Here is a 230,686-nt window from a genome sequence, read left to right as displayed (position 1 = left end):
CAGGACCCCGAGGCCTTTGTTGAGCCGGTCGTCTCTCTGATTGAGGGCCCGAGCCTGAGACAGCAGGTAACACAGGCTGCATACCAATATGTGCAGGATAATTTTGGGTTGGATAAACACGTGGCCGAAGTGTCCGACGTGTACCGAGAATTGGTTTCGTAATCCGGATGCGAAATGTAAGGTTTTGGGGGTAAAATGGGTTTGCCGAACGAACGAAAAATAGATTTCCTGATTTTCGGTGCTGCGAAATGTGCGACCACTTGGTTGCAGAATTCATTGACGGCTACACCGCAAATTTTCATGCCGGATCCCGAGCTGCACTATTTCTCGGATCATTATGACCGGGGGGCGGTCTGGTATCGCGATCAATACGAGGGATATTCAGACCAGAGTATCGTAGGCGAAAAATGCAATACCTATCTGACACATCCAGAGGCGGCCAAAAGGATTGCCCGTGACTATCCTGATGTCAGGTTGATCCTGCAGATGCGCGATCCGGTTCGAAGGGCCTATTCCGACTACTGTATGCTGTATCGCCGGGGCACTGTTGGGGACGACATTCATCGGTATCTGGACCCTGACAAGGCTGGTGATGAAAGGTTCCTGCACAATGGTAGATATGCCTATCACCTGCGCCGTTTCTACGATCTGTTTCCGACCGATCAGATTCTGTTGCTGGCCTACGAAAACACGATCTCACAACCGGTTGAAACCTTACGCCGTGTTGCCGATCACATCGGTTATTCCGGCGTCGTGGAGCCGCCACTAGAAGAGCGGGTCAAAAACAAAAATACGCCAATCGTGCCCTTGCCTCTGAGGCGGGTTCTGGCGCCGCTTCGACCGTTGCTTGACCCGATCCGGCATACGGGGCCGTTAAAGGCCATTCGCAGAGCGGTGGCGCGGCAGGTGGAATACCCTGAATTGCCCGATGCTTTGGCGCATAAAATGGCCGATTTCTACAGGCCAGACGTTGCCGAGCTTGATGCGATTGATCCGGGTCTCAGCCGCGGGTGGCGCAGTTTCTCGGATTAGACGTCAGCTTAGAATGGGTGTGGATCAGTCGGTGGCAGTCGAGGGCAGCGTGGTATCGCTGTCGATCAGCCCCATTTTCCGTAGCAGGATCGTGTTGATCCGCGCGACGTCAAACTCTTGCTCGGCACGCGCCCGCGCGGCCTGACCCATGGATTCGATTAGGCTCCGGTCTTCAACGAATTTTCTCATCGCATCCGCCAGCCCCTCTGGATTGCGTTTGGGGACGATAAACCCGTTTTCCCCGTCGCTGATCGCATCGGCGCATCCCGGGGCATCGGTCGTAATGACGGCGCGCCCTGTCGACATCGCCTCAAGAATGGCGCGGGGGATGCCCTCACGATAGACGGTGGGCAATACGAAGACCGAACATTCCTTGAGAAATGGCCGAACATCCTTGGTTTCGCCTAGATACTCGATATGCCCCTGCTGGCCCCATTCTTCGAGCTGCTGTGCGTTTACCGAGTCCGGGTTGTCGTCCAGCGGGCCCAAAAGCTGACAGCGAACTTCAGGGAATTGTTCCCTAAGCTGCCGGGCGGCCTCGGCATATTCGAACACGCCCTTGTCACGCAGCAAACGTGCGATCATCAGGAACACGGGTGGATCCGTAGGCTGATGGGATTTTGCGTATCTGGCGAGATTGACACCGGAACCGGGCACAATCGACAGCGCGGCCTGAGGTGCCAGCAAACGTCTGCTGCGAAACTCCTCGGCGTCGACCGAGTTGTAAACCAGAACTTCGTCGGCACCTTTCAATCCGATGCGGTAAAGGCCTGTCGCCACCGCTCTCAACACTTTTCGGCGCAGGGTCAGTTCGGCATCCGCAAATACATAACCTAAACCGGTACACATCGCGAACCGCCGGCGAACGCCGGTCACCCGCGCCGCAAGGCCGCTGAAGATGATCGGCTTCATCGTATAGGCAAAGACGATATCGGGCCGTATTTCCCGGCAGATCCCGATCAGCGTGAACAGGGTGGACATATCCTGAAATGGATTTAACCCCGCGCGCGCCATGGGGATTTGCCGAAATGTCACGCCGATCTCGGCAAGGGCTGCTTCGGTCGCCGCATCGTTTTCTGGTGCGCAAGCAAGTACGTCTGCGCGTTCAGCAAGCTCTTTCAGCAGGTCATAACGAAAATTGGTCAAAGAGGTCGTAAGATTGCCGACAAACAGAACTTTTGGACGTCCGCCAGTTGTCGAACCTCGTTCGGCAGGTACGGCTTGGGCACCGGAAGCGGTGTCGGGAAAATCACTCATCAAAGAAACATTTCAAACTTTAAAAACCAAGGTTGAGGCGATGCTGATCCATGTCGCCGAAGCTGTCAACGGTGCTGTCACCAAAGCCGATTGTTGCCTATTTTTCACCTCTGACTGTCTGCGGCCTGATTGTTGAAAAATCACGCTGTTAAGTGACCTGGAACCTTGCATAAGCAATCGATTCAGGTCAGGTTTCGCCTGCCGCGGCACAAAAAGATATTTCCGAACCTGCGGAGTTTGTTTCCAATTCAGGCGCTGAGCGCCAAAAATTTGTTAATTGTTGAGCTTGCCTGACCTCCTCGGATGGTTTGGCGCGAGGTAAAGAAATGATCCGGAAATCCTGCTGTCTAAATTTGAGCAATTATAGGCTTGGCCCATCTTCCATCGGCTATCCTCTGGCCGCTTATCTGAAGGGAAACAGCTGATGCCCAAATGGCCATTCTTCGAAGAAGATGAAATTGATGCTGTCAGCGCAGTGCTAAGATCCGGTTGCGTGAATGCCTGGACCGGCCCCGATGTCAAAGAGTTCGAACGTGAATACAGCGCCTATACCGGCGCGCAGCATGCGATCGCCATGGCAAATGGCACGGTCACTCTGGACGCCGCGCTGCTGGCGTTGAACATCCGACCCGGAGACGAGGTTATCGTCACACCGCGTAGCTTTATCGCGTCTGCCAGTTCGATCCTTCTGGCCGGTGGCAAGCCGGTATTTGCAGATGTGGATCGTGACAGCCAGAACATCACCGCAGAAACGATTGCACCGGTTCTGACCGACAGAACCGTGGGGATTATCGCGGTCCATCTGGCCGGGTGGCCATCGGATATGGCGGGTCTCATGGATCTGGCGCGCAGCCGCGACCTCTGGGTGATCGAGGACTGTGCGCAGGCGCATGGTGCCATGATCGGTGACCAGCACGTGGGAACCTTTGGCACCTGCGGCTCGTATTCTTTCTGTCAGGATAAAATCATCACAACCGGCGGCGAAGGCGGAATGCTGATCACCAATGATGATGAGCTGTGGTCCAAGGTCTGGAGCTATAAGGATCACGGTAAAAACTATGAACAGGTGTTTAACAAAAGCCACCCTCCGGGGTTTCGCTGGCTACATAGTGGCCAGCCGGGCACCAATCTGCGGATGACCGGGCTTTCCGCCGCCATCGGGCGCATTCAGCTGGCGAAATTGGACGGGTGGCGCGCCCATAGAACCAGAAATGCCGAGATTTTGGCGGGAGCTCTATCCGGATGCGCTGCGTTTCGGGTATCTGTTCCACCTGCCGGGCTGACACACGCCTATTACCGGTTTTATGCGTTCATAAGACCTGAGAATCTGGCCTCGGGTTGGAGCAGGGATCGCATCATAGCTGAGATTTCTGCGGCGGGTTTCCCCGTGTTCTCGGGCAGTTGTTCTGAAATATATAGAGAAGAGATGTTCGCACGCCTTGGTGTTGGCCCGGTTGATCCCTTACCGGTGGCGAAAGAGCTTGGTGAAACCAGCCTTGCTTTTCTGGTTGATCCGACCTGGTCGCATCAAGATATCGTCGGTCTGGCCGAATTTGTACGCGAAATCGGAGATCGGGCGCGTGCATAGGCAGTTCACACCGCCGCATCCAGGGCGCGTGTCTGAAGGTTCCGACCCGGCATGTGCCGCCGGATCAGGTTAGTGAGTTTCGGGTGTTGAACGGATGATCATGCATGTCATCACCGATTTTTCCGGTCAGGGCGGGGCCCAGGCGATGCTGGCTCGGCTGGTTGCCAAATCCGGGGATCGGGTATTGGTGGTGTCACTGACGGAGGTTTCGGACAGGATCAAAAGCCAATGTGCAAATCCAAACGCCGTTCTGATCGGATTGAATGCCAGATCACTGTCGTCCATGCCCCGCGCGATATTGCAGATATCGCGTCTTATCCGTCAGTATAAACCGCAGGCGGTTCTGTGCTGGATGTACCATGCGATGGTCATCGGGCTGATTGCCAGCTGGATATCAGGTCGAAAGGTGCCAATTTACTGGACGGTGAGGCAGGCTTTGGACGATACCAGCTCATTCACGCGCAGCACACGGATTGCGGTGGACCTGTGTCGGCGTTTGTCGGGCAGGTGCGCGGGGATCATTTATAATTCGCAACGCGCATTGGATCAGCACACGAAGAACGGGTTTGCTGCTGCGCGGTCTTGCGTCATTCCGAACGGTCTGATCATGCCTCAAGCCTCTGTGGTGCGGAGCGACCCGCCCAGGGTTTTCGGGATTGCGGCGCGGTTTCATCCACAGAAGGATCACGAAACCCTTTTCCAGGCTCTGTCCCTGGCGCTGCGGTCAGTCCCCGATCTGCGCATCATCGCGGCCGGAGAGAATATGTCGCCTGAAAACTCCGAAGTACAATCATTGCTGGCGCGCTATAACCTGACTGCCGACAATGTAGAGCTGTACGGCGACCTGCATGATATGGCTGCATTCTACAAACGGATTGATGCGCTGGTGCTTTCATCCCGAACCGAAGGGTTTCCGAATGTCATTGTCGAAGCGATGAGCTATGGCCACCCCGTTGTGTCGACGGATGTGGGTGATGCAGTGGTGATCATTCGCAACTGCGGATTGATCGTACCGCCCCGCAACGCGGAATTGCTGGCAGACGCTTTGGTCCATGCCGCAAATTGGTCGGCCCCAGAGTATCTGGAAAAAAGAGAAAAAGCCCGGGCGATTGTGGCCAGTACCTACCAGCTTGACCGCATTGCCGCGCAGTATCGGAACATTTTGGAGAGCGGCAGTCTTGATCCCGATAAGATTGCCTCTCAGCCAGAACAGAAGGGGATCTGAGCGATGTGTGGCATTACCGGATTTATCAACTTTGGCACCGTTGATCGGTCTCAGGCCTCATCCGTCCTTGGCAGGATGTGTCAATCGATTGAACACCGTGGCCCGGATGGAACCGGGTTGTTTGTGGACCCGGATCAGGGTGTGGCCCTGGGGCATCTGCGTCTGGCCATTATTGATCTGTCGGAAACCGGGGTCCAGCCGATGGATTCCGCAGACGGTCGGTTCACCATTGTGTTCAATGGTGAGATCTATGGCTATCTGGAACTGCGTCAGGAATTGCAGGATCTGGGCATAAGCTTCAGGGGCACGTCCGATACCGAAGTTTTGCTGGCGGCGATGCAGCTTTGGGGTATCCGCAAGACACTGGACCGCGTCCACGGGATGTTTGCCATTGCCGTGTTTGACCGGAAAACCCAGAGCGTGACATTGGCGCGCGACCGGATTGGCAAAAAACCTCTCTATCTGGGCCTGGCCGGGAAAACCGTTCTGTTTGGGTCCGAATTGAAGTCACTGCGCGCGCATCCGGAATTTGGACCGGCAGAGGTGGACCGCGCAGCCTTGGGATCGTTTCTTCGGTTGGGATATATTCCTGCGCCGCGCACGATTTACCCAAATGTCCTGAAACTACCTGCGGGCTCTATGGTCGAGATCAAACTTGACACCCCACCGGCCTCGTTGGATGCGCTTCTGCAAGGGATCGAGCGGTTTTGGGATATCGAGGCCGTAGTCACCGAGGCGCGCGCAAACCCCTATCCTGACGATGAAACGGCCATAGCTGAAATCGAATCCGAACTGCTGCGCGCGGTGGGCGAACGGATGGTTGCGGATGTGCCGGTTGGGACATTTCTGTCCGGAGGCGTCGACTCGTCGCTGATAACTGCAATGATGCAAGAGCAATCCAGCAGGAAGGTTCCCAGCTTTACCGTACGCTTTGAGGACGAAGACACCAACGAAGCCGACCATGCAAAAGCCATCGCCGAGCATCTTGGGACGGATTACCACGAGGTGACGGCGACGCCGGAAATGGCGTTTCAAGCCATCGAAGGCTTGCCGCAGGTGTTTGACGAACCTTTCGCCGACCCGTCGCAACTACCAACCCTGCTGGTTTCGCAACTGGCGCGCCAGCAGCTTAAGGTCGTCATGTCCGGCGACGGCGGTGACGAGTCGTTTGGTGGCTATGCCCGATATGTTCGGATGCAGGCCTTTGAGCGCCTGAAGGGCAAGATGCCCGACCTGGCAATTCAAGCCCTGTCGCAGGCGCCGCAATCGGTTCTTGCCGCTCTGGTGCCAGTCCTAAGGCCATTCGCCCCGCGCAGCATGCGCGATGATCTGAGCGCCGACCGTCTGGCCAAGCTTGCGCCGGTTCTGCAGGGACGAGAGTTCCAGTGCCGCTATCAGGCCCAGTTTTCGATCTGGTCCTCCGGTATGCTTGGAAAGTCCGGCATCCCGCTGGGCAATGAGATCGGAACGCATGATTTGCCCGCAGGGTTGAGCCAGTTGGACAGCATGATGTTGTTGGATTCGCTATATTATTTGCCGGATGATATTCTGGTGAAGGCCGACCGCACTTCGATGTCGGTGGGCCTTGAGATGCGCGCGCCGTTGTTGGACTACCGCGTTGTCACCGCCGCCTGGCGCTCTTCGTCATCGCTTCGGTGCGACGGGAAGGTTGGCAAGGTGGCGTTGCAGGAGCTTTTGAAAAAGCGGGTTCCGCAATCGCTGTACGACCGGCCAAAGCGCGGGTTCGGTATCCCACTCAACGCTTGGCTGCGCGGGCCCCTAAAGTCCCGTGTTTCCAGCATTCTTCTGGATGGGAACGGGCTTGAGGGTTTCGTGGACAAGGCAGCGCTGGAAAAATGCTGGGCCGAGCACCAATCAGGCAAACGCAACTGGGGTGCTCAGCTGTGGACGGTCTTTATGTTCCAACTATGGTCCGAAGCGTGGATGCGCTGATCGCAGCTTGGCGATTTTGCGATCAGTCAGTCAGATAACCGACCTGACCAAGACAAAGCCCTCAGCCGCGGCCCGGTGAACCGTCGCGCCACGCAAAGTTGCCAACGCTTTCAAGCTCTGAACCGAACGCTCGTGCGGGGGCTGTTTGACCTGGCTTGCAAATAGCTGGAAGGCTTCCAGTTTACGCTCCAATGTATCCGAAATGTCCACAAACATGTTCGGCACGAATGGCGGCGTCAGATATGGCGCGTTCCAATTTGTCTCGGAAAGCGTCTCATAGGCCGCGATCGTCGTCGGGTATTTGTCCTGATAAGGTCGGCTTGCCACCAAAGTCGAAAGGAAACTCAACTGGTGGTCCAGATGGATGTCGCCGGGATGCGGCGCCAGGATGACACTTGGGTCGAGATCGCGGATCAGTGTTCCCAGACCTGCGTTCAGGTCACCATGGGGGTGCTCAGCCAGTTCAGCGGCAGGGAAATCCAACCAATGCGTATGCGTCACACCAAGATGCTCATGTGCGGCCCTGGCTTCGGCCTGTACATTGGCGATCTGTTCCGTGCTGAACCGGGGCGACCGACCCGTTGTGACAATCGCGATATGGACTGCGCGACCTACATCTGCCAGTCGTGCGATGGTGCCGCCAGCCCCAAGGACTTCATCATCCGGGTGCGGAGCAACCACAAGTACCGGTCCGTCCTGTCCGTCAAAAGGTGTCAGTGATGTCATTCGGAATTCCTGAGCTTTGAGTGCAGTTCGGGCGGCGCATCGGCGCCGGTCCAGTTTGTGATGTCCAGACATTTCCCATCCCCACAGGCGACCGTAAACCGGTTTCCTTCGATGGCCTGTATCTGACCAGGCAGGCCGATATAGTAGCCCTGCAGGGCGGTGTTCTGTACACCCAGCAGGACCAGCTTCTCACCGGAGGCAGTGTAGGTGAAAGCGCCGGGATAGGGCGGTCCGGCTGCGCGTATCAACCGGTTAATCTCTGCCGCGGGTCTGGTCCAGTCGATCAGCCCGTCCTCGGGCCGCCGCCGCGCGCAAAGGCTGATCCCGGTTTCTGGCTGCGGAGCCGCCGGGATATCGCCTTCAGAGATTTGCGTCAGAAGCTGAGGCAGCAGCTGCGTCAGGGCCTGAAGCGCCCGGTCATACAGCTCGCGTGCTGTTACCGTGTTGGGATCGACCGCATATCGAGCTTGCGCCGCAATCGGGCCGTCATCGGCCCCTTCACCCAGCCAGAACAATGACGCGCCTACATCGGTTTCGCCCAATATGACAGTCCAGGGGATCACACCGCGCCCGCGCAGACGGGGCAGGGCGGATGGGTGAAACCCGACGCATCCGATCTTTGCCTGGGCCCGAAATTCCGGCCCGCAAATCTGAGACCACCCGATGACCAGTATCAGATCAGGTTTTACGGCTTGAATGGTTTTGATTGTTCCGGCCGAGTCACTTTTGGCGGTATAGTGGACAGGAATATCATACCGATCTGCAGTGGGTTTGAGATCTGCAAAATCAGAGTGCCGGTGAGACAAGTCCGGCGGTAGTGTCACCACCAAATCCGGTACAAACCCTCGGGCACATATGGCGGATAAGGCGACATGCGATCCTTCGACCGCCCCCACAAATACCGTCTTCATGCAGGTGTCTCCTTTCGGCTGTCCAGCCAGTTGTCTGCGGCCTGAATTCGGTCAGGGCGTTTATGCTCTCCGGCCAAGGCTACCATAATGGTTTCGAACAATATCTTCAGATCAAGCGACAGTGACCGGTGCGCGACATACCATAGATCCAGCTTTAGCTTCTCGTCATTTGAAAGCGCGGTATTGCCGCTGACCTGAGCCCACCCTGTCAGGCCGGGCCGAACCGTGCAGCGCACCCGCCCATTGTCTCCAAACTCTTCGATGGTTTCGGGAAGCAGGGGACGGGGGCCAACAAGGGCCATATCTCCGCGCAAGATGATCACAAGCTGGGGCATCTCATCCAGCCTCACGCGGCGCAGAAGCTTGGTGGTTTTTGTCTGACGTTCCGAATCTGGCAGCAAAGCCCCGCTTTGATCGCGTGTGTCGGACATTGTTCTCAGCTTCCAGATGCGAAAGACGCGCCCGTTGCAGCCTGCCCGCCGTTGGCCAAAAAACAAAGGTCGCCCGACCGAAAACAGCACAATCACACAACCCGCCAGAAAAAAGGGCAGCGCGATCGTGCCCGCGATCAGGCAACACAGTATTTCGAGAAATCTGTTCATATTCAAATCCAAGAACTGTAGCTGAAAACTACGAATATCAAACCAAGAACCAACATCTCTCCGGATCATCCTGCTGGCCGGATCCAAGTTCCGGCGCACTGATCCGAAGTCTGGGCTGAGTTGATCCCAAATCGATTCTCGATTCAAGCGGCAGAGCTGACCGGCACCCTGACTATGCGGAAATTTTTCCAAGCATGCGCCAAGTTCACAAAGCCTTTGTCAGGAAAACCGGCCTGCGACTCATGAGAGGATTGGCCGAAAGGAGTTGTCATCTTTGTTGCGTCTTGGTTCACAATGCTCCGATTGGGGCTTATTGTGGATCGATTAATCAAGATTGAGGCCCGGACAGCGGCCCACGAAGATTTCATCGGATTGAGAAAATGACTGTAATTTTCCCCGTGAGATTAGCATTTCCATTGTTTACGCTAGGTCAATCGGCGCTCAAGTCAGCCGAAACAAGGAGGAAATTCTGCAACCCTCAGCAAAATATCAGTCAAAGAGTACTTCAGGAAACGCTGCATTTCGTTAATGAAGTGTGAAGAAATTACTTTTGAGGGCGCGGAAACGTATGTTAGCGTTGAAGGAGATTGAAGAAATTGCGCTAACCGGCGAACCAGAGGAACAATTTTGTTACTTGCGTGAATTATTATTATTAACGAGTGAAGTGAGTGTGTTCAACTTGGGCGATTGAGACCAGCTCAAGTGAAGGGGGCAAAACAAAGATACAGGTACAAGGCTTTCGGTTGATCATCTGATCGCGGGCCTTTGGTTTATATAGGACAGCTGCAAGCGGTCTGTGAGTGATCAGTTGGGAGCTGTGGCAATGTTTTGATGCTGCAGGATCCTGTTGGGTAACGATGTACGAGTAATTCTCGATCGGAATTGAGCCGGTGATGAGATAAAGGGGTGAGGTAAATGGTTTCGGGTTTTCATTGCTGGCAAACGCAGATTGTTAGTGAGTTGCGTGCCAATCATCGATTAGTCTTTGGAGACATTGTTGCTTCGTCTTTCTCAGCCGTAGTGGCAATAAATCTTGCGAATGGTGGAACGGTAGCGCAACAGATGGCGCCAGCCATGTTCCCGCTGATGCTCTTGTCCAGCCTGATTGGACTGGCGGTTTTCCCGCTTGCGGGCATGTACCGGCGCCACACACGCTCGACGTCATTGCGAGACATTCGTCTGATCCTGCGGGGATCGACAATGTTGGTCCTGTGCCTCATGGCTGCCAGTGCAGTTTTCGAAGTGACCAAAGCTGTACCCTTCGCTGCCTTCATTATTCAGCTTGGCTTGATGATCCTACTGCTCAGTGCCCTGCGTGTAGTTGCCCGTAGCCGTGAGCTGAATCGCCAGAATGCGCGGTTGATGGCCGAACATCAGGACAAGGTTCCGGTGCTTTTGGTTGGTACAGGTGCAAGTTGTGATCTGTTTGTCAGGTCTTTGCGGAATACGCACTCCAAGTATCAGCCGGTGGGCATTATTGACGATGCGCGCAATACCATGGGGCTGTATTTCCACGATGTTCAGATTATCGGATCTCTTCTGGATGCCGATCGCGTGGTCGAGCGGCTTAAAACCTGGGATCATTTGCCCAGACGCTTGTTCCTGACCGAACCGATCACGCATTTTGAAAGTGATGGCATCCGCAAGCTGACCAGCTGGTGTGAATCCAACGGTATCGCTGTCTCACGCGTGCCGGGTCTTGGGGAAGAAGGCCAGGATGCCGCCAATGGTTGTATTATCAACCCGGAAGAAATTCTCGAGCGGCCACAAAAAGCTGTTGAACGCTCAATGTTGCGCGAGATGTTCCGTGGGCGCCGCGTATTGGTGACCGGTGCAGGTGGTTCGATCGGTAGCGAACTGGCACGTCAGATTGCCTCTTTCGATCCGGCGGAACTGGTGATGATCGACCATTGCGAGTTCAACGCCTATTCCATCGACATGGATTTGTCGCAGAACTTTCCAGATGTTCCCCGGCGGATGTATATCGCAAGCATTCGCAATGCGTCGCGTGTGAATGACATCTTTGAACGTCATCGCCCCGAGCTGGTATTCAATGCCGCAGCGCTGAAGCATGTTCCGATGGTTGAGATGAATCCTTGCGAGGGCGTTTTGACCAATGTGATCGGAACCCGTAACGTCGCGGATGCAGCCCGGAACTATGGTGCCATCGCTATGGTGCAGGTTTCCACGGACAAGGCTGTAAACACCACCAATGTGATGGGTGCAACCAAGCGCGTTTCTGAATTCTACGTTCAGGCGCAGGACCGTGTAACCAACGGAACCGAGGAAGAAACCCGGTTCTTCTCGGTACGGTTTGGCAATGTTCTGGGGTCGTCGGGCTCGCTGATCCCGCTGTTTCAACGTCAAATCTCGAACGGTGGTCCGCTGACCGTGACTGATCCCCGGATGGAACGGTACTTCATGACCATCCGTGAGGCCGTGCAACTGACTCTGGTTGCGGCCGCCAGCGGGTTGAAAATGGAAAGCAGCCACGGAGAGATTTTCGTTCTGGATATGGGTCGGCCGGTCAAGATTGTGGATTTGGCCGAACGGATGATCCGCCTTGCCGGGCTAAAGCCTTATGAGGATATCGACATCGAATTCATTGGTATTCGTCCAGGCGAAAAGCTGTTCGAGGAATTGTTTGATGCGTCTGAGAAACGCCACGAATGCGGCATTCCGGGCGTCGGGTCCGCACGGCCCGAGGGCATTCCTGTCGCCCGCCTGCGCGCCATGATCCGGAAACTGGAACAGGCTGCGGCAGAAGGTGACGAACTGGCAGCCAAGCGCCTGCTGAAAGAGCTCGTGCCTGGGTATGGTGCAAATGGCCTGCGTCCGGTTCCGATCTCGGAATTTTCATCCAAGCCAATTTTCAAAAGCGCTGGCACAAACGCAGCAAATGCGGTCAGTCAGTCTGAAGGAGAAAACCCGGAACTGCTGCCCGCTGGCAGCTGATTTAGCATTGTTTTTCCTGGTGTCGGTTATTTTGCCGAATTTGGTTTCTGTGTTTAATATTTCCGCCGAAAGGGCCAACATTTGATGGCGAGGCTTAATATACGCTCGGCTTTTGCGCCGTCAGAGGAACGTGCGCAGGTGGTACGGTTTATCTGGGCCGGCCTGATCAACACGGCGTTTGGCTATAGCGTGTTTGCCCTTTTGATTTTTGCGGGCATGCATCCACAGCTTGCGCTTCTGCTTCAATTTATTTTGGGTGTGATCTGGAATTTTTGTATCCACGCCCGGTTTGTCTTTGGCGTGCAGGGATACCGCCGTTTCCCGCTATATGCGATGTCTTATGTCGTGCTGTATTTTGTGAATGCGCTGCTTTTGCGCGGTTTGATGCAGGTTGGGCTTGATCCCTATCTGGCACAGGCGGTCGCATTGGGGCCGGTTGTCATATTGTCTTACCTCATGATTTCGCGTGCGCTTGGCCGGGGTCAGGCGTTGGATCGGAGGGGCTGAGATGAGCGATGCGAGAATATCAAGCTTTAAGGGCACCACCCCGTCAAGTACGCGCATGGGTGCTATGCTTGGGATCGTGACCGCTGGTCTGGGGCTTGTGTTGCTGATTGCCGGTTTGTTCGGCCGCCTGATGACCTATGATCTGCGCCGGGATGAGCTGATGTTCGTCCCTCCGGCGCGTTTACTCGGAGAGTGGGAGCTTTATTCGGACTTCTTCTACAATCACGTCCCTTATTCGGCGTGGTATTACCTTGGGTCCGGCATTCTGTTCGATGAGTTCGGCCTGTTGGGGTCCGCTCGGATCGGCCTGTTTCTGGCCTGGCTTGGATTGATCGCTGCAACTGGTTGGGTAACGCTGCGCTTGTCGGGATCGCCGGTTCTCGCCGTCTTTTCAGTTATCGGCATCGTGACATGCGAGCTGTTTCTGACCGGCGCCGGTATGGCCGCAACCAACAATCTGTTGCCACTGCCATTTGCGGTCATCGGGCTTGGCCTGTTTTTGATCGAGACGTCAAAGCCCGCGCCGCGATTTTTGACGCTGGTCCTATCGGGCGTCGCATTGTCTATTGCGGCGGGGATGAAGGTCAGTGCGGTACTGTTTATTCCGCCGATTGCTCTTGCCGCATTCTTGTTGCCAGCGGATGTTTCGATGGCACGACGACTGAAAGCCGTGGTTCTGCCGCTGCTGATCGGAGGGTTGATCGGGGCCTTGCCCCTGTTTGCCTTCCTGCTCGCTGATCCGGGCGTCTTTCTGGCGCATGTCTTGGGGTTTCACACCGGACCACATGTCGCCTATTGGGAGGCCAACGCCGCAACAGAACCGGGGCTGGCCCTGGGATTGTCGGGCAAGTTGATGCTGGCCCATTCGGCATGGGTGGCCGGAGTGGGCCTGGTGATGGTTATGGCCATTCTGTCCGTGCTTTGGATTATCCTGCGTGGTGGTGCGCGTGTCGACGAAATGCAGCCCTCGCAACTGCGGCATGGTGGTGTTGTTCTGGCGATCATTATCCTGACTGCCTCAATGGCTTTTGTTCCAACGCCCGGTTTTCCGCAATATTATATCCAGCCTCTGGTCTGTCTGCCTCTGCTGCTCGCGGTTCTGTTCCGTCGGCTTGACCCGCCACGGCGGCACGAGGCAGTGCCTGTGCTTGCGGCAGGTATTGTCTTGATGGTCATCCTGGGACTCCCGCGTATCGGGATGGGCCTGGTCTCGCTGACAGAGCCTTCGAAGTTCACCTCGGCCCGTTTTGCCGGTTCCGGCGCTGTCCTGCGGGATGCGGTGGCAGGCAGTGCACTGCCTGATGGTCCGGTCGCGACTTTGCTGCCGATCTATCCGCTTGAGGCGGGCCTGAGCGTTTATCCAGAATTTGCAACCGGGCCATTCGCTTACCGAATTGCACCCTTCACGGATCCGGAACTTGCCGGCAAATACGTGATGGCAGGCGCCGAAGACTTACCGGCTCTGTTTGCAGATAACCCGCCTTCGGCTTTCCTGCTTGGATACGATTCCGTTCTGGAAGCCCCATTGTTGAGCTATGCGCGGGCAAACAACTACCGCCCAGTCGAATTATCAGGTCTGAACAACCGCTACGGCCAAGGTGTGGTATACTTGAAAGCTGCAGGGGCTGAACAATGACCAGTGCCTGCGCGACTCAACCTGCCTATATTTTTCCTGGGCGGGCCCATTCACATGACCATCAATTCTATTGATCGAATAAAGGAAGGATAGACAATGAAAACGGTACTTCTGGCTGGTGGACTAGGCTCGCGTCTGGCCGAAGAAACGGTTTCCATTCCCAAGCCCATGGTTGAAGTGGGCGGGCGTCCGATCATCGCACGCGTGATGGATATCTACAGCCATTTCGGACATCGTGATTTTGTTGTGGCTGCCGGGTACAAAGCATTGCTGCTGAAGCAGTTCTTTGCCAATTATCACCTGATCGCCAACAATATATCGGTATCGTTGGACACTGGGGAATTGCAACTGGTCCCTTCTGCTCCGGGCGGGTGGAATGTGTCAGTGGTCGACACCGGTGCGCATACCATGACCAGTGGTCGTATCCGTCGGCTCAAGGATTGGCTGACTCCTGATGAGCCGTTCATGTGCACCTATTCGGACGGCGTGGGAAATATCGACATCAATGCACTGATTGATTTCCACAAATCACACGGCAAGCTGGCGACCGTAACTGCGGTTCAGCCCCCGGCGCGGTTTGGTAACATCGAGCTCAAGGGCGACAGGGTTGACGCCTTCACAGAAAAGGTCCGCAATCGCGAAACCTGGATCAATGGCGGCTTCTTCGTCTTCGAGCCGGGCGTCTTGGACTATATGGTTGATGACAATGAGCCGCTGGAACAGACCCCGCTGACCCAGATGGCCCGCGACGGAGAGTTGATGGCCTATCGCCATGATGGGTTTTGGCACCCGATGGATACCCTGCGCGACAGGAATACGCTGGACGGTCTGTGCGAAGGTGAAACGCCGCCCTGGCTTAATTTCAACGAAGGTTCGGGCAAGAGCTACCCAGCTCTGGCGATATGAGGTGAACCGTGAGCGGGCAGGTCAATTCTCAGTTTGATGGCGTTTTTGCCGGCCGCCGTGTTCTTGTGACCGGGCATACCGGATTCAAGGGCGGGTGGATTTGTGCATGGCTGAGGCGTCTGGGGGCAGAGGTGACAGGCTTGTCACTGCCTCCCGAACAGGGGCATTCATTCTTTGATGCCTGTTCTGTTGACGGGCTGACCGACAGCCGGATTGCGGATATCCGCAATCGTCAGGCGGTGCTGGATACACTGTCAGGGGTGGACGCTGAAATCGTGTTCCACATGGCCGCCCAACCCTTGGTGCGCCGGTCTTACAGGGATCCTGCCGAAACCTTTGCGACCAATGTATCTGGAACGGCCCATGTTCTGGATGCCGCTTTGGGGATGCGCTCACTGAAGGCGGTGGTCGTTGTCACCAGTGACAAGTGTTACGACAACAAGGAATGGACTTGGGGTTATCGCGAAAACGATCCGATGGGCGGCAGGGACCCGTATAGCGCCTCGAAAGGCTGTACCGAGCTTGTGGCGCAATCTTATGGTCATTCCTTCTTTTCATCAGCGGATGGGCCGCAACTGGCAACAGTCCGGGCCGGGAATGTGTTCGGAGGGGGCGACTGGGGCGAAGATCGGCTTATCCCCGACGTGATCCGCGCATCCGAGGCGGGCGAACCGGTGGTGATCCGCAACCCGCTCAGCGTGCGCCCCTGGCAGCATGTTCTTGAACCGCTGTCGGGCTATCTGGCCTTGGCCGCGCGAATGTATCGGGATGGGCAGAGCTTTGCTGGCGCCTGGAATTTTGGCCCTGATGTGTCGGGGACGGTGGATGTCCGGCAGTTGGCAACCTTGATGCAGGATGCCTGGGGCGACGGAGCGCCACAGTTTTCGATGGCGTCTGCTGAACAGACATCTGCCGCGCCGCATGAGGCAGGTATTCTTCGACTGGACAGCACTAAGGCGCAAACGGGATTGGGTTGGCGTCCGCAACTGACATTGCCCGAAGCCGTTCGCCTGACAGTAGACTGGTACAAGGCCCATGCCGCCGGTGCGGAGATGGGTGGGATCACAAACAATCAGATCGGGTTCTACAGTGACCTGATGTCTTCACGGGATTTCGACCGGGCTCCGGTCGCCGCGCAATAGCGGGTTATTGAGGAGAAAAGAATAATGCGAGTGAATTACGGTCAAACCGTGCATGGCCAGGAAGAGATCGACGCGGTTGTCGAAGTTCTGAAAACGTCCACCCAGATGGGCCCCAAAGTGCGCGAGATGCAGGAAAAAGTGGCTGCTTTGTTTTCCAAACGCCACGGCATCATGGTGAACTCGGGGTCATCGGCGAACTATCTCGCGGTCGAGATTCTGGACTTGCCAAAGGGCAGCGAAGTTATCACTCCGGCCCTGACTTTTGCCACGACGGTTGCTCCGCTTGTCCGTCAGGGCCTGATCCCGACCTTTGTGGATGCCGCGGTCGGGACCTATAATATCGACGTAGACGCGATCGAACGCATGATTACGCCAAATACATCTGCCGTCATGATCCCGTCACTGATCGGAAACCTGCCAGATTGGCGCCGTATCCGCGAGCTGGCCGATGCGCATGGTCTGAAGGTAATTGAAGACAGCGCTGACACGCTGGGCGCGACCATCGACGGTACAAGCACGGGCGTCTATTCCGACGTCTCTACCACCAGCTTTTACGGCAGCCACGTCATCAATGGCGCCGGGAATGGTGGCATGTTGTGCGTGAATGACGAAGAGCTTGGCCGCAAGGCGCTGTTGCTGAGGTCCTGGGGGCGGTCGTCCTCGCTGTTTGTGGAATCCGAGGCCATCGAGAACCGGTTCAACGTCAAACTGGACGGGATCGAGTATGATGCCAAATTTCTGTTCGAGGATCTTGGTTATAACGTTGAACCTTCGGAAATCAGCGCGGCATTCGGGTTGGTGCAGCTGAGCAAACTGGACAACAACATCCGCGTGCGCGAAGAGGCCTTCGCTGCTCATCGCTCCTTTTTTGCCCGCTATGAAGACTGGTTCATCCTGCCTGAACAACTGCCGAACTCGCGCACCGGGTGGCTGGCCTTCCCGCTGACATTGCGCGAAGGTGCCCCATTCACGCGGCGCGAGATGCAGATATTCCTTGAGACTTCAGACATTCAAACTCGGCCTGTCTTTACCGGAAACATTCTGCGTCAGCCTGCCATGAAGCAAGTAGATTACCGAGCAGATCCCGCGGGCTATCCCAATTCCGATGCGGTTATGCGCGGGGGTATCCTGCTGGCTTGTCACCATGGTCTGATACAAGCGCAAATCGATTATATGCATGCAAAATTTGAAGAATTTGCATTGAAATTCCAAGGAGCACTGGTCTGATGAACGATCAAAGCATCAATACGTCTGTTCGCACGACCTGTCGTACCTGCCGGTCTACCAACCTTATGCTTGTGCTGCCGATGGGCGATCACCCGCCCGCCAATATGTTCGCACGGCCCGAGCAAAAGGATGTTCCGCAACCGGCTTTCCCGCTGAATACTCAGGCCTGTCTGGATTGTGGCTTGATCCAGGTTGCAGATCAGGTGCCTGCTGATTTCTTTACGGACTATCTTTATGTTCCGTCCGGTGCGGCAACTATGCACACGCATTTCGCCGAACTCGCCTCGGTCGCGGTAGAGCGTGCGCAAGGTGGGCTGATCATTGATATCGGTTGTAATGATGGGCTGATGCTGTCCCATGCCAACGATCAGGGCGGGCGCACATTGGGTATCGACCCGGCGGCCAACCTAGCCAAGATTGCCGGCGAACGGGGCGTTCGGGTCCATGTGGACTTTTTCAACCGCGCCACCGCGCAGCAGATTCGTGAAACCGAAGGGCCGGCCAGCGTCATCACGACGACCAATACCTTCAACCATATAGACGATCTGCACGGCTTTACCGAAGGTGTTCTGGACCTGTTGACAGATGACGGCGTCTTCATCATCGAAGTGCCTTGGGGCAAGATGATCCTCGAGACCAACGAGTTCGACAATGTTTATCACGAACATGTCTCTGAACTGAGCCTTCTGTCCGTCGTCAAACTGGGCCAGTCCGTTGGGCTTGATGTAGTGGATGTCACAAAACTGCCGGTTCATGGCGGTTCGATGCGCGTGTTCATGCAACCCGCCGCGCTGAACAAAACCCCTGCGCCGATCGTTGCTGATATGCTGGCCGACGAAGACGCCGCGGGCATGACCAACAAAGAGGCATACGAAGCATTTGCCGAGCGTGTTCATGCGATGCAGGAAAGCCTTGTTTCCATGCTGGCCGAGCTTAAGGCATCTGGCAAAACGATTGCTGGCTACGGTGCGCCCGCCAAGGGCAACACGTTGCTGAACTATTTTGATATCGGCACGGAAACGCTGGATTTTCTGGTTGATCGGAACACGTTGAAACAGGGCCTGTATTCGCCCGGCAAGCTTATTCCTGTATTGGCCCCCGAAGCGGTCATGGAACGCAGACCTGATTACCTGCTGGTTTTGGCCTGGAATTTCTTTGATGAAATCCGCGAGCAGATGGCTGATTTCGAAGCCGCTGGCGGCAAGTTCATCGTGCCTTTGCCAATGCCAGTAGTTATTCCCTGAAGGGAAAACAATGACGCGCGTACTGATCACCGGAGCCAGCGGATTCATCGGCTCTCATCTGGCTCGGGCCTGTTTGGCCCGGGGCGATGAGGTCGCTGTGCTTACGCGGCCGGGTTCCTCTCTGGACCGTTTGCAAGGTGCATCGGGAATCCGCTTTTTCACCGATGGGTATTCGGATGTTGCCGCGATCAAACGCGTCGCGAATGCGTTCCGACCCGAGGTAGTTCTGCATACCGCCGCGCAGACAAAATTTGCCGAGACTGATGACCTGGCAGATCTGAATGCCAGTATTTTGCAAAATCTCTCGACGCTGGTTGCGATCCTGTCGGCTTTGGCCATCTGTGATCAGCCGCCCAATGCGTTTGTGCGCACCGGATCCATTGCGGAATATGGTGATATCAAGCTGCCCTATGTCGAAACTTCGCGAGAGAACCCGCGAAATTCCTATGGCGCCTCTCTGGTGGCCGGAACGCAATATATTGAAATGGCTCAGCCCCGGCTGCCGTTCAAGGCTGTTACGGCGCGGTTGGCGCTGACCTATGGTCCCGGACAGTCAGAAGATTTCTTCATACCCCATGCCATTGGCCGCCTGTTGCGGAAAGCCCCGGTTTTCCTTCATCGTCCACATGATCGGCGTGATCTGATACATATTGACGACATAGTCGAAGCGCTGCTTCTGATTGCTGACGCACCGGACAAGGCGGGGTCGGTCATTAATGTTGTCACTGGCGATGCTCCGGATATGGCCGCGGTCGCAGGAGAGTTGCAGGTGTTGACCGGAGCAGCTCCGGATATGGTTTCTTCTGCGCCGCCGAAGGATGACCCGGTATTGTTGGTTTCGGATCCTTCACAGATGGCGGAACGTTATGGCTGGTCGGCAAAAATCGCTTTGCGTGAAGGCCTTGAAAGGACGGTTCAATGGACAAAACAGTCACAACAAGCGGAGATGAACGCGTGACTTTGGTTTCAATCCTGATCCCCGCTTTGAACGAAGAAGATAACGTTCGCACGGCCTATGAACGTGTGACCAAGGTGTTTGACGATCTGCCCTCTTATGAGCCCGAGATCATTTTCACTGACAACCATTCCACGGATCGTACATTTGAAATCCTGTCGGATATTGCTGCTGCTGATCCCCGTGTCCGGGTCATCCGGTTTGCCCGCAATATGGGATATCAGTCATCAGTTCTGACCGCCTATCGATCCGCAAACGGGGCGTGTTCGATCCAACTGGATTGCGACATGCAGGACCCGCCCGAACTGATCCCGCAGATGCTGGATACCTGGCGGCAGGGATATCACGTGGTTTACGGCATTCGCCGTAGCCTGCCGGACGGACCTATCGTCGCTGCCGCGCGGCGCGGCTTTTATGCGTTGATCGACATGATCAGCAATGATGATTTGCCGAGAAATGCGGGCGAGTTTCGGCTGACTGACCGGCGTATTCTGGACGAGTTGCGCCGGGTCGATGATCGCTCTCCTTATGTTCGCGGGTTAATCAGTGGGATGGGTTTCCGCCAGATCGGCTTTGAATATGATCGCAATGCGCGCACCGCTGGCGAGTCGAAATTTCCGTTTCGGGCCATGCTGTCGCTTGCTGTCGACGGGTTGATCAACCACTCGCTTCTGCCCTTGCGCCTTGCCTCGATGATCAGTCTGACGGTTGGCACAGGGACGTTTTTGCTGATGATCGGATATGTGATCGGCAAGCTGTTCTTTGGCCAGAACTGGCCGGGCGGTTTTGCCACGACCACCATCCTGTTGCTGCTGTCGATGACCTTGAATGCGATGTTCCTGGGAATAATGGGCGAATATATTGGGCGGATTTTCCTTCAGTCCAAAGACCTGAACCGGCCCATTGTCGAACAAGAGTTGAACCGTCCAGAAACTCTGGATCTGGTACAGCAAGCTGATCGTGTAAAAAGCGCCGCTGAGTGAAAAATGAAACTGTTATTGGTGCAAGCTGGGTTCGGAGCAGGCGGTGCGGAAAAGATCGCCGCAATGATCGCCGCGCATCGGATCTCGGCCGGGGATGAGGTTCACGTCGCCGGGATGGCGACAGAGGATTCTGGTTCCTATTTCGCCTATCCTGAGTGCGCGCATTTGCACATGATTCAGCCGCTAAAGATTTCGCGGCGACTGACGCAGGCACGGCGCTACTTGCATATTCGCAAGATCATCCGGGCTGTGCGTCCCGATCTGATCATCTCGTTTCTGACCAAGGTGAATGTGCTGACCATGTTGGCCGCGCGTGGAACCGGGGTGCCGGTTGTAATTTCCGAGCGGAACAATCCACTGGTCCAAAGCGGAAATCCCATGTGGCTGAAAGCGGTGAACAGGCTTGCGCGGGGGGCGTCCGGAATTGTCATGCAGACCGAACGTGCGCGTTTGGATTTGCCTGCGGACCTGATCCCAAAGGCCAGTGTAATCCCCAATCCATGTGCTCCGCTGGGGGGGATTCACATCGGGTCCGGACAGACCCGGCTTGTGGCTGTCGGGCGTTTGGATCGTCAAAAGGGGTTCGATATGCTGCTGCGGGCAATGCCCGAAGTGCTGCGCAACAACCCAGACATCCGGTTGACGATCTTTGGCGAGGGCCCCGAGCGCGGCGCCTTGGAACAGCAGATATCGGCGGCGAATTTGTCGGATATCGTGTCATTGCCCGGCGCCAGCCCAAAACCCGGAGACTGGATGCAAGACGCGGATATTCTGGTATTCCCCTCCCGCTTTGAAGGGTTTCCGAACGTGGTTGCCGAAGCCACGGTCACAGGTCTGCCGGTCATATCGTTCGATTGCGCCTATGGGCCACGGGAATTGATCCGCGACAGGGGAAACGGATTGCTTGTTCCGGCCGAGGATGTTGCCGGTCTGACCAAGGCGATTGTCAGCCTGTCAAAGGATGATGCCTTACTGCATAAAATGCGTCAGAATGCACGCCATAACAGGGAATGGCTGGAACCGCAGCACGTTCTGTCGGACTGGGATTCTTTGATTGCCAATGTGCAAATCGGAGTTGCTGCCAAAGCCGGCACGGCTAAAGGTCTGACAGAACTTCTGTAAGCTGGCCTAAGCTGGTGACCGTGGCATATGCGGCATGCTTAGAACTGGGTGGAATCGGATCATGCACAGCCCCGGGTCGGAGGATTTGAACGGTCCGCCAACCCCTTGCATTCGGAGTGATAAAATCCTTGGCCGGGTTGTCCGCGACATAGACCATTTTGCGGGGTTTTTTCGCGATCAACTCCATCTCTTCATAGGCGCGGGGATGCGGTTTCCCGTAGCCATCCGGCCAGGCGCCGGTCGGGCGGATATGCGCAATAAAGCGGTCCAGATCCAGCGCGGCGATCTTGTTGCGCTGCATCTTTTCGGGCCCGTCGGTGATCAACCCCATTGGCTGATCTGCGTTTGTCAAAAACCGCTCGGCATCCTTACATAGCGAAATACTGGGCGGGTGTGATCGGTATTTGGTGATCAGGTCCTGTATGAAAGCATCGGTCGCATCAAGGCCGGTCTGCGCGCAAGCCACATTGAATATGCGTCGTCTTTCCCCCGCATTGTACGCGGCCTGACACTGTTGTCCGAACCCTTCAGCGCCGGTTTTTTCGTGGACCCAACCGTTCAGCCAGTTATAGCCGCTAAAGGCAAAATCTCGCTCCAGATACAGGGTATCGTCCAGATCAAATACCAGCATCAGCCCTGATACACCGCACTGTCATATCGCATCATTTTCACACCATCGCGCCAGTTGTTATTGGCGGTTGACGGTAATTCGGCGACCTCTTCCAAAAGCCACTGTGCGAACTGTGCGCCCGCATGATCGGCCAGAGGGTAGCCACCCCCGAAACGCGCATTGATCTCAAGCACTGCGGGGCCATGTTCTGGATCGTCGATGATCTGAAAACAGGCGACTCCGCGCAGATCGGGCAGGGCCTGTGCAATGCCTTCGGCGATGGTTTGAAGATCATTGCGTCGCCTGGTTTCACCCTTTTCAACCTCACCGGCGCGAATTTGAATGCGCAGATGCGGGATCACAGTGCAGAGCTGACCCGAGGCATCTACAAACATGTTGATTGTGTATTCCGGTCCGTTCAGCTTGTCCTGAAAGATCATCGGTTCGGGGAATTCAGAGGGGACATCAGCGAGGGTTTCGAATACATCCAGCCCCCGGCTTGCACTGCCGCCACTTGGCTTTGCAAAGATGGGCCAACTGATGTCCTGTGGCCGCTCTAGCAATTCCTGATGATCCAATGTGCGCGGAACAGGAACCCCGGCTTCGGACAGTTTCTGGATTGTCAGGCGCTTGTCCCGGACAACCTCAATCACGTTCACCGGCGAGACATGGACTCGCGCGCCCAGATTGGCAAAGGCGGGCGCGGCCTGTGCCAGGGGCATCAGTTCCGGGTCGATTGTGGGGATCACCAAGCTGACTCCGTGTTGACGCACAATCTCGAGGATCGAGGTTGCATAGTCGGGGCTGTCACATCGCGGCACGGCGGCGGCGTGATCGGCAAGCGCGCAAGCCGCGCTTTCATCTGGGTTCAGGTCGCAGGCGATGATGGTCAGGTCAACATCCAGACGTTCCGCAGCCGCCCTGAAGCATTGCAGCAGGCCAACACGGCGACCCGCCGACGTAATAAGGATTGCCAGACATTTTCGCGCCATCGAAAACTCACCAATTCATAAACAATTATACGTGCTTAACCTAGCACAGGGTGTCTTGCCCTGTGAACGGGGTAGGGGTGAGTTTGCCTCAATATTGTTTTGAGTTGCGGCAATCCGACAGTGCGGACCCTGCCAGAGATATGCAGCAGTGCGGTTCAATGAAAATCCCGGCTTGGAAACAGCCGCTTTGCCTGATCCCGTGGGTGCATTGCCCTGGCAGGATAGCGGGATTTCTTCGGTGTATCATCAGTGCGGGACCCTTCGGTGCTTAGGACCTCTGGTTGCGGGTGCCCCAATTCGGAAAGCTTATGTGACATGTCCTGAACGTCCTGGGCGATCAGGTGCACGATAATCCCTTCACGCTGCAGATACCCTGTGATCCGCAGCAGGCGCCCGCCCATCACGGCCCGGCGGAAACGCTCATAAACCTTGGGCCAGACCACCACATTGCTGACCCCGGTTTCATCCTCTAGCGTCAGGAAAATTATACCCGACGCCGTGCCCGGCCGCTGACGGGTGATAACCAGACCACAAACGCTGTGCCGCCCCAGGGGCACCTCTAGCAAGGCGACATGTGTGGTCAGCCCTGGCAGAGAGGGGCGCAGCAGTTCCATCGGGTGGGCCCGCAGGGTCAGGCGGGTGGCAACATAATCCTCGACCACCTCTTCGCCCAGCTGCATGGCGGGCAGGTTGACCGGGGGTTCGTGAACCGTTTCCCCGTCAATCGGATCATTGAACAAGGGCAGAGGTTTGGGGCTTTGAATGGCTTTGACCTGCCAGAGTGCATCGCGCCGGGTCAGCCCCATATCGGAAAAAGCGTCTGCCTCGGCCAAGCGCGTCAGTACATCAGGCCGCAGCCCCGCACGCAGCCACAGCGCCTCTGGATCCTGATATCCATTGCCGCGGGCGGCCTCAATCCAGCCGGCGTCTTCTTCCCTGAACCCCTTGATCTGGCGGAATCCCAGCCGCAGCGCCAGCGCGCCATCGGGGCGGCGTTCCAGTATATTGTCCCACTCGGAATGATTGACGCAGATGGGGCGGATTTCGACCCCATGCTCGCGGGCGTCGCGCACGATCTGAGCGGGCGCGTAAAACCCCATGGGTTGAGAGTTCAAAAGCGCGCAGGCAAAGATCGCCGGGTGATGGCGTTTCAGCCAGGCGGAGACATAGGCAAGCATGGCAAAGGCCGCCGCATGGCTTTCCGGGAACCCGTAATCGGCAAAGCCTTCGATCTGGGAAAAACACTGCTCGGCCACTTTGATGTCATAGCCGTTGCCCAGCATCCCATTGATGAATTTATCCCGGAATGTGCCGATTGTGCCCATTCGCCGGAACGTAGCCAATGAGCGGCGCAGATGGTCGGCCTCTTCCGCCGTGAATCCGGCCCCGACCACGGCAATCTGCATGGCCTGTTCCTGAAACAGGGGGACGCCCAATGTGCGCGCTGTCACCTGTTCCAGTTCCGGGCCAAAGGGTTCGGGGTTTTCCAGCCCATTGCGTCGCCGGATATAGGGCTTCACCATATCCCCTTGAATGGGGCCAGGGCGCACAATAGCAACTTCGATTATCAGGTCATAAAGCTCGCGGGGGCGCATCCGGGGCAGGAAATTCATCTGCGCCCGACTTTCGACCTGAAAGACGCCGATCGCATCCGCCCGGCAGAGCATGTCATATGTGGCGGTGTCGTCCTGAGGCACCTTGGCGATGCTCAGGGTCTGGCCTTCATGCTGTTGCAGCAGGCTAAAGGATTTGCGCAGACAACTGAGCATACCAAGCCCCAGCACATCGACTTTCAGGATGTTCAGAGCATCAATGTCATCTTTGTCCCAGCAGATGACGGTGCGGTTTTCCATTGCGGCATTTTCAATCGGGCAAAGCTCGTCCAGGCGTCCTTTGGTGATCACAAAACCACCAACATGCTGGGACAGATGGCGGGGAAAGCCGATGATTTCGCCAATCAGATGAATGGTTTGCATGAGGCGCCGGTCGCTGAGGTCCAGCCCCAGCTCGCGAATACGGTCCAGATCAACGCCGCCATTGCTCATGCCCCAGATCTGGCTCGACAGCCCAGCGGTTACATCCTGCGACAGCCCCATGACCTTGCCCACCTCGCGAATGGCTGCACGGGTGCGGAAATGGATGACAGTTGCGCAAAGACCAGCACGTTCGCGGCCATATTTCTCGTAAATCCACTGGATCACCTCTTCACGCCGCTCATGCTCGAAATCGACATCAATATCCGGCGGCTCGCCCCGGTATCTGGATACGAACCGTTCAAAGACCATGGCGATCTGGTCGGGGCTGACATCCGTGATGCCCAAGAGGTAACAGAGCACCGAATTGGCCGCGGACCCGCGCCCCTGACACAGAATGCCCTGCGACCGGGCATATTGTACGATGTCATGTACAGTCAGGAAATAAGCGGGAAACTGCAGATCCGCGACCACCGCCAGTTCCTTGCGCATCAGCCCGACCACCGTGTCGGGCGGCCCTTCGGGGTACCGGCGCTGCAACCCTTCGTGTGCCAGACGTTCCAGACGCGTTTGCGGATGTTCCCCGCTTGCAATCTCATCGGGGTATTCATACGAAAGCTCCGCCAGATCAAAGCTGCACCTGTCGGCAATCTCCATCGTGCGCCGCAAGGCGCTGGGGTGATGGCGGAACAGCCGGACCAGATCCTGGCCGGATTTGAGGCGGCGTTCGGCATTGGGCAATGCGCGGGTGCCGATCTGATCAATCGTGATGTTTTCACGCATGCAGGTCAGGATATCGGCCAGTTGCTTGCGGTGGGCGCGGTGCATCAGCACATCCCCGACCGCCACCATGGGGGCGCAGCTTTTCTGCGCCAGTTGGGCGCATTCGGCCAGATAGGTCTGATCGCTGCCGTCATAGCGTGGCACTGCACCCAGAAAAACATGATTGGGAAATCGTCGCCGCACGGTTTGAATATCCGATGCGGCCTCTGACAGGGTGGTCTGGGGCAGGGCGATCAGGATCATGCCCTTGCAGGCCGTCAGCATGTCTTGCGTATAGAGCTCGCAATCACCCTTATCCGCACGCCGCTTGCCCAACGTCAGCAGGCGGGCCAAGCGTTTGTAGGCTGCCAGATCACAGGGCAACGCCACCCAATCTACCGCACTGTCGCGCAGCAGCAGCCGGCAGCCGGTAATCAGTTTAGGCAGAACAGTGCAGTCCGGTTTCGGAAGCGCCTGCCTGTGGCCAACCTCTTGCCGGGAAGAGGCATCAACACGATGTTCGGATCTGATTTGAAGGGGCTGTTTGGTCTGCCGCTTAAGCTCTCGCAGTGCCGACCATGCGCGCACAACCCCTGCCAATGAATTGTGATCCGTGATGGCTATTGCCGACAATCCCAGCTCGGCGGCGCGCAGGACGAGCTCTTCGGGGTGGGAGGCCCCGGTCAGAAAGGTGAAATTCGTGGTGACGCACAGTTCGGCATACCCCAGCCCCTGTGCATGGGGTTTTGGCATGTGGCGATGCAGGGCGTCTATCGGGCGGTTTGCGGCGATCATGCGAACTCTCCCTGTACAAACCAGCCCGGATTCTGAGGCGTGTAAAACAGCCAGAGCCTGCGCCCCTGCGTGGTTTCCACTCGCCAGTAATCCCGCAGACCGGACCGCCAGCTTTCATCCTGATGCCACCACTCGGGCGCGATGCGTTCGGGGCCCGTGGCATGGCCGGTTGTCAGGGACATACGTCTCCAGCGGAACCGCGCGGGCGGATGCGGGCCGGTTGCCGCAATAGGTTCGGGTGGAAACAGGTAGAGCGGGCGTGGGTTCAGGATGCTCCAGCCGCTGGAGGGGTTGGAATAGGCGGCGGCCGCGATGATGAAACTGTGTTCGGGAATATGGCTGTCCGCAGGTAGGAAACGCTGTATGTTTTCAAGCCCGACCCGGGTGCCCAGCCGGGTGATCAGGTCATCCAGCCGGCTCTTGCTGTGGTCCGACACATGGCTGATTTGTTGTACTGGCAGCGCTTCAACCCCGGTGGCCTCCAACCGCATTTGATCAATGCCAAAACCGGCATCTATTTCCCCCAAACCGCGTTCGAACAAAGACAGGATACGCTGAGGATCGCGCAGAGGTCGGGCCAGACGCAGTTCAACCTGCTGGCAGTCCTGGTCCACCCGACGCAATGTCATGCAAAGTTTCCGGGCGCCCATCTCTTGCGCCTTCAGCTTGGTGCAGAGCTGGGCCAACAGCCGTTCGGTACCAGCCATCACGTCCGACAGTAATCCGATGGAGTCCGGCAGGGTCATGCGCACCGCGTAATGGGGGGGATCGGACAGCGGCGTGATTGCTTCGGGTTGCGCGCCCAGAGCCTGATCCAGCCTGAGCAGCAGACCGGGACCAAAACGCCGTGTCAGCGGTGCGCGCGGTGCTGCCGCCAATGTACCAATTTTGCGCAGGCCCATGCGCTGTAAGGCGACCGAGGTCTTCTCATCCAGACGCAAGGCCGCCACCGGCAGCGACTTTAGGGCCGTCAGCATATTGCCAGAGGCTGCGACCCCCTCGTTATAACGGGCAAGCGCCCAAGCCGCACCGCGCGTATCCCCCAACCCGATCTGCACCCAGAGCCCTGCGCGCGCAAACCGTCCGCGCATATCAGCCAACATCGCCTCTTCGCCGCCAAAGAGATGGGCTGACCCGGTGACGTCAAGCACCAGCCCATCCTCGCCTTCCATCCCCACCCAGGGGCAATAGCGCGTTGCCCAGCGACGCAGGATGTGCAGGAAACGCATATCGGCCTGAGGATCGGCTGTGCAGCTTTGCAAAGCGGGGCAAAAGGCGCGCGCATCCGCATAGGACATGCCCTGATGCAGCCCCTGTTCCGCAGCCTGAGCGTTCAGGCAATAAATACGATTGGCATTCTGTTGTTTGAGCGTCAGGACAAAGGGCCCATTCACCAGGCGTCGACGCAGAACCCGGTCGCTTGCCAACCGAGGAAACCACAATGAAACGACGCGACGCTGCATTCCATCGAACATGCCAGATACCAATATGTTCTTGATTTGTTCTTTTTATGCTTCCGCTTTTACAGAGTCGAGTCTTTTGGATCAAACGCCGGCAGATAGTGCCACCGGGATCAAGTTGTTTCGGCTTCGAAGGGAAAGGCGGCCCTTTTAGGCATCAAACCGCGGCAGCCATTATTCGGACTCTCATTCCTGTCGCAAAAATCTTTGGATCTTGAAAAAAGACAGGGCCGGTCCAAAGACCGGCCCTGCGACTGTTCATATGTATCGGTATTAGTTTGACGCGGCGTTCAGCTTTTCGTTCTGTTCACGCAGCGTGTCCGAAATGATCGCATACCATTCGCCGGATTCACGCATTTCGTTCAGGCCCTTGTTGACCATAGCGATGTATTCGCGTGCAAACGGGTTGGTGCGGTGCGCAAGGAAGCTCATCGAGGACAGCGTGGAAACATAGGGGTTTTCTACGATATCTTCCGAGGTCAGGCCCATGTCCTTCATGGTTGCAGCGAAAAGATCGACTTCGAACGCGGCCACATCGGCTGAGCCGGTCAAAACGGCATCCAGACACTCGCGGGCCGAGCTGGGGTGAACCAACGTCAGGTTCTCGGAATTCAAGCCGACTTCTTCAAGTACAACCATGCTCCAGCCGTCCATACGGCACAGGGTTGCACCTTTGAGGTCTTCGAAGGCCGTCGCTTGTGAGTATTCGCTTTCCGGCAGAGTGAAAAAGCCGCCGACGATGTCATAGACCGGAACCGAAGCAACAAACTCGTTGCACCGGGATTCAGTCGCTGCAGACCACTCATAGGTGTGGTTTGTACAATCTGGAACTGTCCAGGCGATCGAGATGTCGAATGCGCCGAGCGGCAAGAGAGTTTCCAAATGCGAAGTCCAGTCGTCGACAAAGCTGACCGAGAAATCACGGCTGTTGCCGGCACGCTGAAGACTTGTGGTCGCCAGGCGGGTCATGATCCCACCACCACTCAGACTTTCGGTTGTGAATGGCTCCCATCCGTTACCCGCTACCAGCTTGATTGGCGGGGCGTAGACGTTCGAACGTTTCACACTGGCCGCACGCTTTTCTTCTGCTGCGATCAGTTCCTGTGCTGACTGGCCATTCGGCAGACTACCGTCTTCACAGGGCAGGGACAGAACCAATCCAGGCGCCAGCGCGTTTGGGTTGGTGATGATGTTGCGGTTGGCGTTGAAGATCGGCTGATAGTTCGAGGTGCCATAAGCCGCGATGGCGATGGTCGCCATCGTGTCACCATCCGCGACGGTATAGTTGCTACAGGCTTCCTGTGCTGCGGCAGCTCCGGCGCTCAGGGCGGTGACGGCGGTGGCCGAAATCACGACTTTCTTCAGGTTAAATTTATACATGTCCACTTCCTCCAGACTTTTTTGAGTTTAGGCCAATAAGGGCCTTAGCCATTTTCCATTTGATAACGCAGAGCGGTTGAGACGATGTCGCGCCACTCTCCTGATTGCTGCATGATCGCCAGACCCTGATTAAGCGTTTCAAGGATCGCTTCTCCATCAGGATTATCCTTGTGAGTCATGATGTTAAGAGACTTGATCGCTGCCAAGTTGGGGTTTTCTACAATGCGATGCTCGTAACCCAGCCGACCGATTGCCTCGACGGCCAGATGGGCCTCAATTGCGGCGATGTCGGCGGTTCCATCCATCAATGCATGGAAACATTCATCCGGCGAAACCGGGCGCAGCATCGTGATCGCGGGCTCGTACAGCCCCACCGCGTCCATATGCGACAGGGACCAGCCCTCGGGTCGGCAGATGGTTGCACCGGCAAAGTCCGCATATGTCAGGGTCTCTTCATAGCCCGAACCTTCGCGAGCAAAGAACGTGTCCACAACTTCATAGAACGGGTTCGAGAAATTGTAGGTTTCACAACGTGAACGGTCATTTTCAGACAGTGCATCTGCGTCGTCACAATCTGGACGCGACCACGGGAAGGTTGCGTCAAATGCCAGCGTCGGCATCAACAGATCCAGATGTGAAGACCAGTCATTGACGAACTGGATCTTGTAGGACTGTTCCGGCGCTGCGCGCAACATCGCGGTTTCAACAAGATTTGTATATAGACCACGATGCGGCAGAGCTTCATCCGTGAACGGGGAATAGTTGCCGCCAGTGATCAAAATCAACTGACGGTCCCGGATTTCAGGACGTTCACCGGTACCTGCATTGCGGATTAGGGCAGCACCTTCAGCACGCGCGGCCTCGATCTCATCCTTGGCCGCAGCCTTGGCGGCGATGACCGCCTCTGCTTTGGCTTCGGCCACGCGGGACTCGGCTTCGGCGATAGCTTTGGCAGCGCGATCTTCCGCAGCCTTGACAAGTTCGGCGGCCATTTCGGCGGCCATTGCTTCGGCCTCTGTCAGCGGCACGGCAGCTGCGCGCCCGATATCTTCCAAACACGGCAGGGTCAAAACGTCGCCGACGCGGATGACATTGGGATTATTTCCGATTACATCGCGGTTTGCCTCGAAGATGATCCGAAAATCTTCGGTCGAATAGACTGCGATGGTCAGTTCCCGCAGGCTGTCGCCTCGCTGGATTTCATAGGTTGAGCATGCTTCTTGTGCCGAAGCAGCGCCCGTCGCGGCAGCTAGTGCCAGGCTGGATATGATCAGATGGAGTTTCATTGGTCCGGTTGCTTTGCCTCTAGTCGTTTCTTCTGAGTTTGATGACGCCAATCGACGTATTGTCTTGATCCGGGTCGTTCCTGGTTCTCAGTGCCCGCAACAGCGCATCCGCAATATCTTGAGCCAGCGCATCCTCGTTTTCCTCAAGAATTGCCTGAATTTCTGTGTTGCTCAGATATTGCAGACCATCACTTCCCACGATCAGCACATCCGCGGTGCTAAGACCCAATGGTTCTTCCGGGCAATCGACCTTGGGAATTGCGGCGCCCATTATCACCGAAGTCAGTTGGTTTCGGTCGGGGTGAGACGACGCCTGGTCTGGCGTAAGGGTACCTGCAGCAACCTGAGCATCAATCATCGGAGCCATCGAATGGTCTTCGTTGATTTGGCTGAGAGTACGGTCGCGATAGAGATATAGGGGGCTGTCGCCAATCGAAATCCAGAAGACGCGCTTTTCCAGCAGCAAAACTCCCAACATGGTTGATCCCATGTTGAAATCTTCACCCTGCTCCTCGCAGTAGGTCGAAATCGCGGCATTTGCCTGCATGGCTGCCAAGGGTAAGGCGTCGATCAGCGCTGTCTCAGCCGGAGCGTCTGCTTCAAGTTCGGTATCCAGTGCATCGCGCCAGGCTTTGACTACCAGTTCAGATGCCACTTCTCCTGCCGCATGCCCACCCATTCCGTCCGCGACGATGACATAGCCCGCATCCGCCGCGTCGAACATACGCGACGCGACCGCGTCTTCCTGCGTGTCGCGCTGACCCTGATCCAGGATCAGCGCAAGATCATATGCCGGGGTCGCCAGCATCAATTAAGCATCCCGCCAATCAAAGCCGTCATCGCAGAAGGCTGCAAAACGGATTGAGGTTTCACTGATCCGGATAAGATCGCCAGTGGAGAGTGGAACCGTGCTGAGAACGGGTTTGCCGTTCAGGCGCACCAGATTGGCCTTGCCGCCATGGCCCAAATAGCATTTGCGGTCTTCCGGGTCATAGGCAATTACCGCATGGTTGCTGCGGGAAATCCCAGTGTCGCCAAAGTCCAGCTGGATCGCCTGATCATCATTACGCCCAATCTGCATCAGGCCTTCTGTCAGCGTAACGCTGGAACCGCGGCCGGGGCCGGAAGTTACAACAAGCCATCCCACCGGGAATGTCGCCTGCGCGGCCTCGGTCTTGGCCATAGCCACCGGCTCGGCCGATTCCATCAGGTCCTGAACATGCGTATCCGCGCGCTCGAAGCCCAGGAAGGTGGTTTTCACACGGCTGCGTCTGTCTTCTTTTGCCGCAGGAGCAGGCTGAGGTTGTACCTCGACCTCTTGGGCAGAAGGCGCTTCTGGTTCCGGATCAACTGTCTCGACGACTACGTCTACGACCGGTTCTTCCATCGCCATTTCAGGCGCGGGATCTTCAATCGTGGCTGTCAGTTCTTCGGTTGACACATGCAGTGTCACAACCGGTTCGTCGTCCTTTGGGTCGGCATCAACTGTAACCTCGGTGGCGCTTTGCACTTCGGCGACCACTTCCTCGACGATAATCTCATCGGCAGTGGCTTGTTCTGCTTCGGAGAACTCCGGCATCTTGTCTTCGGGTAATAGTTCTTCGCTTTCATCGTAGCTATCAGCGGTAGTGTTGCCGCCTGCCAGTGCATTACGAAGTGCGTTGAAATCCGCAATCGGTTCAGCGTTATCAGACTCAGGTGCCGCGACCTCCTCGGTTTCGGTCTCTTGAGGTTTGCCGGCACCTTCGAGAAGCCGGCTAAGGGGGCTTTTATATTTAAACATGGTGTCGACACCTTTGTTTCTTGGCACAGGATCTACGTCCCATGGGGCTGCTACTCACCTCTGCACGTTCGGTACACAGGCACTGATGATTGGGAACAAAAAACTCATTTACCTTCTGCGACGGGCCGGTCCCCGTCAGAGTGATGGCTTTCGTTTCACTCTCAGCAAACACACACAGGCAGATCACAATCAGACCGGATCATTACTCCTGTACCAGGGGCATAACCGCACCCGTTTCAGTACCGTTGCGCAGAACTGTAAAGCGGGCTTCGGACTGGTTTTCAGAAACAAGGAGCTGCAAAAGCGCGTCCAGCCCTTCAGGGTTGGTAATGTTCTGACCGGTATGATTTTCCGAGATCAGTACATCGCCTTTGCGCAGGCTACCTGCTGCGGGCGCGTCTGGTGCAGTGTCAACAACAGTTGCCCAGCCGTTTCCATTGCTGTTTCTGATAGTGAACACATAACCATTCTCGAGACCCAACATGCGAATGGCGGGCAGGGCCAGCAATCCGTTCTGCGCACGGGTTTTTCCGAGTTCCCGATAACGGGCAGTGATGCGGATATACCCATCCGGATCGACCTTCAGGTCATCCAAAATCTGGGCGGCAAAACTTGCATCTGCCTGGACCGGCACTCCGTTCAGAGTATAAATCGACGCCCCATGCTGCACCCATTCTCCGATCACGGAAGTATCCAGCGTGGGGTCAATGCCGGTCACGACAACGACGCTGCCAGTCGAGGCGCGGCGTTTCGAGGTCTGGAACGGTATTTCCACATCCCAATGAGAATACGCAATCTGCGTTTCTGCCGGTTGGCCAGCAGCAGCGCTGATTTCTACCGGGTCAGCAGCAACTGGGGCTGCCTCGACAGGTAGCGCTTCGGCGTTTTGCGCCGTGAGGGTATCCGTCTGCTCAACAGGTTCTACGCTTGCGACTTCTTGTTCTGGTGCTTCAGCTTCCGCAGCGGCCGGTGCCGCCGTTTCCACGGCTTCTTCCGGCTGTTCCGAGGCTGGTGCCTCTGTCTCGGTCACTTGGACCGGCGCTGCTGTCGGTTCGGGGGTTTCTTCGCTGCCACTGAACAAAACGAATCCGCCTGCAGCCAAGGCAACCACCACCGCAGCAGCGCCTGCGATGACTTTACCGCTGCCGCCTGATCCGTTCTTGACGATCGTATCGACCGCAACCGCGGCCTCTTCTTTTTGTGCAAACTTGGCCAGATCGCCCTCAAACTTATCCTCATTACCCAGGGCAATGTCAGGGTTCCCAGCCAACAAGGCAGTCACCACCGCCTCGGCATTTTCACTTTCGGCTTTGATCCGGGCTTGCTCTTCGACTTCGTCCTTACGGTCCATCGCTACGATGACCGAGACCGGACGATAGGCGAACGAGTCAAACATGACGCCGGGACCACGGAACATCCGCAGCCAATCCAGGGCCGTTTGCAGACGATCTGTTGCGTGAACTTCCATCGCTTTGTCGATCGCTTCAAGGAACCCATCGGGATAGTCGCTGTACTGACCTGCGAGGGGCGTATAGGGATCATCCTGGCCATTGTTGAAGGCATTCAGTCGGGTTTGCCCGTCGATCGGACGTTCGCCACTGATGGCGTGATAAAGCGTCGCCGCGAGAACATAGAGGTCGCTGCTGGGTCCCTGATCTGCGCCGCGTACATAGAATTCGTGCGGGGAATATCCGTCTTTGATAACCCGCAAAGTCAACAGGGCAGCTGATTGATTGGCTGCCTGTTCCCGCGCGGCACCAAAGTCGATGAGGACCGGGTCTCCGTTTTGGTCAATCAGAATATTGTCCGGTGAGATATCGCGATGCAGCATTCCGCTTTGGTGGATGAACGAAACGGCCGACAGCATTTTCTCGGTGACTTGGACAATGAAATCCGGGCCAGCGTCGTTTTCGGGGTTCTCGGAATAATCTAGAAGATCGCAACCCCGGATCAGGTCCATAGCGATATACGCCGTGTCGTTGTCTTCAAAGACCTGATGTACGTCAACGATATTGGGATGAACCAGTCGGGCGTGATTGCGCGCTTCCTGAATGAACAGGTCGATGATCGCGCGCAGATCTTCTTTGTGGTCGGGATTGATGGGTTCAACCGCGTCACCATTCCGACGGCACAGAGCGCCCGGATAGCACTCTTTGATCACGACATCGCGCTCTAGGCTGTCGCGGGCCAGGTAGGTAATCCCAAACCCGCCATTGCTGAGGAAACGAAGAATCTCATACTGCCCGCGCAACAGCTTTGCGCCAGGTTCAAGTCCTTCAATCTTAGGTTCGTCGTGCGTTGCACCGACAGCCTGGTTATGGCTCATTTCATTCCGCCCGTTCTAATCGTTTTGCGGCAAAAAACCTGGGCAAATAGCCCGCAAACACACAACCAAAAACAACCGCAGGACACTCAAGTCGGTTAGACGATTCAAATTTGACTTTATTGGGGCCGCCTGATGGCTTCACTAAGGATCGTTTTTGCGATTGATCTATATGTGGTGTGTATTTGACAGTTTATACTACATATAGAAATATATTGTGATAAAATCGAAAGCTAAAAACAAATTCTTAAGGATTGGTCTACAAATTCGAAACAATAGATTCGTAGGAATCGCATCTACGATTCGCGGAATTTCCGCTCAGCCTTGAGCGGAAATTTCAGGTTCCGGTCTTTGGCTGTGCCGATTCAACCCGGCTGCCGGCCCAAGCAAGGTTGTCACTCAGCTGTGCCAGGATGCTAATCGCATCCTTCAGTGGCGCAACGCCGCTTTCGAACTGAAGCAAAAGCAACAAGTCCGTGGCCTTTTCGAACTCACCCGGAATCCAATCCGCCGTCGGGTCAATCTCGCCATCGTTTTCCAGGCGCTCGGCGAAATCCTCAACGATTTCCTGACAGCTTTGCAGGAAAGCCGCAGGCTCCATATTTGAGGTTTCCCGCAGGTCTTCATAGATACTGGCAATTGCGGCAAGCCAGTCTTCCAGGATCGGATTGTCGATAGGGGGTAGCACGTTTTCCAGCGTAGCCTGCATAGAGGGCGCGTCGAGGGCGGCTATGTCCGGCACCTGAACGTCAATCGATTTCAGATAGGGTAGAAAGTGCTGTTCCAGATCTTCGCGCGCCGAACTCAGGTCTGCCTGTCGCCGGTTCGAAGCAATATCAAGCACCTGTTCGGCCAGCCCCTGTCCACCGCAGGTTTCCCAAAGGGCGAAATCCGGTTCTGGCTCTTGCGCCATGGCACGGACAGCCACTGGGGTGCCGATCGGCACAACCGAGCGGAACATATTGCGCTTTTCTTTGTTCAAGCGGGCCAACACCCGGTCAAGCGCGTCGCGTACCGGAGGCAAATCTGTATGTGTCACAGCCAATATGCTGTTTGCTCGCAACTCTTCCGGAACCTTAGCCCAAAGATGGCGTTCCGTTTCGCGCCATGCATTTGTGCCGTTGGTGCACCAGATTGCGCAATCCACAAATTTGAGCAGATCGAGCGTCGGTTTATAGGTATCATCCAAAGCGCCTGACCCAGGCAGATCGTAGAGCGATATCTCTTGCAGGGCAGGGGTGTTCAATCCAACAGAGATAAAGTCGGGTTCGTCCTTGGCAGCTTTTTCAAGTGCAATTCCAGAATAGACTTTAGGTTCACGGTCCCACCACCCGACAGTTGTTTCGGGGGTTTCGGAATATGCCACAATAACGAGCGGCAGTTTCAGATGCTGCGGCCCGGTAGGCAGAATATCTGCCCCGGCCAGCATGTTGGCCAGGCTGGATTTTCCCGCGCCAAATTCTCCGGCGAATCCAATATTGACCGCGTTTGACAAGCGTTCGGCATGCGCCAAGGCACGGGCGCGCATATCTTCGAGCGCCACGTCGCTCGGCAGGCTTTCGGTCGCGGTCAGAAAGCGCTCGAGCTGCCTCACTTCCTTGTCGGTTCCGGGAAATTCGATCATTCCGCTGCCTCTGCTAGTCTTTCATCTGTTTGATGCTGGCTGAATAGGGTGCCCAGCTCGTCAGAAATATGTTGTGCGTGGTTGAAGGCGGCTTGCGCCTCGGCCCGGGCATTTGTTTCGCCGGTTCCGGCACGATGTTCAAGATGTGTGGCGAGCAGGGCCAGATAATGGTCCAGCACGGTATTGAGCCGCTCGGTCAAATCACCGCGGGCGGTATCCACCAGATCATCTCCGATCATCTCAAACTCCTGAACGATCATGCGTTCGGCACGGGACACGACACTTTTACGCGAAATCAGCCGGGACAACCAGTTTACCCGAAGTTCGACAGTGATGCCACGGGTCAAAGCGGACGTGTCCGGACGGAACCAGCGAACTGCGCTGGTGTTCATCCGGTTGTCGGTTGCGTCCTGCCAGCCGGGCAGAGCCCGCAGCGTGGCATTGCTTTGCATGTCGATTGCGTAGAGCTCGCTCAGCATTCTTTGGCGGACAACTTGGGTGGCCCCCTGAACAAGTTCGCGCATGCGGTCACGCAGCGGAGTGAAATTCAGCTCGGTTTCTCCGGTTTTCGACAACAGCGGAGAATCTCCGTTCGGGCCGCGAACAACGCCCGACACGGCCTCGGCCACGGTGTCATCCATTACGCCTCTCAGGTTGGCCAGGACGTCATCCATTTCGTCAATGATCTTGGTGGTCTTGTCGCTGACCGAGTTCCGCAGATCGGCCAATATCCTGTTGTTTTCACCAGCGTCTTCTGCCGAGGTTGTGGTGTCGTTCTCGATCGCGCGCAGATGCGCTTTGGACCGGTCCAATTCACCTTGGGCAAAGCTGTTGAGATGCTGCCAGGCCATACGCAGTTGTTCATCGCGCGGGCCTTCTGTCAGCGCTCGGGTCACATGCCGGCGCAGGTCGGGCAACCCGGAGGCAATCATTGCGGCAAAGCGCAAAACACCTTCGCGGCTGATCGGGCCGGGGCCTTGTTTGATCTCTTCGACACCGTCCAGATATTGCTTCATCTGATCGGGGTGCGCGCGCAGCCAGGCCAGGACATCGTCGTGATTGATACCGGCTTCGTCACCGGTCAGGGCGTAATGCGCCCATTGGGCACTGCCGGTCAGCACGTCAATGTTCGAGTTCCCAAGCGCCTTCTCAAGCCCGTCCAGAACATCGGCCCGCACCTTGAAGGCATCTTCGGCACCATTTCCCAATTCGTCCACGCGGTTGATAAAAACCACGATCTGGCCCAGCTCCAGCGCTTGCATTAGGCGGAACAGTTTCAAGTCCGCCCGAGAAAGCGCCTGATGCGCCGACAGGACAACCACAAAAAAGTCGGACTCTTTGAGGTATTGACGAGAGATCTCTTCGCGGATCAGCAGAGGGTCATTTACACCGGGCGTATCGGTGACCGTAAGCGGAAATGGGAAATGTCCGATGTCAAAATAGACCTCGGCCTTTCGGGTGATGTCGCTGTAAAGGCCCCGGTCCGATGCCGGATCATGTGTCCCACCCTCGGTCGGGTCATCGCCTGCGCAAACATAACGTGCCAAATCATCCGAATTCAGGTCTTCCAGATCATGATGTTGGCCCAGCAGCTGTTCATAGCTATCGCCCAGCCGAAGCTTGGCGCGGGTCTTCATTGCGTCGACCTGTTCTTCGATCATCTCGCGCTTATAACTGTCCTCGTCATCGGGGAACATGTTGCGCAGCTCTTCGCCTTCGGCAATCAGGGACTGCCACTGACGGTTGTCGAAGAAATGGAACTCGGCACCTTGCGTCCGGCCCGACGGGTGGCCGAAATGCATATCAGTGATTACGGTTGTCCAAGGGTTCACATCCGACGGCAGATATTCGGCCTGTCCGGTAAAACCATTGATCAGTCGGGATTTGCCGGCCTTGATCTGACCAACAAAAGCAATCGAGGGCTTCAGGTTCGAAAGATCACCAATGATCCGAGAGATAAACTGCCCGGTTTCGTCATTGCTGACGCCTTTCATCTCGTTGGCTATACGAAGTAACTCGCGACGATTATTCTCACTCATAACACATACCCTGACTACTTTATTTCACGGATCGAATTCGTTGAAAAATTGAACTGTTGGCACCGGATCATTTTTCCGATCCCGTAACTGATTTCCAAAGGTTTACGACGGCTCCCAGTTTGCGCGCTTCATGAATGGCCAGCGCAAATTGTGACCCGTCATGCAGAACGGCAAGCGCATCCCCTTTGCCCCCTGAAGGCCGCATTACAATCAGCTGAGGATGATCCAGCGCGGTGGCGGCGTCACCGTCCCACCCAACAAGATCCTGTGCAAACTGACGAAGCAGATCCTGATCGGCGTGCAGGGGTTGCCCGACGTCGCATACTCCTTCGAGCCGCGAGATGGCTGCACCGTCCACGGTGACTTCGGCGCGTCCCAATGCGAACCGTTCAGCGCCATCAAAAAACGCGCTGGCAATGGTTCCTGCTGTCGCCCCGGCGGCGGACGCTGGAATATCTGTTTCTTGCGGGGCAGGCGTGTCGGGAACCAAAGAAACGACCGTCTCGGGCGGCAGCTCGATAGTGCCGCAAGCCTTTGCAATCTCGCTGAAAGTCACACCGACATCATCAACCTCAAGCGCCGTGTCCGGCTGCAGAGAAAGCAACTCCAACGGGGCAGGGGCTGCTGCAATATCGGACACCAATTCGGCCAAGCGAGTCGCAAGCTCTTCACGCGGAGTAGTTTCAAAATCCGGTATCATGCCCGAGCGGACCCGGAAAACATCAGTTACCCGCGAGCTGTTGACCTCCATTGCCAGACAATCGCCATTGGCCGCGGTAAATTCCAGCCGACGCGGCAAAATGGTTCCGCGAATTGTACGCAGGATCTTTTCACGACGAATCTCACTCGTCTCAGCAGCTAATGTAACCGTCGGATTCAAACGGGCGACCGACAACCGCCCGATGTCTTCGAGCATGTCCAGTATGTCAGTATCCATCATGCCGTGACCCCCTCTGGTCCCGTTATACAGCGGCCGTAACCGGCCCTAGGCTTATGTGCGATTTAGTAAGCGCCAGCCCCACATTGGCACTGTCGCGACAGATGTAGCAGACCACATGGTCCGGGTAGTCCGGGGTCCGCAGGAAAATATTCAGCCGATCCTTTGAAAACACTGCGATTTCGCCAAACCCAGGATTTTCCGTATCGTCGGCGTCGGTCGAACGCAGCAGATTCTCAAACGCGATCACACCGCGCCCCTGAAAAAGGTTGGCCACCGCAATGGCCAGAGTATCCAAGGCTTCGGCACTTTCCGAGTCTGAGACATGGGTGCCTAGCAACATACCTGTCTTCATGTCGACATACCCGGCTGCTATGCAGTCGGGTATGGTCGCCATCGCATCGTTTAATGCTGTTTCGATAGACATCAGTTGCCCTGTCTCCTAGGTTTCTCACGGCTAAAGTACATGTCGTTCAACACCCGTGTCTTCAGAGGTATTGGCCATGGGCCTTACCGCGTTATCTGATTTTCGCGCATTGTGTTCGGCCGTGATTTGGTCAAACTCCTCAAGAAATGCTTGAAATACCTTCTTCAACGCTTCTGGGTTGGTGGGCATGTCTTCGCCATCCGTGACCTCGCGCCACATCGCCGCCGCGCTAAGCGGGGTGTCGACGGACACGTTTACAATGTCTTCAAACGAGCCCGCGATTTCCGGTCTGCTCTCTGGCATGGCGACAACCTGAGTGTTCATCAGGCCATTGGTTTCCGGCTCTGGTTCGAACTCATCCTCGGCATCATCCGATTGTTCAGCCATCAACGCTGTGATCGAGGACACGGAAAGTTCGACCGGGGTTTCTTCCGGCTCTGCCTGAGCGGTCTCTTCGGGCTCCGGAACATCTGTAAGCTGGTCCTCCAAAGAGGCCATGAATGTGTCAGCTTCGTCTTCGTCACTGAACAGGTTTTCTTCTTCAGCAACTTCGGCTTCCGCAGAAAGTGGCTGAACTTCAACAATGTCAGTTTCATCAATGACGGATACGGCCTGTGGGTCTGTTTCATCATCCTCGGTAGGAGCAACGGACAGATCGGCAACGTCCGAGTCCTCGGGAGTGGTCTCCCGGAAGAACGCCCGCAATTCGTCTTCTTTTTCTTCTTTTACGATCTCGGCGCCCGAGGTCATGTCGGCGCGCAGACGTTCGGCCTCTTGTGGGTCAATGCGCGGGGCACGTTCAACCTCATCAGGGCGCAGTTCGACCCGGGCAGGGCGCACTGGGAATTGTGTTACCACCTCGGGCTCTGTTCCCTCATGCAGCGGATTTACCAGCTTCAGCGGAGCGGTTCCCTGTACATTCGAGAAATTGCGCCGCGGGCGCAGCGGGTGTACCTGAGGAGCATCGGACAAGCTGGTGTCAATTTGATAACGCGCCAGCTGATGAGCGCGGCTGTCCATGATCAGTTCTGTGATTTCCAGGAAGCTGTCGACCATCTTGCCACCGCCACTGCGGGTCCACAATTCGGCGTCCCCACTTTTGTCGCGGGCCATGATGGCATCACGGGCTGAAAACAGGATCGAACGGTTGAACAGGTGACCTGCTTCGCGGTTCACACGACGAAGGACCTTTTGGCGATCCTTGACATCCAAAACGTCTGCACGTGTGACCAGCAGCAATGAATTATGTTGCAACCGTTCGGGCAGGGAAACCCAGGTTGCCCGTTCAGTTTCGCGCCATGCCTGCGTGGCGTGCGTACACCAAATAACGCCATTTGCCTGACCGACAGCCCGTCGCCAGACATCAGTAGAAATCTTGGGATCGGAAATACCCGGAGTGTCAATCAGGTCGACGGCTTCAAGAATGTCGGATTCCAGAAATATGCGAATAAACTGGGCATCATTCACCCCGACTTGTTCCAACTGGTCCAGGTTGATGTTTTCGCGAGTTCCGTCAGGGCGTTGTACATAGGCCGACCTTCTACCCCAACTGAACCAAACTGGTGGCAGCTGTGTGGCTGTAACCTGTGTAGGCAGTGCCTCCGAGCGCAGCAGAAAGTTCATCAAGGTTGATTTGCCGGCGCTGAATTCCCCCATAAGTGCGAAAACAGGTTTCCTGCGGGACCATTTCTCAATGCGGTCCCATGCTTTTGAAGAGACGAAGCGGGTTTGTGAATCTTTTGCCATATCGCTACTTATGCTGCCTCGTTACTAAGATCTTTCAGGATATCGCCGAGGATATCGTCGCGGGATTTCTGAGGGGCCAGCCCCTCCATCAGCGCTGCACTGCGACCGGGGTCCTTTTCGGCCGAGGCCGAAATGTTCAACAGAGTCTCCTTTTGCTCGCGCATAAAGTCGGAAAGGGCGGCGCGGACATTTTCAAGAACTGCTGCAATCTGGTTTTCTTCGATATCCTTGGTGATCGAATTCGCCTCTGATGTGATCAGGCGCGTATAATCCGCCGCATAGGCCTCGAAACCATTGCGGCGTTGCCACCAGCGGCGCCACCATGTGCTTTGCAAGTCCAGGGCAATCGTGCGTCCGATACCCAGTGGAGGTGGTACCCGCGGGACGATTGGTGCCTCGATGCTGAACTCTCCCAGATGGTTGCCCAGCAAGCTTTGATACAACGCTTCGATGTCAGCGGCTGCCGCTGAATACAACGCACCAACTTCTTTGCGCATCGACCGGGCAAAGCTAAAATAGGCCGCTTTTTGCAAGGTCCGCAGACCGGCAGGATCGTACTGCCACGTTCCTTGCTCGCCATTTTGCTCAAGATGCGCGATTAGAGAATCGGTGGCACGTTTAACAAAGTTGGCTTCGGCCGAGTTCAGACGCTCAAGCACTTTCGCGCGCAAGGAAGCAGTAAGCTCAGCGGCCTTTTTTTCATACTCTGCGTTGACCTCGGCCACGGCGTCTTCGGGTGCTACCCCGTTCAGCTCTCGCACGATCCCTTCGCTGTCGGATAGTTTTTTGGCCACGGCGGTCGCCCGGATCTGACTGGCGATGTTGCGCGCCCGGTGGCGTACACGGTCCAGAAGTCGAGTTCCTGCGCCTTCGGCAATGCGTTCATTCATCGCCAGCAATAGGTCGGGCAAACCGGACAACGCCCAAATCTTGTCCAGTGACGGGGCCTGATCGCCAAACCCGGCCGCCAGATAGAACGTGTTCAGGGCTTTCCGGGATTCCTCAGACAGAATATCGGGATTGCCAGTTATCGCGGCCTCGGCCCACAGGGCGCTGCCGAACACGACACTTGCCTTGGTGTCGATATTGTTGTGTTTCAGCGTGTCCAGAATCCGATCCCGAATCTCAGGAACCTGGGTGACCGGATCTGCAAGTTCGTCAATTCGGTTAACGAACAGGATAATCTGACGATTTTCGAACTGAGCGATGATCCGCATCAGCGCCATGTCCATTGTGGTCAGAGCCTGACTGGCTGCCAGAACCACAATGCAGACTTCGGACCCGCGCAGGCTGCGCAGGGTGATCTGTTCACGCACCATAAACGTATCGTTTACACCCGGTGTGTCGCACAGCTTGAGGGAAATCGGGTACTGGGGGATGTCCATGTACAGCTCAGCCGACTTTGTCACATCCGCAAAACGACCGGTCTTGGGGTTGATGTCCGGGTCGTCTTCATCACCCAGACACACATACCTTTGGATCAGTTCCTCATCGAAATAGTCGTATTGATGGCTTTGCCCCAGAATCAGGTCGAAATGCTTACCCAGTCGTTCCTCGGACTTAGCTTTCATTTCGCCGATCTGACGGCGGATATCGTCCATTTCATCGTCGGCGCCGGCCCGATTGGCCAGCTCTCCCAGCCGGCCGCCGCCAACCATCAGATTGTCCCATTCCTCTTGTTCGAAGAAAGTGAACCGGGATTTTGTATCACCCTGGGTTCTGGTGTTGATGTTCAGCGTGGTAACCACAGAGGTCCATGGGTTCACATCCGAAGGCAGCAGGGCAGGGCGTGCGGACAGAATGTTCACAAGCGAAGATTTTCCCGCCTTGACCTGACCGACCAGCGTGACGCTGGCAGTGAAATTCTCCATGCGTGTCTTGAGCGTCGCAAGACGTGCCGAGGAGCGCGCGTCCGCCACCTCTGTCAGTTGGTCAATCTGTGTCGTCAATGCCGACATGGCCGAAGTCATTGGGGTCAGCGCTTCGTTTCCAACAGACAAAAGATGATCGTTACGCGCCATGGTTAGCCTCCGGTTCCTGTAGCGGCGATATGAGGTTCGATCTGCCCGTGAGGTGCGCTAGTCAGCGTATCAATCCGGGCGATCAGGTTCAGGGCGTTGCCCAAAATTGCGGCTTCGGCGCTTGGTGTGATCGATTCATATGCGCGGGCATCGGCCAGCACTTCGATCGAGCTGAAGCAGTCGCTATTTTCCAGGCACGCAACACTGCGCCCTGTTGGGAAACCCTGGGATTTGACCTCGGGCAGGGGCATTCGGGAATTGGCAAGCAAATAATGCCCGCCAGAATGCGTACGCAGCGAGATGCCAAACCCGGTATTCGGGTGTTCGCGATTCAGGGTTTTGAGTTCACCAAGAAAACTTTCGCGTGCAAGACCAATCGCGTCTTGCTCGGCAGATGCAGAGTTCATCATGTTGGTCACGGTAAAGACCCTTGTACTGGAGTTGAGCGAACGAACTGGTAAGACGCCCGAAGGCAAAAGACTCATTAACTCCTTTCCACCCATCAACTACTGGCAAGGCGGTCTTATTTTGACGCGAATAAGATTTTTTGGCGTTTGAATTGTGGCGCAAGTATGGCTGCGGACTTGCCCGGGCCCACTACTAAACTAAAAAGCGTATAAAAATATGAGCATATCAGCTGAAGTTCACAGCGAGCCGAATTTGATAACTGGCCCCCAAATGGAGTGTAACTATTTATTAAATTATAGTTTTACATACATGTGGTCAGCTCCATATTTGGCAAAATCTTGTCATGAGACAGAATCCATCGCCCAAACAAAGTGCGCTTTCGGGAAAGGCAACAACAACACGGCACAACGTGAGGGTGTTTAAATTTGGCAGGTTCATCAATGGTGAATTTTAACAGGACGCTATGTTTCACATAGTCTTTTTTGGGTCTGCCTGGTCTACGAGATTTCTGTTTTGGGCGGCGTCAGGCAAAGCTTGGTCAGCTGCAAGTCCATTGGCCTTTCCGGTCGGTGTGGTCGTGCGGTCTTTCATATGTTTTCGGGTTGTTTGGTGCCTCTGAGCAGAGGTTGGATTTGCTCTGAAACGGGCATAAATTTTCTTCGTGTAAACTACAATTTCCCTCTCGCACTCGTTCAAAAGCTTTGCTATTGAGCGGCATTCCGGCAGCAGCTGCTGGTCGTGCGGGTGTGGCGAAATTGGTAGACGCACCAGATTTAGGTTCTGGCGCCGCAAGGCGTGGGGGTTCAAGTCCCTCCACCCGCACCATAGTTCAGTGTATTGCATTGATTATATTTTTTAAGTTAGACTCCATAGAGCAACTTTCCCGATTGCCCTGGGACCTTCGCACGAAAGAAGGCGCGCTTCTGACAGCTTTTCGAGACATTTTGGGTTTCCGGTCGCGCAGTAAATATCGCAGAATGAAGATTATGTTAAAATAATGCGGCATCCTTTGAATATCGTCGCTGCAATTCGATTTTAGGCGCTGGCTGCTGGGCACAGTTGGTTCCGCCCGCGCTTATCATTGTCCAGCAAGTAGATTGTCGTGTTGAGACAATTATGGGCGGCAGAGTTGACCCATATGAAATCATCCCCCATCCTGAGCTGATCCGGTCACCGGCATGTATTTTCGCCTAGTGGCCAATTTCTTTTGTTTTTGGCAAGGTTGCATCATGTCTGACGTATCGGAAAAGCAATATGTGCTTGATACTCATCGCCTGCGAAGCCCCAGCCAAACATTGGAAATCGTAGCGCCCTATCTGCGTGAAATGGGCATTACTCGAATTGCGAACTTAACCGGCCTGGATCGTATCGGATTGCCCACAGTCATGGTTGCGCGCCCGAATTCCCGATCGGTTTCGGTGTCGCTCGGCAAGGGATTGTCAGTCCCGGCCGCGCAAGCGTCGGGGGTTATGGAAGCGATCGAAAGCTGGCACGCGGAACGGGTAACGGCGCCTCAACGTCTGGCACGATTTACCGATATAGCGCGCGATGCGCCGGTGGTGGATGTTGATAAGCTACCTCGGGTAACTGGTGGCCGATTTGATCCTGATGCGAACAGATTGTGGGTAGAGGGTCGGGATTTGAATTCCGCTTGCGCCCGTTGGGTTCCAATGGAGATGGTCGATACCGATTATACGTCTTTGCCGATGGGTGGGCAGGTTGCTTTTCCCAGAACGACAAACGGTTTGGCATCCGGCAACAACCTGTTTGAAGCCAGTTGCCATGCGATCTTTGAACTCATCGAACGCGATGCCACCACACTGTGGCAATTTCAGTCCGCGCCAGCACGGATCCACCCAGACACTATCGATGATGACAGGTGCAAGGACGCAATAAGCATGGTTGAGGCGGCGGGCCTGAACCTGGGCATCTGGGACACCACCTCGGACATCGGAATCGCCTGTTTCCGCTGTACGATCTGCGAGCCGGACGGGCAGAACGGCCACATCGGTATCGGTGATGGCTGCCATCCAGATCGCGCCATTGCTTTGTTGCGGGCCCTGACCGAAGCGGCACAAACCCGCCTCACCTATATCTCTGGCGCGCGTGATGATCTGGACCCAGAAGAGTTTACTGACCAGGCGCAGATAGAAAGATGTGCCTATATTCGCAATCAGATAGACAGTTCGGACGCGACGCAGGATTTTTCGAATACTCCGACATATGCCACCGGATCATTCCAAGAGGATTTGAACTTGCTGACTACCCGCCTCGAAACTGTAGGTATTTCGCAGGTGATCACGGTCGATCTATCGCGCCCGGAGTATGAGATCGCCGTTGTCCGAGCTGTCATACCGGGGCTTGAAGCGCCTCATGACGACCCCGATTACATCGCCGGGGAACGCGCGCAGCGTGTAATGGAAACATACGGATGAGTGTCGTTATTTTTGTGGGCCCGACGTTGACAGCCGATGCTGTGGCCCAATGCTTAGACCCTGTGATCTTGCCCCCGGTCCGGCAGGGGGACGTATATCGCGTGGCACGTGATCGTCCGCGCGCGATCGGGATAATAGACGGCTTTTTTGAGGGCGTCCCGTCGGTCTGGCACAAAGAGATTCTTTGGGCCATGAATCAGGGAATCCCCGTTTATGGCAGTGCCAGCATGGGTGCTTTGCGCGCGGCAGAGTTGGCTGATTTTGGTATGATCGGCGTGGGTCGAATCTTTGAGGATTTCTACAGCCGAACCCTGCAGGATGACGACGAAGTTGCGGTCCTGCACAGCCCGGCAGAATTGGGTTATTTGCCATTGAGCGAACCCATGGTCTCGGTCCGAGCAACGGTTGAGGAGGCGCATAATCTAGGCATGTTGGTCGCTGAACGTGCCGCAGAGGTTCTGCGGATTGCCAAAGGCATGAACTATCGTCAGCGCAGTTGGCCTAACATAATTGACGCGTTGAACGGGCTTTCTGATATCCAGAGTTTTGTGGACTGGCTGCCAAACGGCAAGGTTGATGCAAAAGCGCGTGATGCCATTGAGATGCTTGGGCGTATGGCCGAAGATCTGGCAAACGACCTTCCCTTCCCGGCGACGCAGCAACCGACCGAAGAAACGCTGATGTGGAAAGGGCTGCGTGCCCGAGTGGATGCCGATCAGAAGGCCGATCAGGCGGTTATCGACGAAGTCAGGCTGAACCCGGACATGTATACGCGGCTGCGTGAACGGGCCGCGCTGACTCTGCTGGCGCGGGAAGAGGCTGATCGGCGGGATGAAGAGCCTGACCGCCCTGCCCTGATGGCACAGATGGATGCGCACAGGCAAAAAGCCGGCCTGTCGCGCCGCGCCGCTTTGATGGCATGGCTGGACGAGAATGATCTGAGTGTCGAGGAATACGAGGCGATGCTGGCCGATGCCGCTCGGGTGCATGGCCACATTACCTCTCGGGCTTCGGTCCTTGAGTCATCGCTTTTGCGCGAGTTGCGCCGTGACGGGAGCTATGCCGAATTGCGGGATCGTGCCCATCGCAAGGCACTAAGGGGAGCTGAATCATTGACTGCCCGAGGCGGTCCTGCAAGCGGGCGCCTACCTATGGTTATGTGGTATTTTGAAACACAGCTTGACCAACCAGTGCCGGATGATCTTGAATCATATGCAGTTTCACTTGGATTGGCCGGGCGGGAAGCATTTTTTGATTTGATAGAAGCAGAGTATTTGTTTTGTCACGCGGATGCCGGATTAAATAGTACCGTTGACTAGCCGCCCCAAGGCGGATCCGAGGCGTGGCCTGAAAGGGGGGTATTGTGAACTTACCAGATCACCTTGATGACGAAGAGCCTGGAACGCGATTTCTGCTGTATCCGCAATCCCCTTTTCTGGAAGAGGACCCACAGCTTGAGCTAGTCGAAATATCGGCTCCGCAGGGCAGTATCGGCCCTGGTCCATCGGGTCCGCGCATGTACACGGTTAACCCTGTCGGAAAGACTACACCCTATGGGGCCATCGTGCCCGGACCGGATGGTCCGGGAATGTATCTGCCGCCCTGGAACGGATATATCCATCCCCCGGCAATGCCTGATGAGTTCGGTAACTTTATCCATATTGGCCCGTCGGACCCGGCTTTTGAGGCAGCGCATCTGTTTGGCTCGGCGCATTTCACGATGGACGTCTGGCAGGGCTATTTTGACCGACCAATCCCATGGCATTTCGCCCGTGATTTTAACCGGCTCGAACTGTCGCTGCTGCCAAGCCTGGACAATGCGCATATCGGTTGGGGTTTCCTTGAAACCGGGGGCACCCATGAACACGGGGACGAATATCGCCCCTACAGCCTGAATTTCGACGTGGTCGCACATGAAATCGGCCACTCAATCATTTACAGCGTCGTGGGCATGCCCACCGACGGAGATGTCTCGGGTGAGTATTACGGGTTCCATGAATCCGCCGCCGATATGGTGGCGCTTCTGGCCTCTTTGCATTTTGGCTCGGTGGTAGAGGCGCTGTTGGAAAACACCAAAGGCAATCTCTACAGCTTCAATCGACTGAATCGCTTTGCCGAGCTTTCGGAAAATGCACAGATCAGAACGGCCGCAAACAACCGGTCACTATCGGAATTCGCTGCCGGATGGTCCAGTGAACATGCACTTTCCGAGCCACTGACAGGTGCAATGTTCGACATTTTGGTGGACATCTATCATGAGCGCCTGTTGGTTCATGGCCTTATCACACAGGCAGAGGAAGACCTGTCCGATCAGCTAGAGGATTCACCCGATTACAGCGAGGTCATGCAGGGTATTTTTGACAAGCGATATGCCGAAAACCCCGATGGATTCCGCGTAGCACTTCTTGAGGCGCGCGATTTCCTGGGCACCTATCTGGCCGACGCCTGGAGCATGTTGGACGCCGATATGCTCAGCTATTTCGGTGTCGAAAAGGCCATGCTGGCGGTGGATCAGGAAATTACCGGGGGTGCCTTCCGGCGGATCATCGAAGGAAACTTTCGGATGCGTGATATCGGGGTGGCAACTGCCGGTCCGCGGCTGCCTGACCCTGATGAAGACAGTCACGCACACTCCGTCCGCACGCAGGTTCCAGACTGATGACAGCAAAATTCTTTTTTTTTCGGCAGATTTATGGCATTTAGAGGCGGGGTGATTTTTGAGGAGACACCGATGCGGTCATCCTCGGGATTTAATCGAAGGGGGTTCGGGTGATGGACCCATATTTGGGAGATGAGTTTATGGCGGAATCCTTGCTCAGTTTTTCGGAAGTGTTGATTTACGGCAGAGTTATCGACGATTTGGATTACGACCCTGCGAAAAAGAAAAGCAGAGGAAAAGGCAACAACAAACATCTTGATGAGCAACTCGCGAATTCAGGAAATGACGAAGCCAAATTTGCCAAGATCTACGGGTTTGCCTATGAAGGCACCTACTACGACCTGCCCGAGCCGGTGATTTTTCTGGTTCACGGCGATGGTCAAGATGTCGCCAAAAAGGGCGAGCCACCAAACCAGGCCTCGCGCGCGCCCACGGATCCTTCGATTGGCGGTGTTGCGGCGGCGGACTATCAGGTCGCTGACGGTATCAAGTTCTGGAGCTATGATAAGTCCGATCAGACCATGCGCATGGATGTCATGACAGGCCAGTTCGAACAGGTTCTTCTAGACCTCTATTTTGGCTTTGACAGCCCTGCTATCAGCGGTGCAAAGGTCAGCGGTGCCAAAGTGAGTGGTGCCAAGGTCAGTGGCGCGAAAGTCAGCGGTGCCAAGGTCAGTGGCGCCAAGGTTAGCGGAGCCAAAGTACGCGGCGGCGACTGATCTTCGGACAAAGTCAGCAAAGAAGGCGCGGGATCTCGCGCCTTTTTTTCCGTTCTAAAATCCCGCTTTTTTCAGCCCTTCGACAAAGTGCTGCGTGTCGTCTTCCAGACGGTCGGGCAGCACCTTGGCCCAGCGTGACAAAGAAAAGTTCGGGTGTGCGGCGCGGTGCTTTTCAGCAATCATACGTGCCATATCCATGTTGCCCAGCTGCGCATGGCTGGCGGCCAGCATCCGTTGACCCTCGGTTGGATTGTTCATCTTGTTGACGGTTTCGATAACATCTTCATAGCGCCTGAGATTGTAATAGGCGCCGCCGAGGTGCCAGAGATACTGATCCGGAAAGTACGGGTTCAGACGCATGGCCTGTTGCAGATGCGTGATGGCGGTCTCATTTTCCCCCGAATGTGCAAGCGCATCGGCGAAATCCGAATGCATATCCGCATCATTGGGGTTGAGAGCCAAAGCACGTTGGTAAGACTGTAGCGCCGCACTATGCTCCTTGCGATACAGATGGACAAATCCCAGCTCGCCAAATCCCCGTGCGTCTGTTGGGTCCAATTCGATCGACCGCTGTGCCAAAGACAGCGCCTGCTCGAAAGCACTGCCTGGATCTTCGGTCCACGAGTATCGCCAATCCAGATTCAACGTTCGGGACAAGGCGGCGGCGGCACGGGCATAGTTGCCGTCCCGTTCCAGCGCAGATTGATAGAAATTCTGTGCCTTGCGGTTGTCGTTGCGCGTGTATTTGAAGATGTGCTGCTGCCCCTGCAGGACAGAGCCATATGCCTCCAGATCTGAAGGAACGGCCTGAACCATAACTTGGCGCTCATGGGATTCGATCATTACGGCCGTGGCCGCGACGATACATTCAGTCACCTCGTCCAGAATATCAAATATATCGTCAATGTTTCGATCAAACCGCTCACCCCAAATCGTGCGTTCAGTGTTTGCATCGACCAGTTCCGCAGTAATGCGGATTCGACTGGAAGAGCGACGCACACTGCCACGGGCGATATACCGGACATTCAGCTTTCTTGCGGCTTCCTTCGGTGGCATGGACTGCGCCCTGAAGAAGAATGATGAGTTTCGGGCGATGACGAAAAGGTTTCTGAATTTGGAAAGGTTCAGAATGATGTCGTCGGTCAGACCATCGGCAATCCAGCCGTCAGACTCATCCCCGCCGCTGATGCTAAACGGTAGCACAGCGACCGACGGAGTGTCCGGGCGTTCCAACAGATCGACGATAGCGTCGGGACGCATGGTGCCCGCCAAAGTAGCACCGGCAACCTCGCTGCGGACACAGTAGGTAGAAACCGGCGAAAGAATGTTCTTCAGATGCTGCGGACCGAGAAATTCGTACCCATACCGCAACCGGTTACAAACCTGATCATACACCGCAGAGCTGACATAGACCCGCTCGGGTTCCGCAATTTCTTGCAATCGCGCTGCAATGTTGACGTTGTCGCCATGAATTCCACGCTCATCTATCAGGATCTCTCCAAGATGGATGCCAACGCGAAACTTGATTTGCTGTTGATCTGATCCTGAATCGTTGTGCTGGGCAGAAATTTGGTGCAGCTCAACACCAAATTCGACCGCGCTGGTCGCTGTTTCAAACAGGGCCAGGATGCCGTCACCGCGCACTTCGACCACACGCCCCTGATAACGGGCGCATGCGGCTTCGATCTGCGATAGAAGTGTCTTCAAAGCGTTGTAGGTGTCGAGTTCGTTCTCACTCATCAGGCGAGAATAGCCGACGACATCTGCAAATAAGACTGCACCCAGCTTCTGAGTGATTGATGAATTCGGGTTAACTGTATTCACTGGCGGTACTCGATTCCTGAGTTCTGAACGAACCCTAACTTTTGTATAACAAAAAAAGATTTGAAATGATTGGTAATAACGTCTCTTAGTCCGACCCAGTCTCTTGCGGGGGCCAACACCAGCAATCCGAGGCATTATTGCCAAGCTTAACGATGGTTTCACCGCCCAATTCTTTCGCCAGTGAATTTCGGTTTTCGAACCAATCGCTGCTCAGCAACCCGACCACAACCATATCGTGAAATTGACCATCTGCAAACCAGGCCTGACGCATCGACCCCTCGATCTGACACCCCAGTCTGGCAACCAGGTCTCTGCTGCTGACATTATCCGCTCTATAATATGAAGTCAGCCGGTTCAGCCCCAGTTGCCGAAAGGCGAAATCGGCGACCAAAGCCGTCGCCCTGATACCAACTCCATGGCGGCGCACCGAATGATCGACGAACATCGCAACGACAGCATCGCGATTGATCGGCGATATCCCCTCGAGGCCGCTCATGCCGACCAGTTTTCCCGCCGAATTCTCAACAACAAACCAACACCTGCGGCCGATGGCTGAGCCGGTGAACATGTCGCTCCAGCTTTCCTCTGTCTGTGCAAGATTAAGAGGAATGCGGGACACGCGTTCGAATTTGGCTAAATCCTCTACATTTTGAAACCAGGGCAGAATTGTCTCAAGGTCGGATTTTTCCAGGGGACGCAGGACATAGGTCTTGTTGCTGGGCTTTTTTTTCACCGGAATTTCAACCTTTAATAAACATCAAAAAAATAACCTGTAGAGGATAGCATGAAAACGCCGCAAACAGAAAAGATGATTGTTGCAACCCAGTAAGACAAAAAAACCGGTCCGCCGATCGGGCGAACCGGTCCGTATTAAGCTGTCAGGCTCTTAGTCGTAAAGAACTGCCGCGATCTTCGGATCGTCAATATTGGAAGCATCGTAATAGTAAAAGCCGGTGTCGATTAGGGCGGGGACTTCTTCGCCTTTCATCGCCGCGACGGCCGCCTTGACCGTTTCATAGCCGATACCAACCGGGTTCTGGGTGATTGCCCCGGTCATCAGACCACTTTTGATCGCGTCTTTTTGGGCTTTGCCGCTGTCATAGCCAATGATGACAAGGCCTTCGGTGCCCAATTCCTGTACCCCGTTCACGACACCAATGGCAGAGCCTTCATTGGTGCCAAAAATACCATCCAGATCGGGGTTTGCAGTGAGGATCGCTTTTGTCACCTCGGTTGATTTCAGATGATCGCCCTGCCCGTACTGAACGGTGACAACCTCGATATCAGGGTATTTTTCCGCAATGCGGTTCACAAATCCATCGCGGCGGTCAATGCCAGTGCGGCTGGTCTGGTCGTGGGCTACCACTGCAACTTTGCCTTTTCCACCAATCTTTTCGGCCATTTTGTCAGCGGCAAGCCCCGCTGCAGCTAGGTTGTCGGTTGTGGCAGTAGAAACAGGAATATCACTGTCGACACCGCTGTCAAAAGCGATGATCGGGATACCCTTGTCATTTGCCTGCTTCAGCAACGGAATGGCGGCCTGACTGTCGAGTGCGGCAAAGCCGATGGCTTTTGGATTGTTTGCCAGTGCTGCGGCCAGCATGTCGATCTGACGGTCGACCATCGTTTCGTTGTCCGGTCCTTCGAATGTGATTGTGACGTCAAACTCTTCGGCTGCCTGTTCGGCGCCCTGCTTTACCGCCTGCCAGAATTGGTGCTGGAACCCTTTGGATACCAGCGGAATATAGATTTCTTCCGCCATGGCCATCGAGGCCGGAGCTGCGAGGGTGGCTGCGCTGAGCACCCCCAGAACGAAACGACGTGTTAACATGATATTCTCCTCCAGTTGGTCGTTATCTTCTTTGGTCCTAAAAATTGTTCAGCCGGTCTTTTTGCGCCGCGCCATGTCGGCATAGACGGCCAGAATGATGATCGCGCCAGTGACAACGGTCTGCCATTCCTGCGCGACAGACAGAACGCGCAGCCCATTGGTCAGGACAGCCATGATAAGCGCGCCGATGAGCGTTCCCAGGATCGTGCCGCGCCCGCCGGACAGAGAGGTTCCGCCAATGACCACAGCCGCGATGGCCTCAAGTTCGTATCCCAGCCCCAAAGCGGGTTGTGCCGAGTTCAGGCGCGAGGCGATCAGGATGCCGCCGATGCCGCAAATTCCCCCGGCCAGCGCGTAGATTCGCATCTTCCAGGCGTCGGTGTTGACACCCGACAAGCGGACCGCCTCTTCGTTTGATCCCAAAGCGAACGTATAGCGGCCCAAAACAGTGCGGCTGAGGATATAGGATGCTGCAACCGCGACCAAAAACAAGATCAGCACGCCGTTCGGGATAGGTACCGAGGGAACGATTTCTCCGATCAGAGACCCGCGCGAGATCTGATCGAAACCAGGCGTGTCATTGAAATAGATCGGTCGTGTGCCCGAGATAACCAGCGATAGACCCTTGAGGATCAGCATCATGCCCAGCGTCGCGATGAAGGGCGGGATTTTCATTTTGGCCACAAATGTGCCCGAACACAGACCACAAAACGCACCCGCTGCAATGGCTGCAGCAACACCCAAAAGCAGGGGCATGCCGAGATAAGTCAGGGTTACGCCCGCAATCACGGCGCAGAAGGTCATCAAAGTGCCAACCGACAGGTCGATTCCGCCCGTGATGATCACCAGAGTTGCGGCAACGGCCAGTACGCCGTTGACCGAAGTTGCCTGCAGAATGGCTATCATGTTCGAGGTCTGCATGAAGTTCGGCGATGCGATCGAAAAGCCGATCAACAGGGCGATGAGACTGGCAAAGGCCAGCAGCTTTTGATACGCGCCGCTTTCCGACAGGCCCGCCAGGGGCTTTTTCTTGTCTATATCCGTTGCTGTGGTCATATTGCTGTCCCTGTGACCTGCATCGCCGCCGTGCGTTGGGTGGCCAGATGCATGATGTCTTCCTGAGTGGTGTTGTTTCCGCCGGGTAGAATTCCGGTCAGCCGGCCTTCGCACATGACGGCGATTCGGTGGCTGAGGCGCATGATTTCCGGCAATTCGGATGAGATCACGATGATCGTCTTTCCCTGCGCGGCCAGTTCTTCGAGCAGTTTGTAGATTTCCGATTTTGCACCGACATCAATACCGCGCGTGGGTTCGTCAAAGATCAGGATGTCGCAATCTCGCAGAAGCCATTTTGCGATGACTACCTTTTGCTGATTGCCGCCGGACAACAGACGCACCTCTTGCACATCCGAGGGTGTGCGAATGCCAAGCTGGGCGATATAGCCTTTGGCCGTAGTGCTGATTTTGCTATCGTTCAGAACACCGGTGGCACTGGTAAACCTATCCATCGAAGCCAGAGCGATATTGTCGCGGACGTTCATTCCCGTGGCGAGGCCGAAATGCTTGCGATCCTCGGAAAGGTACCCGATCCCGGCCCGCACGGCATCCACAGGGGAACGGATGGGCACGATCTGCCCATGTACCCGGATTTCACCGCCATCGATAGTGTCAGCCCCAAAGATTGCCCGCGCAACTTCGGTCCGCCCTGCCCCCATCAGCCCAGCAAAGCCCAAGATTTCACCCTTCCGGACCGAAAAGCTGACATCTTTCAGATCCGTGCCCCGCGTCAGTCCTGCGACTTCCAGAGAAACCTCGGCATCGCTCAGGTCCGGCACATCCAGAGGGTCTTCGGATACTTCGCGCCCAACCATCATCGCAATGATTTTGCTGATCGGCGTGTCACTGGCACCGACAGTGCCAACATATTCACCATCGCGCATGACAGTCACACGGTCGGCGATTTGTTTCAGCTCGTCCATTTTGTGGCTGATATAGACAATCCCCACCCCTTCCGCCCTCAGGCGGCGGATGATGACGAACAGCTCGGCAATCTCGGCGTCGTTCAGGGCTGCGGTCGGTTCGTCCATGACCAGAACCTTGGAGCGATAGGACAGCGCCTTGGCAATTTCGACCATCTGCTGCTTGGCAATGGTCAACCCGCCGACCAGCGCTTTGGGATCAAGGTTCAGGTTCATCGCCCCGAAGATTTCAGCGGTTTGAGCGTTCAGCGCGGCCTCGTCCAGGCGACCAAAACGTTTCCGGGGCTCGCGTCCGATAAAGATGTTCTGCGCTACGGTCAGATCATTCATCAGACTCAGTTCCTGATGGATGATCCCGATCCCGAGGTTCTGAGCCTCACGCGGGGATGTGGGACTGGCTGATTTGCCTTGAATGGCCAAGTCGCCGCCATCGCGCTGATAGATCCCGGACAGGATTTTCATCAACGTACTCTTCCCCGCCCCGTTTTCCCCCATAAGCGCGTGGACTTCGCCCGAAAACAGATCGAACTGCACGGATTTCAGCGCGTGCACACCGGGGAAATACTTTTCGATCCCTTTCATTTCGACCAGTTTTTCCATCTCTCCTCCCATTTTGCCCCTACCTCTGACGAACCTGCGGCTACATAACAGCGCCGATTTGCCAGGGGACAAATTCAACGCCCCCAAAACCAAGCTCTTCGCTTTTTGTTTGTTCGCCCGATGCGACACGGATCAACATTTCGAACAACTCTTCGCCCTTGGCCTCGATACTGACCCCGTCAGTGACGATGTCGCCGCAATTCAGATCCATGTCTTCGGACATGCGGGCGTACATTTCCGAATTCGTCGCCAGCTTGATGCAGGGCGTGGGTTGATATCCGGAGACCGACCCCCTGCCTGTGGTAAACACGATCAAATTGGCACCCGCCGCCACCTGACCAGTGACCGAGCAAGGATCGAACCCGGGACTGTCCATGAAGACAAAGCCCTTTTTGTCGATAATTTCGCCAAATCTGTAGACGTCGCGCATCGGGGCCGTGCCCCCCTTGGCCACCGCACCCAGAGACTTTTCAAGAATGGTCGTCAGGCCACCGCGCTTGTTTCCGGGGCTTGGATTGTTGTCCATCTCGCCGCCATTGCGCTTGGTGTAATCTTCCCACCAATGAATACGGTCGATCAGTTTTTCGCCGATTTCCGGCGTTTCTGCGCGCCGGGTCAAAAGATGCTCGGCGCCATAAATTTCAGAGGTTTCCGACAGGATTGTTGTTCCGCCATGGCGCACAAGCAGATCAGAGGCATATCCAAGCGCCGGATTGGCAGTGATGCCGGAATAACCATCCGAGCCTCCGCATTGCATCCCGACCGTAATCGCACTGATCCGAGCGGGCTTGCGCACCGCCTGATTGGCGAGCCGAGCGATCCCCTCCAGCTCGGCAAGCCCGCGCTCGATCGTGCGGCGCGTACCGCCTTCGTTTTGGATGGTCATATAGCGCAAGGCACCGTCCTCGCGGATGGGGCGGCCATCAACCAGACCGGCCACTTGCATGACCTCACATCCCAGCCCGATCAGCAGAATGCCGGCAAAGTTCGGGTGCTGGGCGTACCCGGCCAGGGTGCGCATCAACGTAGCATAGCCGTCATCCTTGGCCGACATACCGCAGCCCGTGCCATGCACGATGGGCACCATCCCGTCCACGTTGGGATATGGATCAAGCAACCCACGTTTTAAGGCCGCTTCGGCGATGAACCGGGCTACTGAACCCGAACAATTCACTGTCGTCAGAATTCCGATATAATTGCGCGTGCCAACCTTCCCATCGGACCGGTGATACCCAAGAAAACTCCGCTCTTCGTCGAAATGCGGCAAAGGGGTATTTGCGGTCGCATGGGCATAATCCTGCTGATGGGCCCCCATACCAAGATTGTGGACATGGACGTGATCTCCGGCTGCGATATCTGCCTTTGCCTGACCAATGATCTGACCATAGCGAATGACGTTTTCTCCGGCAGAAATTGGGGCAATAGCAATCTTGTGCCCACGCAGAACCTGATCCCGAAGCGGGACATTCAGCCCGGAAGGCTGCGTGTCGATTTTCAGATCTCGGAGTGCAATGACGATATTGTCGTCCGGGTTCAACCTGACTGTATCGCGCGCTGCGGGCTCAGAAGCCTTTATTTTCTGATCTGGTTGCATCATTTTCCTGTTTGCTGATCCCGACTGCTAATCGTCGGACACGCACTTGTCAACTAACATGTTAGTATGCTAGGTCACCAAATATGAATAAACCACAGGACATAAACGCTCTGCACCTGCGCGATATTTCTACGTCTGAGGGCTCGTTGTCTCAGCGCGTTTACCTCTCAATCAAGCATGCAATCCTGTCGCTGGACTTCGCGCCGGGCGACAACCTCAGGAAGGCGCCGATATGCGAACGCCTTGGCGTTTCGCGTGCGCCCGTGACCGAGGCGATTGCCCGACTTGCTTCCGAGGGTCTGGTGGATGTCGTGCCCCAATCCGGCACGCGTGTATCCTATTTCTCGATGTCCGAAATTCGCGAGGGCATGTTCCTGCGTGAAGCACTTGAACTTGCGACGGTCGCCAAAGTCGCGCGCGATTTGACCGAGGATCAGCGCAAGATACTGGGCCGCAACATGCGTCTGCAAGAGCTGCTGATCGAAGATGAAGATGTCCCCGGCTTTTACGAGGCGGATGAAGAATTCCACGGCCTGCTAATGAAATTCACAGGATTCAACAGGTTAAGCGACGTCGCGCAAACCGTTTCACTGCAAGTGACCAGAGCACGAATGCTGCTGCTGCCCACCCCGGGCCGGGTTGTGGAAACGCTGACCGAACACCGTACCATTTTCAACGCGATTCTTGAGAGAGATGAAAAAGCTGCACAGGACGCCATGCGACGTCATCTGGGGCAGTTGATGCCTCGGATTCAACGCTTGCAGCAGGAACAGTCCCACCTTTTCACGGACTCCCCTCATCCAATACGCGAGGCAGGATGACAGTTACCGCAACAGAGCTTCTAAATGGCCGCACGGCGCGACCCGTTCCGCTGACCAGGATGGGTTTTGGTGGCGCGCCTTTGGGGAATCTCTATCGCAAAGTATCAGATGAGGATGCGCAGGCTGCGCTGCAGGCAGCCTTTGATTTGGGCATCCGATTTTTTGACACCGCACCGCAATATGGGCTGGGCCGCTCCGAGCAACGATTTGGCCAGGCTATTGCCCGGTTCGGACGCGAAGAGATTCAACTTTCGACCAAGATCGGGCGTCTGCTGCTGGATTGCGCACCGCATCAGGTCACACCCGAAGCCTTTGTTGATGTGCCGCAGAAACGTATCGTTTTCGACTATACCTATGACGGGGTCATGCGATCCTACGACGCCAGCCGCGACCGGTTGGGTGTCTCATGCGCCGATATCCTGCTTGTGCATGACGTCTGTGCGTTCAGTCAGGGCAGTCAGGAGGCATCTGATGCCAAGATCCGGGAACTGTTCGATGGCGGCGGATACAAAGCTCTGGTCGAACTTCGTGAAGCCGGTGAAATCTCCGCCATTGGAGCCGGTGTAAATGAATGGCAGGTCTGCGAAAGATTATTGGGCTTGGGCGACTTTGACGGGTTTCTTCTGGCAGGCCGTTATACCCTCTTGGAACAAGACGCTTTAGACAGCTTTCTACCCCTTTGCGAAAAGCGGGACGTGGGCATAATTCTTGGCGGGCCGTACAACTCGGGTATCCTCGCAACCGGCGCTGTTTCCGGTGCGAAATACAATTATGCTGATGCACCCGAAGACATCCTTGCCCGAGTTCGCCAGATCGAGGCTGTCTGCTCAGCCCATGATACACCACTGATCGCTGCTGCCTTGCAATTTGTCCTTGGCCATCCCTGCGTCAAAACCGTTGTCCCCGGCGCGGTGAATGCGGCCGAGGTGCAGGCCAATGCGGCCCTGCTCGAACGTCAAATCCCCGCTGCGCTTTGGTCTGATCTGTGTTCGGAAGGATTGATCCGTTCCGACGCCCCCCTTCCCGGAGAGACTGCCTATGCTGCGTAATATTGATCCCATCCTGTCGCCTGACCTGTTGTACACCCTGCGCGCTATGGGGCATGGCGATGAAATCGTGATTGCGGATGCGAATTTCCCCGGCTCCAGCTCTGGGCCGGGCTGCATACGTGCCGACGGGTCAAGCGCCAGCGAAATCCTAAGAGCTATTTTGTCTGTCATGCCGTTGGACACATTTGTGCCTGACCCGGCCCTGACCATGCAGGTTGTTGGCGATCCGGATGCTATACCTGAGGCCATAGCCGATTTTCAGACCATTATCAGCGAAATAGCGGACCACCCGGCCACGATTCAGGGCCTTGAACGTTTCGCCTTTTACGACCGGGCGGCCACAGCTTTTGCGATCGTGCAAACCGGCGAACGTCGGCTGTATGGCAACATCATCCTGAAAAAGGGTGTTCTTGGATGAAGATCGACGCCCATCAGCATTTTTGGACATTGGCGCGCGAAGACTATGGCTGGCTGACACCGGATCTGGGGCCGATTTACGCGGATTTCGCGCCCGCGGATCTGGCCCCATTGCTGAAAGGAGCGGGAATTGACGGTACGGTCTTAGTACAGGCTGCGCCGACAGCTGCTGAGACCGAATATCTGCTGTCACTCGCCGAGCAGGCCCCGTTCATAAAAGGCGTTGTCGGATGGGTTGATTTTGAGGCCGCCGACGCACCGGAACAAATCGCACGACTGGCTGCCCACCCGGTTTTTGTCGGTTTGCGCCCCATGGTTCAGGACATTCCCGACCCATTATGGATGCTCAAGGATTGGCTGACACCGGCTTTTGACTCTCTGCAACAGTCAAACCTTACCTTTGATGCGCTGACCCTGCCGCGACATCTGGGGCCGCTTCAACAGCTGCTGGATCGGCACCCACATATGCGCACGGTGATTGATCACGGTGCCAAGCCCCTGATCCGGGAGGGAGTCATGGAGGGCTGGCAAGAAGACATGTCGACATTGGCCCGAAATACAAATGCCTGGTGCAAACTTTCCGGGTTGGTGACCGAGGCCGGGGCGAATTGGACGGTAGAAGATTTGAAGCCTTATGTGAATCACCTGCTGAACACATTCGGGCCCTATCGCCTGATCTGGGGCAGCGACTGGCCGGTTTGCACATTAAACAGCAGTTATGAACGATGGCTCGAGGCGACCGATACGCTGTTAACCGGTCTGTCACCACACGAGCATCAGGCGATACGGGGCGGTAATGCTGCCCATGCCTATGATCTCAGGAACTAGATTGATCTTTCCGAGGCTGTATGCCGATGGGATTTTGCCGTCGTGGTTCCCAGAAGCTTGGATTTTAGAAGGAGAGTGAATTAGATATGACATCATCCGAAAACCTTGGCCGTCTGGCTGGAAAAACTGCTCTGATCACCGCCGCGGGACAGGGCATAGGGCGTGCAACAGCCGAATTGTTCGCCGCCGAAGGTGCACAGGTTTTTGCCAGCGACATTAATGATACCTCTCTGGCAGAGTTGCAAAATATCCAAGGCGTTACGTCGGTAAAACTTGACGTAACCGATGCGGCGGCAGTGCAGGACTTCGTCGCGGGCACGCCCCCGTTGGATGTTTTGTTCAACTGCGCAGGATATGTGGCTGGCGGGTCCATTCTGGAATGTGATGAACGTGACTGGGATTCCAGTTTTGAGCTGAACGTCAAATCGATGTACCGGCTGATCCAATGTGCCCTGCCAACAATGCTGGAACATGGTGGCGGGTCTATCATCAACATGTCTTCGGTCGCCTCTTCGTTGAAGGGCGTTCCAAACAGGTTTGCATACTGCGCCTCGAAAGCCGCCGTATTCGGACTGACGAAATCGATCGCAGCCGATTTCGTTACTCAAGGCATCCGGTGCAATGCGATCTGCCCCGGCACTGTCGACAGCCCCAGCTTGCACGACCGGTTGCGCGCAACTGGGGATTACGAGAAAGCAATGACTGATTTTATCGCGCGGCAACCCATGGGCCGCATCGGAACCGCAGATGAGATCGCGGAACTTGCGCTCTATCTGGCCAGCGATGCCAGCAAATACACAACCGGACAGCCCTTTGCCATTGATGGCGGCTGGACGATCTGAAGCAAATGAGGAATGTGAAATGAAATTGCTACGATACGGCCCAGCAGGCGCGGAAAAGCCGGGCATAGTTGATAAAGACGGCACTATCCGGGACCTGTCGGGGATCGTCGCCGACATTGCTGGGGAAGCGCTTAGCGATGAAACCCTCGCACGGCTGCGCGCGCTGGATCTTGAAACCCTGCCACCCGTCGATGCCGACAGCCGTATCGGCGCCTGTGTTGGACGTGTCGGCAAGTTCATCTGCATCGGTTTAAACTTTGCCGATCACGCGGCCGAAAGCGGCATGGACCTACCTGCTGAGCCGGTGGTCTTTTTCAAAGCGACATCCGCCATCATAGGCCCCGATGACACGGTTGAAATCCCCCGCGGGTCAGTCAAGACCGACTGGGAGGTGGAACTGGGCGTCGTCATCGGAAAAGAAGCAAAATACATCTCGGAGGATGAAGCACTGGCCCATGTGGCAGGATATTGTGTGATCAATGACCTGTCAGAACGGGATTTTCAGTTGCACCGTTCAGGTCAGTGGGTCAAAGGTAAATCCGCAGATACGTTCGGCCCAATCGGTCCCTGGCTGGTGACACGGGACGAAATCCCTGATCCCCAAGACCTGCCAATGTTTCTTGAGGTGAACGGGCATCGGTATCAGGATGGCTCGACCAGAACGATGCATTTCAGTGTCACAGCGGTGATCTCGCACCTGTCGCAATTCATGTCACTGCAACCCGGCGACGTGATCTCGACCGGGACACCCCCCGGTGTGGGTCTGGGGCAAAATCCGCAGGTTTACCTCAAACCTGGAGACAAGATGGAACTGGGGATCGAAGGTCTGGGGGTTCAACGTCAGAACGTTATACAGGGATAGTCCCTGGGACCTATCAAGTGGTGCTCATCCAGTCATTCTGGGTGGGTTTCCTCGGACCAGGATCGCCGGAAATTATGCGGTGATATTCTGAATCGGTTCCGGAAATGCACAGAAAGCCTATCCGTACTGGAAAACCCGGATGCAAAGGCTATCTCAGAAACGCTCAGGTTTGTTTCATTCAACAGGGCAAAAGCACGGTCCAGCCTGAGTTCATTATAGAACCGTCCCGGCGACATGTTAGTGTGCTGCCTGAACAGCCGCTCCATATGCCGGCGGGACAGGGACGCCTGATCCGCTATTGCCTCGAGGCTAAGCTGCGTTTCAATATTCTCGCGCATGATTTGCACCGCTTCGATCAATTTGGCATTTCGCGTGCCCAAAAGCGCCGAAACCGGCGATACCTGTTTGCTGCCGCCTTCTCCCAGCCTTCTGTGCAGGCACATTTCCGAAACATTGTTCGCCAAGGCGTTGCCAAACAATTCCTCGATAACTTCAAGCATCATGTCAGTGCTGGCGTGCCCGCCCCCGCATGTTCTAAGTTTCCCGTCAATTTCATAGAGGTTCTGGGTCGGCTCCATTGTTGGGAAGTTCTCACAAAAGCCAGGCCGGTTTTCCCAATGGACGGTAAAGTTTCTGGTTCCGATCACGCCCGCCTTTGCTAAGGCAAATGCACCGGTACAAATCCCACCGAACTCACATCCATGCGCCTTTTGTCGCCGAATCCAGTTCAGGACATTTGTGTTGAAAGACCTCATCGGTTGCGTTCCGGAACACACAAAGACAAACGCTCCCTTCTCCAGGTCATGGACCGAGTGATCCGCCTGAACACGTATGCCGTTGGAACAGGTCACGGGTTCTCCGTCGGTGGAGAGCACGTACCATTCGAACAGCTGCTTTCTGGACAGTTGATTTGATATGCGCAGAGGCTCAATCGCGGCACTGAAAGCCAGCATCGTCGTGTTGGGTAAAAGCAGAAAATAGAAGGCCTTGGGCGGCCCGTCATAGGAAACGTCCACGGAAATTGCGCCTTTTGGCAAAAAGCGCGGATTATCCATACGATCCTCTTTCATGTTTAATCCTTATAGAACGTGACCATTTTTACTGTGGCAGCCGAGACGGCTTGAAATCAATCAACACTTTATATTCATTAGTGAATGCAAGGCTCTTGGAAAATCGGTGTCTATTTTGTATTTTGGATACAAAATTACACCAGCAGAGACTGTAACAATGCCAAGAACCCGCGCAATTCCCAGGCAAAGTTTGCCCGATGTCATCACAAATGACCTGCGCGAGCGGATTCTAAGCGGTGAGATGGCAGAAGGTGAAGCCATCCGTCAAGAAGCCCTGGCAGAAGACTATGACGTGTCACGCATGCCCATACGAGAAGCGTTAAAACGGCTTGATGCAGAGGGTCTTGTGCAGCTGACCAACAATCGCGGCGCTGCGGTGACAAGACATTCGCTGTCAGAAATCGGTGAGATATTTGACCTGCGGATAATGTTGGAGGTCGACCTGTTCAGGCGTGCAATTCCACAGATGACCGAGGCAAATTTTGCCGAATGCGAAAGGTTTCTGGACGAAATGGAAACGTCCTACGAAGCCTATGATGTCGGGCGGTGGGGTGGTTTGAACTACGAATACCACAATGCGCTTTACGCTGCAGCAGGCCGTGGGATCACCAATGATATACTACAACGGATCAATCTACAGTCCGATCGCTATGTCCGTATGCACCTGAGCGTTATGGAACAACGCGAGCCCGCGAAAAAGGACCATCGCCAACTGCTGACGCTGGCCGAGAATGGGCAAGTTGAGGAAGCCTGCGCGCTGTTGACCCAACATATTGGGCGTACAAAAGACCATTTGCTTGCGATGGTCACCGCAACGCGCAGTTCCGAGAGCTAACCTAACCCAGCGGATGCAGGCATGCAGCCTGATGGGTTGTTCCTTGCAGATCGGGTGGTGCCGCACGGCATTCGTCAGTTGCCAGCCAGCATCGCTGAGCAAAGGCACATCCCTTGGGGATATTCATCGGTGAGGGCAACTCACCTTCCAGCTTGATCCGTTCCTTACGCGCATCGGGGTCGGCACGCGGTGTCGTCGACAACAACGTTTTGGAGTAAGGATGCCGGGGCGCCGCGAACAACTGTTCTTTCGGAGCTTTCTCGACTGCACGTCCCAGATACATGACGATTACGTCATCAGCGAAATGCTTCACCACCGACAGGTCATGCGAGATGAACAGATAGGCCAGGTTCAGACGCTCTTGCAGTTCAACCAGCAGGTTCAGGATTTGTGACTGGATCGAAACATCCAGCGCCGATACCGGCTCATCCAAAACCAGAACCTTGGGGTTCAGCATCAGGGCTCGGGCAATCGCAATCCGCTGCCGTTGGCCGCCCGAAAACATGTGGGGGTAGCGATCAAAATGCTCGGGGCGCAGACCGACAAGATCAATCATTTCGCGTGCGCGAGTTTCCCGTTCCGCAGTGGTCATATCGGGCCGGTTGATGATCAGAGGTTCCTGCAGGATCTGACCGATCCGTTGTCGCGGATTAAGCGAACCATAGGGATCCTGAAACACGATCTGCACGTTTTCGCGCATCTCAGCCCATTTTGACGGGGTGATATCGACGCCGTCGATGGTCAGTGTTCCCGAAGTGGGCTCTTCAATCATCGTTACGACGCGAGCGAGGGTGGATTTACCGCACCCGGACTCTCCTACAATGGCCAGCGTCTTGCCAGGCTCTAGGGCAAAATCCACACCGGAAAGGGCTTTGACCGTTGCCGATTTCGACAGCAATCCCCCTTTGACCTCATAGTGCCGGGCCAACGCGTTTGCCTGAACGATCGGGGCGGTCATGCCAATTCTCCAGCGGTGATTTCCTTGACGTGGTGACAGCGGGCCTTGCCGAAATCTGCTCCATGCGGAGCGGGTGGTGTGTTCCGGCACAAGTCATCGGCGAATTGGCATCGCGGGCTGAACAAGCAACCTTTGGGACGGTCAAATTGACCAGGAACAACACCTGGAATCGTCGGCAGCAATTTCGAGGTTGCCCGTTCAGGCAAAGCGTTCAGCAAAGCTGAGGTATAAGGATGGCGCGGTGTGCGGAACAGATCGCGTACCGGCTGTTCCTCGACCTTTTGACCGGCATATTGGACCTGAACCCGCTCGGCGGTTTCTGCCACAACACCCATGTCATGGGTAATCAGAACAAGGCCCATCCCCTGCTCATCGCGCAATCGGACCAACAGATCCAGAATCTGCGCCTGAATTGTTACATCAAGCGCGGTAGTGGGTTCGTCCGCGATCAGAAGCTTCGGGGTGCAGGCAATCGCCATCGCGATCATGACCCGCTGATTCATGCCGCCCGACATCTGGTGAGGAAACGTATTCAGACGGCTCTCGGGTGCCGGGATACCCACCAGGTCAAACAGCTCAATCGCGCGCTGATGACGGTCTTTGCGGTTTAGCCCAAGATGGATACGCAGTGCTTCTTTGATCTGGAAACCGACCGTGAAACAGGGGTTTAGCGAAGACATCGGCTCTTGAAAGATCATGGCAATATCTTTGCCGATGATCTTGCGCCGATCCCGTGCCGAGATTTTGGTCAGGTCGCGACCCTCAAAGCTCATTTCATCTGCCGTGATCGTCGCCGTCCATGGCAGCAACCCCATCAGCGCCAGCATTGACACGGATTTCCCCGAGCCGCTTTCTCCGACGATGGCCATCAACTCGCCCTTGTTGACAGACAGATCAACGCCATCCACAGCGCGGAACTCACCCGATGCAGTAGCAAACTCGACCGAAAGATTTCGGATTTCCAACAGGCTCATGTCTTCAGCTCCGTTTCAGCTTGGGGTCCAGCGCGTCGCGCAGACCGTCGCCCATCAGGTTGATTGCCAGCACCGTGACCAGAATGGCCAGGCCAGGGAAAGTTACCACCCACCAGGCGCGCAGAATGAATTCGCGCGCTTCGGCCAGCATTGTGCCCCATTCCGGCGTGGGCGGCTGCGCCCCCATGCCCAGAAAGCCAAGTGCCGCAGCATCCAGAATCGCGGTCGAGAAGGACAGCGCCGCCTGGACAATGATCGGCGCCAGACAGTTCGGCAGCACGGTTTTGAACATCAGGCGTGCCTTGCTTGCACCGGCCACACGGGCCGAGGTCACATAATCCTTTTGCCGTTCGGCCAGAACCGAGGCGCGGGTGAGGCGCACGTAATGTGGTTGAAACACAATGGCGATGGCGATCATTGCATTGGTCAGAGACGGGCCCAGAATGGCGACCAGAACCAGTGCCAGCAGCAGCGACGGAAAGGACAGGATAATATCCATCACGCGCATGATCATCGTATCGACCCATTTGGGTGCAAACCCGGAAAGCAGGCCAAGAACCACACCGCCTGACACGGCCACACAAACCACGACGATCCCGACAAAGAAGGAATAGCGAGATCCCATAATCAGCCGCGACAGCATATCCCGGCCCAGCGGATCAGTTCCCAGCGGGAAGGCCCAACTGCCGCCTTCCTGCCACGCCGGAGGCTGCAGGATATGCTCGCGGAACTGTTCGGTTGGATCGTAGGGGGCCAGCAAAGGTGCGAAGGCAGCGCAAAAGACAAAGGCCGCGAATACCCACAGGCCAATCACCGCGCCGCGGTTTTCACTGAAATAAAACCAGAATTCGCGCAAGGCGCTTGGGCGGTCTTCGGTTTTGGGTGCGTTTGCAGATAGTTCAGCCATCACCGCCTCCGGATTTTTGGATTGATGATGCCATAAAGGACATCGACCAGTAGGTTCACCAGCATCACGATCACGGCGATCATCAGAAGACCGCCCTGCACCACCGGGTAATCGCGCCGGAAGATGCTGTCGACCATCCACTTGCCGATGCCCGGCCAGCTAAAGATCGTCTCGGTCAGAATTGCACCAGCCAGCAAAGTTCCAACCGACAGGCCGATCACCGTAATCACGGGGATCAACGCATTACGCAGAGCATGCAGCCCGTTAATCCGAGTGGGTGACAGGCCTTTTGCCCGCGCGGTACGAATGTAGTCCTCGCCCAGAACCTCAAGCATCGCCGAGCGCGTCTGACGCGCAATGACAGCCAGCGGGATCGTCCCCAGAACAATCGTTGGCAGAATCAAATGCCGAACAGCCGACGTGAATGCCCCGGGTTGCCCCGACAAAAGACTGTCGATCAGCATAAAGCCGGTCACGCTGGGGAAGTAATACAGAAGGTCGATCCGGCCCGAAACAGGCGTCCAACCCAGATTGCCCGAGAACACGATGATCAGCAGCAGCGCCCACCAGAAGATCGGCATTGAATACCCAACCAGCGCCGAAGACATCAGCGCCCGGTCAAAGAATTTGCCCCGGTTGACTGCGGCAATGACACCGGCGGGCAACCCAAGGGCCACCGCGAAGATCATCGCGCAGATCGACAATTCCAGCGTCGCTGGGAACAGGGCAAAAAACTCGTCCCAGACCGGTTTCTTGGTGACAAAGCTTTCGCCCAGATCGCCCTGCATAACGCCGGTCAGATAGTCCCAATATTGTTGGAGGACCGGCTTGTCGAAGCCCAGTTTGACCACCATTTCCTGATAGCGTTCCTCGGACATTCCGCGTTCACCGGCCATGACGATGATCGGATCACCGGGCAAAACCCGAATGAACATGAAGGAGATAAGCGTTACACCCAGGAATGTCGGAATGAACATACCGAGACGAGAAAGAAAGTAGCCAAACATCAGCGACCTATGATTGTGAGATCTTTGGGAAAGTGGGTCAGCGACCGACAGCCATCCCCTGTAACAAGCACGTCATCTTCTATGCGCACGCCGAAATTGTCCAGCGCGTAAAGGCCCGGCTCGTTTGTCCAAACCATGCCCGGCAGGATTTTCTGGTCGTTTCCACGCATGATATACGGCGCTTCGTGAACGTCGCGGCCCAGCCCGTGGCCCGTTTTAGTGCGGATCCGGTCGGCATAGGGTGACGCTTCGAGCACGCCGATCACGGCATCGTCGATATCATGCGCCGTGGCACCGGGACGGCAGGCTTTGAACCCTGCCAGATTGGCGCGCAGAACGGTGTCATAGACCGCCCTGCCCTCGTCCGAGACCTCTTCGACAAAGAACGTGCGGGTGATGTCGGCGGCAAACCCATGTTTGCGGGCTCCGAAATCAAACAAAAGCGCATCGCCCGGTTTGATCTGGTAATCCGCCCGCGCCTTACCATGGGGCCGCGCCGAGTTATCCCCGGCGGCAACAATCGGCGAAAATGCCAGCGAGGCGGCGCCTTCCGCAAACAGCGCCTGAATCAAGGCCTGTTCAATCTGCAATTCGGTCTGACCGACGCGCACATCCGCAATCACGCGCTCTAACGCGCGTTCAGAGATGTCGATCGCGGCTTGAAGCGCTGCGATATCGTCTTCTGTCTTGATGATGCGCAAGCCAGAAATTTCACGCTCGGCATCGACAATCTGCAGGTCCGGTAACGCGTTGGTAAACGCCTTCGACACAAAGACTCGCATCACCTGCCCTTCCACAGCCAGCGATGTCAGCGGCATATGCTTGGCGAGGGCTGCAAAGGCGTCATCATACCCGGTCTGGTCGAACCAGTCGAAAACGGCGCCTTCAAATCCAACCAGGTCCCAACTGCCGAGCTCAAGGTTGGGAACGATGGCCGCAGGAGAACCTTCGCCGGGGACCACGACCACAAAGGGCCGTTCGTGGCTCATGAAAGGTTTTCCCAATGCGCGGGTGAAATTCGGGCCGGGCACAAGGGCCACGGCATCAACTGACATGTCCTTTGCCAGTTGACGGTACTCGGACAAATTCGGCATCAGGGCCGACCTCCAATAAGAAACCGGAGCCGCCACGCGGGCGGCTCCGGTCGGTAAGTGATGAATTATTCGACGCTCACACCGTAGAAGATGTGGCCGCCCAGCGGGTGCACTTTATAGCCCTGCACTTCGTTGCGCATCGGCATAAAGACCACCGAGTGTGCGATCGTTGCCCAAGGCGCCTGCTCTTTGAAGACCACCTGAGCGTCTTCATACAGCTTGGTGCGTTCGGCCTGATCGGTGGACTGCTTGGCTTTGAGGATCAGCTCTTCGAAGGGTTCGTGGCACCACTGCGCCCGGTTCGAGGCTTCGCGTCCGTCACAACCCAGCAGAACCGCCAAGAAGTTGTCTGGATCGCCATTGTCACCGGTCCAACCCAGCAGAACGGCTCCGTCACGGTCCAGATCTTTCGAACGCGACAGGTATTCACCCCATTCATAGGACACGATTTCGACGTCGACACCAACCTTGGCAAAATCCGCTTGGATCAGCTCGGCCATACGGCGTGCATTCGGGTTATAGGGACGCTGTACCGGCATCGCCCAAACCTTCATCGACAGGTCGGATACGCCTTCGGCTTCCAGCATCGCCTTGGCCGCTTCGGGATCATACGCGTCATCGGTGATGGCGTCGTTATAGCCCCACATGGTTGGCGGGATCGGGTTCTTGGCAACCTGGCCCGAGCCCTGGAACACGACGTCGATGATCGCATTCTTGTCGATCGCCATGTTCAGCGCCTTGCGGACCTTCGGATTGTCGAAAGGTGCCATAGTGGTGTTGTAGGCGAGGTAGCCGACGTTCAGGCCTTCCTGCTCCAACATGTTGATATCCGCATCGTCCTGCATCGCCTGAATGTCGGCCGGGTTCGGATAAGGCATGATATGACATTCGCCCGCTTTCAGCTTTTGATAGCGAACCGATGCATCCGGCGTGATCGCGAAGATCAGGTTCTCCACATCCGCAGGGGCCTTCCAGTAGTCGGCATTCTGCGCATAGCGGATCACCGCGTCTTTCTGATAGGCTACAAACGAGAACGGACCAGTCCCGATCGGTGCTGTGTTCAGCTTCTCAGGCGTACCCGCGGCCATCATCGCATCCGCATATTCCGCAGACAGGATCGAGGCAAAGTCCATCGCCATGTTGGCCACAAAAGGCGCTTCAGGCTTGGACAGGGTGAACTTCACTGTGTAGTCGTCGACTTTTTCAATCGACTCGACCAGGTCCGGCATACCCATGCCCTGGAAATATTCCCAGGTACCACCAGATACCTGATTATAGGCATGGCCTTCATCCTTCTGGCGCACGAACGAGAAGATCACGTCATCAGCATTGAAATCACGCGTCGGCGTGAATTCGTTATTCGAATGGAATTTGACGCCCTGACGCAATTTGAAGGTATATTCCAGACCATCATCGCTGGCCTCAACGCTTTCCGCCAGACCGGGGATAACATTGGTAGTACCGGTCTCAAACTCGAGCAGACGGTTGTAAATCGGGTGTGACGAGGCATCAAAGGTTGTCCCTGCGGTAAATAGCGCCGGGTCAAAGCCTTCGGGTGATCCTTCCGAGCAATATACCAAAGTATTTGCTTGGGCCGCAGCACTGGACAACGCAATCGCTGCAGTTGCGGCCATCAATCTAAGTTTCATGAGTTTCTCCCAGAAATGTTTTTTCTTCAGATTTTCGCGTTGTTCTAATTTCTAGTCAGAACAATCTTTGATGACTGTCACCGCCGCGAAATCCCTGCCCAATGTATCCAAAATACAAAATCCATTGTCAACTGAGTTCACCGCCCAGCGATCAGGAAGTAAAAAAGAGGGCAGGTACAGCGTTATGATTTGCCTGGTCGGGCCTGTTTTCTAACTGATTTCGGTTCTTTGGCGATTAGAGCCAAGCAGTGGCGAAGCCACCGGGCAGGAGCCTCCGAACTCTTGAATGCCATCAATCCTAAATGCCGCGGGCTTCAGGGATCGACCTCCACATCCATATCTTGAATCGAGTCGATCCGACCCAAATGTCAGGCGCCGTAACGGGCCATGAACATGTCGACAGCCTGCAGCGCGACCTCTTCAATCTCAGCCTCTGAAAAGCTGCTTTGAATGCCGAATGTGGATCGGGGCCAAAGGCGGACCTTGCACAATTCCGAAAACTGTTCAGCGGCAAATTGAAGGTCCTCGATAACCAATTCGCCTTTATTCACCGCTTTTTGCAGATATTCTGCAAGTTGCCGGGTGCCATTTTGCGGCCCCGCCTCATAGAAGGCGCGGCCAAGTTCGGGGAACCGATCTTGCTCGGCCACGCAGATGCGGAACACCTGCTGCGCAAAATCCGACACCAGAAATGCGGCCAGCTGGGTCGCAGCGATGGTCAGCACCTCGCGTGCGGGTTTTGTATCGTCAACCATCGAAACGACATTCTCGGCCATACGGCAGCACTCGTTCTGAGCGACCTCCATGAAAAGAAGACGCTTATCCGGGAAATAGCTGTACAAAGTCGCCTTGGAAACACCCGCCGCGCGCGCAATGTCATCTACACTAGCTCCTTCGAAACCATCTGCCATGAACACTGATCGGGCTCCTTGCAGGACCTGATCAAATTTTCGGCCTGTTCGCAAAATGGCAGTTGCTTCGGACATGCGCTCTCCTTCAGGGGTGAATTCGTCGAATCTATAAACTGATCAGTTCAGATACAACGATTCGCATAGGATTTCGGCCATGGGCAGGCGGGATTATGGTAATTTTTCCGTTAGGTCAGTCCGCGAAGGTCGTTCGGCGGGGCCTGATTGGCTAGGGGTTGCCGCCAGAGAAAACCGTGCTAACACTCTGGCCATGGCTGATATTTTTCTGCGTACGCTGCCGTTCTTTGCGATTATCGGCCTGGGGTATTGGGCTGGGCGCAGTCGGTTCTTTTCGGAAGAAGCCACGGCCTATCTGACGAAATTCGTGTTCTATTTCGCGCTTTCGGCAATGTTGTTCCGCTTTGCCGCCACCCTGCCCTTTGCCGAGATATTCGACGGCAGATTGGTCGCGGGCTATCTGCTGGGAACGCTTACGGTTTATGCTCTGGCCAGTCTGATCGCGTGGATGCGCGGCCTTGACATACCAACCTCGGCCGTCGAGGCCCAATGCGCTGCGATCGGCAATGTGGGCTTTCTGGGGCTGCCGATGCTTGCGCTTTTGTTCACCGAAGCAGCAATCGGCCCGGTCATGCTGGTATTGACTGTCGACCTTGTGGTGTTTTCCTCGCTGATCGTGATTTTGATCAATGCCGGACGCGATGGGCGGCTGACGCCGGCAACATTTAGGTTGATTGGCCTCGGTTTGCTCAAAAACCCGATGATCGTATCTATTTCAGCGGGGCTTTTGTGGTCAGCCTTCCAAATTCCCGTGCCCGTTCCACTGAACGATTTTCTGACAATCCTGGGCGGGGCAGCCACTCCGGGAGCCTTGTTTGCGATAGGGGCATCGCTCGCCAGCAAATCCGCCGAGCGTGTTCAGATCGCTGCCTGGCTGAGTTTTTGCAAGCTGATCATTCATCCGCTCTGCGTTGCTGTCTTCGTAATCTGGCTGATCCCGGCGGAAAGCTTCTCGGCTTCGGTTGCCATTGCAGCGGCAGCACTGCCGGTCGCTGGGAATGTCTATATGCTGGCGGCCTATTACGGGGTCGCACCCCATCGGGCTTCGGCCGCAATTCTCTTGTCTACCGTGGTCAGCATCCTGACACTGCCACTGGTGATTGCCATAGCCGGAAAATTCTAAGCCACAGATAGGGAAAATACTCGCTGGCCGCAGGAACACAGACTTTACGCACGGACCGAGTAACGATAGCCATGGCGCGAACCTAACGTAAGGACGGAACCAAATGGAAACCCTTTCGGAAAACGCTTGTTTCGGAGGCGTCCAGGGCGTCTATCGCCACGCCTCGGCTGCCTGCCAATGCGACATGACTTTTGGACTGTTCCTGCCCGCCGAGGCAAAGGACGGCCCGGTTCCGGTTCTATGGTATCTGTCTGGTCTGACCTGCACCCATGAAAACGCCATGACCAAGGCCGGGGCGCAGGCCTGGGCCGCGGAACAGGGTATCGCCCTTGTTTTCCCTGACACATCCCCGCGCGGCGAAGGCGTCGCCGATCACGAGGACTACGATCTGGGCCAGGGCGCGGGGTTTTATGTGAATGCCACGCAATCACCCTGGGCACCGCACTTCAACATGTGGGACTATGTGGCCGAGGAATTGCCCGCTCTGCTGGTTGAAACCTTTGCAATCGACGCAGACCGCCAGGCCATTACCGGCCATTCCATGGGCGGCCATGGCGCCCTGACATTGGCAATGAACCTACCGGGTCGGTTCCGATCGGTTTCGGCATTTGCACCGATTTCAAACCCAACAAGCGCCGATTGGGGCCGCAAACAACTGAAGGCATATCTGGGCGATGACGCGGCCCAATGGGCCAAGCACGACGCATCGCTGATGATGAAGAACACCGGTTTCGACGGCCCTGTCCTGATCGACACCGGCGACAATGACCAGTTCATCGACCTGTTGCGCCCCGAGGCGCTGGCCCAGGCGATAGCCGAACGTCGCCAACAGGCAGTTTTCCGTCTGCAGCCCGGCTATGACCATTCTTACTTCTTTGTGTCGACCTTCATGGAAGACCACATCACTTTCCACGCCGAAGCACTGTATGGAGACTGAGGCATGAGCAAATACGACTATGACCTGATCATTGTCGGGTCCGGCCCTTCCGGTCGTTCGGCGGCGATTCAGGCAGGCAAGCTGAAACGCCGGGTGCTGGTTATCGACCGCAAGGATCGATTGGGTGGGGTCTCGGTCCATACCGGGACCATCCCGTCAAAAACTCTCCGCGAGACAGTGCTGAACCTGTCTGGCTGGCGCGAGCGCAGCTTTTACGGGCGCTCGTACCGGGTAAAGGATCAGATCCGGGCCGAAGACCTCAAGGCTCGGTTGCACATGACGCTGGACCATGAGGTCGACGTGCTGGAACATCAGTTCAACCGGAACCACGTGGAAACCTTAAATGGTCTGGCAAGATTTGTCGGTCCCCACGAGATTGAGGTTGCAACCGACGCAGGCGAAACCACACGTCTGTCCGCCGCAAAGTTCCTGATCGCCACCGGAACCAAGACCTATCGTCCCGATTATGTGCCCTTCAACGGGAAGACCATCGTCGATGGCGATGATTTTCTGGAGATGGCCGAGATACCGCGCTCGCTATGCGTGATCGGGGCCGGTGTAATCGGTGTTGAATATGCCACGATGTTTTCCGCGCTTGATGTACGTGTCACCCTGATTGAACCCCGCGAGACGTTTCTGGATTTCATCGACAGCCGGCTGATCCACGACTTTACCCACCAAATCCGCGAAAACGGCGTGGATTTGCGGCTGGGCTCTGCCGTTGAAAAGATCGAAGATGGAGGTAGCCACGTAGAAGTGACGCTCGAGAATGGACGGCATGTCCGGGCCGAGATGTTGCTGTTTGCCGCCGGGCGGATGGGCGCGACCTCGGCCTTGAATCTGGATGCGGTCGGGCTGACAACCGATCACCGCAACCGGATTGAGGTCGATCGCAAGACCTATCAGACAACGGTACCGCATATCTATGCGACCGGAGATGTAATCGGACATCCCTCGTTGGCATCAACCTCGCTGCAGCAGGGGCGCGTGGCGGCATGTCACGCGTTGGAGACCCCAACCCTGCCGGAAAGCCCCTGGTACCCTTACGGCATCTATTCGGTGCCCGAGATATCCACCTGCGGCATGTCCGAAGAGGAGCTACAGGAGCGCGATATCCCTTACGAGGTCGGCGTCGCGCGATTCCGCGAAACTTCTCGCGGGCATATCATGGGGTTGGAACATGGCATGTTGAAGATGCTGTTTTCGCTGAAAACCCGCCGGGTTCTTGGTGTGCAAATCGTAGGCGAAGGCGCGACTGAGCTGATCCATATCGCACAGGCTGTATTGAACCTGAAAGGTACAGTGGATTATTTCGTTCAAAACACATTCAACTACCCGACCTTGGCCGAGGCCTATAAGATTGCTGGTCTGGATGCGTTTAACCGGATGCCCATCCCTGAGGAGTTCAAGGTCAAGAAGAAGCCTGCCGAGAAACAGGCAAAGAAAGCGTGACAACCCTGTACATAGACGCAGATGCCTGTCCAGTGAAGGCCGAGGCCGAGCGTGTAGCGACCCGACATAAGATTCCGATGGCTCTGGTATCGAACGGGGGCTTGAGGCCTTCGGCCAATCCTCTGGTACAGGTTGTGATCGTGTCTGCAGGTGCGGATGAGGCCGATAAATGGATCGCAGACCGTTGTGGTATAGGGGACGTGGTTGTGACCTCTGACATTCCTTTAGCCGCGAAATGTGTTGAAGCAGGTGCGCGTGTATTACGTCACAACGGCGAGGCCTTTACCGCCGCCAATATTGGTCAGCAACTGGCGATGCGCGACCTGATGGCAGACCTGCGTTCAGCAAACCCTCTGGGCGCCGGGGGCGGTGGCAAGCCTTTTGGCAAGGCCGATAGGTCCCGGTTTTTGGATGCGTTGGAACGGGAATTGCGGGCGGCACTAAGGGCATGACCTTCCCGCCCGTCACAGACGCATAGGAGATGCTTCTCCTCCGGTTGGGCCGGGCAGCGCTGCGCGCTGCAGTTCCTGTCTTGAAAAGCGCAGCAAGGATTGATTCAGTCAGCCCCAGCAGAGATTCTAAGAAGGATTATTCATGCCAATAGAAGCGGTGGTTTTCGACATCGGGAATGTCCTGATAGAATGGCAGCCAGAACGGTACTACGACGCGGTTATTGGTGAAGACCGTCGCCGGGCCCTGTTTGCCGAGGTTGACCTGCATGGAATGAATGATCTTGTTGATCAGGGGCAACATTTCACTGACACCATCTATGGCTGGGCTGATAAATATCCCCAATGGCGGGATGAAATTCGGATGTGGCACGACAAGTGGATCGAATTGGCCACGCCCGAAATTCCCCACTCGGTACGGTTGCAACGTGCGCTGCGCGCCAAAGGCATCTCGGTCTTTGCGCTCACAAATTTCGGGGTGCAGAATTTTGAGTATGCAACCACGGTCTATCCATTCCTCAACGAGTTTGACCGGCTGTATGTTTCAGGTCGCATGCAGACCGTGAAACCGCATGTCCCGATTTACGAGAAGGTAGAGGTCGATTGTGGTCTGGCGCCTGAGGCGTTGTTGTTCACCGACGACCGGATCGACAATATCGAAACGGCGCAGGCGCGAGGCTGGCAAACGCATCATTTTGAGGGCCCGCAAGGATGGGCAGACCGGTTGGTGGCAGAGGGGCTTTTGACCCGCGAAGAGGCCCGCTAGATCAGGCTGCGACGGAGAGCGGCCGGTTCTCGCGGATGGGAAGGTGAACGATGGCGCTGAAGGCGCCGATGGCCACGCCGACCCACCAGACAAAGGTGTAATCTCCGTACTGGTCATACATACGGCCGCCTAGCCAGACGCCAAGAAAACTGCCGACCTGATGGCTGAAGAAGATGATGCCGTAAAGCGTACCCATGTAGCGCAACCCGTACAAATGTGCGACAAGCCCCGAGGTCAGTGGAACCGTTGCCAGCCAGAGCGAACCCATGACCAATGAGAATACAACGACCGTGATTGGCGTGATTGGCAGGATTATGAAAGCCGCCGCTGTAAGCGTGCGGGCGGCATAAATAGAGGCCAGAAGGTATTTCTTGGGAAAGTGCATTCCGGCCCACCCCGCCAGCAATGTCCCTCCGATATTGGCCAACCCGATCAATGAAATCGACACAGCCCCTAATGCGGAAGTTGTCGTTATACCAATGGAATGCAGTATTCCACCCGGCTGAATCGGGCCGCACATTTCGGTAACGAAAGCGGGAAAATGCGCTGTGATAAAGCCAAGCTGATAACCACAGCTGAAAAATCCCAGGAAAATCAGGGTATAAGACGGGTCCCGGAAGGCCTTACCCAGAATCTGGCCCATGTTCTCTTCGATTTCGGCTTTGGTTGCGGCTTGGGGCGCGCGCATGAAGGGCAGAGTCAAGACCAGTGCCAGGATGGCAACGGCAAACACGATGAAAACCTGTTGCCAGGGCATAAAAGACAAAAGCCATTCCGCCGTTGGAGCACCCAAAACCTGGCCAAAGCTTCCTGCCGCTGTCACGACGGCCAGAGACATAGAGCGGTTATGATCAGAGGACGCCCGTCCAACTACGGCAAGCACGACACCAAACCCCGTGCCGGCAATCCCAAAGCCCACAAGCCAGGCGTACATCTGATGCTCGAAAGGGGTAACGGACCACGCCGACAACACCATGCCCGCTGCATAGGTCAATGCCCCGAGCACAATCGCACGGCGATCCCCCACCTTCTCAGCGATGGCGGCAAAAATGGGTTGTCCAATTCCCCAAGCGAGATTCTGGATGGCAATCGCCATCGAAAAATCGGTGCGCAGCCAGCCGAATTCAGTCGCAATGGGGATCTGGAATACGCCAAAGGATGCCCGCACTGCAAAACTGACTGCGATAATGATGCAGCCGACGATCAAGATCGGGTTTAGCAGGCGCGCGTGTTGGGGCATTGAATCCTCGGGATGGCAGAGCCGCGACGGTACGCAAATTTGTACAGTGGTCAATTCAGGAGTTTTGACGCCGCGGATAAGCAAAATTGATGCATCTTCCAAATGCCTTCTTTTCAACGCCCTGAGGTGAAGGTATCCCTCGGGATATGTCAGATTTGATATCGATTTACGAGGCACGCATCGCCGATGACACTTTGACGCGGGACGATGCGCAAGAGGCTGTCCTTCCGCATTTCGAACGCATTCGCGCGGCCTTGGCTACCCCGGTCAAGCGTGGTTTCTTTCGCAAGGCACCCCCGCCGCCCCAGGGACTTTATCTGTGGGGCGGAGTTGGTCGTGGCAAGTCGATGTTGATGGATATGTTTGTCGACGCGCTTGGCGACATCCCCGCCCGTCGCGTCCATTTTCATGCTTTCATGCAGGAAATCCACGCGGGAATGCACAAAGCTCGTAAGGACGGAGTTGAGGATGCGCTTGCACCGGTCGCGGACTCGGTTGTCAAATCCGTAAAACTGCTGGCATTTGACGAGATGCAGATCACCGATATCACCGATGCGATGATCGTCGGGCGGCTGTTTGATCTTTTGCATGCTGGCGGGGTCGTGGTCATCACCACATCCAACCGGCACCCGGACGAATTGTACAAGAACGGCTTGAACCGCCAGCTCTTTTTGCCATTCATCGCGCATATCAAGGAACAGCTTCAGATATGGGAGCTGGTCTCGCCCACTGATTACCGACAGAACCGTCTTGAAGGTGCGCCAGTCTATTTCACGCCGATCGGCCCCGAGGCTCGACAGAATATCCGATCCGTCTGGAACGATCTCGCGGGCGGTGCGGCGGAACCGCTGGTGTTGCAGGTAAATGGCCGTGCTGTCGAATTGCCGGCCTTTCGGAACGGGATAGCCCGAGCAAGCTTCTATGATCTGTGCGGACGGATGCTGGGCCCTGCAGATTATCTGGCCGTTGCCGAGGCGGTCAAAGTCCTGGTTCTGGAGGACATCCCGCGCCTGTCCCGGAATAATTTCAATGAGGCCAAGCGCTTTGTGACGTTGATTGACGCCTTGTATGAGGCGCGGGTTCGCCTGATCTGTTCGGCGGCCGCAGAGCCCGAGATGTTGTATGTCGAGGGTGAAGGGACGTTCGAGTTCGAACGCACTGCCTCGCGACTGTGCGAGATGCAGGCCGAGGATTGGGGGGCATAGGGGCGCTGCCCCGTCACGTTTTGCGCGCCTCCCCCAAGGTATTTCAGCCAGGTGAAGACTTATCCGTTTTCGCGTAGGATGTTGCCCGCCAAATAGAGTGATCCGCAAATCAGGATACGGGCCTGAGGGTCTTGGTCTGTGATTTTCTGCAGGGCCGCGGATACACTCTCTGCTGTGTCGGCTTTCAAGCCAACCTGGTCAGCAGCCTGCGCCGTATCTTCAGTGCTAAGCGTTGCGGCCTCACCCGGTATCGACACTGCGGTCAGGCTTTGAGCCTGCGTGGCAAGCGGTGCAAGATAGCCAGCGACATCTTTGGTGTTGAGCATTCCGCAGATCAAATGTGTCGGAGATTGCGGTAATTTTCTCAGCACTTCAGCAAGCGCAATTCCCGCGGCGGCATTGTGCCCACCATCCAGCCACAGCTCGGCCTGTGCGGCCTGTTCAACAAGCGGGCCGGATTTCAGACGCTGCATCCGTGCTGGCCACTCGGCCTTGGTAACGGCGGCCTCATAGGCCTGATCACCAAGTTCGAGATGGCGCAATACCGCTATTGCCGCACCCGCATTCTGAATTTGATGTGCGCCAAGCAGGTTGGGCAGCGGCAGATCCCGCAGCCCGATTTCGTCCTGATACACAAGACGTCCGTTTTCCTCGGTCACATGCCAGTGCTGACCGTGTACCAGCAATGGGGCGCCCAGACGGGCCGCTGTATATTCGATGACCTCAAGCGCTTCGTCCTGCTGTGGGCCGACGATACAAGGGACGCCCGGCTTGATGATCCCGGCTTTTTCGGCTGCGATCTTGCCCAACGTGTCGCCTAGAAACTGTTCATGGTCGATGGAAACCGGCGTGATAACCGTCACGGCGGGTTCGTGCACTACGTTTGTTGCATCCAGGCGCCCGCCAAGGCCGACCTCAAGCAAGGTATAATCAGCCTGTTTGCGGGCAAAGGCCAGCAGGGCCGCACAGGTCGTAATCTCGAAATAGGTGATGTTCTCACCACCATTGGCGGCATAGCACTCATCAAGGACGTTTGTCAGTTCGGCTTCCGAAATCAACTCACCTGCCAGCCGAATACGCTCGTGAAACCGGGCAAGATGCGGAGAGGTATAGGCGTGAACCGTTTTCCCCGCCCCTTCCATACCGGCGCGGATCATAGCCTGCGTAGACCCCTTGCCATTTGTCCCTGCGATATGAACGACCGGAGGCAATTTGGTCTGAGGGCTTTCCAGTGCGGCAAGCAGACGCCACACCCGATCCAGCGTCAGGTCAATGATCTTGGGATGCAGCGCCATCATCCGATCAAGGATGACGTCTGACGATGGCGAAGTCATTCCTGATCCGCGTCTTTCTCTGGGGCTTCGGGGGTGGGCGCGGGCAAATCACCTTTGACCGCAGGAGGCTGATTCATCAGCATGCGGGTAATCGTGATCAATTCGTCACGCATTTCGGTACGCTTCGTTACCCGGTCCAGCATTCCGTGGTCCAGCAGGTATTCTGCGCGCTGAAATCCTTCGGGCAGCTTTTCCCGAATGGTCTGTTCGATCACGCGCGGGCCTGCAAAGCAGATTAGCGCATTGGGTTCCGAGATATGGACGTCGCCCAGCATCGCATAAGAAGCGGTCACGCCTCCGGTGGTAGGATGGGTGAGTACAACGATATAGGGCAGTTTTGCCTCTTTCAGCATCTCAACCGCCACGGTGGTTCGCGGCATCTGCATCAAGCTCAGGATGCCTTCCTGCATTCGCGCGCCACCCGCTGCCGAGAACAGGATCAGCGGGCGTTTCAACTTCACTGCCTCTTGCGCCGCCGCAATGATGGCATTGCCGACATACATACCCATCGAGCCGCCCATGAACGAGAAATCCTGGGCCGCTGCCACGATCGGCGTACGTCCGATATCACCTTTGGCGACCAGCATCGCCTCTTGCTCGCCAGTTTTCTTCTGCGCTGCTTTCATTCGGTCGGGGTATCTCTTCTGGTCCCGGAACTGCAGCGGATCATCTTTGGGAGCGGGAACATCGACCTCGGTAAATATACCACCGTCAAACAGGTGCCCGAACCGGTCGCGCGGAGTGATCGCCATATGATGATCACATTGGGTGCAGACATTCTGGTTTTCCGCCAATTCGCGGTGGAACAGCATCGTGCCGCATTCGTCACACTTGTGCCAAAGGTTTTCCGGGACTTCCCGGCGTGAGAAGATCGAATTAATCCGGGGACGGACGTAGTTTGTGATCCAGTTCATGTCGGAACCTTGCTAGTACGGCGTTGACGTCACATAAGACGCTACGGAAAGAATTGCAATCAGCGCCTGAGCGCAAGGCGCGCGATAAACCAGCTGACAATCATCACGGCAAAATCCACATATAACCATTGCCGCAATGTCAGAGTATCGGTCATATCAAAGGGCAGTACAAATAAGGCAAGACCGCTGAGGGTGTCAGGTAGCGAGACAAACAAGAGCGCTATGACATTGTTGAAAAAATGCAGCGCTATGGCCGGGCCCAGGGTTCCCGCCCGCGCGGTCAAATCCGCAGCCAAAAGTCCAAACAGACCAGTCCACAGCACCAGCAACTCTGCATTGCCGCCCGCCGCATCGGGCGAATAGTGCCCCACCGCGAATAGAAGCGACGGTACCCCCATCCAGATGATCGGAGAACGGAATCGCGCCGCCAGGCTTTGCTGCATATATCCGCGGAAAAGCAGCTCCTCCGCACTGATTTGGACAAACACAGCCAATAGCGACAGAGGCAGGAATACCAGCCAAACCGAAAAGGACAGGTTTTGAACAAGCGGCGCGTCCATAATGACGTGCGGCACGGTTACGATAACCACGCCAAGCACCATCAGGGCGCGCAGCACAAGCCAGAACTGTCTGGCCGCTTTGCCCCGAGTCCCTAAAATAGAACCCAGGGACCGTTTCTGAAACTGTCGCGCTGCGGTCCACACACCAAATGTGACAAACCCAAAGCTTGACAGCAGGATCACCATCGAGATCGGGGTCGAGCCGTTCATCAACCCGCTGGCCCATTCCTGCGGTCCGGCCACGGTTACGACTGCAAACAGGATCAGATTGAAGACGGTTGCAACGACTACGATTGTTGCCAGGCCGGCCAGCAGGCGCCACAGCTGTGGTTTGTCGCGTGCGTCGGCGACCAGTTGCTCATGCGGGGCGTAAGAGGGCGCGCGGATTTCAGACATTCTGGTGGGAGCTTTCGGTCTGGTCCTCATCATCGAAGAACAAGGTCGATGCTTTGGTGGCGTTGATCTTTTCCGAAATGGTTGTCAGGTATCCGGCAACTGTTTCAAGCAACTGAACCGCAACGCTTGCATCGCTTTCGATCACCGCGCGCAGTTCCACTGCACCAATCCGCAGGAATGAACAGTTTTCGCCTGCCACAAGATCCAACTGCCTGGTCTCACCGGTGATAACAGACAGGTCACCGATCAGGCGCCCGGGTTCAATGACAGATATGGACCGGGTCGAACCGTCCTCTTCGTGCCACATCAGCTTCGCATGACCCGAAATGCACAGATAGGCCGCATCCGGCGCCTGCCCACGAGAGAAAATGACCTGACCAGCGGCAGCATCATACCACTGCGCCGAAAACGCCAGCAATCTCTGGTTGCGACCGTCGATATTGGCAAAAAGCGGAGTTGACGAGATAATCTTCAGCTTTCGGCTGAGGTCAGCGGTGGTGCCGGATTCTTGTTCGAGCTGCGTTTTCGAGACACCGTCAATGCGGCCATCCTTGATTTCAACAAACAGATCATAGGCCTCGGGATGGGCGAAACTGTCCTCCATGAAAATCATGATGGAATCGGGCAGCAGTTCGCGCAGTTTCAACCGGGTGCGTAAACGGCTCTCAGAGTCATGGCTGGCCAACGCTTTATCCAGGATTAGCAAATCCGGCCGTTTAATCCCGGCGCGCGAGAAGGCAATTCGTTCCTGAAAGACGGTTGTCAGATTGTTCCCACCCAGCCCTGCGGACAGATCATAGACGATGGCCGCTGCCTGTCTGCGCAGACCTGCGGCATTGATCACTTCGGCAACCACATCCTCTATCTCGTCAGCATGAGCTCCCGCCGTCACAGATACCCGCCCGAAAAGCGCATTTTCCATAACCGTCATGCGCGCGATGTATGTGTTCGGTGTGACCGGTACAAATATCTCCTGCAGGCTTCCACGTAGCCTCTCGCCCTGTTCAGTGCGGATTTTCAGAATCTTCTGTTTGTATTCATCCGGGAAATCTGGGCCAATCTGTTCGGCGGTCAGCAGGAACGGAACGGTCAGAAGAAAGGCGTGTTCGCGCTGCGACAGCTCGTCCACTCCTTTTGCCTTGCGCTTGTCTTCGATTGCCAGCAGCCGGTGGAACATATCCTTGCTCAAGCCCAGGCGCAGGAACAGCGGATGGTCGGTTCCGTCCCGCCCAAAAGCATGGCTAAGCGTTTCCAGAACAGCGCTTGAGATACTCAGCGCGTCGTCATCAAGCTCATGTGTACGCAGCATTTGCATGAACCGATTATCGCCGGCCAAAATGTCCGGCGAGATTTCTTGCGACGGTGCTGCATAAAGAAGGTTGCCACCCAAAGGCACAGTTGGGTTGAACCTGTCCGGATCGAACCGGTAGACAAAGCGGTCCAAATCTTTTTCCACCAACTTGTCATGGATGGGGCCACGGAGGTCGATGATATTTTGCACAAACTCGGGATGCTGATCCGGATTCAACTGGCTGCGCAGGGTGCGGCGGAACATGAATTCATCCGTTCCCATCGCCTCGACCAGCTTGAACCACCAATCCTGGATGTCGTCAGTGTTGTTGAGCCCGGCCAGACCGGGATCAATCCATTCATCTGACAGCGAATCCACCGAGTTTCCCGCTCGCGCGGCCTCGATCTGGCGGCGGCTAGGGGCCCTGACGGCGTCGGCTTCATGCTGAGGGCGTGTTTTCAGGGGCATCATCAAGTTGTCCCCAATCGACCCATCAAACAGATATGGTCGAGAATAGGCATATCCGATCCGCGCCGCGATGACGGATTGGTGCAAGGATTGGATGTCATGTCCAGCAATCGTGACGTCGCCCTGAACCGGCAGCAATTCGCGGGTCAGCAGCTGAGCCAATGCCCCTCTTTCGGCCGCATTCGAGGATTTGATGGCCACGCGGGCCCCTTTGGGTATGACGAGGTCTATATCCTCGAGAACAGTTTTCCCATCGTTATCCCGAACGGTAATATTCTGCAGCTTGATCTCGCCAGTCAGATGCGGAATGGAATCAGGCTCGCCCTCGAACAGCTCTTCGGGCACCATGTTGTCGGGCGCGAAGCGTTCGGTCACGATTTCCCACCGCAACGACATGTCCTGAACCTGATTGTAATAGGTCAGCAGATCCTTCCAAGGTCCGCTAAGATCCTTATATGCTCCCAGTGCCGCCACCAGCGCGCCCACTGTTACCTCGCCCGTGATCGCCAGGTATCCGCCCACCGAATAAAACAGAAACGGGGTCATCTGAGTGATCAGATTGTTGAGAAACTTCATGAAGAACTTTTTGTTATAGATCTTGAATCGGATCTCGAACAAAGTTCCCAAACGATGGCTGAACTGGGCCAATCTGTGCCGCCAGCCTCCGTTGGTGCGCAGATCGCTGATCCCGGCTGCGCTTTCGCCGATTTCTGAGCTCAAGCGCCTAACTTCCTGGATTCGGTCTTTGTTCAACAGGTTGATCTGGCGCTGCAATTTTGGAATCAACCAAGCCTGCAGCGGGATCAGCGCAATACTTGCAAGACCAAACCACACGCTTTGCATGAACAGAAACGTCACAATGGTCATCATCTGACCAAACTGGAATACGGGTTGTGCGATCGCATCCCCCATCAGGCCGCCCATCGGTTCAGCCTCGGACGTGATCATCGACACCAACTCGCCCTGACTGGTGGTGGCAAAATAGGATTTCGGGAACCGCAGAGTTCGGTGGATCAGCGTGTACCTCAGTCGGCGCAACATGCGTTCGGCCAACACACCTTTCATCGTGTTGATCCGCATTTTCATCAGACCGCTGGCGATGACCGTCGCCAGAAAGGCCAGACACAGAATCAACAAATACTGCACCTGCGTCACCGTAACTCCTAAGAAAGTTACCGAGCTGCCTGGAGCACCAATCGCATCGTTAATGATCTGCTTGGGCAGCTCCAGTGATGCATAGAGGAAGGGAAAAGAAAACAATGTCAGCAGCAACAATACCAGTTGCTGTTTCTTGGAATGCTTCCAGATGAATGCGAATAGAGTGGGTTCCATGCCCCGTCTTTGCCTCGGAAATATTGCTATAGGGTTGTAACGGATGGTCCACTGCAATCAGGTGTCAGACGGTACGCACTGACCGGGTCGATTGCAAGAACGGCGCCCTCCGTAACAGGTCACAACTTTGCTGCCTAGCCAAAAGCGTGTTCACATTTTCGGTAATTTACCGACGCTATGATGCAAATCGGCTTTATCCTCGGGTGGATATCCGACAAAAGATGTGTGGAGCAATAGATTGGGATCATGGGCAAGCTACTGGATCGCTATATTCACCGCAAAGCACTGACGCGCTGGCAGCGGGACGCCCGGGCAGCGCCCGAGGCTGTGCTTTCTGAATTGCGGCAGCAGCGTGATGATGCACGTCGCTTGCGATCCGAGCTGGATGCGCTGATCCTTCAGGCCAACAGCCGCCTTACACGGCCTGTGGCGGGATCAACCCATTTCCCGAAACCGTTGGGCACCGACTGGAGCTGGAGGCCCGAGCTGTGGCGCTATCCTCAGCCCCGCCCCGGTGTCGCCTCGGCCCCGCGTAAGGCACGTATCAACGATGAGGCAACGCTGTTTCACGACTGTCCGCGCCAGGAAATCAGCACGCGCCAGATCCGGAACACGCGCAAGCATGATCTGTCACCGTTCAGCTTGGCGGTCGAGGTTTTCGGGTTCGAGGGATCATTTCTCTCTCTCTCTATCGAGCTTCCACAAGAGGCTGTGCAAGGGCTGACGCAGCAGCATCTGATCCGAGTCGATTGCCATATTGAGGCCGAACGCCCACAGGAATTGTTCGCGCGGCTCAATATTCGACACGGCCCAAACGCCGAACAGGTTCTGCGCAAACTTGATCCCACTGGTCCTTCAAACAGCGTGGATTTTGATCTTGCACATTTACCACTGAATGAACGCCGCATGGACAAAGTCTGGCTGGATATCATTCTGGATAATCCTCGGATGAACCGGATAGTGTTGCAGGACCTGACCGTCTGTCGTCACCATCGCGCCGATTTATGAGAACCCAGCCATGACTAATCTGATACTCACATCACTGGGCCTGGAAAATGGCACCTGGATGGGCCACCTGCAGGCCGATACGCAGCCCGAGATCAGCGTGTCCTACCGTGGTGACGCGCTGGATGAGGTTCACCTGTCACCAGCCGACACCGGGTGGGAGCTTTGTGTACAGGTGCCTGATGTGGCCCTGTCTGACGGGGTCCACAGTTTTGTAATCTCAGATTCCGTTTCAGGGCTTAAACTGGGCGGGTTCTCGATCATTGCAGGAAACGCCGCCGCCGATGACCTGCGCGCCGAACTGGACCTGATGCGAGCAGAGCTTGATATGCTAAAACGAGTCTTTCGCCGGTCTCAGTAGGCGGTAGAAGTGCGTGCCTATAATTCAGGCGTCATTGTCCGCATACGGTTGGCCATGACCCGATCACATCGAAGAATCATCAATTACCAATGAGGGTTGAAATTTTTCTTTCGGCAGCAGCTTGAAGCGCGTTTCGCCCATTGAGGCCCCAAGCATCCGGTCGCACCGAAATGTCCTTGGTTCGTTTCTCAGACGGTCGATCGCAACGACGTACCAAATGGGATACTTCAACAAGAGATACTGAGGCTCAATTTGCCGGTTGGAAATAACACCGTCTTCTCTTTGATATCGCAGCTCCAAGACCTTTTGATCGACGAAAGCCTGATGAACCGCTTGCACAATCCTTTTTGGTGGGGCGCTCGCGCTGGCTTGAACATAAGTCGAAGCCGTGACGCCTATGAGAATACGGGACTTGAGCTGGTTCACCTTGTTGCGTTTCCCGGGTGAAAACGAGGCCACAAGCTGCCGCCTTACCGATGCCAAGTTCGCAAGCAACATTGGTGATTTCATCTGCTCTGCGACAGCGATGCTGATTAGCAGATCGACCGCCTCAGCGTATGTCAGGTTCATGCGACCAACGCCCCAGTTGCGGTCGAGGCGCACACCTCCTCCACGACCGCGATCAGCGTCTATCTGCATGCCTTGGTCCCGCATAAGCACAAGGTCGCGGGCTATCGTGCGCATACTGACACCATGCTGTTGCGCCAAGTCTCTACCCGTACAATGGGCATCTTGCTTGAGTTGAACCGCAAGCAATTCCAATCGCCTCAGTCTGTTGTGTGTATTAGCCCGTGCCATGAATCAAATAAGACATAAAATGGCACATTAGTCGATATAGCTTGGGTCACTGAAACCAATACCTGACGCAGGCCACTCACTTGCAGGAGCTAAATCGATGAAAATGAATTACTTTGTTGTCGGAACGAATGACATGGCAGCTGCAAGAACCTTCTACGACACACTGTTTTCGCAATCGGGTCTCCAAAGCATGTCGCCTTCAGAAAGAATGACTTACTGGCTTGGAAAGGATTTTGCCTTCGCCGTGGCCAAACCCTTCGACACGTTGCCGGCCACTAACGGTAATGGAACGATGGTTGGATTTTGCGTTGGTGGCCACGCAGAAGTCAGAAGGCTGCACGCTTTAGCTACAGATCTCGGGGGTGATTGTGAGGGGGCCCCCAACCAACGCGGGCCAAAGTTCTCTGCATACGTTCGAGACCTGGATGGAAACAAGATGTGTTTTTCTGACTAGCTTTTCACAGAGCGGACGTTGGTTGGGAGACAACATAGGTGGCATCGGGCTCTAATCAGCCACCCTACCTCGATCGGCAGCGGCCCCATCAGGAAAAGGGCCGCCTGTCAGGCGGCCCGGTTTTTTTATTGCGATGGCCCGTCCGGGTTGAAGGCTGACAGCCCCTTGAGGATGTCGATGGCATAGGCCAGCTGGTAATCCTCTTCCCGCAATTCGGCGGTGGCTTCGGCCTTGGCCCTATCTTCTTCGATCTGGCGGATTTCATCCTCGCTCAGGCTGTCATTGTTCAGACTGCCACGCAGATCAGCCTCGGAACGGGTGTTCCCATTGGCCTCTTCTTCCTCGGTCTCCGGGGCTGGGCGGGGCTGTTCAACGATGATGTCCGGGCTGACACCAAGCGCCTGAATAGACCGGCCCGACGGAGTGTAGTAGCGCGACGTGGTCAAACGCATCGCGCCATCGCTCCGCAGTGGCATGACAGTCTGGACCGAGCCTTTGCCGAAACTTTTGGTTCCCACAACGATTGCGCGGCGATGATCCTGCAGCGCGCCGGCTACAATCTCGGATGCTGAGGCGGACCCACCATTGATCAGCACCACAATCGGCTTTCCTTCTGCCAGATCACCCACTGTTGCGTTGAAACGCTCACCATCGCTTGGATCGCGGCCACGGGTTGATACGATCTCACCCTCGTTTAGGAATGCGTCCGAAACCTTGATTGCCTGTGTCAGCAGACCACCGGGATTGTTGCGCAGGTCCAGAACGACACCATTCACCTTGTCGATCCCTCCGGCCTCTTCGATCTGCTCGGCCAGACCTTCCTGCAAGTTGGGATAGGTTTGGTCGTTAAAGGTGGTCACACGCAGAACCACACTGGTCCCTTCGGTGCGCGCGCGTACTGCCGTCAGTTTGATTGTGTCGCGGATGATAGGCACGTCAAAAGGTTCCTGTTCACCCTCGCGGACAACGGTGATCACGATTTCCGAGCCCACCGGCCCGCGCATCAGATCGACCGCTTTGTCCAGGGTCAGGCCCAGTATGCTTTCGCCATCGACATGGGTGATGAAATCTCCGGCTTCGATCCCGGCCTCATCCGCAGGCGTATCGTCGATCGGCGAGACAACTTTGACAAAGCCCTCTTCCTGCGTGACTTCGATACCCAGACCGCCAAACTCGCCACGGGTCTGGACCCGCATTTGTTCGGCATCATCCGGCGACAGATAGCTGGAATGCGGATCCAGCGAGGTCAGCATACCGTCAATGGCCGCCTCAATCAGGTCTTCGGGCTCAACCTCTTCGACATATTGCGCGCGGATGCGTTCGAAAATATCGCCAAACAGATCCAGCTGTTCATAGACACTGGCCTTGTTTTCGGCTTCTTGGGCAAGCAACGGACCGGCGATCTGCGTCGTTACAATCAGGCCTGCAATAGTTCCAGCCAAACCGGCCATCACAAATTTCTTCATACTCGTTTATCCATCCTTGTCGGTCCGAAACCACGATTCCGGGTCCACGGGGCTGTTATCCTGTCTTACCTCTATATAGAGCGTTTCTGACCGGTCAGTTCCAGTGCCATCACCGCTTGTTGACAAAATTGCGCCGATTTCCTTCGATTCTGCAGGCATCAATCCGACTGGCGTCCCCCGGGGAATCACCTGACCGGCTTCTCCGTAGACCTCTTGTAGCCCGGAAAAGACAAATAGAAGCCCCGGTTGCGGCTCGAGGATCACCAGATTCCCCAACTCCAGTAGTGGCCCGCGATACCGTATCGTGGCCGCCGTTGGCGAGGTGACTATTGCGCGCGGTCGGGTGCCCAATACGATACCAGGGCGTTTGACACCGGCCGCATCGGTTTCATTTGCCCGGTGCAGGATGATGCCCTGCGTCGGCAGCGCAATTTGACCCTTGATACTTGATATATCCGCATCCGTTTCGGCGATTTGCCCTTCGGAGATCTGGGAAAGCCCGCTGGCAAAACCGTCAAGCGTTTCAGTCGATGAGATCAGGATCGCTGTGCGGATCGGGTCCTCGACAAAGCGGCGCGGCAAATCCGTTCGGTCTGCGATGGCGGTGCTGAGCTGGGTGCGGGCATTCTGAACGCCGGTCAAGCCCTCGACCAAGGTTTCCGAGGCGCTTTGCTGCAACAATCGCAGCGTGCGCACTTCTTGAAGATCACGCGCAAGAGACTGCGCTTTTGCGTTCAGACCCGGCGTAACCTCGGACAGCATCATACCGGCCCGGGCCGAGCCCAACGGCCCTGACGGGTGTAGCATCAGAACCGGAGGCGCCGTGGTTTCGATCGTTTGTAATACGCCCAACAGCTGTGCCACGTCCTTTTCCCGACTGCGCAACTCGGCTGTTAACTGGGCTTCGCGTGTTGCCGCCCGTCGTAGGCCATCCCGCATGGCCGACAGGCCCGCCTCATACGCCTGTATGGTTTCGGTCAGGGCACGGACTCGGTCGCGGGCGCTTTCGGCCTCGGTCAACGATACTGATGCCTGCTCAAGCATCTGCGCTGCATTCAATGCAGCGGTCGCGGGGTCGGTCTGGGCAACCGCCCTGGATGTAAAGAAAATCGCCAGAAGCAGCGCACGAAGCGTCATGAAAGCAGGCTCTTTCCAGTCATTTCAGGGGGCTGATCCAACGCCATCAGTTCCAGCAGTGTGGGCGCCAGATCGGACAGGCGACCATCCCGCAAGGATACCTCTGCTGGTCCCCCGACTAACGCCACGGGCACGGGGTTCAGCGTATGGGCTGTATGCGGCCCGCCGGTTTCGGGATCGACCATCATCTCGCAATTTCCATGATCGGCCGTTACAATCATTGCGCCCCCCACTTTTTCCAACGCGGCGACCACTTGCGCCAGCCCTTGATCCACAGCCTCACAGGCGCGGATTGCCGCTTGCAGGTCGCCAGTATGCCCAACCATATCCGGATTGGCATAGTTGGTTATGATCAGATCATAGCCCGCCCCGATGGCTTCGACGAATTTTGCGGTTACTTCGGCCGATGACATCTCGGGTTGCAGGTCGTAGGTCGCCACTTTGGGCGATTTAGGCATAAAGCGGTCTTCGTTCGCCTCAGGCACTTCCTTGCCGCCATTGAGGAAGAAGGTCACATGCGGGTATTTCTCGGTCTCGGCGAGACGGAACTGGCTCAACCCATGTTTTGCCACCCATTCGCCCAGTGTATTGATGATGTCACGTTTGGGGAAAACAGTGGTCATATAGGCGCTGTGCCCGTCGGAATATTCGACCATGCCCAGCAGGGCTGAAAGCTGTGGACGCGGGCCGGTGTCGAAATCATCAAAGCCGGGTTCGCCAATCGCCCGCAGAATCTCGCGGGCCCGGTCGGCGCGGAAGTTGAGGCAGAAGAACCCATCTCCGTCTTTGATGCCGTGATAGCCGTCGAGGACGGTCGGGACGATAAATTCGTCCGTTTCCGACTGCTGATAGGCCTGATCCACGGCATTGCGCGCCGAAACAGCGCTGCGCCCCTGCCCTTTGATCATTGCACCATAGGCTTCGCTGACACGTTCCCATCGGTTGTCGCGATCCATTGCAAAATAGCGCCCGCAGACCGAGGCAACACGGGCGCCGTCGGGCAAGCGCTCCTCAAGCTCTGTGATATAGGTCAGCGCTGATTTCGGGGCCACATCCCGGCCATCCGTAACCGCGTGCAAGGCAACGGGCACACCAGCATCCGTTATCGCCTTTGCCGCAGCAATGATATGGTTCAGGTGGCCATGCACTCCCCCGTCCGAGACCACCCCCAACAGATGTGCGGTGCCACCTGCAGCCTTTACCTTACCGATAAAGTTCTGCAGCGCGGAGTTGGCAAAGAAAGAACCGTCCTCAATCGCCAGATCAATCTGGCCCAAATCCATCGCAACAACGCGGCCAGCCCCAATATTTGTGTGACCGACTTCGGAATTGCCCATCTGACCACTTGGCAGACCAACATCCGGACCATGGGTGATCAGCTTGGCGTGTGGGCCCTTGGCCATGATCGCATCAAATGTTGGCGTGTCGGCAAGGTAAGGCGCATTGGCCTCGGTGTCCTCGGACAGGCCCCAGCCATCAAGAATACACAGGACGACGGGTTTCGGGGCGGTCATTTCGGCTCTCCGGGTTTGCTGCTCTTGGTTGGTCTTGTATCGCCTGCCCCGCGCAGGGTGAACCGCCTTTTGCCCTGATCAGTCAGAATTCATGTTACAAAGGCTATTCCTTGCCGGTATGGTCCTGATAGGGGCGCGCTTTGCGGCCTCTGTATTTCACGGTCAAATCCAGTGGTGCGTCGTTTTCGTCATAGATTCCAATAACCACCCCTCTGCCCCGACTATTGGTGCGCATATCGATCAGTTGCTGTTCGGAACGTGTTGTGCGCTGCGACGGGCGACGCGCCCAAGTGAACAGATGGTCATACATCTTGGCGATGATATCCGCGTGTTCAGCACTGTTGCCAAGGTCTGTTAGTTCATTCGGGTCGTTTTCAAGATCGAACAGCAGTGGCCGATGCCCGCCTTCGCAATGGATCAGCTTCCATTTCTTGTTGGCCACCATGAACATCACTGCATCCCGAACCGAGGCATTCAGCTTTTCCGCCATGGGCGAGGCGGAATAGTCATACTCACTGATTGCCACTTCCCGAGGTGTCTCGACCTGATGGCCACGCAAGATCGGCAACAAGGAGTGACCTTCCAGAATGTGACCCGACGCTTCGCCTCCGGCTATGTCCAAAAATGTTGGGGCGAGGTCGATGGACTCGACCAGCGCGTCGCTGACAGTGCCACGGGTTGCCTCAGCCTCGGGGGATGGGTCATAGATGATCAACGGCACCTTGACCGATGCGTCCTGGAAAAAGGTCTTCTCACCCATCCAGTGATCGCCCAGAAAATCCCCGTGGTCCGAGGTTAACACGATCATCGTGTCCTCCATCCGACCCGTCTTTTCCAGCCATGCGAACAGCCGGCCCATTTGGTCGTCGGCCTGCTTGATCAGACCCATATAAGCGGGGATCACGGCCTCGCGCACCTCTTGTCGGGAAAACGCCTCGCCCACCTTGGTGCCCATGAACGCGCTCAGCACTGGGTGGGCATTCTGGCGTTCCGCCTCAGACCGGACCACGGGCAGGACATGTTCGGGGCCATACATCGAGGCATAGGGCTCTGGCACCACATAGGGCCAATGCGGCTTGATAAAGCTCAGGTGGCAACACCAGGGGCCGTCATGGGCTTCCATGAATTCGATCCCGCGCCCGGTCAGATAGGGCGTTTCGCTGTCTTCCTCGGCAATATTCGCCGGCTGGGAAGAGTTCTTGAGAAACCAGCCCGACAGAACATTGCCCTCAGCGTCGAGACCTGAATTGGCGAAGTCATGCCAGGGGTTGTCGCTGTCATATCCTTTGGCCGATAGGTATTTGTTGTATTCCTTGGCCCCGTCCGGGTCATAATACCCATCCGGCCCTTCGGGCAGCATTCCGTCATCACGCTCGAACACGTCGAACCCGCATTCGGCCACGCGGGCACCGATCAGACTGTCCGGTTCCAGCCCCAACCGCGCCATGCCTTCGGCATCCGCGCGCATATGGGTCTTGCCCACCAGCCAACAGTCCATCCCAACCTTGCGCAGATGATCACCCATGGTCGTCTCACCCACTTTCAGCGGGATACCGTTCCAAGAAGCCCCATGCGAATGCACATAGCGCCCGGTATAGGTCGACATACGGGAGGAACCGCAAATAGGAGACTGAATATAGGCCCTGTCGAACCGCACACCACGCGCAGCCAAGCGGTCTATGTTGGGGGTGTGCAGATGCGGATGCCCGTAACAGCTCAGATAGTCCCAGCGCAGCTGGTCGAACATGATGAACAGGATGTTTCTTGCTTTGGCCAAATCTGCGCCCCCGTTATTCAGGGACCTGCTTAGCCAATTCCAACCGTCAAACGAAGCGCTAAGTTATTAGGCCTGCCGTTCCATCTGCTCAAGCATCTTTTGGGCGCGTTTGCACTGAAGCTTGTCGCGCAAGGGGCTGTTAGGGTCCACGTCCTTTTGGCAGACCACACATTTATCCGCCCCCGAGATCGCATTCAGGCCACCGCAGCTGCCCTTGATGGTCTTACCCATCAACATCACACCCAGCGACATGCCAACCATAATGATCAGCAGCAGAATGAAGGCCAGAATAAAAGTGCTCATCTCAGCTCAACCCGTCAGTTGGTGCCCAACGCCTCTTTGAACGCTGTGCTGTGCACCGTGATATAGGCATCCTCACCGCCTGTCACATCCCGCGAGATGAAATACACGGCAAGTTTATGCGTCTCGGCAAGTTTCAAACCCTTTTCCTGACCCAAGGCCAACATCGCTGTCGCCCAAGCATCTGCCATCATAGCATTTTCGGCCAGTACCGTGACCGAAGTGGTCCGATGCGTGATCGGGCGGCCAGTAGTTGGGTCAATGATATGCGAATACCGCACACCATCTTGTTCAAAGAAATTCTTGTAATCGCCGGATGTCGCCATACCCAGATCATCAAGCTGTACGATCAACTGCAGATTCTGCGCATCGGCCTGGGGTTTTTCGATCCCGATCCGCCAAGTTTCACCCTTGTCGTTATCGCCTCTTGTGACCAGATCGCCGCCGATCTCGACCATATAGTCCTCAATCCCAGCCGAGCGCAGCGTTTCGGCCACGGCGTCGATGCCATACCCCTTGGCAATAGCGGACAGGTTAATGCCGACTCCGGCATCGGCCTTCGCCAAAGTTCCGGCATCGCGATCCAGTTGCAGCAATCTGGCCTGTCCGACCCTGCCCAAAGCCGCCTGGATGTCAGCATCTGCGGGCACCGGATCTTCCGGTTTGCGCGGACCAAAGCCCCAAAGCTCTATCAGCGGGCCGAGAGTCACGTCGAATGTACCCCCGGATTTCTCGTGCACATCATTCGCGGCATCAAGCACCAGCGCAAATTCATCCGAAACGGCTACAGGTTCAGTGCTGCCCGAGTCCGAGAAGGTCGAAACCTCGGAATTCGGGTCCCAGTTCGACATCTTTGCGTTAACTTCGGCCAGTGTCTGTTCGACCGCACCCGCCAGCGCTTCTTCATCAACATCGACACCGATGGCCGTGATGTTGAATGTCGTCCCCATCGTTTCGCCTGACAGACGTACCACCTCGGGCTCTTTGTCGAACAAGCAGCCGGAAATAAGTGTGGCGACAGCCAGGACTGGCAAGAAACGCATACGGGTCCCTCCTGAGGAAAAGCGTGCCCGGCATATGACAGCGGCCCCAATCAGAGTCAAACCTGCATCAGGCTTTCAGCGGCAGGAAGCCTAGCGCCAACAAACCGATTCCGGCGGGCACCCCGAACAGCCATGCTTTCTTCTGCCATCCCGGAGCCTGTTGTTTCCAGGTCATGCGAAAATTATGGCCACAAACGACAACCGCAAAAAATATCAGCGCGGCAACAGGGGGGGTCAGATAAAAGTTGGACAACGGGCCGGATTTCCTTGGTTTTTGGCAGTTTTCCCCGGTTAGGGCATTTGTACCCTATACAGGTCATATGGCTGCGGTAAGGTGAAAAGCAAAGCAAGAGGAGATTGCCCATGGCCCCAAGCTCTTACCAGCCACCGACACGCGGCGACAAGGCCGCGGCTGCCTCGCATAGCCAGTCGGTTGAATCGAACCTTTCTCATACACAGACAACAGTCGAAAAGCTGCTTGTTGGCAAAGGGGACGCGGTTTTTACCGTGCGCCCGAAAGACACAATTCATTCGGTGGTGAATATCCTCAAGGAAAAGCGGATCGGCGCTGTGGTGGTGACAGATCAGAATGGTACGCTTCAGGGTATCCTGTCCGAGCGTGATATTGTGCGCCGTATGGCCGATACTCCCGGCCAGACCCTGCCCCAATCTGTCGAAGATCTGATGACCCGCAGTGTACAGACCTGCGCGCCCGAGGATCTGTTGAACGATGTGCTGAAAACCATGACAGAGGGGCGCTTTCGCCACATGCCCGTCCTCAGCGATGGCCATCTTCGTGGCGTGATCACGATCGGTGATGTCGTGCATTTCCGCCTCAAAGAGCTGGAGTATGAAGCCCTTCGCATGAAGCAGATGATCGTCGGTTGACAGCTATTCCGGCTGCTCGTTGGTTGCGATGAACCGGACCTCGCCGGCGCGAATATCAGTGGCGGTCAACCTGCCACTGAAGAAGGCGCCGGTGTCGATCGAAACAACGCCATTCTCAGCGCGGGGCTCTGACGTGATCGTATGACCATGGACAACCCACTGGCCATCTTCCCGCATCTGCCGTGAGAAATTCGGATGGCCCCACAGGCGGACTTGGCGTGTCTGCTCATCCAATGGCTTGCCTGGGTCCAGCCCTGCATGCACCACGGTGACATTGCCGCTGGTCCAGGTCAGGGGACGGTCGTGCAGCCATGACAGCAAATCTTCTCCCATTGCGCGTCGCAATCTGTCAGCCACCGAGACAGCATCCGCACCAACCGTGTCTTCATCCACACCGGTAATTCCAAATGAGGCGAGCGTTTGCAGGCCACCGTTTTGCAGCCAAAGCCTGCCGACCCGTTTTGGGTCATCGGTGAACCGCAACAGCATCTCCTCGTGATTACCCAGCAGGCAAATGAAATCATTGCCCCGGACCCGGCTAAGGTGCCGTAACTGGTGCAGCACCTGGGCGCTGTAATTGCCACGATCAATGTAGTCCCCGACAAAGATTGTGGGGCAATCTGGATCCAGCCTTGCCAGCAAAGTCTGCAACAGATCCAATCGCCCGTGGATATCCCCCACGGCATAAAACCTCTGGTCAGGCGCGATGTCAGAAACTGAATTCTGTGCCGCCTGAGGTTTTTTCCACCTGGTTTTGATCCAATCCCACACCATCGCAATTTCCTACCCTGACTGGCGGGCAACAACAATCCGCAAGTGAATTCGGGTTCTGGATTGCCCCATTGGCGCGGTTTGTAGGAAAATCCCCTTGACCTTGAGGGGCTGAAAGTATCCCTGATGTTTCAAACGGTTTTGGTTTGGGTCGAGGGTTAAATGAAGCGCGTATTAGTCACAGGCACAGCAGGGTTCATCGGTTTTCACCTGGCAAAACTGCTACTGGCCGAGGGGTTTCAGGTTCACGGCTACGATGGGATGACGGATTATTACGACGTCTCGCTCAAGCAGCGCCGCCATCAGATGCTCTTGCAATCCCCTGGGTTTTCCGCAACCGAGGATCTTTTGGAAAACTACGACCAGCTTGCAAAGGTCGCTGAGGAGTTCCAGCCCGAGGTGATCGTGCATCTCGCGGCGCAGGCTGGTGTCCGCTATAGCCTTGAGGACCCACGCAGCTATATCAATTCCAACGTGGTCGGCACGTTCAACGTCATGGAGATCGCGCGCGAGCATAAGGTGGATCACCTTCTGATGGCCTCGACATCCTCGGTCTATGGCGCCAACGAGGTCATGCCCTTTACTGAGGTCGAAAAGGCCGACACACCGCTGACGATTTACGCCGCAACCAAAAAGGCAAATGAGGCGATGGGCCATTCCTATGCCCATTTGTGGAACCTGCCCACGACCATGTTCCGGTTCTTCACCGTTTACGGCACATGGGGGCGACCCGATCTGGCACTCTATAAATTCGTGGATGCAATTCTGGATGACCGCCCGATCGATATCTATAACCACGGCGACATGTATCGGGATTTCACCAATGTCGAAGACCTTGTCCGCGGTATCCGACTGCTGATTGACGCCCCTCCGGTGCGGCCGGACAGCGCAGATGAGATTGAAGAAGGTGACAGCCTGTCGCCAGCGGCGCCCTGGCGCGTGGTGAATATAGGCAATGGCGACAAAGTGCGCCTGATGGATTTTATCGAAGCCATTGAGGAAGCTATCGGCAAGAAAGCCATCCGCAATTACATGCCTATGCAGATGGGTGATGTTCCTGCCACTTGGGCGAATAGTGATCTGCTGCAAAAGCTGACCGGCTATCGTCCGCAGACAAACTTCAAAGATGGAATCGCCCAGTTTGTCGAATGGTTCCGCGACTATCATGGTAAGTGACGCATATGCTTGAAACCGACCCCAATTCCCGAAAGATTGCTGTGATCGGGCTGGGTTATGTCGGCCTGCCCTTGGCCGTGGCCTTCGGCAAAATTGGCAAGGTGATCGGATTTGACATCAATGCGGCGCGGGTCGAGGCACTACGCGCTGGCGTAGATGCAACGCATGAGGTTGAGCCACATGACCTGAGCGCGGGGGGCGGCCTGAAATTCACAACCAACCCCTCGGAGATTGCCGATTGCGATACCTATGTCGTAACCGTCCCCACGCCGATCACCGCAGGTAAGCAGCCTGATTTAGCCCCCCTTCTGGCTGCGTCGGAAACAGTTGGCCACGTATTGAAACCCGGTGATTTGGTGATCTACGAATCCACCGTCTATCCCGGCGCAACCGAAGAAGATTGCGTTCCGGTGCTGGAACGCGCCTCGGGCCTGACTTTCAACACGGATTTCTTTGCAGGCTACAGCCCCGAGCGGATCAACCCCGGTGACAAGACCCACCGTATCGCGGACATCTGCAAAGTCACCGCTGGTTCAACCCCGCAGGTCGCTGATCTAGTTGACGCGCTCTATGCCCGGATCATCACCGCTGGAACCTACAAGGCCGAAAGCATCCGCGTGGCTGAGGCCGCGAAGGTGATCGAAAACACCCAGCGCGACCTGAATATCGCTCTGGTGAACGAGTTGGCGATGATCTTCGGTCGCATGGGCATCGATACCGAGGCTGTGCTGCGCGCAGCCGGAACCAAATGGAACTTCCTGCCCTTCCGCCCCGGTCTGGTCGGCGGGCATTGCATCGGCGTGGATCCTTACTACCTGACGCACAAGGCCGAGGCCGTGGGCCATCACCCGCAGATCATCCTTGCAGGGCGGCGCCTGAATGACAGGATGGGCAGCTATGTAGTGTCGCAACTGGTCAAACGTATGACCCGTTGCGGTATCAATGTTGGCGCCGCCCGTGTTCTGGTGATGGGCCTGACGTTCAAGGAAAACTGCCCCGACCTGCGCAACACCCGTGTCGTCGACATTATCGAAGAATTGCAAAGCTATGGCATCAGCGTCGATGTCCACGACCCTCATGCCGACCCCAAAGCCGCGCACGAAGAATACGACCTGGCCCTGATCGACCAACCTGAGCCAGGGCTCTATGATGGGGTCGTCCTGGCCGTCGCGCATGCGGAATATCGGGCACTCGATCCTTTGCAGTTTCGAGCCTATGGCAAAGAAAACAGCGTAGTCTTCGACATCAAATCCTGCCTGCCACGCGAGGCAAGCGACCTGCGCCTGTAATCGAACCAAAAGACCTAAAATGAAACCGGCGCCACAGGGCGCCGGATAACTGATTACCCGCCGAAATCGTCGAGCATGATATCTTCGCGGTCCACACCCAGATCCAGCAGCATGTTGATGACCGACTGGTTCATGATCGGCGGTCCGCACATGTAGAACTCGCAATCCTCGGGTGCCGGGTGGTTCTTGAGGTATTCGTCGAACAGCACGTTATGGATAAAGCCGGTATAGCCTTTCCAGTCATCCTCGGGCTGGGCATCCGACAGGGCGACATGCCATTCGAAATTGTCGAACTCTTCCGCGAGGCTGTCGAAATCCTCGACAAAGAACATCTCTTTCTTGGACCGGGCACCGTACCAGAAGGTGATCTTACGGTCGCGATTCTCAAGCCGTTTGAGCTGGTCGAAAATATGGCTGCGCATGGGCGCCATACCAGCACCACCACCGATGAACACCATCTCTCTTCCGGTCTCGCGGGCGAAGAATTCACCGAATGGACCCGAGATCGTGACCTTGTCACCCGGTTTCAGGTTGAAGATATACGACGACATCTGGCCCGCCGGTATCCCTTCGGAACCCGGAGGCGGTGAGGCAACCCGGACGTTCAGCATGATCATGCCCTTTTCGTCCGGATAGTTGGCCATGGAATAGGCGCGTTCGATGGGTTCGGCAACGACCGAGTCGTATTGCCACAGATTGAAGCGATCCCAATCTTCGCGATATTCCTCCTCGACATCGAAATCAGTGTATTTCAGCGCATGGGCGGGGGCTTCGATCTGGATATAGCCACCAGCGCGGAAATTCACATCCTCACCTTCGGGCAGGTCCAGCGTCAGCGCTTTGATAAAGGTGGCAACGTTTTCGTTCGACCGAACCGTGCATTCCCATTTCTTGACGCCAAAGACCTCTTCGGGGACCTCGATATCCATGTCTTGTTTAACTGCAACCTGACAAGACAGACGGTCGCCACAAGCGGCCTCGCGCTTGGTGATATGGCTTTCTTCGGTCGGCAGGATCGAGCCACCGCCGGAATGGACGCGTACGCGGCATTGTGCGCAGGTCCCGCCGCCGCCACAGGCCGATGGCACGAACAGTTTCTCAGCTGCCAGGGTTTGCAACAGCTTGCCACCGGCGGGCACGGACACGGTTTTCTCACCATTGATGGTGATGTTGACATTGCCCGTCGACACCAACCGCGACCGGGCGGCCATGATAAGGGCGACAAGCGCCAGAACGATCAGCGTGAAAAGAACGACGCCTAGGCTAAAGGTTTCCATTGCCGCCCCCTTACAGTTTCACGCCCGAGAAGGACATGAAGGCCATCGCCATCAGACCCGCGGTGATAAAGGTGATCCCCAGACCCTGCAGGCCATCAGGAATGTCCGAATATTTCAGCTTTTCGCGCACCCCCGCCATAGCGGTAATCGCCAGCGCCCAGCCAAAGCCGGAGGACAGACCATAGGTCGTGGCCTCGGCAAAGTTATAATTCCGCTCGACCATGAACAGCGAGCCACCCAGGATGGCGCAGTTCACCGTGATCAGCGGCAGAAAAATACCCAGCGCGTTGTAGAGCGGGGGGAAATACTTGTCCAAGACCATCTCGAGGATCTGAACCATCGCGGCTATCACGCCGATATACGAGATCAGGCCAAGGAAGGTCAGGTCCACATCCGGGAACCCGGCCCAGGCCAGCGCGCCCGGCTTCAGCAGATAGGTCAGCAACAGGTTGTTGGCGGGAACGGTGATCGCCTGCACGACCATGACCGAGATCCCAAGACCCAGCGCGGTCGAGATCTTCTTGGACACGGCGATGAAGGTACACATGCCAAGAAAGAAGCTGAGCGCAAGGTTTTCGACAAAGATGGCCTTTACGGCCAGTGAGATAAGCCCTTCCATCAGTGCGCCTCTACCTGCTGGATTTTGTATTCACGTTCTTCGACCTGGTTCGGCTTCCATGTACGGAAGACCCAGATGATCAGGCCGATGATGAAGAACGCCGAAGGTGGCAACAGCAGCATACCGTTGGGTACGTACCAGCCGCCATTGTTCACAGTCTGCAAGATGGTGACACCGAACAGCGACCCGGCCCCCAACAGCTCGCGGATAAAGCCGACTAGCAGCAGGATCAGCCCATAGCCCATGCCGTTGCCAACACCGTCGATAAAAGATGCTATCGGGGGGTTCTTCATCGCAAATGCCTCGGCACGGCCCATCACGATACAGTTTGTGATAATCAGCCCAACGAAAACCGACAGGGTTTTCGAAATCTGGAAGGCATAGGCCTTGAGAACCTGATCCACCAGGATCACCAGCGACGCGATGATCACCATCTGAACGATGATCCGGATTGAGCCGGGTATCTGGTTGCGCAACATCGAAATGAACATCGACGAGAAGGCGGTCACGAAGGTCACAGCCAGCGCCATTACAAAGGCCACCTGCAACGAAGAAGTCACGGCCAGCGCGGAACAGATGCCCAGGACCTGCAGCGTGATCGGGTTATTGTCGACAAGCGGGTCGACCAGCATCTCTTTCTTGGTCTGAGACATCAAAACTCTCCTGCTTGCAGTTTGGCCAGGAACCGGGCGTAGCCCGCGTCACCCATCCAGAATTTCACTAGGTTATCGACACCAACCGAGGTCAGAGTGGCCCCAGCAAGCGCGTCGACATAGAAATCGGGACCGGCGGCGGGCTGCGACTTGGCGACGGTAATCTGCAGCTCGCCTGCATCGTCGCGCAATTTCTTGCCATTCCACAGACCTTTCCATCGCGGGTTGTCCACCTCGGCGCCAAGGCCGGGGGTCTCACCATGCTGATAGAACTGCAGGCCGTAGATGTCGTTGCCGTTACTTTCTAGAGCGATAAAACCATAGAGCGTCGACCACAGGCCATAACCATGCAGCGGCAGGATCACTTTGTCTAAATCGCCCGCATCATCGCGCAACAGATAGATCACTCGGTACTTGGCCTGACGACCAATACCCGCCGGGTCAGTGTCCAATGCTACGCTGAGTTCAGGATCACTTGCAGCAGCCTGGTCATCAAAGGTTGCCGGATCGAACTGATCGTCGACAAATTCGCCGGTGGCAAGCTCGAGCACATGCGGCTCGAACGCAGCGAAGGCTTCGGTCACATCTATGCCCGGCTCGAAGACACCAGCCACCTGCAAAACGTTAACCTGTTTGTCCTTCAGCGCGTTGGCTTCTTGCACCGGGCGCAGGCTGACCGCAGCGGCGGAGACCACCATCGAGGCAACAAGACAGACAGCAACGGCGACGAAGATCGTCTTGCCAACCGAATCCGGCGAGGCGGCCAGAAAGCGAGCCAATGCGCCCTTGGGTTCTTGAGGTTGCGGATCAGACATGGCGACGCGCCCTCCGTTTGATATTGGCCTGCACGACGAAATAGTCGATCAGCGGTGCAAAGACATTGCCGAACAGGATGGCCAGCATCATGCCTTCGGGGAAGGCCGGATTGATCACGCGTATCATCACAACCATCACTCCGATCAAGGCGCCATAGATATAGCGGCCCAGGTTGGTGTGGCTGGCGGAAACCGGTTCGGTCACCATGAAGGCCAGGCCAAATGCATACCCACCCAGAACCACATGCCAATACCACGGCATCGCGAACATCGGGTTGGTATCCGACCCGATCAGGTTCAGCAGCAGAGTAAATCCGATGGTCCCGGCCAGACAGCCAACGATCAGGCGGTAATTGGCAATCTTGGTCATCAGCAGGAAGGCCATACCAATCAAGCAGGCCAAGGTCGAGGTCTCGCCAAAGCTGCCCTGAATGGTGCCGTAAAAAGCGCTGGACCATGTGATCCCTTCGGCAGCAAGAGCCTGTACGCCCTCGGCCGCTGACACCGCCAGCGCGGTTGCACCCGAGAACCCGTCAACCGGGGTCCAAACCGAGTCACCCGACATCTGAGCAGGATAAGCGAAGTACAAAAACGCACGACCAACCAGCGCGGGGTTAAGGAAGTTCTTGCCGGTGCCGCCAAATACCTCTTTGCCGATCACCACACCGAAGATAATGCCCAAAGCCACCTGCCACAAGGGTGTAGTGGCCGGCATAATCAGAGTGTAAAGCATTGATGTTACAAGGAAACCTTCGTTCACCTCATGGCCGCGCACGGTGGCAAAGATGACCTCGAATATACCGCCTGCGACCAGTGTGACGATGTAGATAGGCAGAAAATACATCAACCCGTGCATCACATTTGCAAAGACACTGCTGGGGTCCAGCGAGATACCAAACATCTGCAGCAGAGCGATGCGCCAACCGGTGGCAGAGTCCGGCCCGAGGCTGGCGATGGCCGAGTTGGCCTGATAGCCGGTGTTCCACATCCCCCAAAGGATACAGGGAATGGTCGCGATCACGACATAGGTCATGATCCGCTTCATATCCACGTAAGACCGCGCATGCGGGGCCACAGAGGTCACGGTTTTCGGAGTGTAGATAAAGCTTTCGACCATCTCGTAGATGGGGAAATACTTTTCGTACTTGCCGCCCTTGGTAAAGTTCGGCTCGATCCGATCGAAGAAGCTGCGCAAACCCATTTGGATCAGCCCTCCTTTTCAATCTTGTTCAGGCAGTCGCGCAGCGCCAGCCCGTATTCATATTTTGCCGGACAGGCAAAGCCGACAAGGCCCAGATCCTCTTCGTCCAGCTCTAGCGCGCCCAGAGCTTGCGCAGTATCGGTGTCCATCACCAGTAGTGCCCGCAGCAGTTGCGTCGGCAGATAGTCCTGCGGCATCAGCTCTTCGAACGTACCCGTGGGCACCATGGCGCGGCGCCCCCCATTCAGATTCGAGCTGAGCGCGTACAGCTTTTTGGCGAAAGCAGAACCCAGCACCGGCTGAACCGCAAATTTCGAAGGCATCGGGCGGATCCAACCCATCGGAATCTGGTCGTGATCCTCACGGATGATGGTCATCTGCCTTGCAAAACGCCCCAGATAAGCCGTTGGGCCATCCGCATGCTGACCAGATAGGATCGAGCCCGAAATGATCCGTGCCGTGCCCTCCACATCAATCTCATCCCTGGTCAGGTCTTCGGTCGACGCTCCCATCACCGTACGGATCAGGCGCGGCTGACGGGCACCCGGGCCAGTCAGGGCGATCACCAGATTAGGGTCCAGATGGCCCGTCTGCATCAGGCGGCCAATGGCGATGACATCCTGATACCCGATGGTCCAGACCTGCTTTTCGCCCGCAAGCGGTTCGAGGAAATGGATGTGGGTTCCGGCCAAACCCGCAGGATGCGGACCAGAGAATGCCGCCGCCTCTACGTCTGGCAGATCGCTACCCGGAACTGAAGCACCGTCCTGCTGGCACAAATAGGTTTTGCCCTCGGTCAGCTTGGATACGACTACCAGACCATCCGCAAATGCTTTGCCCGCGTCATTGATGATGAGTTCTGCATCTCCGGCCAGTGGCTCGCTATCCATGGCGGTGACGAAAATCGCTGCTGGCTTGGTGCCCGGAACTGGCATCTTGGAATAGGGACGCGTACGGAAAGCGGTCCACAGCCCCGCGGCGCATAGCTTGGCGGTAACACCCTCGGCGCTGTCCGCATCACCAACACCCGAGAAATCGATACCCGTGTCGTTGGCATCCGCAACCTCGATCACAACGCTTTGCAAAACCCGGCGCGCACCACGGTTGATGGCAACGATCTTACCACTTAGCGGGGCGACCATCATCGCCTCGGGTGCGTCCTTGTGACAGAAAAGCGGAGTGCCACGTTGAACGTCATCCCCCTCCTGAACCAGCATTCGCGGTTTCAAGCCAAGGTAATCGCCCCCCAAAACCCCAACAGTCTTGAATTCTGGACCCGGATGGATGGTTTGTTCCGGTGCGCCTTGCACCGGCAGCTCTAACCCTTTTTTCAGTTTGAAAGTTTGCATGTCGCTACGGTCTTCCAAGCCTCTTTACCTGTGCCGGCTGAGCCAACACCTATCTAGTGTCAGACAATAACGCGAGAATTCCAAGCAGTCGTCGCAAAAGCGTCGAATTGCGACTGAAATCCGCGGCCGTCCCTCTGATTGTGGCCCCTTTACGCGGGGATGATACCAAAAGCAAACCTGTAACCGTCAAAATTCCCTCACGGTATTCACTTTCTTGTATCACTTTCGCTGAAATTGCCTGTCGCGCCCCGATCATGTCCGGTGTAAGCACCCTTGATGGAACAAATGAACGATCTGGAAATTTTTCTGGTAGCAACGCCCGGACTAGAGGCGCCGCTGCATGCCGAGGCCACCGAACAGGGATTCGCCGATGCTAAGGTCATTGCTGGTGGTGTGGTTTGTCGGGGCGGGTGGCCCGAAGTCTGGCGTGCCAACCTTTGCCTTCGGGGCGCAAATAAAGTTCTGATTCGGATTGGCAGCTTTCCCGCTGTCCATCTGGCACAACTGGACAAACGCGCCAGAAAATTTCCGTGGTCAGATTTCCTGCGCGCGGAAGTGCCGGTAAAAGTCGAGGCGACAAGCCGCAAATCGCGCATCTATCATGCGGGTGCCGCGCGCCAAAGGATCGAACGAGCGCTGGCCGAGACACTGGGGACTCCAATCTCGACAGATGCAGCCCTGCGCGTGCTTTTGCGGATTGAGAAAGACATCTGCACATTCTCGATCGACACCTCCGGAGAGCCCCTGCACAAGCGAGGTCACAAGACTTCCGTCGCCAAGGCCCCCATGCGCGAGACAATGGCGGCCATGTTCCTGCGCGAATGTGGCTATCACGGGACCGAACCGGTGCTGGATCCCATGTGCGGGTCGGGCACTTTCGTCATCGAGGCTGCCGAGATCTCGTTGGGCCTGCTTCCCGGTCGCACGCGTAATTTTGCATTCGAAAGCCTAAGGAGTTTTGATCCCGACATCTGGTCCGACATGCGCGCCGGGTCACCCTCCCCTGCCCCCGAGGTTCAGTTCTTCGGCTCCGACAGGAATGCAGGCGCAGTCGAGGCCGCAAAAGCCAACGCGGAACAAGCCGGTGTTTCGACCAATACAACATTTCATTGCCACTCCATCAGCGATCTGAAGCCCCCGCAAGGTGCTGAAGGGTTGGTGATCGTAAACCCTCCTTATGGCGCCCGGATAGGCGATGAAAAACGGCTGCGATCCTTGTATGGGAGTTTCGGCAAGGTTCTGATGTCACGCTTCAAAGGATGGCGCGTTGGCATCGTAACAAGCACCCCATCCCTGGCCCATGCCACGCGCCTTCCTTTGCTTCCGGCAGGGCCGGTAGTGGATCACGGTGGCACAAAAATCCGACTTTATCGCACTGACCGCCTGGTCTGACATGGGTCTAATCGCGGGGATTTTGAGCCTGTCCAAAGCCTGTTATTAATCACAAACCAGACCCAGAATCCCTCTTGCACATCCAAACCCTCAGGTATAGATCACCCGCCACGGTCGGAGTGTAGCTCAGCCTGGTAGAGCACTGTCTTCGGGAGGCAGGGGCCGGAGGTTCGAATCCTCTCACTCCGACCAATAAAGCAAGGTTTCAACTGCAAAAATTTTTTGCTGTTTGACCAATAAACCTACTTTTCCGCACAATTTGGTTCGAGGATTCACTGCATGAATCCAAGGTGATAGCTGTGTGGTATGAACTGCTTTACTCCCACGAAGTCAAAATGACGAACTGGTTGGCCTACAATGAAGCGTTGAAACGGCTCGGCGCAAGGAATGAGGCCCTGCGAGCCTCTATAAACCTCTGTCGCGCCATCAGGTAAAATTGAGACAACGAGCATCGCTGGAGGCGCGTCGAGGGCAAGATAAATTGTATCAAATTGCTCGGCCGGTGCTTGATGGCTTGCGACTTCAACCAGCAAGTCACAGAGTTACTGGCCCCTATCGACATCCTGAACGGTTACACAGCGAACGACATACAAATCACAAAGCGCGCAGGATATATTTGCCTACGCCCGTGGGCGGCGGCGATCATGCAGCTGTCATGAGAATGTTGATCAAGACTTCAAAGCTCCGCGATGTTGATATCCGTCGCGTGTGCGAAGTGGCACACCATGTCCTGGGCGTCGTCATTCCATCGCCCGCGCACGCCCCTGAGGCTCTTTCGCCGAAGGTGAGATAGGCCCCAAGATCAGGTCCGTAATTAACTGTGGTCGATGAACAGGAACCGGTTTCTCTGTATCGCTGGCTTCTGGAAAACAACCTGTAACCGCAAGCCTTGTTTCTTGGTGGCTCTGCCAAATCTGTCGCTCTGTCTGGCGTAATAGTCGTATTTAGCTTTCGCAATTTTTGATTATTGCTGATCATCAGGGTGTATTTGATGTATTCTTGCTGAATGTGCTGGGAATTGACCAGGAGGACGACCCAAACAAAGCGCTTATACAAAATTAGAAGCGACTAGGGAGGAATTTGATGATGTACTATAGGCTAAAGGCGGTCAGGGGCTGTCGGATAATGATAGCTGCGCTGTTTTCTACTCTCTCTTTGAGTAATGCGATGGCGCAAAGTAACTCTGAGAGCGAAACCACAATCCCAGAGCCCGGGCCGTCCATCACCTTCACATCCTGGACCGGCCCTTACATGCGAAGTCAGATGCTTGGGTTTGTGCGCCCTTATGAGCAAGCCAAAAACGCTGATGTGCATGTTGCACATTACAATGGTGGCATCTCGGAAATCCGCGATCAGGTCGAAAGCGCAAATGTGATTTGGGATGTGGTCGACCTTACGCAAGCAGATTCACTTCGCGCCTGCGAAGAGGGCTTGCTGGAGAACATATCTGACATAGAACTGCCTGATGGCGTCGATGGCACACCATTTCGAGAGGATTTTGTCGAAGGTGCCCTAAATGATTGTGGCGTAGGAGTCATCGTATGGGGCACCGCATATGCGTATAACAATTCTCAATTCGCAGAAACGCCTCCATCAACCATTTCGGATTTCTTCGACACAGAAACCTATCCTGGGCCACGTGCCATCCGAAATGATCCGACAGTGATCATGGAATGGGCCCTTATGGCCGACGGCGTAGCCCGCGATGATGTGTATCCAACGCTAGAAACCGAAGAAGGTGTTGAGCGCGCGCTGAAAAAGATGGACGACATAAAAACCGGCCTGCAAATCTGGGAAACCGGGCGTGAACCCGTACGTCTGCTGAACTCTGGCGACATTGCGATGTCATCGATCTGGGCCACTACCGGTGCAACGGCCGCCCAGGAAGACGGTTCCGATTTTACGGTCAACATGGACGGCCGTGTGATTGAGCTGGATCTGTTCGGAATACCAAAAGGAAGCCAGAATAAAGAAGAAGCCATTGATTTTATTCGCTTTGCTAGCAGCTCAAATTCGCTGGCCGATATGGTCGGGTACCTGCCAAATGGTCCAACCCGAAAATCTTCGATGACACTCCTGTCAGACGACGTTTTGGAGCGCATCCCGAACGGTCCGGCGTATGAAGACAATCTTTACATTCTGTCGGACGCCGAGTGGTGGGCCACCAACCACGGGCGCCTGGAAGAGGCGTTCCAGTCCTGGCTCGCAACCTCCGCCCGTCAGGGCGCTGCGGGTTCTACACGGTAAGCCGAAACAACAGGTCTAAGAGGTGCAAAATGAGTGATCAATCAACACAGAAACCTGACAATCTTGTAGCAAAGAGCGGCTTGTTCAAAGGTATGAATCCGACGATGGGTATCGCGTCGATGGTGATGATATTGGGGTTTGTGTTCTTCACGATCCGTGATGTTGAAGCTTCAAGTGCGATCTTTGCGACAGGTAAAGACTTCATCATCGGTAGCCTGGACTGGTTCTATGTACTGGTCGTTAACGCGGCACTGTTTTTCGTAATTTGGCTTATGATCAGCCGGTTCGGACACGTGAAGCTGGGCAAGGATGATGACGAGCCAGATTTTTCAACGTTTTCATGGATTTGCATGCTGTTTAGTGCGGGCTTGGGATCTGGTCTGATCTATTGGGGCGTTGCAGAGCCAATGTTCCATATCCAAGGCAGCCCATTCCTTGAACGGGCGGGAATTGAACCAGGTTCGGTTGACGCGGCGGTTTCTGCGGTAACGATCACGAATTTCCACTGGGGTTTCCACGGTTGGGCCCTTTATGTGCTGGTTGGCCTCTGCCTTGCATATTTCTCGTACCGCCATGGGCTTCCTCTGACTTTGCGCACCGCTCTTTATCCTGTCCTGAAGGAACGGATCTATGGTCCCTGGGGTCATCTCGTCGATCTGATTGGCGTATTTGGTACAATCTTTGGCCTCGCAACCTCATTGGGGTTGGGCGTCACACCAATCGCCGCCGGTCTTGAGGATCTTGGCTGGATGGCAAACACCCAGACAAATCAGTTGATCCTCGTCGCAATCATCACCTGTCTTGGCACGGCTTCTGCTGCATCGGGTGTTGGCAAAGGCGTGCGTATCTTGTCTGAAGCCAACGTTATGGCAAGTGTTGGCCTGCTGCTCCTGTTCATCATTCTGGGACCAACGGCATTCCTGTTGGGCATAACCATATCCGGATTTGGAGATTACCTCTGGACGGTGATACCCATGGGTTTCTGGATCAACGGTGAGCCCGAAAACCAATGGCAGAGCTGGTGGACGATCTTTTACTGGGGCTGGTGGATCGCATGGTGCCCGTTTGTTGGACTGTTCATTGCGCGGGTATCAAAGGGGCGGACGATCAAGCAATTCTGCTATTGCGTTCTTCTTATTCCAACCTCAGTCGTGATGCTCTGGATGGGTGTCTTTGGTGGCGCAGCAGCCGGGGTTGATCTGTTCTACGACGCAGGTGTCGTCGAGGCGGTCAACAATGACTACGCCGCTGGCGTATTCCAAACGGTCAAAGGATTTGGCTACACATGGTTGGTGTACCCGATCACAGTGTTGATTACTGTTCTGCTGATTTCGTGGTTTGTCACGTCTTCTGACTCGGGGACACTGGTGATGTGCACAATGCTGTCGATGGGTGACGAGCATCCGCCAATCAAGTTCCGTGTGTTTTGGGGTATTACCGCAGGCGTTGTTGCCGGTGTCCTAATGCTGGCCGGTGGGTTGAGCGCGCTACAGACAGCGTCCATCGTCGCAGGGCTACCAATCGCTGTGATCTTGTTATTCATGATCTATGGTATTGTCTCGTCGCTTCACGCTGAGCATCCAGTGCCCGATGTTGAGGATAAGTACGAAATGGAGTTCCTCAACAGATAGGCAGCCATTGTGGTTCAATTTGTCGAGAGGCAGTTACATCTGCCTCTCGACAATTACAGACATGGGTTTCGACCTGTCCGCGAAGCTTTCCTCGTTCTGATGTGAAGTTTGCCAAACTTTCTGGGAGCAAACGAATACGAAAGAACCTCTGCCTAATGGTTTCCACCAGCATCTCTGCTACCCGCGTGGTACAGCAACTGGATAGGCTTGTCGGCTCTCCATGGTGAGCCTCTCACACAATCTCGACCCGTGAACCAAAGGTACATTGTGGGGGATAGTCCGATCCTGGTCGTGATGGAGCGGTTTCTTTCGCCCATGCCTTCCATTGTCCCTTAAAGGTAATGCCCAAAGCCAAAAAACCAGGTTCGGAATGGAATGCAGGCTAAGTCTTCCGCCGTTTCGGGACAGAATCGCCACCTTTTGTAGATTTGGCCGCTGCGACTCGCGCTCGGTTCTTCTTGCTGCTTGACTTACCTTTGGGTGGAGGTGGACCCTTTGATGCTGTTCGGGCAGATTTGATATCGCCGCCTTTGGCTTCAGATTTACCGCCCTTACGTGCCTTTGGCTTTGCACCAACCGGTTTGAACAAGGCATCTGCCTCGTCTTTCGAAGCACGCTGGCGTTCTACTTTGGCTGATTTGACGGCCCTTGTGGGACGTTCTGCAGGGCTGGAAGGTGCCCGGCCCTCGGGTTCAGGCTTGCGACGTCCATAGGTTGCAGTGCCGCTCCGTTCGGTCGGAGTCGTATCTCGTTTGCTCGTAATCGGTTTGCCTTTTTGCTTTCCGATGGGCTTGGTCCGGCCAGTTGCAGCAAAGTCCGGTGCCGTGTCCAGACGCACGAGATTCTTGACCTTTTCGATCTTCATCTCGGGCCCAACGGCTGTCAGAAACCCTTCGACGCTGGGCTCACGGATCTCGAAATAGGTCACATCATCGGCAATCCGGATGGCCCCAATGTCATCCTTCGTCAGATTGCCTGACTTGCAGATCATCGGCAGCATATAACGCGGCGACGCATTTTGATTGCGCCCCTCGGACAGCGAAAACCAGACGCTGGGGCCAAAAGCCGCGCGCGGTTTCTGGCTTTGCCGATCGACCGTCGACAACTCTTCTGGCGCGGAATGACGCAGCTTGTACTGCCGCAGGTAAGCTGCTGCAATCTGCTCAGGGGTAAAGCTTTCTACCATTTTCTGAACTGCTGCGCGTTCACTTTCCGTGATCTCTGCTTGCCAGTCATCTGATGCGAACATTCTCACCTGATCGCGTTCGGTCACCTCTTCGGCTGACGGGGCTGTCCCCCAATCGGCGGTCAGCTTGGCGAATTTCAGAATACGTTCCGCCTTTTTCCGCGACGCGGGTGCAACCACTAGTGCGCTGACACCCTTGCGCCCGGCCCGGCCTGTTCGACCCGAGCGGTGCAGCAGTGTTTCATGGCTGTTTGGCAGTTCCGCATGGACCACCAAATCAAGGTTAGGCAAATCAATACCGCGGGCGGCAACATCCGTTGCCACACAGACCCTGGCACGCCCATCGCGCATGGCTTGCAAGGCGTTCGAGCGTTCGCTCTGGGTCAATTCTCCGGATAGGGCGACGACCGAAAAGCCCCGGTTTGACAGGCGCGCTGTCAGACGTGACACCATCGCGCGGGTATTGCAGAACACAATGGCGTTCGGCGCCTCATAATAGCGCAACACATTGATAATTGCATTCTCGCCGTCGCGCGGGCCGACCAACATAGCACGATAATCGATATCGGCGTGCTGCGTCTTTTCGCTGACGGTGCTCACACGTTCTGCATCGCGCTGATACCGTGTCGCCAGATTGGCAATCGCACGTGGGACAGTGGCAGAAAACAGCAAAGTTTGACGGTCTGATGGTGTTTCATCCAGAATGAATTCCAGATCCTCTCGGAACCCGAGATCCAACATCTCGTCGGCCTCATCAAGAACCACGGCGCGAATGGCCGTCAGGTCGATCGAGCCCCGCATGATATGATCCCGCAGCCGTCCCGGAGTGGCAACAACAATATGCGCGCCACGCGCCAACGCGCGACGTTCATCCCGAATATCCATGCCTCCGACGCAGGACGCCAGAAACGCGCCCGCATCGGCGAACAACCAGCTCAGTTCACGCTTTACCTGCAGCGCCAGTTCCCTTGTTGGTGCTACAACAAGTGCCAGCGGTGCGCCCGAGGTTTCGAAAGTCTCAGCGTCACCCAAAAGTCGCGGCGCAATCGCCAGGCCGAATCCGATGGTTTTACCCGATCCGGTTTGGGCCGAAACCAGCATATCCTTCCCTTCCAGTTCGGGCCGGGTTACAGCCTGCTGAACTTGGGTTAAGGTGTCATAGCCCTTGCGAGCCAGCGCATTTGCAATGGTTTGTTTCACAGCGGTGGTTCTTTTCATCGGTCAGGAGATGGGATTGTGCGGTATTGCAATCAATGCATCATCCATGGGTAAAGACAGCCCCTTAACGAGTGTCTTGACTATTGTATAGCCACGAACCGGGACAGATGCGCTGAAAATCCCGTATCCTGTCCGTACTGCTCCCTTTCAGTAGCGGCTTGAGACCCTCGCTGCATTCGGTTCAATTTGTTGAGACGCGGCAGAAGCGCAGGCTTGGGATAGTCAAAACAGGCGTTTTTCTGTAGAGCTTTCAACCGTCTGTAAACCCGCTGTCCCTGTCGGGCTGGCGGTCAACGTGACTACTCCTTCGGGAAATCTACTACAAGCAGTCGGATTCGATGGCTTCTACGACCACGTTATCTTCGAATTTAGGGCATGACGTTGAGCCAATGGCGCGGTCCCTCTTGCGTCTATGCAGACGCCAGCCGTTTCATTGCGCTCATGAGAGGCATAGCCCGCACACCTCCCTGCCCCTGCACTTCCTTGTCGTTGGCATAGACAAGGATGCGCTCTGAGGCGTCCAATTCTTCTGTCGCGATGTGAAACCCACGCGTGACCTTCGCTGATGTCGTCCGCTTGATCTCTATGGCCCAGAGGCCGCCGCGGGGAAGTTTCAACATCAAATCCACCTCAGCCCCTGCTGAAGAGCGATAGAAGCTTGCTTCTGTTCTGCGCGGTGCCGCGGCGATCAGGTTTTCGATGCAGAACCCTTCCCAACTGCCGCCGACAACCGGATGCCCAAGCAGGTCTTCCGGTGTTTCGATCCCAAGAAGCGCATGGGCCAACCCGGAATCGCGAATATAAACCTTGGGAGATTTGACCAAACGTTTTCCGGCATTGGAATGCCATGGCTGCAAACGGCGCACCAGCATCAGGTCGACCAGCAAATCAAGATAGCGGGCAACGCTCTGGCCCGATACGCCAAGGTTTCCCGCGAGTTTCGCCGCATTGAGTAACCCGCCTTGCTCATGGGCAAGCATTGTCCAGAACCGGCGCAATGTTTCCGCCGGGATGCGCAACCCAAAAGCCGGAACATCGCGTTCCAGATAGGTGCGGATGAAATCCTCGCGCCATGCCAGGCTGGTTTTGTCGTTCTTGGCAAGGAAGCTATCTGGAAACCCACCCCGCAACCACAGCGCAGAGATCGAGTCCGCTCCGGTTTCCGACAAAATGAAAGGCGTCAGCTCGTGATAGCTGACCCGGCCAGCCAAAGATTCTGCGCTTTGGTGCAGAAGCGTGTTCGAGGCCGACCCCAGCAGCAGGAATTGCCCAGTCCGATACCCTTGTCTTCGTCGTCGGTCAATCTGACCGCGTAATGCCTTAAACAGGCCGGGCATAAGCTGAACTTCATCGATCACCACCAGGCGCCCAACCTGCTCGTCGAGATAGAGGTCTGGCTCTTCGAGCACCTGGCGATCAGCAGATCTCTCCATATCAAGATAGACAGCGTCACGGCTTTCAGCGATATCCTGCGCGAGGGTTGTCTTCCCAACTTGCCGCGGCCCAAGCAGGACTACACCCGCCTGGTTCTCGAGAGAGTCTTCAACTGACTTCCTATCACCGCGCTTGATCATACCTTGCATTTATTCCATTTGATGGAAGATTTACAAGGTTAAAATTCCAAATTACTGTCCAGTGAAACCCTATCGTCTCGGCCCTTCACCCCAGAACCATGACACGCAAGTCTGGACCTTAGGTCGAGCATAATCGTGGAAAGCTGCGTCCCATTTGATCAAGAGAAAATAGAACCTGAGTACGTTCTTCTTTCTTAACTATTAAATTCGAAGAGTCCTCTTTGCATCCCTCAATTTCATTTCCATTGCCCTGAAGGGCGAAGCCAACTAGGTACTTGCCGCGCACAAACCCCTAAGAATCTGCGAAAAATCAAATCGCAGAAAGGACCAGGATCATGACCATACCAGCAATCAAAAACGCTGACACAGGCACGCTGGCTGGCTCGGGAATGCATATTCTGGTCGATCATTACGGCAGCCTATACCTAACCGACGTAATGCACATCGAAGAGGCACTGACCCGCGCGGCGCGGGAGGCTGGCGCAACGATACTGTCGGGCAAGTTCCACAAATTTGGCGGGCATGGCGGTGTGACCGGAGTGTTGTTGCTGGCAGAATCCCATATCTCGATCCACACTTGGCCGGAAAATGATTATGCCGCCATCGACATCTTCATGTGTGGCACAACGCAACCGGACAAAGCGGTCGCATATCTTGAGAAGCACCTGCGCCCTGCCCGAGTTGAAATTACGCGCGTCAACCGCGGTTTACCGGAACCAGTAGTCCCAACCGTCTAAGTAATATCCCATCAGTGCGTGCGATTGCAGTGTATTAGGTTCGGCATCGACCCGGTCGGTATCACCGCCAAAAATCTGTGCCGCGCGCCAAACATCATCGTCGAGATAGCTCAGCCCATCAGGCAGTTCGATTCTACGGTCGGTCAATGGTTCAAATGTAGCCAGAACAAACCCCCATTCGCCGAAGCTCGGCACGTAGCTGTGATAGGGAACCGCCTGCAGTCCCCGCCCGGGTCTTTGCGGATTGCGGCTGCTCTCGATCGTTTCGGCCACCGACCAAAAGGCCTGTCGGGCAAAGAACGGTGATCCGGCCTGAGTGACAAAGACCCCCTGCCCGCTTAGCCGTTCGGCCAGCAAGCCGTAGAATTGCTTGGTGTATAGCCTGGACAAGGCGATGGATTTGGGGTCTGGCAGATCAATGATCACCACGTCGTAAATCTGGATTTCCCGCTCCAGAAACCTCCAGGCGTCTTCGTTGACAACCGTCACGCGCGGGTCGCTGAGAGCATTGTCGTTCAGCTTGGACAGATCTGGATGGTCGCGAAACAACTGCGTCACACGCGGATCAAGATCCACCAGCGTCACGGACTGCACCTCGGGATAGCGCAGCACCTCGCGCGCGGCCATGCCGTCTCCACCCCCTAGGATCAGAATGTCACGCGCGCGCGGCGCAAGGGCCATGGCCGGATGCACAAGAGGCTCGTGATAGCGGTGTTCGTCAAGGGAATCGAACTGGATCGAATGATCCAGAAACAGGCGCACCCGGTCGCGGTACCGGGTGACGGTGATCTGCTGATACGACGTGGCCTCGGACAGGATGACATCATCTTCGAACAGTTCGGCCTCGGCGACCGAGACCAGCCGTTCGGACTGCCACAGTGCGCCCAGTGTTGCCACAAAGGCCACCGCCCAAACCGCAACCTGGACTCGCGTGGCCCATTCCCGAAACACCAACAGAGATAGGCCAGCGACGGCAAGGTTCAACCCTCCAAAGGCCAGGCTGGCCGACATCAGTCCCAGATATGGGATTACCAGCAGTGGAAAAGCCAGCGAGGCAACCAGCGCACCGATGTAGTCGACGCTCAGCACGTTTTCAAAGCGGAACTTCAACGCCCCAATCTGTTCCAGAACACGGGCGATCAAAGGGATCTCCATCCCCGACAGGATACCAATGGCAATCAAGGCGCCGTACAGCGGCAGGGCCACCTGCCCCATCCACGCGTAGTTCAGAAACAACACCGGCGCCAAAAATCCGCCGACAATGCCCAAAAGGATCTGAGCCCAGACAAATCCGGAAAACGCATCCGAGACAAAGCGCGATAGCCAGGCCCCGACCCCCATTGCTGACAGAAAGATACCAATCACCAGCGAGAACTGGCGGACGGAGTCCCCCAGCAGATAACTGGAGAGTGTGGCTGCAATCAGCTCATAGATCAGACCGGCGACGGCCACCAGAAAGGTGGCAAGCAACAACCACGCGGCGCGCGCCTCAACCGCGCGGGGCTGGGTCATGACAGGATGACGGCCGCGATGATGATGGACACCGCCACAAATAGCAGCCCGATCAGGATCGCCAACGCGATGTTTTGATCCTTTTCAATCTCGTGCACGACGGAAAACGGCGTCATCCAGTCGATCACCTTCCACACGACCCACATCAGCGTCACGCCCAGAAGGGTGTAGAAGATTGTGCTGATGATTTCTGCAATCTGAATTGCTGCTATATAATCCATTGATTCCTCACTATTTTATCCGATTTGACCGATAGTACCCGCCGCCACCGCTGCCGACCCGAACCGAGGTGTCCAAGTCACGGCTTTCGGCCCAATACCCATGCCACGAGACATAACCTGTGGCAGCCACGGCCAGGGTTGAAATGACGACGAAAATGATCCTGAAAGCTGTCACTTTAATCCTCATTTACCCAATCAGTTCCCGACCACCGGGCGCGTTGATGCAACCATTTGCGCCCGAACTGAAACAGGAACAGCGCTCCAAAAACCCCGGCCAGCGCGAATGTCCAAAGACCACTGGACAGTCCGGTTTTGACACTGACCTGCAACTGGCTGAACGGCTGCCCCGGTACATGGCCTACGCCCGACCCGGTCCAAAGCCCCTGCTCAGGCACGTCTAATACCAGTGTGTAATCGCCTGTGCGATCTGGTCGAAACGTCAGGCTCGCAAATTTGCTGCCTTCGCTCCACGATCCTTCCGAGTCGCGCCCGGTGTAATATTCGATCGTTCGGCCCGCCTCGAATACTGGCTCTCCTTCGGGATCAAGCAGCTCGATGTCCAGATAGATCCAACTGTTTTTGACATTGCCCGAGAAGGAAACGCGCGTCAGTTGGCTGTCGGCTTCAAGCGGGATTGTGATCTCGGCCGGGAAGTCGCCACGTTTTAGCGCCTGACGCTCTATCGCCCTCTCTCCTGATCGTTGAGAGAAAGAGACCGCCATCACAAAACAGAGGATCGTAAACACGAATAATACGACCAGCAAAAATCTATAGTTTGGGCCCTCGATGAAAGATTGCAGCGGATGCACCCGATGTGGGTTCAGGTTCAATGAAACCCCAAAAGCTGCTTCGGCCTGCTGTTTCGAAACATAGAACGAGCGATAGGTCTCACGCTCGGACCCGGTGGTCGAAAACCCCAGCATCGCCGTATCAGACATCGCCGAAATTGTGGTTGTCTTTTCCCCCAGTGACGGCGGCCAGGTGAATTCACCCTCAACATAGGTGACCGCGCTTGTGGTGGTCTCGTAATACACAAAGCGCCCAACCTCGGTGGTCACAGAGGGAGGAGATTCCGCGGTCTCAACCCACCTCTCCGACATCCAGGCCGATCCGCGATAGCGTCGTGAGAACACCAGATGCCCCGCCTCAAGCGTCAGCCAGGCATAGCCGTGGGTTGGCGAATAAAGCTGATGGTCTATCCATTGATAGACCCGTCCGCCCCAGCGTTCGGCATGCTCGATCAGACCAATTATGGTGAACTCGGCACCATACAACGACCCACTCATCCCAATCGAAAGCGGGGTTTCCGGGCGTTTCTGATCCTTGAACTGCCGCAATGTCCGATAGTTGTTCTGTGCATCCAGCTCGGCCCCGCAATACGAACAGATCTGCACGATCACCCGGCCACCGCCCAGTACATCCAGACCGGCGCCGCAGCAGGTGCAGTTGATCGAAAGAAGACTTGGATCTCGGGTCATGACTGCCGCTGAACCTTCACATCAAATGCGTCATACCACCGACCGTAGAACCAGATCGCATGACCGGGCCAGAATTCGCCGGACAACAAAGCTTCGTCCCCGGCGGAAGCGTTCACGAATTCATGGCTTTCCCCGACCTGAAGCACCTCATCGAACTGTCCACGCAGCGCGATACATTCGGCATGTTCAACTTCGGTAACCGTGAATGTGGCCGCGTCGAAATCCAGCGTTTCGCCCAGCTTGAACGGAGGCATGAATTTCGGCGTGTCCTTTTCGGTCAAGCGTTTCTGCCGAACGACATCTCCCTCATCGAGCGATATCCAGCAGGTGCGGCCATCACCATCGACACCGCAGAACTCATCCCAGAACCCCCGCCCGTAGGAATAGCGCGCATGACCAAGAATCAATGTCGACGTTCGACCCAGTTGCACTTGATCGCCTATCCCGAACAAAAGCGGTGCATCGTGCATCTCACCCTGCTGGCCCGCCGATTGAACCTGGACATCATTGATCATCAACGTCGTACCGCAGGACGCACAGGTGGCAACCTTTATCCCTTTCAGCGCAATCGGGGTTTGCGCACCGCAGTTTGGACAGTTCAAAGTCTTCATGCTTTCAAGTCGCGCAAAGAAAATGAAAGTTCAAGCCGTTATTGGTTCTGGAGAATACACGTCCGGTGCCGCCTTGCCCTTGTTGCCAGAATTCAAACAGGACCACTTAGGTGGAACTGAACATGCTGGCGGTTCTGTCAGAGGTGCCGTCAGCCCCAGCAATCATCTGAGTTAGTCGTGAAATAGGGTTTCAGCTGCGTCTTTGCTTATGGTTGTGCCCTTCCTGCCCGCAACGATATCCGCCAGATCGGCCAGTGCGCCGATGGCTGCAGATTTGCCGGTAAGCCGCGCAAACTGGGCGGCGGCCTCGACCTTTGGGCCCATCGAACCGGCGGCGAAATTGAACTTGGCCATGGCATCTGGTGAGGCGGCTTTTATGCCACGCTGAGTATCGGTACCCCAGTCCAGATAGGCACAATCAGCATCCGTTGCCGAAATGAACAAATCGGCCCCGACCTCTCGGGCCAGCAGCTCTGAGGCCAGATCCTTGTCGATCACCGCTTCTATCCCCTCCAGATAACCCGGAGAAGTATAGGCCGTGGGAATGCCCCCGCCACCGGCACAGATCACCACGGCTTGCCGTTCCAGCAGCCATTTAATCGGCCTGATTTGAAAAATCCGTTTCGGCAGCGGAGAGGCAACAACCCGTCGCCATTTGTCACCATCCGCACGAATTTGCCAGCCCTTGTCGGCGGCCAATCGTTCTGCCTCGGGTTTGTCATATACCGGACCGATGAATTTTGTGGGGTCGTCAAAGGCGGGATCCTTGGCATCGACCTCAATCATGGTCAGCAGCGTGGCCAGAGGCGTCTCGGGCGGCAGACGGTTGCCCAGCTCCTGCTCGATCATGTACCCGATCATGCCCTCGGTTTCCGCCCCAAGCACGTCCAGCGGATAGGCCTCATCCGGTTTATAGGCGTTGCCCTGTAGGGCCAGTAATCCCACCTGAGGGCCATTCCCGTGGGTCACAATCAACTCGTTCCCCTCGGCAATGGTGGCCAGCGCCTGCGCGGCGATGGCCGTGTTTTCACGCTGGTTCTCGGCGGTCAGGGCCTGACCCCGCCGCAGCAGCGCATTGCCCCCAAGGGCGACGACGATGCGCATGACTCAGGCCCCCAGAGTGGCGACCAGAACGGCCTTGATTGTGTGCATTCGGTTTTCGGCCTGTTCGAACTGAATACCGGCGGGGCTTTCGAATACCTCTTCGGTGACCTCCATTTCGGTGATGCCGAATTTCTCGTGGATGTCTTCGCCCACTTTAGTCTCGGTATTGTGAAAGGCGGGCAGGCAATGCATGAATTTGACGTTTGGATTGTTTGCCGCTGCCATTAACGCGCTGTTGACCTGATAGGGGGTCAGCTGCTTGATCCGGCTGTCCCAGACCTCTGGTGCTTCGCCCATCGAGACCCAGACATCGGTGTGGATGAAATCCACGCCATCCACGGCGGCCGCAGGATCATCGGTGATGGTCAGCGTCGCGCCGTAACGCGCGGCGGCTTCTTCTGCCGGACCGCGGAATTCGTCGGACGGCCACAGATCACGTGGGGCGGCGATGCGGACGTCCATCCCCATCATGCAGCCCGCGATCATCAGCGAATGGCCCATATTGGACCGCCCGTCGCCCACATAGGCGTATTTGATGTCATGCAGGGGCTTTTCTCCATATTCCTGCATGGTCAGCAGATCGGCCAGCATCTGGGTCGGGTGGAACTCATCGGTCAGCCCGTTATAGACCGGCACGCCCGCATTGGCGGCCAGAGTTTCCGCCAGTTCCTGCCCAAAACCGCGATATTCAATGCCGTCGAACATGCGGCCCAGCACGCGGGCAGTGTCCTTCATGCTTTCCTTATGCCCGATCTGTGACCCCGAGGGCCCAAGATAGGTGACACCGGCACCCTGATCCATCGCGGCCACTTCAAAGGCGCACATGGTCCGGGTCGAGGATTTTTCGAAGATCAGGCAGATGTTCTTGCCTTTTAGATGCTGGATTTCAGACCCCGCATATTTTGCGCGCTTCAGATCGCGCGACAGGTCCAGCAGATAACGCAGCTCACGCTGGTCGAAATCGAGCAGTTTCAGAAAGCTGCGGCCTTTGATGTTAAATGCCATTGGTCAATCTCCTTTTTTCAGTAATCGGGTTCAATAATCAACGGGGTCACGCCAGATCGGGCAGGTCATGCAATGCCCGCCGCCGCGTCCGCGCCCCAGTTCCGAGCCCGAGATCGTGATCACTTCGACCCCCGCCTTCCGCAGCAGCGTGTTGGTATAGGTGTTGCGGTCATAGGCAACGACCACGCCGGGCTCTAACGCCACCACGTTGTTGCCGTCGTCCCACTGCTCGCGTTCCTGATTGAATGCGTCTCCGCCTGTCTGCACGATGTTCAGAGATTTGATCCCCAGGCATTCGGCGGCCACATCGAACAGATGTTTGTCATCGCGCCGGAAGTCGATCGTGTCCTCTTTGTTTCCGGGGCGCAGGCTGATGCACTGGATGTCGTTACAGACATCAACATAGGCAGTCGCGGTCTCGCGGTCGCAATGGCTGAACACTGTATCCAGATGCATAGCCGCGCGGCTGCGGGGCATCTGACAGGCAACAACCCTCTCCGCCGCGCCTTTGGCAAACAGAGCGCGGGCAACCTGACCAACCGCCTGCGGACTGGTACGTTCGCCCATGCCGATCAACACACTGCCATTGCCCCAGGGCATGACATCACCGCCTTCGACCGTGGCCGCGCCGTGATCCGTGTCTGGGTCACCCCACCAGATCTCGAAATCTGCGTCGCGGAACTCGGGGTGGAACTTGTAGATCGCGGTCACCAACAGGGTTTCGGGGCGCCGCGCCGGCCAGTACATCGGGTTGACCGTAACGCCGCCATAGATCCAGCAACTGTTGTCACGAGTGAACTGCGTATTTGGAATCGGTGGGATCACAAAGCCCAATGGCCCCAGATAGCTGCCGAACATACCTGAGGGTTTGAACGGCATATTTTCGACCGCGATGCCGCCGATCAGATATCTGGCCAGATCCTTGGCCGCCATCTCATCCAACCAGCCGCGCAGCTCATTCAGCATACCGACGCCCACCTGATTTTCGGTAATGCGGCGGTCCAGAACCCAATTACGGGCTCCCTTGTCCTTCAGCGTTTCTGCAAGCAGCGTCTGGAATTCTAAAACCTGAACCCCGCGATCCTCCATCTTCATGCGGAAATCGGCATGGTCAGAGCGGGCTTTGTGCACCCAAAGAACATCGTCATAAAGCAATTCTGCCGCATTGCCGGGGGTCAGGCGGGAATGGGCCAGACCCGGTTCGCAGACCATCACCTTTCGAAGTTTCCCAATCTCGGAATGTGCGCCAAATCCAGTCATGATATCTCCTTTGATGTAATCGCGCCGGACTGCCAACGCAGCCAGACATGGATGGGCAACCCAGCCAACAGCAACAGGACGCCCCAGAAAACGACGTCTTTTCCAGCGCCGAAGATCGCCCAGAATGAATAGACAAAACCGAGACCCGCCAGCACAAAGGCCTGCGGTCGCAGGCAGGTGCGTTCTTTGCGTTTTGCGCGGATCATAATCTCGGCACCTGCGCACAGCAGGTAGGGAACCAGCGTGGATAGGGTGGCCAACAGAATGATGAATTCAAACTGTTCAGCCAGGGATCGGGTATAGTTCATAGCGATCAGAGCGCTGGCGAGCAGGCTTGAGGAGATCAGGCCAAATGCCGGCGTACCAGTCCGTGACACCCGGGCAAAACCGGCCGGGAACAACCCGTCACGCGCCGCGCCCAGTGGCACTTGCCCGGTCAGCAGCACAAATCCGTTGAGCGTGCCGAAGGTCGAAACGCAGGCCCCGACCGCGATGAATACCGCACCGCCAAACCCCCACATCACATGCGCAACATCCGCCAGCGGTGCGTTGCTTCCGGCCAGCGTGCCGGATGGCACCACCCCAAGCGCCACATAGGTCGTGGCGATATAGACCAATGCGGCAACACAGGTTCCGACAATCGTCGCAAGAGGGATCGTTTTGGTAGGGTTCCTGACATCGCCCGCCGGAACCGTTGCGGATTCGAGCCCCACAAAGGCCCAAAGCGTCAACGCCGCGCAGGCCGAGATCGCCGATATGTTCGACATTCCACTAAGGTTGGCCGGCCGGAAGTTGGCCGGTTGGACATGGGACAGTCCCAGCAGGATCAGCACCAGCAGCGGGGCCAGCTTCATCACCGTGGTCACCACTTGCACAATCCCGGCCTGCCGAACGCCGCGCAGATTGACCCAGGTGAGCAGCCAAATCGCACCAAGTGAGACCGCCAATCCCGCGAGCGCAGTTTCCCCAATGGCGGGCACCATAAAGCTGAGATAGCCAGCAAAGGCGACGGCAACGGCGGCATTCCCAGACCACAGCGCGATCCAATAGCCCCAAGCAATCAGGAAACCGGCAAAATCACCAAAGCCCTCGCGCGCATAAGCGTATGGCCCGCCGGTATTGGAAGACAATCGCGCCAGCCGACCAAAGATCAGGGCCAGCACAATCGCGCCACCTGCGGTCAGAACCCATCCCGCCATCGAGATTGGCCCGAACACGGCCAGAGAAGACGGCAGCAGGAAAATACCGGACCCGATCATATTGCCCACCACCAGCGCGGTGCACATCCAGAACCCAAGGGTTCCTTTGGGTTTAGATCGGGTGTCGGTGGGCATAATGCGACCTCATGCCAACGCGGAAAGGCTGAGCCCGGCCATGATGATGACGATCAGGATCAGTAAAAGCGGCCAAATGAACCTGAGCCAGCGTTCATAGGGCACACGCCCCAGGGCAAGCCCGCCCATGACCACCGCAAAGGTGGGGTTAATCAGGTTCACCAAACCGCTGGCTGACTGATAGGCCGTCACGACCAAGGACCGTTCTACGCCGGAAAAGTCTGCTAGCGGCGCCATGATCGGCATGGTCAGAACCGCCAGGCCCGAGGATGACGGGACGAGGAAGGACAACAGCCCCTGCAAGGCGAACATCGCATTGATAAAGGCCACTTTGCCCAAACCATCCACGGCACCTTCGGCCCAATACAAAATGGTATCTGTGATGCTTCCTGCGTCCATGACCACTACGATCCCGCGTGCGATCCCGATCACCAGCGCAACGCCCAGCAAATCCCGGGCACCGTCAACGAAGGTCGAGGTGAACTCCTCTTCCCCGATCCGTGCGATCAATCCCACGACTATCGAGGACACAATGAACAGGCCGGACATCTCGGCCATCCACCAGCCTCCTGCCGCGACACCCCAGATCATCACGCCAAAGCTGGCCGCAAAGATCAAAAGGATCAGCCCATGCATACTCGTAAAGGTCGGAGCTTCACCGCCCGTGCGGCCACCTTTGAGGAAATGCGCCTCATTGCTTTCGCGCTTGTCGGCAACGAAGGACAGATCCGGATCGGCTTTGACCTTGGCTGCATATCGCATGACAAAAACCACACAAGCCAACCAGCATGCCAGCAACAGCGCAAAGCGCAGCATTATGCCATTGGTGAAGGGCACCCCCGCCGCATCCGAGGCGATGACTGTGGCAAACGGGTTAATCGTCGATCCCAGCGTGCCAACCCCCGCCCCCAGCATGATGATGGCCACACCCACTACCGCGTCATAGCGCGCGGCAATCATCACTGGGATGATCAGCGCGTAAAAAGCCAGTGACTCTTCGGCCATGCCATAGATTGTGCCCCCCGCAGCAAAGAAGGCCATCAAGATGGGGATCATCCATTTCTCGCGCCCCTTCAGACGCACCATTGCGCGCGCAATCCCGGCGTCAATCGCCCCGGTTCGCGTTACAACTCCCAAAAAACCGCCAATCACCAGCACAAAAAGTGCAACATCAATCGCCCGCGCTTCATAACTGACAGGGTCATAGAACCCCCCGATAGGGGCCAGTACGACATCATAGAACCCCTGCGGATTGGGCTCGACAACCTGATAGCTGCCCGGTACCGGAACATCGCGTCCCAGGGCTTCGTTAGCGACGCGGTCATATTGGCCAGCGGGAACAAACCAGGTTGCAATGGCGACCAGTGCTATCAACGCAAACAGAATTGTATATGCAGTTGGAAACTTGAGCTTCATGTCATCAAACTCCTAAAAGAGCTGAGATTGGGTTTCGAAACTTCCGGTCTCTTCATACAGTCTCAATATGAGATTTCTAAGGATGAATGACCCCGAGGCGACCTGAACGGTTCTACATGAACGCCATTCGCTGGCGCTGCGCATTGACCTGCATCAATAGAATTCAGGCTGACGCCGGATTCAGGTTCGTCAGTTTTTGCTTTCCTACAGATCGTAAGTTGCTCATCTGAGTGCAGCGGTTAGCACCTTGCGATCCATCGCCCCAGTCTGGCAGAAACCCGCTTGAGACTGTGGTGATCATGTTGACATATCAGCCCATTTCCCTGAACCGGTAAGTCGCACATTTGCATTAGGCTTACCAAAGGCTAATGTGCAAGAAATTAAGGCGCAAATGCCCGTATCGAACAGTAACCCAAGGCTAACAACGTGAGCTCTGAAATTCCCAGGTCCCTGCCTGCCAGACATGAGTTGCGCAAGGTGCGCAACAAGGGGCTGTCATTTCTGGCACTGGCCTTCCTGTTCAGCATCTTTGTCAACCTGCTGATGCTGACGGGGCCTTTATTCATGCTGCAGGTTTATGACCGGGTCCTTGCCTCTCGGGCGGTTGAAACCCTCACGGCGCTGTTTCTGATTGTCGCTCTATTATATAGCCTTATGGCCATGCTGGATTTTGCGCGAGGACGTATCGTTGCGCGGTTCGGAGCGAGGTTCCAGTCGCAACTGGACGAGCGGGTGTTCGAGGCAACGCTGCGAAAATCTCTTGTTCCGCAGGCCCGTGCAGCCCCAGCCACTGCCTTGCGCGACCTTGAGGCAATCCAGAACCTGTGTTCCTCACCTGTTTTGCTGGCCGTAATGGATATCCCCTGGACACCGGTTTTTCTGGCAGCAATCTTCCTATTCCACCCGATGCTTGGATGGCTTGCGGTTGCGGGTGGCGCGATCCTGATTGTCATCGCTCTGCTTAATCAGGCGCTCACTCATAGAAAGGTTGCCGCTGCACAGCAGGCCTCGGCGCGGGCAGGCTCATTCTCGGAACATGCCAGACAAGCCGCAGAAGTTGTCCGCTCGCAAGGAATGCAGCACGACATCTCGCAACGCTGGCTGACCCAGAGGACCGATGCGCTGAGACAGACCATCTCGGCCAGCGATTGGACCGGAAGCTTTACCTCATTAACCAAGTCGATGCGGCTGTTCTTGCAATCTGCCATGCTGGCATTGGGAGCTTTGCTGGTTTTAAGAAACGAACTGTCCCCTGGGGCAATGATTGCAGGGTCCATCCTGCTTGGGCGCGCATTGGCCCCGGTCGAGCAGGCGGTGGGCCAATGGGCATTGGTGGAGCGTGCGCGATCTGCGTGGATTTCACTGAACCGATTCCTGGACACCACCCCGCCCGAGCCGGACCGGACCAAATTGCCTGTACCAGATGCGCGCCTGATCGCCAAAGGACTGACCGTTGTACCACCCGGCGCCGATTTACCGACACTCAGGAACGTTTCACTGAAACTAGAACCGGGCAAAGCTTTGGGCGTGATCGGCAAAAGCGGGTCAGGAAAATCCACGCTTGCCAAGGCCCTGTTAGGATTGTGGAAACCGGCCGTTGGCGAAATCAGGCTTGGAGGCGCTACACTGGATCAATACGGGACTGATGATTTGGGCCAACACATCGGCTATCTGCCGCAGGAAGTCACTTTGTTCAACGGAACAGTGACCGAAAACATCGCCCGGATGTCCCAAAACCCGGATTCGGAAGCGGTCATCGCTGCAGCCAAGAAAGCCAAGGCTCATGACCTGATCCTGACATTGGAAAAGGGGTACGACACGTTTCTGGAAGGCAATGACAGTCAACTGTCGGGTGGCCAAAAGCAACGTATTGCTCTGGCGCGCGCTTTGTATGGAGATCCTGTCCTGCTGATCCTGGACGAGCCGAACTCGGCTCTGGATGCTGATGGCACTGAGGCATTGAACACCGCTATCCGAGAACTGAAGGCCGCGGGCAAATCAGCCATCATCATGACGCACCGACCACAGGCCATTTCGGAATGCGACGATCTTGCTGTTGTTGAAAATGGCCAGGTCGTGAAATCCGGCAGCCGCGATGAGGTGCTAAGCGCCATGGTTCAGAACGCAAATGCGATCAAAAAAGGTCTGGCACGGGTGGGTGAGTAATGCAAAAGCCCAATCATAATGATACGCGCCCTGTTTGGCGCATTACATTTCCTGCTCTGGTCGGGTTTCTCGCACTGGCTATTTTAATCGGCGGGTTGGGCTTTTGGGCGGTGCAGACCAGGCTGGCAGGCGCCATTGTATCGCAGGGCGTCATCGAAGTTCAAAGCAACCGCCAGGTAGTCGAGCATCCAGACGGTGGCGTGGTCGGCGAGATTTTTGTGCGCGACGGTGATTCCGTCACCGGCGGCGACATTCTGTTACGTCTGGATGACACGTTTCTGACCTCGGAAAAGACCATCGTTGAGGCGCAGCTGTTTGAATTACTCGTCCGAAAGGCACGGCTTCAGGCCGAACGCGATGGCACTGATCTGACTGTTTTGACATCCGCGCTGAACGACGTACAGAAACAAGAAGACATTGACCCTGAGCTGATCGCCGGCCAGCAACGCCTGTTCGAGGCACGTCTGAATACCCTAAATCAGCAGACTCAGCAGTTGAGCAAGCAACGCATTCAGATAGAAAGCGAGATCGAGGGCACCTTGGCGCAACTGGTCTCGCTGCGCCGTCAGGTCGATCTGATACAGGAGGAGCTGCAGGACCAGCAAAGCCTGCTTCAACGCGGCCTGACACAAGCCAGTCGGGTATCCGCCTTGCAACGCGAAGAAGCCAGCCTGACAGGTGAAATAGGCAGGCTCGAAGCGGCTGCCGCGCGGCTCAAAGGCCAAATCGCGGCAACCGAGATCAAGATTGTAGAACTGCAGGCGACACGCCGCGAAGAAGCAATCACCGCCCTACGCGATGCGCAATCGAAAATCGCGGAACTGTCTGAACGCAGGCTCTCGCTGGCTGTTCGTCTATCGCGGCTGGATATTAGAGCGCCGGTTTCCGGTACAGTCTATGGAAGCCAGGTATTTGCACTGCATTCGGTTGTACAGCCGGCAGAACCGATGATGTATGTCGTACCACAGGAAATTCCTCTGCTGATTGCCGCTCGCGTAGATGCGATTCATGTGGACCAAGTATATATTGGGCAGCCCGCCCTCCTGCGATTTCCCGCCTTCAACCAACGCGAAACCCCCGAAATCGAAGGGCATGTTGTCACGATTTCTGCCGATACGTTCACTGATGAGAACACCGGACACACATTTTATCGCGCTGAAATGTTACCTGATGCCAACCAGATCGAGCGCCTGAACGGGCAACGTCTTGTACCCGGCATGCCAGTCGAAGCGATGATCAAGACGGACGAGCGATCCCCGTTTTCATATCTGATAAAACCGATGGCCGATTACTTTAACAGGGCCTTCCGGGAATAGATTCCGTCGTCTTTAAACCGCTTCGAGATTGCCCAACAGGATCGAAGTCATGTCAGTCGTGATCACTCCGTCTACCGCGACGACATCGACACCGGTTTCGTAGGTCACGTTTGAACTTGTGATCCCCGACAAATCAGCGTCTGCGTCCAGAAACACCCACTCTGCCTCATGCGCTGTGGGCAATCCGACGGCGATCTGCAAGATAGTCAGCGCATCCAGAGCGTTGATGAGGCCATCTTGATTGATATCGGCTGCAATTAGGTTTTCCGGTGCTGCCTGCCCCCATGTCGGGTCCAGTCCCACAGAAAGCCGCAAGACCTGCAATGCGTCCAAGGCCGTGATCTCGCCGGTCCCAGCCGAATAGGACTTTATGATATCCAGTTCACCGATAAATGTGCCCGAAGGCAGATCCAGATCGAACCTCCCTTCATCGTCGGCTTGGACACTAACCGTGCCGCCTCCGTCCGGGGTGAAACGTATTTCAGCGTTTGACAGACCGGGATTTGCAGCTTGTGAATCAATGGTAATATTCCCTTGAATGCCTGCCGAACTGTCCGGGTCGAGCCCGCCCAAACCGTTCAAATCCAACGGAATATGGTCTGGCCCGCCAAATCCGGCGCCAAAGACATCTGAACTGGTCAGCGGAGCACCTGACGCCGAAAACACCTGAACCACATTATCCAGATACCCGATCTGCGCACCTTGCGCGGTGGACGTAAAAGTGAGCTGTCCAGGTGAGCGCAGGAATGGATAGTCAAACAGATCCAGCCTGTCCGATCCGACTTCAAAATCGGTAATCGTTGTCATCGCGGTTCCGGTCTGCATCACAAAGATATCAGACCCGGAACCGCCGGTCATCATAGTGGCCCCAATCCCCGCAATCAGGATGTCATCGCCGCCGCCGCCAAGTAGAGTGGCATCAAGGATGCTGCCACTGAGCATATCGTTCTGCGCGGTGCCAGTGACTGTCCCATAACCGTCCGCGGCGATACCCAGGTCAGCGACCGAAAAAGTAAGCTGCGTTAACCCGGCCTCTTCTTGTGAGGCGGCAAAGATCTGAATTTCGTCCCCGACATGGGCCACGCTGAGCGATTCGACATTTTGCAGCCCGGTGCTCAACGTATCGGCAAAACTGTCCAGATAGACCAGTTGACCATCCGGTGTCAGGGTAAACAGTGTCACCCCATCATCGCCTCCCCCGGCCACGACAAACACCTGACCATTCACTTCGACCACGGCCAGGTCCTGAGCCGATTCAAAGCGGGTATTCAGTGTATCCAGCACGTGATCGGTGGGTATCAACCGGCCATCACCAGACAGCTCCATGACGCTGATCGTGTTGCTTTCGCTGCCAGCAACGATGACCCAGGAATGGCCATGCGCCTGCACAATTTCGACGGCCGTTGGGGCGCCAATGCCCAAGGTCGAGACCCCATCGCCGGAATCTGCGAGGCTCAAGGTTGCCGCGCTGCTGTCCACCAAATAGGTCGTTATCGAATTGCTGGTGGCGTCGGTTGCGACGACAAATTGATCCGACCCGGACTTAGCGGTCTTGATCGAGTCGGCCTGACCTGCAACGGCCCCCGAAAAGGTCAGTGAGCCGTCTGAGCCGACCGTATAGGTCGAAATCAACCCGCTGCCCTCTTGCGCCACGGCCAGAATGTCGACCGATCCAAAGGAAACCTGCACTAAGGCCGAATAGCCACCCCCACCGCTCAGGGTCCCGGTTTCCTGTAATTCTCCGATAGATCCGTCTGGAAGGATTTCGTAGCTGACAAGGCCGGCTGCGGACCTGACATCCAGAACGATGTGATCGCCCCCCAACAGAGAAACCGTTACCCCGGAACGTCCAACTGTGCCCAAGATTGTACCACTGAAATATTCTATGTCTTGCTGCTGGGGAACCGCGCCTTCGACGAGGTGCCATACAACAATGCCCCCTCCCTGTCCGGTCAGGCTGTACAGATACGTTTCCCCGTTAAACGTTTCTAAAGCCGTATCGCCGATACCTGAATCGAGCGCTGCGCTCCCTGTTGCAACTACTCCGCCGAACTGAAGCATCATACCAAATCACCCCACGCCAAAATCTGGCTCTTGAACAGGATGATCTGATGCCCGGTCCAATACCAAAGCGGGATTGTGGTGAAAACGAGGAGTTCGGTTTCAGTTTAACACAATTTTTTCTGGTCCGACCGCATGAACATCCGATGGGCAACACACATGAACAAAACGTCGCTGCCCATGATTTCAGCGCGGAAACAGCATGTGAGGGCAAGATGACCAAAACACCTGATATGACACGCAATCCTGCAAGTACCCGGCCCGATGCGGGTCAGCGGCAACAGATACGCAAGTGGATCGGCAACAAAATGCGTCGCTGGGTCGGGCGCGGTATCGCAGGCAGTCTAAGTTCGGCCTTGCTTGCCCTTCCTGCGTTGGCACAGGCCACGACCGAAGAACTGGACACCTTCCAATTCGCTGATGCGATTCCCGGCGTTAACAGCGCAAAGCTGCTGGCAAATGGCGATGTTCTCCTCAAATTGGAAGATGGGCGCACGATTTTGGTCTCGGCAGAGAATGTTCATATCCTGGATGGCGGCTCCATCATGATTGCCGAAGATGCGGCGGCGGAAATCGCGCAATTCGCACTGGCCGCCGAAGCCGGGGGAGCCGCAGCAGCCGCTGGCGGCGTTAGCGGCGCCGGTGCTGTTTTGGGGGGCCTTGGTCTGGCGGGTGCAGCCGCAGCAGGAGGAGGTGGTGGCGGTGGCGGTGGAGATGACGAGGCTCCGGCGCCCGCGCCGGATATCCAAAGCCTGAACCTTGCTGGTCTGCAAGCGAACGCATTGAACAGCGCCAGCGCAAACCTGATGGCACCGACCGGAACCACAACGGTCGAGGTGACAATCGGGTCACTGACCAAGACGGCAACGCCCAATCCAGATGGCAGTTGGAGTATTTCCCTTACGGCGGTTGAGGCGGCTAGCCTTCCTCAAGGTGTGACAACAGTCACCGTCCGCAACCTGGATGGAGCGGGTGAGGAAGTATCGGTCGAAACGGTAAGATTTGATGTGGACACTCTTCCACCGACGGTCAGCATTACGGGCTTTTCGGTCGGGGCCATTCTGAATGCCGCCGAGCAAGCGACTGATCTTACAATCTCGGGCACTTCTGACGCCGAGAGAGGTCAAACAGTAACGGTATCTGTAAACGGGCAGACTTATACTGGGACAGTGAATGGCGGCGGCCACTGGAGTGTTACCGTGCCAGCCACAGACCTGGCCGCCCTGCCTGACGGGGTGACCGTTTCAGTGACTGCCGATGTCGACGACCGCGCGGGTAATCCGGCGGTACAGACAAGCGCAAGCTTTGACACAGACTTTAGCGCTCCAACGATCACGCTTGATCCGGTCTCTGGCGGCTCGATCGGCCTGGGGGACATTAGCTCTGATCTGGTTGTGTCCGGGTCAACGTCCGCCACAGACGGTCAGACGGTCACTGTGACGTTCGATGGCCAAGCATATACCGGCACCGTGTCAGGCGGTACTTGGAGTGTCACCATACCCAGCGGCGACCTCGGCTCGCTTTCCACCGGAATTCCGGCCACGGTAAGTGTTGTCGTAGATGATGTGGCAGGAAACCCATCGGTACCGGTCACCGCCTCGGTTCCGGTCGATCTGACGGGACCCTCGGTGAATATCGCGCCATTGTCAGTTGGCGCGGTCATCAACGCTGCCGAAACCGCCTCCGACCTGACCATCAGTGGCACAACAGGAAATGTTCAGGACGGCCAGGTGGTGACAGTCACCCTGGATGGACAAACCTACACCGGTTCAGTCAGCGGCGGCAGTTGGAGCGTCACCGTCCCTGCAAGCGATCTTGCATCGCTGGCAGATGGGGGCGATTTCACGATCACGGCGGATGTGCTTGACACAGACGGCCTATCTGCACCGCAGGCAAGTGTCCCGCTTTCGAAAGATGCCACCGCGCCGACTGTAAGCATCGACAACTTTTCCGACGGCGCTGTCATGAATGCAGCCGAACAGGGCACTGATCTGACAATCTCTGGAACAACGAACGCTGAGGATGGTCAAACCGTAACCGTTTCCATGAATGGGCAGGACTACACCGCAACCGCCTCTGGCGGTACCTGGTCGGCGACCGTCCCGGCGATAGATCTTGCTGCCTTGTCCGATGCAGCAACCGTCAATGTTACCGCAGATGTCTCGGACGCGGCTGGAAACCCTGCCCTGCAGGCCATCGGCAGTTTCACAACGGATTTCACAGCACCGGCGGTCTCTATCACCGGGTTGTCGGATGGGGCTGTCATGAACGCCGCGGAACAAGGAACCGACCTTACAGTGTCCGGAACCTCTGATACGGCAGATGGCACGGTTGTGACCGTAGAAATCGTTCGGCAGGACGGCACAGTTGACGTCACCGGCACGGCGACCGTAACGGGCGGGTCCTGGACCTATACCGCCTCAGCCGCGGATTTGGCCGGACTTCAGGATAGCGAAACCTACGATGTCGAGGCATCTGCTTCGGATGCGGCTGGGAACACAACAGCGACATCAACCAGTTTTGACACAGACTATACAGCACCAGCGGTCACCATCGACCCTCTTTCGGTCGGGTCAGAGCTGGATGTATCCGAAAAAGATAGTGACCTGACGATCACCGGGACTACGGATGCCGCCGATGGGGAAACGGTTACAGTCACACTGAACGGGCAGTCCTATACAGGCACCGCCTCAAGTGGCACCTGGTCAGCAATCGTTCCGTCCGGTGACTTGGGAGCGTTGGCAGACAGCACAACCTTCCAGGTTTCAGCGACGGTTACGGATTCCGCCGGCAACATCTCTACCGCCGCCGCCACCCCGTTAGCCACGGATTTCCGGCCTGTCCTGACAATCAATGACACCGGAACAAACGGTGCCGTTTCATTGAATGACGCCCAAAATTCAGGAGTCGTTGTCTCTGGCACGTCAATAGGCCTTGCCGCAGGCGAGGCTGTAGATGTGACGTTGAATTCCATGTCAGTCGGAACCGCTACGGTCGGTGCCGACGGAACCTGGACACTGTTGGTAAGTGTTGCGACCTTTGCATCAGTCGAGGCGGGGGATGATCTGGACTTTGGCGCAGAGGTATCTGTGGCAGGTGGCCCTGATCCTTTGCCAGTTACGGATGAAAACACGGCCCATGAACCTGCAGCCTATGTGATCACTGAAGCCGGACAAAGTGGATCAACAGTCACATTTGAAATCTACGCAGACCCTGATACGGATTTGTCCAGCGGTCTGGCGATCACAGCCGAACTGGGTTTCGATCCCTCAGTGGTGACGTTTGACACCGGATCAGATGTCGAGAATGGGGCATTCGATTTGTTCCTGACGAACCCGGTGAGTGGATCAGCCGTCAGTTTTGCTGGCGCGGCGACCACCTATTCCGACCTGTCCCAACCCATCGTCACATTCACGATGACAGTTCTAGATGCCTCTGAACCGATTGTTCTGACGTTGACGACTCCGGATGGTGGTCCATCGGTGCTGCAGATCGGGACGTCAGGCGACGACACATTGATTGCAACCAACATCGACAACGTCATTCGTGGCCAGGACGGCGATGACACAGTGGATGTCTCAGGTGCTGGTCGGGACATTGTCGTGTTCGAGCCGGACCCAACAGCAAATGGCGTTGATACGATCACTGGCTTCACGACTGGACCCGCGACTGACACCGCTGATGCGATCATGTTCAGTGGATTGGATGTCGACAGCCTGCGCGGCGACGGAACAGGTGTGGAAACGCTTTCAGTAGGGGATGCACTAGGCGCGGACACCGGAGTGGTTGGCTTGACGACAGAGCTGAGCGATCTGACTGCTCAAACCATCGAGACAGCGGTCGAAAGCCTTACCGGCGCCGAAGCAGGTGACGAGATCTATGTCCTGGCTACGGATGGAACTGACAGTGTGCTGGTCAAGGTCGACTATTCCGCATCCGATGCGGCGACAGTCGAAACGGTGGCCCATTTCACCGGATTGGATGACCTCAGCGGGCTTACTGCTGACAATATTCTGCATACCGATCCAACCGGGGCCAGTGCCTGACGCTCGACTACGCTGCCACCCTACGCGGGTGGCAGTACTCTCGATTTTCAAGAGGTAGAAATGGCACAGAATGGCCTAGTTCCGATCAATTTCAACCGTCACAGTCATCGGTATTGGAAGCGTTTCACATCTTATGACTTTGCAGCTGAACGCACCGAGAGCGTGATCGTGGAAGAAGAGGTGCTCCAGATTGCAGCCACTTTTCCAATTGTGTTTCGCAGGACCGGCCCAGAAATTGAACCGATTGCTGTATATTCACTTCTTGCTGGTGAACCCTCGCCATTTGTTTCAACAGAAGGGCGTTGGCTGGCCAGCTATATTCCGTCCGAACTGCGCAGCCACCCCTTTTCGTGCCGCCGAATGGATAACGGCAGCACCTTTCAGCTGGTGGTAGATGAAGGTTCAGGCCTGTTGACCGAAGAGTGCTCTGACAATCCCTTTTTTTCAACTCCGGATACGCTCGGCACTGAATTGAAAGAAGTTCAAAACTTCTTGAAAGCGCGCGCAACCTCTCAGATTAGAACAACCGAAATTTGCAAAATGATAGACGCCTTTGGGCTGTTTGAGCCCCTGAGCGGTAATTTGGAATTCGGCTCTGCACATAACTGGTTGCAAATCAACTCTGCACGCCTGGAACAGCTATCGGCAAAACGCAAATTGGAACTGGTCGAAACAAAAGGCTTACGCCTGATCTATGGCCATCAGGCTTCATTATCCAATCTCAGATGGCTTTTTCAGGCGCAAAAGCAGATTTCCCAGGCCGGTGCATCTGTAAAATACACCGAAAATTCAGAACTTACCGGTTTCATGAATGCATTCGCCCAAGCCCAAACCGATGACGTAATCTGGTCCTAATGAAGTGTGAATGACAAATGCCCACATGCGGTCGCTTTTTGAGTTTTCTGATTTCTGCTCTCTCTTTCAGCATAGTATCGGCCTGTACCCAACCACCTGACATTGCCGGTGTCGAGGCTTCTTTTTCAACCGGGGCCGTGGGTTTCCGCACACATGAACCATCTCAGAAACTGACCACCAGTTCCTTTGGCAAGCGCGTACGGCACGCTGTCGAGACCAGTCCCAACCTCGCGCGATCTATGTCCGCGCTGGATGTGGCGGTAGCCAATCACGACGCGGCAAAAGGGGCCTTTCTTCCGCAGGTTTCACTTGGAATCAACGCCAGATCCGAGCGGGTAGACTCGGACACAGCCGACGTGACCCCTTATCTGCGGATCTCACAGCTCGTTTATGACGGGGGGGCCGCATCCGGTGATTTGACTGCTGCAAAAGCACGGGTTTTTGAAAGTCGCAGCGGCCAGTTATCAACAGCCTCGGCAACCGCTCTGGCTGCGATTGAGGTCTATATAGTGGTCTTGGATTTACGGAAAATCCTGGATATTTCGGTGAAAAATGTGGAAGTCCACCAACAGCTCGTTCAACAAATTTCCGAGAGGGCTGCATTAGGCGCTGGTTCGAACGCCGATGTATTGACAGCGCGGTCGCGGATGGCCGATGCACGGACGCGACTGGCGGATGCAAAAGCCAGAGTGGACCTCGCAGATGCCCGGTTTCGTGAAGTTTTTGGCAGCCCGTCAGGTGATCTTCAACCCCCAGTCAAAGCGCCGACGATCTCACAATCGGATCATAGTATCGTAACGGGAAGCCTGCAGATTCGACGTTCGGAAGCGGCCCTGCTTGCCGCCAAGGCAGAACGTTCTGCCGCTTTGGCACGCCGTCAACCCGGCGTGAATGTTTCGGCATTTGCGGATCGCGATGATAGCAATGACGCAAATTTCGGGGTCGACCTGTCCTTCAATTATGAGCTGGACTCTACTGGACAGCGCCGTGCCACCATCACCGCGGCTGAAGCCAAAGTTCGCGAAGCGGAATTCGTTCATCAATCCCTAACGCGAGAAATACAAAGAGAGCTGGACACAATTCGCACTGACCAAATTGCTGGAGCACAACGGCTTAAAGAGGCGCGAATAGCTGCGCAGGCGAATGCTGACAGTGTTGCAGCGGCGCGCGCGCAATTCACAATCGGACGACGCAGTCTGATCGAAATCCTTGACGCACAGCGCGACTATGTGAATGCGCAGGAAAGACTTATCCTAGCCGAACAGAACTATTTCCTGACAGACTACGCAATCCTTAGTTTGACTGGTGACATCCTGGATCTCCTTGGGATTTCAATCAGTTCCGTTGAGGGTTCTCAATGAAACAATTGACACCTGCCTTCGCAACGCCCGAATTATCGTGCTTTGAAAAATGTCTGATGCACGCTGCGGCCCATCTTGACTGTCCAATCACTTTTGCCGGGATTCTCGCGGCCCAAACAGGGTCGAACGGAGAGCTTACAATCCGCGATTCATTGGAACTGGCACGGCGTGTTGGGATCCAGGCGGGATACGGAAGAAGGGCTTTGTCAGCTTTTGACAACACTTTGGTTCCTGCGTTGTTGATTCTTGAAGGGGGAAGATCCGTTGTGTTTCATGGCCGAACCTCAAATGGTCGGGTTCTGATCTATGATCCAGAGGTTGGTTCGGAAATAGGTGAAATTCAGCAAACCGATCTATCAGATGTCTATACAGGGTTTGCGATCCTGCTGCGGCGCAATCACCGTGAGGATTTAGCCACGGGGTCCAGTTCTGCTTCGGGCCACTGGTTTTGGTCCGCCATGACGGCAAATCGTTGGTCTTACACTCAGGTTGCGCTTGCGGCGGCGTTGGCAAATCTGCTTGGTCTATCTACCTCGGTCTTTATCATGGTCGTCTATGACCGTGTTTTGCCAAACGAAGCCACAGAATCTCTGATTGCTTTGACAGCAGGTGTTGGGATCGCGCTGCTTTTTGATTTCGTACTCAAACTTCTGCGGGCAGGATTCATAGATCGGGCTGGCCAGAAAGCAGATATTTCGATGGGCCGTAGAGTCTTTGACCAGGTCCTCAACATTCGCATGAAGGCGCGCACAGGTTCGACAGGAGCCATGGCCAGCACCATTCGTGAATTTGAAACACTCCGTGAGTTTTTCACATCCGCCACCTTGGTGGCAGTCGTGGATCTACCCTTCATAGCATTGTTTGTCTTTGTCATTTACTTGGTCGGTGGCCCACTTGCACTTGTTCCAGCTCTGGCTGTGCCTGTCGTTTTGCTCGCAGGCATCATCGTGCAACCTATACTTTCTCGCCTTGCCGAGAAAAGCTTCACCGATGGTCAATCCAAGCAATCGGTTCTGGTCGAAACTGTATCCGGGTTGGAGACCATAAAAACGACAGCGGCGGCCCGGCCCATGAGGTCGCGGTGGGAGGCTGCCATACAGCTTCAGTCATCACATGGCGCGCGCAGCAGGGCAGTGACTCAATTTGCCTTGAATCTGACCGGATTTACCCAACAGGCCGCCCAGGTCCTTATCGTTTTCTACGGTGTTTTTCTTGTGATGGATGGTCAGGCAAGCATGGGCGCGCTTGTTGCTTCGGTCATGTTGACCGGGCGGGCTCTTGCGCCACTTGGGCAACTGGCACAGACCCTGACACGGGTTAATCAGGCCCGAAATGCCTATCAAAACCTTAATGCCTTAATGCAGGCCGACAGTGAACGCCCCGAAGGGCGGAGCTGGATCAGTCGCGATCGCTTTGAAGGGAGATTAACCTTCGAAAATATCCAGTTTGCTTATCCCGAAAAACACGACAACGTCTTGTCCGGTGTTTCATTCACCATCTCGCCCGGAGAGAAGGTTGCAATCCTCGGTCCGATCGGCTCGGGGAAAAGCACGGTCGCGCGGCTAATGCTTGGCTTGTACGATCCAGACGCCGGGTCTGTTCAATTGGATGGGGTCGATATCAGACAAATTGATCCAGGTGATTTGCGGCGCAATATCGGCTCTGTTCTGCAAGATATTTGGCTGTTTTCCGGGTCAATCCGCGACAATATCAAAAGCGGCGCAATCAGGCCAAGGGATGAGGATCTGATTTGGGCGGGCCAAGTCGCTGGGGTCGAGGATTTTGTCTCTCGCCATCCCGGAGGCTATGACCAAAATCTGGAAGAGCGCGGTGAGGGATTGTCAGGGGGACAACGGCAGGCCATCGCCTTGGCCAGAGCCCTGATTGGTAAACCTCCGGTTCTTCTTCTCGACGAGCCAACAAGTGCCATGGACGTCAAAACCGAAGCTGAGGTCATTCAGCGGCTCAAAAAGGCGACCCCCGACACAACTATGCTGATCGTAACCCATCGAACCAGCCTATTGGAACTTGTCGATAGGGTTATCGTCATAGAGGGCGGCAAAGTACGGGTAGATGGACCAAAAAGCATACTGTCACAGCATTCCGGAAAGCAACGGAGGCATCTGAATGTCGCAGCATCATGACCTAGCCTCGCTTGCCCGGGAAATGCGAGGCGGGTCACCGGTCAGGAGTTCATTGCTTCTCTTGGTAATCCTGACTTTCTTGGCGGCTGCAGCGTTTTGGGCCCATTTCACTGAACTTGATGATGTCACCCGTGTAGAAGGCCGCATCGTGCCGTCGGCGGATGTTCAGATGATTGAAGCTACGGAGTCCGGCATTCTGCAGTCATTGAATGTCCGAGAAGGCGAGGTTGTTGAAAAGGGGAAGTTGCTGATGGAGTTCGATACCACCCAAATCGACAGCAAGCTCAGCCAAGAGGAACAGCGTGCATATGGCTTGAGAGCCCGATCTCAGCGCCTGCAAGCTGAGATAGACGGGACCGAGCTGACATTTGATACGATCCTGGTCCAAGGTGCGCCGACTGTTGTTCAGTCTGAGACAGCTCTGTTTCAAGGCCGGCGATCAGAGTTGCAGGCAGAAATCTCAATTCTGATGAGCCAACGGGAACAACGGTTAAGAGAATACGAAGAAGGGCTTGTCGATACGGTGACCGCGTCCGAGACTTTGAAAGTTCTGGCCGAGGAACGGGCAATCATTACCCCCCTAGTAGAACAGCAGATGGAACCCGCCACGACACTATTGTCATTGCGACGCAGCGAGGCTGAGTGGCAAGGCCGCCGGACCAGGGCTGAAGCCGCTACCAACCGTCTGAAGACAGGATTGGAGGAAATTGATGATCGGGTTCGGGCGACACAAAGCAGGTTTCGAAGTGCGGCTTTGACCGAACTTGCATTGGCAACTGCGGAACTGGCTACTCTGGAACCATCACTGCCAGCCTTACGAAACAGAGCGGAACAGGCACAAATCAGGTCGCCGGTACGCGGCATCGTAAATCGCATTCACCGCACGACCATAGGCGGTATGGCACGGAGCGGTGAGGAACTGATCGAAATTGTACCGCTGGATGAGTCTTTGTTGGTCGAAGCCTATGTCCGCCCCGAAGACATCGCATTTCTGCACCCTGAACAGTTGGTTCGGATCAAGATTACTGCCTATGATTTTGCTCGATACGGGGCCTTGGACGGGCAAATTATCCGTATCGGGGCTGATACCGTGACGCGATCTGAGCGGGACGATGAAGAAGTTTTTGTCGTGGAAATCCGGACCAACCACTCGATGTTGGATGGGAACGGAGTAGCGGTTGAAATTATTCCCGGCATGATTGCCGAGGTGGATATTCTTGCGGGCAAGAAAACCGTTTTGGACTACCTGCTGCAGCCGATTGTCAAAGTCAAAGATCAGGCTCTTCGTGAGTAGTAATTGACCGGGCCAACGCCCATTACTTCTCGATGCCGTTCAGAATCTATGTGGGGCCCCGCCCATTCGGACTGAGCTTAGGATCCCGGAAGCTTGAATTGCTGGTCAAACAGTTGGCGGAACGTCCCGTTATGTTCGATTAGCGCATCAAGGTTGCCCTGTTCGATAACTTCGCCGTCTTGAACAACCATAATGGTATCTGCCTGAAGCACAGTCGAAAGCCGGTGTGCGATTACAATGGTTGTTACATTCTCGGTCAACTTGTCCAGCGCAGCCTTAACAAGCGCCTCAGATTCCGCATCCAAAGCACTGGTGGCTTCATCCAAAAGCAAAATCTCGGCATTGCGTAGAATTGCCCGCGCGATCGCCAGACGCTGTTTTTGACCTCCAGAAAGAAACGCGCCGTTTTCGCCTACCTGCGTATCGTACCCATTTGGCAGTTGTGAGATGAACACATCAGCATGGGCAGCCTTTGCGGCCTCAATCACCTCTTCATCGGTGGCACCAGGTCGCGCAAAACGAAGGTTCTCCATCACGGTTGTCGAGAACAGGAACGTGTCTTGGCCCACATAGGAGATCTTCCGGCGCAAAGAGGCAAAACTTACATCGACAAGGTTTTGGCCATCGATTTCGACCTTGCCCTGATCGGGATCATAAAACCGCATGATCAACCCAAAAATCGTGGACTTGCCACCACCGGACTGACCCACCAGAGCTGTCGTCTTGCCTGCCTCGAAGGTCAGGTTCATATCTCGGATTACTTTTTGCTCACCCTGATAGCCGAACGTCACGTTGTTTAGACGGATTTCACCCGGGCCGGATTTCAGCTTTTCAGGGTTCACGCTTTCGACCATCGGGTCTTCCTGATCAAGCAGCTCGAACATCATCCCCACTGGTACCAGGGCCGTTTCAATCACGACCCGCATTTTTGACAGGCGTTTGGCGGGTTCATAAGCCATCAGAAGCGCTGTGATAAATGACATCAGTTGGCCTGCCGAAGTCGGCTCGCTGCCGGTAATATCAAGAGTACTGATGATCAGAACACCCGCAATCGCGACACCGGCCAGAAGCTCCATCAACGGGCTGGCAATCGACTGCAATCTGGAAATTGAGTTCGCCCGTTTTTCAACCGACCTGATCGCCCCATTCATACGGTCAGTCATGTTGTCTTCCAAAGCAAAGACCTTGATGACCCGAATGCCCGCAGATGTTTCCTGCAGAACCTTGATGATTTCAGACAGCGCCTTCATTTCTGACTGCATGATCGACCGCACACCTTTGAGGATGTAACGCACACTCAAAAGCGCAACGGGACCCACAAAGAAGAACAGAATTGACAATACAGGTTCCTGGTAAATCATCACGAAGATGAGGCCGACCAATGTCAGGGCATCACGAACGAAGCTGGTCACCATGACGTCGATAAGCCGCCGCGCGGCCTGAGCGCCATGAGTTACGCGCATAAGAAGGTTGGACGATTCTGTTTCAGCAAAGAAACCAACACCGCGTTTCAGCAGCTTATTGTAAAGCCTTTCCTGTTGCACCGCTATGATCCGGTTGCCCGCACGCGCCAGAAAGATCGACTGGATATAAGAGGCGACAGCCTTACTCAAAAACAAGCCGACGACCGCTGCGGCAATCAGGTAGACTTGCGACTTCATCTCAGGCGTGGTCATCGCATTGACGATGTTCTCCATCATCCATGCGGTTCCCGCAGTTGTTGCTGCGACGACAATCATCGCCACCATGGCAACACCGTACAACCAACCCTGCTTCCGAAGACTTTCACTCAAAAGTCGACCGAGATGGCTGGATCGCCAGTTCGCTAAGGTCTCTTTGATCATTTTACGCTCCAAAACCTTTTCGAATTCGATATCTGATCACGTTTCAACCCAAGTTAGCCTTAGCCAAAGAACCGCGCGGTTGTGTTAGTTATGCCTGACTGTACCGAGAATCCAGTGCCTGCCGAAAGATTATCAACACGCGACCGACAATAACGGGGTGGCGACCGCAATATCTACTTTAGCACCCCTACGTTCCGACGGCTTATGAGCCCGTTTCACACCGAATGCCAGATGCACCCAGCTTCGTCATCATCATCGCCAGGCGACGTCGCCCAAAAAGATGTACCCTGCCCCATAGATGGTTTTAATCAATCGCGGGTTCTTAGGGTCCTCGCCCAGTTTTGTTCGCAATCGGGATATTCGCACGTCCATGGCCCGGTCAAAGCTGTCGCCCGCGCCTCCCCCGAGCGCTTCTTGCATCTGCGACCGGCTGATCAACCGTTTAGGACTATCTAGAAACAGACGTAACACCTCGGCCTCGGCGTGGCTGAACGGCGTTTCTGATCCGGAACCGTCTTCAAGAACGTAGCGGTCGAAATACGCGGTCCAGCCGTTGAATTCTGCGATCTCTGACTGAGGAGCTGGTGCCCGCGATGATCGAAGCCGCGCCCGGATACGAGCGACCACTTCGGCTGGATCAAAGGGTTTGGTGATGTAGTCATCCGCACCAAGCTCCAATCCGGTGACACGATCCTGTACCTGTGCCCGCCCCGAAATAATGATGACTGCGGCACCTTGTTCCAAAGCCAGGCGATGAACAAGTGCCAAGCCGTCTGTGTCCGGCAAAGACAGGTCGACCAGACACACATCGGGCACCACTCTTTTCAACGATGCTTCAAATTCACGAGCACGGGAAAAACTTTGAGTGCGGAACCCCGCCTCTTCCAGTGTGTCGGTCAGGATACGACGTATCTCAGGCTCATCATCTAAGATGGTTACCAGCGGTTGGTTCATCATGCGGCCTCATTTCGGATTAAGGCAGTAAGCTGCGCTTGTGTGAACGGTTTGCGCAGAACTGGTGCCAAAGCCAGTGCCTGACGATGCAGCGGGTCGGAATAAGGCAGCGATGTCATTAGAATACACGGCAAGTCAGGGTTCACTTTCTGCAAAAGGTCAAGCCCTGTCTCTGGTCCTTCCAGCCGAATGTCGGACAATATCAATGCAATGTCTTCGATCTGGTTCACCAATGAAAGCGCCTCATCGGTTGAGGTCGCCTCAATCACGGTGAACCCCATCTCCACAAGCATATCACGGAAATTCCGACGAAGTTGGCTGCTGTCTTCAACCAACAGAACCAGCCCTTCCAGCGCAGGCGGCGCGGCGCGGTATGGTAACCGAAGAACCACCATGGCGCCGCTTGGTGTATTGCGCAGGCTCAGATTTCCGCCGGTCAATTTGACCGTATCGTAAACCATGGGCAAACCCAAACCCGATCCCTTATCACCCTTTGTGGTGAAGAAAGGATTGAGTGCTTTTCCAAGCGCTTCTTCCGAAAAGCCCGGCCCTGTGTCCGAGACGGAAATCTCGATCCAGGTTCCACCAATCGTATGCGCGCTGATCGTGATCTGACCTGTTTCTCCGCACGCATCTCGCGCATTCAGCACCAGATTCAGGATGGCGTCCTGCATCATCCCCTGATCCAACATAAGTGCCACATCCGGCAATGTATTCACGACCGAAAGCCCCATGCCACGCGGCAGTGACGGCGTGGCGAGAATACGCAAATCCTCGAGCAGAGCACGCATATCCGTGGCTTTGGGTTGCGGCGTTCGGCTACCGGTCATGCCTGCTATGCGGTTCAGCAACTGCCCGCCGCGTTTAGCAGTCTGGCGCGTGGCGGCCACCAGCTTTTGTGCGCCTTCCGGCAGGTCCATTTTATCAAGCTTGGCCTGCATCCCCAGTATAATTGTCAGCAAGTTTGAGAAATCATGCGCAAGACCGCTTGTCATTTGCGCCGCCATTTCCCGGCGGCGTGTTTGTTGCAGGGCCACACGGGCTTGCGTTTCTTCAGTGATGTCGACTGACATCACATAGACACCGCCTTCGCTGTCGGGCGTGAACGAAACACGGATTCGACGTGAATCCTGACCCTCTGTGAATTCAAATACCGTGGCTTCCCCGTCGTAGGCACGGTTCAGGTTCTGTTCGATCCGCGCAAATGCGGCCGGTCCCAAAGCGTCAGAAATATGCATCCCAAGAATTTCAGAGGGACGGCCGGGCAAAACCGAACTGAGCTTGCGATTGGAATAATCGTACCGCCCATCGGCATCCAGATGCGCAATATGCGCTGGCATCATTTCGGTTGTCATCCGGGTACGGGCTTCGATTTCGGTTAACTGACGTTTTGCCTCTTCCAAAGCCGAAATGGTCGACGCTAGCTTTCTGTTGGTCGCTGCCAATTCCTCGGCCCGGGTCAACAATTCGTCCGACAATTCTTCGGAACGCGCCCGCAATAGCGCTTCGGCCTGTTTGGTATCCGTGATGTCGGTATAGACCGTTACCCATCCGCCGTTGGGCAGCGGTGCACCCTCGACCGAGATCACCTGCCCATTCGCCCTGACGCGCTCAATATAGTGCGGTTCAAATGTGAGGGCTTGACTGACCCTATGTGCGACGATGTCCTCGACATCCTCATCATGGCCATACTCGCCGATGCTCGCCAGAAAATGTATTGTGTCACGGAACAACGCACCCGGCCGGACCAGATCATCCGGAAGGTCGAACATCACCTGAAAAGGCCGGTTGCAAAGCACCAGCCGCAACTGACTGTCGTAGATCGACAACGCCTGACCGATCAGATTCAGCCCAGCTGTCGTCATTGCCTTTATCTGGTTATCTGTGATGTTCAATCTGCCCCCTCTCTGAAGCTATGCGTAACATCAGATTGATCGCAGGTGTAGCAGAGACAGGGCAACATTCCCGACTAATGCCTGAGCTTGGATTTTGGCCCCTCTTTGGTGATGGAATGCAGGGAAAGCGTATGGTCCATATTTCGCATACGGTGCCGCAGCATCTCGCGCCCCAACCTGGCCAGGTCTGTTGCGTATTCCGGGTTGCTCGCCACGTTTTCCATTTCGCCGCGACGCAGGTGGTCAAACAAAAGCGGTGGCAGGTTTGCCGCAAACTCGACCAGCGTAAACCGTTCGTCACGCAAGATGGACAGGCATGAATCGCTACTGCCCGTTCCCAATTCCTGTTGCCAAAGGGTTGGATTTTCCGGCTCGGCAAAGTCAAGCTCGCTGAAAGAAAAGCTTCGCCAATCCTTGGGTCCCTGCCCCTGCAGAAACGGCATCAAAGACCGCCCATCAATAGAATTCGGGATACTCTGGCCCACCCAATCCAAAATGGTTGGCGTGATGTCAATCGACTCGGTCGGTGCCGTCACCACGGCTCCGGCCTGCGCCTGATTGCCTGGCATCCGGACCAGTAAAGGCGTGTGATAAGCTGCGTCATAGACGGTCATCTTACCCCAGCTATGTCGATCACCCAGCATTTCACCGTGGTCAGCTGTGATTACGATCAATGTCTCATCATATTGATTGCTGTCCTTGAGAAACTGGACAACGCGGCCGATATGATAATCGACCTCTGTTGCAAGGCCCAGATAAACAGAGCGCAGCGCCTGAATATTGGCCGTGGAGGGTTGCACCTCATCAAAACCCAAAACGAAATCCGAAGCCGAATACCGAGCCATCGTTGGTCGAAAAAACGGGTGTATTGCCAGTTCATCTTCTGGGCTGACATGACCAACCGGCCGCGGCAACGCGACGGGATCGTACATATCGTTATAGGGAGCGGGTGCGACCAAAGGAGGATGAGGCCGGATATAGGTCAGATGCGCAAACCAGCTTTGGTCGCCGAAGGCCGCGATACTGTCCAGAAAAGCGTTGGTCAAAAAGGCGGTGTCGCTGTCTTCGGCGCGGTACACCGCCGGGTCGTTCAATTTGGATGGCTCACCTGAGGTTGAAACAGGTTTGTGCAGATCCCAGTATGTGTCGAACCTGTAACCTTTTTTCAGCAGGTCAGCGCGCCAAGGATAAGATTCTTCAAGCCGCATTTCCACGACCTCTTCAAACCCCTCCATAGGACGTTCGTAAGATTTCAGGATCGGGTCATTGGCATCGTAAACCCGTGGGTCAGCCGAGGTGTCGGTATACCCGTAGAGCAAGGGCAGATATCCCGCCTTACGCATCTCGGTTGCGATGTTTGGCGTGTCGTGCCGCAAAGGCGTTCCATTGCGAACCGATCTATGATTCATCGCATATTGCCCGGTCAGGATGGACGCACGCGACGGGCCACAAGGGTTAGTAACCGAGAAATGGCGCTGAAACGTGATGGCCTCGTCCATAAAAGCGCGCAAATTAGGCAAATTGACATGCTCGGCCAGCGCGCCGGTCAGACAATCTGCCCGAAGCTGGTCAATCACGACAAACAAGACATTTCCGCGCTGCCGCATTCCCTGCCCCCGATTCCACCAAATAGGTCTCAGGGGCAGACTGTGTCGCGGTTCCGCCGCTTGCGCAACAGATTAGTCCAGCTCGTATTTTGTCTCGTAATTCTCCCTAAGCGCGGGATCCTGATCTTCCTTACGCAACAGGCAGTTCCCGATGGACAGGACCTCGATATCCGTTCCCATGAAACAGCGGAACGCATCGGTGGGCGTGCACACAATCGGTTCGCCGCGCACATTGAATGAAGTGTTCACCACCAAAGAGCATCCGGTCAGTTCTTTGAACTTTGAAATCAGCGCGTGATAGGCTGGGTTGGTCTCTTGGTGGACTGTCTGGATGCGGGCAGAATAATCAACATGGGTAACAGCAGGGATGTCAGATCGCTTGACGTTCAGCTTTTCAATCCCGAACAGAGCGTCTTCTTCCTCGGTCATCTTGCGCCGGATTTTTTCCTGCACATCCGCCACAATCAACATGTAAGGGCTATCGCCATCCAGTTCGAACCAATCGGCTACGTCTTCGCGCAGAACAGATGGGGCAAATGGGCGGAAGCTTTCGCGATACTTGACCTTCAGGTTCAGCGTTTTCTGCATCGAAGCTGACCGTGGATCGCCCAGAATGGAGCGGGCACCCAACGCACGCGGCCCGAATTCCATCCGCCCCTGGAACCAACCAACGGCCTTACCGTCAGCCAGCGCCTGCGCCGTCTGGTCAATCAACTCACTATTTTCATAGGTGGAAAATTTCGCACCGGCCGCCGCCAGTTCTTGCGCTATGTCGTCATCTTCATAGCGCGGACCAAGATAGGCCCCCAGCATCTGATCACCCGAGGTCACCTGCCGCGGCTGCGCTAGCTCTTGATGCCAGGCCGCATAGGCAGCACCCAGCGCCCCGCCTGCATCACCCGCTGCGGGCTGCACCCAAACATTATCGAAGGCGCCATCGCGAAGGATTTTGCCATTCGCGACACAGTTCAGAGCAACGCCTCCGGCCATACAGAGGTTGCGTATACCATGCTCTTTCGCCAGGTCCCGAGTGATCCGCAGCATGATCTCTTCGGTCACGGCCTGAACCGAGGCGGCAATATCCATATGGAACTGCGTCAGCTGGTCGGTTTCGGCTTTTCGAACCGGTTGGTCGAACAGCTCTTCCATCGCTTTGCTCGTCATGGTCAGACCAGCGGTATAATTAAAATACTTCTGGTTCAGGCGGAACGAACCGTCCTCTTTCAGGTCGACAAGATGCTCAAGGATCAGATCCTTGTATTTGGGGTCGCCATAGGGCGCCAAGCCCATGACCTTGTATTCACCAGAATTCACCTTGAACCCGGTGTAATAGGTGAATGCAGAATACAGCAGACCCAGCGAATGCGGAAAATGCAGCTCTTTCACCATGGTCAGCTCATTGCCGCGACCAATACCCACGGTGGTGGTTGCCCATTCTCCGACACCATCGACGGTCAGTACGACCGCGTCTTCGAAGGGTGAAGGATAGAACGCACTGGCCGCGTGACTGATGTGGTGCTCGGCGAACAGCAGTTTTTCGAGATCGAATTCCGGGTCGATTTTGCGAAGCTGCTTTGCAAGCAGATCCTTGAGAAACAGCTTCTCTCGCAGCCAGACCGGCATTGCCATGCGGAAGGAATTGAACCCGCGTGGCGCCACTGCAATGTAAGTCTCGATCAACCGTTCGAATTTTAGAAACGGTTTGTCGTAGAAAACCACATTGTCGACGTCTTCAAGCGCAACCCCCGATTCGGCCAGCACGTAATTGATGGCTTCTACTGGAAATCCGGGGTCGTGTTTGCGCCGTGTAAAACGCTCTTCCTGCGCGGCCGCAACGATCTTGCCGTCGCAAAGCAACGCCGCTGCGCTGTCGTGATACAGCGCCGAAATACCTAAAATGTATGCCATGTGATCAGAACAACGTGTAGACGAAAGGTGCAATCGCCGAGCCTTGGCTCAACACGATCAATCCACCAAACACACCCAAAACGATCAGAATGGGCAACAGCCAGAATTTCTTTCTGACTTTCATAAATGACCAGAGCTCGGATACGAATGTCACGCCTGGTACTCCCTTGTTAAAATTGCTGTTTCATGCTGCCGGGCTGCTCTTCACGAACAATCCAGTAGCTATCTGATGAACTGTCCAGTTTCTGTGACAGCAGGTCTTTTCCCAACAGGCGCGTAACCAGCCCAAACGGGACAAACGTAGTGACAAACACCAAAAACATGACGATTGGGGCCACAATCGCACCCAAAAGCATGCCGAGTTTGAACCAAAGCCGGTTCGGCACCTTCAGAGTGGCGGGTGCAAAAACTGTCAAAGCCAGAATAACCCCAGCGATAACCATTGGGATCAGGCGCACCGACCCTCCGCCCCACAAGGGCCAAAGAGTGATAATTAAGAAGACAGCGGTGAAGACGTAACCAAAGCCCCGTTCGGACCCGATTTCGACTTCTACCTTCGCGTGATGATCAGACATTGAACACAACCATAATAACCAAACAAAAAACCTGCGCAAAGAATAACACTACTGGTTGCCGAAACAAGCCTTTTGCAAGCTCAAACCATCATTCTTGCGATGAATGCCATCTTGCATCGCCTGATGGCTAAATACTTGAAGCGTGACAAAAACCCGTTGCAGCACCATGCAGATTCACATCAGATACCCCCATGACCCGGCCTACATTCACAACTGACCTGGATACGGATCAGGTTCACCTGCAGATATCGGGTGATCTTCACACCCAATCTCTGGATATGGTTGAGCAAGAATTCGCGAATTTCCATCCCAACGGCGGAACGGTCACAGTTGATTTGACAGGCGTTAAGGCACTCGACACTGGCGGGGCTTGGCTGATTGCCAGCCTTGTCCGCAAGGTGAAGTCCAGCGGCGGGCAAGTCGAGCTGCACGGTGCAACCGCCGCGCATTCCGCGCTGATCGAAACGGTTTCTCGCAACATGCCGGACGAACCCGCCCCTGATCCCGGAAAGCCAGACTTTCTGGATTGGGTGGCACGTGTCGGCGAGCGCACAGTCGGTGGCTGGAAAGACAGCTTGTCGTTGCTTGAGTTTCTGGGCCTGACGCTACACCGGCTGGTCCGCACAATCTTGATGCCGCGGCGTCTGCGGCGGGCTGCGCTGGTATCGCAGATGGAAGAAACCGGTTTGAAAGCGATTCCGATCGTTGCCCTTATGGGTTTTCTGATCGGCGTTGTACTAGCATTTCAGGGGGCCACGCAGCTCAAGCAGTTCGGGGCCGAGATATTCGTGGTCGAATTGATCTCGATCTCTGTGCTGCGTGAGCTGGGCATTTTGTTGACGGCAATCATTGTTGCGGGTCGCTCGGGATCTGCTTTTACAGCTTCCATCGGCTCGATGAAGGTGCAAGAAGAAATAGATGCCATGCGGACGCTGGGCCTGGATCCGATCGAGGTTCTGGTCATTCCACGCGTTGTGGCGTTGCTGATCATGCTGCCAATCCTAGGGTTCATCGCCGATATCGCCGCCTTGATTGGCGGCGGACTTATGAGCTGGATCGACCTTGGAGTCAGCCCCGGAATGTTCGTGACCCGCCTCAAGGAAAACACCGGCATCTGGCAATTTGCCATCGGTATGATCAAGGCACCTTTCTTTGCGCTGGTCATCGGTATCATCGCCTGTTGGCAGGCCTTACAGGTCAAAGGATCGGCACAAAGTGTTGGGCAAAGAACCACCGCGTCCGTGGTCCAGGCGATCTTCTTGGTGATCGCGCTGGATGCCATGTTCTCGATCTTTTTCTCGGTACTGGGGGTCTGAAATGGACGGTGTAACCCGCGAACAGATGCCGATTGGCGACACCCAGCGCGAGGCGGTGATACGGGTCCGCAATCTGACCAACCGGTTCGGACCGCAGATCGTGCACCAGGATCTGAATCTGGATGTCTGGCGGGGCGAAGTACTGGGCATTGTCGGCGGCTCGGGCACGGGCAAATCCGTCTTGCTCCGCACCATCGTCGGCCTGAACAAACCGGCCGCGGGAAGCATCGAAGTTCTGGGCGTCGACGTCCTGAACGGCCCCGAACAAGAGAGGCGGCGCATCGAACGCCGCTGGGGCGTCGCCTTTCAGGACGGCGCGCTTTTCTCGTCGCTCACCGTGTTGCAGAATGTCGTAGCCCCCCTGCGCGAGCATACAGGAATAAGTGAAAGCCTTATGTCGGCGCTTGGCGGTCTGAAAATCAGCTTGGTCGGACTGCCGCAGCTGAGCTGTGGCAAATTCCCGTCTGAACTGTCGGGCGGGATGCGCAAACGTGCCGCTTTGGCGCGCGCGCTGGCGCTGGACCCTGAGATCGTATTTCTTGATGAACCAACGGCCGGTTTGGATCCCATCGGCGCCGCTGCTTATGACGACCTGATTGGCGAACTTCAGCAAGCGCTGGGTCTGACTGTGTTTATGGTCACGCACGATCTGGATAGCCTTTATGCGATTTGCAACAGGATCGCAGTTCTTGCAGAAAAACGTGTTCTGGTTGATGGTCCGATTGAAGAGATGACCAAAGTCGATCATCCTTGGGTACAAGAATATTTCACCGGCCCCCGGGCGCGCGCAGCACAAAAAAAGGGTCAGGACAGGTAACACCCATGGAAACCCGAGCAAATTATATCCTGATCGGTGCATTCACCCTGGCTGGAATACTGGGTGCGTTTGGCTTTTTTCTATGGCTGGCCAAATTCGAGGTTTCCCGGCAATACGCCTATTACAATGTACTGTTCGACAATGTTTCGGGCCTGTCTGCGGCAGGTGGCGTCAGTTACAACGGACTGCCAGTCGGGCAGGTAATCTCCCTTAACTTGGATGACGAGCACCCATCTAAAGTGCGCGTCCGCATTGAAGTAGACGCAAGTATCCCGGTGACAGAGGATACCGTCGCCCAGTTACAATCGCTTGGGGTCACTGGGGTCAGCTATGTGGAACTGACCGGAGGCTCGGCCTCGGCCAAGCGTTTAGAACAGGACAGCCTGATCAAAAGCAAACGCAGCACCATCCAGTCCTTGTTCGAAGGTGCCCCTAAACTGTTGGAAAAGGCGATTACGCTGATCGAGGATATCGACAAGGTGGTGGATGACAAGAACCGCCAGCAGGTATCTCAGATTCTGGAGAACGTATCTTCGGCCACCGGAAGGCTGGACAAAACCCTTGCAGATTTCGAAAACTTGTCCTCAGATTTGGGTGGCGCAGCTAAAGAAATTTCAGCCTTCTCAAAACGCCTCGAAAAATTGGCAGACACCGCAGAAACAACACTGGAAGCCGGAACAAATACATTAAATAGCCTGAAAACCGCATCCGACACGGCTGTATCGGCCCTAGACAGCGCAAAAGATACTTTTGACGCAGCAGATCGCATCATGCAGCAGGATCTGCAGCCCTTCATCGAACGGGCCTCGACCCTGGCAGACCACCTTACGGTCCTGACCGAAGATGGGCGCGTCGCGCTGGCCACGGTTTCCGAGACCTTCGTGAACGCAAACAAAACGCTCGGCTCCGTCACTGGTGCGATGGAAACAGCAAAGGGCACTTTGACCTCAGCTGAACGCGCATTTGACTCGGCCAATGAGGTGATCAACAAAGATATCGGCGTCGTCATGGATGATGTCCGCAATGCCGCCAACCAAGTGGCGTCCACGGTGACGAAAGTGACAGACAGGCTTGATGATATTTCAGCCGACATCCTCAGCGCGTCCAAATCGGCCTCGGAACTTTTGGGAACGATCGACGGCATCGTTCAGGACAATCGCCGTCAACTGTCCGATTTCATGCGGGTTGGCCTGCCACAATTCACGCGTTTCATAGAAGAATCCCAACGACTGGTGATCAGCCTCGATCGTCTGGTGGACAAAGTTGAACGCGACCCCGCCCGTTTCCTTCTTGGGACCCAAGCATCGGAGTATCGTCAATGATCAGGCATTTGATAATGACCGCAGTTTTGGCGTCTTTGGGGGCGTGTACTGGACTGGAAACGCTGCGGCAGGCCTCAGAACCCAATGATCTCTATCTGCTGACACCCAAAAGCACGTTTTCTTCTTCGCTGCCACGCATCCAGAAACAGATCGTGGTCCAAGAGCCAACCGCGACTGCCGCGGTAAATACCGATCAAATTGCAGTTCAGCCGACACCTTTGCAAGTTCAATATCTGCCGCGTGCCAGATGGGTGGATCGAGCGCCGCTGATCGTCCAGGCGCTTTTGGTCGAAAGCTATGAAAACAGCGGACGGGTATCTGCCGTGGGTCGTTCGACCGTGGGGCTTCGTCCGGATTATGTGATTGTTCCCGATCTACGCGAGTTTCAGGGCATTGTCGTTAACCAGGATGGTGAAAGCTCGACCGTACGCGTCGAAGTCCGCATGAATATCAAGATCGTGGACGAGTTCGACGACAAAATCATCGCATCGAATTCGTTCCAAGAGAACGTAATTGCCAAAAGTAACCAGACCGAAGATCTGGTTACTGCCTTTGACGTTGCTCTGGGTAAAACCATGCGGGATGCTGTCGAATGGAGCATTCGTAGAATTAGTACCCATACAGCCAACAACCCTAGGTCATTCTAGTTACTCCCAAGCCCGGGCCTTACTCAGCCAGCGTCTGGGCCAGACGCATCAAGGTGACAGCTTCAGCCCGATATCCGAAAGAATCCTCACCTCGGGACAGCGTGGCCAGATCAATGGCATCCGCATAGGACCAGCCGCCAAGATATCCTCCGCCCCGAAGCAACTGACCAAATCCTGCAATCGCATAGGAAAAGCGGATGTCATCCGTGACAGTCCCTTGTCCGGGTAAAATAGGCTGCTCCATCAGATTGCTTTGATCTTCACCAGGAAGCTTGTAACGCATTTTGAAGAAACCAATTTCCACTGAATCATCCGATATGGATTGTTCAGCATACCGCAACGGGCCGTTTCTGATCGCATCGGAACCAACTGGCGTGACCTCGTAGATCGCCGTTACAGTGTGACCTGCTCCAATATCACCAGCATCCACTTTGTCATTTGAAAAGTCCTCGCGCTGCAGGGATCGGGTTTCATAACCGATCAGACGGTATTCAGCGATCTGTGACGGGTTGAACTCGACCTGGATTTTGACGTCGTTGGCGATGGGAAAAAGCGCCCCGGTAAGTTGATCGACCAATACCTTTTGCGCCTCAACCAGCGTATCGATATATGCCGCCTGCCCGTTTCCGTTCTGGGCCAGAGCCTGCATGGTGGCATCGTCCAGATTGCCTCGGCCAAAACCCAGAACGCTTAGGAATGTACCACTGTCGCGCTTGCGGGCGATAAAATCCTTCAGGGCATCAGGGTCTGACAGACCCACATTGAAATCGCCATCGGTGGCCAGAATTACGCGGGTCACCTCACCGTCCGCAGCCATATCTTCTGCCACTTGATAGGCTTGCTGCAACCCGGCCTGACCCGCTGTCGAGCCACCGGCTTCGAGCCTGTCGAGGGCTGAGAGAATGGTCATCTTTTCGGCTGCCGCGGTCGGTGGCAAAACCTGCCCGGCACTTCCCGCATAGGTGACGATCGAAACCTGATCTTCCGGACTGAGTTCAGACAGCATCAACCTGAAAGACTGTTTCAGCAGCGGCAATTTGTTAGCATCCTGCATTGAGCCCGATGTGTCGATCAGGAAAACCAAGTTCAATGGAGGACGGTCTTCGATCTGGGGCATGACCCCTTGGATGCCGACATGAACAAGCTGCGTCCCCTCATTCCAAGGCGTCGGTGTCACGGTGATCGTAGAACGGAACGGTTCCACCCCATCAGGCGCTGGGTAGGAATAGGGGAAATAGTTCACCATCTCTTCAACCCGCGCCGCATCCTTGGGCGGCAGATAGCCATTCATCAAAGACGACCGAACAATGGCGTAAGAGGCGGTATCTACATCAATCGAAAAAGTCGAAACCGGTTCGTCCGTCGTGATCTTCAGCGAGTTGCTGTCCGCGTTCGCGAAAGTTTCGGTATTCTGTTCCGGCGCGGGAACAGTCTCATGTTGAATGTCAAATTTCCCGACCGCCGATGCCGGCGCGCTCTGTAAAAGGTCCGCAGCCCCTAGCTGCGCAACGGCCCCCTGCCTCTTGGCGGAAGGTGCGATTGTTTCTTCAATCACAACAGGCGCCTCAACAACTGGTTCTTCGAGATTGGCCTCGGGCATATCCGCCACCAATAGGTCAGACTCCTGCCGTGCGTCGGCGCGGTCCTCGGACCAGGGCAGTGGCGCAACAACCTCGTCGCGCGTCTGCGGCAAGATCACTATCAGAGCCACAGCAGCAACTGCGGTGGTAGCGGTCAGGGCACCGCGATAAGAGAGGGCATTCAACATGGCTTTCGCTCCTTCTGTCAGGCGGGCTATGAGGCCGCGCTTGACAGTGGGACGTCGCGCAGAGGTCGATCCTTGGATATTATCAAATTTTTTTTGCGCCTGGCTCAGATTTTCAATCCGTCGCGACACATCCGGGGTCGGCGTGGCGGCGTCCATCAGCATCTTCAGCTTGTCCAGTTCATCGGTCATTGTGCCAGTTCCTCTTGCCGCAAGGCGCGCAACCGTTTGCGGATATCTGACATCCTCCAGGACACTGTCCCTTCGGAAACACCCAGCACCTCTGCAGCTTCTGCATGGGTCATCTCATCCTCGAGGGTCAGGGCCAGAGTGTCTTGCAAGTCCTGCGGCAGGGACCGCATGGCCCGTTGCAACCAATCGACAGCCTCGGCCGTTTCCTGCACCTCGGCCCGGCGCATCTGTTCCACATCCCCCCAGCCGTGGGCCGCCCGCGTGTGACGGGTCGCGCGACGGCGTGCATCCTCGGCTGCATTGACAACAACACGGTACAACCATGTCGTAAACCGGGCTTCGGCACGAAAACCTACGATCTTTGACGGCAAGGCGGCGCATATATCCTGCGTCAGATCTTCGGCCTGATCCGCGCGTCCTGTCAGTCGAAAAGCCAACCGAAAGACCCTGTCGTAGTGGCGTGCCAATAGCGTGGCAAACGCATCAGCGTCCCCTGCAGCAGCGGCCTTTGCCAGATTCTCATCCGATGTTTTCATGCGCATCACAATGGGTAAGACGAACCAAAAACATCAATCCTTGGCAATGCACACAAAAAAATCAGAAATGATGCGCCGATGCGCGATTCCAGTCCTCTGCATATTCATCCGGAAGCGGAGCCTTCAGCAAAGCGCCTTCTTCAAGATGCAAATAGAGTTCAGCATAAGAGCGATCTCTTTCATCTGCAGTACGCCGAAGGATGTCCGAAGGGTGAAGTTCGGAGACCTTTTCCTTGCCCATGGCGCCCAGCAGCTCACGAAAGCTCTCTAAAGTCGCGTCGTGATAGCGATGTACCCGTTGTCTTTTTTGCGGAACATTCACAGCGCGGCCTCGGACCGGATCCTGTGTGGCCACGCCGGACGGGCATCGGTTTGTGTTGCAGTGAAGCGCCTGAATGCATCCCACTGCAAACATCATTGCCCTTGCCGCATTACACATATCGGCCCCAAGCGCGCATTTCTCGATGATGTCATAGCCTGTGGCGACTTTGCCCGAGCAAATAATGCGGATCTTATCGCGCAAACCCACACCGCGTAGACAGTTATTCACGAAAATCAACGCCTCGTTCAAAGGCATGCCCAACCGGTTGGTGAATTCTACTGGGGCCGCGCCCGTGCCGCCTTCGGCACCATCAATGGTGATGAAATCAGGCAGGATGCCTGTTTCCAGCATGGCTTTGCATATCGCTAAAAACTCGGACGGACGACCAATGCACAACTTAAACCCAATAGGTTTGCCACCGGACATCTCGCGCAGATTCTGAACGAAATTCATCAATCCGGTAGGTCCGTCAAATGCGGAATGAATTGGCGGAGAGATCACGTCCTGATGCAGGGGAACTCCGCGTATCTGCGCAATCTCTTCATCCACCTTCGCCGCAGGCAACACCCCCCCATGCGAGGGCTTGGCCCCTTGCGACAGCTTGATTTCAATCGCCTTGACGACCTCGTTCCTGGCTCTTTCGGTGAATTTGTCTTTGTCGAACCCGCCATCCGGTGCGCGGCATCCGAAATACCCAGTGCCAATCTGCCAGATGATATCGCCACCTTCGGCCAGATGGTGCGGCGACAGACCACCCTCACCCGTATTATGCGCAAAACCTCCATCCTTTGCCCCACCATTCAATGCTCGGATTGCATTGGCGCTGAGGGCACCAAAGCTCATCGCTGAAACGTTCAGGCGCGAGGCACTATAGGGTTGGGAACATTGCGGCCCGCCCAGCATCACCCGTTCTTCGCTTTCGGGCACATGTTTGGGCGCAAGCGAGTGATTGGCCCTGTGGTATCCAACGGTTTGGATGTCGTATTGGGTACCAAATGCCTGGGTATCAACCTGCCCTTTGGCACGGGAATAAACCAGGCTGCGAATGATCCGATTATAGGGACGGCCGTTTTCGTTGGTTTCAACAAAATATTGCCGTATCTCTGGGCTGACAAATTCCAGCATGTACCGGAAATGCCCCAGAACCGGATAGTTGTTCAGCACGTTATGCCTTGTGGTCAGGATATCATATAGCCCGACCACCGCGTATGGGATCAGGAAAAGCAGCAGCCAATGGGCCGGGGGCCAGAAAAACCCGGCCACGATTGTCAGTGGCAGGCACACGAGGCTCAACACGTAATAGAGTCTGCGTATAATCATTCGTGCTCTCCCACTGTGGCTGTTAGCTGAGTCACCGTGGTACAAATTCGCGATTGCACGCAAGCCTTTGCGCCCGAAATCACGCAAATGGTTGAACTTGTGATCCGCCAAGTGCGGTTGATCCCGGTCGCACCAATCGGTATCCCCGATAACAGGCTAACGCGGGTGGGATCAGCAGCTGTGAAAAAATCGCAAACAGCATGGGCCACGGCTCTCATGTTCTGCGCCGTTTTCACGGGTGGCGCGACTGGGTCACTGGTCAGAGAAGCGTTGTCGCTCGGGATCTCGGGTCTGCCGATCCTAACCGAGACCTTTGGCATAAATATAGCTGCATGCTTTGTGCTTGGCTGGTTATACGCCATCCGGCACCGGGTGCATGCCCACGTCCTGCATCTGGGCGCGGTTGGGTTTTGTGGCGGGTTATCTACGTTTTCCTCATTTGTCGCGGAATTGGAACGTCTGGCAGAGGTCAGTTTCGGGCTTGCCCTAACCGCAGCGGTTTTGGAAATTGTGGCGGGTCTTTTTGCGGCGATTTTGGGTGAAACCGCCGGGCGTCGCTTTTCCCCGCGGAGGTCGTGAGAGTGAGCGATCTCTACCTGCATGCAATGTTTGGTTTGGGCGGCGGTCTGGGCGCGGTTCTGCGGCACTGGATCGCCATTCGAATTCGCCATGACCTGCCCGTGGCAACGCTGATCGTGAACGTCTTTGGCAGTCTGTTGCTTGGGCTTTGGGTCGGGTATCTGGGCGGACCGGCGGGCGTCAGCCAGGAGGAACAGCGCCTGGTGTTCGGCTTTTGTGGCGGCTTCACCACTTTCTCCAGCTTTGCCTACCAGTCACTGGAACTGCGGCGCGAACGCACAATCGCTACGGCGGCGGGCAATATCGTGCTGAGCCTCTTGCTGTGTTGGGGCGCACTGTGGCTTGGGCTGATGGCGATGCGCTGATCCGGTGCGGCCGGACCTACATCGGATAGGTATGCATCCGCACCGCAAGATTCCCCATTATCCAGACCGTCCCAACAATAATGATCAATAGAACCATCGTGGAAAACAGGACTAGATCCAGGTCCTCGCGGCTGCTGCGTCGACGGTCGATATGCAGGAAATACACCAGTTGAACAATCAACTGCGCCAGCCCCAACAAACCGATCGACAAATAAACGCCCTTGGTCTCGATCCCGAACGTATATGCAATGGTAAAGACCGCCAGTGTCAGCAGCAGCGATCCGCCATAGCCAATCACATATCGGCGGCGTTCACGTCGGTGCATTTCGCTGCGCCTATCCATAGGTCAGCCCTCCGAAATAGACGATCGTGATTATGCCGATCCAGATGAGGTCGAGAAAATGCCAGAACAGGGCCAGACGAACCACCCGTGACATCAGAACGTCGGTTAGACCAAACACACGCAGCTGAATACCCAGAACGATCAACCACAGGCACCCCGCAGCAACATGCAGCCCGTGCAGCGGCACTAGCCCGTAAAACGCTGACAGAAACCCGCTGCGCTGTGGAATGCCACCCTTTTCCGCCATAGCCAGAAAGTCACGTATCTCAAGTACCAGAAAGCTGAGGCCCAGAACCAGAGTTACCGCGAACCAAAGCACGATACGGGGCCGTGGCAGGTTGTATTTCAACGCCAGCATCGCAAGGCCCACTGTAAGGCTGCTGGTCAACAGGATCAGGGTTTGGGCAAAAATGCTGGTCAGGTCGAACAGCTCATGCGGACCGGGCCCACCCGCCTGCGCGTCGATCATGGTGATATAGATCGCGAACATCAGGCCGAAATAGACCAGATCGCTCATCAGAAAGACCCAGAACCCAAAGGTGACCACTTCGCTGGCCTTGTCGGCACCCGGATGCCGTCGGCCCAAGTTTAGGCCCGGATAGCTGTGTGTCGGCGCGCGTTTCATGTAGTGGCCTCCAGATCGGGACGAGCCAGGCCGCGGTTCTCGGGCGCGTATTCATGATCGCGATTGACCGGAACCGATGCGCGCACGAAATCAAGCCAGGCTTCATGCTCTTTGCGGACCTGCTCGGCCGGTATAACCTCTTCGGTGTCGGTTCTGAACGTCCAGGCGATGAAGGCCGCCAACATCGCGGCTGTCGTCGCAATAGCAAGCCACCAGATCCACCAGACCAGCGCAAACATCCAGATACCGCTGAGCACGCACAGACCGAACCCGATCGCCGTATTGCGTGGCATGAGGATATCTTCATAGGCATCAAGGGACGGATAGGCTTTGCCGCGCTCTTTTGCGGCGGCAAAATCATCCCGGTCGGTCACATGCGGAATGATTGCAAAGTTATACGGAGGCGGCGGTGCTGGAATCGACCATTCCAGCGTGCGCCCATCCCAAGGGTCGCCAACCGGCACGCGGGTTTTTTCCCGGTCTCGAATGCTGACCCAAAGCTGGACAATGATCGACAGAAGCGCTGCGAGAATGACCAAAGACCCAAGCACGGCGACGATCATATAGGGGTGAAAGCTGGGATCTTCCCAACTGTAAGATCGACGCGGCATCCCCATCAGGCCGACAAAATAAAGCGGCAGGAAGGTCAGCATGAACCCAACGGTCCACAACGCGACAGATATCCGTCCCCAGCCTTCGCTCAGGCGGAAGCCAAAGGCTTTGGGGAACCAATAGTTGTATCCCGCAAGCAGGCCAAACAGGACGCCAGGCAGCAGCACATTGTGAAAATGCGCGACCAGGAACAGGGTGTTATGCACCTGATAGTCGATGGTCGGATTGGCCAGGATGACGCCCGACAACCCTCCGATCACGAACAGCATCAGGAAAGACAACCCATAGAGCATCGGGACCGAGAACCGGATACGCCCGCGAAACAGCGTGGCCATCCAATCATAGACTTTCACGCCAGTCGGTATGGCGATCAGCATGGTGGCAATCCCAAACACCGCATTGATCAGCGCGCTTTGGCCCATGGTGAAAAAGTGGTGCAGCCAGACCGTGAAGGACAGCACCGCAATCGACATCGTTGCAATCACCAAGGAGTTGTATCCGTACAGGCGCTTGGCCGAGAAGGTCGCAAAAACCTCGGAATAGATACCATAGGCGGGCAGGACCAACAGATAGACCTCGGGATGTCCGAACAGCCAGAACAGGTTGGCATAGTTCATCATGTTGCCGCCAAGGTCATTTGTGAAAAAGTGGAAATCCAAGTACCGGTCTGCGGCCAGCATCAGCGCCGCAACACCCAACGGCGGCATGGCAAAGACAATCAGGATCGAGCTGCAGATGATCGTCCAGCAATACATCGGCAACCGCATGAACTGCATCCCCGGCGCGCGCATCTTGTAGATCGTAACGGCAAAGTTGATTCCGGTCAGCGTCGTTCCGATCCCCGACACGACGATGGCCCAAATCCAATAATCCGGCCCAACGCCGGGATTGAAGGCCGCACCGGTAAAGGGTGGGTAGGCCGTCCAGCCCCCGGTCGAGAACTCTCCGACCACCAGGGAAACCATCAGCATCATGCCCGAGGACACGGTCAGGCCTAGGCTGATCTGGTTCATCACCGGGAATGCCACGTCGCGGGCGCCGATCATCAGCGGGATCAGGAAATTGGCGGCACCGAACACAAACGGAACAGCCACGAAGAAGATCATGATCGTGCCATGGGTACTGAAAAGCTCGGCGAAATGCTCGGCTTCCAGAAAGCCTTCGCCCGGGCCAGCGGCTTGTTGGGCGCGCATGACGACACCTTCCAGAACCCCCCGCGCCAACATCACGATGGCAAAGACGATATACATGATGCCGATCTTCTTGTGGTCGGCGCTGGTCAGCCAGTCATGCCACAGCGGCCCCCACAGACGGAACCATGTCAGCAAACCCACAACGGCAATGACGCCCACAATCACGATCCCAGCCGCGGCATTTGCCACGATCTCATTTGCGTTGGGCGACTGGATCAACCCGGTGATCGGAAAAGCATCCCAGTTTAGACGGCCGAAAAAACCAGTCTCGACATCGGTCATTGTGTTTTCTCCTGACCATATTCGGCAGTGCCCGGTTGCTGATCGGCAGGCAAGGGTGTGGCCCCGTCATAGCGGTGCAGGATCGACTGAAACAGATCACCATCGGCTAGTGTGAAATACAGCGCATCAGTCGGCATCTGATCATTGCCCAACATGGCCTGCACCTCATCCCGATCGGTTCGCATGGCGAGGGTTCGGTATGTTTCAGCGCTCAACGGAATCCCGTTTGTCCGGACCTTTTCGGCCCAGTCGTTGAAGTCCTGGGGCTCCATGGCAATCGCTTTGAATTTCTGCTTGGTAAAGCCACGCCCGTTATATTGCGTGTTCTCGCCCTGCATCGTTTCGGGCCAATCGGCGACAAGGTGCAGTTTGGTCGTCATCCCCGGCATGGCATAGATCTGTCCGGCCAGCGCCGGGATCATAAAGGACTGCATCACCGTATCCGTTGTCAGTGTGACAGCGACCTGTTGGTTAACGGGGAGGCCCATCTCACCCACGCTGGCGATACCAAGATCGGGGTAGATGAACAGCCATTTCCAGTCGAGACCAACAACCTGCACATTCAGCGCCGGGTCTTCCCCGAACGAAGTCGCGTAGGGGTCCAGCCGATGGGTGGCTTTCCACAGATAAAACGAGAGGATGGCCACGATAACAACCGGGATACCCCACATGAGGAATTCCAACCGGGCAGAAAAATCCCATTCCGGTCGATAATCTGCCTGCCCCTCCTTTCGCCTTCGATACCGTATGGCAATCAAAGGCACCAGGATCAGAACCGGAACAACTGCGACCAATATCAGAACAGTTGCCCGTAAAAGGTGGCTTTTCTGAAGGGCGGCGACGGGTCCCTGAGGGTCCAAGAAATTGTTGCTGGCTTCGGCAACCGGCACAAAGCCAAGACCTGCTATGGCGGCAGACAGGACAACCAAGGATGCAAAAGACGGTCTGGAATATGTCACGCCTGTTCATCCTCATTTCAAAATTGATTGGGACAACTATCGGCAGAGTCCTGAATTTTCACAAGGATTTTTACGCAGCTCTGCCTGTTTCCCGAGATTTGATCTTGCCACCCTGATCGCAGCGGCAGAAACGCCGTTCTGGTAGGTTGACTTAAAGTAGTTCGCAGGTGAGATCATAGGACAATGCGTTGGTTAATCCTTACTCTTGGACTTTGCTACCTGTCGACAAGTGCGACAGCACAGGATCGTGCGGCGATCGAGGCTCAGTTTCAGTCATGGCTGAAACACACAGTCTGGGCGCGGGCGAAATACGAGGGTGTTTCAAAACGCACGATGAACAGGGCCTTCAACGGCGTCACGCTGAACTGGAAACTGCCAGACCTGGTTCCTCCGGGTACGGCAACAGCGGTTCCCAAGGAACAAAAGCAGGCCGAGTTCGGATCACCCGGGCGTTATTTCAACGCTGGTTCGGTTCAGGGGGCCACTTCTGTCGGACGCAAGATGGCCCGGCGCTATGACACGACACTGAAACAGGTAGAATCCGATACCGGTGTACCAGCGCGCGTCATTCTGGCGATCTGGGGCCGCGAAAGCGGATATGGGCAGGTGGCTATCCGGCATAATGCGTTTCAGGTTCTGGGCACCAAAGGTTTCATGAGCACCCGCTCAGAATATTTCACGTCAGAGCTTATCGCCGCGCTCAAGATTGCCGAGGCTGGCCACATACCGCCGGATCAAATGAAAAGCAGTTGGGCCGGTGCGCTTGGGCAACCGCAGTTCATGCCATCGAACTACCTGACTTATGCGGCCGATGGAAATGGCGACGGGCGCGCGGATATCTGGACCTCGGCCGAGGACACAATTTCATCGATCGGAAACTACCTCGACCAACATGGCTGGGTCTCGGGTCGTGATTGGGGGTTCGAAGTAACTGTCCCGTCTTCGGTTTCCTGCACCCTTGAAGGGCCGGATCAGGGCCGTCCTATTCGCGACTGGGCCGGGTTGGGGATCACCCGTGTATCTGGCAGGCCGTTTCCAAAACAAGAAATGCAGGGACAAGGGTTTTTGATGATGCCCGCCGGGCGCAATGGCCCGGCCTTCATTGTCACCCCCAATTTTTATGTCCTGAAGGAATACAACAAAAGCGATCTCTACGCCCTGTTCGTCGGCCATGTTGGCGATAGGATAGAATATGGCGTCCAGGATTTCCGCGGCCGGTGGGACAAAGTCGGCGGTCTTTACCGATCGGATATAGCAGCCATGCAGCGCGCATTGGAACAGATGGGCCATGACGTCGGCGGCGCTGACGGCCTGCCGGGCTTTCGAACACGCCGCTCTATCGGGCGCTGGCAAGAGGCCACCAATCAGTCCGCCACATGCTTTCCTCAGACCCATATGGTCCGGGCACTGACCCAATAGCGATTCGCGCCAATTTTTGGAAAGCCGCAAAAGCGGACCTTGCGTCAACGCTCAACCGCTTACTCAAGAACTTCACAAAAATGTCAAGAAACCATCGCGTATCATTATAATATTTCCATTCTCCCGTGGAATTTTTTAGATTTCGGCCGCACCTGGCCATTTTGCACGCAAAGGCTTTAACCTTTTTTGAAATAGTGCCACGTTCTGCATCAGTGAAAGGCGACTTTCGCAACTACGTTTCCGACAGCAAACCGAAAGACTGCGACGCGGTGTTCATTGCGATCTGAAAAAGCAAAATTCGAACAAGTCCCGGTCTATCTGAGTCGGACAATCATGGTGGTCAGCGACCATCCTGAACGGATGTGCGTACCTTGCCACCACACAAATGGGAGTAGAAAGATATGAACAAATACATTCGGACATCTCTGGCGGGGCTACTGACCTCGACCATGATCACCGGCGCTGCATTTGCCGCCGGCACCCATCCCGAAACCGGCGAGGCGCTGGCGGATGATCAAACCTTCACCTATCGCGTTCTGGATGAGCACAGTTCGGTTGACCCGCAGGTTGTTGAAGACGTTACCGGTGCGGAAATTGTCCGCGACCTGTTCGAAGGCCTGATGAATCAGGACGAAGACGGCAATTTGGTGCCCGGCGTCGCAACCGGCTATACCACAAACGATACCAAGGACGTTTACACATTTACACTGCGTGATAACGCCAAATGGTCCAATGGTGATCCGGTCACGGCAGGCGATTTCGTCTTTGCATGGAAACGTGCCGTCGATCCCGCTCTGTCCTCGCCCTATGCGTGGTTCATGGAACTGATGTCGATCGAAAATGCGGCCGAAATCATTGCTGGTGAGAAGCCTGTGGACGAACTGGGCGTAACCGCCATCGACGACCACACACTTGAGGTCAAGCTGAGCGCAGCACTGCCTTATTTCGCGCAAATGACGACCCATTCCACCACCTTCCCTGCCCCGCAGAAGGTGATCGAAGAGTTCGGCGACGCCTGGACTAAGCCGGAAAACATCGTCTCGAACGGCGCCTATGTTCTGACCGAACACCTGCCACAGGAACGCTCGGTCCGTGAGCGCAACGAGATGTATTGGGATAACGACAATACGATTGTCGAAAAAGTCGTGGCCCTTGTCATCAACGACGAAAACGTAGCCCTGACCCGTTACCTTGCAGGCGAGCTGGACCGCACTGAAGTACCTGCAGGTCAGTTCCCGCGCCTACAGAAAGAGCACCCCGAAGAGGCCATCAGCTTCCCGCGCCTGTGCAACTATTACTATACATTCAACCTGTCTGACAGCGGACCGGAAGAATTCAAGAACCCAAATGTACGTCAAGCCCTGTCTCTTGCAGTTGACCGCGACATCATCACCAAGAACGTCAAAGCCGGTGGTGAGCCGCCCGCATATACGTTCGCACCCGAAGCAACCGCTGGGTTCACCGTCCCAGAGGTCGAAATGGCTTCGATGACGCAAGCCGAGCGTGACGAGCTGGCCAAGGAGTTGCTGGCCGAGGCCGGATTTGGCCCCGACAACCCGCTGAGCTTTGACATGGTCTACAACACATCAGAGGCCCATAAGAAAGTCGCAGTGGCACTGAGCCAGATGTGGAAACAGAAACTGGGCGTACAGGTCGAGTTGGCCAACATGGAATGGAAAGTGTTCCTGGAAGAGCGCGGCAACCAGAACTTCGATCTGGCCCGTGGCGCCTGGTGTGGCGACTATAACGAAGCCTCGACCTTCCTGGACCTGTTGCAGTCGGATTCCGGCTATAACGACGGCAAGTACAACAACTCCAAGGTTGACGAATTGCTGACCCAGGCCAAGACAGCAGATGACGCAGCACCACTGTATACCGAGGTTGAGCGGATCATTGCACAAGAGACTCCGGTTATCCCGATCTATCACTATGCTGGCGTCTACATGATGGACAGCGATGTCGGCAACTGGCCGGTCAAGAACGTAGAGCAGAACTGGTACTCCAAGAACCTCTACAAGATCGCCGAATAACCTTCCTTAGACCACGCTTTGCCCCGAGGATCACCCCGGGGCAAAGCCAATAATGGGGGCATGAAATGCTTGCCTATATCATCCGGCGATTGCTGATCGCCGTTCCAACGATCCTGTTGCTGATCGTTGCCTGTTTTTTTCTGATGCACTACGCGCCCGGCGGGCCGTTTACCTCGGAACGGCCATTGCCGCCGCAGGTGCTGGCCAATATCGAGGCGCGCTATGGTCTGGACCAGCCGCTGTGGAAACAGCTTTGGGACTATCTGTACAACATTGTCGTGCATTTCGATTTCGGCCCGTCCTTCAAGTTCAAGGACCGGGACGTCAATGATATCATTTCGCAAGGCTTCCCGATCTCGCTCACTTACGGGTCATTGTCATTCCTGCTGGCGAGTGTCGTAGGTATTGGCCTTGGGATCGCCGCGGCCATCCGACACAACAGCTGGATCGACTATTTTGCCGTAGGTCTGGGGATCGCTGCGCAGGCGCTGCCGAACTTCATCATGGGCCCGATCCTGATCCTGACCTTCACTTTGTGGCTGGGATGGTTGCCGGGTGGTGGCTGGAACGGCGGTCAGTGGCAATATCTGATCATGCCGGTCATCGCATTGGCCACGTCCTATATGGGGTCGATCGCGCGGATTACCCGTTCGTCGATGCTGGAAGTTCTGAACTCGAACTTCATCCGCACGGCCCGGGCCAAGGGTTTGCCTACCAGGACCGTAATCTGGCGCCATGCGTTGAAGCCCACGCTGCTGCCGGTAGTGTCCTATCTGGGGCCGGTCTTTGTCTATGTTCTGACCGGATCGGTTTTCGTCGACATCTATTTCTCGACCGGTGGTCTGGGGCAGGCTTATGTCGGCTCGGCCCTGTCGCGTGACTATGCGGTGCTGCTGGGGGTCACGATCCTGTACGGCACGCTGACAGTGATCGTGAACCTGCTGACCGACCTGGCATATGCCTGGTTCGATCCGAAAATCCGGTACTGAGGGGCACAAAATGCTAGGAAAATCACAAAAAGCCGCCCATCTGGCCGAGGACATCACCGATTTCACGGCCGTTCAGGGGCGTTCCCTCTGGCAGGATGCGCGGATGCGGTTTGTCCGCAACAAAGCCGCAATGGCGAGCGTATTCATCTTGCTGATGATCGTTCTGTTCACAATCTTCGGCCCATATTTCGCCGTTTGGAGCAATGAGGAAATCGACTGGAACGTGATGGGTGACATCCGTGGCATGGGAATGCCATCGATTGAGACCGGGCACTTCTTTGGCGTCGACGATCTGGGGCGCGACCTTTACAGCCGGGTCATTCAGGCCACAACAACATCGTTGTTGGTGGGGCTTGTCGGGGCGGCCACCGCGTTGATTGTTGGCACCTGCTATGGCATCGCCGCCGGGTATATTGGCGGGCGCCTTGACGGCGCGATGATGCGGTTCGTCGATATCCTTCTGGCCATTCCAACAACTCTGATCATCATTCTGTTGCTTGTAGTGGCCGGTCGGTCGTTCTTTACCCTGTTCATCGCATTGGGCGCGGTTGGTTGGCTAACCATGTCACGGATCGTCAGAGGGCAGACTCTGGCCCTGAAAAACCGCGAATTCATCGAGGCCGCGCGTGCCGCCGGTGTCAGCGAATTCACCATCATGTATCGCCATATCCTGCCCAACCTGCTGGGCGTGGTAATCGTCTATGCTTCGCTTCTGGTGCCCGAGATGATCCTGACCGAAAGCTTTATCTCGTTCCTCGGACTTGGCATCTCGGAGCCCTATACCTCGCTAGGCCGTCTGATCGCTGAAGGGGCAGGCACAATGGGGTACGGAACCCTCTGGCAGCTGATGTTCCCTCTGACATTCTATGTCGCCATTATCATCACGATGTTCTTCATCGGCGATGGGCTGCGTGACGCTCTGGACCCAAAGGATCGCTGATATGAGCCTGTTCTCTGTTAAGGACCTAAGCGTCCAGTTCGACACCCCCGATGGTGTGGTCGAGGCCGTCAAAGGCATCAGCTTTGACATTAATCCGGGCGAATGCCTTGGTATTGTGGGCGAAAGCGGGTCCGGTAAAAGCCAGACTTTCATGGCCGCGATGGGGCTGTTGCCTTCAGCGGGTCGTGCAATCGGTTCGGCCACACTGAATGGCAAGGAAATCCTGAATCTGCCGATCAACAAGCTGAACCAGATCCGGGGCGATGACGTCGGCATGATCTTTCAGGATCCGCTGACCGCCCTGACCCCGCATCTGCGGGTCGGGCAGCAAATGCGTGAGGTTCTGCAGGTTCACGAAGGGTTGCAGGGTTCGGCCGCTCGGGCGCGCTGTCTGGAGTGGTTGGATCGGGTCCGCATCCCCGAGGCAAACCGTCGTCTGGATCAATACCCGCACGAATTGTCGGGGGGCATGCGCCAACGTGTCATGATCGCCATGTCGATGTTGTGCAGCCCAAAGCTGCTGATCGCCGATGAACCGACCACGGCGCTGGATGTGACGGTCCAGGCCGACATTCTGGACTTGATGGTGCACCTGCAAAAAGACGAAGGCACTGCCATTGCGCTGATCACGCATGACATGGGCGTGGTGGCACGGATGTGTGACCGCATTCAGGTCATGCGTCTGGGTCAGTTTGTTGAGGCCGGGGACACACGCGAGATCTTCCGCGCGCCGCAGCATGAATACACCCGCACCCTGCTTGAAGCGATGCCGCGCATTGATGCCGGTGACGCGCCAGAAGCGCTGGCAGAAACCGATGAACCTCTGCTGCGGGTCGATGACGTCAAAGTGCATTTCCCGATCCATGTCTCGGGCGGGCTGTTCGGGCGCACGGTGCCGCTGAAGGCCGTGGACGGTGTCAGCTTTGACATCCGTAAGGGCGAGACGCTGGGCGTTGTGGGTGAATCCGGCTGTGGCAAATCCACACTGGCGCGGGCGGTTCTGCAGCTGATCGAACCCAGCGGTGGCAATGTCAGCTGGTTGGGCCATCCGATAGTCGGGCTAAAGCGGGCCGAGCTGAACAAGTACCGCAAGGACCTGCAGATTGTGTTCCAGGATCCGCTGGCCAGCCTCGATCCGCGGATGACTATCTCGGCCTCTATCGCTGAACCGCTGAAAACCTATCGCCCGGATCTGACAGAGCGTGAGCGCAAGAAAATGGTCGGCGAAATGATGGAGCGGGTCGGCCTGCAGGCCAACATGATCAACCGCTATCCGCACGAGCTGTCCGGTGGGCAGAACCAGCGGGTCGGGATCGCGCGGGCGATGATCAACAAGCCCAAGCTGATCATTTGTGACGAGGCGGTCTCGGCTCTGGACGTGTCGATCCAGGCCCAGATCGTAGAGCTTTTGAAAGAGCTGCAGCAGGAATTCGGGCTGTCGATGATTTTCATCAGCCACGACCTGTCCGTGGTACGGACAGTGTCAAACCGGATCATGGTACTGTATCTGGGGCGCATCGTCGAATTGGGAGATGGAGAGGTGATCTGTTCGCAGCCTCTGCACCCCTATACCAAATCGCTGATCTCGGCTGTCCCGATCCCCGATCCGGATGTGGAACGGCAACGCCAGCGCCTCAAATTGCCGGGCGAGCTGCCTTCGCCGATGGATCCAAAGGCGGCGCTTAGGTTCCTGCCCAGTCGGTTGTCGGCCGGTCAGAACGAATATGTGCCTCAGCTGAACGAGGTCGCCCCGAACCATTTCGTCGCCGAGCATGATCCGCTTGAGACAATCCTGGCGAACACATAAATCCCCTGTCCCCGAGGCCGCATGAACAGCCTCGGGGACAGGTTCGGCTTTGCACGACTTCATGACGATTCTTGGCGTATTCTTGCCAATGAATGGACGAAGGGCCGGATTGTACAACAAAACACCGGTAAATGACGGGTTTCAAAGGCATCAAACGGCGGTTCGTTTTGACTTCCCCTACCCCCGGTGGCACCTTCCTGTCAGATTTTAGACTGCGGCCGCGATGTCATTGATTGTTCTGACTGCGCAGCCTAATAGGAAACCCCGGCCTGCCCTACGCGGTCGGGCAAGAATTGAATTTGAGAGGTAACATGGTACGCAAGGTCACCAAGGCGATTTTCCCCGTTGCGGGATTGGGCACGCGTTTTCTCCCAGCGACAAAATCCGTCCCCAAGGAGATCATGACACTGGTTGACCGTCCTTTGGTTCAATACGCAATCGACGAAGCCCGCGCCGCAGGTATTACCGAATTCATCTTTGTAACTTCGCGTGGCAAATCTGCGCTGGAAGATTACTTTGATCACAACCTCGTTCTGGAACAAGAGCTCAAGGCCAAGGGCAAGGATGACCTGCTTGAAGCGCTGAATGCAACGAATATGGAAAGCGGCGCCATCGCCTATATCCGCCAGCACAAGGCGCTTGGTCTGGGCCATGCGGTCTGGTGCGCCCGCCGGCTGATCGGCGACGAGCCATTTGCCGTAATGTTGCCGGATGACGTCATTGCTGCTGATAAACCCTGTCTGCAGCAGATGGTCGAAGCCTATGAGGAAACCGGCGGCAACATGGTCGCAACGATGGAAGTGCCAAACGAAAAAACCAGTTCCTATGGCGTTCTGGATGTAGGCGAAAACGTCGGCTCCGTGGTACGCGCCAGAGGAATGGTTGAAAAGCCCAAGCCGGAAGAAGCCCCCTCGAACCTGGCCGTTATCGGTCGGTATATTCTGGGGCCGTCAGTGCTGTACAATCTCAACCAAAAGAAAACGGGCAGTGGCGGTGAGATTCAGCTGACCGATGCTATCGCAGAAGACATCTGTAACGGTGTGCCCGTGTTTGGCTATAAATTCGACGGCCAGCGATTTGATTGCGGCTCGAAAGCCGGGTTCCTTCAGGCAACTGTTGCCTTTGCGCTGGCCCGTAGCGATCTGCGTGATGACCTGAGCCAATATCTGAACGAGATAGTCGCCGCCGGGAAGGCCGCTCAATAGCGCCCGCAACCTTCAGCATGTCGTTTCTAAAGTGACAAAGTCCAAGAACCTTCGAGGCAAGCCGCAATGACCACCATCCATCCCATCATACTCTGCGGAGGGTCCGGCACCCGACTGTGGCCCCTGTCGCGCAAAAGTTACCCCAAGCAGTTCGTCCCTCTGATCGGTGATTCAAGCCTGCTTCAGGATTGTGCTGAACGAATGCAGGGACCCAAGGACGCGCCTTATGCCAAGCCGCTGATCCTTACCAATGATGCCTTCCGTTTTGTGGTTCCGGAACAACTGGGCGCGATTGGCATAGATCCGGGTCCCATTTTGATCGAACCCGAAGGGCGCAACACAGCACCAGCGGTTCTGGCCGCCGCGTTGTATCTGGCCGCCAGCAACCCGGATGCGATCATGCTTGTCGCCCCATCGGACCATGTCATCCCGGACAAAGCTGCGTTTCATCAGGCAGTTACCGAAGGCGCGCGCGCGATTTCGGATCGTGGGGATCTCGTCACTTTCGGGATCACTCCGGACCGGCCGGAAACCGGCTATGGATATCTCAAGCTCAGCCATGCCCCAGATACGGGCAACACCGCCATTGCGTTGGACCGTTTTGTCGAAAAGCCTGATCTGCAGAATGCCCAAGCCATGATCGCCGATGGCAGCTATCTTTGGAATTCGGGGATATTTCTTTTCGCGGTCAAAGACATAATCGCTGCATTCAAAGAACATGCGTCCGCACTGCTGGACCCGGTCGGCAAGGCCGTCCGTGAGGCAAAGGCCGACCTCGGGTTTCTGCGCCTCGATCCCCGAGCCTGGGGCACGGTCGAGGATATCTCGATCGACTACGCGGTCATGGAGAAAGCCCGCAATCTGAGCGTCGTACCCTATGCGTCGGGCTGGTCGGATGTCGGCAGCTGGTCGGCAGTTCAAGAGCTGAGCAATCCAGACGCCGATGGCGTTGCCACTACGGGCCAGGTTACCACCATTGACTGCCGGAACGTATTGGTGCGTTCAGAAACCCCCACGCAAGAAGTTGTTGCGATGGGTCTGGAAAACATGATTGCGGTCGCCATGCCTGACGCGGTTTTGGTGGCCAGCATGGACAAGGCTCAGGACGTCAAACAGGCGGTTGCGGCCCTGAAGGCCAAAGGCGCCAAACAAGCGGAATCGCTGCCGGTCGATCATCGCCCTTGGGGCTGGTTCGAAAGCCTGGTTATCGGGGATCGGTTCCAGGTCAAACGCATACACGTTCACCCCGGCGCCTCACTAAGCCTGCAATCCCATCACCACCGGTCTGAACACTGGATCGTTGTTCAGGGCACGGCAAAAGTAACGATCGACGAAGATGTGCGCCTGATCTCTGAAAACCAGTCTGTCTACATCCCGCTCGGCGCCGTTCATCGGATGGAGAATCCGGGCAAGGTGCCGATGGTTCTGATCGAGGTCCAGACCGGGTCTTATCTGGGTGAGGACGACATCATCCGGTACGAGGATGTGTACGCCCGCAGCTAACCTTTAGCGGCGATTGGTAAGCTTAAGGGCAGCTTCGGCTGTCCTTTTTCGTTGAATCCAGACCTTTGGCTACGCCCCATGGAATCCTCCAAACGTTAGCAAATGATTATTCGAACGTTCGGTCAGATCAGACCGAATTCATCCTGGGCACGGCAATGTAGCGCGCAATGCAATAGTCGGACCGACAGCTACAGGAGGACGCCGCCCGTGTCACAAAACTCACCCAGATTGGATTTACCTTTCCTGCAACCTTCGCAGGCCCAGAAACACGTCACCCATAACGAGGCGCTGCGTGCTCTGGACCTGATTGTCCAGCTGAGCGTAGCGTCGACAAACGCCTCGGTCCCGCCTGCGGTGCCGGAACAGGGCGAGATTCACGCGCTTGGCGCCAACCCTACCGGGGATTGGGCCGCGCAGCCGGGCGCCCTTGCGGCCTGGTTGGATGACGCCTGGCATTTTGTGACCCCGGGAATCGGCTGGCGGGCCTGGGATGAACAGGCCAACCGGTTGAAGATCTGGGACGGCGCAGACTGGTCCGAACCTCAGGTCGCGACCCAGAACCTGGACGGGTTGGGCATCGCAACCGGGTATGACAGCACCAATCGGCTATCGGTCCGGTCGCCTGCGACGTTGCTCAGCCATGACGGGGCTGGTCACCAGTTGAAGATCAACAAGGCAGCGGCCGGGGATACCGCCTCGCTTTTGTTCCAGTCAAACTGGATTGGCCATGCGGAGATGGGATTGTCCGGCAACACCAGTTTTTCCATCAAAGTCTCGGCTGATGGCGGATCCTGGACCGAGGCGCTGAGCTTTGACCCAGCCACCGGAATAGCCTCTGGCTCTGCCATTCAAAACGATGCCGAAGACATCACCGCAGGTCGCCTGATGCGGGCCGACTATGGCTACTGCCCCGGAAATCTGCTGGGCACTGTGTCTGAATCCGCCGGGGTGCCGACCGGCGCAGTTGTCGAACGCGGATCAACCGCCACTGGCGAATACGTCCGGTTTGCGGATGGTACACAAATCTGCACGGGCGTTCTGACGCCCACCGATTGCGTGAACGCCGAAGGATCGCTGTATTCCAGCGCCGAGACCACCTGGAGCTTTCCCGTAGCCTTTGCGTCCGGAACTTCACCCTCGGTCGGTGGCAGTGGCGGCGCGACAAGCCGGTTTATAGGTTTGGGCGCGGCCACTGAAACAGAAGTGCCCTTTAAGGTTCTATCGGCATCCTCGGACACAAGCAGCCTGTCCCCAACGGTAATCGCAACCGGTCGCTGGTTCTGAGCTTTAGACCGTCCGGAGCTATGCCCAGGCGGTCATTTGGCGCGCAAATCGGTGTCTGCCTGCTCCAGAAACCACGCATAGGTCTCCCGGATACCATCTTCGAGTCCAACGCGTGCTCGCCACCCCATATCGGCCAGTCGGGACACATCCATCAACTTGCGCAGTGTCCCGTCAGGCTTGCTGACATCCTGAGTGATCTTACCCGTGAATCCGGTTGTTCCGGCCACCAGGGCCGCCAGCTCAGCGATTGAGATATCTTCGCCGCATCCCACATTGATATGGCTCAGCATCGGCTGGGTATTCGCATCGTAGATATCGCGCGGTAAGTCGAGCACAAACAAGGACGCCTCGGCCATATCATCGACATGCAAAAACTCGCGCCGCGGTTTTCCTGTGCCCCAGATCACCACTTCTTCCAGCCCGTCGCGCTGTGCCTCGTGGAATCTGCGGATCAGGGCCGGCAGGACATGGCTGTTTTCGGGGTGAAAATTGTCTCCGGGTCCGTAAAGATTGGTTGGCATAACCGACCGGTAATCGACGCCATGTTGGCGATTATAGCTTTCACACAGCTTGATCCCGGCGATCTTTGCAACGGCATAGGGTTCGTTGGTGGGTTCCAGCACGCCGGTCAGCAAAGCGTCTTCACGCATGGGCTGAGGCACAGCCCGTGGGTAAATGCACGAGCTGCCCAGTTGCAGCAAATGCTTTACCCCCGCTGCAAAAGCCTGATGGATCACGTTGCATTCAATCATCAGGTTTTCGTAAATGAAATCTGCGGGGTAGGTGTTATTTGCGTGAATCCCACCAACCTTGGCCGCGGCTAGGATCACCATATCCGGACGCTCAGTCTGCATAAAATCACGCACGGCGGGTTGGTCGGTCAGATCCAGTTCGGAATGCCTGCGCGTGATCAACTCCAGCGCTTCGCCTTCGTCCTTGCGGTTTTGCAAACGGCGCAGGATTGCGCCGCCAACCATACCACGATGCCCGGCAACATAGATCTTACGCATGAGGGCCTCCTCAGCCGTTTTCCAGGCTCATTGGCAGCTCAAACCCGTGCTCTTTCAAAAGCGCGTGACGTTTGGCCGTCTTCAGGTCTTCGGTCACCATCTCAGCGCACATTTCCTGCACGGTCAGTTCTGGTACCCAACCCAGTTTGTTCTTGGCGTTTGAGGGATCGCCCAGAAGGGTCTCGACCTCGGCCGGGCGAAAATATTGCGGGTCTATCCGCATCACGACGTCACCGGGTTTCAATCCCGGGGCTTTGTCCCCCTCGATCGAGACGACAGTCGCGGTTTCGTCAACGCCTGACCGGGTGAATTCCAGTGAAACGCCAAGCTCGGCTGCCGACCATTCAATGAACTGACGTACCGAATACTGAACCCCGGTCGCAATCACGAAATCCTCAGGATTGTCCTGCTGCAGCATCAGCCATTGCATCCGCACATAGTCCTTCGCGTGGCCCCAATCCCGCAGACTGTCGATATTCCCCATGTACAGGCAGCTTTCCAGCCCTTGCGCAATATTTGCCAAACCGCGTGTGATCTTGCGGGTAACAAAAGTTTCGCCCCGGCGCGGGCTTTCGTGGTTAAACAGGATCCCGTTACAGGCATACATGCCATAGGCCTCACGGTAATTGACCGTGATCCAGTACGAATAAAGTTTGGCAACCGCATAAGGTGACCGTGGGTGGAACGGGGTGGTTTCGCGTTGCGGGGTCTCTTGCACCAGACCGTAGAGTTCCGAGGTCGAGGCCTGATAGAAGCGTGTCTTTTTCTCGAGCCCGAGAAAACGTATCGCTTCCAGCAAACGCAAAGTACCAATGGCATCCACATCCGCAGTGTATTCCGGGGATTCAAAACTGACGGCCACATGGGACTGTGCGCCTAGGTTATAGACCTCGTCCGGCTGCACTTCGCGAATGATTCGCGTCAGGTTAGACGTATCGCTCAGATCTCCATAGTGCAGGTGCAGTTTGGGATTGGGAACGTGTGGATCCTGATAGATGTGATCGATGCGTTGCGTGTTGAATGAGGACGCCCTACGCTTAATGCCGTGAACTTCATAACCTTTTTCCAACAAAAACTCGGCCAGATACGATCCGTCTTGTCCGGTAATCCCGGTGATTAATGCCGTTTTTGTCATAGTTCCGCCCTACGAAAACAAATGTGTATGATTGCCGACCCAAAAACAGCAAGAATCCCCGGAATGCAACCCAAGCACGCTGACAGGCATTGAAACCGGCGGAACTTTCTTCGAATGTGTGCGCGCCAAAGGCGGTATTTGTTAAGAAGGGTATTTTAGTATGCGTATTGCGATGATCGGAACCGGCTATGTAGGTTTGGTGTCCGGGGTATGTTTTTCCGATTTCGGCCATGATGTCATTTGCGTCGACAAGGCCGAACAGAAAATTGAGATGCTGCAGGCTGGCGAAGTCCCGATATATGAGCCCGGGCTTGACGTCCTGATGGCCAAAAACGTAGCCGCTGGTCGGCTCAGCTTTTCCACGGACCTGGCCGCAGCAGTGGATGGTGCGGATGCTGTTTTTATTGCCGTGGGCACGCCCACACGTCGAGGGGACGGTCACGCCGATCTGACTTATGTGATGGCCGCCGCAGAAGAAATTGCGCATGCGATTACGGGCTACACTGTGGTGGTAACCAAATCGACCGTTCCAGTTGGCACCAATCGCAAGGTGCATCAGGTCATTTCTGCCGCCAACCCGAAGGCCGAATTCGACGTCGCCTCGAACCCTGAATTCCTGCGCGAAGGGGCCGCCATTGATGATTTCATGCGCCCGGATCGTGTGGTTGTCGGCGTTGAATCAGACCGCGCCGCCGATGTCATGGCGGAAATATACCGCCCGCTTTACCTGCGGGACTTCCCGATCCTGACCACCGATCTGGAAAGCGCAGAGATGATCAAATACGCCGCTAACGCGTTTCTTGCGACCAAGATCACCTTTATTAATGAGATCGCAGGCCTGTGCGAACGTGTTGGCGGCGACGTGAAAGAGGTCGCCCGAGGCATCGGTCTGGATGGGCGCATTGGCAATAAATTCCTACATGCAGGTCCGGGATATGGCGGATCGTGCTTTCCAAAAGACACCGCCGCTTTGGCCCGGATCGGTCAGGAACATGCCCACCCGATGCAGATCACCGAAACCGTCATCCGGGTGAATGACGAGGTCAAGAAACGGATGATCCAGAAAATCCGAGATGTCTGCGACGACAGTTTCAATGGAAAAACGATCGCTGTTCTGGGCGTGACCTTCAAACCCAATACCGACGATATGCGTGATGCGCCCTCGTTAACTATAGTGCCTGCACTGATCGGTGGTGGGGCAACGGTGCGGGTTGTCGACCCTCAGGGGCGTTCCGAAGGTGAGGCCCTGCTGCCCGGCGTCGAATGGTGCGAAGACCCCTATGCTGCTGCTGCAGATGCGGATGTCGTTGTGCTGTTGACCGAATGGAACGAGTTCCGTGCGCTCAATCTGAGCGAACTAGCTGGCACGATGAAATCCCCCCGAATGGTCGATCTGCGCAATATCTATTCCGAACCCGCCGTCAAGAAATCCGGCTTCGATAGTTACGTCGGTATTGGGCGCTGATCTTCGGATCAAGTTTGGATGGCCGATTCAAAACAACCGGCCATCCTTCATTCATTTTGTCAAAACGCCGCCAGATCCCTGAGGAACAGGGCGATACCTGGGAAGTAGATCAGCATAGCCGTTATCAGCGCCAGGATCGCGAAGAACGGCAAAGTGCCCCGGATCACCTCAAGATAAGGTCTGTTGAAAATCGCGATTGCGGTGAAGATATCGCAGCCAAACGGCGGTGTTGCTGATCCGATGGCCATCTGCAGCGTCACCATAACCCCGACAAGAACCGGATCAATCCCCGAGGCATCCACGATCGGAACGAAGATTGGCGTAAGGATGACAAGCACGACCAGCGAGTCGACGAACATACATCCCACGAAGAAGCACAGCGCTATGATGAACAGGATGTATTCCTGCGACGCGCCTTCCAGGTTCAGCGGCTCTAACAGGCCCTGTGGAATCTGTTCGAAGGAAATATACCAGGAAAACGCCTGACCGATCCCGACAAGGATGAACACAACCGCCGTAATCAATCCTGTGCTGAGAGCGGAATCCAAAACGTCGTTGAGTTTCAGTTCCCTATAAATCACGCATTCGACGATCAGCGCATAAAGCACCGAAAACGAGGCTGCTTCGGTCGGGGTCACTGCGCCGGTGTAGATACCGCCGACGATCAGGACCGGGAAACCAAGCGGCAGTATGGCCTTGCGAAACGCTGCGCGCCGCTCGGCACCGGATTTCTTTGGCACCCGCGCGATCAGATCGCCCTGCAGGACGCTGTAGAAATAGCAATAGACCGAAAACATCAGCGCCAGAACAACGCCCGGACCAATTCCTGCAATGAACAGTTCGCCCACGCTGGTATTGGCCAGCGTGCCATATAGGATCATCCCGATGCTTGGAGGGATAAGGAAGGCGATGTCGCTGGCATTGATGATCAACGCCATGACAAAACTGTCCTTGTAACCGGCCTTCAGCAGCTTTGGCCGCATGATCTGACCAATCGAAACCACGGTCGCCTGAGTCGAACCCGAAACCGAGCCGAACAATGTGCAACTGATGCAGGCCGTGATCGGCAATCCGGCTCGGCGGTGACCGACAAAGGCTTCGATCAGCCCAAGCAGATTATTGGCCGTATGACCTCTCGCCATGATATCGGCGGCGAATATGAACATCGGCACAGCGATCAGCGCGTTTGGCGAAATGCCAGTGACCATCTGTTGGATGATGACGCCAGTATCGCTTTGCGAGAAATGAACAAGGCCAATCAGCGTGGCAACCGCTAGCGGAACAACCATCGGGTAGCTGAGGAACAGCAGAACCACCATCGCCACGACCAGAGCAAAGGTGATGACATAGATATCCAGCTCACCAGCTATGACATCGCCAAGGAAATCAAGGAATCCGGGCATCTCAGACTCCTACATCCACTGCGTCATTGTCCTCGACTTCGTACGAGTGCCAGATGCCGACATGAGTGACATTCATGATGAATGCGATCAGATATTGCAGGCTGGCCATAAACAGGCCGACCGGGATCACCGAGTAGATGATATAGACCGGAAACTGCAGCGCCGGGCTCAGACGGTTCAGCTCTTTGATCTCAAGCACGTAGAACACGGACTTATAGGCCAAAAAGGCCAGCAGCATGCTGGTCGTGATCGAAATCAGCGTCAGGATCACCTTCTTGGATCGTCGGGACAGCGTGTCATAAACCGCCGTCATCCGAATGTTTCGACCTTTCCGAACCGCATAGGCAAATCCAAAAAAGGTCACGCTGACAATCAGAAACTGGTTCAGCTCTTCCGAGAAGAACAGGCTTTTGCCAAAGGCGTAGCGGCCAATAGCGTTTGCGGTCGAATTCACCATCATCAACAATATGGCCAGAATGATAACGAATTTCTCGATGAACTCGGTGCCCCTACTTAGGGCGACCAAAGCGCTTTTCATGATTTTCCCTCCCTCGGCCCGCCAGTCAGCGTTCCGTAAATGAAAGACGCGACGTCTGAATGAGACGCCGCGCCTTTCAGTGATGTCAGCTTTTATTGCGACGCATTGCTCACCTCGTTAAGCAGGCCGTCGAGGATCTTCTGGGCTTGCGCGCGGGCCGCAGGTTTCTCGGCGTCGTCATAGGCGTTTTCGACCACATCGAAGAATGTTTCGTGCAATGTGGCGCTTTGGGCTTCAAAGACAGCGCGCTCGTCCTCAGTCAAGACGATGACCTGCAGATCGGGGCGCTCGGCCTTGATCTTGTCCATGTTTTCCAGATTGATCTTGATCTGATAATCATGCGCAGCCTGCTCGCCCTTGGCGATGGCGTTCTTGACCATCTCTTGCTGATCCGCGGGCAGACCGTTGAACCATTCACTGTTGGTGGAAACGGTGCCGACGTAAGGAAGCTGGCCCGGGAAGATCAGGTAATCCTGAACCTCATGCCACTTGGCGTTGTAGATGAAATAGATCGGGTTCACCATGCCATCGACGGTCTTCAACTGCAGCGCGCCATAGACCTCGCCCCAGGACAAAGGCGTCGGGTTGGCGCCAAACGCCTTGAAGGTTTCCACCGGAATGGTCGAAGTGAAGGTACGGATTTTCTGGCCTTCAAAATCCGCCGGGCTGCGGATCGCCTTGTTGGCACCCCAGGCCATGTCGCCTTCCGAGATCATGGTGAGTAGCTTCAGGTTCACCTTCTCGAATTTCTCGCTGAGGTCTTCATAGATGGTCGGGCTGGTGGTCAGAACTTCGCGGATCACGTCGATATCACCGCCCAGAACATAGGGCAGATCAAGAACCTGTGCCTCGGGCACATAAGACCCCAGGTGACCGGTGCCCACCGATACGAACTGGACCGTACCCTTAGATGTCAGCTCGACAATATCGTTCTCGGTACCCAACTGACCGTAGTAGTAGATACGCACTTTGATGTCGCCATCGGACTGCTCTTTGACACTTTCGGCGAAGGCCTGTGCAAAGATATCCTGTACGTCGCCTTTGTCCTCTTCCGAGGCGAATTTCCAGGTGTCCGCAAAGGCAGCAGTCGACAGACCTGCCGCGAAAACCGCCGAGGTTATCAGCTTGCTAAAAATGGATGTCATTCTGTTAGTCCTTTCTTGCCCGCTCATGCGAGCCCTTCTGAGATGATGACAAGAGGACGTAATTCCTGCGTCCTCGCCTGTTGGTTGGTTCTCTTGCACAGGGCGCCGTAACCGGCCGCGCCTGACGGCGTGGTCGCGATTCCAAGTGCTGTGACAGCTTCTGCGGCTGCCTGGCCTTCTTCTTCGGAAAGGGTTTCGTAGCTCACGCCGCAGCGCTCGAGCACATCCCAGGCCACGATCGACGGTGCCTTGCAGTCAAGCCGACCCATATTCGAATCCGGCCCATCGCTGCGGGTGGCCCGTCCGGCCAAGTGACTGGCCCGCAAACAGGACGCAGCGCCGGGTTCGACAACGATCAGTTCAGGCTGTTCCGCCCAGTTCAGACGGATCATATGCGACATTGCGGCGGCCAACCCACCGACACCGGCCTGCAGATAGACATGCGTAGGCCACTGCCCCGAAGCCTCGAACCGCGCGCGCAACTCTTCGGCGATGACGCAATAGCCCTCCATCACCAGTTTCGGAATCTCGGTGTAACCAGGCCAGGTTCCGTCGGCCAAAAGCGTGGCACCGGTGGTTTTGGCGTCAGCAATAGCGGCGGCGACGCTTTCGTCATAAACATCGCCCGAACGGACAACCTCGGCACCGAAGGTTCTAAGACGGTCGCCGAACCCTTGCGGTACGGTCTGCGCCAGATGAATTCGCGCCTTTGCACCCATCGCCCGCGCCCCAGCCGCAACGCCCATTCCGTGGTTGCCTGCACTTGCGCAGACGAATGTGTGGCCAGATGCGAATTCTCGAAAAGCGGCATCCTTCATCCGCGTGAGGGAGAGCGTTTCACCGGTATTCTCGAGCCATGCATCCTCGAGAAGGCGTGCAACCGCATAGGGCGCCCCCAAAGCTTTGAACGCGCCAAGCCCCATACGCTCTGTCTCGTTCTTGACCAGAATGCTCTGACCATCAGGCCCCGTGATTTCAATCAGCGGCGATACAGCGTAGGTCTCTTGCCCCTGAAAAAACTCCTGCGCACGGACGAAATCCGGGGCGAAGCTTAGGTCGTCGGTCGCTGTCATGTATTTTTCATCCGCTTTTTCCATGTGCAGAGATTGTGCATGATCGACCTATTTCTATTTATCGTATTTGACCCTAATCTCGATAATATGTTTCAAACCTGCCTCTTCCATCGCGAGGATTTTTCATGAACCAACAACTTGATGATGCAGACACGATAATCCTCAGAACCCTGCAAAGGGATTGTCGAATCGGGCTGGAACAGCTGGCGCAAGAATGCAGTCTTTCAGTTCCCTCGGTGCAGCGGCGGCTCAAGCGGTTGCGAGATTCCGGGCTGATCCTGAAAGAGGTCGCGGTACTAAACCCGTCGCGCTTTGATTATAAGATGACCTTCATCGTTCTGGTCGAACTTGACCGGGAATCGCTTCAGCAACTCGATCTGTTCCGCAAACGCGCCAGGAACGAGCCGCAAGTTCAGCAATGCTATTATGTGACCGGTGATGCCGACTTTGTTCTTATCTGCGTCGCACAGGACATGGAGGATTTCGAGGACCTGACCCATCGCTTGTTTTTCGATAACTCGAATGTCCGCAGATTTCGCACATCCGTCGCGATGGACCGAACAAAGATTGGTCTGGAACTTCCGATCTGAACTTGGCGCTTTTGTGCAATTTTTTCTGCTTTAGGGTCGGAAATTTGATGCGAAACACGCAGCCCTATCCTGTAGAACCGATGCAACTCACACGCGGATGAAGAAATGAGCGATTTAGAAAACCGTATGATCGCGCTTCGGCGGGATTTGCACAGGCACCCGGAACTGGGCTTTCAAGAGACGCGAACCAAGTCGGTTGTCGCTGAACGGCTGCGCGCCCTTGGGATCGAAGTGCACGAAGGCGCAGGCGTTGTCGGTGTGCTTCGATCCGGCGGTGGCAACAAAGCCATTGGCCTGCGTGCTGACATGGATGCGCTTCCAATCACCGAAACCTCGTCCCATGACTATGTCTCGACCTCACCCGGTGTGATGCATGCTTGTGGCCACGATGGTCATACAACCATGCTGCTTGGGGCGGCAGAGCGTCTGGCGAAAGAACCTACCTTTGACGGTACGGTTGTTTTTCTATTCCAGCCAAACGAAGAGCACGGCCTGGGCGCGCGCGCGATGATCGACGACGGTGTGCTAGAACAATTTCCGGTCGAAGAAATCTATGCAATCCACAATTTGCCAGGCGCTCCAACCGGTCAGATTTCGACCCGCGCCGGTATTATCTGTAACAGTGAAACCCTGTTCGAGATCACGGTTAAAGGCCAGGGCGGTCATGCCTCGATGCCACAAACCGGCGTTGATGCAATTACCGTAGGGTCCGAGATTGTGGTGGCATTGCAGACCGTGGTGGCACGAAAGCTTGCGCCCGCCTCTGGCGCGGTAGTTTCCGTGACCGAATTCCTGACGGACGGCCAGCGAAATGTCTTGCCGGGCAACGCCACTCTCAAAGGAGATTTTCGCGCCAGATCGCCCGAGGACCGCAACGCCATCGAAGGTTTCATGCGTCAGATCACCGAAGGGATTGCGGCAGCACACGGCATTCAAGCATCGGTCAGCTTTGATACGCAGTTCGTCGAGACCATCAACGCCGCCACCCCGGCCCTTGCGGTATATCGCGCAGCCGAAGCCGCCGGTTGTGACCTGATCAAAGATCGGGCACCGATGAGTTTTTCTGAGGATTTCGCCCAGTTTTCGGCCGCCGTGCCGGGATGTTTCCTGTTGCTGGGCAATGGCGAGGCCGGGCCGCATGGCCAACCGCTCCATGCTTCTGACTATGATTTCAATGATGAACTGCTGCCGATCGGAGCTGAATTCTGGACCCGATTGGTTCAGGACCGGTTGCCCCCGCGAAAGGATCAAGAGTCATGAACGCCCCACGACGTGGTTTTGACCAACAAGAATTCGCAACGCGTACCGCAGCGGCCCAGACAAAGATGGCCGAAACCGGTATGGCGGGCATATTGCTGACAACTGAACCGGATGTGCGCTATTTCAGCGGGTTCCACACGCTGTTTTGGCAAAGCCCGACTCGCCCATGGTTCCTGTTCATCCCGGCAACCGGCAAGCCCATCGCAATCATCCCTGAGATCGGCGCAGACCTTATGCGGCGAACCTGGGTCACAGATATCCGCACCTGGGGCGCACCTGCACCAAAGGATGACGGTATCGGGCTGTTGACCGATCTGCTGGCGCCACATGCCAGCCGTGGTGAAACCGTTGGATTGATGAAGGGGCACGAAACCCATTTGCGGATGCCGCTTGGCGATTATGAGCGGCTGTTGGCGGGCCTGAATGGGCTAAAGATCACTGACGCGACCGAGATCGTCCGAGGCTTGCGAATGGTGAAATCCGAGGCCGAGATCGAAAAACTCACCTATATCTGCGCCATCGGGTCGCGCACATTTGAGCGGGTGCCCGAAATCGCCCGCGAAGGGCAGCCGCTTGAGGATGTGTTCCGCTCCTTTCGGCGCGAAGGGCTGGCGCAGGGTGCCGATGATGTTCCGTATTTGGTCGGCGGTGCGGATACGGGCGGCTATCACGACGTCATCTCGCCCCCGTCCCGCCGACCACTGGCGCGCGGCGATGTGCTGATGCTCGACACCGGTTCCAACTGGGACGGGTATTTTTGCGACTTCGATCGGAATTGGGCCATTGGCCGCGCCGATGACGCCTCACGCCATGCATATGATGTTCTTTGGCGCGCGACTGAGGCCGGGATGGCCGCAGCTCGCCCCGGAGCGACTTGCCGAGAATTGTTTCAAGCGATGCAGAAGGTGATCACGGAGCTCGACGATCAGGGTGGTGACGTCGGCAGGCTGGGTCATGGGCTTGGCATGCAGCTGACCGAATGGCCCTCGCACACCAGTTGGGATACAACCGAGATCGCCGAAAATATGGTACTGACCCTTGAACCATCGCTTGGCTATGGCGACGGTCGGGTCATGGTGCACGAAGAGAACATCGTCATACGTGCAAGTGGGGCGGAGCTTTTGACCAAACGCGCCGCGCCTGAACTACCAATCATCTGAGGCCAATCATGAAGCTTGATTTCGAAACAGACGAAGGCATTGGCACCCGCGCCAATCTGGGTGTGATTGTTCTTGAGACTGACGAGACGTTAGAGAACGAATTCTCTCGGATCATGTGCCTAGCTGGTGTCGCGCTCTATCACAGCCGGATTCCGATGGTGCCCGAAATCCGACCCGACACATTGGCACGGATGGAACAGGACTTGCCTGCGACGGCACGGCTTTTGCCACCATCGCTCAGCTTTGATGCAATCGGATTTGGCTGTACCTCGGCCTCGACCGTGATCGGGTCCGAGAATGTGGCCAAGGTGATAAAGACGGTCTGCCCGGATGCACGTGTGACAGATCCGTTGGCGGCAATCATCGCTGCCGGTCAGCATTTAGGAGCCCGACGATTGGGCTTCGTCACCCCCTATATTCCCGAAGTTTCCGCTGGGATGCGCACAAAGCTGGAACAGGCCGGTTTCGAAATCGCAGGTTTCGGGTCGTTCGAGGAAGGAAATGATCGCGTTGTTGCGCGGATCACAGAAGGGTCGATCCTTGACGCTATTGAAAAGGTCGCGGCTCAAGCGCCCTGCGATGCTGTCATTGTCTCTTGCACGAATCTGCGATGCCTTGACGTCATTGTTCAGGCAGAAGAAAAGATCGGGATTCCAGTCATTTCCAGTAATCAGGCGCTTGCCTGGCATATGCTTCGATTGGCCGGCATTGAGGACCTCAACCCTCAGTTCGGACGGCTCTTTGGATAGAGCGAGAAGGGTGTCCGCCTAGGGCGCTTTCGTTCAAGCAGGCGATTTGAGGCCAAGCGTTGCCAGAGTTGCAGCCATTGTCTGGCCCCAACGGTCCTGCAATGCGCTGTTTGTGTTGCGACGCAGGCCCATTGATTTCAACAGCTCGAACCGTTTCGGGTCATCGCCGCCGAAGGACACCGCAACCCGAGGCCACCAGTAAGTGACCGAGTTCTGCATGTCGTCCGCCGCACCGTTCTCGATCAGTTTGACCGCCCCTTCCAACGCCAGCTCGCCATGATGTGCCTCGACCGGGGCGATGGATCGGAAGGCTTCGGCCAGAGGCTGATACGAGATGGTGGAATACTCGGCCAGTTGTTCGGCCACCGCGCGGCTCATCAGCAGGTTCATGACTACAGCGTCCGTCCAGCCAGACAGCGGATAGTTGAACACCGCCAGACGCATGTCATGCTCGGACCGGGTGGCCCCTATATCCGCATCCCGCGACAAGCGCATGGTCCAAGGATGGTGATTGGCATAGCGTTCGGTATCTGCGCCAAATTCGCCCATGATGCTGAGAACACAATTTGCGTGGTCTGACTTTTCCAGCACGATCTTTGCGGCGGCGATCCGTTCCTTGATCCCCGGCCCCTGATTGATGATGTCGGCAAACCCGGCAGCCCCAGCCAGTTCGCTGTCGACAAATGTCGCCATCAGCTTCATCAGCTCGGCCCGATAGCGAGGCGGCACGTTCGATGGGTTGGTCAGAACACCGCCTGCGGCCAGATAGCTGTCGAGTGTCATTGAATCGGACATATCTGCCCCCTTTCTACCGGTCGTAATCGACGACCACGCGGTCTGTTACCGGATAGGCCTGGCAGCTTAGCACATAGCCTTTTTCCACTTCGTAATCTTCCAGCGCGTGATTGGCGAGCATCTCGACCTCACCCTCAAGCACCTTGCAGCGGCAGGTCGAACAGACACCCGCCTTGCAGGCAAACGGGGCATCCATAGCGTTTGCCAGGGCCGCCTCAAGGATGGATTGGTCCTTGGGTATGGTCACGGTCTGAGTGGATCCATCCAGCGTGATCGACGCGCTGCTTTGATTGCCCTGCGTACCCGTTTCTGCCGAAACGGGCTTAGCCTTGGCCCGTCCGGGCTGGGCGCTGGCGAACAGTTCAAACTTGATCTGGCTGTCATCCAGTCCGTGTTCGCGCAATGCGGCGGCAATGCCCAGCATCATCGGTTCCGGGCCGCAGATAAATGCGGTGTCGACATGGTCGATATCGACCCAATGTTTGAACAGCTGCGCGCATTTTTCCTGGGTCACCAAACCGGTGAACAGCTCGATCTCTTGTGAATCCGTCTCAAGAACGTGGATCACGTTGAGGCGACCCATATAGAGGTTCTTGAGGTCTTCGAGATCCTCGCGGAACATGATCGTGTTGATGCCCTTATTGGCATAGATAAGGGTAAAGCGTGATTGCGGTTCCTGTGCGAGGGTCGTTTTGAGGATCGACAGCACCGGCGTAATCCCCGAGCCCCCTGCAAAGCCCAGATATTGCTTTTCCGCACCCGCATCTATCGGAGTATGAAAGCTGCCCATCGGCGGCATTGCCTCGACGATGTCGCCGACATTCAGTTCAGTATTCGCCCATCCGGAAAAGGCGCCGCCTTCAACACGTTTGATGCCAACCTGCAGCACGCCTTCATCCTTGCCCGCGCAGATCGAGTAGGACCGGCGCAGTTCTTCGCCCTCAAATTCGCGACGAAATGTCAGATATTGACCGGCGGTGAAATCGAACTGATCTGCAGCGCCGTTCACAGGTTCCAGTGTCACCACCACCGCATCGCGAATGGTTTTGTGGATATCTGTGACTTTCAGGTCGTGGAAACGTGCCATCCGGTGGTCCTCCTCAGATGCACTTGAAATAGTCAAATGGTTCCAGGCAGTCGGTGCATCGCCAATGCGCCTTGCAAGGGGTCGAACCGAACTGGCTGACCTTCTCGACCGCTTTGCTACCGCAGCGCGGGCAGCGATCCGGGCCGCCCGCCGGTTGCGGTGGGGCAATGCCATAGTCCTCCAACCGGGCGCGGCCCTTTTCGCTGAGCCAGTCGGTGGTCCAGGCCGGGGCGATGCTGGTTTCGATCTGCACGTCACTGATCCCGCGATCGTGCAAGGCGGTTTCGATATCCAGGCTGATAATGGATGTTGCCGGACAGCCGGAATAGGTTGGAGTGACCGTCACCTTCAACGTCTCGTCCTGCCACTGCACATCGCGCACAATGCCAAGATCGACCACCGAAATCACCGGAATTTCAGGGTCAGGAACAGCATCCAGCCATTCCCAGATTTGTTTGGTCGATGCCCGATCCATCGGCGTTACCAGCTTGCTTCGGGATAGGCGCGTTGCAGCCACTGCATCTGTGTCAACAGATGACCCAGATGTTCCGTATGCATCCGCCCGTCACGCCCACCTTTATGGGCAAACGCGCCTTCCGGGATCGTCAAGGTCGCCTCGGACAGGATCCGCTGCACCAAAGCGTCAAACTCCGCGCTCAGATCCGCGGGGTTCGGCGCAATGCCCGCCGCGACCATCTCGGCGTCAACTTCGTCGCTGGTGAACATCTCGCCTACATACGGCCACAGGTAGTCCAGAGCCGACTGCATCCGGGCGTGGCTTTCCGCTGTTCCGTCCCCCAGACCAACCACCGTGTCGCCCGAGCGTTCCAGGTGATATGCCACCTCTTTACTGGCTTTCGCGGCAATGGCCGCGACACGGTCATCCGTAGAGTTGAGCAAGCGTCCCAGCATGATGGAATGCCATGCATCGAACAGGAATTGGCGCATCAGGGTCCGGCCAAAATCCCCATTGGGAACCTCGACCAGCAGCACATTGCGGAAATCCCAGGCATCGCGCAGAAAGGCCAGATCGTCAGCAGTTTTGCCGCCTTGGATTTCCCCCGCCAGACCCAACCACATCTGAGTCTGCCCGATCAGGTCCAAGGCCGTGTTGGCCAGTGCGATATCCTCTTCCAGCACCGGCGCATGGCCGCACCATTCGCTGACGCGATGGCCAAGGACCAGGTCGTTGTCGCCCATCCGTAGAAGGAATTGTACAAATGCCGTGTCCCGGTCCATCACATGGCCCCCACTTCATCGGGGATGTCGAAAAAGGTTGGGTGACGATAGACCTTGCTTTCGCTGGGCTCGTATAATGGGCCCTTGTCGCTGGGCGAGGAGGCCGAGATATTATTCGCCTCGACCACCCAGATCGACACACCTTCATTGCGGCGGGTATAGACATCGCGCGCGTTCTTGATGGCCATCTCCGCGTCAGGGGCATGCAACGAGCCGACGTGACGGTGGCTCATACCATGCTGACCGCGGATAAAGACTTCCCACAGGGGCCATTCGTTTTTCATCGGGTTTCCTCCTCAGGGTCGGCTTATTCGGCAGCCACTGTGCCAGAGCGTTTCTTTTCGGCATAGGCCATCAGCCCGTCGCGCACCCATTTGCCGTCGTCCCAGGCTTGGTTTCGGGCGGCCAGCCGGTCGGTGTTGCAGGGGCCATTGCCACTGATGACATCGAAGAACTCGGACCAGTCAGGTTCTGAAAAATCATAATGGCCGCGATCGTCGTTCCAATTCAGCTTTGGGTCAGGGATGGTCAGGCCCAGATACTCGGCCTGTGGCACAGTCTGATCGACGAATTTCTGACGCAGCTCGTCATTGGTGTTCATCTTGATCTTCCATTTCATCGACTGCGTCGAATGCACCGAGTCCTTGTCGGACGGTCCAAACATCATCAGCGATGGGTACCAAAAGCGGTTCAAAGCGTCCTGCGCCATTCGTTTCTGGTCCGGCGTGCCTTCGGCCATCTTGCGGATGGCGTCATAGCCCTGACGCTGATGAAAGCTCTCTTCTTTGCAGATGCGGATCATGGCGCGTGAATAGGGACCGTAAGACGTGCGCTGCAACGGCACCTGGTTCATGATCGCGGCGCCATCCACCAGCCAGCCAACGGCACCAACATCAGCCCAGTTCAGGGTGGGATAGTTGAAGATGGACGAGTATTTCATGCGCCCGTCCAGCAGCATTTCGGTGATCTCATCCCGGCTGACACCCAGTGTTTCGGCGGCGCAGTAAAGGTACAGACCATGCCCGGCCTCGTCCTGAACTTTTGCCAACAGGATCGCCTTGCGTTCCAGTGTGGGTGCCCGTGTGATCCAGTTCGCCTCGGGCAGTTGTCCAACGATTTCGGAATGGGCGTGCTGGCCGATCTGGCGGATCAGCGTCTTGCGATAGCCTTCGGGCATCCAATCCTTGGGTTCGATCTTTTCGTCAGCGTCTATGCGCGACTGAAAGGCAGCGAGCTTTGCAGGATCTTCCTGTGTCGCCTCGGACTTAACCATCTGAGCATACATGTCCCGTCATCTCCCCTATACGCGTTCAAGAATAAGCGCTGCGCCCTGACCGACGCCGACACACATGGTGCACAGCGCGTATCGCCCGCCCGTGCGCCGCAACTGATAGGCCGCGGTCATAACCAACCTTGCGCCGGACATGCCCAACGGGTGGCCAATGGCAATCGCGCCCCCATTCGGGTTCACCTGTGGCGCGTCGTCTGGCAGACCCAGTTCGCGCAGTGTCGCCAGACCCTGGGACGCGAAGGCCTCATTCAACTCTATCACGTCCATTTGCTCGATGCTCAGCCCGGCGCGGGCCAAAACTTTGCGGCTAGCCGGAACCGGGCCAATGCCCATGACACGCGGCTCAACCCCGGCGACAGACATGCCCACGACTCGGGCCATCGGGGTCAGGCCGTTCTTTGATGCTGCCGCCTCATTGGCCATCAAAATGGCCGCAGCGCCGTCATTGACGCCCGAGGCGTTGCCAGCGGTCACCGTCGTATCCGGCCCGTTGACACCTTTGAGACCAGACAGTTTGTCCACGGTAACATCTGGGCGCGGATGTTCATCCGTATCAACAATGATCGGATCGCCCTTGCGTTGCGGGATCGTGACCGGGGTGATTTCATCCCGGAACAGACCTGCCTCATGCGCGGCGGCCCATCGGGCCTGACTGCGCGCCGCAAAAGCATCTTGGTCATCGCGGCTGATACCAAAGTCTTCGGCCACATTGTCGGCCGTTTGCGGCATCGAGTCGATGCCATAGGCCTGTTTCATCTTCGGGTTCACAAAGCGCCAACCGATTGTGGTGTCATAGACCGCATTGCTGCGGGTAAAGGCCGAGGTCGCCTTGGGCATCACAAAGGGCGCGCGCGACATGCTTTCGACACCGCCGGCCACAGCCAGATCATAATCGCCCGCCTTGATGCCCCGCGCTGCCATTCCAACCGCATCCATTCCACTGGCGCACAATCGGTTCACTGTTGTTCCAGGCACATCAACCGGCAATCCAGCCAACAAGGCCGCCATCCGCGCCACATTGCGGTTGCTTTCACCCGCCTGATTGGCATCGCCATAGATCACATCATCAACGCTGGCCCAATCAACCTGCGGGTTGCGCTCTTTCAGGGCGGCCAATGGGATCGCGGCCAGATCATCTGTCCTGACTGACGACAAAGCCCCCCCATATCGCCCAATCGGAGTGCGCGTCGCGTCGCAAATGAATGCGTCCATCACTTAGTTCTCCTGTAGGTGCTGATCCGTATCATTGACCGCATGGTCGGTTTTTAGGGCGTCCATCGATTCGAGGCAAGCTTAATGTTACGAGTTCTTCTTCTTTTTTAGTTTTTATGTAACATTAAGCGCGAGAGATACGCCCGCAATGATCGCCGAATGACCAGCATCGGGCGGATCAGATAGGTGACGCTAAAGAAAACCTAGCTGTCCAGCTCGGCTTCCAAGGATGTTAAATCCGGGCGCGGCAGTTTTTCCAACAACTGAGATACAGCCGCCCGGCATGCAGGGCCTTTCCAGTCAGCGGGCAGAAACGCTGCAGGAAAGGCGGGATGGCGCAGAACAATACGGCGCCAATTATGCACGATCAGGACACGCAGAATGGCCGTCTTCATCGGGTCGCCCGCCCCCTCAGATGGCATCTCTTGGTCGATGATCTGTGTCGATCTCAAGAACTGATCATAGGCGGTTTTCAACGCCTCTGGCCCGCAGAGATCCCGAAGCCAGCCAGGAACAGAGATAGCGCTGCTTTCCACGCCCATCAGCTCTTCAAGACCCGCCGGAACCTGACCCGGAGCCATCGACGTTGCGGGATTGAGAGAGATGTAGTCCCCAGTCAGCATCAGGTCAGCCAATTCTTTGCGCGATGAGTCCGAATTGCTGGCGATAAGTACATGCCAGAGGCCGGGTTCCGGCGCTTCCTTGGCATAGATACGCGGTGCGGCGGTCACACTCTGATGACGGCCAAACGCGGTCAGGCGGTGAAAGCTGCTGCGCCCTTTGCGGGTGCTTTCAATCCAGCCATCCTTGCGCAGCCGATGCAGGGCAACACGCGTGGCTTCGGCCTTGATCCCGGCAAGGCTGGTCAGTGCGGTGATCACCGCACCACTTATCTGATCTGTTTCTTCCTGCGCCAGATCACCGAATATCGTCACCAGCACGGACCACACCCGTTGCGTACCCTCAGAGGTCAGATGGCTAACGCAGGTTTCAAACCAATCGGGGGCTGAATCTTTCATGCAGCAAGTATAATCGGGCCAGATCGAATTACCATCCGGCCCAAGAATCTTAGTAGGCCACCATGGTCAGCAGCTCATATTCGGCCACAGGCTCATCATCTTGCTGGGTCAGGGTGACATGCCAGCGCACCTCGCCATATTCATCATTGCGGCGGGTTTTCTTTTTAACCGTCAGGCGCACCTTGATGCTGTCGCCTGCCTCTACCGGTTTCATAAAGCGCAGGTTATCGAGCCCAGTATTGGCCAGGACCGGCCCCTCGTTCGGTTCCACAAAAAGACCCGCCGCGAATGACAGCAAAAGATATCCATGCGCGACCCGGCCCGGAAAGAACGGGTTACGCTCAGCTGCGGCCTGATCCATATGGGCATAGAAGGTGTCGCCGGTGAATTCGGCGAAATGTTCAATGTCTTCCATGGTCACGGTCCGCGGTGCGGTGTGGATCGTCTCACCAATGGCCAGATCGTGATAGCGGCGTGTAAATGGATGGGCTGGCGCATTGACCTCGGCTGCACCCGGCACCCATCTCTCGCCAATAGCTGTCAATATGTCCGGCGATCCTTGAATCGCCGTACGTTGCATATAATGCATCACACCGCGCACACCGCCCATTTCCTCGCCACCGCCAGCACGGCCGGGACCGCCATGGACCATATGCGGTAAAGGAGAGCCATGGCCTGTGGATTCTTTCATCGAGTCTCGGTTGTTGAAATAGAGCCGCCCATGATAGGCCCCTGCCCCCATAACAAATTTGCGGGCAACATCAGCATCATGTGTGATGACTGAGGCCACCAGAGACCCCTGCCCTCTGTTCGCCAGCTCAATCGCGTGGTCGGTATCGCGATAGCCCATGATTGTACTGACGGGCCCAAAGGCTTCGGTATCATGCACACGTAGCGCGGCATCGGGATCGCTGCAATGGAACAGCATCGGTGGCAGAAAGGCGCCCTTATCTGCATCGGCCCCATCGACCACGAAGTCGTCCGGGTTGCCAAAGACGCACTCGGCCTCGTGCCCTATAATCGCGGCCTTCTCCAAAACATCGCGCTTCTGACTGGCCGAGACCAGCGCACCCATTCGGGTGGTTTCCAGTTTCGGATCCCCGATGGTGGTCTTTGCCAAACGCGCGGACAGCGCCTCAATCACGGCCTGCACATGCGGCTCGGGCGCGATGATCCTGCGGATGGCAGTGCATTTCTGACCCGCCTTGGTGGTCATCTCGCGCTGAACCTCTTTGACGAACAAATCGAATTCGGGCGTTCCCGGCGCGGCATCAGGGCCCAGGACCGAGCAGTTCAAGCTGTCCTGCTCCGCCACGAACCGGACCGAATTCTCCAGGATTACGGGGTTCGCGCGCAGCTTCAGCGCCGTATCCGCCGAGCCTGTAAAGCTGACCACATCCTGCATGGTCAGGCGATCGAGCATGTCGCCCAGCCCGCCTGACACCAGTTGCAATGCACCGTTGGGCAATATGCCCGACTCGAGCATCAGCCGAACGCACAGCTCGGTCACATAGCAGGAATTTGTGGCCGGTTTGACGATAGCCGGAACCCCCGCCAGAAGAGTCGGAGCCAGCTTTTCCAGCATGCCCCAGACCGGAAAGTTGAAAGCGTTGATATGGATCGCAACACCTTTCAACGGGGTGCAGATATGTTGCCCCAGAAAGGTGCCATTGCGCGAAAGCTGCTCGACCTCGCCGTCGAGATAGACATGCCCGTCCGGCATCTCGCGCCGCCCTTTTGAGGCAAAGACGAACATCGTGCCAATACCGCCGTCAATGTCGATCAGATGATCCGCCTGGGTTGCGCCGGTATTGAAGGACAGATCGTACATCGCCTGCTTGTGCTTGCCCAGATGAACAGACAGCGCCTTGAGCATCTTGGCCCGCTGGTGAAACGTCATCTTGCGCAGCGCAGGACCACCAACATTGCGCGCATGATCCAGCATTCCCTGAACGTCCAAGGCGTTGTTTCCGGCTGTTGCGATCACCTCTCCCGTCACCGCGCTTGCGATGTTGCGGGCACCTGCCCCCGGCGCAATCCACTCGCCCGCAGCAAAACTGGAAATCTGTTGGATCGTCATAGGTTTCTCCTTACTCGCGGCAGGGCTAGCGCGCGGGGCATTTGCGATATCTTATTATTAACCGTACGGTCGGTCAATAAATTTCAGAACAAGCAGCACGGCTAGTTCAAACCTGCGCGGGCAGGTAGGCGAACCCCCGAAACCGGATACGCCCCCCACGCTGAGCACTTTCCGTGATCTGGTAATCAGGGACCCGGTTCAAAAACCGGCTAACGGCAACCCGACCTTCCATCCGGGCCAAGGTCAAACCAACGCAAGTATGCGGTCCGCCCGCAAACGCGTGGTGCTTGTTGGGACGGCGATCCAACATCATGTCATCGGGGAAATCAAATTGTCGCGGATCGCGGTTGGCCGCGCCGATGCAAAGATGCAGATCGGTTCCTGCTGGAATGACATGTCCGTGAAATTCCACCTCTTCAGTGGTCAGGCGATTGCCGAACTGGTTCGGGCTTTCCAGACGCAAAAACTCGTCCACTGCGGTAGAAATCAGGTCTGGATTAACCAACAGCTCGGTCCGCTTATCCCTGTGGCGGTCCAACAGATCCAAAGCGTTGCCTATCAGGTTTGTCGTGGTCTCATGCCCGGCATTCAGAATGAAGATGCAGTTCTGGTACAGTTCAACCTCGGTCAGGCCGCCCTCGGTGTCATCCTGTATCAACCTGGTCAAAACATCGGTCTCCGGGTTGCCCGGGTTGGCCCTGCGGTCGTCGATGATATCGCGCAGAAAGGCTTTGAACTCGCGGACTGCGCGGTTGCCCCAATCTTCCTGCTCGGGCGTCAGCTGCGGTTCCAACGCCCCGAGAATGGCCAAGGACCACTCACGCAACGGCTCACGCTCGGACCGAGGGATGCCCAGCAGGTTGCCGATGATCTCGATCGGGATCGCCCCGGCAAAATCCTCGATCAACTCAACTGTGCCCTTGGCCTGCATTTGATCCAGCAGCCCGTCGACAAGTTCAATCAGACCCGGCTCCATCTGCGCCAAAGCGCGCGGGTTCATCGCGCCGACCATCACCTTGCGGACACGCGAGTGCAAGGGCGGATCATTGAACACAAGACTGGTGGTGTGATGTTCAAACAATGGGCTATCCACCCCGTATTTGGGGCCAAACACGGCCTTCTTGTCCGAAATGAATCGCGTTGTGTCCCGATAGATGATGTCCAGATCCTGATGTCGTGACAGGATCACCGACCCATCGGGTTGCAGGCAGACGGGCGTATCTTCACGCAGCGCCCTATAGGTAGGATAGGGATCATCGTGGAACCCGTCAGGCAGCTTGGTCAGCGCAAACATCAGTGGCCCATCGCCCCCATCTGTTCCGGCAGAACCAGCACAAGCCAGGGCACCAGAACGATCAGGACCAGCCGGAAGATATCGGCGATCCAAAACGGCGTGACGCCTCTGAAGATCGTCCCGGTCGACACATCCCCGACCACACCCTTCAGAATGAACACGTTCAGCCCCACGGGCGGGGTGATCAGGCTGATTTCGGTGACGACGACCACAACAATGCCGAACCAGATCGGGTCATATCCCAGCGATGTGACCAGAGGAAAAAAGATCGGCACGGTCAGCAATAGCATCGACAGGGATTCAAAAACACACCCCAAAATGATGTAGATGCCCAGGATCATCAGGATCACCACAAAGGGCGCAACGTCATACGCTGTGACCATGGCGATCAGCGCTTCGGGCAAACCGGCGAGGTTGATGAAGTTCGAAAATATCTGCGCCCCGATCAGGACCGAGAACAGGGCCGCAGCGGTCGCGGTGGTTTCCTTCAAAACCTCGAATGTTGAACCCAGGCTAAGCCCGCCGCGCGACAAGGCAATCAAAAAGGCGCCCATGGCCCCCATCCCTGCCGCCTCGGTCGGGCTGAAGGTCAGGTTCAGCGGTTGAAAATCGAAGGCACCATAAAGCCCGCCAATGACCAGAAAGAACAGCAGCAACACGGCCCAGACCGAGCGCAAGGCCCTCAGGCGCTCGACCCAACCGTGGCGTTCGCCTGCCGGTCCCGCCTCTGGTTTGCGCCAGACGGTCCAGCGCACCGCGAGAAGATAAAAAAGAATGCCAAGCACACCGGGGATAATGCCCGCAACAAACAGTTTGCCAATCGAGGTTTCCGTCAGCAGGCCATAAATGACCAGGATCACCGAGGGCGGGATCAGGATGCCAAGCGTGCCACCCGCTGCAATCGACGCAGTCGAAAGCTCATCCGCATAACCATACCGGCGCATTTCCGGCATCGCGACCTTGGACATGGTGGCCGCGGTCGCCAGAGACGATCCGCAAATTGCCGAGAACCCGCCGCAGGCCGCGACAGTCGCCATGGCGATGCCGCCCCGGAAATGGCCGAGAAATGCATTGGATACCGCATAAAGCTCGCGCGCGAGCCCGCCTTTGTTCACGAACAGGCCCATCAGGATGAACAGAGGCACCACCGACAATCCGTAATCCTGTGCCGTATCGGTGATCTGGCGACCCACCATCGACATCGCCGCCTTCAAGCCGCGCTCCGAAAAGATGCTGCCGCCACGTTCGTAGGCGAACCCAAGCGTACCAACCAGACCCATCGCGAAGACGATAGGCAGACGCACCAGTACAAGCACCAGAACAAGGGCAAAACCGATAAGTGCGGCGGTCATTGAGAGGTCTCCGACAAGGATTGGGGGGAGAAGATAGTAATTAGGCCCGTGACAATCATCGCCATGGCCGTGATCGCAGTGAACCCGGCGATGAACCAGCCGACATAGAATACCGGGATCGACAGGTATTCAGTCACATCGCCATAGTCCCGTGCTCGCTCGGCAAGAATCCAGACGCGTTTGATCGGCCAGATGAGCATCACGCCCGACACAATATATACAACAGCGTCACGCGCTCGGCTCAGCCGCAAGCGGGAAAATACTCCGTCCGTCAGGTCGACGGCGATCTGACCCTTTCCGGCTGAGATCATCGGCAGAACCGAAAACACCATGATCGCCATGAGAATACGTGTCAGCTCAGTCGCTGCCTCAATCGGGGCGTTGAAGACAGAACGCAGTATGACGTCAAAAAAGGTCATCACCATCAGGATGAACAGCGCTATACAGGCCAGCAGCGTCGGAGCGATGCTGACGCGACGCGCAAAAGTCACGAGAGATTGCATGATTGGGTCCCGGCTGGTGAATTTGGCTGGCGAAGAGACCCCGCCAGCCGGACTGCGTTATTGGGCAGCCATTTCATTTACGATCATGTCATAGGCCGCCTGTGCGTCAACACCGGTGCCGTTGACCTCGTCAATCACCTTGGCGCGGACATCAACGGCGATCGCGTTGAATTTTTCCAGATCTTCCGCCGAGGCCGCGTTGATTGCGTTGCCCTCAGTGGCTTCGGTCGCCTCGCGGCCGATCCCGTCGATCTCGTCCCAGATCTTGCCGATTTCGCGGCTCAGCGGTTCACCGAACACATTCTCCTCCAGCGCCTGCTGCAGCTCAGGGGGCAGGTCGGCAAACGTTTCTTCGTTCATGATAAAGGCGAACGACCCGCGATACAGGCCGCCCGGAACCTCGTAAACGTTCTGGGCAACCTCGGTCAGCTTAAAACCCTTGCGGGATTCAAACGGCATGACAACGCCATCGGCTGCTTTCGAAGCAAGGGTCTCATAGACTTTCGGTGCAGGCACCTGGATGCCGGTCGCGCCAAGCGCTGTGCCGACGTCACCGCCAACCCCACCCGGGATACGGACCTTGAGGCCCGACACTTCATCCAGCGTGGTCACCGCGCTGCTGGAATGCAGCTGCGCCGGACCATGGGTATGCAGGGCGATCACTTTCACGCCGCGATGCTCGTCCGCGGCCTTGAGATGCGCGTCATAGGTGCGCCAATATGCAACCGATGCGGCCTCTGCCGAGCCTTCATATCCGGGCAGTTCTATCATCTTTGTGGTGACAAAGCGCCCCGGCTGGTAGCCGTGGAAAATGATCGAGGCATCCGCCGCGCCATCCATGATCAGATCCATCTGTGCTGGTGGCGGCGCGATGCCCAACTTCAGTTCGGCGGTGACCTGACCGTCTGTGGCCTCTTCAACCATTTCCACGAATTTTGGCCACATCTTCGCGTTGATACCGTGGGTCGGCGGCGCCCAGCTGGATATGGTCAGCGTATAATCTGCGGCCAGCGCCACGGTGCCCGAAACGGCCAAGGCGGCTGAGGCCAATAGCGTGCTCAAACTGTTGAATTTCATGGTTTTGTCTCCTCCCTCTGAAACATACATTGAATCTGCGTTAATAGTCCGTTTTGTAACCATCAATAGTCATGGTGATGTGGTCTGCCCCGCAATCCTCCAAGACCCGGGGCTTTCAGAGGCGACGGTCTCCATTATTCCCCGCGACAGCTGCGCCCCAATTTCATCCCGATAGTTCATCGGCCCCCCGCGCCAGCGCGGGAATCCGTAGCCATGGATCTGGACCATATCCACGGCCATCGCGTTTTCTGCGATACCCTCTTCGATGATCAATGCGCCCTCATTCGCAAGTACCGCCATCAAGCGCGACGAAATCTCGGTGCTCGTAAACGCGCGCCGGGTGATGCCATGTTCAGCCGAGTTGGCTTCGATCAAAGCCTCGACCTGTGTATCACGGATCGGCGTACGGTCGCCGTCAACATAACTATACCAACCTTTTCCGGACCGTTGCCCGAAACGCTCCATCTCGCAAAGCTGGTCGGCCACAGAGACATAGCGCTCATCCGGTGGGCGTGTTGCGGCATTGCGCTTGCGATTGGCCCATGAGATCTGAAGACCGGTCAGATCCTGCAATTCGTACGGACCCATGGGCATACCAAAGTCGCGCATGGCCTGATCCACTTGATAAGGCAGCGCACCATCTGCCAGCAGATAATCAGCCTCGCGCCGATATGCGGCCAGCATGCGATTGCCGATAAAGCCATCGCAAATGCCCGATAGGACCGCTACTTTGCCCAGCTTTTTGCCAAACGCAAATCCGGTGGCGATGACCTCTGGGTCCGAATACCCGGTATGTACGATTTCAAGCAGTTTCATGACATGGGCTGGGCTGAAGAAATGTAGACCTATACAGCGGGCCGGACTGTCGATACCGGCGAAAATCTGGTTTGGATCCAGATAAGATGTGTTGGTGGCAAGAATTGCGTTTGTGTCCATATGCCGGGCGAGTTCCGCGAAAACCTGCTGTTTGACAGATATGTCCTCGAACACCGCCTCAATGGCCAGTTGCGCATCCCGTGCGTCGGCATAGCTGTCAACGGCGCGAAAGGCGCTCAGGCGGCTCTGCATCTGCGCCTCAGTCAGCTTTCCCCGTTTGGCGGCGCCTTCGAGCAGGCCCTTAACACGCCCCAAGGCCGTCGCAGCGGCTTCGGCGTTCTGCTCAATCAACGTGACAGAAAACCCCCCATTCAGGGCGGCGGTTGCAATCCCGGCCCCCATCAGACCACCGCCGACCACCGCGACACGGCTAATGTCGCGCGGGGTTACGCCTCTGATCAAAGAAGGTTTGGACACGCTCCGTTCGGCAAAGAAAGCATGGCGAAGGGCCCTGCTTTCGGCACCTTGGCGCAGGGCCAAATGGCGGACGCGCTCTTTTGGCAAGGCATCGGCAAAGGGTTCGGTTGCCCACCCCAATGCCGTCAGATTTTCCAGCGGAGACTGCTGACCCTTTGACCGTTTCAAAAGTTCCGCGCGCGAAACCTCTATCAGGTCCGGTGCAAAGCTGGTGAGGCTACGCTGACTGACTGGCACTGGTCGCTGCGGCAGGTTGGCCGCAAAGGCCTCAACGGCAGCCTCAGGCTGTTCAGCGACAAGATCAAGGCCACCCAGCCCTAGTAACGCTTCTGCAGTCAGGATCTTGCCCCGGCAGGCCATGTCAATCGCGGCCTCCATCCCCACAAGACGGGGAATACGCTGGGTGCCCCCTGCCCCGGGGATCAGGCCGACATTGACCTCTGGCAGACCAAATCTGGTGCCCGACGCGGCAATGCGCCAAGCGCAAGCCATGGCAATCTCGAACCCGCCGCCCAGAACAGTACCGTGCATGCAGGCGATAAAGGGAACTTCACTGTCTTCGATCATCTGTACTACGTCAGGCAGATGTGGCTCAACCGGTGGGGCGTCGAACTCTGACATATCGCCACCGGCAACAAAGGTTTTACCCGCACATCGCAGGACAGCCACGCGCGCGCCTTTGATGGCACCTACCGCGTCGGCCAACCCCTGACGCACCGCAGCGGATGTCGCGTTCACTGGCGGATTGTTGATCGTTACCCAGGCAACGTCACCCTTCCGCTCAACGCTCACCACCGGCGATTTTGCCATAACCCATCCCTTTGATTTGCTCAGATTCGGCTTGCGTTTATATATTGACCAACCGTTCGGTTAATGCAATCATAAAGTTGAAACGATACCGGCCGAGGCAGTGATGAGCGATACGATTCTTGTAGAAAATCACGGGAACTGGGTCGAGATTACGTTGAACCGTCCAGACAAGCTGAATTCGTTCAACGAAGACATGCATCATGCGCTTCAGACTGCCTTGAATTCCGCGCGCGATACAGGCGCGCGGGCAGTGCTGCTGACGGGCGCCGGGCGTGGCTTTTGTGCCGGCCAGGACCTTGGCGACCGCGATCCGTCGAAAATGGACGGGCCACCGGATCTGGGCAAGACCGTCCGCAGTTTCTATGCCCCTTTGGTGCGGCTGATCCGGTCGCTGAACTTCCCTGTCATCTGCGCGGTGAATGGTGTCGCTGCCGGCGCCGGGGCCAATCTGGCACTGGCCTGCGACATGGTTCTGGCAGCGGAAAGCGCGAAATTCATCCAGAGCTTTTCTAAGGTCGGCCTGATACCGGACACTGGCGGCAGCTGGCACCTGCCCCGCCTTTTGGGCGAGGCGCGCGCCAAAGGGCTGGCCTTTACCGCACAGCCGCTGCCAGCCAAACAGGCCGAAGACTGGGGCCTGATCTGGAAAGCCATACCCGACGATCAGCTATTAGCAGAGGCTCGTACGCTGGCTGATCAACTGGCCAATGGCCCGACCCTTGGGTTGGGCAAGACCAAACACTGTATCCAAGCAGCGGCGACGACCTCTTTGTCTGTTCATCTGGAACTCGAGGCTGATGCGATGAAAATCTGCGGCGAAAGCGCGGATTATGCCGAGGGCGTGTCCAGCTTTCTTGAAAAGCGCGCGCCCAATTTTCAGGGTAAATGACGATGACACCAAAGGAACGTGCCAGCAAATCAGCCGCTGCGATGTGGGCGAGTGACGAAGCCAGCAAATGGTTTGGCATGGAGCTTGTCGAGGTGGACGAAGGCTGCGCAGTTCTGGCGCTGACCGTCGTTGCGCATCACTGTAATGGGCACGGCATGTGCCATGGCGGCGTGACCCATGCCCTGGCCGACAGCGCCTTCGCCTTTGCCTGCAACAGCCGTAATCACGCGACCGTTGGCCAGCACACGATGATGAGCTATCTCGCCCCCGGCAAGCTGGGGGATCGCCTGACGGCCACCGCGACCGAGGTCTCGGTTACGGGTCGCAGCGGCATCTATGACGTGCGCGTCACCAATCAAGACAGCAACGTGGTCGCCGAATTCCGCGGCATGTCCCGCGCGATTGGTGGCACGAATTTTCAAGAATAGCTTCGCGACCGAAGGAGTAACGCGATGGAGGACCTGTCCCCTAACAAAGCTGACCTGGACCCGATCGAGATCGCCTCGGTTGACGAAATCCGCGCCACTCAGTTGGAGCGTCTGAAATGGTCCCTGCGTCACGCTTACGAAAACGTGCCGATATACACCCAGCGCTTCGACGATGCCGGCGTGCATCCAGATGACCTGCAACAGTTATCTGACCTTTCGAAATTTCCCTTCACCTACAAGAACGACCTGCGTGACAACTACCCGTTCGGCATGTTCGCCGTGCCGCGCAGCCAATTGGTTCGGCTGCACGCCTCATCCGGGACAACCGGCAAGCCAACCGTTGTGGGCTATACCAAAGGCGATATCGACAACTGGGCCGATCTGGGTGCTCGGTCGCTGCGGGCCGCAGGTCTGCGCAAGGGCGATATCGTGCATAACGCTTATGGCTATGGCCTGTTCACCGGGGGTCTGGGCGCGCATTACGGCATCGAACGTCTAGAGGCGACCGTGGTTCCGATGGGTGGCGGGCAAACCGAAAAACAAGTTGGTTTAATCACAGATTTTCAACCCGATGGGATCATGGTGACCCCATCCTACATGCTCAACATCCTCGAACAATTTCATAAGGTGGGCCTTGATCCGCGCGAAAGCTCTCTGAAGGTTGGTATCTTCGGCGCGGAGCCCTGGACCGACGCGATGCGCTCGGAAATCGAGGCTGCATTCGACATGCACGCGGTCGACATCTATGGCCTGTCGGAAATCATGGGGCCCGGCGTTGCCAGCGAATGCGTCGAAACCAAGGATGGCCCTGTGATCTGGGAAGATCACTTTCTGCCAGAAATCATCGACCCCGCCACCGGCGAAGTACTGCCCGACGGTGAAACTGGTGAGCTGGTCTTTACCACCCTGACCAAAGAAGGGCTGCCGATGATCCGCTATCGCACGCGCGATCTGACCTGCCTGCTGCCCGGAACGGCCCGTTCCATGCGTCGCATGGCCAAGATCACCGGCCGCAGCGACGACATGATGATCCTGCGCGGCGTCAATGTCTTTCCCAGCCAGATCGAGGAACAGGTCATGGCGACCGGAGGCCTTGCGCCTTATTACCAGGTCGAGCTGTATAAATCCGGCCGGATGGATGCCATGCGGGTCTTTGTCGAAGCCTCTCCGGGATCTACCGATGAAATGTCCAAGACGGCGGCCGCCCGAATGCTGACCAAACGCATCAAGGACATCGTTGGAGTTTCAACTGAAATTGTTGTAGGTGAGCCGGGCGACGTCGAACGCTCTCAGGGCAAGGCGAAGCGCGTCATCGACAACCGCGATAAGGATTAAGCCTTGGCCCGGACAATCGCAAAAGACCACGACCAAAAGCGGGAACAAATCCTGAAAACGGCAGCCAAAGTATTTGCCGACCAGGGGTTTGATCGCGCTTCGATGACCCTTTTGGCCAATGAGTGCGGAATCTCCAAGGCTAACATCTACCACTATTACGACAGTAAGGATGCCATCCTGTATGACATCCTCGAAACCTATCTGCGCGAGCTGCGCGACCGCATTTGCGAGGTCGATTTGACGGGTCTTACACCCGAGCAAAAGCTGCGAAAGACCGTGCGTGAGATCCTGTTCGCTTATCAGGGTGCGGATGATGAACACCGGGTGCAGATCAGTGGCATGAACGCCCTGCGCGACGATCAGCAAAAGCTCTTACGAGGGTATCAGCTGGATCTAGTGAATTTCGTCCGGGACATCCTGAAAGACCTGTCTCCGGACTCGTTTGGCGATGACAAGGACAAGCTGCGCGGTGCCACGATGTCGGTTTTTGGCATGCTGAACTGGTATTATATGTGGAACACAGGCGCAGGCACCAAAGCACGTGAGGATTACGCTGATCTGGTCAGCACCCTAACGCTCCACGGAATACGCAAACTCTAGACCCAGGACGGGCCGCTTCGCAGGACAGTTGCCTAACAGAATAATTTTGGCTCACCCCCCAATTCCGATCCATACCATTGGGTCAGAAATAGGGGGATAAGCCTGCTTTCAATCTGTTACAGCTGGATGCGGAAGGCCGCAAAGCCATCTGCGCCCTCACCGGCATCCTCGATCGAAACACCTTTGACGTCACTCATATAGTCACGCGCCTTCGGGCCTGTTTCGAACAGGACCGTGGTGCCGTCCAGCGGCGCAAACGACCAGTTGGCATCTGCTTTGGGGTCAATCGTGCCCTGTTCGACGATATAGCGGACAATCACGTCGCGGTTGGTGTCCGGCGCCTCGAACACAACCGTGTCGCCCATCGCGCCGGGGAAAGATCCGCCACCGGACGCTCGGTAATTGTTGGTGGCGATAATGAACTCCATGTCATCCGTGACCGGAGAACCATTGAAGGCAAGGTCCACGATCCGGGCCGCGCCAGGGTTGACCTCTTCACCCTTGGGTCCAAACCGCGATGGCTGGGACAGGTCGATCTGATAGGTGACGCCGTCCATCACGTCGAAATTATAGGACGGAAACTCTGGGTTCAGCAGGACCGCGTCGCTTGCGCCCGGTTCGACCTGATTAAACATTCCGGCAGACCTCTCCAGCCAACCTCGGACCTGCGCTCCGTTCACCCGTACGGCGCGAACGGTGTTGGGATATAGATAAAGGTCGGCCACATTCTTGATGGCAACGTCACCCACCGGGACATCGGTGTAATACTCCGGGCCACCACGACCGCCGGCCTTGAAAGGCGCCGCGGCTGACAATATTGGCAGGCCTTCGTGTTCCGTGCCCTTCATCATTTCTTCGACGTACCATTTCTGCGCTATCGACACGATCTGTACAGATGGATCATCCGCTACCAGCGCGAAATAGCTGTGCAGCGGGGCCGACGTCTTGCCGACCGCTCTGCGCACATAGGCTAGTGTTTCGTCGTGATCTTTCGCGACCGAGGCCAGCACGGCCTGATCATCCTCGACCAGCGCCGTGATCGAGCGATCTTCGTTGCGAACCGAAATCGGGCGTGCCTCAGAAGTTGTGGTCACCACACGCCACTCGTTCCCATCGCGCTCCAGCAGCAGGTCCAGAAGGCCAAGATGTGATCCCCAGAACCCGCCCATGACGGCGGGTTTGCCCATCAACGTCCCTTTTGCAACGTCAATACCGGGACGGTCGGCAAATGTCTCGGACGGGAAAACAAGGTGGTTGTGACCGGTCACCAGCGCGTCAATCCCGTCAACACCGGCCAGCACGACCGAGGCGTTTTCCATACCGTCGGAATGGTCGGCATCGCCAATCCCCGAATGCGAAAGCGCGATAATCAAGTCGCAGCCCTGCTCTTTCATCTCAGGCACATAGGCCTGCGCTGTCTCGACAATGTCGCGGGCCTGCACGTTGCCTTCGAGATGCTTGCGGTCCCAGTTCATGACTTGCGGCGGCGTAAACCCAATGACGCCGACCTTGATCGGGTGTTTGCTGCCATCGCCCATTTCAATCTGGCGGTCGAGAATCGCATAGGGTTTGACCAGCGTTTTATCCTCACGCGGGTTTGCCCCCTGTTCCTTTGCGACGTTGGCCAGTACAATCGGGAAATCCGCGCCAGCAAGCGCCTTTTCCAAAAAGTCCAAACCGTAGTTGAATTCGTGATTGCCCAATGTGGCGGCGTCATAACCGACTGTGTTGAAGGCGGTGATAATCGGGTGGCTGTCGCCCTCTTTCATCCCCCGCTCATAGGCGATGTAATCGCCCATTGGGTTGCCCTGCAGAAAGTCTCCGTTATCGACCAGCAGAGAATTCGTCGCCTCGGACCGGATGCCGTTGATGATCGAAGCGGTGCGGGAGAGGCCTACCGTGTCGCGAGGCTTGTCGGCGTAATAATCATAAGGGAAGACATGCACATGAATGTCCGTCGTCTCCATTATCCGTAAATGCGCCTGATTATTGGCAGCCGCCGCAGAAAAAGGGTGAAGTGTAATGGCCGCGGCGCTGGCGGTGGTGGTCGCAAGGAACTGACGGCGGGACATCAAGCTGGGGTTGGAAAATGGCATGTGACACCTTTCATTTTCGTTTGTCGACGCGACTTGTGCAGGCCCTGCGAAACAGTGGTGTGACACTGGCTGGCAGGTCCTGCCACGCGTCGAACTGGGCATGAACCAAGTCAGTTTGCCCACAAGTTTCAGGGCGCGTAAAGCAATCCCGGGGTCTCAATTCGATTTTTGTAAAATCTTGCCAATGCCCAAAGCCGCGTTCAGGCAATCAATCGGGCAACGCTTGCGACTGTATCCAGCTAAGGATCGGCGATGAAAGGTCCAAGGCTGTCGCTGAACTGTTCTATGAATTCCAGCGTGACCAGCGATGGTTGCTTCAAAACCGGTCGCACCAGCGACAGCGTATGAGGCAGAAATGGCCTGAAAGACCGATAGCTCAACCCCCTGTTCTGATATTGTACTGCGTCCAGTTCGCTAACGACAGACACCCCAACGCCCTTCACCACCAATTCGCAAGCGGCCGTGAATTGCCGAACCTCGATATGCGAGTTCAGTTCGACATTCGAGTTTTGAAATGCACGCGACAGGCGCGCGAAAAAGTCGCTGTCGCGCCGGGTGTGGATGATCTTCTGATCGGCAATATCTGCCGGTGTCACGGTCGAAAGGTCTTCCAGCGCATGGCCTGCGGGAATGACGCAAACTGTGCGGATATCAATATGGGTGCTTTCGACAGCCGGGTGGCCATTAAACCCATCTGTGATTCCGAAATCATATTGCTCGCCGATCATCCACTCCAGGATGCGCTCGGGCCGATCCGGCTCTATCGTCATGGTGACGCCAGGCCGGTCGCTCAGAAATCCGGCTACAACATCTGGTAAGTGACTGGTGGCGAAGCCAGGAAGGCAGGCGACGCGAATATGCCCGGCTTTGCGTTGCGTGATGTCCTGACTGACATCCGAGATCTGCCGCATCAATTCCAGCACGCGCTCTACGCTGGGTTGCAGATAGCGGACCTCTTGCGTCGGAACCAATCGACCTTCGCGGCGGTCGAACAGTTGAAACCCAAGCGATTTTTCCAAGTCTGAAAGCAACCTGCTGACCGCGGGCTGGCTGACACCCAGATCGGATGCGGCAGCCGTGACCGAGCCATTGACGGTCACCGCCATAAGCGCTTCTAGCTGCCGGATTCTCAGGGTTTGGCTCATGGAGCGTCCTGTTTTTGCTGCAAATCTCGGTCACTTCATAACATCGTATTATATTTTTTGCCAGAAAATCAGGCTTGAATTATATTTCTGTAACGTTAACGTCGTGAAATCGTCATGTGTGCCGATTACGCGTAGCGCTCGGTATTCAACGAAGCATCGCCTTTGATGCATGGGAGGAATCATGAAAACGAAATTGCTTGGCGCTCTTGCCGTATCGACAGCCTTGTCCCCGATCGCGGCAATGGCGCAAACCGAAGTTCAGTTCTGGCATGCCTTTACCGGCCGCCTGGGTGAGCTTGTGAAAGCTCAGGTTGAAGAATTCAACGCCAGCCAGGATGAATATGTCGTGGTTGAAAGCCACAAGGGCAACTATTCGGAAACCCTGAATGCAGGCATCGCCGCGTTCCGCGCCGGTGAACAACCGCAGATCCTGATGGTATTCGAGGTTGGCACCGCAACTATGATGTCGGCCCAGGGCGCGATCAAACCGGTCTATGAGGTGATGGCTGAAAGCGGTGCGTCATTTGATCCGGACGCCTATATCGGCTCGGTCAAAGGGTATTATACGACCACGGATGGCGACATGCTGTCCCTGCCCTTCAACTCGTCAACACCGGTTCTTTGGGTCAACCGCAATGCGTTCGAAGCGGCGGGCGTTGATCCTGACACCGATCTGTCGACCTGGGAAAAGGTCGGGGAAACGCTGGAGCAGCTCAAGGCCGGTGGTGAAGATTGCCCGTTGGTCACTGCATGGCAAAGCTGGATTCATCTTGAGAACCTGTCAGCCTATCACGACGTCCCCTTCGCCTCGCAGGATAACGGCTTTGCCGGTCTGGATACCGAGCTGATGCTGAATGGTCCGGCCCAGGTTGCACACCTGACCGCGATGGGTGACTGGGCCAAGGACGGCAAGTTCATCTACACGGGCCGCCGCAACGAAGGTGGCGCGAACTTCCGGTCCGGCGAATGCGCCCTGTTCACCGAAAGCTCGGCGGGATACGCCGGAATCAAAGCCGAAGCCGAGTTTGATTTCGACGTGCGCCCACTGCCCTATTGGGAAGCTGTCACGGCCGAGCCGCAGAACACCATCATCGGTGGTGCCTCACTGTGGGTCATGGAAGGTCATGAGGCCGATGAATACAAAGGCGTCGGCGAGTTCCTCAGCTTCCTGTCCTCGTCTGACGTTCAGGCGGCCTGGCACCAGAACACCGGCTATTTGCCCATCACTACTGAGGCAGGTGAGGCGACCCGAGCGTCTGGTTTCTATGACGAAAACCCGGGCACTGACATCGCCGTCATCCAGATGACCGCGAAAGAGCCGACGGCAAACTCGAAAGGTCTGCGTCTGGGATCATTCGACCAGATCCGTGGGATCATCGACGAAGAGCTTGAGGCCATCTGGGCCGGTGAAAAGACCGCCCAAGAGGCGATGGACAGTGCGAAGGAACGCGGCGACGCGCTGCTGCGCCGGTTCGAATCCGCCAATCAATAAGTCGTAATCTGATGCGGGCCTCGTTGGGCCCGCATTCTACTCTGGTGGGCCAATAGAATGGAAAAACGCGTCATTTTTCGCGGCTGGCTGCTGCCGCTTGCGCTGATCGCCCCGCAGGTCATCATTTCCGCCGTCTTCTTTTTCTATCCTGCTGGTCAGGCCGTATGGCAATCGTTGTTCATTCCCGACCCGTTCGGGCTGTCGTCTCAGTTCGTCGGACTGGGCAATTTCGAATTCCTGCTGAGCGATAAATACTACCGCGCCTCATTCGTGACGACGGCGGTGTTTTCGACGCTTGTGACCTTGTGCTCGATGATCCCGGCCTTGTTTCTGGCGGTCATCGCAGACCGGCTGATCAAAGGATCAGGCGTGTATCGGACCCTGCTGATCTGGCCCTACGCCGTTGCCCCTGCCGTGGCCGGTGTGCTGTGGCTGTTCATGTTCAACACCCGCGTTGGTGTGGTCGCATGGTATCTGGGCCAGCTTGGCTATGACTGGAACCACGTCCTGAACGATGCCGAGGCCATGGGGCTGGTCGTTGTCGCCTCGGCCTGGGGTCGCATCAGCTATAACTTTCTGTTCTTCTTTGCCGCGCTGCAATCCGTGCCTCGCTCGGTCATCGAAGCGGCGGCGATTGATGGGGCCCATTTTTGGCGCCGGTTCTTTACCATCGTACTGCCGCTTTTGTCGCCGACCGCGTTCTTCCTGCTGGTCGTGAACATTGTCTATGCCTTCTTTGAAACTTTCGGCGTGATCCACACGATCACCGGAGGGGGTCCGCAACAAGCCACAACCATCCTGGTCTACAAAGTCTTTTCCGATGGGTTTGTGGGCCAAGATCTGGGGTCGTCTTCGGCCCAGTCGGTCATCCTGCTGGTGGTTGTCGGCCTACTGACAGTGATCCAGTTCAAATATGTTGAGAAGAGGGTGCATTACTGATGGCGGCCCAACAACATGGAATGGTCGAGAAACGTGGTGCGGGCCTGTGGCTGACCCATGCGTTTATGATCCTTGGCGTTCTGGTCATCTTCTTCCCGATCTGGCTGGCCTTTGTGGCCTCGACCGTCACGCAGGCCGATATCATTTCGCCCCCGATGCCGGTTGTGCCAGGTGATCAGTTCTGGGTGAATTACAAGGCGGCCCTGTTCTCAGGCGTGAACGTCCCGGTCGCAACGATGCTGTTCAACAGCCTGGTGATGGCGATTGGCATTGCCGTGGGCAAGATCGTCATCTCGCTCCTGTCAGCCTTTGCCATCGTCTATTTCCGCTTTCCCGGGCGGAACACGTTTTTCTGGCTGATCTTCCTGACCCTGATGCTGCCGGTTGAGGTGCGGATTGTCCCGACCTTCGAGGTGGTGGCCGGGTTTGGTATGCTCAACAGCTATTCGGGGCTGATCTTTCCGCTGATCGCCTCGGCCACGGCCACGTTCCTGTTCCGCCAGTTCTTTCTGACCATCCCGGACGAACTGGCCGAGGCCGCGCGGGTGGATGGCGCCCGCCCGATGCGGTTCTTCGTTGATATCGTGATCCCGATGAGCCGAACCAACATCGCGGCCCTGTTCGTGATCCTGTTCATCTATGGGTGGAACCAATATCTCTGGCCGCTGCTGATCACCACCGATCCTGAGATGAACACCATCGTGATGGGCATCAAACAGATGTTCCCCTCGGGCGATGATTTTGCCCATTGGCCGACGATCATGGCGACCTCGATCCTGGCTATGATCCCACCGGTCCTTGTGGTGGTGTCGATGCAAAAGCTTTTTGTCCGCGGCCTTGTCGATAGCGAGAAATAAGAAATGGCAACAGTATCCCTTGAGAACGTCAAAAAGAGCTTTGGCCCGACGGACGTCATTCATGGCATCGACGTCGATATCGCGGATGGCGAGTTTATCGTGATCGTGGGCCCCTCCGGCTGCGGCAAATCCACTTTGCTGCGGATGGTGGCCGGGCTTGAGACTGTGACATCCGGCGAAATCCGGATTGGCGAAGAGCGCGCCAATGACAAGGAGCCGATGGACCGGGACATTGCGATGGTGTTCCAGAACTATGCTCTGTACCCCCATATGTCGGTACGCCAGAACATGGGCTATGGTCTGAAAATCGCCGGATTGCCCAAGGCTCAGATTGACCAGAAGGTGACCGCGGCCGCTAAGCTGTTGCAGCTTGAGCCGCTGCTTGACCGCAAGCCCCGTCAGCTTTCAGGCGGTCAACGCCAAAGGGTTGCCATGGGCCGCGCTATTGTCCGCGAACCTGCCGTGTTCCTGTTTGATGAGCCGCTCTCAAACCTGGATGCAAAGCTGCGTGTCCAGATGCGCCTGGAAATCCGCGAACTGCAAGAAAAGCTGGGTATCACTTCGTTATACGTGACCCATGATCAGGTAGAGGCCATGACCATGGCCGACAGGATGATCGTGATGAACGGTGGTGTTGCAGAACAGATCGGCACCCCGCTTGAGGTCTATGAGACGCCGCGGACGCTGTTCGCTGCGCAATTCATCGGCAGCCCGGCGATGAATACCTTTGACGCAGAGCGCCAGGGCGGAAAGATCAGGATCAACGATACCGAGATTGGCCCATCAGGCGGGCCCGATGGCCCGTTCAGATTGGGCATACGGCCAGAGCATCTGTTCCTTGATGAAAACGGGCCCTTTGATGTCGTAGTTCAGATAGCCGAACCGCTGGGGGCGAATACTTTGCTGCACGGTCAGGTGTCAGGCACTAGCGCGGCAATCACGATCAGCCTTCCGGGTGTTCATCCGATCGAAGGCCGTCATCCCAATATGCGTTTTTCTGTTGCGCCAGAGCATATGCATCTGTTTGACCCGGCCTCTGGCATAAGGCTCGAGGGCTGATGCTTTTCCCGCAGGTCGAGGCGTTTCGCGGCGGTAAAAACCTGATCCGTGTAGTAGGGCACCGGGGGGCACGCGGCGTCCTGCCCGAAAACAGCATGATCGGTTTTGATTTTACGCTGTCCATCGGGGTTCCGCTTCTTGAGTTTGACGTGGTGCTGACGGCGGATGATGTGCCCGTCATAACCCATAACCATCGGCTGCATGCGCCGACCTTTCGGGATGCCAGCGGTCAGTTTTTGACCGGAAAAGAACCCAAAGTCTCATCCCTGTCCTTCAACCAGATTCAACAGTTCGAAATCGGGCGCTTGGACGGACACTCGGATTATGGTCGACGGTTCCCCGATCAGGCCCAACTGGACGGTGTTCGCGTGCCAAAGCTGCAGGATCTGCTGGATCTGATCAATCGGCCGGAATACGGCGAAGCCAATCTGATGCTCGAACTGAAATCCGATCCGGATCTGGCCCATGACGCGGCCTATCTGGACCGCTTTGTCACATGCGTGGTACAGCAGGTTCGGGCCGCTGGCCTATCCGATCGCGTGTTGCTGCACAGCTTTGACTGGACCCTGTTGGAAGTCTGTCAGCGGCAGGCACCTGACATGCCGTCATCTTACCTGACGCAGCTTCCCGAAAATGCCGATGACCTTGGCGAGGATTCCTCCAAGGCCGTTTGTCCGGACTTTCGAGGCCAAAGCGAAAAAATCCCGCAAATGGTCAAGCAAGCGGGCGGCGCGCTTTGGTGTCCGTATTTCGCAGATGTGATTTCTGAGGACGTCGCGCTTGCCAAAGAACTTGGGCTTTGCGTAGCCGTATGGACGGTCAATGAACCGGCGGATATCAGCAGGATGATTGATCTGGGTGTCGATGCCATCGTCTCGGACTATCCTGGACGGGTTCAGAGGCATCTGTCGGATTTGGGCATGAGATGGGTGTGATCCAGCCGTGATTTCCGACACAATCGCCATCGCCGGTGACGGGCCTATTCAGGATCACATCGGCTCGCTGCCGGGTTAGTCTATGGCTGGGCCGCGCGGTTGTTGCTGCACTACGTGCGCGAGGATTCGAACGCAGCCCATGCTTGTTCAAAGACCTCAAAATCGAACTCTGACGCGCGTGCTGGGCCAAGAATAAGCTTTTCGGTTTCAAGCAATTTGCGGATCGCCTGTTCCAGGCTGTCCACCACTTCGGGCGGGATCACCAAAGCGCCGTGCCGGTCCGCATGCACCAGGTCCCCGTCCTTGATCGAGAGGCTGAAGATGGTCACCGGAGTGCCCACCTCTTTGACATGCACGAACCCGTGGCTTGGACCGACCGAGCCCGCCACAACCGGAAACCCATCCGGCAAATCGCCCAGATCCCGCATCACGCCGTTGGTCAACGCACCGCTGATGCCAAACCCTTTGTGGACCGTGGTATTGATCTCACCCCAGTAAGCACCGATGCAGTCCGGGAAATCCAAATCTTCGACAACCGTGACAGCCGGGCCTGTGCCCGTTGCCATATGCCGGTAGTAATCCATCCGGCGCTGACGGATCACTTCGGGAGGGTCTTCGGGAGGGTTCACCGCCGCGATTTTTGCCGTTCTGGCATAACCGACCATTGCCCCCGCATCGGGATCCGAGCACAGCATTGTGCCCCGCGTGAAATTGTCAAACCCACGCTTGCCTTGCGCCACTTCGATCGCATTGCAAACGGTGGGGGTGTCGACGGATTTCAAAAGATCCAGGAAGGGTTTTTTCATAGTGCCTCCAGCCAACGGCACAGAGCCGCTGTCGTCCGTTCGGGTTGTTCAAGTGTAGGCAAATGCCCCGCCTGTTCGATGACCTCGAAACGGCTATTCGTGAGAAGTTCATGCATCAAAGCGTGTCGCGAAACCGGGCACAGAGCATCATCTTTCCCGCACAGGATCAGGGCCTGCCCGGTATAACCGCGCAAGGTATCGCTTTGGTCAGGGCGATCTCGCAATGCTTTGGACTGGTTGATAAAAACATCCGGTCCAAGACCCAAGGCCATATCCATGCACAGGTTCAGAATTGCCTCGCGGTTCGGGCCATCGGTCAGGTAATTCGGTTTCATCTCCTCGGCCATGACCCGGCCCAAGCCCCCACTGGACACAGAAGCGATTTGTGGACCACGCTTGGCTTTGACGTCATCCCGTTCGGCCAAGTGGTTGGTATCCATCAGCGCCACGCTGACGACGCGCTGCGGTTGCTGCCGGATTATTTCCATCGCAACGATGCCACCCATGGACAGACCCGCAAGGACAAAGCGCGGGGGCGCATAAGACAACACTTCGGCGGCCAAAGCCTGCACCGTGTCATGCCCCCCAATCGGCGCGTAGAGGACAGGATTGCTGCTCGAAAGCGCCGCGATCTGCGGGGCAAAAAGCCGGGCGTCGCACATCATGCCGGGCAACATTACAAGTGGTTTCATGTGACCAATGCAGCCCCGTCGGCCAGAGATCCAAGCTTGGCAAAGGCGATATCAGGATCAACCGCACCAAATCCGGCAAAAGTGCCAAATCCGCAATCCGAGCCCGCGATCACTCTTTCGCCGCCAACAATATTCGAAAACCGTTCAATACGTTGGGCGACCAGTTCCGGATGTTCGACAAAATTTGTCGTAGTGTCGACAACGCCAGGTACAAGCACTTTGTCCTCTGGTATTTCGGCTTTGCGGTCACGGAACACTGTCCATTCATGCGCATGACGGGGGTTCGAGGTTTCGAACAGGACATAGCGGGATTTGGTCGACATCAGCGTGCCGAACACTTTGTCCATTCCAATGTCGCAACAATGCGGTCCTTCGTAATTGCCCCAGCAAATATGGACGCGCACCTTGTCAGCGGGAACGTCCTGCAATGCGTGGTTCAGGGCCTCAACATGCAAATTGGCGACTTTGACAAATTCTTCGTCCGAAAGGTCAGAGAACAGCATATGGCGAGACAAGGCCAGGTCGGGGCAATCCAGCTGTAGATCCAGACCGGCCCCCACAATGGTTTCGTACTCTTGCTTCATCGCATCGGCGAGTGCAGCCAGATAGGCTTCACGCGTGGGGTAGAAATCATTTTGCAGAAACAGCGAGATGACACCCGGGCTGGCCGCGTTCATAAAACCACGCTCGACACCATGCGCGGCCATGGCGACCTTGAGGTTGTCGATGTCTTTTTGCAGTTCACCTTGCCCTTTTGACCGCACCTCACCCACACACATTGGGCGCGCATATTGTGGCGTACCGCCATCATCAGCCAGACGTTTCAGGAAGCCGGGAAACATCTTCAGATCCGCTGGCGCGTTGCGCGGGCTGTCCCCGTCAAAGCCGGTATAGCGGTCTTTGACATAGGTGGCGTATGAGATCTTCGATGTCTCGCCATCCGATACGATATCGACCCCGGCTTCGACCTGTTTGCGCACTGTCTCGGACACGGCCGAGGTCATACAGGCATCAAACGCATCCGCGTCAAATGGCTCTGCACGCTCGCGCGCAAAGATGAAATCCACGACCTCCTGACTACGCGGAAGGCTCCCTACATGTGTGGTTGAAATGCGGGTCATTCCTTCTTCTCCCTCTGCAAGTCTAATCTGCGCCGCCCGGAAGGCAGCGCAGTTTGTTTCATGCACCTGTCCAAGTTGTACCTGCCGGATCTTCGGTTGCGGTAACGCGATAGAGCCCCGCGTCACCGGTCATCGAAGGCGTGACGCCATAGCTTTCGCCGGGCAGAACCAGTGCGGTATCCCCATTTGTCAGGGTTGTTTCGACATCCTCAATCGTAATCCGCCAGTGGCCACTGGCCGGCATCAAGACCACAGGCTTTTCGGCTTTGACCGGATCAGACACGCACGAGCCGCGACCAAGGAAATCAACCTCGAAACCCGGCTTGTCTTTGATCAGGCCGTTTTCACCGATCACAACGGCAGGCTTGTTTGATGACAGCGCCATCAAATCCCAATAGCGGGCCACGTAATTGCCAATCACATTTTCGACGGGGACCTCGGGATAGGCTTTCAACTGCTCTTCAGTCAGCAAGGGCATGGGCTGTACGTTATGCGGCAGCGTTGCCCCTTTTTTGCTGTCGTAAAGAACCCCATTGTTTCCCAGCATCAAGCCATGGGCCTGCGCATCCTGAATAACCTGCGGCGCCCAGGTGACCCCGCCCCCGGCATCGTCACCACCAAGGACCGCCATGATCATCCCATAGTCCTGCCCCACATTTTCAAACCCGCGGAAGATACCGGTCGGGATGTTGAAGATGTCTCCTTCTTCGGCAATGAACTCACCAGCCGATCCGTATCTGCCCCAGAAGAACCGCCAACGGCCTTTGGCGACAAAGAACACTTCGGCCGTGGTGTGGCTATGCAGAGAGTTCCGGCATCTCGGCGGTTGGCCTGCGGCACCGATGTTGAAACCAATCTTGTCGGTGATGTGGACATGCTGGTCGGGGCTTTCAGATACGCCCCCGCCGATGATGGTGAAGTTTTCCTTTTGATCTGACCCCGGGGTATGGGCGTCGATGAACGCGGTTTTACAGGGTTTCAATTCGCCATAACGGACGATGCGGCTTTGGATGGTACTCATTTCAGTCTTCCTTTTGGTTGGAGTTCGCTGCGGTCAAACTCCGAAACCAGGCGGGCGGTTGTTCAGTCGCCGGGCACGCAGGCTGGCCCGGTGGGCGTGAAAAAGCCGCAGGGCCTGCCCAGCCTCCAGATTTGAGAGACGATGCGACATTTTACAGATCACCGGTTTTCAAAAGGATCTGTTTCCAGACCGACGTTTCATCAAACAGAGTGTATTCACGGCGCAGGCCCCAGGGGCCGAATTCGGCGTGGCTGATACCCAGCACAAAGACCTCGGCCCCCGTCGGCGTGCCGAACACACCCCATCCATCATGCTTGCCATGCAGCGACCAGCGGATCGCGGCGCGGGGCGGCATCATTGGGTCATCGCGACCGATCTGATGTTGAATTTTGAACTCGGCATTCGGGAAAGAGGCGCGAAGTCCCATCCAAAAGCGATCGACCGGAGCCCAGCTGTGACCAGTCGTGCCGCGCGGATATTCCGATTGCACTGCGCGGTCATACTCGGCACTGATCACGCTCAGGTCTGCAGACATGACCCGGTTCAGAATGTCGGCGTATTTCTGACCCCATTCATTGTCATTACCACGCCCTTTGTAAGGTCCAGGCTGATCATTCGCCGGCGTGTAAGGCTGGGCGCAAGCCTCTGGGCCGCCTTCGCGGGCGATCAGATCGCGGGCATATTCTTTTGGGTCCCAACCCATCTGTTGGACAATCGCACCCTGGTCGCGGATCAGCCATTCATCGTTGATCTGGTTGTTTATGGCGTGACAGTCAGCAAGGATACGGTAGACCAGCTTTTTCCCGGTAGCCTTCCCATAGACACCGCCGCCCAGATGGGTCGCAGTCGACAAAAGCCTGTGCGAGGACAGCATGCCATTTTCCGGTGTGCCGGACCAAATCACATCCTCACCCAGCAATGTGCGGTCGGGGAACTCGGCAAGCGTTGCCATGGTAGCGGCAATGACGCCCTGATTGCCAACGACAACTGACCCCGGGGATCGAACCACGATATCGGGTGCATAGTAATGGTGCAGCGTGGCAATGCCCCGATCTTCCCAGATTTCTTTTGTGATCCCAATAATATAGTCAGGGAAATCTTTGAATTTCGGGTCAAATCCCTTCATGTCTTCCATCCTTCAGGTATACGTGCAGAACCGCGAACAATCAGCGGTCCATCTATTTCCAATCGGTGCGGACCAACATCGGGCCCTTCGATTTTGCTCAGCAAAATGTCCACGGTTTCGGCAACCATACGGTTTGCAGGCTGTCGTACAGTGGTCAGGCTATATGTTGGCCATGCTGCAACGGCCACATCGTCATATCCGACAACCGAAACATCTTCGGGAATCCTTAGGCCCAACTCGAATCTGAGGGTGTCCATCACTGCAATAGCCATGTGGTCATTGGCCACAAAAACGGCGTCGGGCGGGTCCGAAGCAAACATCTCAAGCGTTGCCGCCCGCGACTGTTCGCTGGTGAAGTTCCCAACGCCGCGCGCATGCAGTTCCGCCCCCGCATCATGCAAGGCGGCCCTGAAACCTGCTTCGCGGTCGCGCTGGGTCGACGCGCCTTCCCAACCGGCGATGTACCCGATCTTTTTATGCCCCCCGGCCAAAAGGAATTCGGCAGCCTTGCGCCCACCCGCGATATTGTCCGAGGTGACCGCCGACATGGCCGGGTCGTCCTGAACCCGGTTAAACAGCACCATCGGCACACCGGCAGCCAGACAACGATCCGACAGATCCGACGACAAAGCCACCGAAGCCGCGATAATCCCATCAACCTGAAAATCCAGTATTTCTTCGATCACGTTGTCTATGTTGCCGGCTTGATGCGACGCCATGAAGACCAGCACGTGGTAGCCGCGCTCTTGCAACTTGTTTGTCAGCTTTTCCAACGCTTCAGGATAGAACTGATTGTTCAGATAGGCGACCACAAGTCCAATGATCCGGCTTTTGCCCGAGACCACCGCACGGGCCAGAAAATTTGGCCGATATCCCAGCTCATCCGCTGCCTTGCGCACTTTCGCGACCGTTTTTTGCGAGGCAGATGCACCAGGCGTAAAGACCCGGCTAACGGCGGATTGGCTGACCCCGGCCAGCCGGGCAACGTCCAACGATGTAACCTTCTGAGTAACCATCAGTCTGCCGTCCAGCCTCCGTCCACCAACATTGCTGTTCCTGTAACCAAAGCCGACGCCTCTGATGCCAGGTACACTACCGCGCCCATAATATCCTCAATCTCTCCCGGGCGGCCCAGCTTGATCTTGTCCAAAATCCAGGCCCGTTTGGTCGGGTCCGCGAATGTAGGCCGGGACAAATCCGTCAGGATGAAAGTCGGGCAAATCGTGTTGACACGGATCTTTGCGGGCCCGAATTCCAGCGCCATCGCCTTGGTAAAGCCCTCGACCGCAAACTTGGAGGCGCAATAGACCGCGCGTTCCTGCCCGCCGACATGGCCCATCTGGCTTGAGATATTTATCAGCGATCCGGGACGCCCGGCCTCAAGCAACCCTTTGGCAACGGCTTGGGTTAGGAAATAGGCCCCCCGGACATTGACGTTCATGACCAAGTCAAAATCTTCGGGCACCGTTTCGACCGCCTTGCTATGACGTGCAAACCCTGCCGAGTTCAAAAGGATGTCAAACGGCCCGTTTTCGGCGACAGCCGCGGCAGTTCCTGCGACATCGGTGACATCCATCTCAAGCACCTTGGCAGACCATCCCCTGGCAGTCATCTGATCGGCTATCTCTTGTAACGCACTTGCGCGGCGCGCCGCCAATGTGACCTCGGCCCCATGCTCTGCCAGCGCTACGGCGCAGGCCAGACCTATGCCCGACGATGCCCCGGCGACTAGCGCACGTTTGCCGCCTAGACTGAAACTAGGGGTACTGGGAAAATTGAGCATATCAGACCTCGCCGACTGGGTATGGAATTTCACCTGCGACACGCGCTTTGTTGAATTCGCGCAGGCGGGCAAAGACATCTACGCCCAGTTGCCGGTACACGTCCAGCAGGTCGACCAACACCCAGTTCTCCCGGATCAGGCCATCTTCCAATCGCCAGAAATCCAACGATCTCATAGTGATGCGCTGGCCAGAAGGGGCGATACCCATCCAGCCGTCATGAGTGATGGTCTGGATCATGTCCGGCCAGCCGGTAACAGCTGCATAATCACCGTCACCAAAGAAATGAAAGGTGATCTCGTCGGCGTATTTGCCTCGGTCCGGCATGCCACCTAGGAAAGGGATCTGGTGCCAGTTGCGAAACCCTGCAATGCCGCGCCCGGTGCCGATCCCAGCGGGGCCGTACCAGTTCATGCGCGGATGCCAGAACCTTTCCATCTCCATCACTTCGGGGCCACCCTGACTGGGATGCTTTTCCAGATGTTCAAGCATGGAAACGATATGGTCGCAGGAGGCCTTCGATTTTGCCTCATCCCAGGGGCCCCGCACGATACCGTCCAGCGTCGCCGGGCCGGGAATACAGAACTCCTGCCCCAAAGACGGGGCCATCGGCCAGGCCTTCGCCTGCATCATCACTTCGGGAATGTCCCAGAGTGCCTGGATTTCGACAACTTTGCGATTTTCAAAGCGGTAGAATTCGTGGAACCGCATATGGGTCAGATGCCCGGTCGGCGGGATGTCCAACCAAGGGGCGACGAAGGTGCCTACGTAGTGGCCGCCACAGCAGACCCAATCATCACCATGTTGCGTCGGCCCGCCCATCACAATCCAATCCCGGCGTTCCAGATCGGGCATGGATTTCAAAAGCGGTGTGTAGCAGGCATGATAGAGTTCCTGCGGCCCGGTCAGGTCGCCGAATGGATGGGGCATGTGGATGACGGCATCGGGCGCAATCACCGCCTGCAGTGCAGCTCGGACGCCGGTTTCGTCAAAGTTATACATGGCTTCGCGCAATGGCGCGATCAGGGCCTTATGGGTAGAATGTGTGTCCATTGCGAAATCTCGCATTGTGTTATCTGCTTTTCTTTCAAAACCCGTGGTGCCCGGGCAAACCCCAAGCGCAAGTTCTGCAGCAATGACCTCACTCTTATGAGGACGCGTCTGCAGCCTCGCGATAAGCCGCACCTTCGCCGTAAGGTACGTTGATGCCCCCATAACGCCGGACGCGAATATTGCATTGCTCGGCATGGCCGACAAAGCCTTCCAGCATACACAGGCGTGAGCCGTATTCGCCGATCATTGCCGCAGCCTCGTCAGTAACAACCTTCTGGTAGCTGTGAGTTTTCATGAACTTGCCGACCCACAAGCCGCCGGTATAACGTCCGGCCTTTTTGGTCGGCAGCGTGTGGTTCGTGCCGATCACCTTATCACCGTTTGCAACATTGGTCCGCGCCCCAAGAAACAGCGCGCCATAGCTGGTCATGTTTTCCAGGAACCAGTCGTCACGGTCGGTCATCACCTGCACATGCTCAGAGGCGATATCATCGGCAACTTGCAGCATTTCGTCATAAGTGTCGCAGACAATGACTTCCCCATACTCCTCCCAGCTGACTTTTGCGGTTCCGGCGGTAGGCAGGATACCGAGGATACGGTCGATCTCGCTCAGCGTTTCTTCGGCCAGCTTGCGCGAGTTGGTGACCAGAACACAGGGGCTGTTGTAGCCATGCTCGGCCTGCCCCAACAAGTCGGTCGCACAAAGTTCGGCATCGGCAGCGGTTTCGTCGGCAATGACCATGGTCTCGGTCGGGCCCGCAAAAAGGTCGATGCCAACGCGACCAAAGAGCTGCCGTTTGGCTTCTGCCACAAAGGCGTTCCCGGGGCCGACCAGCATGTGGACCGGATCAATGGTTTCCGTACCGATCGCCATGGCACCAATCGCTTGGATACCACCCATGACATAGATCTCATGCGCCCCACCCAGATACATGGCAGCGATCACGGCCGCATTGGGCTTGCCCTGAAACGGCGGCGTGCAGGCGATGATGCGAGGCACACCCGCGACTTTAGCGGTCGCAACCGACATATGCGCCGACGCAACCATCGGGAATTTACCGCCAGGAACATAACAGCCAACAGACTGCACCGGAATGTTCTTGTGGCCGAGGATGACGCCCGGCAAGGTTTCAACCTCGATATCCAGCATTGAGTCGCGCTGCGCCTGGGCGAAGTTTATCACCTGTTTCTGAGCGAACTTGATGTCGGCCAGCTCGCGTTCGGTCAATGAGGCGATCAGCTCGTCGATCTGTTTCTGGCTCAGGCGGAAACTTTCCGGCGAGTAATTATCAAACTTTTCCGACAGATCACGCACTGCCGCATCACCTCGGGTTTCGATGTCTTTCAGCGTCGCTTCAACGACAGCGCGGGTTTTGGCGTCATCTTCGGCCCGGTCGGCCTCGGGTTTGCCGCTTTTCAGATATTCGATAGCCATTGTCCTAATCCTCAATTTTCGGGCCGGGGCGGAATTTCTTCTCCCCGGTCAAATGTTTCCCACCCTTTGCCCTGGAACAGATCGACTCCAAGCTGCGAGGCGACATGGGCAAAATCGACATTCACCCAGTTGTCGACGATCTTGCCGTCGACAACTTTCCAGAAATCCATGTAACGGATCTCGACGCGCTTGCCGGTGGGCGCAATCCCCAGAAATTCGCCAGAATGGGTTGCTTCCTGGCGGCCAAAAGCTGCCGCCCACTCGCCCATATAAAGCCGGGCCTCGTCGATGCAGGTCTTGTCGGAAAACGCAGCCTGGAACGGGCGTTGCCAGTTTTCCTGGAATTCCTTCAGGCCCGTCTTGGTGCCGCAACCCTGGTTGCCAAGCCAGCGGAACCCTTCGGCGAAGAATTCGCCGATGTCTTCGATACGGTGGTCGTTCAAACCATCGACCATCCCCTCGATCACGGCGCGGGTCTCGTCGGTTTTGCTCATGTCCGTGTCACGTGTCAGCACGGCCTGTTCGGGGCGGGAGCCCTTCATGTTTCTCTTCCTTTTATGGTTACCAAGGGGTCTTCTGTGTGGAGGGCGAGGATTAATCCGCCGTCAGAAAATCCCTTGGCATCCGGTTGAGCGCCGGATGGCGCGCAACGGCGTTATGTCTGGCAGAGCAGCTCATGCAGCCTGCTCGGCGATTTCAGCAAAGAGGTCATAGCCCAGTTGCAACAGCACATGCGGGACATCGACAAAAACCCAGTTTTCGACCAGCAGATCGTCCTCGCGGCGCCACCAGTCGCAGACCCGCATGAAGACGCGTTTGCCACTTGCGGACTGGCCGAGGAAAGGTTTCACCTGGACGCCAGTTAACGAGGGCCAACCGCCCGAGCATACGTAGTTACCTTCGCCATAGCGGGTGAAATGCGCCGTCATACCGTTGCCCGCAGTGCCGCCGGACCAGCCTTCAAAGGTGGCTTCGAAAGGCACCTGGAAGCTGGCAAAACTCTCGATCCCGACGAAAGAACCGAAGGCGCCGGGGCCGTACCAGACCATGTTGTCATGCCAGTAGGGGCGCCAAGCCTCGTTCTCGGTAGCAAGCCCGGCCAGCATTTCTGTGACCATATGATAGCTCTTGGCACCCTCGGCAGGATCCTGCGGAGTGGTCAAGATGCCATCATGGCTGGCAGGGCCCTGAATCATGCCGGTGAAGCCGCGGGTCTTGCCCGGGCTGTCGGGGATCGGCCATTGTCCAGCGGCCAGCATCAGCTCTGGAATATCGAGGAAGATATAGCTTTCCACCGCCTTGCCGTCCTGCATCCGGTGGAACTCGCCAAAGCGCAGATAGGCAAGCTCGCCTGTGGCCCGGATGCCAAGCCAGTCGCGCGAGAACCGACCAACGAAATAGCCGGTGGCGCTGATCCAGTCCTGCCCGTCAAATTCGCCGGCCATGACGATGTCATCGCGCCGAAAAAGCCCGTCGAAGGCAGCGGCGAGCGGGGCGATGACGTGATCGTGCAGCCCGAGGCCGCCCGCGACCTCATTGAAGGGATGCACCACGTTGACATGTGCACCGGGGGCGAAGAAAGCGTCAAATGCCGGCCGGAAGTTGCCAGGATGGCGTTGTGCTTCGGTGAATCTCAGAAAGGGTTTACGGTCGAGGTTTTTCATCTTCTCTGTCTCAATGGGGTCTGTTCGGGGCGTGTTCGGAGAAGCGCCCCGCAAGGTCCCGCGCGCATCAAAGCAAATGGAATTCGTCCCGGCCGCCGGGTCCTGCGCGCAGCCACATTCAGTCTGGCAGTATGCGCATGGGCAGATACGGACTGAGGATGAGTGCGTCCCATCAGAGTTAGCCTTTCACAGCCCCGGCCGTCAGACCGCCCACAATCTGTCGCTGGAAGAACATGACCAGAATGAACAGTGGAACTGTGGCTGAAACCACAGCCGCAACCGCGAACATCACGTTACCTTCGGTCTGCGTTGTACCAAGAAACGCGGCAATGGCAGGCACCATCGTGCGGTTGCTTTCGGACAGAAGCATCGCCCCGACGGCAAAATCGTTATAGGCCAGCAGGAACGAGAACAGCCCGGTGGTGATCACCCCTGGCCACATCACCGGAATGATCACCCGACGAAATGCCTGGAACTGGTTGCATCCGTCGACCTTGGCACTTTCATCCAGCTCGCTTGGGATGTTCTTAAAGAAAGAATGCAGCATCCACAGAGTGAACGGCTGGTTTATCGCCACAAGCACGATGATCGTGGTTGGAAGGATCCCCCAGATGTTCCATTCGAAGAAAGGCAGCAAATATCCCGAGACCAGCGTAATCGGTGGCATAGCCCGGAAGATAAGTGCCGTGATCAATAGCCAGAACGTATAGTTGTAGGTCGACCGGGACAGGGCATAGCCCCCCAGCGTTCCGATTGTGAGCGAGATGGTGACAACAAAGAAACAGATGATCCCCGTGTTGAGAACATTCCGCCAGAATTCTTCCTGTATCCAGGCGCCCTCGTACCCTGTGGTTGTGAAGGGCGAGCCATAGACGGCTTCGGTCCGTGCTCCGGTGATGGCATTGGTCCAGTCGGCGATCGAAAAGAAATCCAACTCTACCTTGAACGAACCCCAGACCGTCCAGAGGAACGGGAAAGCGGCCAGAACGAACCATAGGATCACAAATAAGGACGTGGCGATCCGGAGACTTCTAGGCATTCTTTGTGCGCGGCTGGCCATATTATCTTGCTCCTTTGAAGTCGCGCCAGGTGCGGACAAGCACCGGTGACAGCAGAATGGCGACTCCGATTATCGTGATCACAGAGGTCGCGGCCGCGGAAGAAAGCTGCCGGGTTTCACCGCCTAAGTCGTTGAAGATGAATGTACTAAGGGATTGTGCGTGCGCACCTGCGCTGAACCCGATTATCGGTTCAAACACCTTGAAGTTGTCCATCAACTGAATCAACGCAACAAATGTGACCAGTGGCATGAGATGAGGAACGACCACGAACTTAACCTGTTGCCAGCGGGTTGCCCCGTCTATCTGGGCGGCCTCGATTTGATCCTGGGGCAATGTTTGCAACCCCGCATAGAACACGACAAATGCAAATGGAGCGGCGTGCCAAACTCCATAAACCATCAGCGCCACCCACATCAGCCCGGTTGAGGCCTTCAGGCTAAAATCCGGATCCCCGGCCAGATATACTAGGGCGTTGCCGATGACCCCGCGGCTGTCAATCATCCAGAACAGGATAAGCGAGCCAATCAACGGAGTGACGATCATCGGCAGAAGCGAAAAGAAGATCAGCAGCCCTTTGAGATTTCGGTGCAGGGAGTTGATTGCCAGCGCAATCACCAGCCCCAAAATGATTGTGAGCGGCGTCACAACAAACGTGAAGGTCAGCGTAAAAGCCATTGCCCTGTAAAAGGGCAAATTACCGATCTTTGAGAAGAAACCGCCCCAGGTTTCATTCGCAGCCCAGATCTGTCCAATTTCCTGGATCGCCAGGTGGCCACGGTCCAGGTAAATGTCCAATCCGACAAATCGGCCCAGTGGTTTCTCGGCGCGAAGGGCGGCTGTTGCCTCTTGATCAATCGTGGTCTCTGTCGTGCAGCCGATCAGGGGGGTGCAGCTTTCGACCTCTAACAAAACGGCCGGATGAGGCGCGAAAATGGATTGGGTCACCACCGAGACTATCGGCATCGCGATGAACAGCAGCATCGCAAGCCCGGTGGGCAGGAAGAACCACAGGAAGGTCTTATGGCGCATGTCGCAATCCCCACGTGAATTGGTTTGTGCGGGCGGCCCTTACAGACGCCCGCACGAGTCAGGCCCTACTGGAGGAAACCTTGTTCGATGGCAGCGGCGCGATATGCGGCTTCGACATCGGCCAGCGCCTGCTCAGCGCTTTCCTTGCCTTGCATGAAGTCTGAAAGTTCATTGCCTAGCGCGCTGTGCATCAGGCCCATGTAAGGCAACATCGGATAAGGCGGTGTGCCCATTTTGGCCGCCTCAAACACGCCTTCGGCGTCCGCACCAGGCTCGTAGCCTTCGATCAACCATACCGCCAGCGGCGTGGTTTCATCGTTCAGCATGTCAGGACGGATACCGTGTTTCATCGCGATGAACGTAGCCTCGGCTTCTTCATCCGAGATGTTCTTGCCGACGGTCCAGCCGTCCCACCACAGGGTCGATGCCGGCGTCGAGCCGCCGCCGACTGTCAGTGGTGCGCCGATCGCATGACCGTCGATCACTTCCTGAAGCACGCCTTCGGTCGTGGTTTGCTGTGATGCCCGTGAACCCCACATGTTCATGATTGCAACGTTACCAGCACGGTATTCGGCATTAGTGGCATTGGAATCGTGGGTCAGGAAGTCGGGGTTCATGTATTCCGACAAAGCCTTCATCATGTTCAGCGCATTGACACCAGCCTCAGAATTCACGTTGGGCTCAGCTGTTCCGGCTTTGAAGTGGCTGCCGCTATAGCCAAGAAAAATGTTGTTGAATTCCTGTGCCAGATTCCAACCCGACGCATAGGCGCCGCCAACCGGGTTTTGCATGATGCCCTGCTCGCGAATGGCTTTGGCCGCTTCGAGCAATTCTTCATAGGTTGTCGGCACTTCGACACCGGCCTGTTCCAACACGTCCTTGCGATACATCAGGTGCTGAGCATTCGCCATGAACGCCACGGCCATAATGTCATCACCAATCTTGATCAACTGACCTGGCTGCAGGTCCTGACCATGCTGTTCCACCAGATCGTTGAGCGGCCGAATAACATCTTCGTTCATCAACGCCACGATCGAGCTGTTGGCGATGATGGCACTGGTGTATTCAGACGGGTTTCCGGACAGACCAGCCACGTTGATGGTCTGGTGCTCGGAGGTCAGGTTTGAATCGACCGATGCGCCTGTGCATTCTTTCGCGCCGGTTGCGACGGCCTGAATGGCCGCAAATTCGTTACCGACGATATTCACGCGCCCGCTAATTTCACAGGCATAACCTGCGCTGGCGGCAAAGGCGGCCAAGGACCCAGCCAATGCAATTTTCTTCAGAAACATTTGTATTCCTCCCTAGGTAGATGGGTGCATCTTCGAAGTCTGCACCTGCGTTAAACCCGGCAATGCGGGTTTGGATTTTCTGTTCAGCGCTCCAAACGCGTTCCGGTTTGCGCATCAAACAAGTGGCAGTGATCGGTGTGGATATGGATTGAAACCTGATCATCGATTTCAGCGCGATAGGTTTTGTCGGCTTTGACCGAAACCAGCGCGCCACCGATCCGAACCGAGACCATCGTGCTGTCGCCCAAAAGCTCCTGCGTGTAGATGGGCCCGTTAATCTCGCCGCCGCTTTCCACGACATTGGCGTCCTCGGCGCGAAAGCCCAGCGTAATCGGGCCGTCCGACGCATTCAGCCCATGCACCTCAGTGTTCTGAGCCCGAAACACCCCATCCTGAACCTGACCATCGATAAGGTTCATTGCCGGATTGCCAATAAAGCTGGCCACAAAAGTGTTTGCGGGTGCATCGTAAATATCGGTCGGAGAGCCAACCTGCTGCACGATACCCTGCTTCATGATCACCACACGATCTGCAAGAGTCATCGCTTCGATCTGGTCATGAGTCACGTAGATCGTGGTCACGGCAAGCTCGTGGCTGAGGTTCTTGATCTGCGCGCGCGTCGAAACACGCAGCTTGGCGTCAAGGTTTGACAGCGGTTCGTCCATCAGAAAGACATTTGGCTCGCGAACAATGGCGCGGGCCAAAGCGACGCGCTGACGCTGGCCGCCCGACAGCTCTGCCGGTTTGCGATGCAGAAAGTCATCCAGTTCGACCATGGCCGAAGCGCGGCGCACTTTTTCGTCATGTGTGGAAGGGTCGATGCCGCGTACCTTCAGCGGGAACCGGATATTCTCATAAACATTCATGTTCGGATAGAGCGCGTAGGACTGAAACACCATGGCGACATCGCGGTCCTTGGGCTCCATGTCATTGACACGCTCGCCATCTATCAGAATGTCGCCCTCGCTGGCGTCCTCCAAACCCGCAATCATGCGCATGGTCGTCGTCTTGCCACAGCCTGATGGGCCAAGAAGAACCAGAAACTCTTTATCGGCAATAGTCAGGTCGAAATTATCCACCCCCACAAACGATCCCCAACGTTTCCCAACACTGCGAAGTTGAATTTCGGCCATTCTGTCCTCCCATGTGCACTTGTCGTGCATACGTTTGCAAGAGCATAGACATCTGATGGAACATCAGGCAAGCTTTTTTTGCATGCGTTTGCAAATCTACGTTTCACTATACAGAAAACCTGCGCTCAATTCCTGGTAAAGCACTGAAAGAAAAGAATATGCCTTACGAAGCCGAGAAAAATATTGTTCTGGATCTTTATGAAGCTCTGAGCCGAGCTGAAGAATCAGCGGTCCCTGACGTGATCTCGAAATATTGCGCCGATGACTATCTGTGGCGCGGATTCCATCCCTTTGACGAACTGCATGGCCCCAGTGACGTAGGTGCCCAGTTCTGGCTTCCGCTGAAACAAAGCCTGACCCGAATGCAGCGCCGTATGGACGTATTCATGGCCGGAGAAAACGAGATGGACGGTTTCACCTCGGTCTGGGTTGTATCAATGGGCCATCTCATGGGGCTGTTCGACAAAGATTGGCTAGGTATCTCGCCAAACGGCAAAATGACATTTCTGCGCTATTGCGAATTCAACAAGGTCGAAAACGGAAAAATCACTGAAACGGCGATGTATTTCGACATACCTCATTTCATGATGCAGGCCGGATTGCAGCCGTTCCCGCCTCAGACAGCCGCGCAGCTCGTGCAGCCGGGGCCCATGACCCATGACGGCCTGATGGTCGGTCCGCAACCTGCGGCGGAAGGAGAGCGGACTCTGGCGGCCATCAACTCTATGATCTCCGATCTGGGCCAATGGAACAGCGGCCTCAGCCTTGAGGACGAACTACGGCGCACATGGTCCGAAGACATGATCTGGTGGGGGCCATCCGGGATCGGGGCGACCTACACGATCGAACGCTACGCCCAACAGCATGCAGGCCCTTTCCGTGCTGGTTTCACTGACCGGTCGAAAACCAAACACATATGCCGCCTGGCAGAGGGTCACTATGGCGGTTTTTTTGGCTGGCCGAACTTCACAGCCCGTCCAACTGGCGGGTTCATGGGAATGCCTGCAACTGACAAAGCCGGTGAATTTCGGGTGATAGATATCTATCGGCGAGACGGGGATAAGTTGGCCGAGAACTGGATATTCATCGACCTTTTGCATTTCTGGAAACAGCAGGGTGTGGACATCCTTGCCAGAATGTCCGAGCTACCGCGAACATAACCGGCAGGATTGACGCACATCAGACCTTGGCTCTGTGCACTACCCCTGGCTCATGGCGCGCAGGGTCAAAAGGTTCTTTGGCGACCCAGCGCCGATTCACCGGGAATACATGCTGAACGAGTTCCGGTCCGACGCCGCCCCAATCGGGGCGGCATTTTTTTTGTTTGCAAACGGAGCAAGCGCTGGCTCATATCCCAAGCCTCACATGGGCCCGGCGCCTGAGCGGGATTGCGTATCTGAGCGAACGAGAATGGGCCAAGCGGCGGCGTTCAGGGCGTCCCATTGGCCGGGGTCAACCTCAATCCCCTGTTCCAAAGCTTGGTTATAGTTGGCTGCTAGCTGCGCCGCCGAAATTTCAAACCGCTGAAGTTCGGGTTGCTCCACCTGACGTGTCACCGCGTCCGCCAGCAATGCAGGCTGATTTGTGCAGATGATAGTGACGGTCGAGATTTCTTTTCTGTCATCTGCATTATCCAATCGCCAGTAAGGCGGGAAAGTCGCGCCGCTTTCAAAGCTCGCTCCGTGTGATCCAACCTGATCTTTCCGATAGGCTGAGATATAGACGCCCAACTGCGCGACCATCGACAGGCTTCGCAGGATTAGACCAGGATAGCGGCAGTTGGCCAGTTCGATGATCGCAAAGCCCGACTTGTTGGCCTTGGAGTGCATCAGATAGGCCGCCAATGAGCCGTGCTCGCAGACATCCGCGCCACCTGCATCAAGAACGGCGATGTCGTCATTTTCGAACACCAACCGCGGAGTCGCTCCACCCTTGGGGGCCCAGTGGTGGCAGGGTGATACGGTCGAACCCGCTCAGACCCGCCATTTGCAACCAAGTGACCAATTGGCCAGCTTCCTCATAGTCACCGATCTCGTGCACGGCTCCTTCGTAGGCGCGGGACAGCGCGGTGATCATTTCGTTACGGGATACTTTCATGCCTGTGCCTCCTCAATCTGCGGTTTCAGTGGCAGGAACCAGCTTTCATAGGTCTGGCCGATGTCATCAATCAGCGGTGCCCCCTGATACATTGTGTTACGTACCCATAGCTTCGAACGAGGGGCGAACTTGCTGACGCCAAAGAAGGCAAGCTTGCAGCGCAACAGATCCATGGGGCGCACGTTCCGGTCCGCAAGGTTGGCTCGGATTTCGGCGTATTTGTGCCTGCTCATGGTTTGGATGCGGCGCACGATGCTTTTCAGAGCTGGGCGGCGCAACAGGAAATGAATGACGTCACTGCCTGGATGCTCTTCAAGGTCTTCCAACAACACGTCATAGCAGGCGCGAACACGGCGCCCGATGGGCAGCGGCATTTGTTTCTCAATCCCCGGATCAGCACCGGCAAAACCCAGCCGCTGAGCCTCCCCAACTGAACTGGTCCCCCTTTATGTTTAGGAAACGGAGGACCTAGAATGGCAAACAAGAGACCGAAGCCGGAAGAGATTGTCTCGAAGTTACGGCAAGTTGAAGTTCTGATGGGTCAAGGCATGTCCCGTCTTGATGCGATCAGACAGATCGGAGTTGTTGAGCAAACCTATTACCGCTGGCGGAAGAAGTACGGCGGAATGGGTGTTGATCAATTGAAGGAACTGAAACGGCTTCAGAAAGAGAACGAGCGGCTGAGGCGCGCAGTTTCAGATCTGACGCTGGACAAACTGATCCTGACGGAAGCCACAAAGGATGAAGGGCGGTTAGCAAACCATCCCGTGGATGGTTTGTAGCCCTGAACGCGAAGCCCTACTGAGCCCCGCTCGCCGTCGTGCTTGTATTAATCATGTACGCAACCAGCTGAACGTTT

General features: G+C 56.1%; 199 protein-coding genes, 2 tRNA genes and 1 pseudogene (1 of these 202 cut by a window edge). 82 read left to right on the top strand and 120 right to left on the bottom strand.

What is annotated here, in order from left to right; translation table 11 throughout:
• On the top strand, window positions 1–162 hold the end of the coding sequence (locus AC2FHW_RS08300; RefSeq protein WP_496821764.1) for a glycosyltransferase family 4 protein. 1,002 nt of this gene lie to the left of the window's left edge; 162 of the gene's 1,164 nt are visible here — the last part of the coding sequence; its start codon lies beyond the left edge, outside the window; its stop codon occupies window positions 160–162.
• Window positions 163–195: 33 nt separating this feature from the next.
• The gene (locus AC2FHW_RS08295; protein ID WP_142636200.1) at window positions 196–1,032 is read left to right on the top strand and encodes a sulfotransferase family protein; all 837 of its coding nucleotides are present in this window, start codon (window positions 196–198) and stop codon (window positions 1,030–1,032) included.
• A gap of 24 nt (window positions 1,033–1,056) precedes the next feature.
• Here the strand turns inward: AC2FHW_RS08295 and AC2FHW_RS08290 are convergent, their stop codons facing one another.
• Window positions 1,057–2,289: a glycosyltransferase family 4 protein gene (locus AC2FHW_RS08290; RefSeq protein WP_142636202.1), complete on the bottom strand. Its 1,233-nt coding sequence runs from the start codon at window positions 2,287–2,289 to the stop codon at window positions 1,057–1,059.
• Between the two features lie 424 nt (window positions 2,290–2,713).
• Between AC2FHW_RS08290 and AC2FHW_RS08285 the strand changes: the two genes are divergently transcribed.
• From AC2FHW_RS08285 to asnB, 3 genes are all read left to right on the top strand, one after another.
• Window positions 2,714–3,877: a DegT/DnrJ/EryC1/StrS family aminotransferase gene (locus AC2FHW_RS08285; protein WP_271948791.1), complete on the top strand. Its 1,164-nt coding sequence runs from the start codon at window positions 2,714–2,716 to the stop codon at window positions 3,875–3,877.
• A gap of 100 nt (window positions 3,878–3,977) precedes the next feature.
• Entirely contained in the window at window positions 3,978–5,102 is a 1,125-nt protein-coding gene (locus AC2FHW_RS08280) for a glycosyltransferase (RefSeq protein ID WP_496821762.1), read from the top strand.
• A gap of 3 nt (window positions 5,103–5,105) precedes the next feature.
• A complete protein-coding gene (asnB, locus tag AC2FHW_RS08275) occupies window positions 5,106–7,055 on the top strand; it encodes an asparagine synthase (glutamine-hydrolyzing) (RefSeq protein WP_271948795.1) in 1,950 nt (649 codons plus the stop codon).
• A gap of 30 nt (window positions 7,056–7,085) precedes the next feature.
• Here the strand turns inward: asnB and AC2FHW_RS08270 are convergent, their stop codons facing one another.
• The 3 genes from AC2FHW_RS08270 to AC2FHW_RS08260 are packed head-to-tail and all read right to left on the bottom strand — an operon-like array spanning window position 7,086 to window position 9,294.
• Window positions 7,086–7,781 (bottom strand): PIG-L deacetylase family protein, encoded by a 696-nt coding sequence (locus tag AC2FHW_RS08270; protein ID WP_496677150.1) that lies wholly within the window; start codon window positions 7,779–7,781, stop codon window positions 7,086–7,088.
• Window positions 7,778–8,692, bottom strand: a complete 915-nt coding sequence (locus tag AC2FHW_RS08265) for a methionyl-tRNA formyltransferase (RefSeq protein ID WP_271948799.1) — start codon at window positions 8,690–8,692, stop codon at window positions 7,778–7,780. Before AC2FHW_RS08265 ends, AC2FHW_RS08270 begins: the two co-directional genes overlap by 4 nt.
• Window positions 8,689–9,294 (bottom strand): sugar transferase, encoded by a 606-nt coding sequence (locus AC2FHW_RS08260; RefSeq protein ID WP_142636214.1) that lies wholly within the window; start codon window positions 9,292–9,294, stop codon window positions 8,689–8,691. Before AC2FHW_RS08260 ends, AC2FHW_RS08265 begins: the two co-directional genes overlap by 4 nt.
• Before the next feature lie 1,020 nt (window positions 9,295–10,314).
• Between AC2FHW_RS08260 and AC2FHW_RS08255 the strand changes: the two genes are divergently transcribed.
• The 10 genes from AC2FHW_RS08255 (at window position 10,315) to AC2FHW_RS08210 (ending at window position 21,971) form a co-directional block, all read left to right on the top strand.
• Complete coding sequence (locus tag AC2FHW_RS08255; protein WP_271948802.1) at window positions 10,315–12,249, top strand: polysaccharide biosynthesis protein; 1,935 nt, start codon at window positions 10,315–10,317, stop codon at window positions 12,247–12,249.
• A gap of 84 nt (window positions 12,250–12,333) precedes the next feature.
• Window positions 12,334–12,756: a GtrA family protein gene (locus AC2FHW_RS08250; RefSeq protein ID WP_496691638.1), complete on the top strand. Its 423-nt coding sequence runs from the start codon at window positions 12,334–12,336 to the stop codon at window positions 12,754–12,756.
• Window position 12,757: 1 nt separating this feature from the next.
• On the top strand, window positions 12,758–14,392 hold the full coding sequence (locus AC2FHW_RS08245) for a glycosyltransferase family protein (protein ID WP_496691637.1): 1,635 nt from the start codon (window positions 12,758–12,760) through the stop codon (window positions 14,390–14,392).
• A 96-nt stretch (window positions 14,393–14,488) separates the two neighbouring features.
• Window positions 14,489–15,298 (top strand): glucose-1-phosphate cytidylyltransferase, encoded by an 810-nt coding sequence (gene rfbF, locus AC2FHW_RS08240; RefSeq protein ID WP_142636222.1) that lies wholly within the window; start codon window positions 14,489–14,491, stop codon window positions 15,296–15,298.
• Between the two features lie 8 nt (window positions 15,299–15,306).
• Window positions 15,307–16,440, top strand: coding sequence for a CDP-glucose 4,6-dehydratase (rfbG, locus tag AC2FHW_RS08235; RefSeq protein WP_271948809.1), 1,134 nt, complete (start codon window positions 15,307–15,309; stop codon window positions 16,438–16,440).
• A gap of 24 nt (window positions 16,441–16,464) precedes the next feature.
• Entirely contained in the window at window positions 16,465–17,667 is a 1,203-nt protein-coding gene (locus AC2FHW_RS08230; protein ID WP_271948811.1) for a DegT/DnrJ/EryC1/StrS family aminotransferase, read from the top strand.
• Window positions 17,667–18,911, top strand: coding sequence for a class I SAM-dependent methyltransferase (locus tag AC2FHW_RS08225; RefSeq protein ID WP_271948813.1), 1,245 nt, complete (start codon window positions 17,667–17,669; stop codon window positions 18,909–18,911). Before AC2FHW_RS08230 ends, AC2FHW_RS08225 begins: the two co-directional genes overlap by 1 nt.
• 10 nt (window positions 18,912–18,921) lie before the next feature.
• A complete protein-coding gene (locus AC2FHW_RS08220) occupies window positions 18,922–19,869 on the top strand; it encodes an NAD-dependent epimerase/dehydratase family protein (RefSeq protein ID WP_271948814.1) in 948 nt (315 codons plus the stop codon).
• On the top strand, window positions 19,830–20,849 hold the full coding sequence (locus tag AC2FHW_RS08215; protein WP_185956666.1) for a glycosyltransferase family 2 protein: 1,020 nt from the start codon (window positions 19,830–19,832) through the stop codon (window positions 20,847–20,849). The genes AC2FHW_RS08220 and AC2FHW_RS08215 overlap by 40 nt, the downstream gene beginning before the upstream one ends.
• A 3-nt stretch (window positions 20,850–20,852) precedes the next feature.
• Window positions 20,853–21,971: a glycosyltransferase family 4 protein gene (locus AC2FHW_RS08210; RefSeq protein ID WP_271948817.1), complete on the top strand. Its 1,119-nt coding sequence runs from the start codon at window positions 20,853–20,855 to the stop codon at window positions 21,969–21,971.
• Here the strand turns inward: AC2FHW_RS08210 and AC2FHW_RS08205 are convergent.
• The 16 genes from AC2FHW_RS08205 to AC2FHW_RS08130 form a co-directional block, all read right to left on the bottom strand.
• The gene (locus tag AC2FHW_RS08205) at window positions 21,946–22,602 is read right to left on the bottom strand and encodes an HAD family hydrolase (RefSeq protein WP_271948819.1); all 657 of its coding nucleotides are present in this window, start codon (window positions 22,600–22,602) and stop codon (window positions 21,946–21,948) included. The two genes, AC2FHW_RS08210 and AC2FHW_RS08205, sit on opposite strands and share 26 nt — an antisense overlap.
• Window positions 22,602–23,573: an ATP-grasp domain-containing protein gene (locus AC2FHW_RS08200; RefSeq protein ID WP_221929479.1), complete on the bottom strand. Its 972-nt coding sequence runs from the start codon at window positions 23,571–23,573 to the stop codon at window positions 22,602–22,604. The genes AC2FHW_RS08205 and AC2FHW_RS08200 overlap by 1 nt, the downstream gene beginning before the upstream one ends.
• Window positions 23,574–23,728: 155 nt before the next feature.
• The gene (locus AC2FHW_RS08195) at window positions 23,729–27,103 is read right to left on the bottom strand and encodes an error-prone DNA polymerase (RefSeq protein ID WP_142636238.1); all 3,375 of its coding nucleotides are present in this window, start codon (window positions 27,101–27,103) and stop codon (window positions 23,729–23,731) included.
• Entirely contained in the window at window positions 27,100–28,578 is a 1,479-nt protein-coding gene (locus AC2FHW_RS08190; RefSeq protein ID WP_142636239.1) for a Y-family DNA polymerase, read from the bottom strand. The genes AC2FHW_RS08195 and AC2FHW_RS08190 overlap by 4 nt, the downstream gene beginning before the upstream one ends.
• A gap of 258 nt (window positions 28,579–28,836) precedes the next feature.
• Window positions 28,837–29,943, bottom strand: coding sequence for a transporter substrate-binding domain-containing protein (locus AC2FHW_RS08185; protein ID WP_271948822.1), 1,107 nt, complete (start codon window positions 29,941–29,943; stop codon window positions 28,837–28,839).
• 44 nt (window positions 29,944–29,987) lie between these two features.
• Entirely contained in the window at window positions 29,988–31,229 is a 1,242-nt protein-coding gene (locus AC2FHW_RS08180) for a peptidoglycan-binding protein LysM (RefSeq protein ID WP_496677129.1), read from the bottom strand.
• A gap of 19 nt (window positions 31,230–31,248) precedes the next feature.
• A complete protein-coding gene (locus tag AC2FHW_RS08175) occupies window positions 31,249–32,037 on the bottom strand; it encodes a PP2C family protein-serine/threonine phosphatase (RefSeq protein WP_281995081.1) in 789 nt (262 codons plus the stop codon).
• Window positions 32,038–32,040: 3 nt separating this feature from the next.
• Window positions 32,041–33,012 carry an FHA domain-containing protein gene (locus AC2FHW_RS08170; RefSeq protein WP_281995082.1) on the bottom strand — a complete coding sequence of 324 codons (972 nt, stop codon included), beginning with the start codon at window positions 33,010–33,012 and terminating at the stop codon, window positions 32,041–32,043.
• A gap of 202 nt (window positions 33,013–33,214) precedes the next feature.
• Complete coding sequence (locus AC2FHW_RS08165) at window positions 33,215–35,338, bottom strand: serine/threonine protein kinase (protein WP_496821760.1); 2,124 nt, start codon at window positions 35,336–35,338, stop codon at window positions 33,215–33,217.
• Between the two features lie 334 nt (window positions 35,339–35,672).
• On the bottom strand, window positions 35,673–36,959 hold the full coding sequence (locus AC2FHW_RS08160; protein ID WP_271948831.1) for a dynamin family protein: 1,287 nt from the start codon (window positions 36,957–36,959) through the stop codon (window positions 35,673–35,675).
• Window positions 36,956–38,998, bottom strand: a complete 2,043-nt coding sequence (locus AC2FHW_RS08155) for a dynamin family protein (RefSeq protein ID WP_496689350.1) — start codon at window positions 38,996–38,998, stop codon at window positions 36,956–36,958. Before AC2FHW_RS08155 ends, AC2FHW_RS08160 begins: the two co-directional genes overlap by 4 nt.
• A 67-nt stretch (window positions 38,999–39,065) precedes the next feature.
• Window positions 39,066–39,938, bottom strand: a complete 873-nt coding sequence (locus AC2FHW_RS08150) for a hypothetical protein (RefSeq protein WP_496821758.1) — start codon at window positions 39,936–39,938, stop codon at window positions 39,066–39,068.
• Window positions 39,939–39,960: 22 nt separating this feature from the next.
• Window positions 39,961–40,362, bottom strand: a complete 402-nt coding sequence (locus tag AC2FHW_RS08145) for a hypothetical protein (RefSeq protein ID WP_271948838.1) — start codon at window positions 40,360–40,362, stop codon at window positions 39,961–39,963.
• Between the two features lie 30 nt (window positions 40,363–40,392).
• On the bottom strand, window positions 40,393–42,018 hold the full coding sequence (locus AC2FHW_RS08140; RefSeq protein WP_496821756.1) for a dynamin family protein: 1,626 nt from the start codon (window positions 42,016–42,018) through the stop codon (window positions 40,393–40,395).
• A 98-nt stretch (window positions 42,019–42,116) separates the two neighbouring features.
• Complete coding sequence (locus AC2FHW_RS08135; RefSeq protein WP_496821754.1) at window positions 42,117–44,129, bottom strand: dynamin family protein; 2,013 nt, start codon at window positions 44,127–44,129, stop codon at window positions 42,117–42,119.
• A gap of 2 nt (window positions 44,130–44,131) precedes the next feature.
• Complete coding sequence (locus AC2FHW_RS08130; protein ID WP_246097206.1) at window positions 44,132–44,614, bottom strand: hypothetical protein; 483 nt, start codon at window positions 44,612–44,614, stop codon at window positions 44,132–44,134.
• Window positions 44,615–45,277: 663 nt separating this feature from the next.
• Between AC2FHW_RS08130 and AC2FHW_RS08125 the strand changes: the two genes are divergently transcribed.
• From AC2FHW_RS08125 to AC2FHW_RS08105, 5 genes are all read left to right on the top strand, one after another.
• A tRNA-Leu gene (locus AC2FHW_RS08125) sits at window positions 45,278–45,362 on the top strand.
• A gap of 404 nt (window positions 45,363–45,766) precedes the next feature.
• On the top strand, window positions 45,767–46,972 hold the full coding sequence (locus AC2FHW_RS08120; protein ID WP_496821752.1) for a YcaO-like family protein: 1,206 nt from the start codon (window positions 45,767–45,769) through the stop codon (window positions 46,970–46,972).
• Window positions 46,969–48,291, top strand: a complete 1,323-nt coding sequence (locus AC2FHW_RS08115) for a TfuA-like protein (RefSeq protein ID WP_142636287.1) — start codon at window positions 46,969–46,971, stop codon at window positions 48,289–48,291. The genes AC2FHW_RS08120 and AC2FHW_RS08115 overlap by 4 nt, the downstream gene beginning before the upstream one ends.
• A 44-nt stretch (window positions 48,292–48,335) precedes the next feature.
• Window positions 48,336–49,631 (top strand): gluzincin family metallopeptidase, encoded by a 1,296-nt coding sequence (locus AC2FHW_RS08110; RefSeq protein WP_246097207.1) that lies wholly within the window; start codon window positions 48,336–48,338, stop codon window positions 49,629–49,631.
• Between the two features lie 113 nt (window positions 49,632–49,744).
• A complete protein-coding gene (locus AC2FHW_RS08105; protein ID WP_246097208.1) occupies window positions 49,745–50,350 on the top strand; it encodes a pentapeptide repeat-containing protein in 606 nt (201 codons plus the stop codon).
• A 54-nt stretch (window positions 50,351–50,404) separates the two neighbouring features.
• On the opposite strand, the gene AC2FHW_RS08100 is transcribed toward AC2FHW_RS08105, so the two are convergent.
• The 6 genes from AC2FHW_RS08100 to AC2FHW_RS08075 form a co-directional block, all read right to left on the bottom strand.
• A complete protein-coding gene (locus tag AC2FHW_RS08100) occupies window positions 50,405–52,174 on the bottom strand; it encodes an adenylate/guanylate cyclase domain-containing protein (RefSeq protein WP_281286267.1) in 1,770 nt (589 codons plus the stop codon).
• 85 nt (window positions 52,175–52,259) lie between these two features.
• Window positions 52,260–52,907 (bottom strand): GNAT family N-acetyltransferase, encoded by a 648-nt coding sequence (locus AC2FHW_RS08095; RefSeq protein WP_246097210.1) that lies wholly within the window; start codon window positions 52,905–52,907, stop codon window positions 52,260–52,262.
• A gap of 153 nt (window positions 52,908–53,060) precedes the next feature.
• On the bottom strand, window positions 53,061–54,005 hold the full coding sequence (locus AC2FHW_RS08090) for an ABC transporter substrate-binding protein (RefSeq protein WP_271948847.1): 945 nt from the start codon (window positions 54,003–54,005) through the stop codon (window positions 53,061–53,063).
• Window positions 54,006–54,053: 48 nt separating this feature from the next.
• Entirely contained in the window at window positions 54,054–55,061 is a 1,008-nt protein-coding gene (locus AC2FHW_RS08085) for an ABC transporter permease (protein ID WP_496820303.1), read from the bottom strand.
• The gene (locus AC2FHW_RS08080) at window positions 55,058–56,584 is read right to left on the bottom strand and encodes a sugar ABC transporter ATP-binding protein (RefSeq protein ID WP_496821750.1); all 1,527 of its coding nucleotides are present in this window, start codon (window positions 56,582–56,584) and stop codon (window positions 55,058–55,060) included. The genes AC2FHW_RS08085 and AC2FHW_RS08080 overlap by 4 nt, the downstream gene beginning before the upstream one ends.
• A 40-nt stretch (window positions 56,585–56,624) precedes the next feature.
• Window positions 56,625–58,178 (bottom strand): UxaA family hydrolase, encoded by a 1,554-nt coding sequence (locus AC2FHW_RS08075; protein WP_496677292.1) that lies wholly within the window; start codon window positions 58,176–58,178, stop codon window positions 56,625–56,627.
• A gap of 83 nt (window positions 58,179–58,261) precedes the next feature.
• Here AC2FHW_RS08075 and AC2FHW_RS08070 point away from each other — a divergent pair, with 83 nt between their 5' ends.
• The 6 genes from AC2FHW_RS08070 (at window position 58,262) to AC2FHW_RS08045 (ending at window position 62,997) form a co-directional block, all read left to right on the top strand.
• On the top strand, window positions 58,262–58,999 hold the full coding sequence (locus tag AC2FHW_RS08070; protein ID WP_282021760.1) for a GntR family transcriptional regulator: 738 nt from the start codon (window positions 58,262–58,264) through the stop codon (window positions 58,997–58,999).
• Entirely contained in the window at window positions 58,996–60,048 is a 1,053-nt protein-coding gene (locus AC2FHW_RS08065; protein ID WP_281995094.1) for an aldo/keto reductase, read from the top strand. Before AC2FHW_RS08070 ends, AC2FHW_RS08065 begins: the two co-directional genes overlap by 4 nt.
• A complete protein-coding gene (locus tag AC2FHW_RS08060; protein WP_142636301.1) occupies window positions 60,038–60,466 on the top strand; it encodes an RbsD/FucU family protein in 429 nt (142 codons plus the stop codon). The genes AC2FHW_RS08065 and AC2FHW_RS08060 overlap by 11 nt, the downstream gene beginning before the upstream one ends.
• Entirely contained in the window at window positions 60,463–61,293 is an 831-nt protein-coding gene (locus AC2FHW_RS08055) for an amidohydrolase family protein (RefSeq protein WP_496728768.1), read from the top strand. Before AC2FHW_RS08060 ends, AC2FHW_RS08055 begins: the two co-directional genes overlap by 4 nt.
• Before the next feature lie 86 nt (window positions 61,294–61,379).
• Window positions 61,380–62,135, top strand: coding sequence for an SDR family oxidoreductase (locus AC2FHW_RS08050; RefSeq protein WP_271948856.1), 756 nt, complete (start codon window positions 61,380–61,382; stop codon window positions 62,133–62,135).
• 19 nt (window positions 62,136–62,154) lie between these two features.
• Window positions 62,155–62,997, top strand: a complete 843-nt coding sequence (locus AC2FHW_RS08045) for a fumarylacetoacetate hydrolase family protein (RefSeq protein ID WP_271948858.1) — start codon at window positions 62,155–62,157, stop codon at window positions 62,995–62,997.
• 32 nt (window positions 62,998–63,029) lie between these two features.
• Here AC2FHW_RS08045 and AC2FHW_RS08040 read toward each other — a convergent pair whose 3' ends face one another.
• Window positions 63,030–64,067, bottom strand: coding sequence for a GlxA family transcriptional regulator (locus AC2FHW_RS08040; protein WP_246097212.1), 1,038 nt, complete (start codon window positions 64,065–64,067; stop codon window positions 63,030–63,032).
• 157 nt (window positions 64,068–64,224) lie between these two features.
• On the opposite strand from AC2FHW_RS08040, the gene AC2FHW_RS08035 reads away from it, so the two are divergent.
• Complete coding sequence (locus AC2FHW_RS08035) at window positions 64,225–64,902, top strand: GntR family transcriptional regulator (protein WP_271948861.1); 678 nt, start codon at window positions 64,225–64,227, stop codon at window positions 64,900–64,902.
• Window position 64,903: 1 nt separating this feature from the next.
• On the opposite strand, the gene AC2FHW_RS08030 is transcribed toward AC2FHW_RS08035, so the two are convergent.
• The 7 genes from AC2FHW_RS08030 to AC2FHW_RS08000 all read right to left on the bottom strand — a co-directional run bounded on the left by AC2FHW_RS08030 (window position 64,904) and on the right by AC2FHW_RS08000 (window position 72,477).
• Window positions 64,904–65,860 (bottom strand): ABC transporter ATP-binding protein, encoded by a 957-nt coding sequence (locus tag AC2FHW_RS08030; RefSeq protein ID WP_496821749.1) that lies wholly within the window; start codon window positions 65,858–65,860, stop codon window positions 64,904–64,906.
• A complete protein-coding gene (locus tag AC2FHW_RS08025) occupies window positions 65,857–66,834 on the bottom strand; it encodes an ABC transporter ATP-binding protein (protein WP_142636312.1) in 978 nt (325 codons plus the stop codon). The genes AC2FHW_RS08030 and AC2FHW_RS08025 overlap by 4 nt, the downstream gene beginning before the upstream one ends.
• 4 nt (window positions 66,835–66,838) lie before the next feature.
• The gene (locus AC2FHW_RS08020; RefSeq protein WP_185956667.1) at window positions 66,839–67,741 is read right to left on the bottom strand and encodes an ABC transporter permease subunit; all 903 of its coding nucleotides are present in this window, start codon (window positions 67,739–67,741) and stop codon (window positions 66,839–66,841) included.
• Window positions 67,741–68,748, bottom strand: a complete 1,008-nt coding sequence (locus AC2FHW_RS08015; RefSeq protein WP_142636316.1) for an ABC transporter permease subunit — start codon at window positions 68,746–68,748, stop codon at window positions 67,741–67,743. Before AC2FHW_RS08015 ends, AC2FHW_RS08020 begins: the two co-directional genes overlap by 1 nt.
• A complete protein-coding gene (locus AC2FHW_RS08010; protein ID WP_496728770.1) occupies window positions 68,748–69,842 on the bottom strand; it encodes a M24 family metallopeptidase in 1,095 nt (364 codons plus the stop codon). Before AC2FHW_RS08010 ends, AC2FHW_RS08015 begins: the two co-directional genes overlap by 1 nt.
• Before the next feature lie 65 nt (window positions 69,843–69,907).
• Entirely contained in the window at window positions 69,908–71,491 is a 1,584-nt protein-coding gene (locus AC2FHW_RS08005) for an ABC transporter substrate-binding protein (protein ID WP_496821748.1), read from the bottom strand.
• 368 nt (window positions 71,492–71,859) lie between these two features.
• Entirely contained in the window at window positions 71,860–72,477 is a 618-nt protein-coding gene (locus AC2FHW_RS08000; RefSeq protein ID WP_142636321.1) for a TetR/AcrR family transcriptional regulator, read from the bottom strand.
• Between the two features lie 193 nt (window positions 72,478–72,670).
• Between AC2FHW_RS08000 and AC2FHW_RS07995 the strand changes: the two genes are divergently transcribed.
• From AC2FHW_RS07995 to AC2FHW_RS07975, 5 genes are all read left to right on the top strand, one after another.
• Window positions 72,671–73,600, top strand: coding sequence for an AEC family transporter (locus AC2FHW_RS07995; protein WP_271948868.1), 930 nt, complete (start codon window positions 72,671–72,673; stop codon window positions 73,598–73,600).
• Window positions 73,601–73,703: 103 nt separating this feature from the next.
• Window positions 73,704–74,537, top strand: coding sequence for an S-formylglutathione hydrolase (fghA, locus tag AC2FHW_RS07990; RefSeq protein WP_142636325.1), 834 nt, complete (start codon window positions 73,704–73,706; stop codon window positions 74,535–74,537).
• A gap of 3 nt (window positions 74,538–74,540) precedes the next feature.
• A complete protein-coding gene (gene sthA / locus AC2FHW_RS07985) occupies window positions 74,541–75,989 on the top strand; it encodes a Si-specific NAD(P)(+) transhydrogenase (protein ID WP_271948870.1) in 1,449 nt (482 codons plus the stop codon).
• Window positions 75,986–76,441 (top strand): YaiI/YqxD family protein, encoded by a 456-nt coding sequence (locus AC2FHW_RS07980; protein WP_142636329.1) that lies wholly within the window; start codon window positions 75,986–75,988, stop codon window positions 76,439–76,441. Before sthA ends, AC2FHW_RS07980 begins: the two co-directional genes overlap by 4 nt.
• A 142-nt stretch (window positions 76,442–76,583) precedes the next feature.
• Window positions 76,584–77,204, top strand: a complete 621-nt coding sequence (locus tag AC2FHW_RS07975) for an HAD family hydrolase (protein ID WP_496677076.1) — start codon at window positions 76,584–76,586, stop codon at window positions 77,202–77,204.
• Window position 77,205: 1 nt separating this feature from the next.
• Here the strand turns inward: AC2FHW_RS07975 and AC2FHW_RS07970 are convergent, their stop codons facing one another.
• Complete coding sequence (locus AC2FHW_RS07970) at window positions 77,206–78,444, bottom strand: MFS transporter (RefSeq protein ID WP_496708013.1); 1,239 nt, start codon at window positions 78,442–78,444, stop codon at window positions 77,206–77,208.
• A 146-nt stretch (window positions 78,445–78,590) separates the two neighbouring features.
• On the opposite strand from AC2FHW_RS07970, the gene zapE reads away from it, so the two are divergent.
• Window positions 78,591–79,649 carry a cell division protein ZapE gene (gene zapE, locus AC2FHW_RS07965; RefSeq protein ID WP_496708012.1) on the top strand — a complete coding sequence of 353 codons (1,059 nt, stop codon included), beginning with the start codon at window positions 78,591–78,593 and terminating at the stop codon, window positions 79,647–79,649.
• Window positions 79,650–79,708: 59 nt separating this feature from the next.
• Here zapE and AC2FHW_RS07960 read toward each other — a convergent pair whose 3' ends face one another.
• The 4 genes from AC2FHW_RS07960 to AC2FHW_RS07945 are packed head-to-tail and all read right to left on the bottom strand — an operon-like array spanning window position 79,709 to window position 85,944.
• Window positions 79,709–80,983 (bottom strand): bifunctional folylpolyglutamate synthase/dihydrofolate synthase, encoded by a 1,275-nt coding sequence (locus AC2FHW_RS07960; protein ID WP_496743133.1) that lies wholly within the window; start codon window positions 80,981–80,983, stop codon window positions 79,709–79,711.
• Window positions 80,980–81,897: an acetyl-CoA carboxylase, carboxyltransferase subunit beta gene (accD, locus tag AC2FHW_RS07955; RefSeq protein ID WP_142636339.1), complete on the bottom strand. Its 918-nt coding sequence runs from the start codon at window positions 81,895–81,897 to the stop codon at window positions 80,980–80,982. Before accD ends, AC2FHW_RS07960 begins: the two co-directional genes overlap by 4 nt.
• Window positions 81,898–81,956: 59 nt before the next feature.
• Complete coding sequence (locus AC2FHW_RS07950) at window positions 81,957–82,853, bottom strand: CPBP family intramembrane glutamic endopeptidase (RefSeq protein ID WP_142636342.1); 897 nt, start codon at window positions 82,851–82,853, stop codon at window positions 81,957–81,959.
• Window positions 82,846–85,944: an ABC transporter transmembrane domain-containing protein gene (locus AC2FHW_RS07945; RefSeq protein WP_496677063.1), complete on the bottom strand. Its 3,099-nt coding sequence runs from the start codon at window positions 85,942–85,944 to the stop codon at window positions 82,846–82,848. The genes AC2FHW_RS07950 and AC2FHW_RS07945 overlap by 8 nt, the downstream gene beginning before the upstream one ends.
• Window positions 85,945–86,190: 246 nt before the next feature.
• Between AC2FHW_RS07945 and AC2FHW_RS07940 the strand changes: the two genes are divergently transcribed.
• Together AC2FHW_RS07940 and AC2FHW_RS07935 are read left to right on the top strand one after the other, a co-directional pair.
• Window positions 86,191–86,952, top strand: a complete 762-nt coding sequence (locus AC2FHW_RS07940; RefSeq protein WP_496677060.1) for a DUF6478 family protein — start codon at window positions 86,191–86,193, stop codon at window positions 86,950–86,952.
• 10 nt (window positions 86,953–86,962) lie between these two features.
• Entirely contained in the window at window positions 86,963–87,310 is a 348-nt protein-coding gene (locus AC2FHW_RS07935) for a hypothetical protein (RefSeq protein ID WP_142636351.1), read from the top strand.
• A gap of 63 nt (window positions 87,311–87,373) precedes the next feature.
• Here AC2FHW_RS07935 and AC2FHW_RS07930 read toward each other — a convergent pair whose 3' ends face one another.
• A complete protein-coding gene (locus AC2FHW_RS07930; RefSeq protein WP_496821746.1) occupies window positions 87,374–88,072 on the bottom strand; it encodes a helix-turn-helix transcriptional regulator in 699 nt (232 codons plus the stop codon).
• Window positions 88,073–88,205: 133 nt separating this feature from the next.
• Here AC2FHW_RS07930 and AC2FHW_RS07925 point away from each other — a divergent pair, with 133 nt between their 5' ends.
• On the top strand, window positions 88,206–88,562 hold the full coding sequence (locus AC2FHW_RS07925) for a VOC family protein (RefSeq protein ID WP_271948890.1): 357 nt from the start codon (window positions 88,206–88,208) through the stop codon (window positions 88,560–88,562).
• Between the two features lie 125 nt (window positions 88,563–88,687).
• On the opposite strand, the gene AC2FHW_RS07920 is transcribed toward AC2FHW_RS07925, so the two are convergent.
• From AC2FHW_RS07920 to AC2FHW_RS07895, 6 genes are all read right to left on the bottom strand, one after another.
• Window positions 88,688–90,028: a S41 family peptidase gene (locus AC2FHW_RS07920; protein ID WP_142636359.1), complete on the bottom strand. Its 1,341-nt coding sequence runs from the start codon at window positions 90,026–90,028 to the stop codon at window positions 88,688–88,690.
• Between the two features lie 6 nt (window positions 90,029–90,034).
• Window positions 90,035–91,165 carry a murein hydrolase activator EnvC family protein gene (locus AC2FHW_RS07915; RefSeq protein WP_271948894.1) on the bottom strand — a complete coding sequence of 377 codons (1,131 nt, stop codon included), beginning with the start codon at window positions 91,163–91,165 and terminating at the stop codon, window positions 90,035–90,037.
• The gene (gene gpmI / locus AC2FHW_RS07910) at window positions 91,162–92,679 is read right to left on the bottom strand and encodes a 2,3-bisphosphoglycerate-independent phosphoglycerate mutase (RefSeq protein ID WP_271948897.1); all 1,518 of its coding nucleotides are present in this window, start codon (window positions 92,677–92,679) and stop codon (window positions 91,162–91,164) included. The genes AC2FHW_RS07915 and gpmI overlap by 4 nt, the downstream gene beginning before the upstream one ends.
• Window positions 92,680–92,782: 103 nt before the next feature.
• A complete protein-coding gene (locus AC2FHW_RS07905; RefSeq protein ID WP_496821744.1) occupies window positions 92,783–94,456 on the bottom strand; it encodes a sulfatase-like hydrolase/transferase in 1,674 nt (557 codons plus the stop codon).
• A gap of 66 nt (window positions 94,457–94,522) precedes the next feature.
• A complete protein-coding gene (gene nqrM, locus AC2FHW_RS07900; RefSeq protein WP_271948901.1) occupies window positions 94,523–94,759 on the bottom strand; it encodes a (Na+)-NQR maturation NqrM in 237 nt (78 codons plus the stop codon).
• 14 nt (window positions 94,760–94,773) lie between these two features.
• Entirely contained in the window at window positions 94,774–95,799 is a 1,026-nt protein-coding gene (locus AC2FHW_RS07895) for an FAD:protein FMN transferase (RefSeq protein WP_271948904.1), read from the bottom strand.
• A 363-nt stretch (window positions 95,800–96,162) separates the two neighbouring features.
• On the opposite strand from AC2FHW_RS07895, the gene AC2FHW_RS07890 reads away from it, so the two are divergent.
• Entirely contained in the window at window positions 96,163–96,687 is a 525-nt protein-coding gene (locus AC2FHW_RS07890) for a CBS domain-containing protein (protein WP_271948907.1), read from the top strand.
• A gap of 3 nt (window positions 96,688–96,690) precedes the next feature.
• On the opposite strand, the gene AC2FHW_RS07885 is transcribed toward AC2FHW_RS07890, so the two are convergent.
• On the bottom strand, window positions 96,691–97,461 hold the full coding sequence (locus tag AC2FHW_RS07885) for a metallophosphoesterase family protein (protein WP_271948909.1): 771 nt from the start codon (window positions 97,459–97,461) through the stop codon (window positions 96,691–96,693).
• 159 nt (window positions 97,462–97,620) lie between these two features.
• Between AC2FHW_RS07885 and AC2FHW_RS07880 the strand changes: the two genes are divergently transcribed.
• A complete protein-coding gene (locus tag AC2FHW_RS07880; RefSeq protein WP_282021771.1) occupies window positions 97,621–98,634 on the top strand; it encodes a GDP-mannose 4,6-dehydratase in 1,014 nt (337 codons plus the stop codon).
• 5 nt (window positions 98,635–98,639) lie between these two features.
• Entirely contained in the window at window positions 98,640–99,923 is a 1,284-nt protein-coding gene (tviB, locus tag AC2FHW_RS07875; RefSeq protein ID WP_496677040.1) for a Vi polysaccharide biosynthesis UDP-N-acetylglucosamine C-6 dehydrogenase TviB, read from the top strand.
• A gap of 53 nt (window positions 99,924–99,976) precedes the next feature.
• On the opposite strand, the gene nqrF is transcribed toward tviB, so the two are convergent.
• The 6 genes from nqrF to AC2FHW_RS07845 are packed head-to-tail and all read right to left on the bottom strand — an operon-like array spanning window position 99,977 to window position 105,837.
• On the bottom strand, window positions 99,977–101,200 hold the full coding sequence (gene nqrF, locus AC2FHW_RS07870) for an NADH:ubiquinone reductase (Na(+)-transporting) subunit F (protein WP_281972904.1): 1,224 nt from the start codon (window positions 101,198–101,200) through the stop codon (window positions 99,977–99,979).
• Window positions 101,201–101,210: 10 nt separating this feature from the next.
• Window positions 101,211–101,819, bottom strand: a complete 609-nt coding sequence (nqrE, locus tag AC2FHW_RS07865; protein WP_496677037.1) for an NADH:ubiquinone reductase (Na(+)-transporting) subunit E — start codon at window positions 101,817–101,819, stop codon at window positions 101,211–101,213.
• Complete coding sequence (locus AC2FHW_RS07860; RefSeq protein WP_282021773.1) at window positions 101,819–102,472, bottom strand: NADH:ubiquinone reductase (Na(+)-transporting) subunit D; 654 nt, start codon at window positions 102,470–102,472, stop codon at window positions 101,819–101,821. Before AC2FHW_RS07860 ends, nqrE begins: the two co-directional genes overlap by 1 nt.
• A complete protein-coding gene (locus AC2FHW_RS07855) occupies window positions 102,472–103,287 on the bottom strand; it encodes a Na(+)-translocating NADH-quinone reductase subunit C (RefSeq protein WP_496677034.1) in 816 nt (271 codons plus the stop codon). Before AC2FHW_RS07855 ends, AC2FHW_RS07860 begins: the two co-directional genes overlap by 1 nt.
• On the bottom strand, window positions 103,280–104,488 hold the full coding sequence (locus tag AC2FHW_RS07850) for an NADH:ubiquinone reductase (Na(+)-transporting) subunit B (RefSeq protein WP_282027194.1): 1,209 nt from the start codon (window positions 104,486–104,488) through the stop codon (window positions 103,280–103,282). The genes AC2FHW_RS07855 and AC2FHW_RS07850 overlap by 8 nt, the downstream gene beginning before the upstream one ends.
• A gap of 5 nt (window positions 104,489–104,493) precedes the next feature.
• Window positions 104,494–105,837 carry a Na(+)-translocating NADH-quinone reductase subunit A gene (locus AC2FHW_RS07845; RefSeq protein ID WP_496708010.1) on the bottom strand — a complete coding sequence of 448 codons (1,344 nt, stop codon included), beginning with the start codon at window positions 105,835–105,837 and terminating at the stop codon, window positions 104,494–104,496.
• A 276-nt stretch (window positions 105,838–106,113) separates the two neighbouring features.
• On the opposite strand from AC2FHW_RS07845, the gene AC2FHW_RS07840 reads away from it, so the two are divergent.
• The 4 genes from AC2FHW_RS07840 to AC2FHW_RS07825 all read left to right on the top strand — a co-directional run bounded on the left by AC2FHW_RS07840 (window position 106,114) and on the right by AC2FHW_RS07825 (window position 111,107).
• On the top strand, window positions 106,114–107,229 hold the full coding sequence (locus AC2FHW_RS07840; protein ID WP_496821740.1) for a THUMP domain-containing class I SAM-dependent RNA methyltransferase: 1,116 nt from the start codon (window positions 106,114–106,116) through the stop codon (window positions 107,227–107,229).
• Between the two features lie 115 nt (window positions 107,230–107,344).
• Window positions 107,345–107,421, top strand: a tRNA-Pro gene (locus AC2FHW_RS07835).
• A 975-nt stretch (window positions 107,422–108,396) separates the two neighbouring features.
• The gene (locus AC2FHW_RS07830; protein ID WP_271948936.1) at window positions 108,397–109,476 is read left to right on the top strand and encodes an extracellular solute-binding protein; all 1,080 of its coding nucleotides are present in this window, start codon (window positions 108,397–108,399) and stop codon (window positions 109,474–109,476) included.
• A gap of 29 nt (window positions 109,477–109,505) precedes the next feature.
• Window positions 109,506–111,107 carry a BCCT family transporter gene (locus AC2FHW_RS07825; protein WP_271948938.1) on the top strand — a complete coding sequence of 534 codons (1,602 nt, stop codon included), beginning with the start codon at window positions 109,506–109,508 and terminating at the stop codon, window positions 111,105–111,107.
• Between the two features lie 382 nt (window positions 111,108–111,489).
• Here the strand turns inward: AC2FHW_RS07825 and AC2FHW_RS07820 are convergent, their stop codons facing one another.
• Both AC2FHW_RS07820 and AC2FHW_RS07815 read right to left on the bottom strand, forming a co-directional pair.
• Window positions 111,490–113,511, bottom strand: a complete 2,022-nt coding sequence (locus tag AC2FHW_RS07820; protein ID WP_271948940.1) for a DEAD/DEAH box helicase — start codon at window positions 113,509–113,511, stop codon at window positions 111,490–111,492.
• Window positions 113,512–113,921: 410 nt separating this feature from the next.
• Entirely contained in the window at window positions 113,922–115,085 is a 1,164-nt protein-coding gene (locus AC2FHW_RS07815) for an ATP-binding protein (protein WP_496821738.1), read from the bottom strand.
• Between the two features lie 335 nt (window positions 115,086–115,420).
• On the opposite strand from AC2FHW_RS07815, the gene speD reads away from it, so the two are divergent.
• On the top strand, window positions 115,421–115,822 hold the full coding sequence (gene speD / locus AC2FHW_RS07810; RefSeq protein ID WP_142636388.1) for an adenosylmethionine decarboxylase: 402 nt from the start codon (window positions 115,421–115,423) through the stop codon (window positions 115,820–115,822).
• On the opposite strand, the gene AC2FHW_RS07805 is transcribed toward speD, so the two are convergent.
• From AC2FHW_RS07805 to AC2FHW_RS07785, 5 genes are read right to left on the bottom strand one after another with little or no spacing between them, the layout of a single operon-like run.
• Window positions 115,793–117,334 carry a polyamine aminopropyltransferase gene (locus tag AC2FHW_RS07805; RefSeq protein WP_496676948.1) on the bottom strand — a complete coding sequence of 514 codons (1,542 nt, stop codon included), beginning with the start codon at window positions 117,332–117,334 and terminating at the stop codon, window positions 115,793–115,795. The genes speD and AC2FHW_RS07805 overlap by 30 nt on opposite strands.
• Window positions 117,331–117,555 (bottom strand): DUF350 domain-containing protein, encoded by a 225-nt coding sequence (locus AC2FHW_RS07800; protein WP_142636390.1) that lies wholly within the window; start codon window positions 117,553–117,555, stop codon window positions 117,331–117,333. Before AC2FHW_RS07800 ends, AC2FHW_RS07805 begins: the two co-directional genes overlap by 4 nt.
• 10 nt (window positions 117,556–117,565) lie before the next feature.
• On the bottom strand, window positions 117,566–117,730 hold the full coding sequence (locus AC2FHW_RS07795) for a hypothetical protein (RefSeq protein WP_185956671.1): 165 nt from the start codon (window positions 117,728–117,730) through the stop codon (window positions 117,566–117,568).
• 1 nt (window position 117,731) lies between these two features.
• A complete protein-coding gene (locus AC2FHW_RS07790) occupies window positions 117,732–119,033 on the bottom strand; it encodes a DUF4178 domain-containing protein (RefSeq protein WP_496821736.1) in 1,302 nt (433 codons plus the stop codon).
• Complete coding sequence (locus AC2FHW_RS07785) at window positions 119,030–119,548, bottom strand: DUF4178 domain-containing protein (RefSeq protein ID WP_496710031.1); 519 nt, start codon at window positions 119,546–119,548, stop codon at window positions 119,030–119,032. Before AC2FHW_RS07785 ends, AC2FHW_RS07790 begins: the two co-directional genes overlap by 4 nt.
• On the opposite strand from AC2FHW_RS07785, the gene AC2FHW_RS07780 reads away from it, so the two are divergent.
• The gene (locus tag AC2FHW_RS07780) at window positions 119,541–119,819 is read left to right on the top strand and encodes a hypothetical protein (protein ID WP_496710030.1); all 279 of its coding nucleotides are present in this window, start codon (window positions 119,541–119,543) and stop codon (window positions 119,817–119,819) included. The two genes, AC2FHW_RS07785 and AC2FHW_RS07780, sit on opposite strands and share 8 nt — an antisense overlap.
• Here the strand turns inward: AC2FHW_RS07780 and arcC are convergent.
• From arcC to AC2FHW_RS07755, 5 genes are read right to left on the bottom strand one after another with little or no spacing between them, the layout of a single operon-like run.
• On the bottom strand, window positions 119,816–120,748 hold the full coding sequence (arcC, locus tag AC2FHW_RS07775; protein ID WP_496728791.1) for a carbamate kinase: 933 nt from the start codon (window positions 120,746–120,748) through the stop codon (window positions 119,816–119,818). The two genes, AC2FHW_RS07780 and arcC, sit on opposite strands and share 4 nt — an antisense overlap.
• A 3-nt stretch (window positions 120,749–120,751) precedes the next feature.
• Window positions 120,752–121,753, bottom strand: a complete 1,002-nt coding sequence (gene argF, locus AC2FHW_RS07770; protein ID WP_142636395.1) for an ornithine carbamoyltransferase — start codon at window positions 121,751–121,753, stop codon at window positions 120,752–120,754.
• Between the two features lie 30 nt (window positions 121,754–121,783).
• Window positions 121,784–123,013, bottom strand: coding sequence for an arginine deiminase (locus AC2FHW_RS07765; RefSeq protein WP_271948956.1), 1,230 nt, complete (start codon window positions 123,011–123,013; stop codon window positions 121,784–121,786).
• On the bottom strand, window positions 123,010–124,347 hold the full coding sequence (locus tag AC2FHW_RS07760) for an amino acid permease (protein WP_496821734.1): 1,338 nt from the start codon (window positions 124,345–124,347) through the stop codon (window positions 123,010–123,012). Before AC2FHW_RS07760 ends, AC2FHW_RS07765 begins: the two co-directional genes overlap by 4 nt.
• Window positions 124,348–124,356: 9 nt before the next feature.
• Window positions 124,357–125,763, bottom strand: coding sequence for a YfcC family protein (locus AC2FHW_RS07755; RefSeq protein ID WP_496676931.1), 1,407 nt, complete (start codon window positions 125,761–125,763; stop codon window positions 124,357–124,359).
• Between the two features lie 426 nt (window positions 125,764–126,189).
• Here AC2FHW_RS07755 and AC2FHW_RS07750 point away from each other — a divergent pair, with 426 nt between their 5' ends.
• Both AC2FHW_RS07750 and AC2FHW_RS07745 read left to right on the top strand, forming a co-directional pair.
• A complete protein-coding gene (locus tag AC2FHW_RS07750) occupies window positions 126,190–127,929 on the top strand; it encodes a type I secretion system permease/ATPase (protein ID WP_416383920.1) in 1,740 nt (579 codons plus the stop codon).
• Window positions 127,929–129,245 (top strand): HlyD family type I secretion periplasmic adaptor subunit, encoded by a 1,317-nt coding sequence (locus tag AC2FHW_RS07745; protein ID WP_271948965.1) that lies wholly within the window; start codon window positions 127,929–127,931, stop codon window positions 129,243–129,245. Before AC2FHW_RS07750 ends, AC2FHW_RS07745 begins: the two co-directional genes overlap by 1 nt.
• Before the next feature lie 12 nt (window positions 129,246–129,257).
• Here AC2FHW_RS07745 and AC2FHW_RS07740 read toward each other — a convergent pair whose 3' ends face one another.
• Window positions 129,258–131,309, bottom strand: coding sequence for a dockerin type I domain-containing protein (locus tag AC2FHW_RS07740; RefSeq protein WP_496821733.1), 2,052 nt, complete (start codon window positions 131,307–131,309; stop codon window positions 129,258–129,260).
• A 212-nt stretch (window positions 131,310–131,521) separates the two neighbouring features.
• Here AC2FHW_RS07740 and AC2FHW_RS07735 point away from each other — a divergent pair, with 212 nt between their 5' ends.
• The 5 genes from AC2FHW_RS07735 to AC2FHW_RS07715 all read left to right on the top strand — a co-directional run bounded on the left by AC2FHW_RS07735 (window position 131,522) and on the right by AC2FHW_RS07715 (window position 141,006).
• Window positions 131,522–135,352: a beta strand repeat-containing protein gene (locus AC2FHW_RS07735; RefSeq protein ID WP_496821731.1), complete on the top strand. Its 3,831-nt coding sequence runs from the start codon at window positions 131,522–131,524 to the stop codon at window positions 135,350–135,352.
• A gap of 60 nt (window positions 135,353–135,412) precedes the next feature.
• Window positions 135,413–136,207, top strand: a complete 795-nt coding sequence (locus AC2FHW_RS07730) for a SapC family protein (RefSeq protein WP_271948974.1) — start codon at window positions 135,413–135,415, stop codon at window positions 136,205–136,207.
• A 137-nt stretch (window positions 136,208–136,344) separates the two neighbouring features.
• Window positions 136,345–137,568 (top strand): TolC family protein, encoded by a 1,224-nt coding sequence (locus AC2FHW_RS07725; protein WP_271948977.1) that lies wholly within the window; start codon window positions 136,345–136,347, stop codon window positions 137,566–137,568.
• Window positions 137,565–139,712 carry a type I secretion system permease/ATPase gene (locus AC2FHW_RS07720; protein ID WP_271948980.1) on the top strand — a complete coding sequence of 716 codons (2,148 nt, stop codon included), beginning with the start codon at window positions 137,565–137,567 and terminating at the stop codon, window positions 139,710–139,712. Before AC2FHW_RS07725 ends, AC2FHW_RS07720 begins: the two co-directional genes overlap by 4 nt.
• Window positions 139,713–139,764: 52 nt before the next feature.
• Window positions 139,765–141,006: an HlyD family type I secretion periplasmic adaptor subunit gene (locus tag AC2FHW_RS07715; RefSeq protein WP_496676917.1), complete on the top strand. Its 1,242-nt coding sequence runs from the start codon at window positions 139,765–139,767 to the stop codon at window positions 141,004–141,006.
• A 77-nt stretch (window positions 141,007–141,083) separates the two neighbouring features.
• Here the strand turns inward: AC2FHW_RS07715 and AC2FHW_RS07710 are convergent, their stop codons facing one another.
• The 7 genes from AC2FHW_RS07710 to AC2FHW_RS07680 form a co-directional block, all read right to left on the bottom strand.
• Window positions 141,084–142,850: an ABC transporter ATP-binding protein gene (locus AC2FHW_RS07710; RefSeq protein ID WP_496713601.1), complete on the bottom strand. Its 1,767-nt coding sequence runs from the start codon at window positions 142,848–142,850 to the stop codon at window positions 141,084–141,086.
• Window positions 142,851–143,102: 252 nt separating this feature from the next.
• Window positions 143,103–143,804 carry a response regulator transcription factor gene (locus AC2FHW_RS07705; RefSeq protein WP_142636417.1) on the bottom strand — a complete coding sequence of 234 codons (702 nt, stop codon included), beginning with the start codon at window positions 143,802–143,804 and terminating at the stop codon, window positions 143,103–143,105.
• Entirely contained in the window at window positions 143,804–145,669 is a 1,866-nt protein-coding gene (locus AC2FHW_RS07700; protein WP_271948990.1) for a PAS-domain containing protein, read from the bottom strand. The genes AC2FHW_RS07705 and AC2FHW_RS07700 overlap by 1 nt, the downstream gene beginning before the upstream one ends.
• 104 nt (window positions 145,670–145,773) lie before the next feature.
• Entirely contained in the window at window positions 145,774–147,306 is a 1,533-nt protein-coding gene (locus tag AC2FHW_RS07695; protein ID WP_496676912.1) for a sulfatase-like hydrolase/transferase, read from the bottom strand.
• A gap of 72 nt (window positions 147,307–147,378) precedes the next feature.
• A complete protein-coding gene (locus AC2FHW_RS07690; protein ID WP_271948996.1) occupies window positions 147,379–149,214 on the bottom strand; it encodes a carbamoyltransferase family protein in 1,836 nt (611 codons plus the stop codon).
• A gap of 4 nt (window positions 149,215–149,218) precedes the next feature.
• Window positions 149,219–149,368 (bottom strand): DUF5989 family protein, encoded by a 150-nt coding sequence (locus AC2FHW_RS07685; protein ID WP_142636421.1) that lies wholly within the window; start codon window positions 149,366–149,368, stop codon window positions 149,219–149,221.
• Window positions 149,369–149,384: 16 nt separating this feature from the next.
• Entirely contained in the window at window positions 149,385–149,789 is a 405-nt protein-coding gene (locus AC2FHW_RS07680; protein ID WP_271949000.1) for an SxtJ family membrane protein, read from the bottom strand.
• 191 nt (window positions 149,790–149,980) lie between these two features.
• Here AC2FHW_RS07680 and AC2FHW_RS07675 point away from each other — a divergent pair, with 191 nt between their 5' ends.
• Genes AC2FHW_RS07675 through AC2FHW_RS07660 form a run of 4 tightly spaced genes read left to right on the top strand, consistent with a single transcriptional unit; the run spans window position 149,981 to window position 153,891 of the window.
• On the top strand, window positions 149,981–151,105 hold the full coding sequence (locus AC2FHW_RS07675; RefSeq protein WP_142636425.1) for an ABC transporter permease: 1,125 nt from the start codon (window positions 149,981–149,983) through the stop codon (window positions 151,103–151,105).
• 1 nt (window position 151,106) lies between these two features.
• Complete coding sequence (locus tag AC2FHW_RS07670) at window positions 151,107–151,922, top strand: ABC transporter ATP-binding protein (protein ID WP_271949003.1); 816 nt, start codon at window positions 151,107–151,109, stop codon at window positions 151,920–151,922.
• Between the two features lie 5 nt (window positions 151,923–151,927).
• Window positions 151,928–153,244 (top strand): MlaD family protein, encoded by a 1,317-nt coding sequence (locus AC2FHW_RS07665; RefSeq protein ID WP_271949005.1) that lies wholly within the window; start codon window positions 151,928–151,930, stop codon window positions 153,242–153,244.
• Window positions 153,245–153,258: 14 nt separating this feature from the next.
• A complete protein-coding gene (locus AC2FHW_RS07660; protein ID WP_246097221.1) occupies window positions 153,259–153,891 on the top strand; it encodes an ABC-type transport auxiliary lipoprotein family protein in 633 nt (210 codons plus the stop codon).
• 19 nt (window positions 153,892–153,910) lie between these two features.
• Here AC2FHW_RS07660 and AC2FHW_RS07655 read toward each other — a convergent pair whose 3' ends face one another.
• From AC2FHW_RS07655 to AC2FHW_RS07645, 3 genes are all read right to left on the bottom strand, one after another.
• On the bottom strand, window positions 153,911–155,848 hold the full coding sequence (locus AC2FHW_RS07655; RefSeq protein WP_496728809.1) for a vWA domain-containing protein: 1,938 nt from the start codon (window positions 155,846–155,848) through the stop codon (window positions 153,911–153,913).
• The gene (locus tag AC2FHW_RS07650; protein WP_142639814.1) at window positions 155,845–156,384 is read right to left on the bottom strand and encodes an RNA polymerase sigma factor; all 540 of its coding nucleotides are present in this window, start codon (window positions 156,382–156,384) and stop codon (window positions 155,845–155,847) included. Before AC2FHW_RS07650 ends, AC2FHW_RS07655 begins: the two co-directional genes overlap by 4 nt.
• 61 nt (window positions 156,385–156,445) lie before the next feature.
• Window positions 156,446–158,026 (bottom strand): FMN-binding glutamate synthase family protein, encoded by a 1,581-nt coding sequence (locus AC2FHW_RS07645; protein WP_142639816.1) that lies wholly within the window; start codon window positions 158,024–158,026, stop codon window positions 156,446–156,448.
• Window positions 158,027–158,113: 87 nt separating this feature from the next.
• On the opposite strand from AC2FHW_RS07645, the gene AC2FHW_RS07640 reads away from it, so the two are divergent.
• On the top strand, window positions 158,114–158,605 hold the full coding sequence (locus AC2FHW_RS07640; protein WP_246097338.1) for a fluoride efflux transporter FluC: 492 nt from the start codon (window positions 158,114–158,116) through the stop codon (window positions 158,603–158,605).
• Between the two features lie 2 nt (window positions 158,606–158,607).
• Window positions 158,608–158,970, top strand: coding sequence for a fluoride efflux transporter FluC (locus tag AC2FHW_RS07635; protein WP_142639818.1), 363 nt, complete (start codon window positions 158,608–158,610; stop codon window positions 158,968–158,970).
• 16 nt (window positions 158,971–158,986) lie between these two features.
• On the opposite strand, the gene AC2FHW_RS07630 is transcribed toward AC2FHW_RS07635, so the two are convergent.
• Genes AC2FHW_RS07630 through AC2FHW_RS07615 form a run of 4 tightly spaced genes read right to left on the bottom strand, consistent with a single transcriptional unit; the run spans window position 158,987 to window position 162,984 of the window.
• The gene (locus tag AC2FHW_RS07630) at window positions 158,987–159,313 is read right to left on the bottom strand and encodes a cytochrome o ubiquinol oxidase subunit IV (RefSeq protein ID WP_142639820.1); all 327 of its coding nucleotides are present in this window, start codon (window positions 159,311–159,313) and stop codon (window positions 158,987–158,989) included.
• Complete coding sequence (locus AC2FHW_RS07625) at window positions 159,306–159,938, bottom strand: cytochrome c oxidase subunit 3 (protein WP_142639822.1); 633 nt, start codon at window positions 159,936–159,938, stop codon at window positions 159,306–159,308. Before AC2FHW_RS07625 ends, AC2FHW_RS07630 begins: the two co-directional genes overlap by 8 nt.
• A complete protein-coding gene (locus AC2FHW_RS07620) occupies window positions 159,935–162,025 on the bottom strand; it encodes a cbb3-type cytochrome c oxidase subunit I (RefSeq protein WP_271949013.1) in 2,091 nt (696 codons plus the stop codon). Before AC2FHW_RS07620 ends, AC2FHW_RS07625 begins: the two co-directional genes overlap by 4 nt.
• Window positions 162,022–162,984, bottom strand: a complete 963-nt coding sequence (locus AC2FHW_RS07615) for a cytochrome ubiquinol oxidase subunit II family protein (RefSeq protein WP_496676884.1) — start codon at window positions 162,982–162,984, stop codon at window positions 162,022–162,024. Before AC2FHW_RS07615 ends, AC2FHW_RS07620 begins: the two co-directional genes overlap by 4 nt.
• Window positions 162,985–163,167: 183 nt before the next feature.
• Between AC2FHW_RS07615 and AC2FHW_RS07610 the strand changes: the two genes are divergently transcribed.
• The 8 genes from AC2FHW_RS07610 (at window position 163,168) to AC2FHW_RS07575 (ending at window position 174,161) form a co-directional block, all read left to right on the top strand.
• On the top strand, window positions 163,168–164,403 hold the full coding sequence (locus tag AC2FHW_RS07610) for a lytic murein transglycosylase (RefSeq protein ID WP_496676881.1): 1,236 nt from the start codon (window positions 163,168–163,170) through the stop codon (window positions 164,401–164,403).
• Window positions 164,404–164,804: 401 nt separating this feature from the next.
• Complete coding sequence (locus AC2FHW_RS07605) at window positions 164,805–166,433, top strand: peptide ABC transporter substrate-binding protein (RefSeq protein WP_142639830.1); 1,629 nt, start codon at window positions 164,805–164,807, stop codon at window positions 166,431–166,433.
• A gap of 65 nt (window positions 166,434–166,498) precedes the next feature.
• Window positions 166,499–167,422, top strand: coding sequence for an oligopeptide ABC transporter permease OppB (oppB, locus tag AC2FHW_RS07600; protein ID WP_142639832.1), 924 nt, complete (start codon window positions 166,499–166,501; stop codon window positions 167,420–167,422).
• A gap of 10 nt (window positions 167,423–167,432) precedes the next feature.
• Window positions 167,433–168,362 (top strand): ABC transporter permease subunit, encoded by a 930-nt coding sequence (locus AC2FHW_RS07595; RefSeq protein WP_142639834.1) that lies wholly within the window; start codon window positions 167,433–167,435, stop codon window positions 168,360–168,362.
• Between the two features lies 1 nt (window position 168,363).
• Entirely contained in the window at window positions 168,364–170,169 is a 1,806-nt protein-coding gene (locus tag AC2FHW_RS07590) for an ABC transporter ATP-binding protein (protein ID WP_496821727.1), read from the top strand.
• A 311-nt stretch (window positions 170,170–170,480) separates the two neighbouring features.
• Window positions 170,481–171,374: a UTP--glucose-1-phosphate uridylyltransferase GalU gene (gene galU / locus AC2FHW_RS07585; RefSeq protein WP_281995135.1), complete on the top strand. Its 894-nt coding sequence runs from the start codon at window positions 170,481–170,483 to the stop codon at window positions 171,372–171,374.
• 66 nt (window positions 171,375–171,440) lie between these two features.
• On the top strand, window positions 171,441–172,877 hold the full coding sequence (locus AC2FHW_RS07580; RefSeq protein ID WP_271949025.1) for a mannose-1-phosphate guanylyltransferase/mannose-6-phosphate isomerase: 1,437 nt from the start codon (window positions 171,441–171,443) through the stop codon (window positions 172,875–172,877).
• Window positions 172,878–173,084: 207 nt separating this feature from the next.
• The gene (locus tag AC2FHW_RS07575; RefSeq protein ID WP_496821725.1) at window positions 173,085–174,161 is read left to right on the top strand and encodes a DUF2793 domain-containing protein; all 1,077 of its coding nucleotides are present in this window, start codon (window positions 173,085–173,087) and stop codon (window positions 174,159–174,161) included.
• A gap of 32 nt (window positions 174,162–174,193) precedes the next feature.
• Here AC2FHW_RS07575 and fcl read toward each other — a convergent pair whose 3' ends face one another.
• Both fcl and gmd read right to left on the bottom strand, forming a co-directional pair.
• Complete coding sequence (fcl, locus tag AC2FHW_RS07570; protein WP_496702161.1) at window positions 174,194–175,171, bottom strand: GDP-L-fucose synthase; 978 nt, start codon at window positions 175,169–175,171, stop codon at window positions 174,194–174,196.
• 10 nt (window positions 175,172–175,181) lie between these two features.
• Entirely contained in the window at window positions 175,182–176,306 is a 1,125-nt protein-coding gene (gmd, locus tag AC2FHW_RS07565) for a GDP-mannose 4,6-dehydratase (RefSeq protein WP_496821723.1), read from the bottom strand.
• Between the two features lie 160 nt (window positions 176,307–176,466).
• Here gmd and AC2FHW_RS07560 point away from each other — a divergent pair, with 160 nt between their 5' ends.
• On the top strand, window positions 176,467–177,771 hold the full coding sequence (locus tag AC2FHW_RS07560; protein ID WP_142639848.1) for a UDP-glucose dehydrogenase family protein: 1,305 nt from the start codon (window positions 176,467–176,469) through the stop codon (window positions 177,769–177,771).
• Window positions 177,772–177,830: 59 nt separating this feature from the next.
• Here the strand turns inward: AC2FHW_RS07560 and AC2FHW_RS07555 are convergent, their stop codons facing one another.
• The 4 genes from AC2FHW_RS07555 to AC2FHW_RS07540 form a co-directional block, all read right to left on the bottom strand.
• Entirely contained in the window at window positions 177,831–179,114 is a 1,284-nt protein-coding gene (locus AC2FHW_RS07555) for a TRAP transporter large permease (RefSeq protein WP_496821790.1), read from the bottom strand.
• Window positions 179,115–179,175: 61 nt separating this feature from the next.
• Window positions 179,176–179,712, bottom strand: coding sequence for a TRAP transporter small permease (locus AC2FHW_RS07550; protein ID WP_271949035.1), 537 nt, complete (start codon window positions 179,710–179,712; stop codon window positions 179,176–179,178).
• Window positions 179,713–179,804: 92 nt separating this feature from the next.
• Complete coding sequence (locus tag AC2FHW_RS07545) at window positions 179,805–180,857, bottom strand: TRAP transporter substrate-binding protein (protein WP_271949037.1); 1,053 nt, start codon at window positions 180,855–180,857, stop codon at window positions 179,805–179,807.
• A 23-nt stretch (window positions 180,858–180,880) separates the two neighbouring features.
• Window positions 180,881–181,930 carry a pyridoxal-phosphate dependent enzyme gene (locus tag AC2FHW_RS07540; protein WP_496676866.1) on the bottom strand — a complete coding sequence of 350 codons (1,050 nt, stop codon included), beginning with the start codon at window positions 181,928–181,930 and terminating at the stop codon, window positions 180,881–180,883.
• Window positions 181,931–182,055: 125 nt separating this feature from the next.
• On the opposite strand from AC2FHW_RS07540, the gene AC2FHW_RS07535 reads away from it, so the two are divergent.
• The 4 genes from AC2FHW_RS07535 to AC2FHW_RS07520 all read left to right on the top strand — a co-directional run bounded on the left by AC2FHW_RS07535 (window position 182,056) and on the right by AC2FHW_RS07520 (window position 185,689).
• A complete protein-coding gene (locus AC2FHW_RS07535) occupies window positions 182,056–182,520 on the top strand; it encodes an Lrp/AsnC family transcriptional regulator (RefSeq protein WP_271949042.1) in 465 nt (154 codons plus the stop codon).
• A gap of 105 nt (window positions 182,521–182,625) precedes the next feature.
• Window positions 182,626–183,780: an amidohydrolase gene (locus AC2FHW_RS07530; RefSeq protein ID WP_496676863.1), complete on the top strand. Its 1,155-nt coding sequence runs from the start codon at window positions 182,626–182,628 to the stop codon at window positions 183,778–183,780.
• Window positions 183,777–184,940 (top strand): M24 family metallopeptidase, encoded by a 1,164-nt coding sequence (locus AC2FHW_RS07525; protein ID WP_281972863.1) that lies wholly within the window; start codon window positions 183,777–183,779, stop codon window positions 184,938–184,940. The genes AC2FHW_RS07530 and AC2FHW_RS07525 overlap by 4 nt, the downstream gene beginning before the upstream one ends.
• An 8-nt stretch (window positions 184,941–184,948) precedes the next feature.
• Window positions 184,949–185,689 carry a maleate cis-trans isomerase family protein gene (locus AC2FHW_RS07520; RefSeq protein ID WP_142639862.1) on the top strand — a complete coding sequence of 247 codons (741 nt, stop codon included), beginning with the start codon at window positions 184,949–184,951 and terminating at the stop codon, window positions 185,687–185,689.
• Between the two features lie 33 nt (window positions 185,690–185,722).
• Here AC2FHW_RS07520 and AC2FHW_RS07515 read toward each other — a convergent pair whose 3' ends face one another.
• From AC2FHW_RS07515 to AC2FHW_RS07450, 14 genes are all read right to left on the bottom strand, one after another.
• Window positions 185,723–186,484, bottom strand: a complete 762-nt coding sequence (locus tag AC2FHW_RS07515) for a Phenylacetic acid catabolic protein (protein WP_271949049.1) — start codon at window positions 186,482–186,484, stop codon at window positions 185,723–185,725.
• 13 nt (window positions 186,485–186,497) lie between these two features.
• A complete protein-coding gene (locus AC2FHW_RS07510) occupies window positions 186,498–187,571 on the bottom strand; it encodes a 2Fe-2S iron-sulfur cluster-binding protein (protein WP_496728818.1) in 1,074 nt (357 codons plus the stop codon).
• 13 nt (window positions 187,572–187,584) lie between these two features.
• Window positions 187,585–188,046, bottom strand: a complete 462-nt coding sequence (gene paaD, locus AC2FHW_RS07505; protein ID WP_142639942.1) for a 1,2-phenylacetyl-CoA epoxidase subunit PaaD — start codon at window positions 188,044–188,046, stop codon at window positions 187,585–187,587.
• A 5-nt stretch (window positions 188,047–188,051) separates the two neighbouring features.
• Window positions 188,052–188,810, bottom strand: a complete 759-nt coding sequence (gene paaC / locus AC2FHW_RS07500) for a 1,2-phenylacetyl-CoA epoxidase subunit PaaC (RefSeq protein ID WP_271949058.1) — start codon at window positions 188,808–188,810, stop codon at window positions 188,052–188,054.
• A complete protein-coding gene (paaB, locus tag AC2FHW_RS07495; protein WP_142639870.1) occupies window positions 188,810–189,094 on the bottom strand; it encodes a 1,2-phenylacetyl-CoA epoxidase subunit PaaB in 285 nt (94 codons plus the stop codon). The genes paaC and paaB overlap by 1 nt, the downstream gene beginning before the upstream one ends.
• A 23-nt stretch (window positions 189,095–189,117) precedes the next feature.
• Window positions 189,118–190,095, bottom strand: a complete 978-nt coding sequence (gene paaA / locus AC2FHW_RS07490) for a 1,2-phenylacetyl-CoA epoxidase subunit PaaA (RefSeq protein ID WP_271949060.1) — start codon at window positions 190,093–190,095, stop codon at window positions 189,118–189,120.
• A gap of 15 nt (window positions 190,096–190,110) precedes the next feature.
• On the bottom strand, window positions 190,111–191,313 hold the full coding sequence (gene pcaF, locus AC2FHW_RS07485; RefSeq protein WP_271949063.1) for a 3-oxoadipyl-CoA thiolase: 1,203 nt from the start codon (window positions 191,311–191,313) through the stop codon (window positions 190,111–190,113).
• Between the two features lie 203 nt (window positions 191,314–191,516).
• On the bottom strand, window positions 191,517–192,332 hold the full coding sequence (locus AC2FHW_RS07480; RefSeq protein ID WP_271949065.1) for a PaaX family transcriptional regulator C-terminal domain-containing protein: 816 nt from the start codon (window positions 192,330–192,332) through the stop codon (window positions 191,517–191,519).
• A gap of 49 nt (window positions 192,333–192,381) precedes the next feature.
• A complete protein-coding gene (paaZ, locus tag AC2FHW_RS07475; RefSeq protein ID WP_271949067.1) occupies window positions 192,382–194,412 on the bottom strand; it encodes a phenylacetic acid degradation bifunctional protein PaaZ in 2,031 nt (676 codons plus the stop codon).
• Window positions 194,413–194,518: 106 nt separating this feature from the next.
• Window positions 194,519–195,706 (bottom strand): cytochrome P450, encoded by a 1,188-nt coding sequence (locus AC2FHW_RS07470; RefSeq protein WP_496821721.1) that lies wholly within the window; start codon window positions 195,704–195,706, stop codon window positions 194,519–194,521.
• A complete protein-coding gene (locus tag AC2FHW_RS07465; protein WP_271949071.1) occupies window positions 195,706–197,058 on the bottom strand; it encodes a TRAP transporter large permease in 1,353 nt (450 codons plus the stop codon). The genes AC2FHW_RS07470 and AC2FHW_RS07465 overlap by 1 nt, the downstream gene beginning before the upstream one ends.
• Window positions 197,055–197,561: a TRAP transporter small permease gene (locus AC2FHW_RS07460; protein WP_496691527.1), complete on the bottom strand. Its 507-nt coding sequence runs from the start codon at window positions 197,559–197,561 to the stop codon at window positions 197,055–197,057. Before AC2FHW_RS07460 ends, AC2FHW_RS07465 begins: the two co-directional genes overlap by 4 nt.
• A gap of 57 nt (window positions 197,562–197,618) precedes the next feature.
• On the bottom strand, window positions 197,619–198,638 hold the full coding sequence (locus tag AC2FHW_RS07455) for a TRAP transporter substrate-binding protein (protein ID WP_271949076.1): 1,020 nt from the start codon (window positions 198,636–198,638) through the stop codon (window positions 197,619–197,621).
• Window positions 198,639–198,707: 69 nt separating this feature from the next.
• Window positions 198,708–200,741 carry an FAD-dependent oxidoreductase gene (locus tag AC2FHW_RS07450; RefSeq protein ID WP_496821719.1) on the bottom strand — a complete coding sequence of 678 codons (2,034 nt, stop codon included), beginning with the start codon at window positions 200,739–200,741 and terminating at the stop codon, window positions 198,708–198,710.
• Window positions 200,742–200,844: 103 nt separating this feature from the next.
• Between AC2FHW_RS07450 and paaG the strand changes: the two genes are divergently transcribed.
• From paaG to AC2FHW_RS07430, 4 genes are read left to right on the top strand one after another with little or no spacing between them, the layout of a single operon-like run.
• Window positions 200,845–201,630: a 2-(1,2-epoxy-1,2-dihydrophenyl)acetyl-CoA isomerase PaaG gene (gene paaG, locus AC2FHW_RS07445; protein WP_496821717.1), complete on the top strand. Its 786-nt coding sequence runs from the start codon at window positions 200,845–200,847 to the stop codon at window positions 201,628–201,630.
• 2 nt (window positions 201,631–201,632) lie between these two features.
• Window positions 201,633–202,058 carry a hydroxyphenylacetyl-CoA thioesterase PaaI gene (gene paaI / locus AC2FHW_RS07440; protein WP_142639944.1) on the top strand — a complete coding sequence of 142 codons (426 nt, stop codon included), beginning with the start codon at window positions 201,633–201,635 and terminating at the stop codon, window positions 202,056–202,058.
• Between the two features lie 24 nt (window positions 202,059–202,082).
• The gene (paaK, locus tag AC2FHW_RS07435) at window positions 202,083–203,393 is read left to right on the top strand and encodes a phenylacetate--CoA ligase PaaK (protein WP_142639891.1); all 1,311 of its coding nucleotides are present in this window, start codon (window positions 202,083–202,085) and stop codon (window positions 203,391–203,393) included.
• 3 nt (window positions 203,394–203,396) lie between these two features.
• Window positions 203,397–203,993 carry a TetR/AcrR family transcriptional regulator gene (locus AC2FHW_RS07430; protein WP_142639893.1) on the top strand — a complete coding sequence of 199 codons (597 nt, stop codon included), beginning with the start codon at window positions 203,397–203,399 and terminating at the stop codon, window positions 203,991–203,993.
• A 116-nt stretch (window positions 203,994–204,109) separates the two neighbouring features.
• Here AC2FHW_RS07430 and AC2FHW_RS07425 read toward each other — a convergent pair whose 3' ends face one another.
• Together AC2FHW_RS07425 and AC2FHW_RS07420 are read right to left on the bottom strand one after the other, a co-directional pair.
• Window positions 204,110–206,089, bottom strand: a complete 1,980-nt coding sequence (locus tag AC2FHW_RS07425) for a bifunctional 2',3'-cyclic-nucleotide 2'-phosphodiesterase/3'-nucleotidase (RefSeq protein ID WP_282021800.1) — start codon at window positions 206,087–206,089, stop codon at window positions 204,110–204,112.
• A gap of 239 nt (window positions 206,090–206,328) precedes the next feature.
• A complete protein-coding gene (locus AC2FHW_RS07420; protein ID WP_271949087.1) occupies window positions 206,329–207,234 on the bottom strand; it encodes a LysR substrate-binding domain-containing protein in 906 nt (301 codons plus the stop codon).
• Between the two features lie 181 nt (window positions 207,235–207,415).
• Here AC2FHW_RS07420 and ugpB point away from each other — a divergent pair, with 181 nt between their 5' ends.
• The 5 genes from ugpB to AC2FHW_RS07395 are packed head-to-tail and all read left to right on the top strand — an operon-like array spanning window position 207,416 to window position 212,516.
• Window positions 207,416–208,726 (top strand): sn-glycerol-3-phosphate ABC transporter substrate-binding protein UgpB, encoded by a 1,311-nt coding sequence (ugpB, locus tag AC2FHW_RS07415; protein ID WP_271949090.1) that lies wholly within the window; start codon window positions 207,416–207,418, stop codon window positions 208,724–208,726.
• A gap of 57 nt (window positions 208,727–208,783) precedes the next feature.
• Window positions 208,784–209,665, top strand: a complete 882-nt coding sequence (ugpA, locus tag AC2FHW_RS07410) for a sn-glycerol-3-phosphate ABC transporter permease UgpA (protein WP_142639899.1) — start codon at window positions 208,784–208,786, stop codon at window positions 209,663–209,665.
• A gap of 20 nt (window positions 209,666–209,685) precedes the next feature.
• A complete protein-coding gene (gene ugpE, locus AC2FHW_RS07405) occupies window positions 209,686–210,522 on the top strand; it encodes a sn-glycerol-3-phosphate ABC transporter permease UgpE (RefSeq protein WP_271949133.1) in 837 nt (278 codons plus the stop codon).
• 3 nt (window positions 210,523–210,525) lie between these two features.
• A complete protein-coding gene (gene ugpC, locus AC2FHW_RS07400) occupies window positions 210,526–211,581 on the top strand; it encodes a sn-glycerol-3-phosphate ABC transporter ATP-binding protein UgpC (protein WP_142639901.1) in 1,056 nt (351 codons plus the stop codon).
• Complete coding sequence (locus tag AC2FHW_RS07395; protein WP_496821715.1) at window positions 211,581–212,516, top strand: glycerophosphodiester phosphodiesterase family protein; 936 nt, start codon at window positions 211,581–211,583, stop codon at window positions 212,514–212,516. Before ugpC ends, AC2FHW_RS07395 begins: the two co-directional genes overlap by 1 nt.
• 110 nt (window positions 212,517–212,626) lie before the next feature.
• Here the strand turns inward: AC2FHW_RS07395 and AC2FHW_RS07390 are convergent, their stop codons facing one another.
• From AC2FHW_RS07390 to AC2FHW_RS07320, 15 genes are all read right to left on the bottom strand, one after another.
• Window positions 212,627–213,322, bottom strand: a complete 696-nt coding sequence (locus tag AC2FHW_RS07390; protein ID WP_142639905.1) for an RraA family protein — start codon at window positions 213,320–213,322, stop codon at window positions 212,627–212,629.
• Window positions 213,319–214,014 (bottom strand): alpha/beta fold hydrolase, encoded by a 696-nt coding sequence (locus tag AC2FHW_RS07385; RefSeq protein ID WP_142639907.1) that lies wholly within the window; start codon window positions 214,012–214,014, stop codon window positions 213,319–213,321. Before AC2FHW_RS07385 ends, AC2FHW_RS07390 begins: the two co-directional genes overlap by 4 nt.
• Window positions 214,011–215,135 carry a cobalamin-independent methionine synthase II family protein gene (locus AC2FHW_RS07380; RefSeq protein ID WP_496676820.1) on the bottom strand — a complete coding sequence of 375 codons (1,125 nt, stop codon included), beginning with the start codon at window positions 215,133–215,135 and terminating at the stop codon, window positions 214,011–214,013. The genes AC2FHW_RS07385 and AC2FHW_RS07380 overlap by 4 nt, the downstream gene beginning before the upstream one ends.
• Window positions 215,136–215,193: 58 nt before the next feature.
• A complete protein-coding gene (locus tag AC2FHW_RS07375; RefSeq protein ID WP_496821713.1) occupies window positions 215,194–216,156 on the bottom strand; it encodes a cupin domain-containing protein in 963 nt (320 codons plus the stop codon).
• A gap of 151 nt (window positions 216,157–216,307) precedes the next feature.
• The gene (locus AC2FHW_RS07370; RefSeq protein WP_271949097.1) at window positions 216,308–217,282 is read right to left on the bottom strand and encodes a nuclear transport factor 2 family protein; all 975 of its coding nucleotides are present in this window, start codon (window positions 217,280–217,282) and stop codon (window positions 216,308–216,310) included.
• On the bottom strand, window positions 217,279–218,298 hold the full coding sequence (locus AC2FHW_RS07365) for a LacI family DNA-binding transcriptional regulator (RefSeq protein WP_142639914.1): 1,020 nt from the start codon (window positions 218,296–218,298) through the stop codon (window positions 217,279–217,281). The genes AC2FHW_RS07370 and AC2FHW_RS07365 overlap by 4 nt, the downstream gene beginning before the upstream one ends.
• The gene (locus AC2FHW_RS07360; RefSeq protein ID WP_271949099.1) at window positions 218,298–219,065 is read right to left on the bottom strand and encodes an SDR family NAD(P)-dependent oxidoreductase; all 768 of its coding nucleotides are present in this window, start codon (window positions 219,063–219,065) and stop codon (window positions 218,298–218,300) included. The genes AC2FHW_RS07365 and AC2FHW_RS07360 overlap by 1 nt, the downstream gene beginning before the upstream one ends.
• Window position 219,066: 1 nt before the next feature.
• Entirely contained in the window at window positions 219,067–220,116 is a 1,050-nt protein-coding gene (locus AC2FHW_RS07355) for an ester cyclase (protein WP_185956745.1), read from the bottom strand.
• Window positions 220,117–220,210: 94 nt separating this feature from the next.
• Window positions 220,211–221,551, bottom strand: a complete 1,341-nt coding sequence (gene hisD / locus AC2FHW_RS07350) for a histidinol dehydrogenase (protein WP_142639918.1) — start codon at window positions 221,549–221,551, stop codon at window positions 220,211–220,213.
• Window positions 221,552–221,562: 11 nt separating this feature from the next.
• Entirely contained in the window at window positions 221,563–222,093 is a 531-nt protein-coding gene (locus AC2FHW_RS07345; RefSeq protein WP_142639920.1) for an ester cyclase, read from the bottom strand.
• A 132-nt stretch (window positions 222,094–222,225) separates the two neighbouring features.
• Window positions 222,226–223,215 carry a nuclear transport factor 2 family protein gene (locus tag AC2FHW_RS07340; protein WP_496676809.1) on the bottom strand — a complete coding sequence of 330 codons (990 nt, stop codon included), beginning with the start codon at window positions 223,213–223,215 and terminating at the stop codon, window positions 222,226–222,228.
• A gap of 178 nt (window positions 223,216–223,393) precedes the next feature.
• Window positions 223,394–224,275, bottom strand: coding sequence for a carbohydrate ABC transporter permease (locus AC2FHW_RS07335; RefSeq protein WP_496676806.1), 882 nt, complete (start codon window positions 224,273–224,275; stop codon window positions 223,394–223,396).
• A 1-nt stretch (window position 224,276) separates the two neighbouring features.
• Window positions 224,277–225,305 carry a carbohydrate ABC transporter permease gene (locus AC2FHW_RS07330; protein ID WP_142639926.1) on the bottom strand — a complete coding sequence of 343 codons (1,029 nt, stop codon included), beginning with the start codon at window positions 225,303–225,305 and terminating at the stop codon, window positions 224,277–224,279.
• Between the two features lie 65 nt (window positions 225,306–225,370).
• Complete coding sequence (locus AC2FHW_RS07325) at window positions 225,371–226,597, bottom strand: ABC transporter substrate-binding protein (RefSeq protein ID WP_496676802.1); 1,227 nt, start codon at window positions 226,595–226,597, stop codon at window positions 225,371–225,373.
• An 83-nt stretch (window positions 226,598–226,680) separates the two neighbouring features.
• Window positions 226,681–227,730, bottom strand: coding sequence for an ABC transporter ATP-binding protein (locus AC2FHW_RS07320; protein WP_142639930.1), 1,050 nt, complete (start codon window positions 227,728–227,730; stop codon window positions 226,681–226,683).
• A gap of 158 nt (window positions 227,731–227,888) precedes the next feature.
• Between AC2FHW_RS07320 and AC2FHW_RS07315 the strand changes: the two genes are divergently transcribed.
• Window positions 227,889–228,890, top strand: a complete 1,002-nt coding sequence (locus tag AC2FHW_RS07315) for an ester cyclase (protein WP_142639932.1) — start codon at window positions 227,889–227,891, stop codon at window positions 228,888–228,890.
• 201 nt (window positions 228,891–229,091) lie between these two features.
• On the opposite strand, the gene AC2FHW_RS07310 is transcribed toward AC2FHW_RS07315, so the two are convergent.
• Genes AC2FHW_RS07310 through AC2FHW_RS07300 form a run of 3 tightly spaced genes read right to left on the bottom strand, consistent with a single transcriptional unit; the run spans window position 229,092 to window position 230,201 of the window.
• Window positions 229,092–229,640: a hypothetical protein gene (locus AC2FHW_RS07310; protein WP_142639934.1), complete on the bottom strand. Its 549-nt coding sequence runs from the start codon at window positions 229,638–229,640 to the stop codon at window positions 229,092–229,094.
• Window positions 229,627–229,827 carry a DUF3726 domain-containing protein gene (locus AC2FHW_RS07305; RefSeq protein ID WP_142639936.1) on the bottom strand — a complete coding sequence of 67 codons (201 nt, stop codon included), beginning with the start codon at window positions 229,825–229,827 and terminating at the stop codon, window positions 229,627–229,629. The genes AC2FHW_RS07310 and AC2FHW_RS07305 overlap by 14 nt, the downstream gene beginning before the upstream one ends.
• Window positions 229,824–230,201, bottom strand: a complete 378-nt coding sequence (locus AC2FHW_RS07300) for a hypothetical protein (RefSeq protein ID WP_142639938.1) — start codon at window positions 230,199–230,201, stop codon at window positions 229,824–229,826. The genes AC2FHW_RS07305 and AC2FHW_RS07300 overlap by 4 nt, the downstream gene beginning before the upstream one ends.
• A 99-nt stretch (window positions 230,202–230,300) precedes the next feature.
• Between AC2FHW_RS07300 and AC2FHW_RS07295 the strand changes: the two are divergent.
• Window positions 230,301–230,686: pseudogene (locus tag AC2FHW_RS07295) on the top strand (transposase); the annotation flags it as partial.

The sequence above is a fragment of the Ruegeria sp. YTSA108 genome (assembly GCF_059610185.1).
The sequence above is the reverse complement of the archived record's forward strand: the minus strand, read 5'-3'. Positions and strand labels throughout refer to the sequence as shown.

What these genes read in the sequence shown, in the direction of transcription:
- AC2FHW_RS08295 (WP_142636200.1), top strand. Translation starts at nt 196, where the DNA reads ATGGGTTTGCCGAACGAACGAAAAATAGATTTCCTGATTTTCGGTGCT.
- AC2FHW_RS08290 (WP_142636202.1), bottom strand. Translation starts at nt 2,289, where the DNA reads ATGAGTGATTTTCCCGACACCGCTTCCGGTGCCCAAGCCGTACCTGCC.
- AC2FHW_RS08285 (WP_271948791.1), top strand. Translation starts at nt 2,714, where the DNA reads ATGCCCAAATGGCCATTCTTCGAAGAAGATGAAATTGATGCTGTCAGC.
- AC2FHW_RS08280 (WP_496821762.1), top strand. Translation starts at nt 3,978, where the DNA reads ATGCATGTCATCACCGATTTTTCCGGTCAGGGCGGGGCCCAGGCGATG.
- asnB (WP_271948795.1), top strand. Translation starts at nt 5,106, where the DNA reads ATGTGTGGCATTACCGGATTTATCAACTTTGGCACCGTTGATCGGTCT.
- AC2FHW_RS08270 (WP_496677150.1), bottom strand. Translation starts at nt 7,781, where the DNA reads ATGACATCACTGACACCTTTTGACGGACAGGACGGACCGGTACTTGTG.
- AC2FHW_RS08265 (WP_271948799.1), bottom strand. Translation starts at nt 8,692, where the DNA reads ATGAAGACGGTATTTGTGGGGGCGGTCGAAGGATCGCATGTCGCCTTA.
- AC2FHW_RS08260 (WP_142636214.1), bottom strand. Translation starts at nt 9,294, where the DNA reads ATGAACAGATTTCTCGAAATACTGTGTTGCCTGATCGCGGGCACGATC.
- AC2FHW_RS08250 (WP_496691638.1), top strand. Translation starts at nt 12,334, where the DNA reads ATGGCGAGGCTTAATATACGCTCGGCTTTTGCGCCGTCAGAGGAACGT.
- AC2FHW_RS08245 (WP_496691637.1), top strand. Translation starts at nt 12,758, where the DNA reads ATGAGCGATGCGAGAATATCAAGCTTTAAGGGCACCACCCCGTCAAGT.
- rfbF (WP_142636222.1), top strand. Translation starts at nt 14,489, where the DNA reads ATGAAAACGGTACTTCTGGCTGGTGGACTAGGCTCGCGTCTGGCCGAA.
- AC2FHW_RS08230 (WP_271948811.1), top strand. Translation starts at nt 16,465, where the DNA reads ATGCGAGTGAATTACGGTCAAACCGTGCATGGCCAGGAAGAGATCGAC.
- AC2FHW_RS08225 (WP_271948813.1), top strand. Translation starts at nt 17,667, where the DNA reads ATGAACGATCAAAGCATCAATACGTCTGTTCGCACGACCTGTCGTACC.
- AC2FHW_RS08220 (WP_271948814.1), top strand. Translation starts at nt 18,922, where the DNA reads ATGACGCGCGTACTGATCACCGGAGCCAGCGGATTCATCGGCTCTCAT.
- AC2FHW_RS08215 (WP_185956666.1), top strand. Translation starts at nt 19,830, where the DNA reads ATGGACAAAACAGTCACAACAAGCGGAGATGAACGCGTGACTTTGGTT.
- AC2FHW_RS08210 (WP_271948817.1), top strand. Translation starts at nt 20,853, where the DNA reads ATGAAACTGTTATTGGTGCAAGCTGGGTTCGGAGCAGGCGGTGCGGAA.
- AC2FHW_RS08205 (WP_271948819.1), bottom strand. Translation starts at nt 22,602, where the DNA reads ATGCTGGTATTTGATCTGGACGATACCCTGTATCTGGAGCGAGATTTT.
- AC2FHW_RS08200 (WP_221929479.1), bottom strand. Translation starts at nt 23,573, where the DNA reads ATGGCGCGAAAATGTCTGGCAATCCTTATTACGTCGGCGGGTCGCCGT.
- AC2FHW_RS08195 (WP_142636238.1), bottom strand. Translation starts at nt 27,103, where the DNA reads ATGATCGCCGCAAACCGCCCGATAGACGCCCTGCATCGCCACATGCCA.
- AC2FHW_RS08190 (WP_142636239.1), bottom strand. Translation starts at nt 28,578, where the DNA reads ATGTTCGATGGAATGCAGCGTCGCGTCGTTTCATTGTGGTTTCCTCGG.
- AC2FHW_RS08185 (WP_271948822.1), bottom strand. Translation starts at nt 29,943, where the DNA reads ATGTATAAATTTAACCTGAAGAAAGTCGTGATTTCGGCCACCGCCGTC.
- AC2FHW_RS08180 (WP_496677129.1), bottom strand. Translation starts at nt 31,229, where the DNA reads ATGAAACTCCATCTGATCATATCCAGCCTGGCACTAGCTGCCGCGACG.
- AC2FHW_RS08175 (WP_281995081.1), bottom strand. Translation starts at nt 32,037, where the DNA reads ATGCTGGCGACCCCGGCATATGATCTTGCGCTGATCCTGGATCAGGGT.
- AC2FHW_RS08170 (WP_281995082.1), bottom strand. Translation starts at nt 33,012, where the DNA reads ATGTTTAAATATAAAAGCCCCCTTAGCCGGCTTCTCGAAGGTGCCGGC.
- AC2FHW_RS08165 (WP_496821760.1), bottom strand. Translation starts at nt 35,338, where the DNA reads ATGAGCCATAACCAGGCTGTCGGTGCAACGCACGACGAACCTAAGATT.
- AC2FHW_RS08160 (WP_271948831.1), bottom strand. Translation starts at nt 36,959, where the DNA reads ATGATCGAATTTCCCGGAACCGACAAGGAAGTGAGGCAGCTCGAGCGC.
- AC2FHW_RS08155 (WP_496689350.1), bottom strand. Translation starts at nt 38,998, where the DNA reads ATGAGTGAGAATAATCGTCGCGAGTTACTTCGTATAGCCAACGAGATG.
- AC2FHW_RS08150 (WP_496821758.1), bottom strand. Translation starts at nt 39,938, where the DNA reads ATGATGGATACTGACATACTGGACATGCTCGAAGACATCGGGCGGTTG.
- AC2FHW_RS08145 (WP_271948838.1), bottom strand. Translation starts at nt 40,362, where the DNA reads ATGTCTATCGAAACAGCATTAAACGATGCGATGGCGACCATACCCGAC.
- AC2FHW_RS08140 (WP_496821756.1), bottom strand. Translation starts at nt 42,018, where the DNA reads ATGGGGGAATTCAGCGCCGGCAAATCAACCTTGATGAACTTTCTGCTG.
- AC2FHW_RS08135 (WP_496821754.1), bottom strand. Translation starts at nt 44,129, where the DNA reads ATGGCGCGTAACGATCATCTTTTGTCTGTTGGAAACGAAGCGCTGACC.
- AC2FHW_RS08130 (WP_246097206.1), bottom strand. Translation starts at nt 44,614, where the DNA reads ATGAGTCTTTTGCCTTCGGGCGTCTTACCAGTTCGTTCGCTCAACTCC.
- AC2FHW_RS08120 (WP_496821752.1), top strand. Translation starts at nt 45,767, where the DNA reads ATGTCTGACGTATCGGAAAAGCAATATGTGCTTGATACTCATCGCCTG.
- AC2FHW_RS08115 (WP_142636287.1), top strand. Translation starts at nt 46,969, where the DNA reads ATGAGTGTCGTTATTTTTGTGGGCCCGACGTTGACAGCCGATGCTGTG.
- AC2FHW_RS08105 (WP_246097208.1), top strand. Translation starts at nt 49,745, where the DNA reads ATGGACCCATATTTGGGAGATGAGTTTATGGCGGAATCCTTGCTCAGT.
- AC2FHW_RS08090 (WP_271948847.1), bottom strand. Translation starts at nt 54,005, where the DNA reads ATGTTAACACGTCGTTTCGTTCTGGGGGTGCTCAGCGCAGCCACCCTC.
- AC2FHW_RS08085 (WP_496820303.1), bottom strand. Translation starts at nt 55,061, where the DNA reads ATGACCACAGCAACGGATATAGACAAGAAAAAGCCCCTGGCGGGCCTG.
- AC2FHW_RS08080 (WP_496821750.1), bottom strand. Translation starts at nt 56,584, where the DNA reads ATGGAAAAACTGGTCGAAATGAAAGGGATCGAAAAGTATTTCCCCGGT.
- AC2FHW_RS08075 (WP_496677292.1), bottom strand. Translation starts at nt 58,178, where the DNA reads ATGCAACCAGATCAGAAAATAAAGGCTTCTGAGCCCGCAGCGCGCGAT.
- AC2FHW_RS08070 (WP_282021760.1), top strand. Translation starts at nt 58,262, where the DNA reads ATGAATAAACCACAGGACATAAACGCTCTGCACCTGCGCGATATTTCT.
- AC2FHW_RS08065 (WP_281995094.1), top strand. Translation starts at nt 58,996, where the DNA reads ATGACAGTTACCGCAACAGAGCTTCTAAATGGCCGCACGGCGCGACCC.
- AC2FHW_RS08060 (WP_142636301.1), top strand. Translation starts at nt 60,038, where the DNA reads ATGCTGCGTAATATTGATCCCATCCTGTCGCCTGACCTGTTGTACACC.
- AC2FHW_RS08055 (WP_496728768.1), top strand. Translation starts at nt 60,463, where the DNA reads ATGAAGATCGACGCCCATCAGCATTTTTGGACATTGGCGCGCGAAGAC.
- AC2FHW_RS08050 (WP_271948856.1), top strand. Translation starts at nt 61,380, where the DNA reads ATGACATCATCCGAAAACCTTGGCCGTCTGGCTGGAAAAACTGCTCTG.
- AC2FHW_RS08045 (WP_271948858.1), top strand. Translation starts at nt 62,155, where the DNA reads ATGAAATTGCTACGATACGGCCCAGCAGGCGCGGAAAAGCCGGGCATA.
- AC2FHW_RS08040 (WP_246097212.1), bottom strand. Translation starts at nt 64,067, where the DNA reads ATGAAAGAGGATCGTATGGATAATCCGCGCTTTTTGCCAAAAGGCGCA.
- AC2FHW_RS08035 (WP_271948861.1), top strand. Translation starts at nt 64,225, where the DNA reads ATGCCAAGAACCCGCGCAATTCCCAGGCAAAGTTTGCCCGATGTCATC.
- AC2FHW_RS08030 (WP_496821749.1), bottom strand. Translation starts at nt 65,860, where the DNA reads ATGACCGCCCCGATCGTTCAGGCAAACGCGTTGGCCCGGCACTATGAG.
- AC2FHW_RS08025 (WP_142636312.1), bottom strand. Translation starts at nt 66,834, where the DNA reads ATGAGCCTGTTGGAAATCCGAAATCTTTCGGTCGAGTTTGCTACTGCA.
- AC2FHW_RS08020 (WP_185956667.1), bottom strand. Translation starts at nt 67,741, where the DNA reads ATGGCTGAACTATCTGCAAACGCACCCAAAACCGAAGACCGCCCAAGC.
- AC2FHW_RS08015 (WP_142636316.1), bottom strand. Translation starts at nt 68,748, where the DNA reads ATGTTTGGCTACTTTCTTTCTCGTCTCGGTATGTTCATTCCGACATTC.
- AC2FHW_RS08010 (WP_496728770.1), bottom strand. Translation starts at nt 69,842, where the DNA reads ATGCCGAATTTGTCCGAGTACCGTCAACTGGCAAAGGACATGTCAGTT.
- AC2FHW_RS08005 (WP_496821748.1), bottom strand. Translation starts at nt 71,491, where the DNA reads ATGAAACTTAGATTGATGGCCGCAACTGCAGCGATTGCGTTGTCCAGT.
- AC2FHW_RS08000 (WP_142636321.1), bottom strand. Translation starts at nt 72,477, where the DNA reads ATGTCCGAAGCAACTGCCATTTTGCGAACAGGCCGAAAATTTGATCAG.
- AC2FHW_RS07995 (WP_271948868.1), top strand. Translation starts at nt 72,671, where the DNA reads ATGGCTGATATTTTTCTGCGTACGCTGCCGTTCTTTGCGATTATCGGC.
- fghA (WP_142636325.1), top strand. Translation starts at nt 73,704, where the DNA reads ATGGAAACCCTTTCGGAAAACGCTTGTTTCGGAGGCGTCCAGGGCGTC.
- sthA (WP_271948870.1), top strand. Translation starts at nt 74,541, where the DNA reads ATGAGCAAATACGACTATGACCTGATCATTGTCGGGTCCGGCCCTTCC.
- AC2FHW_RS07975 (WP_496677076.1), top strand. Translation starts at nt 76,584, where the DNA reads ATGCCAATAGAAGCGGTGGTTTTCGACATCGGGAATGTCCTGATAGAA.
- AC2FHW_RS07970 (WP_496708013.1), bottom strand. Translation starts at nt 78,444, where the DNA reads ATGCCCCAACACGCGCGCCTGCTAAACCCGATCTTGATCGTCGGCTGC.
- zapE (WP_496708012.1), top strand. Translation starts at nt 78,591, where the DNA reads ATGTCAGATTTGATATCGATTTACGAGGCACGCATCGCCGATGACACT.
- AC2FHW_RS07960 (WP_496743133.1), bottom strand. Translation starts at nt 80,983, where the DNA reads ATGACTTCGCCATCGTCAGACGTCATCCTTGATCGGATGATGGCGCTG.
- accD (WP_142636339.1), bottom strand. Translation starts at nt 81,897, where the DNA reads ATGAACTGGATCACAAACTACGTCCGTCCCCGGATTAATTCGATCTTC.
- AC2FHW_RS07950 (WP_142636342.1), bottom strand. Translation starts at nt 82,853, where the DNA reads ATGTCTGAAATCCGCGCGCCCTCTTACGCCCCGCATGAGCAACTGGTC.
- AC2FHW_RS07945 (WP_496677063.1), bottom strand. Translation starts at nt 85,944, where the DNA reads ATGGAACCCACTCTATTCGCATTCATCTGGAAGCATTCCAAGAAACAG.
- AC2FHW_RS07940 (WP_496677060.1), top strand. Translation starts at nt 86,191, where the DNA reads ATGGGCAAGCTACTGGATCGCTATATTCACCGCAAAGCACTGACGCGC.
- AC2FHW_RS07935 (WP_142636351.1), top strand. Translation starts at nt 86,963, where the DNA reads ATGACTAATCTGATACTCACATCACTGGGCCTGGAAAATGGCACCTGG.
- AC2FHW_RS07925 (WP_271948890.1), top strand. Translation starts at nt 88,206, where the DNA reads ATGAAAATGAATTACTTTGTTGTCGGAACGAATGACATGGCAGCTGCA.
- AC2FHW_RS07920 (WP_142636359.1), bottom strand. Translation starts at nt 90,028, where the DNA reads ATGAAGAAATTTGTGATGGCCGGTTTGGCTGGAACTATTGCAGGCCTG.
- AC2FHW_RS07915 (WP_271948894.1), bottom strand. Translation starts at nt 91,165, where the DNA reads ATGACGCTTCGTGCGCTGCTTCTGGCGATTTTCTTTACATCCAGGGCG.
- gpmI (WP_271948897.1), bottom strand. Translation starts at nt 92,679, where the DNA reads ATGACCGCCCCGAAACCCGTCGTCCTGTGTATTCTTGATGGCTGGGGC.
- nqrM (WP_271948901.1), bottom strand. Translation starts at nt 94,759, where the DNA reads ATGAGCACTTTTATTCTGGCCTTCATTCTGCTGCTGATCATTATGGTT.
- AC2FHW_RS07895 (WP_271948904.1), bottom strand. Translation starts at nt 95,799, where the DNA reads ATGCGTTTCTTGCCAGTCCTGGCTGTCGCCACACTTATTTCCGGCTGC.
- AC2FHW_RS07890 (WP_271948907.1), top strand. Translation starts at nt 96,163, where the DNA reads ATGGCCCCAAGCTCTTACCAGCCACCGACACGCGGCGACAAGGCCGCG.
- AC2FHW_RS07885 (WP_271948909.1), bottom strand. Translation starts at nt 97,461, where the DNA reads ATGGTGTGGGATTGGATCAAAACCAGGTGGAAAAAACCTCAGGCGGCA.
- AC2FHW_RS07880 (WP_282021771.1), top strand. Translation starts at nt 97,621, where the DNA reads ATGAAGCGCGTATTAGTCACAGGCACAGCAGGGTTCATCGGTTTTCAC.
- tviB (WP_496677040.1), top strand. Translation starts at nt 98,640, where the DNA reads ATGCTTGAAACCGACCCCAATTCCCGAAAGATTGCTGTGATCGGGCTG.
- nqrF (WP_281972904.1), bottom strand. Translation starts at nt 101,200, where the DNA reads ATGGAAACCTTTAGCCTAGGCGTCGTTCTTTTCACGCTGATCGTTCTG.
- nqrE (WP_496677037.1), bottom strand. Translation starts at nt 101,819, where the DNA reads ATGGAAGGGCTTATCTCACTGGCCGTAAAGGCCATCTTTGTCGAAAAC.
- AC2FHW_RS07860 (WP_282021773.1), bottom strand. Translation starts at nt 102,472, where the DNA reads ATGTCTCAGACCAAGAAAGAGATGCTGGTCGACCCGCTTGTCGACAAT.
- AC2FHW_RS07855 (WP_496677034.1), bottom strand. Translation starts at nt 103,287, where the DNA reads ATGTCTGATCCGCAACCTCAAGAACCCAAGGGCGCATTGGCTCGCTTT.
- AC2FHW_RS07850 (WP_282027194.1), bottom strand. Translation starts at nt 104,488, where the DNA reads ATGGGTTTGCGCAGCTTCTTCGATCGGATCGAGCCGAACTTTACCAAG.
- AC2FHW_RS07845 (WP_496708010.1), bottom strand. Translation starts at nt 105,837, where the DNA reads ATGCAAACTTTCAAACTGAAAAAAGGGTTAGAGCTGCCGGTGCAAGGC.
- AC2FHW_RS07840 (WP_496821740.1), top strand. Translation starts at nt 106,114, where the DNA reads ATGGAACAAATGAACGATCTGGAAATTTTTCTGGTAGCAACGCCCGGA.
- AC2FHW_RS07830 (WP_271948936.1), top strand. Translation starts at nt 108,397, where the DNA reads ATGGCGCAAAGTAACTCTGAGAGCGAAACCACAATCCCAGAGCCCGGG.
- AC2FHW_RS07825 (WP_271948938.1), top strand. Translation starts at nt 109,506, where the DNA reads ATGAGTGATCAATCAACACAGAAACCTGACAATCTTGTAGCAAAGAGC.
- AC2FHW_RS07820 (WP_271948940.1), bottom strand. Translation starts at nt 113,511, where the DNA reads ATGAAAAGAACCACCGCTGTGAAACAAACCATTGCAAATGCGCTGGCT.
- AC2FHW_RS07815 (WP_496821738.1), bottom strand. Translation starts at nt 115,085, where the DNA reads ATGATCAAGCGCGGTGATAGGAAGTCAGTTGAAGACTCTCTCGAGAAC.
- speD (WP_142636388.1), top strand. Translation starts at nt 115,421, where the DNA reads ATGACCATACCAGCAATCAAAAACGCTGACACAGGCACGCTGGCTGGC.
- AC2FHW_RS07805 (WP_496676948.1), bottom strand. Translation starts at nt 117,334, where the DNA reads ATGACCCAGCCCCGCGCGGTTGAGGCGCGCGCCGCGTGGTTGTTGCTT.
- AC2FHW_RS07800 (WP_142636390.1), bottom strand. Translation starts at nt 117,555, where the DNA reads ATGGATTATATAGCAGCAATTCAGATTGCAGAAATCATCAGCACAATC.
- AC2FHW_RS07790 (WP_496821736.1), bottom strand. Translation starts at nt 119,033, where the DNA reads ATGACCCGAGATCCAAGTCTTCTTTCGATCAACTGCACCTGCTGCGGC.
- AC2FHW_RS07785 (WP_496710031.1), bottom strand. Translation starts at nt 119,548, where the DNA reads ATGATCAATGATGTCCAGGTTCAATCGGCGGGCCAGCAGGGTGAGATG.
- arcC (WP_496728791.1), bottom strand. Translation starts at nt 120,748, where the DNA reads ATGCGCATCGTCGTCGCCCTTGGGGGCAATGCGCTGCTGCGGCGGGGT.
- argF (WP_142636395.1), bottom strand. Translation starts at nt 121,753, where the DNA reads ATGGCATTTAACATCAAAGGCCGCAGCTTTCTGAAACTGCTCGATTTC.
- AC2FHW_RS07765 (WP_271948956.1), bottom strand. Translation starts at nt 123,013, where the DNA reads ATGACTGGATTTGGCGCACATTCCGAGATTGGGAAACTTCGAAAGGTG.
- AC2FHW_RS07760 (WP_496821734.1), bottom strand. Translation starts at nt 124,347, where the DNA reads ATGCCCACCGACACCCGATCTAAACCCAAAGGAACCCTTGGGTTCTGG.
- AC2FHW_RS07755 (WP_496676931.1), bottom strand. Translation starts at nt 125,763, where the DNA reads ATGAAGCTCAAGTTTCCAACTGCATATACAATTCTGTTTGCGTTGATA.
- AC2FHW_RS07745 (WP_271948965.1), top strand. Translation starts at nt 127,929, where the DNA reads ATGCAAAAGCCCAATCATAATGATACGCGCCCTGTTTGGCGCATTACA.
- AC2FHW_RS07740 (WP_496821733.1), bottom strand. Translation starts at nt 131,309, where the DNA reads ATGATGCTTCAGTTCGGCGGAGTAGTTGCAACAGGGAGCGCAGCGCTC.
- AC2FHW_RS07735 (WP_496821731.1), top strand. Translation starts at nt 131,522, where the DNA reads ATGACCAAAACACCTGATATGACACGCAATCCTGCAAGTACCCGGCCC.
- AC2FHW_RS07730 (WP_271948974.1), top strand. Translation starts at nt 135,413, where the DNA reads ATGGCACAGAATGGCCTAGTTCCGATCAATTTCAACCGTCACAGTCAT.
- AC2FHW_RS07720 (WP_271948980.1), top strand. Translation starts at nt 137,565, where the DNA reads ATGAAACAATTGACACCTGCCTTCGCAACGCCCGAATTATCGTGCTTT.
- AC2FHW_RS07710 (WP_496713601.1), bottom strand. Translation starts at nt 142,850, where the DNA reads ATGATCAAAGAGACCTTAGCGAACTGGCGATCCAGCCATCTCGGTCGA.
- AC2FHW_RS07705 (WP_142636417.1), bottom strand. Translation starts at nt 143,804, where the DNA reads ATGAACCAACCGCTGGTAACCATCTTAGATGATGAGCCTGAGATACGT.
- AC2FHW_RS07700 (WP_271948990.1), bottom strand. Translation starts at nt 145,669, where the DNA reads ATGACGACAGCTGGGCTGAATCTGATCGGTCAGGCGTTGTCGATCTAC.
- AC2FHW_RS07695 (WP_496676912.1), bottom strand. Translation starts at nt 147,306, where the DNA reads ATGCGGCAGCGCGGAAATGTCTTGTTTGTCGTGATTGACCAGCTTCGG.
- AC2FHW_RS07690 (WP_271948996.1), bottom strand. Translation starts at nt 149,214, where the DNA reads ATGGCATACATTTTAGGTATTTCGGCGCTGTATCACGACAGCGCAGCG.
- AC2FHW_RS07680 (WP_271949000.1), bottom strand. Translation starts at nt 149,789, where the DNA reads ATGTCTGATCATCACGCGAAGGTAGAAGTCGAAATCGGGTCCGAACGG.
- AC2FHW_RS07675 (WP_142636425.1), top strand. Translation starts at nt 149,981, where the DNA reads ATGACCCGGCCTACATTCACAACTGACCTGGATACGGATCAGGTTCAC.
- AC2FHW_RS07670 (WP_271949003.1), top strand. Translation starts at nt 151,107, where the DNA reads ATGGACGGTGTAACCCGCGAACAGATGCCGATTGGCGACACCCAGCGC.
- AC2FHW_RS07665 (WP_271949005.1), top strand. Translation starts at nt 151,928, where the DNA reads ATGGAAACCCGAGCAAATTATATCCTGATCGGTGCATTCACCCTGGCT.
- AC2FHW_RS07660 (WP_246097221.1), top strand. Translation starts at nt 153,259, where the DNA reads ATGACCGCAGTTTTGGCGTCTTTGGGGGCGTGTACTGGACTGGAAACG.
- AC2FHW_RS07655 (WP_496728809.1), bottom strand. Translation starts at nt 155,848, where the DNA reads ATGACCGATGAACTGGACAAGCTGAAGATGCTGATGGACGCCGCCACG.
- AC2FHW_RS07650 (WP_142639814.1), bottom strand. Translation starts at nt 156,384, where the DNA reads ATGAAAACATCGGATGAGAATCTGGCAAAGGCCGCTGCTGCAGGGGAC.
- AC2FHW_RS07645 (WP_142639816.1), bottom strand. Translation starts at nt 158,026, where the DNA reads ATGATTATACGCAGACTCTATTACGTGTTGAGCCTCGTGTGCCTGCCA.
- AC2FHW_RS07640 (WP_246097338.1), top strand. Translation starts at nt 158,114, where the DNA reads ATGGTTGAACTTGTGATCCGCCAAGTGCGGTTGATCCCGGTCGCACCA.
- AC2FHW_RS07630 (WP_142639820.1), bottom strand. Translation starts at nt 159,313, where the DNA reads ATGGATAGGCGCAGCGAAATGCACCGACGTGAACGCCGCCGATATGTG.
- AC2FHW_RS07625 (WP_142639822.1), bottom strand. Translation starts at nt 159,938, where the DNA reads ATGAAACGCGCGCCGACACACAGCTATCCGGGCCTAAACTTGGGCCGA.
- AC2FHW_RS07620 (WP_271949013.1), bottom strand. Translation starts at nt 162,025, where the DNA reads ATGACCGATGTCGAGACTGGTTTTTTCGGCCGTCTAAACTGGGATGCT.
- AC2FHW_RS07610 (WP_496676881.1), top strand. Translation starts at nt 163,168, where the DNA reads ATGCGTTGGTTAATCCTTACTCTTGGACTTTGCTACCTGTCGACAAGT.
- AC2FHW_RS07605 (WP_142639830.1), top strand. Translation starts at nt 164,805, where the DNA reads ATGAACAAATACATTCGGACATCTCTGGCGGGGCTACTGACCTCGACC.
- oppB (WP_142639832.1), top strand. Translation starts at nt 166,499, where the DNA reads ATGCTTGCCTATATCATCCGGCGATTGCTGATCGCCGTTCCAACGATC.
- AC2FHW_RS07595 (WP_142639834.1), top strand. Translation starts at nt 167,433, where the DNA reads ATGCTAGGAAAATCACAAAAAGCCGCCCATCTGGCCGAGGACATCACC.
- AC2FHW_RS07590 (WP_496821727.1), top strand. Translation starts at nt 168,364, where the DNA reads ATGAGCCTGTTCTCTGTTAAGGACCTAAGCGTCCAGTTCGACACCCCC.
- galU (WP_281995135.1), top strand. Translation starts at nt 170,481, where the DNA reads ATGGTACGCAAGGTCACCAAGGCGATTTTCCCCGTTGCGGGATTGGGC.
- AC2FHW_RS07580 (WP_271949025.1), top strand. Translation starts at nt 171,441, where the DNA reads ATGACCACCATCCATCCCATCATACTCTGCGGAGGGTCCGGCACCCGA.
- fcl (WP_496702161.1), bottom strand. Translation starts at nt 175,171, where the DNA reads ATGCGTAAGATCTATGTTGCCGGGCATCGTGGTATGGTTGGCGGCGCA.
- gmd (WP_496821723.1), bottom strand. Translation starts at nt 176,306, where the DNA reads ATGACAAAAACGGCATTAATCACCGGGATTACCGGACAAGACGGATCG.
- AC2FHW_RS07560 (WP_142639848.1), top strand. Translation starts at nt 176,467, where the DNA reads ATGCGTATTGCGATGATCGGAACCGGCTATGTAGGTTTGGTGTCCGGG.
- AC2FHW_RS07550 (WP_271949035.1), bottom strand. Translation starts at nt 179,712, where the DNA reads ATGAAAAGCGCTTTGGTCGCCCTAAGTAGGGGCACCGAGTTCATCGAG.
- AC2FHW_RS07545 (WP_271949037.1), bottom strand. Translation starts at nt 180,857, where the DNA reads ATGACATCCATTTTTAGCAAGCTGATAACCTCGGCGGTTTTCGCGGCA.
- AC2FHW_RS07540 (WP_496676866.1), bottom strand. Translation starts at nt 181,930, where the DNA reads ATGACAGCGACCGACGACCTAAGCTTCGCCCCGGATTTCGTCCGTGCG.
- AC2FHW_RS07535 (WP_271949042.1), top strand. Translation starts at nt 182,056, where the DNA reads ATGAACCAACAACTTGATGATGCAGACACGATAATCCTCAGAACCCTG.
- AC2FHW_RS07530 (WP_496676863.1), top strand. Translation starts at nt 182,626, where the DNA reads ATGAGCGATTTAGAAAACCGTATGATCGCGCTTCGGCGGGATTTGCAC.
- AC2FHW_RS07525 (WP_281972863.1), top strand. Translation starts at nt 183,777, where the DNA reads ATGAACGCCCCACGACGTGGTTTTGACCAACAAGAATTCGCAACGCGT.
- AC2FHW_RS07520 (WP_142639862.1), top strand. Translation starts at nt 184,949, where the DNA reads ATGAAGCTTGATTTCGAAACAGACGAAGGCATTGGCACCCGCGCCAAT.
- AC2FHW_RS07515 (WP_271949049.1), bottom strand. Translation starts at nt 186,484, where the DNA reads ATGTCCGATTCAATGACACTCGACAGCTATCTGGCCGCAGGCGGTGTT.
- AC2FHW_RS07510 (WP_496728818.1), bottom strand. Translation starts at nt 187,571, where the DNA reads ATGGCACGTTTCCACGACCTGAAAGTCACAGATATCCACAAAACCATT.
- paaD (WP_142639942.1), bottom strand. Translation starts at nt 188,046, where the DNA reads ATGGATCGGGCATCGACCAAACAAATCTGGGAATGGCTGGATGCTGTT.
- paaC (WP_271949058.1), bottom strand. Translation starts at nt 188,810, where the DNA reads ATGGACCGGGACACGGCATTTGTACAATTCCTTCTACGGATGGGCGAC.
- paaB (WP_142639870.1), bottom strand. Translation starts at nt 189,094, where the DNA reads ATGAAAAACGAATGGCCCCTGTGGGAAGTCTTTATCCGCGGTCAGCAT.
- paaA (WP_271949060.1), bottom strand. Translation starts at nt 190,095, where the DNA reads ATGTATGCTCAGATGGTTAAGTCCGAGGCGACACAGGAAGATCCTGCA.
- pcaF (WP_271949063.1), bottom strand. Translation starts at nt 191,313, where the DNA reads ATGGACGCATTCATTTGCGACGCGACGCGCACTCCGATTGGGCGATAT.
- AC2FHW_RS07480 (WP_271949065.1), bottom strand. Translation starts at nt 192,332, where the DNA reads ATGAAAGATTCAGCCCCCGATTGGTTTGAAACCTGCGTTAGCCATCTG.
- paaZ (WP_271949067.1), bottom strand. Translation starts at nt 194,412, where the DNA reads ATGACGATCCAACAGATTTCCAGTTTTGCTGCGGGCGAGTGGATTGCG.
- AC2FHW_RS07470 (WP_496821721.1), bottom strand. Translation starts at nt 195,706, where the DNA reads ATGTTTGCGCTGACCAAGCTGCCTGACGGGTTCCACGATGATCCCTAT.
- AC2FHW_RS07465 (WP_271949071.1), bottom strand. Translation starts at nt 197,058, where the DNA reads ATGACCGCCGCACTTATCGGTTTTGCCCTTGTTCTGGTGCTTGTACTG.
- AC2FHW_RS07460 (WP_496691527.1), bottom strand. Translation starts at nt 197,561, where the DNA reads ATGCAATCTCTCGTGACTTTTGCGCGTCGCGTCAGCATCGCTCCGACG.
- AC2FHW_RS07455 (WP_271949076.1), bottom strand. Translation starts at nt 198,638, where the DNA reads ATGAAATTCAACAGTTTGAGCACGCTATTGGCCTCAGCCGCCTTGGCC.
- AC2FHW_RS07450 (WP_496821719.1), bottom strand. Translation starts at nt 200,741, where the DNA reads ATGGCAAAATCGCCGGTGGTGAGCGTTGAGCGGAAGGGTGACGTTGCC.
- paaG (WP_496821717.1), top strand. Translation starts at nt 200,845, where the DNA reads ATGAGCGATACGATTCTTGTAGAAAATCACGGGAACTGGGTCGAGATT.
- paaI (WP_142639944.1), top strand. Translation starts at nt 201,633, where the DNA reads ATGACACCAAAGGAACGTGCCAGCAAATCAGCCGCTGCGATGTGGGCG.
- paaK (WP_142639891.1), top strand. Translation starts at nt 202,083, where the DNA reads ATGGAGGACCTGTCCCCTAACAAAGCTGACCTGGACCCGATCGAGATC.
- AC2FHW_RS07425 (WP_282021800.1), bottom strand. Translation starts at nt 206,089, where the DNA reads ATGCCATTTTCCAACCCCAGCTTGATGTCCCGCCGTCAGTTCCTTGCG.
- AC2FHW_RS07420 (WP_271949087.1), bottom strand. Translation starts at nt 207,234, where the DNA reads ATGAGCCAAACCCTGAGAATCCGGCAGCTAGAAGCGCTTATGGCGGTG.
- ugpB (WP_271949090.1), top strand. Translation starts at nt 207,416, where the DNA reads ATGAAAACGAAATTGCTTGGCGCTCTTGCCGTATCGACAGCCTTGTCC.
- ugpA (WP_142639899.1), top strand. Translation starts at nt 208,784, where the DNA reads ATGGAAAAACGCGTCATTTTTCGCGGCTGGCTGCTGCCGCTTGCGCTG.
- ugpE (WP_271949133.1), top strand. Translation starts at nt 209,686, where the DNA reads ATGGTCGAGAAACGTGGTGCGGGCCTGTGGCTGACCCATGCGTTTATG.
- ugpC (WP_142639901.1), top strand. Translation starts at nt 210,526, where the DNA reads ATGGCAACAGTATCCCTTGAGAACGTCAAAAAGAGCTTTGGCCCGACG.
- AC2FHW_RS07395 (WP_496821715.1), top strand. Translation starts at nt 211,581, where the DNA reads ATGCTTTTCCCGCAGGTCGAGGCGTTTCGCGGCGGTAAAAACCTGATC.
- AC2FHW_RS07390 (WP_142639905.1), bottom strand. Translation starts at nt 213,322, where the DNA reads ATGAAAAAACCCTTCCTGGATCTTTTGAAATCCGTCGACACCCCCACC.
- AC2FHW_RS07385 (WP_142639907.1), bottom strand. Translation starts at nt 214,014, where the DNA reads ATGAAACCACTTGTAATGTTGCCCGGCATGATGTGCGACGCCCGGCTT.
- AC2FHW_RS07380 (WP_496676820.1), bottom strand. Translation starts at nt 215,135, where the DNA reads ATGACCCGCATTTCAACCACACATGTAGGGAGCCTTCCGCGTAGTCAG.
- AC2FHW_RS07375 (WP_496821713.1), bottom strand. Translation starts at nt 216,156, where the DNA reads ATGAGTACCATCCAAAGCCGCATCGTCCGTTATGGCGAATTGAAACCC.
- AC2FHW_RS07370 (WP_271949097.1), bottom strand. Translation starts at nt 217,282, where the DNA reads ATGAAGGGATTTGACCCGAAATTCAAAGATTTCCCTGACTATATTATT.
- AC2FHW_RS07365 (WP_142639914.1), bottom strand. Translation starts at nt 218,298, where the DNA reads ATGGTTACTCAGAAGGTTACATCGTTGGACGTTGCCCGGCTGGCCGGG.
- AC2FHW_RS07360 (WP_271949099.1), bottom strand. Translation starts at nt 219,065, where the DNA reads ATGCTCAATTTTCCCAGTACCCCTAGTTTCAGTCTAGGCGGCAAACGT.
- AC2FHW_RS07355 (WP_185956745.1), bottom strand. Translation starts at nt 220,116, where the DNA reads ATGGACACACATTCTACCCATAAGGCCCTGATCGCGCCATTGCGCGAA.
- hisD (WP_142639918.1), bottom strand. Translation starts at nt 221,551, where the DNA reads ATGGCTATCGAATATCTGAAAAGCGGCAAACCCGAGGCCGACCGGGCC.
- AC2FHW_RS07345 (WP_142639920.1), bottom strand. Translation starts at nt 222,093, where the DNA reads ATGAAGGGCTCCCGCCCCGAACAGGCCGTGCTGACACGTGACACGGAC.
- AC2FHW_RS07340 (WP_496676809.1), bottom strand. Translation starts at nt 223,215, where the DNA reads ATGAAAAACCTCGACCGTAAACCCTTTCTGAGATTCACCGAAGCACAA.
- AC2FHW_RS07335 (WP_496676806.1), bottom strand. Translation starts at nt 224,275, where the DNA reads ATGGCCAGCCGCGCACAAAGAATGCCTAGAAGTCTCCGGATCGCCACG.
- AC2FHW_RS07330 (WP_142639926.1), bottom strand. Translation starts at nt 225,305, where the DNA reads ATGCGCCATAAGACCTTCCTGTGGTTCTTCCTGCCCACCGGGCTTGCG.
- AC2FHW_RS07325 (WP_496676802.1), bottom strand. Translation starts at nt 226,597, where the DNA reads ATGTTTCTGAAGAAAATTGCATTGGCTGGGTCCTTGGCCGCCTTTGCC.
- AC2FHW_RS07320 (WP_142639930.1), bottom strand. Translation starts at nt 227,730, where the DNA reads ATGGCCGAAATTCAACTTCGCAGTGTTGGGAAACGTTGGGGATCGTTT.
- AC2FHW_RS07315 (WP_142639932.1), top strand. Translation starts at nt 227,889, where the DNA reads ATGCCTTACGAAGCCGAGAAAAATATTGTTCTGGATCTTTATGAAGCT.
- AC2FHW_RS07305 (WP_142639936.1), bottom strand. Translation starts at nt 229,827, where the DNA reads ATGAAAGTATCCCGTAACGAAATGATCACCGCGCTGTCCCGCGCCTAC.
- AC2FHW_RS07300 (WP_142639938.1), bottom strand. Translation starts at nt 230,201, where the DNA reads ATGCCGCTGCCCATCGGGCGCCGTGTTCGCGCCTGCTATGACGTGTTG.